Genomic DNA, 223,111 nt, shown 5'->3' with positions numbered 1-223,111 from the left:
TCAATGTCGGGGCTGTTGCATCAATACCGTCAAGCTTTTCCTCCTACAGACCGTAGCCTGGATTAGCCGGAGGCGTAATCCGGGGTCTCCGAAGGCGTAACCTGACGGGCCGCTGTTCGTCCAGCCTCCAGCGCTCTTGTCGTCCTAGCCCTCCTGGGCCGTATAAATCAATGGATAAACCAGCATCCCGACGGCTTCGTTGAGCAGCATGCCGTTCTGCCAGACGGCTTTGGCTTCCGGCAGCCAGCCACCGAACGGCCGACCGTGGGGCACGCTAAGGAAGCCCACCGGTGCGGTGATCACCTGCAGACCGACCTGCTCGAAACACCAGCGCGCCCGCGGCATATGCGACGCCGAGGTCACCAGCACGATGCTCTCGATTCCTGCGCTCTTGAGCATCTGCGCGCTGTACACCGCGTTTTCCCAGGTGGTGCGGCTACGCTCTTCCAGCCAGCGTGTCGGCGTGGCGAAGTCGCGTTGCAGCGCTTCGGCTGCCAGCAAGGCTTCGCTCGGCGGTTGCCCATAGTGCAGGCCGCCGCTGGCCAGGATCGGCAGTCCCGAGGCCTTGGCCAATCGCGAGGCGTAACGCAGTCGCTCGAGCGCGATATGGCTGGGCTGGTCGGAGCCCCAGCCTGGATCGGCCTGCTCGCGACCGGCGCCGAGCACCACGATGGCTTGCGCCTGCTGTCCAAGATCAGCCCAATCGGTCCATTCCAGCGCTTGCTCACGCTCCAATGCCCGTGCTGCCCATTCGACGGTCACCGGCAAACTCATCAACCAAAGCCCGCCGAAGCCGATCACGAAACAGAACGCGGCCAGCCGCGGCGCACGCCGCCGAAGCCACCAGGCCAGGAGCAACAGCAGAAGCAGGCCGCCCGGTGGCAGCAATAGGTGTTTGAAGAAATAACGAATCGGCATACGCAGCTCCAGCACTCTGGTTGCTGCAACTTTACCTGCCGAGGCGTCCGCCCGGTAAGGCGGACGCCATCAATGCTTTGGGTAGGTATGCAACCGCTGCCGGGCTCTTAGCAATTGCGAACCACAGGCCGAGCAGGCAACCGGGCCCGCCCCGTCGGGCCAGGTCACACAGGCGCCGCATAGTGCGCAACTCATGGTCTGCTGCAGCGACACGGGCGCCTGTTTACTTCGCTTGGCCGGATGGTGGCGCAGCACGTTACGCAGGGCCGGGCGCGCGGCCTGACGCTCCAGCTGCGCCTGCTCTTCGGCCGCGGCATGCCAGCCCGACAGCCACTGTGAGTCCTGCTGCAGATAAGCGCGAATCAGATCGAACTCGGCAGGCGTCAACCCGCCGACCTCCAGTTCGGTCGCGGCGCCGGCATTACCGCCCGCGGCTCGTTCCGCCTCTTCCAGCGCCAGGGTCAGCCGCTGCAGCACACGCCCATATAGATTGCCCTCATCCGCTTCGCGCTCTCCACCCATGATTCACCTCCGTTCGTCCCGCCCCCTGTACAAGCGTAGCTCAGACTCGAACGACACCACCGCGAGCGACAAACGGGGCCCGCGTGGCTCCCGGCAAATGGGTTTCCCTCGGTCGCTGGGGGTCATGTATGCTACGGCGCTTCCATGCTTTCGCATCCAGCCCGTTGCGCCGCCGTTCGCCAGGTCTCGATCTGACGTTACCGCAGCCAGCCGCCGCTTCGCGAAAAGCCAGCCCCTATTCAACGCCAGTAGCCATGCACGAACAGTATCAGCCCCGCGAAATCGAAGCCGCCGCGCAGTCCCACTGGGATTCACAGAAATCCTTTGAAGTGAGCGAACAGCCAGGCAAGGACACCTTCTATTGCCTGTCGATGTTCCCCTACCCCAGCGGCAAGCTGCACATGGGCCACGTGCGCAACTACACCATCGGCGACGTGATCGCGCGCTACCAACGCATGCAGGGCAAGAACGTACTGCAGCCGATGGGCTGGGATGCCTTCGGCATGCCGGCGGAAAACGCCGCGATGAAGAACCAGGTGGCGCCGGCCAAGTGGACCTACGAGAACATCCAGTACATGAAGACCCAGCTCAAATCGCTGGGCCTGGCGGTGGACTGGACGCGCGAAGTCACTACCTGCAAGCCGGACTACTACCGCTGGGAGCAATGGCTGTTTACCCGCCTGTACAAGAAGGGCGTGATCTACCGTAAGAACGGCACGGTGAACTGGGACCCGGTGGACCAGACCGTACTGGCCAACGAGCAGGTCATCGATGGCCGTGGCTGGCGTTCGGGCGCGCTGATCGAGAAGCGCGAAATCCCCATGTACTACTTCAAGATCACCGCCTACGCAGATGAGCTGCTGGAGAGCCTGGACGAGCTGGATGGCTGGCCGGAACAGGTCAAGACCATGCAGCGCAACTGGATCGGCAAGTCGCGCGGCATGGAAATCAGTTTCCCCTACGACGTGGCGAGCATCGGCAGCGAAGGCGTGATGAAAGTCTTCACCACGCGCCCCGATACTCTGATGGGCGCCACCTACGTCGCCGTGGCCGCCGAACATCCGCTGGCAACCCTCGCCGCTCAGAAAGATCCTGAACTGCAAGCCTTCATCGACGAATGCAAGCGCGGCGGCGTCGCCGAAGCCGACATCGCCACCCAGGAAAAGAAAGGCCTGGCCACGTCGTTGCACGTTCAGCACCCGCTGACCGGCGAGCTGCTGCCGGTATGGGTCGCCAACTACGTACTGATGAACTACGGCGAAGGCGCGGTGATGGCGGTGCCCGCCCATGACGAGCGCGACTTCGCCTTCGCCACCAAATACGACCTGCCGATCAAGCCGGTGGTGCGCACCAGCGCAGGCGACGAGACGCCTACGCCTTGGAACGACGCCTATGGCGAGCACGGCGAGCTGATCAATTCCGGCGAATTCGACGGGCTGGATTTCGACGGCGCCTTCGATGCCATGGAAGTCGCCCTGCAGAAGAAAGGCCTCGGCCAGGCGCGCACCCAGTTCCGCCTGCGCGACTGGGGCATCAGCCGTCAGCGCTACTGGGGCTGCCCGATCCCGATCATTCATTGCGAAAGCTGTGGCGATGTGCCGGTGCCGGAAGACCAGCTGCCAGTGGTGCTGCCGGAGGATGTAGTGCCTGACGGCGCCGGTTCGCCGCTGGCGAAAATGCCCGAATTCTACGACTGCAGCTGCCCCAGCTGCGGCAAGCCGGCCCGGCGCGAAACCGACACCATGGACACCTTCGTCGAGTCGTCCTGGTACTTCGCCCGCTACGCCAGCCCGAACTACGACCAGGGCATGGTCGACCCGAAAGCCGCCAACCACTGGCTGCCGGTGGACCAATACATCGGCGGCATTGAACACGCCATCCTGCACCTGCTGTATGCGCGTTTCTTCCATAAGCTGATGCGTGACGAGGGGCTGGTCAGCTCCAACGAGCCGTTCAAAAACCTGCTGACCCAGGGCATGGTCATCGCCGACACCTACTACCGCACGCTGCCCAACGGCGGCAAGGACTGGTTCAATCCGGCCGATGTCATTGTCGAGCGTGACGCCAAGGCCAAGGTTATCGGCGCTAAGCTCGCCAGCGACGGCCTGCCGGTTGAAATTGGCGGCACCGAGAAGATGTCCAAATCGAAGAACAACGGCGTCGACCCACAGGCGATGATCGATGCCTACGGCGCCGACACCTGCCGCCTGTTCATGATGTTCGCCTCGCCGCCGGATATGAGCCTGGAATGGTCCGACTCCGGCGTCGAAGGTGCGAGCCGTTTCCTGCGCCGTGTCTGGCGCCTGGCTCATAGCCATGTCAGCGCCGGCCTGCCGGGTACGCTGGACATCGCCAGCCTGAGCGACGAGCAGAAAGCCGTGCGCCGTGCCATTCATCTGGCGATCAAGCAAGCCAGCACCGATGTCGGCCAGCACCACAAATTCAACACCGCCATCGCCCAGGTGATGACGCTGATGAATGTCCTGGAGAAGGCCTCCGCCAGCAACGAGCAAGATCGCGCACTCATGCAGGAAGGGCTGGAAACTGTCGCCCTGCTGCTGGCACCTATCACACCGCACATTTGCCATGAACTCTGGCAACAGCTGGGCAAATCCGGCGCCGTCATCGACGCACAATGGCCAACGGTCGACGAGTCCGCCCTGGTGCAGGACAACCTGACGCTGGTGGTACAGGTCAACGGCAAGCTGCGCGGCCAGATCGAAGTGCCGGCCAGCGCCTCGCGCGAAGAAGTCGAAGCCAGTGCACGCGCCAACGAGAACGTGGTGCGCTTCACCGAAGGCCTGACGATTCGCAAGGTCATCGTGGTGCCAGGCAAGCTGGTCAACATCGTCGCTAACTGATTCGCCTTGGCGCAGGGCGCCAGGGCTGGCAAGGGGATAACAAGATGATCAAACGCAATCTGGTGGTGGTCGGCCTGACCCTGCTGTTGAGCGCCTGCGGTTTCCACCTGCGTGGCACTGGCGAAACCAGCTTTGCCCTTGAGGAAATCAATCTGCAGGCGCGCAACAGTCATGGCGAGACCGCCAAGCAACTCGAAGAACTGCTCAAGGACAATGGCGTCAGGGTTCATCCTGGTGCGCCCTACACGCTTGATCTGGTGCGCGAGCAGAACCAGCAGCGCACCGCCAGCTATACCAGCTCGGCGCGCAGTGCCGAGTACGAGCTGACCAGCGTGCTCGCGTATGAATTCCGCGGCCCGCAGAGCACCGTTCTGCTGCAGGACAGCGTCGAAGTGCAGAAGGTCTATGTCCATGACAGCAACAACCTGATCAGTTCGGATCAGGAAGCGAACCAGCTGCGCCAGGAAATGCGTCGTGAACTTCTGCAACAGCTGAGCATGCGCATCCGTGGCGTCACCCCCGCGCAGCTCGATCAGCTACAGCAGACCGCCGAGGCGAAGAAACGCGCCGAGGCCGAAGCCATCGAAGCACAGATGCGCGAGCAGGCCTCGCAACCGCAGCAATCACCCGTCGAACTGCCTATCCAGTGACCGATCGGGAGCCAGCCAGCACTGGCTCTCGCCCTCACGATGAAATTACCTCCCGCCCAGCTCGCCAAACATCTGCAAGGCCCTCTAGCGCCGGTCTACGTGGTCAGCGGCGACGAGCACCTGCTCTGCCAGGAAGCCTGCGATGCCATTCGCAACGCCTGTCGCCAGCAGGGCTTCAGCGAGCGTCAGGTGTTCAACGTCGAGACCGGCTTCGATTGGGGCCTGCTCATCGAAGCGGGTGCAAGCCTCTCGCTGTTTGCCGAGAAGCGCCTGCTGGAACTGCGCATCCCCAACGGCAAGCCTGGCGACAAGGGCACCGCAGCATTGCTCGATTACCTCGCGCGGCCCGCCGAGGACACCGTACTGCTGATCACCCTGCCCAAGCTCGACGGCAATACGCAGAAGACCAAATGGGCCAAGGCGCTGATCGATGGCAAGCAGGTGCAGTTTCTGCAGATCTGGCCCGTCGACGCCCAGCAACTGCCGCAGTGGATACGCCAGCGCCTGTCGAGCGCCGGGCTTGCCGCCGATCAGGACGCGGTTGAGCTGATCGCAGCACGCATCGAAGGCAACCTGCTCGCCGCCGCCCAGGAAATTGAAAAGCTCAAACTGGTCGCCGAGGCGGATCGGGTCACCGTTGAAACCGTCCAGGCCGCCGTCGCCGACAGTGCCCGCTACGACGTATTCGGCCTCATCGATGCCGCATTGCTGGGGCAGCCGGAGCACATCCTGCAGATACTGACGGGCCTGCGCGGCGAAGGCGTCGAGGCGCCGGTCATTCTCTGGGCTGTGGCTCGCGAGGTTCGCCAACTCGCCAACATTGCCCAGCAATACAGTCAGGGCGTGCCGCTGGACCGTGCCTTCAGTCAGGCCCGCCCCCCGGTGTGGGACAAACGCAAGCCGCTGGTCAGCAAGGCGCTGCAGCGGCATGACGCGGCCGGCTGGCAGCGCCTGCTGATGAACGCACAGCAGATCGACGAACAGATCAAAGGGCAGGCCGAAGGCGATCCCTGGATCGGCCTGACGAATCTTTGCCTGCGACTGAGCGGACGGCGAATCGGGGTTTAGCCTGTTCGCTACCGACGGTATCTTTGACCGCGCAGACGAGGCCGAACACGTTCGGCCCTACGATCGGCGCTTGTAGTGCTAACCCCTCCGGCCTACAACCTTGCGGTCGTCCACGTACACCCACCAACCGCATCCACGCATCTGACCCGTAGGCCGAACGTGTTCGGCCGCTGTTGCACCTGGACATTTCTTGCACAACGCCTATGATGCGGCCGTGTCCCAAATAGCAGAGAAAAAGCCCATGACAAAGAACCGCAAGCGGCCGAACAAGGCCAAGTCACTGGTGGCGCAACCCCTGTTCCGCAGCCGCCAGGAACAACCGAAAAAAGGCAAAGGTAGTTACCGTCGCGAAGCCTCCCACTGGGAGGCTTCGGTCCTTCTGGCGGCCTGAAAAGCCAAGCAATTCAAAGCGTGATAAGGTCACCTGCCGATGACCTGCCGAGAGTGGTACATGTTTTACGCCTTCGTTCCCGTACTGCTGCTGCGTACCCTGATTGCCGGATCCGCGCTGAGCATCATGGTCGCCTGTGCCGCCGAGCCTGTCGATCAGGCCCCGGCAGAGCGCTCCGACCAGCAAGTCGCGCAGCCCGCCACTGATGCCACCACAGCCCCACAGTCGCAGATCGCGCCCGCGAAGCAGCAGACCTTCGCCGAATGGCGAGATGAATTCCGCAACGAGGCGCTGCAAGCCGGCGTGTCCGCCGATCTGTTTGATCGCGCATTTGAAGGCGTCACCCCCGATCCCAGCATCATTGCTGCCGACCGCAGCCAGCCGGAGTTCTCCCGTCCAGTATGGCAATACCTGGAAGGCGCACTGTCGGCCCAGCGCGTGCAAGGTGGTCAGCGCCTGCTTCAACAGCACACCAAGACCCTGGATGAGATCGAAGCGCGCTACAGCGTCGACCGCAACACTCTCGTTGCTATCTGGGGGCTGGAGAGCAGCTTTGGGCAGATCATGGGCGACAAGCCGGTGATCCGTTCGCTGGCGACCCTCGCACACGAAGGTCGCCGGCCAGGGTTCGCCAAGAGCCAGCTGCTGGCGGCGCTGGACATCCTCGCGCATGGTGACGTCGAGCCCTCTCAGCTACGCGGCTCCTGGGCTGGCGCCATGGGCCAGACGCAATTCATTCCGACGACCTATAACACCCATGCGGTGGATTTCGACGGGGACGGTCGCCGGGACATCTGGAACAGCTCGGCCGACGCGCTGGCTTCAGCCGCTCATTACCTTCAGGCGTCGGGCTGGCAAGCCGGGCAGCCGTGGGGATTCGAAGTCCAGCTGCCGGAAGGATTCGACTATGCACTCGCCGATAGCAGCCTGCGCAAGTCGCTGGCTGCTTGGCGCGCCCTCGGCTTGCGCGATGTGCCGACGGGCAATGATGACGCTACGGCTAGCCTGTTGCTTCCGGCGGGCCATCGCGGCCCAGCCTTCTTGATTCTGGATAATTTCCGCTCGATCCTGCGTTACAACAATTCCTCCTCCTATGCGCTGGCAATCGGACTGCTTTCGGAGCGTTTCGATGGTGCCGGCAAAGTGCGGGGCAGCTGGCCGCTGGGCGAACAGCCACTGAGCCGGTCGGAACGAGTGGAGCTGCAGGAGCGCCTGCTCAAGCAAGGCTTCGATCCCGGCACAGCGGATGGCATCATCGGCGCCAACACCCGCAGCGCCATTCGCGGATTTCAGCAGCAACTCGGCTGGCCCGCTGACGGCCATCCGACTCAGGAGCTGCTAGGTCGGTTGCGGGCGGAGCCGTAGCGAGCATGGCCGAACTACTCGGCCATGCTCTGCCCCGAGCCACCCATCTCTCCAGGCAGATCACGCAGCTTCGGTAGCCCATTCCTGGCCGGCAGTACAGCCTCTTAATAATGCACGTGGAGCGCTGGCCGGTAGGTCAGCTGCGGGGATGAGCGCGGCATACACACCGACCAGCTCCGCTGCCAAGTGGCCGGTGCGCCGCGCTCACCGTAGTGCTGACCTGAGCAGTTCGCCAGCCAGTTGCAAGATTGAAACCCGCGTGTTCGGCGGCTGGCTGCCGGCCTGGACTGCACGACGCTAGACGGACTGAACGGTCAGTGCCTGTGATAAACTGCGCCGCGGCCACAAACCGCCTCGTCCCCGGAGCCTCTAGCGGAGCCCAGAAAGCCGATGTCCGATACCTCCCAGCCCAAAACCGTTGCCAGCGGCGAAAAATTCCGCACCACTCAGGGCATCACCGCGATCAAGGACGGGCAGAAGCGCCGCGCCTCAAGCGAACCCCAAGTGTTCGAACCCAAGCCCAAGTGGCTGCGGGTCAAGGCACCCAGCGGCAGCCGCTTCGAAGCGGTCAAGCGCAATGTCGGCGAACACCGTCTGAGCACCGTATGCCAAGAATCCCACTGCCCGAACATGGGCGAATGCTGGTCCAACGGCACCGCCACCATCATGCTGATGGGCTCGGTGTGCACCCGCGCGTGCCGTTTCTGCGCGGTGGATACTGGCAATCCCAACGGCTGGCTGGATCAGGAGGAGCCACAGAACACCGCCAAGTCGGTGGAGCTGATGGCGCTGCGCTATATCGTGCTGACCTCGGTGGACCGCGATGACCTGGACGACGGCGGTGCCGCACACTACGCCGCTTGTGTGCGCGCCATCAAGGAGCGCACCCCGCAGGTAGTGGTAGAGGCCCTGACCCCGGACTTCGACGGCGACCTGCAAGCCATCGAACGCGTAGTGGATTCCGGCCTGGAAGTCTTCGCGCAGAACGTCGAGACGGTCAGACGCCTGACCCATGAAGTGCGCGACCCCCGCGCCGGCTACGAGAAGACCCTGCGCGCACTGGAACATGCCAAGCGCCACCGCCCGGATGTGCTGACCAAGACCAGCCTGATGCTGGGCCTGGGCGAAAGCGACGAGGAAATACTGCAGGCCATGGATGACCTGCGTGCCATCGGCGTGGACATCCTCACCCTCGGCCAGTACCTGCAGCCGACCCGCAACCACCTATCGGTCAAGCGCTGGGTCAGTCCGGAAGAATTCAACCGTTTCCGCGATATCGGTCTAGGAAAAGGTTTTATGGAAGTCGCCGCCGGCCCGCTGGTGCGCTCCAGCTACCGAGCCGACCGGGTGTTCGAGAAGAATAACCTGGGCCTGGCCGCCCCGGTGCCAGTGCCGGGCCAGCCATTTGATAGCAGCCTGATTCCGACCCTCAATCTGAACTGATCGGGCCGAACAGCGCCTGACCCTAGGCTTCGCCTGGGGACAGGCGTTTCATATCCGCCATGCCCCGCACACATTGGATGAGCAAGCGCCCGGCTTAACCATCTATTGCGCCCGTCAGCGTCTGCTGCTGCGAGTAGCCGAGGTGCTTGACCAGCTGATCACGCAGGCGGGCACTGACCTCGGAAAACGCTATTGGCCCAGCGACCAGATCGGCCAACTGGGTCATGGTCATGCCGGCGTATCCGCAGGGGTTGATCCGCCCGAAGGGCTCCAGATCCATATTCACGTTCAGCGCCAGGCCATGGAACGAGCGGCCGTTACGGATGCGCAAGCCGAGCGATGCGATCTTTGCGCCGTCAACGTACACACCCGGTGCGTCGGGCTTAGCCACCGCTTGTACATCGTAGCTGGCAAGCAGGTCGATCAGGCTTTGCTCGATGCGGCTGACCAGCTCGCGCACACCGATACCCAATCGTCTGACATCCAGCAGCAGATAACACACCAGTTGCCCGGGACCGTGATAAGTCACTTGACCACCACGATCGACCTGAACCACCGGAATATCGCCGGGTAGCAACAGATGTTCGGCCTTGCCTGCCTGCCCTTGGGTGAACACTGGCGGATGTTGCAGCAGCCAGATTTCATCTTCGGTGGTCGGGGTGCGTTCATTGGTGAAGCGCTGCATGGCTTGCCAGGCGGGCTCGTACTCGACCAGTCCGAGGTCACGAACACCGAGCATTGCGGAAGCCATCAGCGAACACCAAATTCAGAGAAATTGAACACCGTCTTGTCGGTAACGTTGCGTGCCGATGGAGCGCTTTCCATCACAGCACCATATGCACGCGCCCGGTAGCGCGCAGATCGACGTGAATCGCCTGCAACTGCTCGACGCTGGTCGCGGTGATCAGCACCTGAACGGACAGAAAGCGCCCGTTGCGGCTGTCGCGCGTCACCAAGGTGGTTTCGTCAAAGTTCGGCGCATGACGCCGGATCACTTCTATCACCGCCTCGCTGAAGCCCTCGCCCGCGTCACCGATCACCTTGATCGGATAGCGCTCGCAGGGAAATTCGATTTTGGGTGGCTGTGTTTCGCTTTTGCTTTCGGTCATGACGACGGACTCGTGATCCGCAAGCACGCCCGGCGGATAGCCGAGCGCGCTCAGGTGGTATCAGTTGAAGAGATTGAAGAAGAACAGACGAATGCTATCCCAGAAACGGCTGAACAGCCCGCCTTCTTCCACGGGCTGCAGGGCAATCAGGTCGGTGCTCTGTAGTACCTGTCCATCGAGACTGACTTCGACCTTACCGATTACGTCGCCCTGCTGGATCGGCGCCATCAGCTCGGGATTGAACGTCAGACCGGCCTGCAGTTTGTCCATCTGGCCCCGCGGCAGGGTCAGGGTCAGGTCATTCGCCAGCCCAGCGCTGACCTGGTCCTGCTGGCCTTTCCAGACCCGGGAAGTCGCCAGCTCGACGCCCTTTTTGTAGAAGGTACGGGTCTCGAAGAAGCGGAAGCCGTAGGTCAGTAGCTTCTGCGTCTCGGCGGCGCGGGCCTGCTCGCTGTTGGTGCCGAACACGACGCTGATCAAACGCATGTCGTCGCGTACTGCCGACGCCACCAGGCAGTAGCCCGCCTCTTCGGTATGTCCGGTTTTAAGGCCATCGACGGTCTTGTCCCGCCACAGCAGCAGGTTGCGGTTGGGTTGCTTGATGTTGTTCCAGAAGAATTCCTTCTGCGCATAGATGCCGTAATGCGCCGGATCTTCATAGATGATCGCGCGGGCCAGCTTGGCCATGTCGGCCGCCGATGAATAGTGATCCGGATGAGGCAGGCCGGTGGCGTTCACGAAGTGGGTATTGGTCATGCCCAACCGCTGGGCCGCACTGTTCATGAGATCGGCGAAGGCTTCTTCGCTGCCGGCGATATGCTCGGCTATCGCCACACTGGCGTCGTTACCGGACTGAATGATGATGCCGTGCAGCAGGTCATCGACCGAAACCTGTGTGTTGACCTGGATGAACATCCGGGAGCCGCCGGTACGCCAGGCCTTCTCGCTGACGGTGACCATATCGCTTTCGGATATCTGACCCTTATTGATTTCCAGCGTCGCGATGTACGCCGTCATCAGCTTGGTCAGGCTCGCCGGTGGCAAACGCTCGTCACCTGCATTTTCGACCAGCACCTTGCCGCTGGCCGCGTCCATCAGAACGTAGGACTTTGCAGCCAGTTGCGGCGGTGACGGGATGATCGGCGCGGCCCAAGCGGCGGGCGCGACGGCCAACACGGCGAGGAGGAACAGGCGGTGCACGAAGGTGGTTATAGTCATTGCGCTCTCAGAAGTGGTGTAGACAAAAACAAACGGCGCTTGGCCAAGACATGGAATGGCCTCATTCGCCACTCACACGCCGCGGATTTCCCAGATTGGCAAGGCGGACGCTCTGCTCCAGCTGCGCGGCCTCATCCGGCGAGTCGATCGGCCCGAGGCGCACCCGGTGCAAAACCTGCTCCTGATGAACCACCGAACTGACGAATACCGGTGCCGTAGTCATGCCGCTGAGCTTGTCGCGTAGCAGCTGGGCGGCATCCGGATTGGCAAACGCACCGACCTGCAGAAACACTCCGGACTGGCCTGCAGCAATCGTGTTGCCGCGATCGATCTGCACCGGCAAGGTAGCGCCGGCATGCTGCGCTGGCGGAGGAGTGTACTGTTCGACAGGCTGTGACAGCGAGCGACCAGCGGGCTGACCGGCGACCTTCTGCGGCTGCGCCAGGACCATCGGCGCAGACTGGCCGCGCTCGGCCCACCACTGCTCGGGGTCGATACCTTCGACTTTGACCCGGGCGGTTCCGGTCTCGGCATAGCCCAGTTTTTTCGCCGCCGCGAAGGACAGATCGATGATCCGGTCCGAGTAGAAAGGGCCGCGGTCGTTGACCCGCAGCACCACAGTCTTGCCATTGTCGACGTTGGTCACCCGGACGTAGCTGGGCAGCGGCAATGTCTTGTGCGCTGCGCTCATGCCGTATAGGTCGTACTTCTCGCCATTGGCGGTGGGCTGACCGTGAAACTTGGTGCCGTACCAGGATGCCGTACCGGTTGCCTGATAGTTGCGTCCATCACCGATCGGATAATAGGTCTTGCCCAATACGGTGTAGGGATTGGCTTTGAACGGGCCGTTATGGGGCACGGGCGTCGCGTCCGGAATGGCCGAGACGTCGACGTCCCACCAGGGCGCGCCGTCCTTGTGTGGCCGTGAATAGTTATCAGGGCCGCTGATGCCCGAGCTCGGCGCAGGCGTCGAAGGCTGTGGCGGTGTCGGTGAAGAGGCGCAGCCCGCCACGAGCACGAGAACGGTAGATACCGCCAGCAGACGAGCGATCATTGCGCGCCTCGTGCCTGGGCCAGTTGCTCGGCAAGCTGGTGCACTGCCATGGCGTACATCACGCTGCGGTTGTAACGCGTGATGACGTAGAAATTGGGCAAGCCTACCCAGTATTCATCACCCTCGGCGCCGTCCAGTCGGAAGGCGGTTACGGCCGTGTCGTCTGCAAGTTCCGCCTCGGTCTGCCACTGCCAGCCGAGCTGGCGTAGCTCTGCAGCATTTTTGACCGGTTCGAGTCCTTCGGTCAGGCCTTCACCGTGCCGCTCGCCGTTGACCGTAGCCTTGGCGACCACAGGTGCATCGGCTACCCAGCCGTGCTGCTTGAAGTAATTGGCGGCACTGCCGATGGCATCGACCGGATTCTTCCAGATGTCGATACGGCCATCGGCATCGAAGTCCACGGCATAGGCGCGGAAGCTGCTCGGCATGAATTGCGGTAGCCCCATCGCACCGGCATAGGAGCCAGTCAAGGCCAGCGGGTCGACCTGTTCTTCGCGAGCCAGCAGCAGAAATTCCTTGAGCTGCTGACGGAAGAATGGCTGGCGCGGCGGATAATCGAAGCCCAAGGTCGTCAGCGCGTCGATGACCCGATAGCTGCCGGTGTTGCGGCCATAGAAGGTCTCAACGCCGATGATCGAAACGATCACTTCGGCCGGCACGCCGTACTCCTGCTCGGCCCGCGATAGCGCGGCCTCGTTTTCACGCCAGAAATCGACGCCCTGGGCCACCCGCGAATCGGTGATGAAGATTGGCCGGTATTCCTTCCAGGGTTTGACGCGCTCCGCCGGACGGGAAATGGCGTCGAGAATCGCCTGTTTGCGCTCCGCCTCGGCCAGTATTTCAACCAACTGCTCGCTGGCGAAGCCGTAGTCCTGAGTCATTTCACGCACGAATTCGGCAACCTTGTCGCCCTGATAGTCTGCCGCGAACGCCGTCGGAACTCCGCCAACCACACCGAACAGACCCGCTCCGCAAAGCACTCGTGCCAACCAGCCACGTCGTAATGGATTCAAGAAATTCACTCTAATCAAACCTGCGCGATCCACTTGCGATGGGTGTGGATCGACATCAAAACCCCGAACCCTGATAGCAGGGTCACCAATGAAGTGCCACCAAAACTGATAAAGGGCAACGGCACCCCTACGACCGGCAGCAATCCGCTGACCATCCCGATATTGATGAAGACGTATACGAAGAACGTCATCGTCAGCGCGCCGGCAAGCAACTTGCCAAACAACGTCTGCGCCTGAACCGTGATGACCAACCCCCGCGCAATCAGCAGAAGATACAGCAGCAGCAGTAGACAGACGCCAACCAGGCCGAACTCCTCGGCCAGGACCGCAATGATAAAGTCCGTATGGCTTTCGGGCAAAAAATCCAGGTGCGACTGGGTACCGAGCAGCCAGCCTTTGCCAAATACCCCGCCCGAGCCGATCGCCGCCTTCGACTGGATGATGTTCCAGCCGGTCCCCAGCGGATCGCTTTCCGGGTCGAGGAAGGTATGCACGCGCTGCTTCTGGTAGTTGTGCAGGACGAAATACCACATGCCGACAGCGATGGGCACGAGCGCCGCAATCGCGCCCAGGACCCAGCGCCAGCGCAGCCCGGCGATGAACAGCACGAAGGCACCGGAAACCAGCACCAGCAGCGAGGTGCCCAGGTCCGGCTGTTTGAGAATCAGCACGAAGGGCACCAGGATCATGCACAGAGTGATGACGGTGTGCTTGATACCGGGCGGCAGCGCGCGGGTGGACAGGTACCAGGCAATGGTCATCGGCATGATGATTTTCATGAACTCCGATGGCTGAAAGCGAATCACGCCAGGAATGTTGATCCAGCGGGTCGCGCCCATTGCCGTATAGCCCACGAACTCCACCGCCAAGAGCAACGCGACGACACCGAGATAGCCGAGCGGCACCCAGCGCGCCATGAAGCGCGGTTCCAGCTGAGCGATGACCAGCATGGCCGTCAGGCCTATGCCGAACGAGGAGGCCTGCTTGATCAGCAGATCCCAGTTCTTGCCGCCGGCCGAATAAAGAATGAACAGACTGCCCGCCGCGAGTGACAGCAGAAGCAACAGCAGCACGCCATCGATGTGCATGCGCTGCAACAAGGTCGCGCGGCGGCGCATTACATCGGTGGTGGACAGCGTGCGATCGAACGTCCCGCTCATGGTTCTTCCACCTCGGCCGTCAGTGGCGGCGCATACTCGGCTTTCAGTTCGCCCGCCTCGTTCAACAACCAGGCATCCATGACCTGCTTGGCAACCGGGGCGGCGACGCCAGAGCCGGACTCACCGTTCTCGACCATCACCGCCACCGCAATCTGCGGGTCGTGCACTGGCGCGAACGCGACGAATAGCGCATGGTCACGATGCCGTTCGGCAAGCTTCTCGCTGTCGTATCGCTCGCCTTGCTTGATGGCGACAACCTGTGCGGTACCGCTCTTGCCGGCAATACGATAGCTAGCCGTATCGCCCACCTTTTTCGCAGTCCCGCGAGCGCCGTGCAGAACCGCCACCATGCCGTCGATGGCGGCATCCCAGTAGTCTGGGTCACGCAACTCGATATCCGGCATCGGCTCCGGATCGACCGGGAGCACGCCCTCGATGCTTTTCGCCAGATGCGGCCGAATCCACTTGCCGTGAGTGGCCATCAAGGAGGTCGCCTGAGCCAACTGCAATGGCGTGGTCTGCATATAGCCCTGTCCGATGCCGAGAATGACGGTTTCGCCCGGATACCAGGGCTGGCGGTAACGGGCCCGCTTCCATTCCCGGGACGGCATCAGGCCTGCGGTTTCCTCGAACATATCCAGCGACACACGCTGACCGATGCCGAAGCGGGTCATGTATTCGTGCATCCGATCGATGCCCATTTTGTGGGCCATGTCGTAGAAGTAGGTGTCGTTGGAGCGATAAATCGCCGTCTCCAGATCCACCCAGCCATCGCCGCCCCGGTTCCAGTTGCGATACTTGTGCTTCACGTTCGGCAATTGGAAAAAACCGGGATCGAACACCTTGCTGCTTTCGGTTACCACGCCGGAATCAAGACCAGCCACCGCCATCATCGGCTTGATGGTCGACCCTGGAGGATACAGGCCGCGCAACACGCGGTTGAACAGCGGCTGGTCGATGGAATCGCGCAGTTCGCCGTAGGCCTTGAAGCTGATGCCGGTAACGAACAGATTGGGATCGAAGCTCGGCTGACTGACCATCGCCAGCACCTCACCGGTCGCCGGCTGCAATGCCACCACAGCTCCACGGCGCCCCGCCAGCGCGGCCTCGGCTGCCTCTTGCAGATCCAGATCGAGGGTCAGGGTGATGTCCTTGCCCGGTATCGGATCGGTGCGTTTGAGCACCCGCAGCACGCGCCCGCGCGCATTGGTTTCCACCTCTTCGTAGCCCACCTGACCATGCAGCGAGTCTTCGTAGAACCGCTCGATACCGGTCTTGCCGATGTGGTGGGTGCCCGCATAATTGACCGGGTCAAGCCGCTTGAGCTCCGCCTCGTTGATGCGCCCGACATAGCCGACCGAATGCGCGAAGTGCTCGCGCTGCGGGTAATGCCGGACCAGTTGCGCCGCGACTTCGACGCCTGGCAGTCGGAACTGGTCGACGGCGATGCGCGCGATCTGCTCCTCCGACAGTTCGTACATGATCGGCACCGGTTCGAAAGGTCGACGTCCTTGCAGGACGCGCTTCTCGAACAGCTCGCGCTCCTCGCTCGACAACTCGAGCACCTCGACCACGGTATCCAGCGTCTTGCGCCAATCCTCGGCGCGCTCGCGCGTCACTGTCAGGCTGAAACTCGGACGGTTGTCGGCAATGATCTTGCCGGTCCGATCGAAGATCAGCCCTCTGTTCGGAGGAATGGGCTGGACATGGACGCGGTTGTTTTCCGAGAGCGTGGAATGGTGCTGATACTGCACGACCTGCAGGTAATACAGACGCGCGATCAGCACGCCGGTGAGCAGCAACACGAATGCCGCACCCACAAGCACACGCTGGCGCACCAGACGGGCGTCCTTTTCGTGGTCCTTGAGGGGTATCGGCTGGGACATCTTGGGTTTGGCCGTACTACTTGTGGTAAGGGTGGCCCGACAGCAATGTCCAGGCGCGATAGATCTGCTCGCCGATCAGAATGCGTACAAGCGGGTGCGGCAATGTCAGCGGCGACAGCGACCAGCGCTGTTCGCTACGTGCGCAGACCTCAGGGGCCAGGCCCTCCGGCCCGCCAACCATCAGGTTGACGTTGCGCGCATCGAGCCGCCAACGTTCCAACTCGGCCGCCAGCTGCTCGGTGCTCCACGGTCGGCCCGTCACTTCCAGGGTGACGATGCGCTCGCCGGGCTGCACCTTCGCCAGCATGGCTTCGCCTTCCTGGCGAATCAACCGCGCTACGTCGGCATTCTTGCCGCGTGTGTTGAGCGATATTTCATGCAGCTCCAGAGGCAGCTCCGAGGGCAGACGCTTGGCGTATTCATGCCAGCCATCCTCGACCCAGCGCGGCATTTTCGAACCTACCGCGATCAGCTTGATTCGCACGGATCTACCTTATTCCTGCTCACCCGCATGCTGGGCGCGGCTCTGTTCGGCGCCCTGCCAGAGGCGTTCAAGGTCATAGAACTGACGAGTCGGTACCTGCATGACATGAACGACGACATCGCCCAGGTCGAGCAGCGCCCACTCACCGCCGTCCAGGCCTTCACTGCCCAGCGGGCGCACCCCCTGCTCCTTGACCTTTTCGAGCACGTTATCGGCCATCGACTTCACGTGGCGGCTGGAGGTACCGCTGGCAATCACCATGAAGTCGGTGACACTGGTCTTGCCGCGGACATCGATGGTAGTGATGTCGGCGCCTTTCAGATCTTCCAGGGCGCTCACGACCAGCTGGACCAAAGAATCATTTTGCATAACTTGAAACAACCTCAGTTCGACGCCCGGTAGAGTCCGTGCGCGTTGATATAGGCCAGTACGGCGTCGGGAACCAGAAAACGGACCGATCGACCACTGGCCAGAAATTGACGAATTCGCGTCGCAGAAACCCCGAGAGGTGCCTGCCAGACGAAGGCGATTTGCCCGCTGCTACCGGCCAGTGCCAGCGGATCGTTTACATTGCGTGCCGCCAGCAGATCACGCAGGGCTTCGGGGGCTTCGCTGTCGGCATCCGGCCGTTGCATGACAAGGATGTGGCAGTGATCGAGCAGCTCATCCCAGCGATGCCAGCTGGGCAAGCCGCAGAACGCGTCCCAACCCATGATGAGGAAGAGCTGATCGTCAGCCTCAAGCTCCTCACGCAGCGACTCCAGCGTGTCGAGCGTGTACGACGGCTTGTCGCGTTCCAGCTCGCGCGAGTCGACAGTGAGCAGCGGCAATTCCCGCGCCGCCAGCCGGACCATGGCCAGACGGTCCTGCGCGGAGCTGTTCGGCGCTTCACGGTGCGGCGGGCGGAAATTCGGAACCAGGCGCACCTCGTCGAGCCCGAGCGTTTCGGCCACTTCCACAGCCCCGCGCAAGTGCCCGATGTGCACCGGGTCGAAGGTGCCACCGAGAACACCGATGCGCCGTGGCGTGCGGGCAATGCTCATCAAGTACGCACGTGGCCGTCGCCGAAGACCACATACTTCTCGCTGGTCAGACCTTCCAGACCAACCGGTCCGCGTGCGTGCAGCTTATCGGTAGAAATGCCGATTTCTGCACCCAGGCCGTATTCGAAGCCGTCCGCGAAACGCGTGGAGGCGTTGACCATCACTGACGCCGAGTCGACTTCGGTGATGAAACGGCGGGCATCGGTGAAATTTTCCGTGACGATCGCATCGGTATGCTGCGAGCCGTAACGGTTGATGTGTTCGATGGCCTCACTCAGGGAATCGACCAGCCGGATCGAAAGGATCGGCGCGTTGTATTCGGTGGACCAATCTTCCTCACTCGCGGCCAGCACATCACCACCGAGCAGTTCGCAGGTACGCGGGCAACCGCGCAATTCGACGCCCTTGTCGCGGTAGATAGCGGCCAACGGCGGCAGCACGCGGCCGGCCATAGCAACGTGCACCAGCAACGTTTCCATGGTGTTGCAGGGTGCGTAGCGCTGGGTTTTGGCGTTGTCGGCGACGCGAATGGCCTTGTCGACATCGGCGGCCTGGTCGATGAACACATGGCAGATGCCGTCCAGATGCTTGATCACCGGGACCTTGGCGTCGCGACTGATGCGTTCGATCAGGCCCTTGCCGCCACGCGGAACGATCACATCAACAAATTCCGGCATGGTGATCAGCGCACCGACAGCGGCACGATCGGTGGTTTCAACGACCTGCACCGCAGCGGCCGGCAATTCGGCTTCGGCCAGACCCAGCTGGATGCAGCGAGCAATCGCCTGATTCGAATGGATCGCCTCCGAGCCGCCACGCAGGATGGTGGCGTTACCGGATTTCAAGCAGAGGCTGGCGGCGTCGATGGTCACGTTCGGCCGCGATTCGTAGATGATGCCGACCACGCCGAGCGGCACGCGCATCTTGCCGACCTGAATGCCGGACGGCAGGTAACGCATGTCGCGAATTTCGCCGATGGGGTCCGGCAGGGTCGCGACCTGGCGCAGGCCCTCGATCATGTCGTCGATACGCGCCGGGGTCAGCGCCAGGCGATCGATCATCGCCTCGTCCAGACCATTGGCGCGCCCTGCCGCCAGGTCGCGCTGATTGGCTTCGACCAGCTCGCTGCGTGCAGCGTCGAGCGCAGCGGCGGCGGCATGCAGTGCGCGATTCTTCTGTGCGGTAGTGGCACGGGCGAGCACACGCGACGCCTCGCGCGCGGCGCGACCGAGGCGGGTCATGTAGTCGATTACGGACTCGGTCATGGTCTGGCTGGCCTGACTGGAGGGAAAGCGGCTGATTATAGCCACCCACGCGCCCCACGCACAGCGGCGCCGGGCGAATGGCAGGCAAGCGCATCAGTGCTTGCACAATCCACCACCGCTCATTGGCCAGCAGCCCCGAGATCAAGCCGTCGCTGGCCGGAACCGAGCACTCACGCCTCCGGCGTTATCATGCAACGCATTGAAACCGGAACACCCACGGCCGGGTCGAAACCGTCTCGACGAAAAGGAAAACCTTCGATGCCCGAATGGCTCACCGCGCTCACCAGCTGGCTTTCCGAACATCCGCAATGGCTGGGGCTGAGTCTGTTTCTGGTGGCCTGCCTGGAATGTCTGGCCGTGGTCGGCCTGCTGATGCCCGGCACCGTGCTGGTATTCGCCATCGCGGTGCTCGCCGGCAGTGGCGTTCTGAGTCTCGGCGAGACATTGCTACTGGGCTACGCCGGCGGCCTGCTGGGCGATCTGCTGTCCTACGGGCTGGGACGCCGCTATCACCAGAACATCCGCAGCATGCGCGGCCTGCGCAACCATCCTGAATGGCTTACCCGAGCCGAGCTGTATTTTGGCCGTTACGGCATTGCCAGCCTTCTCGTAGGGCGTTTCATCGGCCCCCTGCGGCCCATGTTGCCGCTTACCGCTGGCATGCTGGACATGCCGTTCGGGCGTTTTCTGCTGGTCAGCCTGTTCGCCGCGGCAGGCTGGTCGATGGCCTATCTGCTGCCAGGCTGGACGGCCGGCGCCGCCGTACGATTGCCACTACCGGATGGTTTCTGGGGCGAGGCAGGGATCGTCATTGGCGCGCTGCTCCTGCTCATCGGCGGGGTGGTGCATTGCAGCCTGCATCAGGTGCGCTGGGTCACGCCGCTGGCTGCCGCCCTGAGCACCGCCATTCTGACCGGCCTGTTCATCGGCTGGCCTTACCTGGTCGAGTTCGACGAGGGTCTGATGGCGGTCGTGCAGGGTGAGCGCAGCCCGATATTCGACCGTTTCATGGTGGTGGTAACCCGTGCTGGTGATTACCACACACAATTGTGGGCGGCCGTGCTGTTGAGCGTGCTGCTGCTCGCCCTTAGACAGACTCGCGCGGCAGTTTTCGCCATTCTTACGCTGCTGGGCACCGCGCTGGCGAACGGCGCGCTGAAGGCGACGTTCGGGCGGATCCGACCGGACATTCTGGTCGAGCCCCTGAGCACTTACAGCTTTCCCAGCGGCCACAGCTCGGCGGCGTTCGCGTTCTTCCTTACCCTTGGAGTACTCGCCGGGCGCGGACAGCCGCCGCGCCTGCGTCTTGCCTGGGTCCTGCTGGGCGGACTGCCGGCAACCGCCATCGCGCTGTCACGGGTTTACCTGGGCGTGCACTGGCCTACCGATGTGATCGCCGGCGCCCTACTCGCCTCAGCCTTCTGCGCGGCGAGCCTGGCCATCGTGCAATGGCGTACGCCCATGGCGGCGCTCGCACCCAAAGTCTGGTGGCTGATTCTGCCGGCGACCCTAGGACTGATCGGCGCATTTACCATCTGGGCACTGCCAGGCGCCATGCTGCTGTATCGCTATCAATAACGCACCGTCGTTATTCGCCGGCATCACCCTGCAATTGTTCGAGCCAGCGTTGAATGTGCTGTAGCTGCAACCGAGGATCGTCCAGCTGCAGCAGTTCGATTTTCTGCTCCGGCTGAAAAGGCAGCAGATAGGCAAGTTGATGCGCCAGCGAACACTGCCCCTGCACCGCTCCGCCCATGCCCAGCGTCTCGACCACGGGATGCTGACCCAGGGCTTCGAGCAACGTCACCAGATCGGCATGCTCGGCGCCCAAAGGGCGCTCATCGATTTCGTCACGCCAGCTGATGTCGGCGACCGTCAGCTGGTCGCGCTGCACCTCGGCCGAATGCACATCGAAACGACGACCACCCTCGACGCGGATGCCGAGCAAGCCATTGGGTCGCTGCTGCCAGTCGCGGATCAGCGCCTCACAACCGGTCAGCGCGTATTCGCTCGCCGCCAGGCCCACCTCGCTGCCCTCGATGATGCGTACCACACCAAAGCCGTGCCCCGCTTTCAGGCAACTGCTGACCATGTCCAGATAGCGCGCCTCGAATATCTGCAAATCCAGGGTGCAACCGGGGAACAACACGGTATCGAGCGGAAACAACGGCAGCTTCATTCGGACTCCTTAGGGTCAGTTGGCGTTTCGTCACGGCCGCGGCGGAACCGGTTTTAGCGCGAGACAAGGCGCGAGTCGCGCAGTTTGGTCGCTCCAAATAAGCGACGAGAAACGCAGTATCGCGCTAAAACCGGCCCGCCCCTTCGGGTTGCGCGGCAAATGACGCCAGGCGGCGTTGCGGGACTTGGCAAGGGAACGACGCGGCCGGCCAGGCCATTACCTGCGTCCCGCGCCTTGCGGAACGCCGCCCGGCCTGGCGACATTTGTCACAGCAACGCGGCTCGCGAAGAAACGTCAACAGACCCTATGACAACAGCAACACGGCCAGTGGCAGCAGCACCGCCGTCATGACACCCATCAGACTCATGGCCAGCGCCGCGAAAGCACCGCACTCGTCGCCTTCCTGCAGCGCCTGCGCGGTACCTACCGCGTGGGCGGTCAGGCCCAGTGCCATGCCTCGGGCTGCTGGATGCTGAACGCCGAATCGGCGCAACAGTTCCGGACCAATGATCGCGCCGATGATGCCGGTGATCATCACGAACACCGCCGCCAGCGCCACCACGCCGCCGATCTGCTCGGCCACCAGCATGGCGATGGGCGAGGTCACGGACTTGGGTGCCAGCGTCATCAGGATCATCTGATCGGCGCCAAAGGCCCAGGCCAGCGTCATACCCAGCGCCGTAGCGCCAGTGCCGGCCAGTAGCAGGGTAAGCATGATCGGCCCGAACAGCTCGCGAATCCGCCGCAGATTGAGATACAGCGGCACGGCCAGCGCCACCGTCGCGGGGCCGAGCAGCACGGTGAGCATCTGTGCACTGTCACGGTATTCGTCATAGCTGAGGCCACAGGCCAGCAGTATGCTGACGACCACCACCATCGACACCAGCACCGGCTGCAAAAACACCCAGCGGGTCTTTTCGTAGGCGGCGAACGCCAACTGGAAAGCCGCCAGGGTAATCGCCACGCCGAATAGCGGATGGTGAATCACCGCCTCCCAGGCCGCCTGCCATTGCACCGCGATCATGCCCGCTCCGCCTTGCGCTGCTGGCGACGAATCAGTGCCTGCATCAACCAGCCGGTGAATACCAGCGACACCACCAGAGAAACCACCAACACGCCGACGATGGCCCAGAAATCATTGAGAATCGCCTCGGTATACGCCATCACGCCCACAGCTGGCGGGACCAGCAGCAGCGGCAGATAACGCAGCAGACTCCTGGCCGCCAATTGCAGCGACTCGCCGGCCTCGCCGCGCATCATCAGCGCCACGAACAACAGCAGGAGGCCAATGATCGGCCCCGGCAATATGGGCAGCACCAGCACGTTGAGTGCGGTGCCGAGCAGCTGGAACAGCACCAGCCAGGTTAGTCCGCGTAGCAGCATGAACGCCTCCGAAGCGAAAGACGCGCGATCATACGCGCGCCCCACAACGAGCGCTGCCGCAGGTACCAACTCGGCCTATGACCCACCATTCGCGGCAACCATGCTTGGTTGATTCGCCGCCAGGCGCGTGCTGATCTAGCTTGACTAAAACAAAAGCCCGGAGGGCATATGCCGCAGGTACCCGTAGCAGAACTCAAGGACTACATTGGCAAGGAGCTTGGCCGCTCCGAATGGTTCACTGTCGACCAGCAGCGAGTCGACCAGTTCGCCGAATGCACCGGCGACCATCAATTCATCCATATCGACCCCGAGAAGGCCGCACAGACACCTTTCGGCGGGACCATCGCGCATGGCTTTCTATCGCTGTCGTTACTGCCGATGCTGATGGAGGACCTGATGGTTCGGCCCGAAGGCGTCAAAATGGGCGTGAATTATGGCCTCGACAGCCTGCGCTTCATCCAGCCGGTCAGGGTCGGGTCGCGGGTTCGCGTGGCGGCGACGCTGCTGGACGCACACGAGAAGAATCCGGGGCAATGGCTGCTCAAATGCCGCGCCGTGATGGAGATCGAAGGCGTGGAAAAACCCGCCTACATCGCCGAAACCCTGGCGCTCTGCATCCTCTGAACAGAAGGGGGCGCCGGCCCCGCACCCCGTCCCGTTTGCGGCATACTGCGGGCATCCCGTCCACTGGATGACCGCATGCGCCACCTCATCCCGCTCCTATTTGCCAGTTTTCTCGCCGCGTGCGGTGACGGCGAGCCGCTGCTGCCCGCCGATGCCGTGCTGCCAGATGGAGGACGCTATCGGGGCGAGGTCATCGATGGTCTTTTGCAGGGCCAAGGGCGCATCGACTACCCCAACGGCAGCTACTACACCGGCACATTCAAGGACGGCCAATGGCACGGCCACGGCAGCTGGCAAGGCGCCAACGGTGACCGCTATCACGGTGAATTCAAACAGGGGCTGTTCGATGGCCAAGGGCGCTTCAGCTATGCAACAGGCGGCGTGTATGAAGGCCGTTTCGAGCACGGCAGCCTCAACGGCGCGGGGCGCTATAGCGAGCCGGGCCTGAGCTACGAGGGAGAATTCAAAAACGATCTCTACGAGGGCACCGGCAAACTGGCGAGCGCCGCCGGCGTCACGTACGAAGGCGAATTCGCCGCCGGCCAGCCCTATGGCGAAGGCACCCGCAGTGACGCGAGCGGGGTGTTTATCGGCACCTTCGTCAATGGCAGCCTGAACGGTGAAGGCGCCTATCGCGGCAGCAACGGCGAGCACTACCTGGGCGGTTTCGAGAACGACTTGTTTCATGGGCAAGGCCGCTATGAGGACGCCAACGGCGACGTCTGGAAAGGCACCTTCAAGCAGGGCGAACTGAGCGGCAAAGGTGAGTACACCAGCATCGACGGTACGCGCTACAGCGGTGAGTTCAGACAGTGGCAGTATCACGGCAAGGGCCGTCTAGAGCAGCCGGACGGCAGCCTCTACCAGGGCGATTTCCGTGCGGGCCGCTTCGAAGGCACCGGCACCCTTACCCGCACCGACGGCACGAGCCAATCCGGCACATGGCGTGCCGGTCGCCTCATCGAGGACAGCAGCGGCAAGCACCTGAGCGACCCGCTGGAGCTGGGACTGTTGAATCAGGGGCGTTTACTCGCCGAGGCGCTCGACGCGGTTCCTCCCTCGACGCCGGCCGTCGAGCTCTACAGTCTGACCTTCGCCGGTGATGGCAGGCAAAGCGTGTTCCTTCGCGAAGTCGATTACATTGACAAGCTGCTAACCGAGCGTTTCGCCGCCCGAGGCCAAATCAGCCTGGCCAACCACCGCGACCATATCGCCGATCGCCCGCTGGCCACGCGCGAGAATCTTTCACGGGCCATCCAGACGCTCGCCGAGCGCAGCGGCACGGAGGATCTGATCTTCATCTACCTCACCAGCCACGGCTCGGCTGATCACGAGCTTGCGGTAGCGCAGCCGCGGCTGGCGCTGGAAGACCTGCCGGCAGCCGAGCTGGCACGATTGCTGGCCCCGCTCGCCGATCGCAACAAGCTGGTGGTGATCTCCGCCTGCTATTCCGGCGGTTTCATCGAGCCCTTGAAAAACCAGAACACCCTGGTGATTACCGCCGCGCGCGCCGACCGGGTGTCCTTCGGCTGCTCCGAGGAAAGCGACTTCACCTATTTCGGCCGGGCCCTGTTCGCCGAAGCGCTGCAGGAAACCAGCGATATTCTGCAAGCCTTCACACTGGCGCAGGCGAAGGTTGCCGAACGGGAGCAAGCCGACCACTATCAGGCTTCGGAACCACAAATCTGGGCGCCGGAGCAGGTTGTCGAACACTGGCGTGCACTGACCCAACAACCGTCCACGTCGACCGACTGATCGTTACAGGAAGCCAAACCATGTATTTGACGCCACAGCGTATTTTGCTTGCCGGCGCCACCGGGCTGACCGGCGAGCATCTGCTCGACCGCCTGCTCAACGAACCCACGGTGGAGTGCGTTCTGGCTCCCAGCCGCAAGCCGCTGGCCGAGCACCCTCGGCTGGAAAACCCGGTCGGCCCTCTGCAGACAGTGCTGCCGCAGCTGTCAGGAGAGATCGACACCGCGTTCTGTTGCCTGGGCAGTACCATCAAGGAAGCGGGAAGTCAGGACGCCTTCCGCGCCATCGATCACGACTTGGTGGTGGAATTCGCTAAACGCGCCCGCGAACTAGGCGCACGGCACCTGCTGGTGATTAGCGCACTAGGCGCCAACCCGGACAGCTCAATCTTCTATTGCCGAGTCAAAGGCGAGATGGAAGAAGCGCTGCGCGCTCAGGACTGGCCGCAACTGACCATAGCCCGCCCAGCCCAATTGCTGGGCCCGCGCATGGAGGTGCGTCCCATGGAGCGGTTGACCGCCCCACTTTCCTATCTGTTGCCCGGCAAGTATCGCGGCATCTCGGCCTGCATCCTCGCCCGCGCACTCTGGCGCCTGGCATTGGAAGACGGAGAAGGGACTCGGGTGGTCGAGTCGGACGAACTGAGGCGTTTGGGACGATAAAAGAGGCTGGAGGCTGGAGGCTGGAGGCTGGAGGCTGGAGGCTGGAGGCTGGACAGCGTGAGGGCTTTGGCCAGACGTCCATCAAACGCCTTCAGGCTGCTTTTAATCGTCCAGCATTCCAGTCTCCAGCGCTTTTGTCGTCTTTCAGCCCTTAATGAAATGCGCTCGATAGTGACGCAGCTCGGCGATCGATTCGCGAATGTCGTCCAGCGCCAGATGCGTGTTTCCCTTCTTGAAGCTGGCCAGCACGTCCGGCGCCCAGCGCGCGGCCAACTCCTTGAGGGTGGAGACGTCCAGGTTGCGGTAGTGGAAATAGGCTTCCAGGCGAGGCATGCGGCGGTACAGAAAGCGCCGGTCCTGGCAGATGCTGTTACCGCAGATCGGTGACTTGCCCTTCGGCACCCACTGCTCCAAAAACGCCAGCGTCTGCGCCTCGGCTTCCTCGGTAGAGATTCTGCTGTCGCGTACTCGCTGAGTCAGCCCGGAACCGCCGTGCTGGCACGTATTCCATTCATCCATCCCGGCAAGAATCTCGTCGCTCTGGTGAACGGCGATGACCGGCCCTTCGGCCAGTACATTTAGCTGGCTATCGGTGACGATAGTGGCCATTTCGATGATGACGTCGTTATCAGGATCCAGACCGGTCATTTCCAGGTCGATCCAGATGAGATTCTGCGGATTCTGCATGATGAGCTCCTTGGCTGTGGCGCGCAGTTTAGCCGCTGACGGGGCGCCCGTCAGGCTGCGCAACGGCGCCGGGCTGCCAGATCAGCAAGCGCGAGTGGCGCCAGTCATCAACCGGGAGGCTCTCCTGCGCCTCGATCCCCGGCACTTCGAAACTGTTGCTGATCAGTAGCGCGTCCGGCCGCATCTCCGCACACGCCTTGCGCCACAGCGCCGGCATGGGCGCGGGCGACAGGAAGCAATAGACCACATCGTAGTGGTCCAGCGGCTCGCGCCAGAAACTGCGAAACCGCACCCGGCAGTTGCGCTGGAACAGACAGCGCAGCCAGCACAGCGCGAACGTCAGCGGCGCGGTCTCGACGCCAACGAAGTGCGCCGACGGGTAAGCCCGCGCCAGCCGTACCAGCGTACCGCCGAGCCCGCTGCCCAGATCGATGAAGCGAAAGCCGTCCGGTAGTCCCGCCAGTCGCTCGTCCAGGCGGCGCTCGGCCGCAGTGCCGGTCAGGTACAGCGGCACTCGCTCGATCAGCGCATTGCCGTTAAGTAAGAGCAACACCAGGAAGCCGACCAGCAACGACCAGGGCGGCAGAGAATGGTCCTGCAACAGCACCAAACCCGGCACGAAGGCGAGATTGATCGGCAACCACCAGCGCGACAGCCCGAGCAAATGCCCGAGCAGCGCGGCAAGCGATCCCTGCAGCCAGGCGGCCGTCAGCAGACTGACATGCCAGCCCGCGAACCGAGCCAGTGCCAGCAACAGCAGCCAGCTGATGAGCAGCGACGACAGCTGGCTGAGCAACGCCAACAAGGCGGGAAATCGCGTAAATGAAAAGGCAGGCATGAGGACATGTCACGAGCGAGGTGTTGGGTCGAGTCTAACCGTCCCGAACCGCGCCATACAGGCCCACGGCACGCAACTGCCGGCATGCTAGACTCGCCTACTTTCCAAGCCTGGGCACCCTACGCAAATGGCCAAACGCCAACTCAACCGCCGGCAAAGCTGGCGCATCGAGAAGATCCAGGAAGAGCGCGCCTCGCGTGCGGCGCGACGGGAATCACGCGCAGTGGAAGAACTGGAAGGCGGCGACCTGGGGCCGGAGCAGACGGGCCTGGTCATCGCGCACTTCGGCGTGCAGGTCGAAGTCGAGGCGCAAGAAGGCGAGCACCGCGGCCAGGTATTTCGCTGTCATCTACGCGCCAACCTGCCAGCCCTTGTCACGGGCGACAATGTGGTCTGGCGACCGGGCAATCAGGGCATCGGCATCATCGTTGCGCAGCTGCCGCGCCAATCCGAACTCTGCCGTCCCGATACGCGTGGCCAACTCAAGCCGGTCGCGGCTAACGTCGATCTGATCGTGATCGTCTTCGCCCCGTTGCCCGAACCGCACGCCAATCTTATCGATCGCTATCTGATTGCCGCCGAGCACGCCGGTATCACGCCGCTGCTGCTATTGAACAAGGCGGATCTGATCAATGCGCAAAACGAAGGCGCACTCAACGCGCTGCTCTCGGTCTACCGCGAACTCGGCTACCCGCTGATGGAAGTCTCCGCCCACGACGGCGCGGGCATGGATACACTGAAAGCGCGGCTCGACGGCCATGTCAGCGTGTTCGTCGGCCAGTCAGGAGTGGGTAAATCGTCGTTGGTGAACAGTCTGTTGCCGGGCGTCGACACCCGCGTAGGCGCACTGTCGGAAATGACCGGCAAGGGCACCCACACTACGACCACCGCACGGCTATTCCATTTCCCCGGCGGCGGTGAATTGATCGACTCACCCGGCATCCGTGAATTCGGCCTGGGACACGTCAGCAGAGCCGACGTGGAAGCCGGGTTCGTCGAGTTTCAGGATCTGCTCGGGCATTGCCGGTTTCGCGACTGCAAGCACGACCGCGAGCCAGGCTGCGCTCTGCTGAAGGCGCTGGAACAAGGACAGATCCAGCCACAACGCATGGCCAGTTATCGCTACATCATCAGCACCCTGTCGGAGGCGGATTATTAGCCTGGGCTGGAGAGCATTCGGCTCGCCGCTAGTATTTAAGCTGTTTCTTTCCAGCTTTCCCTTCCAGCTTCCAGCCTCAAGCGCTTGATCGGCTTATTGGCTTATTGGCTCGTCGAACTGCAGCACCCCTTCCTCGAAGATATTCAACCGCTCGCGCAGCTGCGTCGGTGGCAGCGGATCGGGTACTTCGATGACTGAAGCTCCATCGGGATTGGCCGTCGCGGCCCCCGACAATTGCGATTCAACGGAAGCGTCAACCGCATCCGCGTCCGACTGTTCCCCTTCGATGTTGCGCTGGGCCTTCTTCGTCAGCACCAGAATGTCGATGCGACGATTGACCGGGTTCAGCGGATCATCCCGATCGAACAGGGCCGATGAGGCATAACCCACCACGCGGGCAAGCTGATCCTCCGGATAGCCTCCGGCGACAAGCGTGCGCCGAGCCGCGTTGGCGCGTCCTGCCGATAGCTCCCAGTTACCGAAATCACTTCGTCCCGAGTAAGGCTTGGCATCGGTGTGCCCGCTGATGCTGATCTTGTTCGGCACGGCGCGAATGGTGTCGGCCATCGCCAGCAGAATGTCCTCGAAGTAGGGCTGCAGCTGCGCGCTGCCCAAGGCGAACATCGGGCGATTCTCGGCATCCATGATCTGAATGCGCAGCCCGTCCTGGGTGATCTCGAACAGGATCTGATCCTTGAAACGGGTCAGGTCGGGATTTTCGTCGATCTTGTTCTGCAGCTCCTGCAACAATAACTCCAGCCGCTCGCGCTCCAACTGCTCGGCGAAGGTTTGCGCCTGATCGGCGTTGAGCGACGCTTCGGCCTGTTGCACGGCCGGGTCGACCACATCGTTGAGCGTACGGTCCGGCGCTGGCGTCGGCGTACCACCCAGATCGATCACATGGGGGCTGGCACTTTCGGTAAAGCCGATCGGGTCCTGGAAATAACCGGAGATGGCGCGTTTCTGTTCCGGCGTTGCCGAGGACATCAGCCACATCACCAGAAAGAACGCCATCATGGCCGTGGCGAAGTCGGCGAAGGCGATCTTCCAGGCACCGCCATGGTGCCCGGCCGCGGATTTCTTGACCCGTTTGACGATAATCGGTTGGGTATTGTCCATGATCGCGCTTAGCTACCACGCATGGCTTGTTCGAGCTCAGAGAAGCTCGGGCGATGCGCCGGAAGAAGTACCTTGCGGCCAAACTCCACGGCGAGCGTTGGCGGCATGCCCGACGCCGACGCCACCAGAGTGGCCTTGATGCTTTCGTAGAGATTGAGCTCTTCTTTAGCGTCGTGCTCGAGCGCACCGGCCAGCGGACCGAAGAAGCCATAGGAGGCGAGAATACCGAGGAAGGTGCCCACCAGTGCCGTCGCGACCTTTTCCCCGATCTCGGCGTTCGAGGCGGACGCCAGAATCGACATGGTGATCACGATCCCCAGAACCGCGGCCACGATCCCCATCGCGGGCAAGCCGTCGGCGACCTTGGCTACGGCGTGCGAGGGATGTTCGAGTTCTTCCTTGAGGCTATTCAACTCCATGTCGAACAGCCCTTCCAGCTCGTGCGGAGCCATATTGCCGGACGACATGATGCGCAAGTAATCGCAGACGAACGCCGTCATGCGTTCGTCCTTGAGGATCGCCGGATATTTACTGAAGATTGGGCTGGCCTTGGGGTCTTCGAGGTCCGCCTCGATCGCCATCATTCCTTCGCGGCGGCTCTTGTTGAGGATCTCGTAGAGCATCCCCAGCACTTCCAAATAGTACTTGTGGGTAAATCGCGTGCTGAACATCTGCAGCGATTTCTTGAACACCACTTTGGTGGTGCTGCCGGGGTTGGCCTGCAAGAAGCCACCGAGCGCCGCTCCCCCAATGATCATGACCTCGAACGGGTGGATAAGCGCGCCGAGCTTGCCGCCGGACAGCATGAAACCGCCGAGCACGCTGCCGATTACTACGAGGATGCCAATAATCTTTGCCATATGAGGTACGTCTAAAACCTGATCACAAGGCACCTGAAACAAGCCACGCGACATCGCGCGCTCCGGGGTCACAGGCGGGGCGTATGAAAGAATTGTTCTGGTTATCGGAGCTTTTGCGCCAGACTAAAGGCCAACCCGATGAAATGCCAGTTCGGTGGCGCCATGACCACACCCCCTCTCCCACGCACGCTCCCCGCCTGGATCAAGGCGCTAGACGCCGTTGTGCTGCCTGCATTCGCCGACCCGCATGCAAGAGTTCAGCGGGCAATGCGCGACAGCAGCAAGTCCATGCGACAGATCGCCGAGCTGATTCAGGAAAGTCCGATCCTGGCGCTCAACGTGATTCGCGAAGCTAACCGCAGCGCGGCATCGGCCGGCAAGCCTGCAGAAAGCCTCGAAGTCGCGCTCAGCCGCATCGGTTTGAAACGAGCCGAAGCACTGATCGCGGGGATTCCGGCAGCCCGGCCCAGCGAAATCCCTGCGCCGTTGCGGCAGATGGTGCTGATCAGCCGACACGCCAGCCAACAGGCCAATGGACTGTTCGCAGCCCGCCTCGCGCGGCTCTGGCAGGAAATACACTGGAGCAGCCTGCTGTTTCTCGCCCCCGTATGGACGCTGGTCGCGGCGCATCCAGAACTGCTCGAAGCCTGGGAACAACGTGTGCTAGTCAGACGCGAGCCGGCGCCTCAGGTCGAACAGGCCTTGCTGGGCATCCCGTTATTGGAACTTTGCGTGGCGGTCGCCGAGCATTGGGGGCTGCCCGGATGGATCGCCCAAGGTTATCGGTTGCTCAGCCAAAATCGACGAATGCTGATCAAGGCGCTGCACGTCGCCCGCGATAACGAACATCCGCTGCATCAGCAACAGATGCTAGATGCCGATCCGGAGCTGCGTCGCTGGCTCACGCTGCCGAGCAATACCATCGTGCTGGCCAACGGCCTGGCGCTTTCGGCACACCACAGCTGGAGCGGCATTCACAGCCTGCGCTGGCAGCGGCTCGCCGGGCTGTACTTGCAGGTCCCGCTGACCGAACTGCAGCAAATGGTGCACCAGCAGGCCGCAGCCAGTGCGCAGACGATAGGGAAGACCGACCTTTGGCACCCGGCCCAGGCTCTGCTGTGGCCGTGGCAAACGGTGTTTCAGGTCGAAAAGGTCGCCAGGCTGCCTAATACCGAAGCGCTGACGCAATGGCGTACGCATTGCCGTGAACTGCTCAGCGAGCCCTGCCCATACGACAATGTCATCCAGCTCACCGCCACTGCGTGCAAAGCACTGACCTGTGCCGGCATGCAGCGGGTGCTGCTAATGATCGTCGACCGCAGGCAGCAGCGCCTGGTCAGCCAGCAAGCCAGTGGCCTGCCGCGCGAGGCCTCCCGACTTATTCTCGAGCCGGATCAGAGCCAGGTATTGCGCAGGCTGCTGGAAAAGCCCGCCCTGCTGCGACTCACGCCCGACAACGTGGCGCAATTCTCCGCCTTGCTACCGGGCGCGCTGAAAGCGTTGTTTCCCAGCGAGCATGTCCTGTTGCGCTCCGTGGGTCAGGAGGGTCGGGTGGTCATGCTGGTGGTGGCCGATCAGGGCAACACCGCGTTCAGCGAAACGGGCGTGCAGGCGTTCACCAAGACCGTCCAGTGCATCGAGCGCGCCCTGGCAACGTTTAGCAAGCGCGGCCGCTGATTTTTCGCCAGCAGACCGTTGTAAACTACCTGCGTTGGCAATACGGCGTTAAAAACAGCCTCGGTTGCGAGCCCAGTCAAAATGCTCATTTAGAACACCTAAACTCGTACGCGAGCCCGGCCCGCTTCTTCGGCTGTTTTGATTCGCTGTGCTCACCCTTCGGGCCAGCCTGCGGCTGTTACTCCCGCTGGTCGTTGCGCCTTGTATTGCCTGCCTCGCCTACGTTTTCAACAGCCTGCTAGACTGGCTCCTTTCTGACAGCCCGAGACTTACCGTGTCCGCCTTTTCAAACCTGCCTCTGGTAATCGAACCGGTCGATCTGGCCGAACGTTTGGATGCCCCCGAGCTGATCCTGGTCGACCTGACCAGTGCGAGCCGCTACGCCGAAGGCCACATCCCCGGCGCGCGATTCGTCGACCCCAAGCGGACCCAGCTCGGCCTGCCGCCAGCACCGGGAAAGTTGCCCGGCAAGGACCAGCTGGAATCGATGTTCGGCGCGCTGGGGCATCGCGCCGATGCGGTTTATGTCGTCTATGACGATGAAGGTGGCGGTTGGGCCGGGCGTTTCATCTGGCTGCTGGACGTCATCGGTCATCGTCACTACCACTACCTGAACGGCGGCCTGCACGCCTGGCTGGCCGAACAACGCCCACTGTCGCAAGAGGTTCCTGACGCCGTGGGCGACTCAGTCGCACTCCAGCTCGATGAAAGCCCGAGCGCGACTCGGGAATACATCGAAAGCCGGCTGGGCGCTTCGGAACTGGTCGTCTGGGACGCGCGCTCGCCCGAAGAGTACCGCGGCGAGAAGGTGCTGGCGGCACGCGGCGGCCATATCCCCGGTGCGATCAATTTCGAATGGACCGCGGCGATGGACCCGTCCCGCGCCATGCGCATTCGCGAAGACATCGCCGAGCAGCTGGTCGCGCTCGGCATCACCGCGGACAAGGAAATCGTCACCCACTGCCAGACGCATCACCGCTCCGGTTTCACCTACCTTCTGGCCAAAGCCCTGGGCTATCCAAAGGTGAAGGGATACCCCGGCTCCTGGGGCGAATGGGGCAACCTGCCCGACACCCCGATTCAGCAATGAAAAGGTCATCCATGAAAGATCGCTTGTTCGTATTCAGTCAGTACCTGCTCCCGCACCACCTGATCTCGCGCCTCGCCGGCTGTCTTGCCGAATGCCGCCTGCCATGGGTGAAGAACACCTTCATCAAATGGTTCGTGCGGCATTTTCAGGTGGACATGCGCGAGGCACAGATCGAAGACCCGATGGCCTACGAGCACTTCAACGCGTTTTTCACCCGCGCCTTGAAAGACGGCGCCCGCCCGCTGGATCCGACGCCCGGCGCGATTCTCAACCCCTGCGATGGTGCCATCAGCCAGTTGGGCCGGATCGAGCAGGGCCGGATCTTCCAGGCCAAGGGCCACAGCTACAGCGTGATGGAGCTGCTCGGCGGCGACCATGAGCGCGCGGCGCCCTTCATGGGCGGCGACTTCGCCACCGTGTACCTGTCGCCCAAGGATTACCATCGCGTGCATATGCCGCTGTCCGGCACCCTGCGCGAAATGGTCTACGTACCGGGCCGCATCTTCTCGGTGAACACCGTGACCGCCGAAGGCGTACCGGAGCTGTTCGCGCGCAACGAGCGCGTGGTTTGCCTGTTCGATACCGACCGCGGGCCGATGGCTATGGTGCTGGTCGGCGCAATGATCGTCGCCAGTATCGAGACCGTATGGGCCGGGCTGGTCACGCCGCCCAAACGCACCCTCAAGACCACCCGTTACGACGAAACGGCACGCGCGCCGATTCATCTGGAAAAAGGCGCGGAGATGGGCCGCTTCAAACTGGGCTCCACGGTGATTCTGCTGTTCGGTCCGGATCAGGTCAGCTGGGCCGAACAGCTTACGGCACTGACGCCGGTATGCATGGGCGAAGGCCTGGGACAGGCCAAGCCGATACCCTCGGTCGTCACTCCAGTGGACGATTTCACACAGCCTTAAAGCCAAACCAATGGTCGGTTGCGGCTAGCCAACGTCTCTGTGTTCGTTATGATGTCAGCCGAAGATTGCGTTTTGACATCACAGGTAGCAGATCCTGTCATCATTGCCGAGCCCAGGCAGTGCGTCGGATTTGCCACGGAGTTCACCGTTTGGATAACCAGAGTCAGCCATCGCTGTTGCGCGTACCGACGCCGGATTGCCAGGGGCTGTCTTTCTGCGAACCCAGCATACGCGGCGTCCGGCGCTGGCTTTCCGGCCTGCCCAAGGCAAACCTGGGCGAAACCGCGCGACAGTTGTACCAGGCCATCCAGGAACTCAACCGACTCCGCACCACCGCCCAGGGCCGGCTGCAACTGCTCGAACTGTTGCGACCGGAAATCCATATGGTCTGCAAGGCCCTGGAACGTTACTTCGTCAATCAGCCGATCGTCCTCAGCGAACAGCCGCGTAAGGTCGCCAGCCTGTGCCAGGCGCTGCAGAACCACCTTGCCACCGGTTACAAGCTGATCTCCGTCGAGCTGTCGTCGCAGACCGGACGCGAATCCCAGCAACTGCTCATCATTGCCCTGCAGCGCGCGGTCCGCAGCCTCTGCGCGATGCTGGTTCGCTCGACGCAGCTGTACAGCCCGACACCCGATGGGCTATGGCTCGAACTTCACCAGCTGTACGCCATCGCTAGCGAGCGTGGCGTGCACCGCACCCTCGTGCGCGACGACCTCGGCTATCGCGTCAAAGGCATGAGCATCGAACAGAGCTACATCGTCGCCCTCATGGTCGGCAGCGCCCGCTGCAACCAGATGCGCCAGCAGAACATCGCGCAGTTGGCTGAGGTGCTAGAGCCCTGGAGCGCACTGATTCGCCTGCAGTCCGGGCAAAGTCCGTCGAGCCTGTTCTGCCTGTCGTCACGCGTCGATCACCCGCCGCGCTATCGATCGCTGTTTGCCGCCGAAGAGCGACTCCACCTGCTCGGCATCGATCCGCATGGCCTGGTCAATGCCATCCAGCTACACCTGCAATCCCCATCGCAGCCGCCCGAGAACAGCGCGCTTGCAATGCCTGAAGGCTTGAGCCCCGATCTCCTGCAACATCTATGCGCCGCCTGGGGAGATATTTCCGAGCGCAGCTTCCAGCGCACCCCAGCGCAAGGCCGGATGAAACTGTGCATCGGTATGAGTGCACTGCATTACCACCTGGCGGGGCAACGGTCGTTCGCCGATCTGCTGAAACGGCCGGAAGCCGCTCAGTCCGCCAAGTACAAACTGAACAATGCGGCGCCCGATGTCTGGGCCGTCGCTTTCGACGCGCAGGCGATCAACGAGGACGGCATTCTGCCGAGCGACCACATCGAGTTCGTCCGGCCCGTCCTGGCAAACACCGCTGCGCCTACGACCGCCGAGGACAAACCTGAAAAGCCGCCGGCAGACGCGTCGTACCCGACTTTCGAGGTGCAGCTGGTCGACCACAGCCCCGGCGGCTACTGTCTATCCTGGCCGGGCGAGGTTCCGGCGCAACTCCAGGCAGGCGAACTGCTCGGCCTGCAGGATTCGACCAGCCAGGCCTGGAGCGTCGCAGTAGTGCGTTGGATCCGCCAAGTCCGCGGGCACGGACCACAGATGGGCGTTGAGCTCATCGCGCCGCATGCCCAACCTTGCGGCCTGCGTCTGCTGCGCAAGACCGAGCAGGGCAGCGAGTATCTGCGCGCCTTGCTGCTACCGGAAATCAGCGTGATCTCCCGACCGGCAGCCCTCATCGTGCCGCGCCTGCCGTTTCAGGAAGGGCAGAAGGTGCAGATCAACCAGAATGGCGACGAGGAGCGCGCGCTCCTCTGCCGCCGCCAGACGGGGACCAGCAGTTATAACCAGTTCGAATTCCAGCGAGTAGGCCTGGGGACCACTCCCCAGGAGAAGCCGATCACAGCCAAGACAACCCAGGCAGCGCCACGGGGTGAAGATTTTGACTCACTCTGGAACACGCTGTAGATTGCGGCTCATCGTTATTTAGCCCCCCACGCCCCGTCTACGGCGCGTTCCAAAGCTGCTGCCATGGCCCCGCAAAAGAAAACCATCCGCCTGCTGATCCTCGAGGACTCGCAGAATGAAGCCGAGCGACTGGTCAGCCTGTTTCGTAACGCGGGCCAGGCGACACGCGTGCACCGTCTCACATCGAGTGAGGATCTTGCCGATGCGCTGCAGCAGACCTGGGATCTACTGATCAACGCGCCCACCAGCGTCAATCTCGACCCCGCGGAAGCCATAGGCGCCATCCGCAAGCATGCCAAGGACATCCCGATCATCCAGCTGATCGACGGTAACGATGCCGACGCGATCACCGAAGCCCTCGCGCTGGGTGCGCAAGGCGCGCTGCCTCAGGGTGAAGACGAGTGGCTGATCCTGATTGCCAAACGTGAACTGGCAAACCTCGAGGAGCGCCGCGCACGCCGCTCCGCGGAGCTGGCACTGCGTGAAGCCGAGAAGCGCTGCCAGCTGTTGCTCGACAGCTCGGTGGACGCCATCGCTTACGTCCACGACGGCATGCATATCTACGCCAACCGAGCCTACCTCGACCTGTTCGGCTACGAGGACGTGGACGAACTCGAAGGCATGCCGATGATCGACCTGATCGCTTCCTGTGATCAGGGAGAATTCAAAGGCTTTCTGAAGAACTATCAAAGCCTGCAAGGCAGCGCCGAACTGGTGTGTGGCGGCATTCGCGCCGATGGCGGCAACTTCAAGGCGCGCATGCATTTTTCACCGGCCAGCTATGACGGCGAACCGTGCATACAGGTGGTCATCCGTGCGGAAAGCGACAATGCCGAGCTGGAAAAACTGCGCGAGATCAGCAGCCAGGATCTGGTGACGGGACTGTACAACCGCAACCATTTCCTCGGATCGCTGGATGCCGCCATCGAGCGCGCGGTAAATGCCGCCCAGCGTTCTAGCCTCGCCTACATCCGCGTCGACCGCTTCGCCAGTCTGCAAGCCGAAATCGGCCTGGGCGACTCGGACCGTCTGCTGGCCGAGTTGGCCCAGCTGCTGCGCGAGCAATTCAAAGAGACGGCCGAGCTGGCTCGCTTCGGTGACGACGCGTTTGCGGTGCTGGCACCCGAGACTACGCCGCAGCAACTCGAGCAACCGCTGACTAAATTGCTGCGCAAGGTCGAGGGCCATCTCTTCGAAATCGGCGGTCGCACCGTGCAGACCAGCCTCAGCATCGGTGCCGCCGCGCTCGATGAACAGACAGCCAAGGCTCGCGACGTGATCGACCGTGCCCACCGCTGTGCCGAAGAGCTCACCGATGGCAATGCGCTGAGCATCTACAATCCGGCCGACGAGCTGGCCGCTGCCGCTAGCCGCGGCAACGTCTTGGCGATGCTGCAGCAGGCGCTGGAAAAGAACAGCTTCCGTCTGCTATTTCAACCGATCATCAGCCTGCGTGGTGACAGCCACGAGCATTACGAAGTCCTGCTGCGCCTGCTCGACCCGCAAGGTGTGGAAGTACCGCCGGCGGAATTCCTCGGCGCCGCGAAAGAAGCAGGCTTGGCTACTCGGATCGACCGCTGGGTACTGCTCAACTCGATCAAGCTGCTCGCCGAGCACCGCAGCAAAGGCCACAGCACACGACTGTTCGCCCACCTGTCGAGCGCCAGCTTGCAGGATCCGTCATTGCTCAGCTGGCTCGGGGTTGCGCTCAAGGCGTCGCGTCTACCACCTGATTCGCTGGTGTTCCAGCTCGATGAAAACGACGCCGTCGCCTATCTAAAGCAGGCAAAGGCGCTCAACCAAGGACTAACCGGACTGGGCTGTCGCATCGCCCTGAATCAGTTCGGCTGCGTGCTGAACCCGTTCAACACGCTCAAGCACCTCGATGCCGAGTTCGTGAAGATCGACGGCTCCTACACCCAAGACCTGAGCCGCCAGGAAAACCAGGAAGCACTCAAGCAGCTGCTGGCCGACCTTCACGAACAGAACAAACAGACCATTGTCCCCTTCGTCGACAGCGCCACCGTGCTGGCCACGCTGTGGCAAGCCGGTGTCGGCTACATTCAGGGGCAGTATCTGCAAGGCCCGAGCCAGTCGATGGACTACGATTTCTCTTCGGACGACGAATAGCTGGAAGCTGGTCAGTTTGCGGCCTGTCAGTAATCAGTCAAGCCGCCCAACTACCTATTCTAGCTTCAGGCTTCCAGCTGCCTTTACTCCGTCCCTTCCCGGTCCCTGAACCCCAGCAGGTAAAGAATCCCGTCCAGCCCCAGGGTTGAAATCGCCTGCTTGGCCGACTGCTTGACCAAGGGTTTTGCCCGGAACGCCACACCCAGCCCGGCTAATCCGAGCATGGGCAGATCGTTGGCGCCGTCGCCGACGGCGATGGTTTGTTCCAGGCGCAAGCCTTCCCGCTCGGCGAGCTCGCGTAGTAAATCGGCCTTGCGCTGAGCGTCGACGATGGGCTCCTGGGCGATGCCAGTGAGTTTGCCGTCGACGATCTCGAGTTCGTTGGCGTACACGTAGTCGATGCCGAGCCTAGTTTGCAGCTGGCGCGCGAAATAGGTGAAGCCACCGGACAGGATCGCGGTCTTGTAGCCCAGCCGCTTCAGCTCGGCAAACAGCAGTTCGGCGCCCTCGGTAAGCCGCAAGCTGGCACCGACCTCAGCTAGCGCGCACTCTTCCAGGCCTTCGAGCAGCGCCAGGCGCTCCTTGAAACTGGCGCGGAAGTCCAGTTCGCCGCGCATCGCACGCTCGGTAATCTCCGCCACTTGATCGCCGACGCCGGCCACCTTGGCCAGCTCGTCGATCACTTCCGCCTCGATCAGCGTCGAGTCCATGTCGAACACCGCCAGCCGGCGATTGCGTCGGAACACCGAGTCGCGCTGAAAGGCGATATCGACGTTCAGCTCCTGCGCCACGCTAAGAAACTCCGCACGCAGCGCCGCCGTATCAGCGGGCTCGCCGCGCACCGAGAACTCGATGCAACCCTTACCGAGCTCCTCTGGCATATCTAATGGCTGGCGACCGGAGAGACGGTCGATGTGATCGATGTTGAGGCCATACTTGGCAGTGATCGAGCTGACTCGCTGCAACTGTTCTGCGGTGACCTTGCGAGTCAATAGCGTGACGATGTGCCGAGGCTTTCCTTGGCCAGCGACCCACTGCTGGTAGTCCTCCTCAGCAACCGGGGTGAAGCGCACCTGCTGATCATGCTTGTAGCCCATGAACAGCACGTCCTTGAGCACCGAAGAAGCGCCTTCGGTATCCGGGATCTCGACCAGGATGCCGAACGACAGGGTGTCGTGAATCACGGCCTGACCGATATCGAGGATATTCACGCCCCCCTGGGCGAGCACGCCGGTAATGGCCGCGGTCAGCCCGGGGCGATCTTCCCCGGTGATGTTGATCAGGACGATTTCGCGCAAGGCGCAACTCCTATGGCAAAGAAGGCGGGCATTCTACAACAGCCGGCCCACCGCGGCGCACCACGCTGGACGGCCACCTGCCACGAGTCGACGGCGGCACTCTGCAATTCGTCTGCTTTGACCGAGGGACCTTCAGCCGCCAGTGCGCTTTCCGTATACTGCGCGGCACTTTCCTTAAGAGTAGAGCCGCGCTCTGTGAACCGGCCCGCATCCGTCAAACCCGACAATTTCTTTTTGCTGATCTATCGTGCATTACGCCAGCGGCGCGTCCCGCTGGTGCTGCGGATAGCCAGTCACACGCTGCTGCTGGTCGCCCTGGCGCTGATCATGTATGCCTGGGTCATGGGCATGCAGTTCAAGCACGCCATGGAGCAGCATACCGATGCGCTGGGTCAGAGCCTGATCACCCAGACAGCCGCCTCAGCGACCGATCTGCTGGTGGCCAATGACATCCTCAGCCTCAACGTGCTGTTGAGTAACCTGGTGAAGAACCCGCTGGTGGCGCACGCAGCGGTTTACAGCGTCGACAACCGAATCTTGGCGGAATCGGGAACACGCCCGCCGAGAAACCTGCTGGGCGACGAGGAAGGTCTTTATTCCACTCCCATCAGCTTCCAGGAAGTGATTGCCGGGCATCTGCGCATCAGCCTCGACATGCGCCAGCTTCAGCAGCCGATGACCATCAGCCTGCAGAGCATGGGCCTGCTCAGCCTGATCCTTCTGGCGCTGACCCTGATGCTCAGCATGCGCCTGGGCCGGCAACTCTCGCTGCCTCTGATGCAGCTGCGCCTATGGCTGCGCGACCCGGACGATCCTGCCCCCGGTGCGGGTCGGCAGGATGAGATCGGTGATCTCGCGCGGCAACTGCAGGCCCGCCTGGTGCCAGAAGAGCCCGAGCCGGAGATCGAGCTGGGCGACAGCATGCAGGATATCTACTCGGCGCATATCGACCTGCCGGTGGTGACCACTGATGCAGACCACGAGCATCTCGAGGACGATCGTCTCGAAGATGAGGATGACTACCCGCGCGCTGACGACTACCGGCCAGACGCGCCCATCGAAGCCGATGACTTCGATCCCTTCCATGACGACCCGCCGCTGGAAGAAACCAAGCCAGAACCGGTATCTACCCCGACTCGCGCACCTGTAATAGCCTTACCCGCAGCGCCAGTCGCGGCGACAAAAAGCGGCGTACTGGCGATTCAGCTCGGCGCTCAGGAGCAACTTCGCCGCCTGCCGCGCGCGCGGCTTACCGAATTGCTGCAGCGCTACCGGGACTGCCTGCAGCAGGCAGCGACCCTCTATCAGGCCGAGCTGCATACGCTCAACGATGGCAGCAGCCTGATGTTGTTCCATAGCCAGGACGACGAGCAGAACTACCTGACCCACGCGCTGTGCTGCGGTGAGCTGATGCGTGCGCTCGGACATGCGCTGCAGATCGAAGTCGCCGACAGCGGCATCACCCTGCAATTGCAGCTGGGCCTGACCCAGGGCGAAGGTCTCTACGACCTCAGCCAGGGCGACTTGCTGCTCAGCGAGCCGGCACAAGCAGCGCTGGCCATGTCGCAGCACAGCCGTAACCTGCTGCTGGTCGAGCGCGGTATCGGTGAAGATAACCTGATCCGGCAACGCGCACGCATCCGCCCGATCGCCAGCCCGGAGGGCGCCTGCTGCGTCGAGCGCCTGCTCGAACCCTATCCCTCCCTGCTCGAGCGTCAGCTCGCGCGCATGCACGAGTTGCGCAATCGCGGTAGCTGACGCGAAATCAAGATTTGTAGGGCGGGTGAAATCCGCCAAGCGCGCCCTACAGACACAGGATTCACTCAACGACATGAACCCGTAGGGCCGAATTCATTCGGCCACCGACCCACCAACGGCCCGACGAACAGCTGACCGGACGCAGGATGGATTAGCCGAAGGCGTAATCCATCGATGGAAGCCCGAACGTCGCGCCCTCGGACCTCAGAAGCGAAACACTTCCAGATCGGTCCTGATCGGCTCGGCCGCAGGGATTGCCGGTGGAGAAGGCTCCGCCTTGCGCGGCGTTTTGATTTCGCGCTTTACACGCGTTTGGGCAACGACAGCCGGCTCGATAGCGTTCGCCATCATTTCGCTCAGCCGCTGCAACAGCAGGCTCTGCGCGCGCACCTGATCGGTCGTGCTGCCCTGATGCTCTTCCTGCAACCGCACCAGACGGCTGGATTGCCGCTTGCCCTGTTTGTCCAGCAGGCGCCACTGAGCTTCCAGCACGGCGGGATGCTGCGGGCCGGAGTCCAGCCGCGTAATGCTCACTTCGACCTGTACGTCGGGCGTGAAGCCCTTGCTTCCCGGGCTCAGCTCCAGGCGCTGGGTCTTCAGTTGCGAGGCCAGTTGGCGCAACAGCAGTTGATCGACATCGCCCTTCAGGCTACCGGCCCAGCGCGCCCGCTGCCCTTCGTTCGCCAGGCTGCCGTCGGGCAGACGCTGCAACAGCACATCGCGCTGCAGATAATCGGCCAACACCACCGGCCCAAGCATCACTGCAGCACCGTCGTCCTTTGTCGGCAATTCGACGACGCCGTTGTCGAGGCGATACATGGGTACAGGTTGAATGACGCAGCCGGTGAGGCTGGCGCAGGCCAGCAGCAATACAGTTGTGAAACGCCGCACGTTCGTCTTTCCTTGCACCGGCCTGACCGCCTGCAGACATTACGCTCTGCCGTCATTGGTTGGCCCAGTGCCGATTATCTTCGGCTCTCGATGCGAGCGTCGATTGCAACGCATCGAGAAGGATGAATTTGGGAGGCCGCTATCTTCCGTGAAACAGCCATTGGACGCCAGCCTCTCGCGACTGCAGGCCTCGGTTCACGCCTCGACCTGCAACGAGTCCACACGCTGGAAGCCACGCGGCAGCTTGTTTCCGCGCCGTCCGCGCTCGCCCTTGTAGTGCTCGAGGTCATCGGCCTTGAGCGACAAGGTACGCTTGCCGGCCTGCAGTATCAGCGTCGCTCCCTCGGGCAGCACGGCAAGATCGGTCAGGTATTCATCGCGACTGGCGACGCGATCGCCAGGAATGCTGACGATCTTGTTGCCTTTGCCCTTGCCCAGCTGCGGCAGATCGCGGACCGGGAACACCAACAACCGCCCCTCGGTGGTGACGGCCGCCAGCCAATCCTGATCTCGGCTCTTCAGCGGACGCGGCGCGACGACACGCGCGCCGGCCGGCAAGGATAGCAGCGCCTTACCCGCCTTGTTCTTGGCCTGCAGATCCTCGCCTTTGACCACGAAGCCGTAACCGGCATCCGAGGCGATCACGTACAACGCCTCGTCATCCGGCAACAGCACGCATTCGAAACTGGCACCTGGCGGTGGCGTCAGGCGGCCAGTGAGCGGCTCGCCCTGACCCCGCGCCGACGGCAGCGAGTGCGCTGCCAGCGAATAGCTACGGCCAGTGGAGTCGATGAATACAGCATATTGATTGGAGCGACCGGCGGAGGCGGCCCGGAAGCCATCGCCGGCCTTGTACGACAGCCCGGTCGCGTCGATATCGTGGCCCTTGGCGCAACGCGCCCAGCCCTTCTCGGAAATCACCACGGTGATCGGCTCGGACGGCAGCAGTTCGTTTTCCGACAGCGCCCTGGCCTCGGCCCGCGCCACGATGGGCGAACGGCGGTCGTCGCCGTAGGTTTCGGCGTCTTCCAGCAGTTCCTTGCGCACCAGCTTCTTCAGCTTGGTCTCACTGCCGAGCAGCGCCAGCAGCTTGTCGCGTTCCTTGGCCAGTTCATCCTGCTCGCCGCGAATCTTCATTTCTTCCAACCGTGCCAATTGGCGCAGCCGGGTGTCGAGAATGTAGTCAGCCTGCAGTTCGGACAGCTCGAAGCGCGCCATCAGCACCGGCTTGGGCTGGTCCTCGGTGCGGATGATGTGAATCACCTCGTCGAGGTTGAGGAAGGCAACCAGCAAGCCTTCCAACAGATGCAGGCGTTTCTCGACTTTGTCCAACCGGAACTGCAAACGGCGGCGAACGGTGCCGATGCGGTAGGTCAGCCACTCGGACAGCAGCGTCTTGAGGTTTTTGACCTGCGGCCGGCCATCGAGACCGATGACGTTGGTGTTGACCCGATAGCTGGACTCCAGCTCGGTGGTGGCGAACAGGTGCTGCATCAGTTCATCGGCATCGACCCGGTTGGAGCGCGGGATGATGACGATTCGGCACGGGTTCTCGTGATCCGATTCGTCACGCAGATCGGCGACCATGGGCAGCTTCTTGGCCTGCATCTGTGTGGCGATCTGCTCCAGCACCTTGGCGCCGGATACCTGATGCGGCAACGAGGTGACGACGATGTCGCCATCCTCGACCCGGTACACGGCGCGCATGCGCACCGAACCGCGCCCGGTTTCGTAGATCTTCAACAGGTCCGCACGCGGCGTGACGATTTCCGCCTCGGTCGGATAATCCGGTCCCTGAACGTGTTCGCAGAGCTGTTCGACCGTGGCGCCGGGCTCGTCGAGCAGGCGCACACAGGCCGCGGCGACTTCGCGCAGATTGTGCGGCGGCACGTCGGTGGCCATGCCCACTGCGATGCCCGTCGTGCCATTGAGCAGCAGGTTGGGCAGGCGCGCCGGCAGGGTCGCCGGCTCGTCGAGTGTGCCGTCGAAGTTCGGCACCCAGTCGACGGTGCCCTGCCCAAGCTCGGACAACAGCACCTCGGAATAGCGCGACAAGCGTGCCTCGGTGTAGCGCATGGCGGCGAACGACTTCGGATCGTCGGGCGCACCCCAGTTGCCCTGGCCATCGACCAGCGTGTAGCGATAGCTGAACGGCTGCGCCATCAGCACCATGGCTTCGTAGCAGGCCGAATCCCCATGGGGGTGGAACTTGCCGAGTACGTCGCCGACGGTACGCGCCGACTTCTTGTGTTTCGAATCGGCGTTCAGTCCCAGCTCGCTCATGGCATAGACGATGCGCCGCTGCACCGGCTTCAAGCCATCGCCGATATGCGGCAGCGCGCGATCCATGATCACGTACATGGAGTAGCTGAGGTAGGCCTGCTCGGTAAAATCGGCGAGGGAGCGCCGCTCCACGCCATCCAGGCTCAGGTCGATAGTTTCGCTCATCAGCAGTTTTCTTCAGAAAAAGTTGGATGACTCACGGCTGTCTCGCCGAACTTGAGCAGGTTGCCGTGGATGTCGATAACGTACAGTTCTTTCATGCCCCAGGGCCGCAGCACCGGGGCCTTCAAGGCCAGGCCGCGCTGGCTGAACTCTTCATACAACGCCTGGCAATCGCCGGTACGCACGTAGCAGGAGGTATTTTCCGCCAGGTGCCGCTCGGCGCAGAGCCAGAAGTGCAGTTCGGACCCGTCGCGTTCCAGAATCAGGTAATCAGCGGCTTGCAGCAGCGTGCGAAAGCCGAGGAAGGAGCTGTAGAAGGCCCGGCTTTCATCTAGGTCCAGCGAGGCCAGTACCGGTACTGTCGCCTGCATGAGTGGGCTCATGGTCGATCCGTGGCGTGTTGGCGCAGCACCAGAGTGCCGGCGCGCTGGGTGAATTCGAGTTGTTTCAAGGCGCTCATGCCGAGCAGCACCTGCTCGCCGCCGAAGCCTGGCGCGATGAGCGCACGCACGTCCTGCAGAACGATATCGCCAAGTGCAAGGCTGTCGAGCACCGTGCGATAGCCAGTGGTTTGACCGTTGGCTGTCTGCAACCGCACCGGCGCGCCGCGCGCGAGATCCAGCGCTTCGGCCAGTTCTGCCGGTATGGCAACGTCGGTGGCGCCGGTATCCAGCAGGAAGGTCACCGGCTGGCCATTGATCAGCCCATCAGCGACGAAGTGGCCCTGGATATTGCTCTCCAAGTGAACCTCGATCTGGTCGCCCTGCACGACGGAAACAGGCTCGCGGTTGGGGTTGAAGCGACTTTGTTCCCAGTCGGCAAAAAAACGAGTGGCCAGCAACAGAGCCGCACCCCACGCCAGGACCAGCATGACGCGGCCGGCGCGACGACCGGCAGGCTGTGTCACTGCTTGGCACCCCAGCCGCCTTTGGGCGCGGCGAAGCGCCAAACGATGGGACGCTTTTCGCCATCGGCGCGCGTAAGCTGATTATTGTCGACGCCGATCCAGGCGCCTTCGGCATCTATCGATAGGGCCTCGGCATTGCCGAACGGTGTGTCATAGCGACGGGAGTCTGCCAATGCCGTAGCGGCATAGGACCAGCACGCCTCGCTATCGCCAGTCGCAGGCTTGCGCCGACAGATCTGGTGGGGGACAGGTTCCAGGGTGAACAACTTGTCCGCGTGGAAAGCGAGGCCGGAGAACCTTCGCGGCTGATCGGTTTCGTTCATCGCTGGCGGCGGTGACTCGCGCCCTCCTTCGGCCAGCAATACGCAGCCGCCGGTACACTCCCAGACGCTCTGCTTGCGATGCATCACCAGCAGGCCACGGCGACTGTGCTCGGCCGCCAGCCACAGGCGATTGGCGTCCGGATCGACAGCGACACCCTCGAACATGGCGTTGAATTGGAGCAGCATTCCACTCGCGCGCGCCTGACGAACGACACCGGCGGGCAGGTTAAGCCACTCGGCGGTGCCTGCCGGACTGACACGCAGCACAGCGGCGTGCGCTTCGCTAACCAGATAGCGGTTACCCAGACGGTCGCAACTCAGGCCCTCGAAATCCATTTCGCCACCGCGCAACAGGCCGGTAACGGCGGCACGCATGCGCACCCCCCATGACAAACCGGTATTCGGCACGGGCGGCAACTCAAAGCGCTCGGCTTCCGCACGCCAGACGGTATCACTGGCATCAAGGCGATACAGGACGTTGTCCTCACGATCCGATACTGCCCACAGCCCATCGCCGCACCAGGCCAGCCCGGACAAGTTGCCTTGAGCGATCCCTTCGACAGGGTGCTCGCTGATCAGCGACAGTTCGGGAGCGGCGGCGACGGCCCAGGCTGGTGTCGTCAGCGCAAACAACAGAGCCATCCAGCGCTTGTTCAAATCAGCACCTCGGCAAGGTTGCCCTTGGATTCGAGCCAGCTCTTGCGATCGCCCGCGCGCTTCTTGGCCAGCAGCATGTCCATCATTTCACGTGTACCGTTGAAATCATCGAGCGTCAGCTGCACCAGCCGGCGCGTGTTCGGATCCATGGTGGTTTCGCGCAGCTGCGGTGGATTCATTTCGCCGAGGCCCTTGAAGCGGGTGACCTGCGGCTTGCCGCGGCGCTTCTCTGCCGTCAGACGGTCGAGGATGCCATCGCGCTCGGCCTCGTCCAGGGCATAGAAAATATCCTTGCCCAGATCGATGCGGTAAAGCGGCGGCATGGCGACATAGACATGCCCGGCCTCTACCAACGGACGGAAATGCTGGACGAACAGCGCGCAGAGCAACGTGGCGATGTGCAGGCCATCCGAGTCGGCATCGGCCAGAATGCAGATCTTGCCGTAACGCAGTTGCGACAAATCGGACGAGCCCGGGTCTAGCCCGATGGCGACGGCAATGTGGTGCACTTCCTGACTGGCGAGCACCTCGCCGCCGTCCACTTCCCAGGTATTGAGGATCTTGCCGCGCAACGGCAGGATCGCCTGGAATTCCTTGTCCCGCGCCTGCTTGGCGGAGCCGCCGGCCGAATCTCCCTCGACCAGAAACAGCTCGGAGCGCGCCGGGTCCTGTCCGGCGCAGTCGGCCAATTTGCCAGGCAGTGCCGGCCCTTGGGTAATGCGCTTGCGTTCGACTTTTTTGCTGGCCTTGAGTCGGCGCCCGGCATTGCTGATGGCCAGCTCGGCCAGCTGCAGGCCCAGTTCAGGGTGAGCGTTGAGCCACAGGCTGAAGGCATCCTTGACCACGCCGGAAACGAATGCCGCCGCCTCGCGGGATGACAGGCGCTCCTTGGTCTGGCCGGAAAACTGCGGTTCCTGCATTTTCGTCGAGAGCACGAAGGCAATCCGCTCCCACACGTCCTCCGGCGCCAGCTTGACGCCACGCGGCAGCAGACTGCGAAACTCGCAGAACTCGCGCATGGCGTCCAGCAACCCCTGGCGCAGGCCATTGACGTGAGTGCCGCCCTGCGCCGTCGGGATCAGATTGACGTAACTTTCCTGGACATTATCGCCACCCTCCGGCAGCCACAACAGTGCCCAGTCGACCGCCTCCTTGTTACCGGCCAGGCTGCCGCAAAACGGCTCATCAGGCAGACGGGCGAACTCGCTGACGGCATCGGTCAGGTACGAACGCAGCCCATCCTCGTAATGCCATACGACTTTCTCGCCGGTGTTCTTGTCCTCGAAACTGACGTTCAGCCCAGGACAGAGCACGGCTTTCGCCTTGAGTACGTGCTTGAGCCGGCTGATCGAAAATTTCGCCGAGTCGAAATACTTCGGGTCCGCCCAGAAATGCACGCTAGTGCCGGTGTTGCGCTTACCAACCGTACCGATGACATCCAGTTCGCTGGCTTTGAAACCGTCGACAAAGGCCATGCGATATTCGTTGCCGTCGCGCTTGACCGTCACTTCCACCCGCGTCGACAACGCGTTGACCACGGAGATACCGACCCCATGCAGGCCGCCGGAGAACTGGTAATTCTTATTCGAAAATTTGCCGCCGGCATGCAACTTGGTGAGGATCAGCTCGACGCCCGAGACACCTTCTTCGGGATGTATATCCACCGGCATTCCACGACCGTCGTCGATCACCTGAAGGGAATTGTCCTGATGCAGAATCACCTGCACGGAGCTGGCATGGCCCGCCAGCGCCTCGTCGACGCTGTTGTCGATGACTTCCTGGGCCAGATGGTTGGGCCGCGAGGTGTCGGTGTACATGCCCGGACGCTTGCGCACCGGATCCAGGCCGGAGAGGACTTCAATGGCTTCGGCGGTATAAGACATGTGCGTCTCTTGATGTCCTTATGATTCGGAGAAATCGAGCTCTGCAAAGATGCCCGGATCGAAGCCGGCGAAGGCCAGCAACGCGGGAATTCGCTTAGCGAACCCCTGGAAACCGTGATCGCCGCCGGCCTGGATGCGTAGCGCGCAGCCCTTGTAGAAATCCGCCGCGTGGCGGTAATCCAGCGTCTCATCGCCCGTCTGCAGCCAGACCTGATAGCGCTCGGCATCCTGTGGCGGCGGTACTTCCAGCCCGGCCAAGGCAACGACATGGTCTTCGGTCAGATCCCAGACTTCGCCCGTGTAGAGATTGGTCTGCGGCCCGAGGTAACCATCGAAGCGACGGTGCGGCGTCACGGCCGGATTGATCAGCAGCGCCTTAAGCCCGTGGCGCTCGGCGAGGTGCGTTGCATAGTATCCGCCGAGGGAGCTGCCGACCAGCACGGGGCGTCCCAGCTCGGCGATTGCCGCCTCCAGCTGGGCGATGGCCTGGCGCGGATGATGATGCAATGCCGGCACTCGCAGCCATGCACTCATGCCAATGCGCTCCAGCGCCGCGGTTAATTGGCTGGCCTTTTGCGACAGCGGGGAGCTGTTGAGGCCGTGCATATAGAGGATGGCGGGTTGCGTGCGGGTCATGCTGGTTCGCTGGGCTGGCAAAAGACGGAAAGGCTACTAGGCGAGACGCGCTGGCTGCAAGCCGCTAGCGAATCAGTATCGGGGCTTACGCCCGCGCGCCGCTCAAGCCTTTTGGGTTGGCTCTTGCTTGAAGCTCGTGGTTCGTAGCTGACTCAATAGCCTTTAATGCTGTGATCTACCTTGAAGGTCATGCCGACCACTCGGGAGACGCCTGTTTCCAGACGTCCATCATCATGGAGACGCAACCAGCGATAACCCGGTGCAAGCGTATCGACCTGGAATTCCTCACTGCCCGGGGCGAACTGCACGCCCGTCGACGGCGTTGCCAGGAGCCTGATATCGCCGCGCTGGTCGTCGAACTCCTGGTGAATGTGCCCCCAGAGCACAGCCTGAACACAAGGGAAGCGGTCGAGCACTGCAAATAGTGCGTCGCGGTTACGCAGCCCGATGCTGTCCATCCAACGGCTGCCGATGGTGACCGGATGATGATGCAAACAGACGAGATGATGACGCTGCGGTGCGTCCTGCAGGGTCCGTTCGAGCAATTCCAGTTGATCATCGCGAAGCATGCCGAATACCGAACCCGGCACCAGCGTATCGAGCATGATGACCCGCCACGCACCGATATCCAGCACGGGCGCCATCATCTCACTGCCACGAGTGGCCTCCTGCATGGCTGGCAGCTCGTCATGATTGCCCGGACACCAGCGTGCCGGCGCATCGATACGCTCGGACAGCTGGCGGAAACGCTGATAGGACGCAAGCGAACCATCCTGAGACAGATCGCCGGTCGCCAGAATCAGGTCGACGCGGGGCTGCTCGGCCAGCACCCGATCGACCACGCGCTGCAGACTTTCGCCCGTATCCATGCCCAGCAGTTTGCCGCCCGCCTCGGCGAACAGATGACTGTCGGTCAACTGCACCAGCAGCACCGAGTCTTTTTCAATGAGGGGCGCAGCCAAGACCCGTCTCCTTTGGCGAAATCGCAGCAGAATTATGGTGGCTGGCGGTTGCGGGGGTAAACCGCGCGATGCGGGCATGCATCACAGAAGCTGGAAGCTGCCAGCGAATCAGTGCCGGGGCTGGCGCCCAGGCGTTATCAAGCTGTCCTTCCTTGGAGCTTGCGGCTTGCAGCGGTTATCAGAGCACCGGCTCCAGCTCATGACCGCAAGCCAGGCAGTGCCTAAGCCATTCGCCGAGGAACAGGTTGAGCTGATTTTTCTCGTCGGGCTGGTGCATCTGCGCATTGGGATAGCTGTAGATACCCCGGAACCGCCGAGCATTCTCGGCGCGGATGACTTCAGCCATGCGCGCATCGTGATAGACCCGCACCTCCATCTGTGGCACCGGCAGCCACGGCAGGCAATCCTGCTGGCTGATCTGCACGGTCGTGGTGTAGGGACAGCTTTCCACTACTTTCAATGCCAGCACGCCTAATAGCCGGTCGCCCTGACTCATGGCGATACGACGAACATCGGGCTGGATGCGCATATCGGGCAGCAGCCGCATCAGCCGCAGGTAATTCGCCTCGCAGGCCGCCTGCAATTCCAGCAGGTCGACGCGGTACCGTTCAGGTGTTCGCCTCATGCCCAAGCCTCCCTGATTTCATCGCGATTCAGGGCCAGCCACTGCAATGCAATGATGCTCGCGGCGTTGTCGATACCACCGTCGCGCACGGCCTGCAATGCACGCTGCAACGACCAGACATGCACACGGATATCCTCACCTTCTTCGTCCAGGCCGAACACCCCGCCGGCATTGGAACTGTCACAACGCCCCAAATAAAGGTGCACTCGCTCGGTGCTGCCGCCAGGCGATGGGAAGTAGGTCGTCACCGGCCACAAATCGGCCACTTCCAACCCTGCCTCTTCGATGGCTTCGCGACGCGCCACCTCTTCAGGCTGCTCGTCCTTGTCGATCAGACCCGCGACCAGCTCGATCAACCAGGGATTATCGACCTTGCCCACCGCTCCGACCCGGAACTGCTCGATCAGCACGACCTCGTCGCGACGGGGATCGTACGGCAGCACACAGACCGCATCGTGACGGACGAACAGCTCACGCTCCAGTTGCCGCCCCATGTCGCCATTGAATAGGCGATGACGCAACTGGAGGCGGTCCAGACGATAGAAACCGCTGAAGCATTGCTCTCGCTCGACGATCTCGACATCATCCGGACCGGATTTGAAAATATCAGTCATGAATCACTCACATATCGGATTGTCCGGCGCCAGCCTGGCGCCGGAAGACTGCAACCGTCACGGCGTGAGCGGTCTCTCTGTTGTCATCCTAGCGCGCCGTTTATTCAGGCGCAGCCCTTTGCAGACCGCTCGCACGCGGAAAAATTACCAAACGCCCAGTTACGAACTTCACAACCCGCCGGTACTCGAAACCGCACTGCAGCCAACACAAGAGCCATGAGCCCATTGAAGCCTTTTCGCCACGTCTTCGCGTTGTTCGTCCTCAGCCTGCTACTCAGCGCCTGCCAGCACTTTCGCGGCGAGCCGCCTGTCGAGGTGCGGCAGGTCGTCAGCGAACAACGCCCCGCCGGTTGTCCAGAGCAGGACGATCGCTGCCCACTGGTCAACATCGATACCCAGTTGTTCGCCGATGAGCCGGCATTGAATGCCCTGATCGACCAACGGCTGCGGCGGATGACGATCAATAGCCCGGACGCACAGATGCCGGCATCCCTGGAGCGCTACCAGGATGATTTCCTGCGTAACGCGGAGCACGGCTGGAGCAGTTATTTGCAGGCCAAACTGCGAGAACAACATGGCTCGCTGCTTGTGGTCGAGCTGTCGAGCTACCTGTACACCGGAGGCGCTCACGGCATGCCGGGTCGCGGATTCATCAACTATGACCCGGAGCAGGACCGCGCGCTGGAACTGGCGGACGTTCTGCTTCCCGGCAAAGAAGGTGCATTCTGGCGCGCCGCCGCAAAAGCGCATCAGCAGTGGCTGTTGGCGAACGAGCACGATGCCGAGTTTTCTCGCCAGTGGCCATTCCAGAGAACCGCCAATGTCGCTCTGCTGCGCGACAAGGTGCTGCTCAAATACGACGTCTACAGCATCGCGCCCTATTCGAGCGGCCACCCTGAGCTGGAAATTCCTTACAGCGAACTCAGCGCGATTCTGAAACCGCAATATCTGCCGTAACGCGACCGAAACGGCTCAGCACCAGCAACAGCCCGCCGGAGAGGAACAGCGCCGGCAGGCTGGCACCGATTTCCGGCCAGGCGCTGGCGAGCACGTGATAAGTAGCCGCTCCACAGCCCCAGGCCAACAAGGTTTCCCAGCGCAAGCCGGCAGCCGGAGCGGCCAAGCGACCTCGGCGCCGAAGAATGTAATGATCGACCAGCACGACGCCGAACAGCGGCGCGAACACCGAGCCGATCAACAGCAGGAAATTCTGGTACTCGGCAAGCGGCGCGAGCCAGGCGATAAGCGTGCAGATTGCGCCGATCGTCAGCGCCAGGTGTTCGACCTTGAGCGGGAGCAGGATGCCGACCGAAACCGCGGCCGAGTGGATGTCGGCGAAGGCGTTTTCAGACTCGTCGAGTAGTATCAGCAACAGCGGAATGCCCAGCCCCGCACCGGCCAACGCCAGTAACAATGCGTTGACTTCACTACCGTCGGCGAACACCAGCGTGTAAGCGACACCGAGACTCATCAACCAGAAGTTGCCGGCGAAGAACCCCAACGCGGTACCGCCGAAAACACGCACGGCCGCGCGACCGAAGCGGGAATAATCGGCAATCAGCGGCAACCAGGACAGCGGCATGGCGATGGCGATATCGAAGCCCAGCGCGAACGGCATCGAACCATCGCCCCGACGAGCCCAGAGTGCCGACAGGTCCGCCTTGTCGAACAGATTCCAGGTCAGCCAGACACAGGCCCCGAGCAGCAACCAGATGCCCCATTTGCGCAATATCCGGCGTACGAAGGTCAGCGGACCGGTGACGGCCAGCAGCGTAGCAAGGCCGCCGAAGAACAAGGTCCACAATGCGGGACTGTTCAGCAGGCTGCCTTCACCAAAGGCGCGGGTCGCCAGCACGCTGGCCGCATCGCGCATGATGATAATTTCGAACGCACCCCAGCCGACCAACTGAACGAGGTTTAGCAACGCCGGCAGCACCGCACCGCGGCTGCCCAACGTGAGCTTCAGCGCAGCCATTGATGACAGGCCGGTATCGGTGCCAATCACCGCGACCGCGCCTAGCAGCAACACGCCGGCCGCGCTTCCGCATGCGATCGCCAGCAGCGCGCCGCTCATGCCCAGCCCCGGCGCTAGCAAGGCACCCAGCTGCAGCACCATCAGGCCGACGCCCAGGGAAAACCACAAGGAAAACATGTCACGACCGCCGAACACACGGTGTTCAGGGGCAACGCTTTGATGAGGGGAATAACGGCCAGGCGTGTTCACGGATAGAATTCTCAAAGGATCGTTGATGACCTGGCGGGTAAATTCACCCAGCCAGGCAAGCAAAAAAATCGTTGCCGTGCAGGAGCGAGCTTGCTCGCGAAGCCTTACTGCGCGGAGCTTTCATGCTGTTCGCGAGCGAGCTCGCGACTGCGCTTTCGTCCGGCCTCCAGCCTTCAGCGCTTTTCTACGTCTTTTAAACCTGCCTGTAGATCACCGAACCCTCATCCTTGAAGCGCTCGGCCTGTTCGGCAAAACCGGCCTCGATGGCTTTCTGCTCGTCGGTCAGGCCATTCTCCGCGGCGTACTCGCGGACTTCCTGGGTAATCTTCATCGAGCAGAACTTCGGCCCGCACATGGAACAGAAGTGCGCGACCTTGGCCGAATCCTTAGGCAGGGTTTCGTCATGGAAAGCACGCGCAGTGTCCGGGTCCAGGCCCAGGTTGAACTGATCTTCCCAGCGGAATTCGAAACGTGCCTTGGACAGGGCATTGTCGCGGATCTGCGCGCCAGGATGGCCCTTGGCGAGGTCGGCGGCATGCGCGGCGATCTTGTAGGTGATGATGCCGGTCTTGACGTCATCCTTGTTCGGCAGGCCCAGGTGCTCCTTGGGCGTGACGTAGCAGAGCATGGCGCAGCCGAACCAGCCGATCATGGCGGCGCCGATGCCGCTGGTGATGTGATCGTAGCCTGGCGCGATGTCAGTGGTCAGCGGGCCGAGGGTATAGAACGGCGCCTCGTCACAGCATTCGAGCTGCTTGTCCATGTTCTCCTTGATCAGGTGCATGGGCACGTGGCCGGGGCCTTCAATCATGCACTGCACGTCGTGCTTCCAGGCGATCTTGGTCAGTTCGCCGAGGGTTTCCAGCTCGCCGAACTGGGCGGCATCGTTGGCGTCGGCGATGGAGCCCGGACGCAGGCCGTCGCCCAGCGAGAAGCTGACGTCGTAGGCCTTCATGATTTCGCAGATGTCTTCGAAGTGGGTGTAGAGGAAGTTTTCCTGGTGATGCGCCAGGCACCACTTGGCCATGATCGAGCCGCCGCGCGAAACGATGCCCGTGACGCGCTTGGCGGTCAGCGGCACGTAACGCAGCAGCACGCCAGCGTGGATGGTGAAGTAATCCACGCCCTGCTCCGCCTGTTCGATCAGGGTGTCGCGGAACAGCTCCCAGGTCAGGTCCTCGGCGACGCCATTGACCTTCTCCAGCGCCTGGTAGATCGGCACAGTACCGATGGGGACCGGCGAGTTGCGGATGATCCACTCGCGGGTCTCGTGGATGTGCTTGCCGGTAGACAGGTCCATCACGGTGTCCGAGCCCCAGCGGATGCCCCAGGTCAGCTTGGCGACTTCTTCTTCAATCGATGAACCCAGCGCCGAGTTGCCGATGTTGCCGTTGATCTTCACCAGGAAGTTGCGGCCGATGATCATCGGCTCCAGCTCGGTGTGGTTGATGTTGGCGGGGATAATGGCGCGACCGCGAGCCACTTCGTCACGCACGAATTCCGGCGTGATTTCCTTGGGGATGCTGGCGCCGAAGCTCTGGCCCGCGTGCTGCTGATCCAGCAGGCCGGCGGCGCGGTGTTCTTGCAGCTTCATGTTCTCGCGGATGGCGATGAATTCCATCTCGGGCGTGATGATGCCCTGACGCGCATAGTGCATCTGGCTGACGTTCCTGCCCGGTTTGGCGCGGCGCGGGTTGCGCACGTGGGCGAAGCGCATGGCAGTCAGCTCGGCATCGTCCAGGCGGCGCTGGCCGAATTCGGAGCTCAGCCCCGGCAGTTTCTCGGTATCGCCGCGATCCTCGATCCAGGCGCTGCGCACATCGGCCAGGCCCTTGCGTACGTCGATGGTGACATCAGGATCGGTGTAAGGACCGGACGTATCGTAGACGGTGACCGGCGCATTGATCTCGCCACCGAAGGCGGTGGGCGTCACGTCGAGACTGATCTCGCGCATCGGCACGCGAATGTCCGGGCGTGAGCCCTGTACGTAGATTTTCTGCGAACGCGGGAAAGGCTGGATCGACTGCTGGTCGACCTGGGCGGACTCACTGAGATGTTGTTGTTCTGCACGCATCAGACTGGCTCCTCGATAGTTGTCGGAGCGAACCTGAAAAACACGGCGGGAAAAGGGCATCGGGGCGCGCCGGGATTGGCGCCGAGAGACTCGCTGGAGAACTGGCGAGCACATCTTGTTCCCTACGCAGGCCTTAACCTGATCAGGTTCAACGGGATCCGGAACTTTCCGATCTCAGCCTTCGCTTCAAGGCACCCCGACAAGAACGCGACCGAGTCTAATCAAGAGTCCGGAGGAAAGCCACGCCGATCCGCGAATGTCGCGACCGCCGGGTCATATTTGCAACGCCTCGCCAAGCCTCACCACAGGCACCTGAAAGCGCCGCCACCCCGCTTGACCGGCTGCATGGCGGCGCATAGCCTTGCCCATCACTCCGCTTCAGGGAAAGACGCACATGCTGCGTAGACTCACGCTGGCACTGGCCGTGGCCGCCTCGTCGGGGCTGGTTTGGGCCGAGACCGCGCCTCCGCTCTCCAATCGCACCGATCTGGTGAGCGTTTATCGCCAAGCCGTGGAGAACAATGCCGACCTCGCGGCGGCGCGCGCGCAGTTCAAGGCGACTCAGGAGGTCGTACCGCAGGCACGTGCCGGCTTGCTGCCGAATCTCAGCGCGGGCGCGGAGATGAGCGACACCCGCACCGACCTCGACACCGACATCGGCTCACGCTCCCTGTCGCGTAGTGGCACCGTCTATCAGGCCACCCTGAGCCAACCGATCTTCCGCGCCGAGCGCTGGTTCCAGTTGCAGGCGGCCGAAGCGATCAGCGAGCAGGCGGCGCTGGAATACTCCATTGCCGAGCAGGACCTGATCCGCCTGACCGCTCAGGCGTACTTCGCAGTCCTACGCGCGCAAGACAATCTCGCCGCCGCCAAAGCCGAGGAATCGGCCTTCAAGCGGCAGCTCGACCAGGCCGACGAACGCTTCGAAGTGGGCCTTTCCGATCGCACCGACGTGCTCGAAGCCCAGGCAGGTTTCGATACCGCGCGGGCCAATCGACTCATCGCCCAGCGCCAGGTCGACGATGCCTTTCAGGCACTGTTCACGCTGACCAATCGCGAATACCTCGCGCTGGAAGGCGTCGAGCACAGCCTGCCAGTGCTGCCGCCCACCCCGAACGACGCCAGCGCCTGGGTCAACACCGCCACTCAGCAGAACCTGGATCTGCTGGCGATCAACCAGGCGGTAAACGCGGCCGAAGAAACCCTGCGCCAGCGCCGAGCCGGCCATGCACCGACGGTCGATGCGGTGGCGCGCTACAGCAGGGGCGACAACGACAGCCTGGGCTTCTCCAATACCGGCTCCATGGATATTCCGGGCTACAGCCTGCCGCGTTACACCGGCGACGTCGAACAGCGCAGCATCGGCTTGCAGCTGAACATTCCGCTATACAGCGGCGGGCTGACCAGCTCCCAGCGGCGCGAGGCCTTTCATCAATTGACCCAAACCGAGCAGCAGCGCGAAAGCCTGCGCCGTCAGGTGGTCGAGTCCACCCGTAATCTGCATCGCGCAGTGAATACCGATGTAGAGCAGGTGCAGGCGCGCCGGCAGTCAATCATTTCCAGCCAGAGTGCTTTGGAAGCTACCGACATCGGCTATCAGGTAGGTACACGCAATATCGTCGACGTGCTCGACGCTCAGCGCCGCCTGTTCGCTGCCGTGCGCGATTACAACAACGCCCGCTATGACTACATCCTCGACAGCCTGCGCCTGAAACAGGCCGCCGGCACACTCAACCCGGGTGATCTGGAGGATCTGCAACGCTATCTGAAGGCGGACTACGATCCGGACAGCGACTTCCTGCCGCCGGATCTGTCGGAGAATTTTGGCCAGCCGGTACGCGTGGACTGACAAGCACCACCACATCTATAGGCGGTTCAGCCGCCCTATTGGCTAAAGCAGCCGTCCTAGCCCTGCCAGCAGCCGCTCCAGCGCGCCCTGATTATTTCTCAGCACACGGCTGCCAGCGGCCCGAGCCTGTTCGACACTTGCCGGATTCGTCCATAACGTCTCGATTGCCGCCGCCAGCGCGGGGGCGCTGTCCACTTCCTTCAACGCGTCGGCATCACGCAGCTGCGCGGCGATATCGAGGAAATTAAACAGATGCGGGCCGGTCAGTACGGGTTTTCCCAACGCTGCGGGCTCAAGCAAATTGTGCCCGCCGGTCGGCACCAGACTGCCGCCAACGAAGGCCACATCGGCCAGCGCAAAGAGAAACAGCAACTCGCCCATGGTGTCGCCAAGCAGCACTTGCGTCTGGGCCTGGGGCGGCTCGCCGAGGGAACGTCGGACGGTGGCGAAGTCCTGCTTCCGGCATAGCTCGTATACCGAGCCAAAGCGTTCGGGATGGCGCGGCACCAGAATCAACAGCGCGTCAGGATAGGTGTTCAACAACTGCCGATGCGCAGCCAGCAGAATTTCGTCTTCGCCTGTGTGAGTGCTGGCGCCGATCCAGATCGGCCGCATCGTGGCACCCCATTGCTGGCGGAGCTGCGCGGCCTGCTCGGGCAGCGCCGGGTCGACGCTGAGGTCGAACTTGATCGAGCCGGTTACCTCCACGCAGGCATCACGTGCGCCGAGCTGACGGAAACGCGTCGCCTCGGCTTCGGTCTGCACGGCGACGAGGCTCAGTTCCGCCAGCATAGGCGCGGTCAACCGGGCGAATCGTGCATAGCCGCGCGCCGAGCGTTCAGACAACCGCGCATTGGCCAGCGCCACGGGAATACCGCGACGCGCGCACTGGTGAATATGGTTGGGCCACAGCTCGGTTTCCATCACCACAGCCAGTTTCGGCTGCAGTCGTTGCAAGAACCGTGAAGCCGCCCAAGGCAGATCGTAAGGCAAGTAGCAATGCTGCACCGTATCGCCAAATAGCGCCTTGATCCGCTCGGAGCCGGTCGGGGTCATGCAGGTGACGGTGATCGGCAAGTACGGATAACGATCTTTCAATGCTCGGATCATCGGTGCGGCGGCAATGCTTTCGCCGACCGAGACAGCGTGCACCCAGATGCCATGCGGCTGGAATTCGGGTAGCCCAATAGCAAAGCGTTCGCCGATACGTTTCGAGTAGGCCGGCGCTTTGCGGGCACGCCAAAACAGGCGAACCACCACCAACGGCAAGGCAAGATGGAACAGCAGGGTATAGAGGGTTCGGTTCATGGCCGCGAAGTTTACTCGAAAGCTGCAAGCTGAAGCTGGTGGGCTGAAGCGGAGCGACCCGGCCCACCCTACTAGTTGAATTCAAGATTCGTTGGTAGACGTGCGTCGGGCAGCGTTCCGCGTCAGTTAGTAGGGTGGGCTTCAGCCCACCAGCAGCCAGCCCACAGCGTCTTGCCCCGCTCCCAGCTTTCCAACCATGGCTGCTACGACTACGTCGACGGTTATACTGCCGGCCCGTAATTGCAGCTTTACAGGCGAGGTTTACAGATGCCCGACTCCTTGAGCACCGATGTCCTGATCGTAGGCGGTGGCGTTGCCGGTCTTTGGCTGAACGCGCGCCTGCGCCAACAAGGCTATTCGACGCTGCTGGTGGACAAAGGCGTGCTTGGCGGCGGGCAGAGCGTCAAATCCCAGGGGATCATCCACGGTGGCACCAAGTATGCGCTGAGTGGCGCGCTGACCGGTGCGTCGGAAGCCATCGCCGACATGCCCCGGCGCTGGCGTGAAGCACTCCAAGGCGGCGGCGAGCTGGATCTTTCCAGCGTGCGCCTGCTCTCCGATGCGCACTATCTCTGGTCCCCGGGTACCCTGACCGGCAACCTCACCAGTTTCTTCGCCAGCAAGGCGGTGCGCTCGCGGGTCGGACAGGTCAAGGGCGGCGAGTTGCCGCCAGCGCTGCAGGACCCAGGCTTCAAGGGCAAGGTCTATCGACTCAGCGAACTGGTGCTGGACGTGCCGAGCCTGATCCAGCGTCTGGCGGAGCTCGCCGGCCCCGACCTGTTGAAGGCCGGCCGGATCGAGCCGCTACGGGAGAACGGTGAACTGACCGGCCTGATCGCCGATGGTCGCGCCATCACCGCGCAGCGCATCGTCCTGACTGCCGGCGCGGGCAACGCCGAGCTGCTGGAGGCGTTGGGTCTTGCGCAACCGGCGATGCAAAAGCGCCCGTTGCATATGGTCATCGTCAAGGCGGCGACGCTCAAGCCGCTCTATGCGCATTGCCTGGGAGGCGGCTCCAAACCGCGCATCACCGTGACCAGCCATCCGGCTGCCGACGGCGAATGGATCTGGTATCTGGGCGGCGATCTGGCCGAGGCCAATGGCGTCGCGCGTGACGAGGCGGCGCAAATTGCTGCGGCAAAAAAGGAGCTGGCGGAATTAGTGCCCTGGATCGACCTGTCCGGGGCCAAGTGGACGACGCTGCGTATCGACCGGGCCGAGCCGGCTCAATCAGCGCTGGCCAGACCGGACAACGCCTTCCTCGCCGAACAGGGCCGGCTGCTGGTTGGCTGGCCGACGAAATTGGCGCTATCTCCCGATTTCGCTGACCGCGTCGAAGCTGCCTTGACCCGCGACGGCATCCATCCTCAATCGCATCCGCCGCTACCCGAACTGCCACGCCCCGCAGTTACTGCGCCCTTCTGGGAGGGATTGCTCTGATGGCGACAACATTGCACGAGCTGCATCGTCCTCTTGGCAGCACTGGACTCAGCGTGTCGCCGCTGGGCCTGGGCACGGTCAAGCTGGGTCGCGACCAGGGCGTCAAATACCCCAACGGCTTTCGCATTCCGGATGATGAACAGGCGCGCCAACTGATCGCGCTGGCTCGCGATCTGGGCATCAACTTGATCGACACCGCGCCCGCCTACGGGCTCAGCGAACAGCGTCTGGGGCCTTTATTGCAGGGCCAACGAGACCATTGGGTTGTGGTCAGCAAAGTCGGCGAGGAGTTCGTCGATGGCCAATCGCTCTTCGATTTCTCGCCGGGCCATACCCGACATTCAGTCGAGCGCAGCCTTCAGCGGCTGCGGACCGACCGCATCGATCTGGTCCTGGTGCATTCGGACGGGCGCGACCTGGAAATTCTCCAGCACAGCGGCGTCTACGAGACCCTCGCCGACCTCAAGCGCGAGGGCAAGATCCTCGGCTACGGCCTTTCCGGCAAAACCGTCGAAGGCGGTCTGTTCGCGCTCGAACAGGGCGACTGCGCGATGGTGACCTACAACCTCAACGAGCAGAACGAGCGGCCTGTACTGGACTACGCTCAGTCACACGCCAAGGGCGTCTTAGTAAAAAAAGCGCTGGCCAGCGGTCACGTCTGCCTGAAAGCAGGCGAAGATCCGGTGCGTGCGAGCTTCGAACTGCTGTTCGCGCATCCAGGCGTCGGCGCCGCCATCATCGGCACCATAAACCCGAATCACCTGTCAGATAACGTGCGTACCGCTGCAGCGGTTTTGTCCCAACAACGATAATCACGGCCCAACGGCCGCCTACGTCAGGAGGAGCCGAATGCCGCGCGTGTTGATCCGCAAGAACCCGGGCACGTTCAAAACCCTTCCATTGCTCGTCGAAGCCAGCCCCGAAGGCCTGCGCTACCAGAGCCTGGGGCGGCCGCTTAATTTCAGCGAGATGCTTGAGCGCCGCCGCCCAGTGCTTGTCGACGATCCGACCCACTTCGACATCGAACTGGCCAACCTCGGTGTGTCGGTACGGCTGACGCTCTGCTGGCAGGGGCGGGAGTACTGGGTGTTGGTGCGCCAGCAACGCCAGGACCGCGGCGACGTCGTGCTCAAGTTGATTTCCGGTTACGTGCCAGCTCATGAGCTCAGCCTGCCGCTGCTGACTGCGATCCATGAAGTCGCCGAGGAATGTCTACTGGAAACGCCCGAAGGCTGGCTCGCCGGGCGCTTTGGCGATACCTGGCTGCCGGCGCCCTACCAGGGCAGCCTGCGTTATCGCGAGGCAGTGCATTTCAATCTAGCTTCGTTGTCCGGATCGGCCAAGCCGGTGCAATGCGGCCAGATGACCTTGATGGAACGCCCGCGGGCCTACGTCCATCTGCCAACCGCTTCCCTGCAACTGATCTACGACATGCGCCTCGATCTGCCGAAGGAAACCCGCGAACTCAGCCTGTTTCATGTCGACGAGCGGCTCGAGGGCGAAGAGCTGGTCGCCCAACTGGACCGTAGCCGGCCCGACCTCTATCTGATCCCGCTGCATGAGGGTCAGCCACTGAAGCAGCTGTTGCAGCTGCGCAACGGCCAGTTCAGCGAGGTGAGCACACGGGGATTATGTTTATCAGAAAGCTTTGCACCGCAGGATGGCTGGGTGTCGCGCGATGAGCGCATCCGATGGAAGGATTGGTGTAACTCAATAATTCCCGGTGGAATAGCAGGCTGAATCAATTGAAAACTCAGTAAACAGAAGCCTTGTTGATTGTATTTCACCGCCCGTCGTGCCAAAGGTGCGATTTGTTTATTTCGTTACGTATACTTCCATTTCGCCATCACTACACATACGCGCTAACGCTTCCAAGGATAGAACATGCGAAAAGCCGCCCGGCTCGCTGGCAAGTTTCCCATTCAAGTCAATCTGGGTGCGATCAGGCTCTTCACTGCGCAGGCACCTTCCATCGAGCTAAAAACCGCCCTGCAGCGTGCTTTTCGTGAATTGGCTTCTGGCACTCGTTCGCGGTCAACCCTTGAGGTCCAGCATCCCGAAAGCCGCCTGTTCATCAAAAGCTCGCGCCTTACCGGCTTTCAGTCACGTCTGCGTACGACGCTTGGTATTGAACGACGAAAGGGCGGATTGGATTGGGAAGTTGCCGAACTGCTTAACACCATCAGAGCGGAAGAGTTACAAGCTCCGACTGCCCAGCTTCTGGGTTTTGCCTACCGCAAGCAGCTTGGCTTGGTAAGTAATGTCTCGCTGATATTCGAGTTTTTGGAACACTATCTTCCTAGCCATCAATGGCTGGGACAGCAGGATCCGGTGCCCTTTCTGAGAAACTGCTTCACACTGTTCCGCGAACTGCATGAGAAGCGGATTTATCATCTCGATTTGTGGGCGGGCAACGTCATGATCAATTCCCGCCAAGAAACACTTCGAGTCATCGACTTCGAAAATTGCCTACATGGCGCCACTGAACACGAACCTGAAGTGCTGGGCTTCATGTACGGCCATTTTTTTCAGCGGGAAATCAACCAGTATATCGACGAGCCCACCTATGACCGCCTGGTCGACGAGGTCATGCCCAAGCTCTGTATTGATCCGGCTCGCTTCAGGCACACCTATGTCATCAGCAAGCATGAGAAGATCGGCCGCAAGGAGCGTCGCCTACTACACAGCCACGGCGTGCTAGTAACAGGCTGACCCGATCCGTGGCTATCAACGAGTACGAATTTTCTCGACGATAGCCGTGGTCGAACTGTTCTCGACCAGCCCCAGCACCTTCACCACACCGCCATAAGCCTTGACCAGATCCGCCCCGACCACCTGATCGACGCCGTAGTCGCCGCCCTTTACCAACACGTCCGGCCTGACCTCAGCGAGCAGATTTTCCGGCGTGTCTTCGGCGAAGCAAACGACCCAGTCGACAGCACCGAGGCCTGCCAGCACAGCCATGCGCCGGTCGACCGAATTGATCGGCCGGCCCGGCCCCTTCAGGCGACTCACCGAGCCGTCATCGTTGACCGCGACGACCAGTCGATCGCCCTGCGCGCGGGCCTGCTCCAGATAGGTCACATGACCGGCGTGCAGAATGTCGAAGCAGCCGTTGGTAAACACGATCTTCTCGCCTTCGGCGCGGGCGTCCTCAATCGCGGTGAGCAGTTGCTCGAGCGTCATCACCCCGCGCTCTGAACCCTCCTCGCGCTGCACGGCACGGCGCAGCTCAGGCGCACTGATGCAGGCGGTGCCCAGCTTGCCAACCACGATGCCAGCGGCCAGATTGGCCAACGCCACGGCCTGTGGCAGCTCTTCCCCCGCCGCAATGGCGGCCGCCAGGGTCGAAATGACGGTATCGCCAGCGCCGGTGACATCGAACACCTCACGGGCGCGCGCCGGTAAATGCAGCGGAGAGTGCTCCGGACGCAGCAGCGTCATGCCGTGCTCGCCGCGGGTGACGAGCAAAGCATCAAGCTCCAGCTGTTGCATGAGCTCAGCGCCCTTGACCACCAGTTCGGCTTCATCAGCGCATCGCCCGACGATGGCCTCGAACTCGCCGAGATTCGGCGTAATCAGCGAGGCGCCACGATAGATTTCAAAATCCTTGCCCTTGGGATCGGCCAGCACCGGAATGCCACGGCGGCGAGCAGCCTCGATCAGCGCCTGATGATTCTTCAGCGCGCCCTTGCCGTAATCGGACAGCACCAGCACTTTGACGCCAGCCAGCAACCCTTCGACATCCTCGAGCAATGCTCCAGCATCGGTTTCGAAGGCTTCCTCGAAGTCCATGCGCAGCAGTTGCTGGTGGCGGCTCATCACCCGCAGCTTGACGATGGTCGGCTGATGCTCGATGCGCTGGAAATGCGCCTGCACACCGGCTGCGGCCAGACTGTCGGCCAGGCTTTGGCACGCTTCATCTTCACCGGTCACCCCCACCAGCGCAGCCGGAGCGCCCAGCGCCGCGATGTTCAGCGCGACGTTGGCCGCACCACCGGGACGATCCTCGATCTGCTCGACCTTGACCACCGGCACCGGTGCCTCCGGCGAAATCCGTGACGTGCCGCCATGCCAGTAGCGATCGAGCATGACATCGCCCACTACCAGAACGGGGGCTTGGTCGAAACGGGGCATGGACAGCTTCATGAGGGCTCCGGGGCGAAAGAAAAAACGCTGCAAAGCATAGCAGCATGGGACTGGCGAATTCTTGCCGTAAACACAGGGAGAGCATGGCGACTGCAGAACGTTACGGACCTGCGGCGCTGTGAAACCGGCCGAAACTGACAGGCCTTGCGTGCATCATTCTGCAGGTCCAGTCTCGCCCTCATCCTTGAACTGTGTTGCGTGCAACCTGGCATAGGCACCATTGGCCACGAGCAAGTCGGCGTGCGTACCACGCTCGACGATACGCCCCTGCTCCATCACCAAAATCAGATCGGCCTTTTCGATGGTGCTCAGGCGGTGCGCGATCACCAGCGTGGTGCGCCCCGTCATAGCATGATCCAGGGCGCCTTGGATGTGACGCTCGGATTCGGTATCCAGCGCCGAGGTCGCCTCGTCCAGAATCAGTACCGGCGCGTTCTTCAACAGCGCACGGGCGATGGCCAGACGCTGACGTTGACCGCCGGAAAGCAGCACGCCATTTTCTCCGACTTGGGTCTGGTAACCCTCAGGCATCTGCTCAATGAATTCATCGGCGTAGGCGTCGCGGGCCGCACGCTGGATATCTTCCAGCGGTGCGCCGGCCAGATCGCCATAGGCGATGTTATTGGCAACCGTGTCGTTGAACAGCGTGACCTGCTGTGTGACCAGGGCGATGTGCCGACGCAGGTTGCGTAGTCTGTAATCCGCGATCTCCACGCCATCCAGCAAGATCTTCCCTTGATCATGCTGGTAAAACCTAGGAATTAGGTTCGCCAGCGTCGACTTGCCGCTGCCCGAACGGCCAACCAGCGCCACCATCTGCCCTGGCTCGACCGTGAAGCTGATATCGTGCAACACCTGTTTGCCAGTGCCTGGATAGACGAAGCCAAGATCACGCACCTCCAGCTGACCGCTGACTTTGTCACGCGCCACTGTGCCGGTATCCACTTCAGGCACTTCGTCCAGTTGCTCGAAGATGCTCTCTGCACCCGCTACGCCCTTCTGGATCGTCGAGCTGACTTCCGAAAGCTGGCGGATCGGCTTTGGCAGCAGACCCGCCAGAGTGATATAGGCCACCAGATCGCCGGCAGACGCATCGCCGCGCAGCAGCAGCACAAGAAACATCAGCAGCGCCATCGCGGTATAAATCACTAGTTGCAGGCTGGGCGTATAGACCGCATTGGTCTTGACCATACGCAGCTGCTTGGCCGTGTTATCGGTGCTGGAAGCCAGAAAACGAGTCTGCTCGTAGGCCTCACCACCGAAGCTGCGTACAACGCGGTAACCCTGGATGGTCTCGGAGGCCACATGGGTCACATCGCCCATCGCCACCTGGATTTTCTTGCTCTGCTTGCGAAATTTCTTGCTGGCACTGGATACCATCACGCCTATCACCGGCAGGATAGCCACCATCACCAATGTCAGCTTCCAGTTCATCCAAAGCAGCGTGCCGAACAGGAAAATGACGGTCATGCCCTCGCGCACCACGACCTTGATCGCATCGGTCGCCGCGCCAGTGACCATCGTCACGTTGTAGGTAATGCGCGAGATCAGATGCCCAGAGTTGTGGCTGTCGAAGTAGCGATTGGGCAACGTCAGCAGGTTGTTGAACAGCGCGACGCGCAGATCGTGAACCAGGCCCAGCGAGACCTTGGCCAGAAAATAGTTACCGAGAAACGAGCCGACACCCTGCATCAACGCAATGAGCACGATCAACAACGGCACGGCCTGCAGCAGCTTCAGCTCGGCCAGCCATTCCAGCTCTTTCAGGTGAGGCACCTGGGCGAAAAAGCTGGCATCCGGGTTATTCAATCCATCGACGAAGAACTTGAGGATGTAGCCCAGCATCGGCTGGGTGGAGGCGAAAATGAGGAAGCCGAGAAGGCTGATTGCGAACAGTCCCCAATAGGGGAGCACGTAACGCAGCAACCTCAGGTAGATGCTTAGACTTGAAGCCGTGTCGGCCTTCAGGGGTGAGCCACTCATAGAAGAATGCAACTCATATGTCGAAGGGCGGGAATGGTAACACAGCGAATTATCCGACCCCGCCCTCAGCCCCAGCGCTAGCCCCACTGGCAGCCAAGTCAAGAACCACTCGGGTCGAGGTGAATCCCAAAGACTTGCGCCATCGAACAATAGCGCCATAGTGCTGAACAAAAGCATACCCAGCAATGCGCTACCAAGTGTCGTGGCCCGCTCGCGCACCGCAATGACGAAACTGCGGCCCCAGATTGCCAACCAGAGGATGAAGCCAGGTAGCCCTAGCTCCAACGCCACATGGGTAAACAGGTTATGAGTATGGTCGAACATGCGTTTCAGAGCTTCGACTTGATACTCGCTCCCTAACCCTAAGCCCAGCCAGGGCCGATCCGCGATCACTCCTAGGCTCGCAGCGAAGATTTCGGGGCGATAAGAGGTGCCTCTAGCGACCACATAGTTGCCAAATAACCAGTAACCGACGGCAGCCACCAAAAGTAGCAAAACGGCCGCAATCAAACCGGCCCGTCCAGCCCGCCAAACAGGCATCAACAGCACACTGGCCAGCAGAGCAACCCATACACCGCGGCTCTGTGTCATCACGATGAACGTAAAAAGCGCCAACAAACCGGCCGCCCAGACCAGCCGCAGCGCAGTCCGCCTGGGTGGCAAACAGAACCACCAGATCAGCGCCATGCCGAATACATAGCCGCCAATAATCGGATGATCTAGCAGGCCGAACCCCTGCGCCCGCCATGCCCAAGGCTTCGCCTCAAGCCCATAGCGTTGTATCAGCGCGGCCAGCGCAGCAAGTGCCAGACCGAGACCAGCCCACCGCAGCACAGAGACGACACGCGATGGTGTCTGCCCCAGGCAAACCAAACCCAGTAGGAAAAACAGCACATAAATCAGTCGTTTGGCTTCGCGCGCAGGCTCCTCGGCAGCGCTCCAGAACACGCTGATTGCAGCCCACGCGACCAGTGCAAGCAATGCCGCCACAAGCGGCTTTTCCTGCCGCCAGAGGTCGAGTAACAGTGTGCGATGGGACCAGGATGACCAGATAGCTGGAATCCAGAACAGAACAATCAAGCCTTGTTGGTAAAGCTTAGCCGTCGAAATCCACGTTATACCAAGCAAAAACCAGAGCAGACCCAGCGTCAGCCAGGCCAGCCCTATGCGACGGCTATCCATATTACCCCTTCGGAAAACAGCAAAATGCGCCAGTATTAGCGATGTTAGAATGCACGCCCTGCTCGACGTTCGTACACTGCTTAAGGCCCTCTCCACGATGCACGTAAGCCAATTATGCCAGCGAGACTTGCAACAGCTCACCCATAATGCGGCCGTTCTCGAAGCGGATGGCCTGGGCCCTAAAGTTCTGCAGCTTGAGAACGGTCAGTTTCTAAAAATATTTCGTCGCAAGCGCTGGCTTTCCTCAGCACTTCTACGTCCTTACTCGCGCCGTTTCGTCAACAACGCCGAACGCCTCCAGACCCTTGGTATCGCCACGCTGAACGTCCAGGCGCTATACGAGCTTCCCGACAAGTCGGCCAGCGCGGTGCTCTACGCCCCGCTGCCAGGCAATTCGCTAACTCAGCTCGCCAAGCAGCCTGAATTCAGCTGGACGCCGATCTTGCCTGAACTGATCCGCTTCGTACGCGAGTTGCACCGCAAGGGCATCTACTTCCGCTCGCTGCACCTGGGCAATATCGTCCTCACCCCGCACGGTTCGCTGGGGCTGATCGATATCGCCGACATGCGTTTCCTGGGCCGACCTCTACCTAACCACATGATCCGACGCAACCTGGCGCACTTCAGCCGATATCTTGAACGCGAAAGGTTTCAGAACGCCTTTCCGTTTTTGCAATTCTACGATGCCCTGACCGGGTCCGAGTCATCGGTCAGCAGTTCCGCGTAACTGTTGCAGAACTGCTCCCAGGCGTCCTCCGGTGCGAGCTGACGATCCTGCTCACCGGCGAGCGATTGCCGATCCGAATCGAGTACGTGCTCGATGGCCGCGACCCAGCCGGACACATCGTTCGGCGAGACGTAAATGCCTCTGAGCCCCAACTGCTCGACGAAGACTGGCAGGTCACTGGCCACAACCGGCACATGCGCCATTACCGCTTCCTGCAAAACCAAACCCAACCCCTCGCCGCGGGACGGGATCAACATCACGTCGAACGCCTGGTACAACTGCGCAGCGTCCTGGCGGTGCCCCGCCAGCGTCACCATTCGCTCCAGGCCCAGGCACCGGATACGTGACTCCAGTTCCGGCCGCTGCTCCCCGTCACCCACGAGCACCAGATGGATGTCCGCCCGCGTGCGCGACAACTCACTCAGCACATCGAGCATCGGCAGAAAGCCCTTTTCCTCGACCAGCCGCCCGACCGCGCCCAGGACAATGCACGCGCTATCAACGCCCAACCTCATCCTGGCTTCGGCGCGGGAAATCAGGGCCTGCTTGAATGAATGCGGATTCATCGCTGTTCGCGTAGCGGATACCGTTCTCCCCAGCTTCGCGCCCAGGGACTCGGCGAGCGCCTCGGACACCGCGACCAGCTTCAGGCGATGCGCAGCGATCGCGCTGAACAACCTCGGGTCGCTGCGGCGTATGCGGCTCTGCCCATGGAAGACTACGACGACCTGAATGTCGGGGTTCAGCCTCGCCACCACCGGAATGATCAGCCGTGCCACGCCAATGCCATCGAGCAACAACGCTTTCGGATTGACCCGTTCGATCTCGTGGGCGAGGCGCCGCTGCAGCCACCACTGCGAAAGCTTCCAGACGCCCCGGCCTTTGAGCGCCCTCGCGCTCAACCGCCAATGCAGCGTTTGCCCGCAGCCTGGCCCCCTCCCGGCCTCTCGGCCCATCAGCATCCAGGTGTGCACCTCACTCTTGCCAGCGACCAGGGAAAGAATCTGCTCATGCACCTGATGGATCGAGGCATGCGCCTTGCCGGAAGACCACACGATACTGACGATGCTCAAGCCGCGTACTCCAGCATGATGGCTCCGGGATCAATGTGAGTCATCGCTACCCGCTCTCCGTTCGGTAGCGGCAAACGCGCCGTCGGGCGTGCGAAACCCCTGCTCGGTAACGCACCACGATGGCCGAGCGGCGAGATCCTGAGGTTGCATCAGCAGATCAGGGGAACGGCCGGACCACTTGGCGTTCTTCCAGGTTATGAAATGGAAATAGGGAAAATCTCGCGCACCATCCCGGTTGTTGGTCAGCCGCCCATCGTTCCATATCCAGCAGTCGGGGAAATCGAAGCCACCGCTGAGCCATGGAACCCGCGCATGCGGCGTACTGAACGCCTCGTTAAATTCACTGCATCGACGCCACGGATTGAAGCGATCAGCCATCCGCCGAAGCGCCTCGGGCCAGTTTTTTCGCCGAATGAACAATCGGCTGAACGCCGCTTCGTCGAACGCGCGGTGCTCGGGATCTTCGAAACAAGCCTGCCAGCCGGGGACGCGCATGAACGCCTGGCGCATACGCTCGTTATTGCGCAGCAAACACAAATGGCCCGAAACGCGACGTGCGTGGGTAGACAGCAGATCGTATCGGGCGAGTCGCTCCTCGGAAAAATAGCCGCGCAACTGACCGTAGACGAGATCGATATCGCTGAACCCCCAGAAGTCGAAGCCATCCAGATACTCGGCGTGGATATGCCCTAGCGCAGGCTTGATATCGCAGAGCTTGTAAGGATTGGTCGGCTTGAAGCATATGCCCAGACGCTCGCTGACCAATTGACAGTAGCCAGCAAACGAAATCGGTACGATCCGTACGTTATCCGGAAGGTCGTCTGGCGTTCCGCAATCGCTGAAAAAGAGCCAGTCTATATCGGCGTTCCGCTTGCAGGTCTGCAGGAAAAACGGCATCCAGAACGGCCATCGGCCGAAATAGGGAATCAGCAAGCGAATACGTGATTGATTCACTTCAGCCTCCAGTACAGACGCAGTCGATCCCACAGGCCCATCGGCGGGCGGTCCCGTAACGGCTTATCCAACGCCAGGACGATACGCTGCCCGACACGCGAGAAGCTGTACTCCCGCTCCGCCAAGGCCCGACCCGCAGAAGCGATGCGCGCCGCCAGGTCGGGATCCGAACGCAACATCGCCAGCTTGCTTCGCAGCTCATCGACACTGCGGTAAAGGACCAGGTTCTCCATATCGACGAAACCCAGCGCCTTGTTTTCCGCTTCGCCCTGATCCCACGCCAGCAATACACAACCGCAGGCCATAGCCTCGAAGTTCTTGATCATGTATTCGCCCATACCGACGTCGGCACTGACGAAGAAGCGAATGCGGTTGAGGGTATTGCAATAATCTTCACCGGAATTGGTGCGTGTAACGACCAGATCCTCGACTTTTGCCAGCTCATCGAGTAACGCCTTGCGTTCGCTATAGGCGCCGCTTTTGGTGCTGCCCACGAAGGCCAGCTCAATATCTCGCGCCTGCCCCAGGTCGCACAGCAATGTCTGGTCGTAACCCTTAGGGACGAAGACTGCATCGAAACCTTCCTGGCGAAGCCGCTCGCTGACCATGAAACCGGAGCTGATCACACGCACCCACGGCAAGCGGCGATAGTGTGCGCTGAACTTCCCGGTGTATTTGCAGGCGATGTAGTTCTGATAAGCGTCGTGCTCCAGTATCACCAGATTCGGCACACTGCGAATGAACCCAACTTGCCGAATCTCCTGCTTGAAGCGCACGAAGAACACAATGCGGTCATACCCCTGCGGGTTTACGCTCTCGGCGAAGTAGCGCTTCAAATTGGCCTGCTCTTCACGGCTCAGCCACCGAGTGTCGCATTCACAATTGTGCGCAATACTTTCATACAAGCGGTCAAGCATGACGCGCTGTTCTTTTTGCACAAGTAGCAGAACTTTCAGCATTGGACGGTCTTCCATAAATCAGCCAAGCGTACCGCCCTGCCGATACCGTAGTTTGTCGAACTGCGAGCGCAAACGCGCCATCGGCAGCACGAAACGACTCTCTCGACGACCCATGGAATGCTTGGATGAGAACGTTTCCTCGACCAACTCCCCATTCAGTCGAACCCGGGATGCCCGCATATCAAGTGTGCGCACCAAAGCGCCAGCCTTGCCCAAGGAGAAACGCAGCAATCGCTCGGCATGCAGACCACGCTGCTCCTGCAGACAGAAAGGAATCATAAGCTCTGCACGACGACCGTAAGCGTCATAGACGTCACGACCGCAAACAGCAAAACGATCGTTCAGACCGTTCCACCACTGCCAATGGGGGATGTAGACCGCGCGGCGGTCTGATGTACAGGCGTTGAGCGCGAACCTGGGCAGAGCATCGTGATAGAGCAGGTCGGGACGTACGAAAAGCACGACATCGGGATCGAGCCCATCGACCAGCGCGGTTACCGCATGCAGAGAGTTCAATTGATGGATCAGATTGGACAAAGACTTGAAATCGTCCCGCCATACATCTCCGTGTTTCTTGATCTCGTCGAAATCCCAGCGCTTCAGGCAGGCGCCAGCTTCCTCGAGACGACCATCCATACGAGCGAAAGGCAGATAATTGGACTCGCCAATGAAACCGTTCTCCCCAGACCTCGGGTTATTGACCAGCTGGGGCTCGTATAGGTGGTAATAAGACCGCACCTGCGCATTTCTTGGCAGGTGCTGATAGATGTTCTGCTCAATAGATGGGAAGCAGATGGAACTGTTGCGAGGAATTCCGAAAAATGCGACTGCTATTTTCATGCATTATTCACGCGTAAATGCGCATGCTGCGCAGCGCTAGATCCATATCCGACGGCACGTTGTGGGCACGGTCGAAAATCTGGCTATACGCTGGCGATGTCAAAGAAGCATGGCGTTGCCTTCGAGTAACGTTCGATTGCTTGAATCCCCGGTTAACAGGCGTGCAATTGTCGATCATCCGTGAAAGAACCTTTTCGACAGAATCGCATTGAAATCACGCTGCGCACGTGCATCGGAAAAACGCTCGGTGAGACGCTCGAGAGTCGTGGCTGCCGGTCGAGCCGAACCAGCATCCGGTTGTGCCGCTGCCACCAACTCAGCGGCTAACGCATCGCTGTCCCCCAAATGAAATACCTTTCCGACGCCCTCCACCACTTCACGCCCACCGCCACAATCGGTGCAGACCACCGGCACCCCTGCCGCCATGGCTTCAAGCAGCACCATGCCGAATGGCTCGTGGTCTGAGGTCAAGGCAAAGAGATCGAACGCTTTGAAGTAGCGTCTGCCGTGCTGCACCTGCCCGAGAAATCGCACCTGATCGGCGATGCCCAGGTCCTTGGCCAGTTGGCGAAGCGGCGCTTCCAATCGGCCGCTGCCCATGATTGCAAGCAGGCTGTCGGCGGGCAGTCGTGGCAATGCCTGGGCGAAACCTCGGATCAGGGTGGCCTGATCCTTGTCGGGGTGCAGGCGGCCGGCGTTGCCAACTACCCAGGCATCCGGAGGCAGCCGCAGCGCCGTACGGGCGTCGAGGCGGGAGACCTGCTCGGCCTGCATGGCGGCGACGTCGATGCGATTGTAAAGGGTTTCGATACACGCGCTTTCCCAGCCGGGGAGATCAGCACGCATCTCGTCACGCACCGCATTGGAAACGCCGAGCAGCAGCAAGCGGGCACGAAAACGATTGACGAACCAGCGGCGCATGGGCCGGCTATAAACGCCAAAGGCATGATGCACGCCAATTACCGGCAGCCCGGTCGCCAGCAATGCGGTGTAGATTGGCTTGAACCGATGGGCGATGCAGAACCGATAATCTCGCTTGGCCACGATGCTGCGCAGCCGGCGCATGGCGCCGAGCTTGAGCCCACGAACATCCTTGCTGTCGTAGCCGAGAAAGATCACCTCATCCGAAGCCGAACCGCGAATGACCTCGTCGCTCGGCGACCCGGTCAGGTAGACGGTACAGATCTTATATGGCGTGCCTGTGAAAAGCGCGGCGTACTGACGTGCGCAATCGAGAAACGGGCCGTCATAGCCATGGCAGAACTGCAAAACCCATGGATCGGACGCTGTCATGCCAGCTTGTCGCCCTTCACAACCAATATATCTTCCATGATCAGGTACTGCAGATCCGACCCGTAGAACATATTCAACGCATCGGTCGGCGAGCAGATCATCGGCTCACCGCGGCGGTTGAGTGAAGTATTGAGCGAGACGCCGTTGCCGGTGAGCTTTTCCAGCTCCAGCATCAGGTCGTACCAGCGCGGATTGTGGCGGCGCTCAAGGACCTGGGCGCGGGAGGTGCCGTCTTCGTGGACGACTTCGCCGACGCGCTCTTTCCAACCCTCGTTGACCTCGAAGGTGAAGGTCATGAAGGGGCTGGGATGGTCGACCTTGAGCATCTGCTCGGCCACGGTATCAAGCATCGACGGGCAGAAGGGCCTCCAGCGCTCACGAAACTTGATCTGTTCGTTGATGCGGTCGGCCACGCCCGGAATGCTCGGGCAGCCGATGATGGAACGGCCACCGAGGGCGCGCGGGCCGAATTCCATGCGGCCCTGGAACCAAGCAACCGGGTTGCCGTCGACCATGATCTTGGCGATGCGCTCAGGCACGTCATCGATTTTCTGCCAGACCGGCTTGCTCGGATAGCGCGTGCAGGCGGCGATAACGTCTTCGTTAGAGTAGGACGGGCCGAGATAAACGTGTTCCATCTTCTCCACCGGCACGCCGCGCTGGTGCGAGACGTAGGCGGCGGCGCCCACGGCAGTGCCGGCATCACCTGACGCTGGCTGAACGAACAGCTCCTTTACTTCATCGCGGGCGATGATTTTTTGGTTGAGTTTGACGTTCAGCGCGCAACCGCCGGCGAAGGCGATCTTGCCGGTCTGGCGGATGATATCGCCCAGGTAATAGTCCATCATTTCCAGCGCCAGCTTCTCGAACAGCGCCTGCATGCTGGCGGCGTAATGAATATAGGGGTCGTCAGCGATGTCGCCTTCGCGCTTGGGCCCGAGCCAGTCGATCAGCTTGGGCGAGAAGTAGTAGCCCTTGCCGTTTTCCTTGTAGCGACGGAAACCGATGACGTTGGCGTAGTCGGTGTTGATGGTCAGCTCGCCGTTCTCGAACTTCGCCAGGCGGGAGAAATCGTACTTGGCCGCATCGCCGTAAGGCGCCATGCCCATGACCTTGAACTCGCCATCGAGCATCTCGAAGCCAAGGTATTCGGTGATCGCGCCGTACAGGCCGCCCAGCGAATCCGGGTCGTAGAATTCCTTGATCTTGTGGATCTTGCCGTTCTCGCCCCAACCAAAGAAGGTGGTGGCGTACTCGCCCTTGCCGTCGATACCAAGGATGGCGGTCTTCTCGGTGAAACCGGAGCAGTGGTAGGCGCTGGAAGCATGGGCCAGGTGGTGCTCGACCGGCTGCAGCTTGACCTTCTTCAGGTCGAAGCCGAGCTGCTGCAGGCACCACTGGATACGCTTCTTGTAGCGGTGGTAGCGGCGGTTGCCCATGAGGATGGCATCCAGCGCGCGATCCGGGGCGTACCAGTAGCGCTTGGCGTAGTGCCAACGCGCCTTCTCGAAGATGCTGATAGGCGCGAAGGGAATCGCCACTACATCGACGTCGGACGGTTTGATACCGGCCTGCTCCAGGCAGAATTTGGCCGACTCGTAGGGCATGCGGTTCTTGGCATGCTTGTCGCGCACGAAGCGCTCTTCTTCAACGGCAGCGATCAGTTTGCCGTCGATATACAGAGCGGCGGAAGGGTCATGACTGAGGGCGCCGGAAAGGCCGAGAATCGTCAATGCCACGGTTGTAAAGCCTCTTAAAAGCAGCTCGAAGCTTGAAGCCGGAAGCTCGAAGCAACAGCGAATATGTCTAGTTCAACCCCGCAGGGCTTTTCTTCCAGCTTCAAGCTTCTGGCTTCAAGCTGTCCTTCGGTAAACGTGCATCCAGTAACCGACATAACGCCGAGTCGGCCGGCCAGTTGCGCAGAAACCGCGCACGGTCCTTGGCATAGGCGCGAGCGAAGCTGGTATCACTACTATGTTGTTGCGCCGCGTCCAAGTCGATCAGCGCCCAGCGGCCCTGCTCCCAAAACAGATTAGTGCCTTTCATATCGCCATGGCTGATGCGCTCGCGCAGCATGGCTTCGAACAGCTGATCCAGCGCCACCAGTTCGGACTCGGGCGGTGAACTGGAGAGATACGGCTGAAAGCGGGCGATTATATCCTCGCCCGCGCTGTATTCGGTAACCAGGTAACTGCGGCGGCGCAGGCCTAGCCAACGCAACTCCAGCATCGCCAGCGGCCGGGGCGTGGCGATGCCGAGAAATGCCAGGCGATTGCCTTCTATCCAGCTGTGCCAAGCGCGGCTCGGGCGCCAGCAGCGCTTGAGCCAGTGAAGAAGGTTCTTGATGTTGTAGCGCTTGATGACCAGTTGCCGCCCAGACTGCTCGGCCAGGGCCACGGTCGAACTACCGCCCAGCTTCAGCGCCCGTCCCGCTTCAACAGCCACATCCGGCGCAGCCAGCAGCTCACGCAGCGCCGGCTCATCCTCACGGCGCACGACACGCAGCTGACTGGCACTGCGGTTTACGCTAAACAAGGAACAATCACGCCCGAGCTTGCCGAGATAATCGCGCAGCCGCCAACGCCGGACGCTGACGATTTCTCGCAGCAAGGCTTCCAGCGGCAGCGCATGTTCGCCATTGATCAGGAGGTAATGCACGAACAACTCCTCGATATGCGGTTCGAGGCTGGCAGGCAGCTGGGCAAAGAAGACGCCAAGGTTCGCCAGCACTTTGACACGATCGAGCGGTTGTCCGGGTGTCTGCGCCTGCACGCCGCCGCCATCGATGACATACAGCTGCCCCTCATGGCGCAATAGGTTGTCCAGGTGCAGATCGCTCTGCCACAAGCCTCTGGCGTGCAACTGCGCGATGGCGCCGAGCGCCTCACCCAGCACGTCCTGTTGCGCATCGGACAACATGGGTTGCCGCTCCACCTCGCGCCACGCCTGCTCCAGGCTTTGCGCGCCCGCCAAGTAGTCGAACAACAGCCAACCGCCCTGCCCTGCCGCGACCCCCTCGACGAGCAAAGCGGGTGTGGTCATCCCCTGCTCGGCCAGTAACCGTGCGCCATGCCGCTCACGCTCGAAGTGGCGCTCGGCCTTGCCACCGACCAGCAATTTGGCCAGCACGTCGCGGCCCTGCCATTGCGCCTTGGCGACATAGCGCTGCCCTGGCAATACGCGCAGCCACCGCTGCAAGGTCAGCTCGCCAGCGGGTAGCATCACGCTCAAGGGCAAAGCCGGCGAGCGCCCGGCTCGTGCAAGTTCCGTCAGATTCATGCGCGCACGCCCTTGCTTTGCCGACGACTGGCAATACGCTCCAACAAGGAATTGATGACCGGAGCACTGGAATCCTTCTTGAGATAGGCCTCGGCGGGGTTCAGCTCGGTTCTCATTCACGCCCCTCGAAGTATTTGAGCACTTGGTCGATCAGCTCGCGATCAGCCGGTACCAGACGCGGGCGTTGCTGGTACTGCAGGTAGAAGCGCAGCCGCTGTGTGCGGCTCAGGTGATACTTGGCAACTTTGTCCAGGCAGGCCAGATCCTTGACGATGCGTCGGCGCAGGAACGGGCCCCACCAGAAGTCGCCGGACGGACAATCGATCAAGAACAGCTCGCCGGCACCGTTGACCAGCAAATTGCGCCACTTCAGGTCGTTGTGAGCGAAGCGATGATCGTGCAGGGTACGGGTCGCAGATGCCACCTGCCGGCTAATGCGCTCGACCCAGCTCCGGTCGCCCAGGCGTGGGTCGTTGCCCTTGGCCAGTGCCGCCATGTCCAAGGTATCCGGTACTTCCAGGGTGATCAGCGCGCCGCGCGCGAATGCGCCAGCGCGACGCTCCATACCCCAGGCCACCAGCGGCGCCACGGGTATGCCCCAGCGCTCGAAATGTTTGAGGTTTTGCCATTCAGCCTTGACCCGCGGGCGGCCCAGGTAGCGGCGTAGATTCTTGCCCGCCGCCCAGTAACGTTTGACGTAATAACGCAGGCCTTCGTACTCGACGCGGATCACCTCGGACAGCGGGTCGCGGGCGATCGGCTCGCCTTCAAGCGCAAAAACCATATCCAGATTGGCAAACGCGTGCGCCGCGCCGGCCGTAATGTCACCGACGACCCGCCAGCCACTCATTGAGCACCCGGCGCGTACTTGCGCTCATAACGGCTTTGAAGCCTGTCCGCCTTGCTTTCCAGCCAACGCAGCAACGGGGCCTCGTCACGCAGAGCCTCGCGCAGCGGACGCTGGAAATAGGTCTGCAGAAAACGCAGTTTGTCGCGACGGGTCAGGCCAATGCCCAATGCCGAAAAATACAGCCCGGCCAGGTCCTTGTTGCGCCAGCGCCGTGGCGTTTCGCTGCGTGTCTGGGCGCGGTGCAGGTCGATCAGCGACAGACGGAAATCCTGGGCCAATACTGGCTTGTCGGTGTGCAGCAGGAAGTGACAGATATAGAAGTCCCGATGATTGACCCCGGCACGGTGCATGGTGCCGGCCATGTGCGCGACTTCTGCGATCAGCGCGCGTTTGAGCGCCGGCTCAGGCGGATTCTGCAGCCAGTCGGCGCTGTAATCCTCGAGGCTGATCGTCGGCGCCAGCTCCTCGGTGATGATGAAGGAGTGCTGCGCCGCAGGATTTCCACCACGCTCGCCATAAGCCACCGCGGTCATGGTCGGCACGCCCGCTTGATGCAGGCGCTGGATGGCCCGCCACTCTTGCCCAGCGCCCAGCACTGGCGCCTTGGCAGTGCTCAGGTTCTTGAAAATCTCGCCCCAGCCGATCCCGCGGTGGATCTTGACGAAATACCCACGCCCATCGACCTCGGTACGCAAGGTGCGGCGGCCTTCCAGTTCGCGGTAGACCTGACCCTGCAATTGTTCGACGGCCTCGAACGGGTCACGCCCCGCCCAGAGCGTTTTGAAGGGCTCGGCAAGAATCAGTTTCATGGACGTTCAGCCAGGATTATGTCGGCTGCCTTCTGCGGCATCGAGTAGAGGTCCGCGGTCTCGGCATAAGCCAACGCATTTTTTGCCCAGCGCCTGCGCTGCTCATCATCAGCCAGCATGTCGGCCAGCAAACGATCTAGATCGTCCTGCTTGAACGGGCTCGGCACAACGCGCCCGCAGTCGGCGTCTGCGATGTAATGCGCGTAACCGCAGACATCGGTCACCAATACGGGTAAACCGGCGACCAGCGCCTCCAGCAGTACGGTGCCGGTGTTCTCGTTGTAGGCGGGGTGGATCAGCAGGTCGGCGCCCAGAAGAAAACGCGGGATATCGCTGCGACCCTTGAGAAACTCGACCTGCGCAGAAATGCCCAACGTCTTGGCCTGCAGCTGGAAGGCCTTGGGGTCGTCCTGGCCGATCACGAACAGACGAGTGCGCTTTTTCAGTTCGCGAGGGAGTGAAGCCACGGCCTTAAGGCTGCGGTCGAGGCCCTTGGTCTTGAAGCCGGAGCCGATCTGCACCAGCAACAATTCGTCGTACTGCAACTCGAACTCCTCGCGAAACTCGGCGCGGATTTCGGCGGCATTAGCCGGCGCGCGTCGATCCAGGGCAATGCCTGGCGGCAACAGATGAAAGCGCTCGGTCGGCGTCGCGTAGTGTTTGACGAATAACGGCTGCTGCACTTCGGAGATCATCAGGATCTCGGTCTTCGACTGCGGCGCAAATACCGCACGTTCATATTCGGCGAAATGCTTGTAGCGCCCCCAGCGGCGATAAATCGGGTTGCGCAGCGTTTGCGCCTTGTCTTCGAAACAGGGGTCGGCCGCGTAGTAGACGTCCAAACCGGGCATCTTGTTGAAACCGATCACCCGGTTCACCGGGCGCTTCGCCATATCCTTCTCGACCCAGGCCGTGAAGCGCTCATTGCGTGTGTGATTGAAGATGGCCTTGACCGGCGCGATCAGCACTTCGAAGCCGTCCGGCACCTCGCCTTCCCAGATCATCGTATAGACCCGGATGTTATGGCCGCGCCGCTGGCACTCCAGCGCGATGCGCATGAAGTCCCGCTGCAGTCCGCCGAAAGGAAAATACTTGTAAAGAATGAAGGCCAACCGCATCAGTGCATCCCCGATGACCGCAACAGGGCCTTGAGTTCGCTTGCGACGCGCTCGGGCGAGAGGTCGTCGAAGCAGGGTTTATGACGATCGCCTTTGCCGGCATTCGGGCCGCTGGCGCACAGATGTACTTGCGAGCGCCCGTACGCACCGACACGGCCAGGGAGCGTTGGGCCGTAAAGCGAGATGCTCGGCACGTCCAGCGCCGCCGCGAGGTGACCGAGGCCTGTATCGACCGCAACACAGGCCCGCGCACCAGCAACGACCTTGGCAATTCCGCCGAGATTCAGCCGGGGCAGCACCGACACGCCAGCCAAGCCATCGGCGATGCGTTCGGCACGCGCTTTTTCGTCTGCATTGCCCCACGGCAATCGAATCGCCCAACCGAATTCGCTCATCCGCTCGGCCAGTTCACGCCAGTACTGCTCCGGCCAATGCTTGCTCGGCCAGGTTGTGCCGTGCAGGAACAACAGATAGGGCGCCTCGCCCGGCGTCGCCAGCTGGTTACGATCCAGGCCGTAGTCGGCGATCGTCTCGGGCACGGAATAACCGAGCGATTGAGCGAACAACTGCCGCACCCGCTCCAGAGCGTGCTGGTCACGCGGCACAGCGTAGCGGCGATCATAAAAGCGCGAGGCCAGCGGTTCGCGTGCAGAGTCACGATCCAGGCCGGCAATCGGCGCCTTGACGTAACGTGTCAGCCAGGCGCTTTTAAGCAAACCTTGGGCATCGATGACCAGATCGTAGCGGGTCTCGCGCAGGCGCGCCTTGAACCGCTGCCACTCACCGGAACGAAGGGTCTGCAGAGGCTGCTTGCGCCAACGGCGAATCGCCACTGGGATGACCTGCGCCACCGCCGGATGCCAGGCGGGGATTTCGGCGAAGCCCTCTTCCACCACCCAATCGAACTGGATGCCGGGAACCGCGCGCTGTGCATCGGTCACCGCTGGGAGCGTATGCACCACGTCGCCCAGCGACGAGGTCTTGATCAGCAACACCCTCACTCAGCGCACCTCGATCGGCTGGGGGATCAGGCGATCCAGCGCCTCGTTCACCCTATTCGGCTCGAGCTCGCGCATGCAGTTGTTGTGGCCGAAGCGGCAGGTGCGCTCGAAACAGGGACTGCAATCCAGGCCCAGACGGACGACTTCGACCTGCTCGGACAATGGCGGCGTGAAGGCGGGCGAGGTGGAGCCATAGACCGACACCAGCGGGCGGCCGAGCGCGGCGGCCACATGCATCAGGCCAGAATCATTGGAAACCACGGCTTCGGCACAGGACAGCAGATCGATCGCCTCGGCCAAGCTGGTTTCACCCGCGAGGTTCAACGCTTCTTCGCGTAATCCGGGAATCAGTCGCTGACGGATATCTTCACCCACCGCGTGATCGTTCTTCGAGCCGAACAGCCAGACCTGCCAGCCTTCGCGGATCTTCGCTTCGGCCACCTTGGCGAAATGCTCGACCGGCCAGCGCTTGGATTCGCCGAACTCGGCGCCTGGACACAGCGCCAGCACCGGTCGATCCAGGCCCAGACCAAAGCGGACCAGCGCCGCATCACGGCTTTGGGCATCGATGCGTAGCGACGGGTTCGGATAGGGCTTGGGCAGCTCGGCGCCCGGCTCGAAGGCCAGCGCCATGAAACGCTCGATCATCAACGGATAGCGCTGCTTGTCGAGCTTGCGGATATCGTTGAGCAGACCGAAGCGCATCTCGCCACGCCAGCCGGTGCGTTTGGGAATGCCTGCAAAAAACGGCACCAGTGCCGATTTCAGCGAATTGGGCAGCAGGATCGCCTGCTCATACTGGCCGCGCAGGCTCTGCGCAACCTTGCGCCGGGTCGTCATATCGAGCACACCGTGGCCGAGCGGGAAGCTCAGGGCCTGGCGGACCTCAGGCATGCGCTCGAGAATCGGACGACTCCACTCCGGCGCCAGTACGTCGATCTGGCAATCCGGATGGCGCTGTTTCAGGCAGATGAACAGCGTCTGCGCCATCACCATGTCGCCGACCCAGCTGGGACCTACGATCAGAATATTCATAAACTGGAAGCCATAAGCTTGAAGCTGGAAGCGAGCGCGGGAGTGATCTTCACTTCCAGCTGCTGGCTTCCAGCTTGCGGCTTACTTGACCAATGTCCGCCATTCGGCATGCGCATCGGTCTTGCCGGACACCAGATCGAAGTACGCCTTCTGGATGCGCTCGGTGACCGGGCCACGGCGGCCGATGCCGATGTTGCGGCCATCGACTTCGCGGATCGGCGTGACCTCGGCGGCGGTGCCGGTGAAGAAGGCTTCGTCGGCGATATAGACCTCGTCGCGCGTGATGCGCTTTTCCACCACCTTGATGCCCAGCTCGTCAGCCAGGGTCAGCACGGTGCCACGGGTGATGCCGTTGAGGCAGGCGGTGACTTCGGGGGTGTAGATCACGCCGTCCTTGATGATGAAGATGTTCTCCCCCGAACCTTCGGCGACGTAGCCTTCCGGATCGAGCATCAGCGCCTCGTCGGCGCCGCCGGAGATGGCTTCCTGCAGGGCCAGCATGGAGTTGATGTAGGCGCCGTTGGACTTGGCGCGGGTCATGCTGATGTTGACGTGATGACGGGTGAAGGAACTGGTGCGCACCTTGATGCCCTTTTCCAGCGCCTCATCACCCATGTAGGCGCCCCAATGCCAGGCGGCGACGATCACGTGCACCTTCAGGCCGCTGGCGCGCAGGCCCATGCCTTCGCTTCCGTAGAACACCATCGGACGGATGTAGGCGCTTTCCAGATTGTTCTCGCGAACCGCGGCGCGGGTCGCCTCGTTAATCTCTTCCTTCGAATACGGCATCTTCATGTTCATGATGTGCGCCGAATCGAACAGGCGGTCGGTGTGGGCCTGCAGGCGGAAGATCGCGGTGCCGGCCGGAGTATCGTAGGCGCGCACGCCTTCGAAAACGCCCATGCCGTAATGCAGGGTGTGAGTCAGCACATGGGTGGTCGCATCGCGCCACTGCACCAGCTCACCGTCATACCAGATCACGCCATCACGATCGGCCATCGACATTGTTGCCACCTCGGAATTCGATAAATGCTCTGTTTGCAGACGAGTTCAGCTGAGCCCCAGCTCGCGCCAAAAGCGCATCACCGCGCGACGCTCGTCATGAAATTGGTCCCCACTCACCACACCGGGAAGCTTCTGCAGTGATTGCCGGTGAGCCACCGCGCGGTAGGCCTTGTAGGCGTCCTGCAGCAACCGAACCTCATCGCCGGTCATCAACCCGGCCTGCTCCAACCCGTCGAGAATGCGGATGTTATCGGTATAGCGCAGCAGTTGCGGATGCTGGTGCGACCACGCCAAAGCCGCGTATTGCACCATAAATTCGATATCCACGATACCACCGGCGTCGTGCTTGAGATCGAACGCGCCCTCTTCCTCGAAGGCCTTGTCAGCCATGCCGGCCTGCGTCGTGCGCGTGCCGAGGTTGTCGCGCATCTTGCTGCGCATCTCGCTGACCTCACGGCGCAGTTGTTCGAGATCGCGCGGCCGGGCCAGTACGGCCGCACGCACCCGCTCGAAATCTTCAGCCAGCTGGGAGCAGCCAACCAGCACCCGCGCGCGAACCAATGCTTGGTGCTCCCAGGTCCAGGCTTCCTGGGTCTGATAGCGCTCGAAGGCACCCAGCGAACTCACCAACAATCCGGCAGCGCCGGATGGCCGCAGCCGCATGTCGACTTCATAGAGCTGACCGGAGGTGGTCTGGGTGGTCAGCAGATGGATGATGCGCTGGCCGAGACGGGTGAAGAATTGCGCGCCATCGATGGGCTTGGCACCGTCGGTTTCGGCATTGGGATCGCCGTCGTGGATGAACACCAGATCCAGATCGGAGCTATGGCCGAGCTCGATGCCGCCAACCTTGCCGTAACCGATGATGACGAACGAGGGATCGCAGGACGTGCCGTCAACCCGCCGCGGCTGGCCGTGACGCGCCACCGTGTGCCGCCAGGCCAGGGCCAGCACTTGTTCGAGGGTCGCTTCGGCGAGCCAGGTCAGATAGTCGCTGACCTTCATCAAGGGCAAGGTGCCAGCAATCTCAGAAGCCGCAACGCGCAGCCGGTGCGCCAGTTTGAAATGCCGCAGCGCCTCCATCTGCTGCTCCAGGTCGTCTTCTGGAATGCGCGCCAGGCGCTCATGCAGCTCGGCGGCCAGCTCCGGGGCCTGCGGCGGGCGAAACAATCGCCCGGCATTGAGCAACTCATCGAGCAGCAACGGAAAACGCGCGATCTGCTCGGCGATCCAGGGGCTGCCCGCGCAAAGCGTCAGCAATCGTTCCAACGCACCGGGGTTTTCTGTCAGCAGTACGAGATAGGCCGAGCGCCGCGCGACCGCCTCGACCAACGGCAGCACTCGCTCCAGCACCAGGTCCGGATCGTCCTGCTCGACCACCTGCGCCAGCAGCCGTGGAATGAATGCATCCAAACGTTCACGACCAAGGCGCTGCATGGTTCGCACCTGTTGTGCGCTACGCAGCGCGGCGAGGCGCTGACAGGCAACCTGACCGTCGCGAAATCCGGCTTCGGTCAGCTGACGGCAAGCGAATTCCTCATCCCAGTCCTGCTCCCACAAAGGTAGCCACTCGCCGCCGACCAAGGCCTCGCCTTCAGCGTTTTCATCCTCATCTGGATCAGCGATCACCTGGCGGAAATGCCAGTCGATCCGGTCACGCCAGTGCAGCAGACGCTCATGGAAGGCTTCCCAGCTGTCGAAGCCGAGCATGAACGCCACCCGGCTGCGGTCGGTCTGGCTGTCCGGAAGCATCTGCGTCTGGCGATCGTCGATGGCCTGCAGCGCATGCTCGGTGTAACGCAGAAATTCATACCCCTCGCGCAATTCCTCGACAGCCGCAGGTGGCAGATAGCCCTGTCCGGCCAGGGTTGCCAGCACCTTCAGTAACGGGCGCTGCTGCAGGCTCAGATCACGTCCGCCATGTATCAGCTGGTACGCCTGGGCGACGAACTCCACTTCGCGAATACCGCCAGCACCCAGCTTGATGTTCGCCGCCACGCCCTTGCGACGCACTTCCTGTTGGATCAGCTGCTTCATGCTGCGCAACGCGTCGATGGCGGAGAAGTCCAGGTAACGCCGATAAACGAACGGGCGCAGCATGTCGAGCAGCTCCTTGCCCGCCACCTGATCACCCGCGACGACCCGCGCCTTGATCATGGCGTAACGTTCCCAGTCGCGGCCCTGGTCCTGGTAGTACTGTTCGAGCGCATTGAAGTTCAGCACCAGCGCGCCGGACGAGCCGTACGGCCGCAAGCGCATGTCCACCCGAAAGACGAAGCCATCGACGGTCGGCGCATCCAGCGCTTTGATCAGACGCTGGCCGAGGCGGAGAAAAAACTCGTGATTATCCAGCGAACGCTTGGCGCCCACGGTTTCTCCACCCTCGGGATAGCCGAAGATCAGATCGATATCGGAAGAAAGGTTGAGTTCGTGCGCACCCAGCTTGCCCATTCCAAGGACGACCATCTGCTGCGCCCGTCCGCTGCGCCGTCCGGTCGGCACCCCGAACTGCTCGCTGTGACGCGCATACAACCATTGGTAAGCCAGGTCGATGCAGGCGTCGGCCATGTCGGACAGATCGCCACAGGTTTCAGCCAGATCCGCCTGACGGGTCACGTCACGCCAGATGATTCGTACCTGTTGACGATTGCGAAAACGCCGCAACAGCCTCGCCAGGCTATCCTCGCCTTCGCAGCCAGCGAGCGCCTCGGCGAGCATCGCGCGCATTTCACCGGCTCGCAGCGAGCGCTCCAGTAGCCCCGACTCGGCCAGCCCCAGCAGCATTTCGTGATCTCGGCTAACCTGCTCGGTGACGAAGTCACTGGCTGCACAGACTCTGCCGAATGCCTCGCGGCGTTCCGTCGGCCATTTGCCGAAGCGCTCGCCAGCCTGCTCCGACGAGCCGCGTAACGCCGAGAGGAACGTCTCCTCGGCACGGTTGACCAATGGCAGTAGCGGCGTCGGCAATGCAACCAGCGGTGGCAGACTCATGTAAGGTTCCTTTACGCCGCGGTCGGCAGCAGGACAGCGAAAGCGCCAGGCTAGAGCCTTTTAGCGCGAGTCAGCCCGTCAAACCGAGTCGTCGCGGTTGTAGTTTTACTACGAAAGAATGTCATAGGGGGCTGAAACAGTCGCAGTTTTGTAGTAAAACTACAGAGCCCGGCTCTACCCCCGGCAAACATCCAAGAACATAAACGCACCGGCTCACGAAGCCGGCAGCGAAGCAGGCAACCGATTCTGGAAGCCTTTCCGCCCTGGAGCAAGCCATGCAAGATCTCGATCCCGTCGAAACCCAGGAATGGCTGGACGCCCTCGAGTCAGTACTCGATCGCGAAGGTGAAGACCGCGCCCACTACCTGATGACCCGGATGGGTGAACTGGCCACCCGTAGCGGCACACCCCTGCCCTACGGCATCACCACGCCCTACCGCAACACCATCCCCGTCACCCGCGAAGCGAAGATGCCCGGCGACCTGTTCATGGAGCGTCGCATTCGCTCCCTGGTCCGCTGGAACGCCCTGGCGATGGTGATGCGCGCGAACCTTAAGGACCCCGACCTGGGTGGACACATCTCCACCTTCGCCTCCAGCGCGACCCTGTACGACATCGGCTTCAACTATTTCTTCCAGGCCCCGACCGAAGAACACGGCGGCGACCTGATCTACTACCAGGGCCATGCCTCTCCCGGCATCTACGCCCGCGCCTTCCTCGAAGGCCGCCTGACCGAAGATCAGATGCTGAACTTCCGCCAGGAAGTCGATGGCCACGGGCTCTCGAGCTACCCGCACCCGCACCTGATGCCGGACTTCTGGCAGTTCCCCACCGTTTCCATGGGCCTGGGTCCGATCACCGCGATCTACCAGGCGCGCTTCATGAAGTACCTGGAAAACCGCGGCTTCATTCCCGCCGGCAAGCAGCGCGTCTGGTGCTTCATCGGCGACGGTGAGTGCGACGAGCCGGAAACCCTCGGCGCGATTTCCCTGGCCGGTCGCGAGAACCTCGACAACCTGGTGTTCGTCATCAACTGCAACCTGCAGCGCCTGGACGGTCCGGTGCGCGGCAACGGCAAGATCATCCAGGAACTGGAAGGCGTGTTCAAAGGCGCCAACTGGAACGTCAACAAGGTGGTCTGGGGCCGCCTGTGGGATCCGCTGTTCGCCGCCGACGAAGACGGTCGCATGCAGCGCCGCATGGACGAGGCGATCGACGGCGAGTACCAGAACTACAAGGCAAAGGACGGCGCCTACGTGCGCAAGCACTTCTTCGGTGCCGATCCGGAGCTGCTCAAGCGCGTCGAGAAGATGTCCGACGAGGAAGTCTGGAAGCTCAACCGCGGTGGCCACGACCCCTACAAGGTCTATGCGGCCTACCACCAGGCGGTCAACCACAAGGGCCAGCCGACGGTCATCCTGGCCAAGACCATCAAGGGTTACGGCACCGGTGCCGGTGAGGCGAAGAACATCGCCCACAACACCAAGAAAGTCGATATCGACAGCCTGAAGATGTTCCGCGACCGCTTCGACATTCCAGTCAACGACTCGCAACTCGAAGAGCTGCCGTTCTACCGTCCGGCCGAAGACAGCGCGGAAATGCGCTATCTGCGCAAGTGCCGCGAAAAGCTCGGTGGTCATCTGCCGCAGCGCCGGCCGAAGAGCTTCAGCATTCCGACGCCTCCGCTGGAAACACTCAAGGCCGTACTCGACGGCTCCGGTGAACGCGAAATCTCCACCACCATGGCGTTCGGTCGAATCCTTTCGCAGCTGGTCAAGGACAAGGATCTGGGCAAGCGCATCGTGCCGATCCTTGCCGACGAAGCGCGTACCTTCGGCATGGAAGGCATGTTCCGCCAGCTCGGCATCTACTCCCCGGTCGGGCAGCTGTACGAGCCGGTCGACCGCGACCAGGTGATGTACTACCGCGAAGAGCGTGACGGCCAGATCCTGCAGGAAGGCCTCAACGAAGCCGGCGCGTTCTCCTCGTTCATGGCTGCCGGTACCGCCTACAGCAACTACAACCAGCCGATGCTGCCGGTGTACATCTTCTATTCGATGTTCGGCTTCCAGCGTATCGGCGACTTGGCCTGGGCGGCCGGTGATGCTCAGACCCGCGGCTTCCTGCTGGGCGGCACTTCCGGGCGTACCACGCTCAACGGCGAAGGCCTGCAGCACGAGGACGGCCACAGCCACATCCTCGCCAGCACCATCCCCAACTGCCGCAGCTACGACCCCACCTACGGCTACGAGCTGGCAGTGATCATGCATCACGGCATGCATCAGATGATGGAGATGCAGGAAAGCGTCTACTACTACATCACTGTGATGAACGAGAACTACCAGCAGCCGGCTATGCCGCAGGGTGTAGAGGACGGCATCATCAAAGGCATGTACCTGCTCGAGGAAGCCAAGGGCGACTTCAAGCATCGCGTGCAGCTGCTGGGCTGCGGCACCATCCTGCGCGAAGTACGCGCCGCGGTGGACATGCTGGCGAAGATGGGCGTGGGCGCCGATGTCTGGAGCGTCACCAGCTTCAACGAACTGCGCCGCGAAGGCCTGGCAGTCGACCGCTGGAATCGCCTGCATCCGACCGAGGAACCGCGCAAGAGCTACGTCGAGCAGTGTTTGGAAGGTCGCGAAGGTCCGGTGATCGCCTCCACCGACTACATGAAGCTGTTCGCCGACCAGATCCGTCAGTGGGTGCCATCGCGCGAGTACGAGGTGCTGGGCACCGACGGCTTCGGTCGCAGCGATTCGCGCGCCAAGCTGCGCGACTTCTTTGAAGTGGATCGCCGCTGGGTTGCTCTCGCCGCACTCAAGGCACTCGCTGATCGCGGCGCCATCGAACGCAAGGTCGTGGCCGAGGCCATCATCGAGTTCGGTATCGACCCCGATAAGCGCAATCCGCTGGATTGCTGATGCTGCGTGCGCACAGGAGAACCTATTGTGAGTGAAACCATACGCGTACCCGACATCGGCAGCGGTGAGGGTGAAGTAATCGAGTTGTTCGTCAAGGTCGGCGACCGTATCGAAGCCGACCAGAGCATCCTGACGCTCGAATCCGACAAGGCCAGCATGGAAATTCCCGCGCCCAAGGCAGGCGTGGTGAAGAGCCTGAAGGTCAAGATGGGTGATCGGCTGAAGGAAGGCGACGAGCTGCTGGAGCTGGAAAGCGAAGAAGCTGCAGCTCCGACTGAAAAGGCCGCAGAGCCTGCCGGCGCCGCCAGTGGTGGCCCGGCCGACGAGACTGAAGCACCGACACCGCCGGGTGACGTAAATGCTTCAGCCCCGGCCGGCGAAGGCGAAGGCGAATCCCAGGAAATCAAGGTGCCGGACATCGGCTCCTCGGGCAAAGCCAGCGTGATCGAAATCTCGGTCAAGCCCGGCGATACCATCGAGGCCGAGCAAGCGCTGATCACGCTCGAATCCGACAAGGCCAGCATGGAGATTCCGTCTCCGGCAGCAGGCGTTGTCGAGAGCATTTCGGTCAAGGTGGGCGACGAAGTCGGCACTGGCGATCTGATCCTGATCCTCAAGGGCGCAGCGCCAAGCAAGCTGGCGGCTGCCGACGCTGCAGCGGCAAGCAGCAAGCAGAGCGAGCCCAAGGCGCAGCCTACCGAACAGGCCGCCGAAGAACTCGCTGGCGAATCCGTGGAAGAAGTCCGCATCCCGGACATCGGTTCCAGCGGCGCCGCCAACGTCATCGAAGTCATGGTGAAAGCCGGTGACAGCGTCGAAGCGGATCAATCGCTGATCACGCTCGAGTCTGACAAGGCCAGCATGGAAATCCCGGCGCCCAAGGCCGGTATCGTGGAGTCGCTGTCGATCAAGGTCGGCGACGAAGCCAAGACCGGGGATCTGATCCTGACACTGAAAGTGAAAGGCGCCGCGCCGGCGAAGAAACCCGAGGCCAAACGCGAGGAAGCGGCACCGCAACAGCAGGCTGTCGCGCCGAACAAGCAGGGTGTGCCGGAAGCCAAGGCGGCCGCATTGGCGCCACCCGTGGTAAGCGGGCCAAGCAAGGCAGGCACCAAGGTGCACGCCGGTCCTGCGGTGCGCATGACCGCGCGCGAATTCGGTGTCGAGTTGGCCGATGTTCAGGGCACCGGGCCGAAGGGACGGATTCTCAAGGAAGACGTCCAGGCCTACGTCAAGAACATGATGAGCAAGGCCAAGCAGGCACCGGCAGAAGGCACTACGGGCGGCGCGGGCATCCCGCCGATCCCGACCATCGATTTCAGCCGCTTCGGTGAAATCGAGGAAGTGGCCATGACCCGCCTGATGCAGGTCGGCGCCGCCAACCTGCACCGCAGTTGGCTCAACGTGCCGCACGTGACTCAGTTCGAGTCGGCCGATATCACCGAGCTGGAGGCCTTCCGCGTCGCGCAGAAGGCGATCGCAGAAAAGGCCGGCGTCAAGCTGACCGTGCTGCCGTTGCTGCTCAAGGCCTGCGCGCATCTGCTCAAGGAACTGCCGGAATTCAATGCCTCGCTAGCCCCCAGCGGCAAGGCCGTGATCCGCAAGAAGTACGTGCATGTCGGCTTCGCCGTCGATACGCCGGACGGCTTGATGGTCCCGGTGATCCGCAACGTCGATCAAAAGAGCCTGCTGCAGCTGGCAGGCGAAGCGGCGGAGCTGGCCGAAAAGGCGCGCAACAAGAAGCTGCCGCCGGACGCCATGCAAGGCGCCTGCTTCACCATTTCCAGTCTCGGTCACATTGGCGGTACCGGCTTCACGCCGATCGTCAATGCGCCGGAAGTGGCGATCCTTGGGGTCAGCAAGGCGACCATGCAGCCAGTATGGGACGGCAGTGCGTTCCAGCCGCGGCTAATGCTGCCGCTGTCGCTGTCCTATGATCACCGCGTGATCAACGGTGCCGCGGCGGCGCGCTTCACCAAGCGCCTGTCCGAGCTGCTGGCGGACATCCGCACGATGCTGTTGTGATCGTTTGAGTCGGAACAGCCCTGCCATCCGGTGGGGCCGTTCCTTCAAGCTCAGCGCCGAAGCCTCAAGCCCCGAAAGCTTGGGGCTTTTTGTTTCTACTGCGGCTTTGACGGCCCCTATCCTTTCTGCAGATTGCGGAACAGGAACGATAAGGCTTTTGCCAGCTCTTCAGCCCCGGCGGGATCACGCAGTATGGTCAACCAGGGGTCACCATCGGCCGGGCTGGTAAAGACGCAAACGATCCCCTGTGGCGGGCATTGATAGCGTAAATAGGGGTCCATTCCGAACACCGAAAAGCTGCTGTTGCGCACGGCAATGTTGCCGGACGCATCTCGCCGCTCTTCGCGGATGCGCAATTCACCCGGCGCGCCCACGCTCAGGCGATAGGCCAGATCATGTGGATTTGCCTGCCCGACCTGATACGCGGCCTTTAGCCCGTGGGTTTCCAGCAAGGCATTGCTATGCGCAAGCAGGGCTTTTCGCTCATCCGAGGTAAGATAGAGCGCCTTCAGCCCGGCCAGGTAATTGGCCGATTCATCCGAGCTCAAGGCGGGTGATTCATCAGCTTGCAGCGATACGCAGGTAGTCAGAAAAAGTGAGATCAGCAGTAACTTCGAAAGCCGACTTGTCAGTCCCTGTCGCATGATGCACCCTTGCCGTAATTTAATATTATTTAGCCATCGCCCTACCGCAAAAGGCCGTCAACAACGGCTAGCGAAGCGGCTCCCGCAGCATACTGGAAGCAAACCGCTCGATGAAAATACATACCGATGCCGCCAGCCGTTTGGCGACCGAGGTTGTGACGCAGTTGCCAGTGCCTTCCAGGCTCGGGATGCTGCGTTTCGAGCGTTTGAACGAGTCCAGCTGGGCGTTGCTCTATCTGGATCCCGCTTGCGAACGTCACCTGGGCCAACCGGCGCACGAGTTGTGCTCGCTAATCGACTCACCGTACGCCAGCCTGATGGAACCAGCGGCGCGCCTGCACATGCATGACGTCGTTCAGGCACAGCTAAGCGCCCAAGGTCACTACTCCATACGTTATTGCGTGCATGCGGCGATCGGCTCGCTGGAACTGCTGGAAATCGGCGAACCGTGCCAACAGTATGGCCGGGAATTGCTACGCGGCTACCTGATCGTCGAACCCCGTTCAGCTGAAGCGACTCCGCAGCTGCAAGACTCCATGCTCAAGCTCTCGGCGGACCTTTATCAGAAAACCTCCGACGTGCACCTCGAGCATTTGATTCGCTCACGCGCGCAACAGAGCTTGATCGTGCGCTTGGCACGGCACCGCTACAGCTCGGCCAACCCCCAGCTCGAAGCGGCACAGCTGATCACCCAGGCCGCCAGCGAAGCCTACGGGATCGCCCGGGCGGCGATCTGGCACCTGAACGGCGACCAGCTCGAGGCCGTTGCCATATATCGGCGTGACAACGACAGCTACGAGCATCCACCCAGGCTGGATATCGCTGCCTGCCCTCGCTACCTGGAGGCACTGCATAGCGGTCGAGCCCTCGACGTAGCCAACGTCAACGAAGACCCCCGCACCCGGGAACTCACCGAAAGCCTTTTCAGGCCACGAAGTATCATTTCCATATTGGATGCGACCATTCGGGTCGGCGGTGAGGTCATTGGCGTGCTCTGTCTGGAGCATTCGGGCAATGCGCGCAACTGGCATGCCGATGAGGTGGCTTTCGTCGGCGAACTGGCCGATCAGTACGCGCAGGTGCTGGCCAACCAGCAAAGGCTCAGCGCCACCCATACATTGCATCTGTTCAAACGGGCGGTAGAACAGAGCGCAAGCGCCTTCATCCTGGTCGACAAGAATGGTGTGGTCGATTACGTCAATCCGAGTTTCACCGCCATCACCCAATTCGCCGCCGAGGAGGTCCGCGGACGTCGCCTCACGGAATTGACTGCGCTGGAAAATCTCGGCGAACTGCTTTTCGACACCTCATCCAATCTGGCGAAAAGCAACAGCTGGCAAGGCGAGTTTCGTAGCCGGCGCAAAGATCTCGAGCCGTACTGGGGCCAGCTCTCGATCTCCAAGGTGTATGGCGAAAACGGCGAGCTGACCCACTACATCGGCATTTATGAAGACATCACTCATAGTAAGTTGGCGCAGCAACACATCGAACGCCTGGCCTATACCGACAACCTGACCAGCCTCGGCAATCGTCCGTTCTTCATCCGCAGCATCGAAGAACGCTTCGCCAACGACAAGACGCCGCAGCTGTGTCTGTTGCTGGTGGACATCGACAACTTCAAGCGCATCAATGACAGCCTTGGCCACCAGACCGGCGATAAGCTGCTGGCCAGCCTCGCGCGACGCCTGCGTAATAGCCTGAGCCGCGATAGCGTGCTGGCACGCTTCGCCAGTAACGAATTCGCCCTCCTGCTCGACGGCATGGACCTCGAAGAAGGCCAGCACCTGGCCAATCAGGTGCTGCGTATTCTGGAAAAGCCACTGTTCGTCGACAAGCAGCTGATCAGTGTCAGCGGCTCCCTGGGTCTGGCCTGTGCCCCGCTGCACGGCCACGATCCGGAAACCTTGATGAAACACGCCGGCCAGGCCCTGCACAAAGCCAAGGCCAACGGTAAGAATCAGGTGCAGGTATTCACCGAAGCCCTGCATGCCGAGGCCAACTACAAGCTGTTCGTGGAAAACAATTTGCGCCGCGCGTTGGCGCAGAACGAGCTTGAGGTTTTCTATCAACCCAAGCTCTGCCTGCGGACCGGGCGACTGCAGGGGCTGGAAGCCCTGCTGCGCTGGAATCACCCGGAAAAGGGCATGATCCGCCCGGATCAGTTCATCAGTGTTGCCGAAGAAACCGGACTGATCATCCCGATTGGCAAGTGGGTCGCACGCGAAGCGTGCCGGATGGGGATAAAACTCGCAGCGCTGGGCATCGGCGCGCCGCAGATGGCGATAAACCTTTCACCGAAACAGTTTTCCGACCCCGATCTGGTCGATTCGATTGCCGCCATTCTTTCCGAAGAGCAATTGCCCCCGGGCTGCCTGGAGCTTGAGCTGACCGAAAGTCTGCTGCTCGAAGCCACCGAAGAGACACGCCAGCAGCTGATCGGGCTGAAAGCACTTGGCGTCACGCTGGCGATGGATGACTTCGGCACCGGCTACTCATCGTTGAGCTACCTGAAAAAATTCCCCATCGACGTCATCAAGATCGATCGAAGTTTCATCAAGGACATTCCGGGCAACCAGGACGATATCGAAATCACCTCGGCCGTGATCGCCATGGCCCGCAATCTCAACCTGAAAGTCGTCGCCGAAGGCATCGAGACCACCGAGCAACTGGCGTTTCTGCGTCACCAGCGTTGCGATATCGGCCAAGGCTACCTGTTCGACAAACCCATTCCCGGTACCCAGCTCGTCGGCTCGCTCAGCCGTTATCCGCACTGGCTCTGAGCCTTTCGTCAGCGCGCAGACTGGTGGCAGCGTTTTGGTATTGTCCGCTTGATAGCCTAGGCTCCCAGCAGTTCCCTACTCCAGGCTCGAGGATCATCATGACTCTGCGCTCACAAATTCTCGTTCACAAACAGGCGCTACCCGATGCCGAACAGGCGCTACCCGGACGCGCCACCGCGGTTCCGGTGCCCGAGGCGCACTTCGTCAACGGCAACCCGCTACAGCCACCCTTCCCGGCTCACTTGCAGCAGGCATTGTTCGCCATGGGCTGCTTCTGGGGGGCGGAGCGGGGGTTCTGGGAGCAACCGGGCGTCTGGAGCACCGCGGTGGGTTATTCAGGAGGTCAGACTCCAAACCCTACGTACGAGGAAGTTTGCTCCGGTCTCACCGGGCACACCGAGGCCGTGCTGGTCGTTTTCAACCCGCAGCAAATCAGTTACCGCGAACTGCTCAAGCTATTCTGGGAGGCGCACAACCCGACCCAAGGCATGCGGCAGGGCAACGACATCGGTACTCAGTATCGCTCGGCGATCTACTGCTTCGACGGAGCCCAACTGAACGAAGCGCGTGCCAGCGAGGAGCGTTTCCAGGCAGAGCTGACCAGGCATGGGCTTGGCGGCATCACCACGGAGATTGCTGAAGCCCCCGCGTTCTATTACGCCGAGGCTTATCACCAGCAATATCTCGCGAAGAATCCGGGCGGTTACTGTGGGCTGGGTAGCACCGGCGTCTGCATGCCACTTTGAGATTTCAAGCATTAATGCCTGAGCGTCACGCAGCGGTGCTCGGGCGATACTCCTTGCCAATCTTTGCGAAAGGCTTCGCCAAAAAAAAGAAACCCCGCCGAAGCGGGGCCTTTGCAGACTGAATCCTGACATCCGTGACTTGCGCCTTCCTGGCGTCGTTCCGCTACGCTTCCGTATTTTTCTGGGCGCTTCCCTACGCGGCGTCCATAGCGCAAAAGACTACCGTTCAGCCGAATAAACCTGTAGTAGCCATCTGCACCGCGATTTGTAAGCAAAGGCTTACAGAAAACCCTTCCCTAGGTCATTCTGTAAGCCATTGACTACAAACGATGCGGAACTATGACTGGCGTAGTGGCGCCTTGTTCCCAGAGCTGGCTAATTAATTTCATTGTGCCTTTACCGGTTAAGCGTTCAGAACTGTGCTGCGTCGAGCAGATAGAGCGAGTCGCTGCCCGCCCGGACCGATGCGCTCAACGAATGAATACGGGGCAGCAGGCGCGCGAAGAAGAAACGTGCCGTGCCAAGCTTGCTGGCATAGAAATCGTCCAGACCTTCCTTGCCTAATGCTGCACCCGCCATGCGAGCCCACATATAGGCGTACGCGGTGTAGCCGAACACATGCAGATATTCGACCGAGGCGGCACCTATTTCATTAGGGTTGCGCTTGGCGCTATCGAGGACGAACGCAGTGAGCTCATCGAGATTGTCCAGCGCTGCCTTGAGCGGCGCGACGAATTCGTCCAACTCGGCGCTCGTGGTAGAGCAGTAGCTTCGAATCTCTTCTGCAAAAGCGTTGTAGAGCTCACCGCCGCTGCCCACAACCTTGCGCCCCAGCAGATCCAGCGCCTGAATGCCGTTGGTGCCCTCGTAGATCTGGGTAATGCGACAGTCGCGCACCAGCTGCTCCTGGCCCCACTCGCGGATAAAGCCGTGGCCACCGAAGATCTGCTGGCCGTGAACGGTGGTTTCCAGCCCCATGTCGGTGAGGAAGGCTTTGGCTACTGGTGTCAGCAGCGCCACCTGCGCTTCGGCGTGCTGCCGGGCCTCGGTGTCTTCGCTGAACTTGGCGATATCCAGTTGCAGCGCGACGTAGCTGGAGAATGCGCGGCCGCCCTCGTTCAGCGCTTTCATGGTCAGCAGCATGCGCCGAACGTCCGGGTGCACGATGATCGGATCGGCTACTTTGTCCTGCGCGACAGGACCGGTCGGGGCGCGGCTCTGCACACGCTCGCGCGCGTATTCGATGGCGCTCTGGTAGGAACGTTCGCCGGTCGCCAAACCCTGGATGCCGACGCCCAGGCGCTCGTAATTCATCATGGTGAACATCGCCGCCAGGCCCTTGTTCGGCTCACCGACCATCCAGCCGGTCGCACCGTCGAAGTTCATCACGCAGGTGGCTGAGGCCTGGATGCCCATCTTGTGCTCAATCGAGCCGCAGCTCAGGCTGTTACGCTCACCCAGACCGCCATCTTTGTTGACCATGACCTTGGGGACGAGAAACAGCGAGATACCACGCGAGCCGGCCGGCGCGTCCGGCAGCTTGGCCAATACCAGATGAATGATGTTCTCGGTCAGGTCGTGCTCGCCACCGGTGATGAAAATCTTGGTACCGCTGACCTTGTAGCTGCCATCAGCCTGCGGCTCGGCCTTGGTGCGGATGATGCCTAGATCCGTACCGGCATGCGGCTCTGTCAAGCACATCGAGCCGGCCCAGACACCGCTGTACATGTTTGGCAGATATTTCTGCTTCAACTCTTCGCTGGCGTGGGCGTAGATCGACAGGCAGGCGCCAGAGGTCAGCATCGGATAGAGACCGAACGCAAGGCTGGCGGAGTTCATCATTTCCTCGACCTGAGCCGAAATCGCCTTGGGCATGCCCATACCGCCGTAGGCCGGGTCGCCACCGACGCCGACCCAACCACCCTCGGCATACAGGCGATAGGCTTCCGGATAACCGGCCGGTGTGGTGACTGCGCCATCGGTCCAGTGGCAACCTTCTTCGTCGCCGCTGCGGTTGAGCGGGGCAACGGTGTTGGCAGTAATCTTTCCCGCCTCCTCCAGAATGGCATCGGCGGTTTCCGCGTCCACGACCTCAGCCAGCGCTGGCAACGTCTGCCAGAGCTTCGGGGCATCGAAGACTTCATTCAGGACGAATCGCATATCGCGCAACGGTGCTTTGTAATCAGCCATGGGAGAGACCTCGCAGAAAACATGACGCCGGGCCGGTTGGCCGCAGGAGTTTTGCGAGTCTAACTGAAGACCAATCAGCGCCCGAAGCGTCTTAAAGTGACTGATCGGTTCTCATGCTGGCGTCATCGACGTGGCGTGAATGCGTCGCCACGGCCGTTAGCTATCAGCGGCCGAACGCCTTGCCGTTCGCACCGCACCACGCCGATTCTCGCCATGCGAGCGAATGCAGTTGCGCCCTGCACTCTTGGCGCTATAAAGCGCCTGATCAGCGCTTTTGATGACGTCCTCCGGACTGCGCTGCGTGATCAGCCGCTCGGCCACGCCAATGCTGACGGTCACCGAGACCGTCGTCGCCGAATTGACACCACGACGCTGCCGCCCTCGCTCCGTATCCTTTGGACGATTCGACGTGTCGCGTAGCTGCAACGGATAGTCCTCGACCGCCTGCCGGACGGCCTCCAGATGCACTAGACAGTGCTCCAGATCGCGGCCCGGAAACACCAGCGCGAACTCTTCGCCGCCGTAACGATAGGCGCGCCCGCCGCCACCCACCTTGCGCAACCGGCTCGCAACCAATCGCAGCACCTGGTCGCCGACATCATGGCCATGGGTATCGTTGAACGCCTTGAAGCGATCCACATCGGCCATGGCTATGACGTAATTGCGCCCTAGCCGCTGTAGCCGTTCGTTAAGCGCCCGACGCCCAGGAAGGCCGGTCAGCTCATCACGAAACGCCATCTGGTAGGCCTCCTGCGCGATCGCAACGACCAGCATCAACATCAGCAGGCTGCTCATGACATTGAGCGTGCCCGGCCGACTGAACACCTGCGGCAGCATCAGCAACAACCCGATCAGCGCGACGAACTGAGCCGCATGCACCGGGCGCGGACGCCGCAGGTATTGCACCAGCAAGCCAGTCAGCGCCACCAGAAAAATCGGATAGGCCAGCTGGATCAGTGGCAACCAGTCCGTCTGCAGGACGGGCCAACGAATCTCTACCAGCCAGTCGAGCGTGGCCTCCGGGAACCGCCGCGCCAAGGCCAGCGCTAATACCGACACGGCAAACAGCACAGCGAGGCGCGCCAGGCCGTCTTGAAGCAGATGAGCACGTTCCCGCCACAGCGCGTAGAGCCCGTAAAGCGCGGGCGACAGTAGGCTGCAGAGATGAAACGTCAATGCGGCTTCCGGCAACAACTCACCTGTAAGCCGGTAATGATCGACCTGGGTATCCAGCAAAAAATAGACGAGATAGAGCACCAGCAACAGCAAGCTCTCGCGAAGCCGAGCATAGGCGATACAGAACGCGCCACCGAGCAATAGCAGGACAGTCGGCAGGACGTTGAACAGCGATGTGAAGAACTCGTTGAGATTCGTCTGCCGCGCAGCGATCAGCGAACCACATAGCAAGGCCAGCGGTGCATACAGATGGCTGAAAAGACGTGCTGCATTCAGGCGAGGCACGACGGCTCCGGCAGGTGGTCGCGAGAACTGGGCATTGTGCCATCACTCGATCAGGCGATCACCCCAGATCAAGCGTGAGTACCTTTTCCCGGAATGAACAGGCCACTGGCGAAGCAGTGATTTCAAGTAACGACAGTAGCGAGTCACGCGGCTATCGGTGCCTCCGATCGCTCCACGGCAAGCTTTCATAACGACTGCTTTATAAAAACGAAACCCCGCAATTAGCGGGGTTCGTCATCAGTCCGAATCCATTGCCAAGGCAACGGATCTCAGCTCAGCACAACCTTAGTACGCCAGCTCGAAGTGAGCCTCGTCCATATCCATCAGGTTGTCAGCGCCGGACAGCATGGTTTCGATGTGGGTGCGAGTGCGCGGCAGGATGCGCTGGAAGTAGAAGCGCGCGGTCTGCACCTTGGCGGTGTAGAAGCCATCGCTGTCTTCGCCGGCTGCGATCTTCTCGGACGCCAATCGCGCCATGTCGGCCCAGAAGTAGGCCAGGCAGGCGTAACCGCAGTACATCAGGTAGTCCACCGAGGCGGCACCGACTTCCTCGCGGTTCTTCATCGCAGCCATGCCGACCTTCATGGTCAGATCGCCCCACTCCTTGTTCAGCTTGGCCAGCGGCTCGACGAACTGCTTGATCGACTCGTTGCCTTCGTTGGCCTGGCAGAACTTGTGCACCACCTTGGTGAAGCCCTTCAGCGCTTCGCCCTGGGTCATCAGCACCTTGCGGCCCAGCAGGTCGAGCGCCTGGATGCCAGTGGTGCCTTCGTACAGGCAGGAGATACGGCTGTCGCGCACGTTCTGCTCCATGCCCCACTCGGCGATGAAACCGTGGCCACCGTAAATCTGCACGCCGTGGTTGGCGGCTTCGAAGCCCACTTCGGTCATGAACGCCTTGGCGATCGGGGTGAGGAACGCGAGCATGGCGTCGGCGGCCTTGCGTTGCTCTTCGTCCTGGCTGCGCTGAGTGATGTCGACCTGCTTGGCAGCGAAATAGAGCATCGCGCGGTTGCCTTCAGCGAAGGCCTTCATGGTCAGCAGCATGCGGCGCACGTCCGGATGCACGATGATCGGGTCAGCGGCCTTCTCGGGCGCTTTCGGGCCGGTCAGCGAACGCATCTGCAGACGCTCGCGAGCGTACTTGATGCCACCCTGGAAGCCGATCTCGGCATGGGCCAGGCCCTGCAGAGCGGTGCCCAGACGCGCAGTGTTCATGAACGTGAACATGCAGTTCAGGCCCTTGTTCGGCGGGCCGATCAGGAAGCCGGTAGCGCTGTCGAAGTTCATCACGCAGGTGGCGTTGCCGTGGATGCCCATCTTGTGCTCCAACGAGCCGCAGGACACGCCGTTACGCTCACCGACACCGCCTTCGGCGTTCGGCAAGAACTTGGGCACGATGAACAGCGAGATGCCCTTGGTGCCTTGCGGCGCATCGGGCAGGCGGGCCAGGACGATATGGACGATGTTGTCGGCCATGTCGTGTTCGCCAGCGGAGATGAATATCTTGGTGCCGCTGACCTTGTAGCTGCCGTCGGCCTGAGGCTCGGCCTTGGTGCGCAGCATGCCCAGGTCGGTACCGCAATGCGGCTCGGTCAGGCACATGGTGCCGGTCCACTCGCCGGATACCAGCTTGGTCAGATAGGTTGCCTGCTGCTCGGGCGTGCCGTGCGCGTGCAGGGTGTTCATCGCGCCGTGGGACAGGCCGGGGTACATACCCCAGGACCAGTTGGCTTCACCGACCATCTCGCTGATGGCCATGCCCAGCGATTCCGGCAAGCCCTGACCGCCGTGTTCGACGTCATGGGCCAGGCTCGGCCAGCCGCCTTCGACGAACTGCTGGTAGGCCTCTTTGAAGCCGGTCGGCGTCTTCACGCCGGACTCGCTCCAGGTACAGCCTTCGAGGTCACCGACGCGGTTCAGCGGGGCGATGACCTGCTCACAGAACTTGGCGCCTTCGTCGAGAATGGCGTTGACCATGTCCGGGGTGGCGTCTTCACAACCCGGAAGGCTCTGATAGTGCGCTTCGTAGCCGAGCAGTTCGTCACGTACGAAACGGATATCGCGCAAGGGGGCCTTGTAATCAGGCATAGCGTAAACCTCAGCGGTGGGCTCTTTGATTCAGGTGACCGACCGGCCACTCTTGGATTTGGATCGTGACCGCCAGCATGGCAGGTCAAACAGGCGTTTGAAACATACGTTTCGCCCTGCGCGATGTCAAGCAGGGGCCAGGACGCCATTGGTCGGAGCGCCTTGCTTAATAAGAGTCTAGAAAAGAGATGTCGTAGGGGACTGTTTCGCTGCTTACGCAGTTTCGAACAAGCGACAAGAAACGCCATACCGCGCAGCAACGCGGCTCGCAGCGAAACAGCAACAACCGAGGAAGGAAGGATTTCGGACAGACCGGCCGGAGGGAGTCAGGCTTTGGTATTGATTAAAGTGCCAAGCACTTCATCAGCGCTCTGCAACATTCGTGAGCCGGCTTTCGCCGCGTGCTCGCCGACCTTCATCTGGATCAGCTGCTCGGTCAGCTCGACGGTATCGGCGACTGCTTGAGAGTTTTCCGCAACCGGCAACGTATCGGCGGCGATCGCAGCGCCGGCATCATCGACGCGCTGCTGGCCGGCCTGGAAAGCGGCCAGACCGGAAGAGAGGAGATTGGAGATCTGCATGTGCGACGTCCAGGTAGTCAATTCGCCATCATTGAAGCAGAGCTGAAGCTCAGCCGCCAGTAACGCATCGTTATAAGCGGACCTGAAGTATCAACAAGCCGGGATGAGCGGCCCGATATCCAGATAGCGCGCAACCTCGGCGGGGCATGCCTCGGATAGGTGCGGCACCCGCCCAAGGCAAGGCGCTGGCAGCCGCTCGGTCAGCGTGGCGAGGTTTTCCTTCAGCCGCGACGTTGCCGGATCGACGATGTTGGCAACCCAGCCCGCCAACCGTAGCCCGTCGCGCTCGATGGCCTCGGCCGTAAGCAGGGCGTGGTTGATGCAGCCCAGGCGAACCCCGACGACCAGAATCACTGGCAACGCCAGCTGCACAGCAAGATCGGACAGACTTTCGCGACCGGCCAGCGGCACGCGCCAACCACCGGCGCCTTCCACCAGCGAGAACTGTGCCTGCAACGCCAATATCTGCCGAACCGGCTCCGCGAGCGCCGCCACGCTTAACTCGACAGCGGCTTCGCGCGCGGCCAGATGCGGCGCAATGGCCGGCTCGAAGGCGAACGGATTGACCTCTTCGTAGCGCAGCGGCAGCGTGCATTCGCCGAGCAACGCCAGCGCGTCGCTGTTGCGCAATCCGTCAGCGGACATCTCGCACCCCGACGCCACTGGCTTTGCCGCAGCCGTGCTGAGCCCCGCCAGCCGCGCCGCATGCAGCAGCCCGGCGGCGATGGTGGTCTTGCCGACTTCGGTATCGGTACCGGTGACGAAAAAAGCCGCGGTCATCTCAAAAATCCTTGCGCAACACGCCGTATACCACCTGATAGGTTGCCGGCAGCCCGCTCGGTGTGCGGAACTGCTCATAGGCATCGATCAGTGCGCGAATGCGCGCACGGCCGGTAAGACCGCCGGGACGACCGGGGTTCAGATTGTGCGCACCGAGCGCTTTGAGCTCATGGGTCAGCTGACGCAGCTCGGCGAAATGCAGCACCTGTGGTTCCACATCGAGCCGCTCCAGCCGCAACCCACTGGCGGCGCAGAGCTGCTGGTAAACCTCGAGGGAGCGAAAGCGATTGACGTGGGCAAAGCCGTCCACCGCCTGCCAGCTGCCGCGCAATTCCTGCAGGGTGCCACTGCACAGGCTGGTAAAGGCCAGGACGCCGTTTGGACGCAGCACCCTTTTGGCCTCGCTCAGTACCGCGGAAAAATCTTCACACCATTGCAGCGCCAGACTGGAAAAGACCAGATCGACCGATGCATCCCGCAACGGCAGGCATTCGGCATCGCCAGCAATGAACGCAGCCGCGCCGCCTTGAGGCCGTGCATGGCGCAACATGCCTTCGGCGATATCCAACGCGACGCCTTCGCTTGTGGAAAAGCGGCTCGCCAGAACCCTCGAAAAGTAACCGGTGCCTGCACCCAAATCGAGCCAGCGCGAGGGTTGCAGATCAGCCGGCAACCGCTCGATCAAAGCGCGGCCGACGGTGCGCTGCAACTCGGCTACCGCGTCATAGCTGGCGGCGGCACGGGAGAACGATGCGGCGACCTGGCGTTTGTCCGGCAGGCCGGATGCGGCATTGGTAGGCGTCACCGCAACCCATTCACTCATACGGCGCCTCTGATAAAAGCCACCATCGCTGCCGCGACATCATCGGCGCGCTCCAATGCCAGGGCATGGCTCGCGCCTGGAATCAGCTTGGTCTCAATTCCGGGCATCCAGCGCCGCAACGCATCGCAGGCGGCCGCCGGAACCAGGGCATCACCATCGGCGAACAGATGCAGCTGACGACCAAAATAACCATGCAGGGCCTCGCGCCCGTCCAGCTCCGCCAGCAACTGCAGGCCCGCGTCCAGCACGGCCGGCGCAGACTCCGACTGGCTGACCTGCAGCTGGCGCGCCAGCGTTCGCGGATCGTAACCACCACGGCTGCACAGCGAACGGAAGCGCTTGAGGGTTTCTTCAGGATCGAGCCGGAACGCTTCATGAAACGCGTCGAAGATTTCCGGCGCCATGCCTTCCGGCCATTGCGGGCGGGCGCGGAAGCAGGGATTGCTGGCGATGGTGATCAACCCGCGGCAGGTATCCAGGCGTCGCGCTGCCAGCTGAGCGGCGAGCATGCCGCCCAGCGACCAGCCGGCCAGCCAGCTGTCGTGTGGTACACGCCGGTCGAGCTCATCGAGCCAGGCATTGGTGTCAGCCAGCTCGGGCAAGGGTTCGATGATCACATCGAGATCCGGTGCGAGCTCGGTCAGTGCCTCGTACAAAGGCTGCAACGCAGCCGGGCCGAACGCCCATCCGGGCAGCAAAAACAGCTGATCACGCATCCGCTTCAGGCTCCTCGGCCAATCGATTCCAGCATTCGGCCAGGATATCCAGCAGTCGTTCCACCTGCGCCTCGCTGTGCAATGCACTGAAGGTCACGCGCAGCCGCGCACTGCCGACCGGCACCGTGGGCGGCCTGATCGCGCCGACCAGAATGCCGCGCGCCTTGAGCGCAGCGGACAATGCCAGGGCCCGCTCGCTGCTGCCGACCAGAATCGGCTGGATCGGCGTCGAGCTGTCCATCAGGGTCAGGCCGATGTCAGCAGCTCCCCGGCGGAAGCGTGCAATCAACCGGCTCAGATGCTCACGTCGCCAACTTTCACCGCGCAGCAATTCGAGACTCTTGAGCGTTGCACAGGCGACGGCCGGCGGCTGGCTAGTCGTATAGATGTAAGGCCGAGCGAACTGGATCAGCGTTTCGATCAGCTCTTCGCTGCCGGCAACGAACGCGCCCGCCGTACCGAAGGCCTTGCCCAAGGTGCCTACCAGCACCTGCACGTCATCGATGCCTAATCCGAAATGCTCGACAATGCCGCCGCCGCTACCGCCCAGTGGGCCGAAACCATGGGCGTCATCGACCATCACCCAGGCGTTGCGCTTCTTCGCCTCGGCACACAACGTAGGCAGGTCGGCCAGATCGCCGTCCATGCTGAACACGCCATCGGTGACCACCAGCGTATTGCCGCTGGCCTTCGCCAAGCGCTTGCCCAGGTTCTCGGCATCGTTGTGCAGGTAGCGCGAAAAACGCGCGCCGGACAGTAGGCCGGCATCGAGCAGCGAAGCATGGTTGAGGCGATCCTCCAGCACTGTATCGCCCTGCCCCACCAACGCCGTGACAGCTGCAAGATTGGCCATATAGCCAGTGGAAAACAGCAGCGCACGCGGCCGCCCGGTGAATTCCGCCAGCGCCTCCTCCAACTCGTGATGCGGCGTGCTGTGGCCGATCACCAGATGCGAGGCGCCACCGCCGACGCCCCATTTCGCGGCGCCCTGCTGCATGGCGGCGATCACCTCAGGGTGATTCGCAAGCCCCAGATAGTCGTTGGAACAGAAAGCCAGCAGCCGCTCGCCATCGACGGTCGCTTCCGGCTGCTGCGGTGTTTCCAGCAAGGGTCGTTGGCGGTAGAGATGCTCGGCACGGCGGGCCGCGAGGCGGGATTGCAGGTCAAAACACATGAATAAACTCGAAGCTGGAAGCCTGAAGCTGGAAGCGGCGCCGAATCGCTTCAAGCTTCCGGCTTAAGGCGTCCAGTTCCGTAATTTATACGGCCGCGTTAACGAACAGCTTCGAATCGCGCTGCTCCACCAGTGCCTGCTCGATAGCGGCCTGGTGCACTTCATCGTCGTGCTCCTCGCGCGCTTCGGGCTGAATGCCCAGGCGCTTGAAGAGCAGCATGTCCTTGTCGGCCTGCGGGTTGCCGGTGGTCAGCAACTTCTCGCCGTAGAAGATCGAGTTGGCGCCGGCGAGGAAGGCCAGGGCCTGCATCTGCTCGTTCATCTGCTCGCGACCAGCCGACAGACGCACATGGGACCTGGGCATCATGATTCGCGCCACGGCGAGCATGCGGATGAAGTCGAACGGATCGACGTCCTGCTCCTCGGCCAGCGGCGTGCCTTTCACTTTAACCAGCATGTTGATCGGCACCGACTCCGGGTGCTCCGGCAGGTTGGCCAGTTGGATAAGCAGCCCTGCGCGGTCGTCCAGCGACTCGCCCATGCCGAGGATGCCGCCAGAGCAGATCTTCATCCCAGACTCACGCACGTAGCTCAGTGTCTCCAGACGATCAGCATAAGTGCGGGTGGTAATGATGTTGCCGTAGAACTCCGGCGATGTGTCGAGGTTGTGGTTGTAATAGTCCAGGCCCGCCGCTGCCAGTGCTTTGGTCTGTTCCTGATCGAGCTTGCCGAGGGTCATGCAGGTTTCCAGGCCCAAAGCCTTCACGCCTTCGACCATTTTCAGCACGTAGGGCATGTCTTTGGCGGACGGATGCTTCCAGGCCGCGCCCATGCAGAAGCGCGTCGAACCGATGGCCTTGGCTTCGGCCGCCGCGTCCAGCACCTTCTGCACTTCCATCAGCTTCTCTTTATCCAGGCCGGTGTTGTAGTGGCCGGACTGCGGGCAATACTTGCAGTCTTCCGGGCAGGCGCCAGTTTTGATCGACAACAATGTCGAAACCTGGACGCGGTTGGCATCGAAGTGCTGGCGATGCACGCCCTGAGCCTGGAAGATCAGGTCGTTGAACGGTTGTTCAAAGAGCGCCTTGACTTCGGCGAGGCTCCAGTCGTGACGGGTAACGGAAGCGGCGGTGGCGCTCATGGGCATTCCTTGTAATTAATAGCGGCTCGGCGGCCTGGCACGGATGCGAAATGGTTAGCCAAGGCGATGTAGCTGTCAACCTGGAAAGGAATCATGGTTTACGACTGGTTAAAATATGAGCAGTACTGCCAACTTTGCGATGAACGCTGCGAGGCCGGCCAAACGCTGTGTGCGCCCTGCGAGGCCGATTTGCCTTGGCTCGACGGGCAGTGCTCGATCTGCGCTCTGCCGCTCCCCACGTCTGGTCTGATCTGTGGCGACTGCCTCAAACGCCCACCCACCTTCGATCACGTCGCAGCGCCCTGGCGATTTGCCTTTCCCGTAGACAGTCTGATCACCCGCTTCAAGCACCAGTCACGCTGGCCACTCGGTAGATTGCTGGCGGAGCAGCTGACTCGCCATCTGCAACACGCCTATGCCGAAGGCCTGCCGCGTCCCGACGTGCTTCTGCCGGTCCCGCTGGGGCGCAAGCGGCTGCGAAAACGAGGCTTCAATCAGGCGAAAATGATCGCCGACTGGCTGAGCCCGGCACTGGCGGTCTCGGTCGATATGCAACTGCTGCAACGGGTTCAGGACACTCAATCGCAACAACAGCTCGACGCTGCGAGCCGGCGCCGAAATTTGCGACAAGCATTTCGCCTGGCTGACCCAGAGAGACTTGCCGGACGTCACGTCGCAATCGTCGACGACGTACTCACCACCGGCGCCACCGCCGAAGCACTGGCTCGCCTGCTGAAACGCGCCGGCGCTGTGCGAGTCGATGTGTATTGTCTGGCGCGCACGCCGAAGCCGGGGGATACCTGAAACCACGAGCGGAGCGAGCCATGCGCGCGAATCTAGGCTCCGCATGCTTCGTCCTACATGCGCAGCTTTCGCGGCAGCCCTTCCGGCGATTGCACCAGCCCAGACTTGCGGCAAGCCATGCGGTTGTTTAAAAGCCCCGGTGCAATACACTGACCGGCCCTTTCGTGGAGCCGACCATGAGCCATCCCTTCGACACACTCACGCCCGACCTTGTGCTCAATGCCGTGGAAGGTGCCGGTTTCATCAGCGATGCGCGCGTGCTGGCGTTGAACAGCTATGAAAACCGGGTCTACCAAGTGGGCATCGAAGACGAGGCGCCCGTGGTCGCGAAGTTCTACCGCCCGGGCCGCTGGAGCAACGAGGCGATCCTCGAAGAGCATCAGTTCTCCATGGAACTGGCTGAGCGCGAGATTCCGGTGGTGGCGCCGCTGGAGCGCAACGGCCACACGCTGTTCGAGCATGTCGGCTTTCGCTTTGCACTCTTCCCTCGTCGCGGAGGGCGCGCGCCGGAGCCGGGCAATCTCGATCAGCTCTATCGCCTCGGCCAATTGCTCGGCCGCATGCACGCGGTCAGTGCCAGCCGCCCGTTCGAATATCGCGAAACGCTAAACGCCCAACACTTCGGACACGAATCGCTGGCGACCTTGCTCGAAGGCGGCTTCGTGCCGAAAAGCCTGTTGCCGGCGTACGAATCGGTGGCGCGCGATCTGTTGAAGCGCGTCGATGAGGTATTCAACCGCACCGAATTCCAGCCGATTCGCCTGCATGGGGATTGCCATCCCGGCAACATCCTCGCCCGCGATGATGCTTTTCATCTGGTCGATCTGGACGATTGCCGCATGGGCCCATCGGTGCAGGATATCTGGATGATGCTGGCCGGCGAGCGTCAGGAGCGCCTCGGGCAATTGTCCGAGTTGGTCGATGGCTACAGCGAATTCCACGACTTCGTCCCGCGCGAACTACCACTGATCGAAGCCCTTCGCGCCCTGCGCTTGCTGCACTACAGCGCCTGGCTGGCACGCCGCTGGGACGATCCGGCCTTCCCGATGAGCTTCCCCTGGTTTGGCACCGAGCGTTACTGGGGCGATCAGGTGTTGATCCTGCGCGAGCAAATGTCGGCACTGCAGGAAGAGCCGTTGAAGTTGTTCTAGCGGTAGCTGGGCGCACCGTAGGGTGTGCTTTAGCGCACCAGCTTCACAGAGGGCAGCTACGCCGCGGTCAGGCCTCTCCGATCAACCAGTCCAGCCGCCAACCACCCTCGCTTTGCTCCAGCAACTTAGCCAGCCAGGGCAGCAGTTCACGCAACTCCTCTTCCAGCCCCCACGGCGGGTTGGCGATGGCCAGGCCCGAGCCATTCAGCCGCAGCGCCTCGTCGGTGGGATGGACGTACAGCTCGGCGCGCAGCAATTTAGGCGCGCCGCTGCGCGACAAGTCCTGATAGAAGCGTCGGAGCTGACGTTCATCCTTGATCGGATACCAGATCACGCCGATGGTCTGGCGCATGCGCCCGAGCGCTTCTGACAGCGCTTGCACGCAGCGGCTCAGCTCGTCGGCTTTTTCGAATGGTGGATCGATCAGCAGCACGACGCGCTTCTCCGCGGTCGGCATCAACGCTCGCGGTACATGCCAGCCTTCGCCCAGGTGCACCGCCACGCGGCGGTCACCGGCCATGTTGTCTTTCAGCAGGCGGCCGTCTTCGGGGTGTTTCTCGTTGAGTTGCAGACGATCTTGCGGGCGCGTCAACTGTCGCGCCAGTTCCGGCGAGCCGGGGTAGTAACGCAAGGCGCCGTCGGGGTTGAGCGCGCGGATCACCTCCAGATAAGACTTCGCCGTCTCCGGCACATTTTCGCCTTGCCACAGCCGCGCGATGCCCTGCAGCCATTCGCCGGTACGGCTGGCCTGGTCGCCGGCCAGGTCATACAGACCGACGCCCGCGTGGCTGTCGAGATAGGCAAAAGGAGCGTCCTTGCGCGCCAGCAAGGCAAACAGCCGGGACAATACGAGGTGTTTGAAGACGTCGGCGTGATTGCCGGCGTGAAAAGCGTGGCGGTAGTTCATCGGGTACTCCTGAAGAGCGCACAGTCTAACTGCGTAGCGACGTGTTTCGCAGGGCCAGGGCCGAAATGCAAAACGGCGGCAGATGGCTGCTAAAGTGGCAACCCCGCCAGCCAGAGACAAGGACCTTCCGATGGACATACGCGACCTCTTCCAGATCACGCTGCCAGTCATCCAGGCGCCGATGGCCGGCTCGCAGAACCATCAGCTCGCAGCGGCAGTATCCGAGGCTGGCGGGCTCGGCTCAATTCCCGCCGGCATGCTCAACGCCGAGACCCTGGACGCCGAACTGACCGCCATGGCCGTACTCACGCGCAAGCCCTACAACGTCAATTTCTTCTGCCATCGGACGCCAACGGCCGATCCCGCACGCAACGAAGCCTGGCTGGCGCTGCTCGCACCGTTTCTCGAAGAGCTGCAAATCGACCCGGCAAGCATCCCCAACGGCGCCACCCGCCAGCCCTTCGACGCGGTGATGGCCGAGGTGGTCGAGCGGCACCGCCCGCCTGTCGTCAGTTTTCACTTCGGCCTGCCTGCTGCCGAGTTGCTGCAGCGCGTGCGGGCCACCGGCGCGAAGATTCTGTCCAGTGCCACGACCCTCGAAGAAGGCCGCTGGCTGCAGGAACAGGGTGTGGATGCAGTGATCGCCCAGGGCGTCGAAGCCGGCGGGCATCGCGGCCTCTTTCTCAGCGAGGATCTCGACGGCCAGATCGGCACCTTCGCCCTGTTGCCACAATTGGTAAGCGCGCTGGATATTCCCGTGATCGCTGCCGGTGGGATCGCCGATGCGCGCGGTGTCGCCGCCGCGCAGACGCTCGGCGCGGCTGGCGTGCAGGTCGGCACCGCCTATCTGCTGTGTGACGAGAGCCGCGCCAGCCCCTTGCACCGTCAGGCATTGCAGAGTCCCGCCGCGCTGCACACCGTGCTGACCACCCTATTCACCGGGCGGCCAGCACGCGGCATGGTCAATCGAATCATCCGCGAACTGGGGCCTCGGCCCGCTGCGGCGCCGGCGTTTCCGCTGGCGGGCAATGCGATCGGTGCGCTGCGAGCCCCAGCCGAACCCAAGGGAATCGATGATTTCTCGCCGCTCTGGGCCGGTCAGAATGTCGGCTGTCGTGCCGTTCCAGCCGCGCAAATGACCGAAGCGCTAGCTGCCGGCTGGCTGCGCTGAGCAACGATCGAACCCGCGCCAAGCGTCGGAGCCGGGTCGACCGACGCTTCTCAGCGCGTAGACTGGGTGCGATCTGTAATTCAACGGACCGGATATGACCGTGCTGACCAATACATTGGTTTTTCTGGCCACCCTGGCCGGCATGGAGCTGTTCGCCTGGTGGGCGCACAAGTACGTGATGCACGGCTGGGGCTGGGGCTGGCACAAATCTCACCACGAGCCGCGCACTGGCTGGTTCGAGAAGAACGATCTGTATGCCGTGGTCTTTGCCGGGGTCGCGATTCTGCTGATTGCGTTGGGTACCGCCGGCTATGGCCCATTGGAGTGGGTCGGTGCGGGCATGACCGCCTATGGCGCGCTGTACTTCATCGCCCATGACGGGCTGGTTCATCATCGCTGGCCGCTACGCTACGTGCCCCGCAACGGTTATCTCAAACGCCTCTACCAGGCCCACCGCCTGCACCATGCGGTTGAGGGCAAGGAGCGCTGCGTGTCCTTCGGTTTTCTCTACGCGCCGCCGCTTGCCGTCCTCAAACAGCAACTGCGCGAGCTGCACGACGGGCCGTTGCGCAAGGCTAGCGCGGACGCATCCACAGAGAGGCGGGACGCGGCCTGACCGGCATTCGCCGCGAGGCCAATGCCAGCACGCCGCCGCCGAGCAAAAATTGCAGCTTCTGCGTTTTGCTGGTGGAGACCCGCGTGTCCCAGGCCGCCGCGCCGCGCGCCTTCACTTCGATGCCGATTTGTCGGTAGACGCCATGCGCCGTAGCGATCGACCAGGCCGAGCGCAATGGCAGGTCGCGCAGCCCCTGGGTCGCTGATTGATAGTAGGGCTCGGCCAGATCGACCAGCCGCGCAGCCAGCGTCGCCAATGCAGGCCGATGCTGAGGCAGACTGACTTCGGCAGCCGGTATGCCTACTTCCGCCAGCCAGTCCGCTGGCAAATAGATGCGTCCGATCTCGGCATCCTCAACGATGTCCCGCGCGATGTTCGTCAGCTGGAAGGCCAGGCCCAGATCACAGGCGCGGTCCAGCGTTGCCTCCGCCTCGGCCCCCATCACCTTTGCCATCATCAAGCCCACCACGCCGGCAACGCGATAACAGTACAACAGCGTTTCGTCGAGGGTCTGGTAGTGGTAATCCTGCACATCCATGCGAAAACCGGACAGGTGCTCCAGCGGATATTCCTTGGGAATCCGGTGGCGCTGGATAACCTGCTGAAACGCGGCGAACGCCGGATCGCTCATCGGCTCGCCTGCATAGGCGCGCTCGGTCAGGTCCACCAGTTCTGCCAATCGCGCCTCGCCGGACGAACGATCACCCTCCACCTGACCATGACCCAACGTTTGCCCGTCGATCACATCATCGCAGTGACGGCACCAGGCGTAGAGCATCACCGCGCTCTGGCGGGTGCGCTCGTCGAACAGTTTCGCCGCTGCGGCAAAGCTCTTGGAGCCGACGTTGATCGCTTGTGTCGAGTGATCGATGACCTGATCGTTCATCCGGCCTGCCCCTCTAACATGAAGTCCTCCAGCATCAACCCGGCGGTGGCCTTGGCCGAGCCCACCACGCCGGGCACGCCTGCGCCGGGATGGGTGCCAGCCCCGACGATATACAGGTTGGGAATCACGTCATCGCGGTTGTGCGGACGGAACCAGGCGCTCTGGGTCAGGATCGGCTCCAACGAAAACGCCGAGCCGAGATGCGCATTGAGCTCGTCGCGGAAATCGTGCGGCGTGAAGATTCGATGGGTGACCAAGTCCTCCCGCAGCCCCGGAATGTAGTGGCGCTCGAGATATTCGAAAATGCGGTCGCGGTATTTCGGCCCCTCAACTGCCCAGTCGATGTCCGCCGTGCCCAGGTGCGGCACTGGCGCCAACACGTAGTGGCTGGCACAACCCTCCGGCGCCAGCGATGGGTCGGTCACGCAGGGCGCGTGCAGATAGAGGGAAAAGTCGTCGGCCAGGGTTTCACGTTTGAAGATTTCATCGATCAACTCCCGGTAGCGGGGACCAAAACAGACCGTGTGATGTTGCAAGTGCTCATGCCGGCGCTTGAGGCCGAAATGAATGACGAACAGCGACATCGAAAATCGCTTGCCACTTAGCCGCTGCGCCTCTTCGCGGCCACGCTGCTCGTGGCCGAGCAGCTGCTTGTAGGTGTTCACCACATCGGCATTGGACGCTACCGCGTCGGTGTCGAAGCGCCGACCGTCATGTGTGATCACTGCGCTCGCTCGCCCTTGCGTCAGTACGATACGCGCCACCTCGGCATTCAGCTCCAATTTGCCACCCAGGTCTTCGAACAACCTGACCATCCCATGCACCAGCGCGCCGGTACCACCACGCGGAAACCAGACGCCACCCTGACGTTCCAGCGCGTGAATCAGCGCATAGATCGACGAGGTTTCGAACGGGTTGCCGCCCACCAGCAACGAATGAAAGGACAGTGCCTGACGCAGCCGGTCATTCTCGACGAAGCGCGCCACCATGCTGTACACGTTGCGCCAGGCCTGTAGTTTGGCCAGCTGCGGGGCCACTCCGACCATGCTGCGAAATGATAGGAAAGGCACGGTGCCGAGCTTGACGTAGCCCTCTTCATACACCGCGCGGGAATAGGCAAGAAAGCGCTGATAGCCGGCAACATCCTTCGGACTGAGCGCATGGATTTGCCGGTCCAGCGCCGCCTGGTCGTTGACGTAATCGAAGCTGTAGCCGTCTTCCCAGCACAGCCGGTAGAACGGGCTGACCGGCAGCAGCTCGACGTAATCGGCCATGCGCTTGCCGGCACCGGTGAAGAGTTCTTCCAGGGCTGGCGGATCGGTAATCACCGTCGGGCCTGCATCGAAGGTAAAGCCCTGGTCGTGATAGACGTAGGCGCGGCCGCCCGGCTTGTCGCGCTTTTCCACCAGGGAGGTCTGCACGCCGCTGCGCTGCAGGCGGATTGCCAGCGCAAGGCCGCCAAAACCGGCGCCAATCACCACGGCCCGCTTGGCTACACCGCCCGCTATTTCGTTCATTGCTTGTCCTTGTGCAGATTACCGGCGGCCAGCGCTCTGAGCGCCTCCCCTACCGGTACGGGAGGTTTGCCCGAGACAATGCGCAATCGGTCCCAGGTGGTCAGGTTGGCCGCATAGAAGCGCTGAATTAACGGTTCGCGCAGACGATAGAAACGCTGCATGACAGCCCAGCGGCGATCCGCCGGGCCGGCCATGAACAGCATGCGATTGAGCAACCGGAAGAATCCGCGCTGCCGCCACTGGGCCAGGGAATAGGCGCGGATGGCCGCGAACAGGCCAGCGGCATCCCAACGGTCCAGCGCGAGCAGGTGATCGGCCAGGCGCACCGCATCGGGCAGCGAGTAACCCGTGGTGGGATGAAACAAGGCCGCCGACAACCCGCTCTGTGGCACGCCCCGCGCTTCATCCCAGAATGCCGGCAGGTCACCGGAGAGCACGATGGGCAGCACGCCCTGTTCTTCGCGCAGCACTTCGGCGACGGCCCAACCTTGCGCACTGGCATAGCGCTCGATGTTGTTTCGCAGCGTATCGAGCGCCACGGCATCACCGTCGGCGTAATAGGTGTCTTCGATCAGCAGGGTGTCTGCGCTGAACGGCAACACATACACAAAGCGATAGCCGTCCTGCTGGGCAACGCTGGCATCCATGATGATCGGCGCTTGCAAGCCATGGGGCTGCTGCAGGCGCAGCTCCTGGCCGAGGAATTTCTGAAAGCCCAGTGCCAGCTGATGGCTACGGCGCACGCCACGCCCATCGATCACCGCGCCGGCATGCAGAGTTTCCCCCGACGCCAGCTGTACCCGCTGCGGCTCCACCTTTGCAACTTCGGTGCGCAGACGCATGCCGTCGCCCAGTTCGGCCATGAGGCTTCGATGAAAACGCTGCGAGAAGATGCTGGCATAACCGCTGTCCAGACGCCTCTGGAGGCCTGGAAAGATCACGTCGTAGCACGGCCAGCGATGACCTACCAGCGGTTCCAGCCAGGCCTGTTGCGCGGATGTCAGGTCATGCTCGTGAAAGGACCAGGTGTGATTGCCACCCAGCGTTTCGCCCTGTTCCAAAATCAGCAGTCGCAAGTCTGGGCGCCGTTGGCGCAGGCGCAGCGCCAGCAGCCCATTGGCCAGCCCACCGCCGACGAGGATCAGGTCCGCATCAGCCATGCTCGACGCCTCGAGGGACCGGCGATTCGATTCCTAGCACGTCCTCCATCAGCTGCGCGGCGCGCGGCGCGCCACCAGCGGCGCGAACCTCATCGCCCAGGTTTCGCGCCCGCTGTGCAAATCGTGGCTCACGCAACAGCTGTTTCAGCGCCTGCACGATACGTCGTCGACTGGCCAGGCGAGGATCGAGCTTCAGCCCCACGCCCGCATGAACCACACGTGCGGCGGCGCCGGGCTGATCGAAGGCAATCGGCAGGGCCAGGCTCGGCACGCCGGCTTCCAGCGCGTCGAGTACGGTATTCAGGCCGGCATGGGTGATCAGCGCGTCGGCTCTTGCCAACACGGCACGCTGCGGCGCGAAGTCGGTGACCCAGCTGGCGCCAGCATTCAGCAACCGACTTTCCTGCTGTGCATGAAGGCGGCCGCAATGAGCGATCAGCAGCTGCGCGTCGAGCTCGCGGCAGGCCTCGGCTATTCGCTGGAACAGGCCGAAGCGGTCGCCCTGTAGCGTGCCCAAAGAGGCAAACACGAACGGTCTTCCGCTAGCGATCGGTATTTCCAGCGCCGGTTCGGCTGCCAATGCCAGACGCAGCGGGCCGACGGCATGAAACTGCTCTGGCAATGCAGTGCGTGGAAAGTCGAAACCTGTGACCGTCTGACTCAACTGCAGCAACGGCGACAGGCATTCATCGAGGCGTTGACGCGGCGACAGGCCGAATTGCGCCGCATAGCGCGAGATTACTTCGGCGTGGACATGCATCGCCCGATCGTAGACGCGGCTGCTGTGCAGGTTCAGCTGCTCGCCCCAAGGAGTGGGCCGATAACGCCAAGGCATGACCGGCAGCGGCACCAACGCCTCCCTGTTGACCGGCAATGCACAGGCGACCGAAACGAACGGCAACCCGAGATGCTCGGCTACCAGCCCACCGGCAGCCTCCATTTGATCCGCGATGATGGCCTCGGCACCGATCGCACGCAGCACGGCCGGCGCGTCTTGGCAAAACATTTCGGTCGCTGCAGCCATGTCGGCGATCACGCGGCGTATACCCCAAGGGCCGCCAGGCCGCGCAGCGCGCTCGATCACTTGCTGAAGCGAACCAGGCGGATGCGAAGCAGTGCCGATGGGGACAAAACCAAGCTGCGGATGGCGCAACGCGACGGCGACATCCGCCTGCTGCACGACCGTCACCCGATGCCCGCGGGAAATCAGCTCAGCGCCGATCGCCTCCATGGCACGCAGGTGGCTATGAAACGGCGGCGCGATAACCGCGAAATGAGTCATCGAAACGCACCGTGCCGGCGAGCGGCTTGTCGCTGGGTTCGCATCAGACCGTGAACGGATCGAAAGCTGGCAACAACGGTGCCCGAGTCAAAGCCGACAGATCCGCCGAGCCAGTGCAGAAGCAGGCGATACGCAGCTGTTGGATCAGCACCTGGAAATGTTCGATTACAGCGTCCGGCCCGATCAACGCGGCGTCGAGCACACCGGCCGCCTGCCCGACCAGATCGGCGCCGAGGCGAATGGCCTTGGCCGCATCGATGCCGTCGCGAATGCCGCCCGATGCGATCAGTTGTGCATCGGGGCAAGCCCGCCGCACCTCAGCGATCGCTTGCGCCGTTGGAATGCCCCAGCCGGCAAACGCCTGCGCCACTGCACGCTGACTGGAATCCGCCGCCCGCTCGGCCTCGACCGCGGCCCAACTGGTGCCGCCAGCGCCTGCGACGTCGATGACCGAAGCCCCCGCGTCCAGCAACCGGCGCGCCACGGAGGCGGAGATACCCGCACCGACCTCCTTGACCACCAGCGGCACCGGCAAGCGTGATGCCAGCACCTCGATTGCGTCGAGCACGCCGCGCCAATCGCGATCACCGCCCTTCTGCACGGCTTCCTGCAACGGATTGAAATGAATGATCAGGGCGTCGGCTTCGATCATGTCGACCGCCCGCTGCGCCTCGTCCAGCCCGTAGCCAGCTACCAGTTGCGCCGCGCCGAAATTCGCCAACAGTGGAATAGATGGAGCCAGTTGCCGCAATTGCCGTGTCAGGCCTTGATCGGCACCGGTTTCCAGCGCGATGCGTTGCGACCCGACCGCCAACGCGATACCCAGCGCCTCGGCGGCTTCGGCTAGATTGCGATTGATCTGCGTAGCCCGCGCCGCGCCGCCAGTCATGGAGCTGATCAGCATGGGTGCCATCAGCGTTCGGCCACATAGCGAGCTGCGGATATCGATGTCGTCCAGACGCAACTCTGGCAACGCGCAGTGCTCGAACGTCAAAGCCGCGAAGCCCGCCTCTACCTTAGTGCAGGCGCGACGCGGATCGAGAACGATATCCAGATGTTCGTTTTTACGTTCTGAAAAGAGTTCTCTGCTCATGCGGCGCCTCGTTTGATGACCTTATGTTGACGAGCGTAGTCAATAAAAGTGCCTGGACTTGTACAGGGTTAACAACTTGTATAAGTAACACAACAATTCTCCCGATAATCGATACAGGAGGTCGGCATGGCGACCGTATTGCCGAGTACGCAGCTGGATTTCGAGCTCACACTCGGCACATTGCGCAGGCAGGTCGACGACCGACTAAGTCTATGGCTGCCACAATGCCCGCCGCAGGATGCCATCGGCACCGTCATGCGTGACGGCACCTTGGCACCCGGCAAGCGGATTCGGCCGTTGCTGCTGCTTCTGGCTCTCAAGGATCTGCGTCCGGAATATCGTCTGGAGCCTGCACTAGACCTGGGATGTGCGTTGGAGATGGTGCACGCCGCCTCGCTCTTTCTGGATGACATGCCCTGTATGGATAACGCCGAGCTACGCCGTGGGCAGCCCACCATCCACCTGCGGTTCGGTGAAGATGTGGCCGTGCTGGGCTCCGTTGCGCTGCTCAGCCATGCTTTTGGTATAGCGGCATCCGTGGAGGACATCGATCATGCGACTCGCAATCGCCTGGTATGCCTTCTGACGCAGGCTACCGGTGCGCAGGGGCTGGTCCGCGGGCAGTATCAGGACCTCCACGAAGGTCGAGGGCCCCGACCACTGGAGGCCGTTGCCCAGGCCAATCGACTAAAAACCTGCCCACTGTTCACCGCTGCGGTGGAGTTTGCCGCCCTGCTGGGGGGCGCGAGCAACCACTGCACACGCCATCTGAACGGCTTCGCTACCGAGCTGGGCATGGCGTTCCAGCTGCTCGACGACCTGGCCGACGGGCACAGTCCTCAGCAAAGCGGCAAGGACGCAGGCAAGGATGAAGGCAAGAGCACCGTGGTCACCCTGCTTGGTCCGGAAGCGGCCCGCAAACACGTCGAGCAGCATCTGGCGCACGCAGCCCAGCATCTGACCGATGCCGGTATCGGCGATGGGCATCTTGCAACGTTGCTGGGCTATTTCCGCGACCGGTCTCACTGACGCAACAGCCCGGCTCAGACCGCTGTGTCGCTCCATCACTCGAATGTATGGTGCTAGGCAGCTCTCTCGCCACCTCCTTAGACTCCGGCCCATAAAACGGAGGACACCCCATGCCCGAGATGCTGCTTTGCCCACGCAACCTTGCCTTCGAGCTCTACGAAGTGCTCGATGCCGAAGCGCTGACCCGCCGCGAACGCTTCGCCGACCACAGCCGCGAGACCTTCGATGCCGCCGTGGGTACCGCCCGCCAGATCGCGGAAAAATACTTCGCTTCGCACAACCGCAAGTCCGACGAGAACGAGCCGCTCTACCAGAACGGCGAGGCGGTGCTGATTCCCGAGGTCAAACCGGCGGTGGACGCCTTCATCGAGGCCGGATTCCACAATGCCCAGCGCAGCTTCGAAGATAGCGGCATGCAGTTGCCAAACCTGCTATCGCGGGCCTGCTTCGCGCATTTCCAGTCGGCCAACATCGCCACCAGCTCCTATCCGATGCTGACCATGGGCGCGGCGCATCTGATCGAAACCTTTGGTTCGGAAGAGCAAAAGCAGCGCTTTTTGCAGCCGATGATCGAGGGTCGTTTCTTTGGCACCATGGCGCTCACCGAGCCGCATGCCGGCTCATCGCTGTCGGATATCCGCACCCGCGCCGAGCCGGCCGGCGACGGCAGCTATCGCCTGAAAGGCAACAAGATCTTCATTTCCGGCGGCGATCACCCGCTGTCCGAAAACATCGTGCATATGGTGCTGGCCAAGCTGCCGGATGCGCCGGCCGGTGTGAAAGGCATCAGCCTGTTTATCGTGCCGAAATTCCTGGTCAAGGATGACGGCAGCCTCGGCGAGCGCAACGACGTGCTGCTGGCCGGCCTGTTCCACAAGATGGGCTGGCGCGGCACCACCAGTACGGCGCTGAACTTCGGCGATAACGGCAATTGTGTGGGTTATCTCGTGGGCGAGCCGCACAAGGGCCTGGCCTACATGTTCCAAATGATGAACGAGGCGCGCATCGGCGTCGGCATGGGCGCCATCATGCTCGGCTACGCGGGCTATCTGTACTCGCTGAACTACGCCCGCGAGCGCCCGCAGGGCCGACTGCCGGACGGCAAGGATCCCGTCTCGGCGCAGGTGCCGATCATCGAGCACACCGACATCAAGCGCATGCTGCTGACGCAGAAAGCCTACGTCGAGGGCGCCTTCGATCTGGGCCTGTATGCCGCGCGGCTGGTGGATGACGAGCACACCGCTGAAAGCGAGGACGAACGACGCAACGCCGCCGAGCTGCTCGACTTGCTCACCCCCATCGTCAAATCCTGGCCTTCGGAGTTCTGCCTGAAGGCCAACGAACTGGCGATCCAGATCCTCGGCGGCCACGGTTATACCCGCGAATATCCGGTGGAGCAGTACTACCGCGACAATCGTCTGAATCCGATTCACGAAGGCACCCATGGCATTCAGTCTCTGGATCTGCTGGGCCGCAAGTTGATGCAGAACAAGGGCGCCGGCCTGCGCCAGTTGCTCGGGCTGATCCAGAACTGCTGCGCACGCGCCGCCGAATACCCATCGCTGGAGCCGTTGCGCGAACCGTTGCAACAGCTGGTCGCGCGCCTGACCGCGGTCACCCAGGCACTGCTGGGCGACCTGATGGCCGGCAAGGTCAATCTGGCGCTGGCCAATTCCGCGCTGTATCTGAAAGTCTTCGGACACACCGTGATCGGCTGGCGCTGGCTGGAACAGGCGATTCGCGCTGAACAGGGGCTTGCGGCAGGCAATCCTTCCGACGTCGATTTCTACAAAGGCAAGCAGCAGGCCGCGCGCTACTTTCTGACCTGGGAAGTGCCGGGTTGCCAGCACGAGCTGAACCTGCTGGACGCGCGCGACGATACCTGCCTGACGATGGACGACAGCTGGTTCTAGGTCGGTTTCCGCTTCCCGCGCACCGCACTGGGCGGTGTCGCCGAAGCTCTAGCGACCATTCCGATAAACCGAGACAGAGCCTCAAAGCCAGCCGCCACCATCACGAAGCGCTCGATGAATGCCTCTTAGCACAAGGGGCATTTTTTTTGACAGCCCGTCAAATCATCGGGTTAGAATCGCTGGCATGTCCCGTGCATAAACTGCCGGGAAACTCGCTTTTCTCGGAGACCGCACTTGGACGTCGGCAACATCAACCACCTTTTTTTCGTCGGTGCCCTGTTGGTTGCTGCCAGTATCCTGATGAGCTCTTTGTCCGCGCGCCTGGGCGTGCCGATCCTGGTCATCGTCCTCGGTGTCGGCATGCTGGCTGGAGTCGATGGTATTGGCGGCATCGTCTTCGAGGATTACCGGCTCGCCTTCATCATCAGCAACCTGGCGCTGGCGGTGATTCTGCTCGACGGCGGAATGCGAACACGCAAGGCCACCTTCCGCGTCGCGCTCTGGCCATCGATGTCGCTGGCCACCCTCGGCGTGGCGATCACCTCCGGCCTGACCGGTATAGCGGCTGCCTGGCTATTCGACCTGCGCCTGATCGAAGGTCTGTTGATCGGCGCTATCGTCGGCTCCACCGACGCCGCGGTGGTATTCAACCTGCTCAACGGCAAAGGTCTCAACGAACGCGTCGGGCCCACACTGGAAATCGAATCGGGCAGCAACGATCCGATGGCGATGTTCCTTACCGTCACCCTGATCAGCATGATCGCCTCGGGGGAAACCTCATTCACCTGGACCGTGCTGATCAGCCTGATTCAGCAGTTCGGTATCGGTATTCTGCTCGGCCTGGCCGGCGGCTGGCTGCTGCTGCATCTGATCAATCGCCTCTCCGTCGCCGATGGCCTCTATCCGCTGCTGGCCGTGGCTGGCGGCATCATGATCTACGCCTTATCCGGCGCGGCGGGCGGCAGCGGGATCATGGCCGTGTACGTCTGCGGCTTGCTGCTGGGCAACCGTCCGATTCGCAACCGCTACGGCATTCTGCACATGTTCGACGGCCTGGCCTGGCTCAGCCAGATCGGCATGTTCCTCGTACTCGGACTGCTGCTAACGCCCAGCGAGCTGCTGCCCATCGCCGTTCCCGCCCTGCTCCTGTCGTTGTGGATGATCCTGTTCGCCCGCCCGCTCTCGGTGTTCATTGGCCTGCTGCCGTTCAGGAGTTTCAATCTACGCGAGCGCCTGTTCATTTCCTGGATCGGCCTGCGCGGCGCGGTGCCGGTAATTCTCGCTGTGTTTCCACTTGTTGCCGGCCTGGACAATGCGCAGCTATTTTTCAACGTGGCGTTCTTCATCGTGCTGGTCTCGCTGCTGTTGCAGGGCACCACGCTCGGCTGGGCGGCAAAAAAAGCCAAGGTCGAAGTTCCGCCTTCACCATCGCCAATTTCGCGCACCGGTCTGCAAGTCCACCCCACCAGCCAGTGGGAGCTGTTCATCTATCGCCTGAGCGCCAGCAAGTGGTGTGTCGGGGCGGCCCTGCGCGAACTAAAGATGCCCGAAGGCACGCGGATTGCCGCGCTATTCCGTGGCAGGGCGCTGCTGCACCCGTCCGGCAGTACGCGGCTGCAGGTCGATGACATCCTTTGCGTCATCGGCCATGAAGAAGATCTGCCGGCACTCGGCAAACTGTTCAGCCAGGCGCCGCAACGGGGCCGCGACATGCGGTTCTTCGGTGACTTCATTCTCGAAAGCGAAGCCGAGATGGGCGCTCTCGCTGCGCTGTATGGCTTGAAGCTGGGTGATGTAGATGAACATCAACAGATAGGCCGGTTCATTACCGAGCGTGTCGGCGGCAAACCGGTCATTGGCGACTATATCGAGTGGAGCGGCCTGACCTGGACGATTGCCGCCATGGAGCAGGGGGAAGTCCGCAAGGTCGGACTGAGGTTCCCGGAAGGCGAAAAACCAGGCCCGTCGCTGCAGTTCTGACGAGGCGCCTGGGTCGCGGTCAGGATGGAGGGACGTTCCGATCTATGGACTCGCCGCGGCCATCCGCAGCCCTTAGACTCCGCGCTCGTTCTTCATTTCGATAGTACCCATGGCCTCATTGCGTAATTTGCTGCTGGCGACACTGCTCCTTGTCGCCCCGCCCCTTCTCCACGCCGCCCCGACCATCCCAGGGCTGACGGGCAATCAGAGCGCCGGGGAAGAGGCGAAACCCGCGCAACCGAGCAACGATGAACGCGCCAGCCGGTTCGCCGACCAGGCGAGTCAGGCGCAGCAGCGGCTGACCGAACTCAAGGCCGAGCTAGCCGGCGCGCCGAAGGAAATTGCCGAGGCGCAACGTGAGCTGAGCAAGCTCAAGGGCAGCGACACCAGCGAACTGGCGTCGAAGCTGGCCAAGCAGAGCGTCCCCGCACTTGAACAGCGACTGACCGAACGCGTCGATGAACTCTCGGCTTGGCAGGCGGCCCTGACGTCGGCCAATAGCATGATCATCAGCTCGCAGACGCGCCCGGAGCGCGCCCAGGCCGACATCAGCAAATCTCAGACGCGCATCGACGAGATCAACAACCTCCTCAAGACGGGCCGTGAGAGCGGCAAACCTTTGACTGACGAGCGTCGTGAACTGCTCAACGCGGAGAAAACCGCGCTCAACGCTCAGATCGAATTACGTCGCAACGAGTTGGCCAGCAACAGCTTGTTGCAGGATCTGGGCATTGCCCGCCGCGACCTGCTGTCCGAGCGCATCACGCGCGCCGAACAGGAAACCATGGCGCTGCAGACGGCGATCAACAACAAACGCCGCGAGGAATCGGAGCAAACCGTCGCCGAATTCTCGCTGAAGGCCGAGAAGGCCGGCTCGGACAAGCTGCTACCGGCCGAGAGCGCGGAGAACCGCAAACTTTCGGGTTATCTGCTACGCGCCACCGAGCGTCTCAACGACCTGACCCAGGAAAATCTGCAGACTCGCCAGCAGCTCGATACGCTCAATCAGGCCGATCAGGCGCTGGAAGAGCAGATCGCCGTGCTCGAAGGCAGCCTGTTGCTGTCGAAGGTGCTTTACCAGCAGAAGCAGGCCCTGCCACAGCTAAGCCTGAACAAGAACCTGGCGGATGAGATCGCCGATATCCGCCTTTACCAGTTCGAGCTGAATCAGCGCCGCGAGCTCAGCGGTAACGTCGAGGCGTATGTCGAACAACAGCTCGCCAGCCAGCCTCCCGACGAGGTAACGCCGGAGCTGCGCAGCGCGCTGCTGGAGCTCGTGCGCACCCGTGGCGAGCTGCTCGATCGACTCAATCACGCGCTCAACGCGCTACTGAGCGAATCGATTACGCTGCAGCTGAATCAGCGCCAGCTTCAAACCAAGGCCCAAGCGCTGAGCGAAACACTGGACGAGCAGATGTTCTGGATTCCGAGCAATAAGCCGCTGGATCTGGACTGGCTCAAAAACATACCGACGCTGCTCGACCGGCAGTTGCGCGCGATGCCCTGGGGCTCCGCGTTCGAGGCGCTCGGTGCCGGACTGGTGGAGCGGCCCCTGTTCTTCGTGCCACTGCTGCTGGTGATCGGCGCGCTGCTGTGGCGCCGAAATGCCATAAACGCCAAGCTCGACTCGCTCAGTGCGGACATCGGCCACTTCCGCAACGACAGTCAGCTGCATACGCCGCTGGCGCTGATGCTGAACCTGCTGTTGGCCCTGCCCGGTGCGCTGTTTCTAGCGCTGTGTGGGTACCTGCTACAGATGGACGGTCGCGGTCAGAACATCAGTCTCGGCGCCGCTTTCTATCAGATGGCGCAGGCCTGGCTGGTGTTCTACAGCGCCTATCGCATGCTCTCGCCCAACCGTGTTGCCGAAACGCATTTCGGTTGGTTCCAGCCGCAGGTGGCCTTCCTGCGCAATGAAATCCGCCGGCTGGGGCTAGTGGTCATGGCACTGGTGGCGGTCGTGGCGATCGCCGAGCATCAGCCGGGAAGCCTGGTGGACGACGTGATCGGCATCGTGGTCGTCATCACCTGCTACGCACTGATGAGCTGGAGACTGACACGCCTGCTGCTCAAAGGCCCATCGAGCCAGAACGCACCGCCGGTTCGCCGCTTCATCGGCCTGCTGTTCAGCATGCTGCCATTGGCGCTGATCGTGGTGGTGGGCCTGGGGTATTACTACACCGCGCTGAAATTGACCGGCCGGCTGATCGACACGCTCTATCTCCTGCTGGCCTGGGTCGTTGTCGAGGCAGCGCTGATCCGTGGTCTTACGGTGGCTGCGCGGCGTCTGGCATACAAGCGCGCGGTCGCCAGGCGAGAAGCGAATCCCGATGAATCGACCATGCCCCACGAAGAGGCCGCCGAGCCCGGCTTGGCAATCGACCAGGTCAACCAACAATCCCTGCGCCTGACCCGGCTGGCGATGTTCGGCCTGTTCTTCGTCGTGCTGTACTGGGTCTGGGCCGATCTCATCAGCGTGGTGTCGTATCTCGATAACGTCACCCTGTATGAATTCACCAGCGGCAGCGGCGAGACCGCCACTACCTCGGCCATCACGCTCAACAATCTAATCGGCGCACTGGCCACGGTGGTCATAACTTTCGCGCTGGCGCGGAATCTGCCAGGGCTTCTCGAAGTTCTGGTGCTGTCCCGAATGCGCCTCGCGCAGGGCAGCGCCTATGCCACCGGCACCTTGCTTTCGTACACGCTGGTCGGCATAGGCATCGTCACGACGCTTTCGACGCTTGGCGTGAGTTGGGACAAGCTGCAATGGCTGGTCGCTGCCCTTTCGGTGGGGCTGGGTTTCGGCCTGCAGGAGATCTTCGCCAACTTCGTTTCGGGCCTGATCATTCTGTTCGAAAAACCGGTCCGCATCGGCGACGTGGTGACCATCGGCAACCTGTCCGGGACCGTCAGCCGCATTCGCATTCGGGCGACGACCATCACCGATTTCGACAACAAGGAAATCATCGTCCCGAACAAGACCTTCGTGACCGATCAGCTGGTCAACTGGTCGCTCAACGACACCGTCACCCGGGTCACCATTCGCATCGGCGTACAGTTCGGCTCCGATCTGGAAGTGGTTCGCAGCCTGTTGTTCCAGGCGGCCCGAGAGAATCCTCGCGTGCTCAAGGAGCCCGAGCCGCAGGTGTTCTTTCTCAGCTTCGGCGAGAGCCGGCTGGAGCATGAACTGCGCCTGCACGTGCGCGACCTCGCCGACCGCAACCCGGTAATCGACGAGATAAACCGGTGGCTCGATCAGGAATTCCGCACACGCGGAATCGTCATCGCCTTCCGGCAGCTGGATGTACACCTGAAGAACCCGCCGCCAGCGCTGGAAATCCAGCGGGTCGATAAGGACGAAACTCTCATCGACACACCTGCCAGCGGTCAGCCCTGAGGAACGCCCCGACAGACGCGACCTCCAAATTCAAATGCGCTCGCCCGGCGGGCGCTATCTTTCAAGACAGCGCCGGAGCCACCGTGAAAACCCTCACCGAGCTGCATTTCGATAACCGCTTCGCCCGACTCGGCGACGTATTCTCCACCAAGGTGACGCCCCAGCCCCTGGCCGAACCGCGCCTGGTGGTGGCCAGCGAGGCAGCAATGAGGCTGCTCGATCTCGACCCGGCGTTGGCGGACGATCCGCTGTTCACCGAGCTGTTTTCCGGCCACAAGCTCTGGAGCACCGCCGAGCCGCGGGCGATGGTCTATTCCGGTCATCAATTCGGCAGCTACAACCCGCAGCTAGGCGACGGTCGCGGCTTATTGCTGGGCGAGGTGGTCAACGATGCCGGCGAGCATTGGGACTTGCATCTCAAGGGCGCCGGCCTCACGCCTTACTCGCGTATGGGCGATGGTCGCGCCGTACTGCGCTCTTCGATCCGCGAATTTCTCGCCAGCGAGCATCTTCATGCCTTGGGCATTCCCAGCTCACGCGCACTTTGCGTGACCGGCTCGGATACGCCGGTCTATCGCGAGCGTCAGGAGCGCGGCGCGATGCTGCTGCGCCTGGCGCCTAGCCATGTACGCTTCGGCCATTTCGAATTTTTCTACTATACCAAGCAGCACGACGAACTAAAGCAGCTGCTCGATCACGTCGTCGAATCTCACTTTGCCGATTGCCTGGAACATCCGGAGCCCTACCACTCATTCTTCCGCGAGGTGCTGCAGCGCACCGCCGAGCTGATCGCCCGCTGGCAGGCTTATGGTTTCTGCCACGGCGTAATGAACACCGACAACATGTCGATCTTGGGCATCACCTTCGATTTCGGTCCCTACGCTTTTCTCGATGACTTCGATGCTCGCTTCATCTGCAACCATTCCGACCACACCGGCCGCTATTCCTACGAGAATCAGGTGCCCATCGCGCACTGGAATCTCGCCGCGCTGGCCCAGGCGCTGACGCCGTTCATCGCCATCGAGCAGCTACGCGAGACGATGGACCTGTTCCTGCCGATCTACGAAGCTGCCTGGCTCGACCTGATGCGCCAGCGGCTGGGCCTGCAGACCGCTGACGACAGCGACAAAGAGTTGGTGCAGCGCCTGCTGCAGCTGATGCAGGGCAGCGCTATCGATTACACAAACTTCTTCCGCGAACTCGGCGAGAGCCCAGCGGAGCAGGCCCTGGCTCGCCTACGCGAGGATTTCATCGATATCAAATCGTTCGACGAGTGGGCCGCGAGCTATCGCAAGCGCACCGAGAGCGAGGGCAGCGCCCAGCAGGCGCGGCGGACACGCATGCGCGCGGTCAATCCCAAATACATCTTGCGCAATTACCTGGCCCAGCAGGCAATCGAGGCTGCGGAAGCTGGCGACTACGGTCCGGTGCGTGAGCTGCATGCGGTGCTCAGCCGCCCCTTCGATGAGCAACCGGGTATGGAGCACTACGCCAAGCGCCCGCCGGAATGGGGCAAGCATCTGGAAATCAGCTGCTCGTCATGAGCAATGGCGTTGCGCAATATGCTGCGCAGAACTTCGCTCACCACCCTGATCCCCTCAGCCTCGCGGCCCGTAAACGCTGGGCTGGGGCGCATCTGTGCCAAACCTTGCACAGCGCCGGCAGGAAGTTGCTCAACTTAGTGTGAGCAGTCCCGCAGATCAGATCGAGCGCTTGCGATGTGCATCCAGTAACCCATTGATATGTAATTAGTTTCAGCAACCTGGCACGCGACTTGTACTTCTCTGCCTGCCATTCCGGCATTCAACAAAGGCAAAGGAGAGCACTCATGCCAACACCCGCGTATCTGTCCCTCGAAGGCACCAAGCAAGGCCTGATCACCGCAGGCACTTTCACAGAGGACTCGGTCGGCAATATCTTCCAGGAAGGACATGAAGACCAGATCCTGGTGCAGGCTTTCCAGCACCAGGTCATCATTCCGCGCGATCCGCAGTCCGGTCAGCCCACCGGCCAGCGTGTACACAAGCCGCTGATGATCACTAAGGTGTTCGACAAGTCGTCGCCGCTGATCTTCAACGCCCTGACCTCCGGCGAGCGCCTGAACAAGTGCCGCCTGGAGTGGTACCGCACCTCCTCCACCGGTACCCAAGAGCATTACTACACCATCGAACTGGAAGACGCGGTGATCGTCGACGTGCAGTCGCGCATGCCCAACTGCCAAGACCCGAACATGTCCCACTTCACCCATCTGGAAGACGTCTACTTCACCTACCGCAAGATCGTCTGGACCCACGAAGTCTCCGGCACTTCCGGCTCTGACGACTGGCGCACCCCAATCGCTGGCTAACGCGATCGCGGCAAAGCAGGCTTCGGTCGGGCGCACCCCGGCTGAAGCCTTTTTGCGAAACAGTAGCGGAAATTCGGACCGCGGCGTCGCAATGCGCGACTCAGCGCACCGCAACGCCGCCAGCGCGTGGTACATCAAGCCCCCGCATGCGCCCTGGCGCACACCATGGACGGATCCAGGAGGAACAAGGATGTTCGCCCCCGCCAACCAGAAGCACTTTTACCTGCACATCGAAGGCATCGAGCATGACCTTCAAGTGCTTGAGTTCAGCGGCCGAGAAGCCATCAGCCAGCCCTACCGCTTCGAACTGGAGCTGGTCAGCGAGCGGCCCGACTTGGATCTGGAAAGCCTGTTGCACCAATCCGCGTTTCTGGCATTCACAGCGGATGGCGCCGGCATCCACGGCCAGATCCACCGCGCCGCACAGGGCGAATCCGGCAAACGCCTGACTCGCTATCGGTTGGTCATCGTTCCGAAGCTCGCCTATCTGGCGCACCGGACCAACCAGCGAATCTTTCAGCACCTCTCGGTACCGCAGATCATCGCTCTGGTGTTGGAAGAGCACGGCATTCTCGCTGCCGACAGCCACCGTTTCGACCTTGGCCCAGTGATTTATCCTGAACGTGACTACTGCGTTCAGTACGACGAAACCGACCTGCACTTCATCCAGCGTCTGTGTGAGGAAGAAGGCATTCACTACCACTTTCGGCACAGCGAAGCCGGCCACATGCTGGTGTTCGGTGATGACCAGACGGTGTTCCCGAAACTTGCACCGGTCGCTTACCAGCAGGACAGCGGACTGGTTGCTGACGCGCCGGTCATCAAGCGCTTCGGCGTGCGCATCGAGACCCGCACCGGCCGCGTCACCCGCCGCGATTACGACTTCGAAAAGCCCCGTCTGATGCTGGAAGCCGGCGTTCGAAGCGACGCCCAGCCTGACCTGGAGGATTACGACTATCCCGGCCGCTTCGTCGATCGCGAGCGCGGCAAGCAACTGTCTCGGCGCGTTCTGGAACGGCACCGCCACGATTTCGAACTGGCCGACGGCGAAAGCGATCAGCCGCTGTTGGTCAGTGGTCACTTTCTCCCGCTCAGCGAGCACCCGCGTAGTGACTGGAATCAGCTGTGGCTGCTCAGCGAAGTTTTTCATGAGGGCAAGCAACCGCAAGTACTGGAGGAGTCAGCCACCGACGCGTCACGCCCGCGCGCACCAACCCCCTCTCCCCTCGGGGGAGAGGGCTGGGGTGAGGGGCTAGGGAGCATTGCCCAACGTTTCGGAGCAGACGCCTTCACTCAAGGCTACCGCAACCACTTCACCGCCACGCCCTGGGCCGTCCCCTTCCGCCCAGCGCTCAAACATCCCAAGTCCCGCATTCTCGGCAGCCAGAGCGCAGTCGTCACCGGCCCCGCCGGCGAGGAAATTCACTGCGACCAATACGGTCGTGTAAAAGTCCAGTTTCACTGGGATCGCGAGGGCCAAGCCGATGACAAGACGAGCTGTTGGCTGCGTGTATCCTCCAGCTGGGCTGGCGACCGCTACGGCGGCATCGCTATCCCTCGGGTCGGAATGGAAGTGCTGGTCACCTTCCTCGAAGGCGACCCCGACCAGCCGCTGATCACCGGCTGCCTGTACCACAAGGAAAATGCCGTTCCCTACGACCTACCGGCGAACAAGACCCGTAGCCTGTTCAAGACCCTCAGCTCGCCGGGTGGCGAGGGCTACAACGAACTGCGCATCGAAGACCGCAAGGGCGCCGAACAGATCTACCTCCACGCCCAACGTGACTGGGACGAGAACATCGAGCACGACCAGAAGATCCGCGTCGGCCATGAACGCCACGACACCGTCGAGGCCAATAGCCACAGCGAATTCCGCGCCGAAGAACACCGCACCACACACGCCGACCGCAAGACCGAGATCCGCGCCAACGACCACCTCACCGTGGGCAACAACCAGCACCTGAAAATCGGCAGCGGGCAGTTCGTCGAGGCGGGCAACGAAATTCACCTCTCCAGCGGCCTGAAAGTCGTCCTCGAAGCGGGCAGCGAGCTAACCTTCAAAGCCGCCGGCAGCTTCATCAAACTCGACGCCAGCGGCATCACTTTGGTTGGTCCGGTGATCAAGATGAACTCCGGGGGAGCGGGCAGTAGCGGCTCCGGGGCCAGCCCCATCATGCCGGTCAAACCAAAGCCGACCGATACCGCTCCAGTTGGGGAAAAAGCCGGAAAGGCCAGAGTTAATACCCTCTCTCCCCTCCTGAGCAGGGCGAGAAAGGACCAGCGATGCTGATTGTTGATGTCTGGGGGGACCCGGAACAGGGAGGACAAATCGACCTACTGGATCCGGAGGACAAAGCATGAGCAGCTTCAACGACCAAAACATCGAACAGGGCGTCCGCAAACGTACAGTGTATGAAAATACTCGTCGCGCCCGACTGGTGTTGAATGTTGATCGCAAGGACGGGGGCAAGCTGCAACTGCCCATACTGCTCGACGCCCGTGCTACTGAAGAAGAAGAGAATATCCAGCAGAACACCCTTTTGGCTGTGGTGCCAATGGCACGCCTACCGGGATACGACAGCCATAGCGAAGCCCCCAGGGGGGGGCTGCCACGCCCAGGCCGCATCTACGTTTTCCTGCAGAACAGGCTGTGGCGCGAGTTGGAGTGCGACGGCAGAGGGCAGTTGTCCGAAGTGGACGTCGCCCACTGGCGCAAGACGGCCGAGCAGGGAGGAAATGCTGACCAACGCGATCCCGTCGGCAAGACCCAACATCTCGTCATCCTACCGGTGATCCTACAGGGCCGCGACGTCGCCAATGAACTCTATATGACCTACAGCGAAATGCCCTGGACCTGGGAGTACATCCAATGGCTGGAAGCCAGCAGCGGCCGCATTAAGAACCGCTGCCAGAATATTCGCCCGGCGTGGGCCGCCGCGGTGGTCGATGCCAAGCAGTGGAAGCCGACCCAAACCATGCCGGCGCTCCCCATCGCCAACATCGCCCTTGGCCTCTGCGCTCGGGAACTGCATCTGGAAACCTTGCTCGACGATCCAGCGCTATTCACGCCTGCAATGCAGAAGCTACCTGAGAATCTGATGATCAGGCAGTTGGAGAATCGCCAACAGGAGTTGGCAAAGCATCTACAAGAAAATCCTCCCGAGCCAGTACCAGCGTCACTCGCCAACGCAGATCTTCTAGCGGAGTACCAGTTGCGCAACTACCCGAAGTTGGTTGGCCTGATACTCGACGACCCTCTGTTCGATCTGCGCCATGCGGTAGCGCAATCGCAGTTGGCGGTCGAACTGCTCCAAGCCCTCAACGCATTGGTACCTCACCAGCCATTTGGTCGCTACGCGGAGGCGCTCTATCAAGAAGTCATGTCGATAGACAATCTGAGCGCCTATGTAGACCGGGCAGCGCTGAACCGCACAATGCTGCACACCGAGCGCCAACAGACGCGGGAATGCCTATACCGGCAACAGGAGCGCATCCTTAGGCTAATTGATAAGAAATTACCGAGCGTCTGGAACGACTGGCTGTACTGCCGCGATGAACGCCTGCTAGAACCCTACGCTCTGCTGGTCGAACTACTCGAGTTGCTGCAACGCTCACCCAAAGCTTGCGATGCTCGCTGCATCGAAGCGGAAGATCGCAAGCACAGCGCTAAGATCAATGCAGTGGCTAAAAAGCTGATTGGCGCCAGCCATGCTTTAACCCGAGATTTACTGTCCAGCGCGCCAGATCAGTTGCCGGAAACCTTGCAACGTCTCAAGCAACTGAAGACCAGCCAGGACAACATCAACCCCGAGCGGCTGGGCATTAGTTCCCTGGCATTGCTGATTAGCCAGCAAAGCGAGGAAGGCCAAGCGGGCGACCAACCGCCAAATCACTCCTATGGCGTCCAGAATATTGCATTGGCCATTGACGAGCTCTTAGCCCACGTCGCCAAGGGCGTGGTGCAGATTATCAAGCGGCTATCCGCGCACCAGGAGCTTACTGTCGTTGAGATGCAGCGGGCATTCGCCCCCAGCTTCCGTACATTGCAAGATCTACATAGCCGGGGAATGTCCCTGAATATGGTGGAACAGGGCAAGGCGATAGCTCAGGGCAAGGCAGTAATAGGCGTCCATGGTGCAGGGCTGAGCTTCGGCATTACGCCTGGCGAACGCGCTGCGGTTACCCGTAAGAATTACCTGTATGCCAGCCTGGAGGACAGCGGTGGCAGGGTACGTGCCACCAGCAGCGGCAAACTGGCTGTACGCCTCAACTTCGCCAGTAAGGACTTGGGCCGCCTGCTAATGGTGGTCGGCGATGTCGATGACCCGCTGGTCCAGGATTTCAATAAATGGCGTTTCGGCATAAATCATCTGGACACGGCGGAGAAGCTATCCAAGTCGACCAAACTGCCGTTACTAGCATCGGTGTTGGCGCTCTACAACCTGCATGTAAATACGTTTGGGGCGCAGGAGCTCTGGAAGCAGGAGACGGGGCGCTCGATCGCTGGACTTCTGTCTGCAACCGCCGACCTTGGCCTAGCGGCTAATAGCGTTGCATTGAAACTGCTGGAAAAGAACCAGCGCCTGCGCGCGCCCTGGTACGTCTGGTGGGAGTCGGGTCGCTTCGATGTTTCGCGCGTTAACAATACGCTGGGGCAGCGTTGGGCGACGAACCTGGCGCAGCGCACCGGCGGCGGCACTTGGCTGACCTGGTCCCGCCTTGGCTCGACGGGAGCCATGAGCCTGACCGCATTCGTCTTCGCCTGGGACGCCTACCGCGCCAGCCGCGACGGCGAGCAGGACGTGGCCGTGGCCAATGCCATCACCGCCAGCGGCGCCGGGGTCTGGGCGCTGTATACGGTGGGCCTGCTGGCCAGTCCTTGGCTGTTGGGCATCGGCGTAGTGGCGCTGGTGGGCGGTTCCGTCGCCGCCGCCGTGCTCAGCGACAGCGCCCTGGAACAGGCCGTCAAGCATGGTCCCTTCGGCCGTGAGCAGCGTCTACCGCAGATGAACGACCCGGTACAGGCCTACCAGCAGCTGCTCGGTGCCCTGGGCGCCCCCCAGTTGCAGATCGAGCGCCTGCAGGACTGGCAGAACAGCGCCAGGGTAAAGGACAAGGCCCGCTTTGACGAAGCCCTGACGAAAAAGAATATCGCCGCCAGCCCCTACGATTGGGTGGTGATACTACACAGCCCGCTGCTGGGCCAGTTCAACGCAGAACACGGCTTCGCCCTGACCGCCACCGAACGCGTGCGGATCCGAGGACACATCAGCGGCTGGTCCTACCAAAGTAAGGAAATAGATCGCGCCAAGTTGAATGCACTGATACTCGACAACAGCAGGGCGCTCTATCTGGTTCCGGCGCAATTTCCGATAGTCCCGCATTACGACATGAGCCGCGTGCGACTAGCGACCGAATATGGCCTCAAGGTTTGCGGCCAGTTCCATCTGGGGGAACTGCGGTGCCGCGCCGATGACCCGTTTCCGGCATACGCGTCCATGATCATCCCTCAACCCAAGCCACGTGCTTGGAAACCCTATAATCCGGCCTTACGGCCCGGCCCGAGAGACGAGGACGGCGACAAACCCTATTGGCTGATCGCAGAACGGGACTACGCCAAGATATGAACGCGCCTATCGATATGCTCCAAGCCTCCTACGGCTCCGCCGCTTACCGCGGCGATGCGGTGCCCGCCCAGCCGCCACACAAATGGCGCGAGGACGCCAAGCGCGGCAGCCTGACCCGCACGCCCCTGCGCTGGGGTCACTACGCCCACCTGGAGCCCTGGCAGGACGTGGGCTTCCAACTGCAGGGCGACACCAAAGATTACCTAGAACAAACCGGACAGGCCGACCTGTATGTCAATCATCAGCGCTGGCGCTTCGAAAACTCAAATAAACTGCTGATCCTGATCCCCTTCTTGAAATGGTGGTCGATTCTCTTTATTCCTTGGCTCTTCTGGATGTTTGCCATGGTCGAACCAATCCCAACGGAGATGGAATTCTCCATGGTGATTGGCTATCTCCTAGTGCTTTTCACGCTGGGCATGATGGGACTAAGCATGTGGTTTATGTCGGAGCAAAGCCGTTACAAGCGTTATCTCATCCAAGTGGGCTCAGGCTTTGCCATCGCCCTTTTAAGCACGCTACTCACCTTCCAAACCTCGGAGCATGGCGCCAACCTATTCTGGCTGCCCGCCGGCATGGCCTTTTCGGTGCTGATGGGCCAGGTCGGCTGGGACTATCTGCTCGACCTCTACCTGCGCCTGTTCCAGCACGACGGCAGCGAGCTGAATCGTCAGACCGGCACGGTCACCGTCGCCCGACGCTTCCGTAAGTCCTTCACCGCGCCCTTCTACGAATTCGACGCCACCATGGAATTCCGCCCCGGCCCCCATGGCAGCGGCGGCATGGCCATCTGGCTGCACCATCGCTACCACGACTTCGAGGTGTTTCTTGGCGGCAAGCTGCAATCCCTGGGCATGACCCGCGAAGAATGCCTGGCCTTCTGGGATACCTTGCAGCGCTATATGGACGTCAGCCAGCCGCTGCCCGAACTGCCGGTGCTGGAACAGTTCCGCCATCTGGACCCGACCAGCGCCGCTCATGATGCAACCACTGGACGACCGCCTCGGAGATGGCGCGATGCCAAATACCGGGTATGGGAGCGTAAGGAGCGTCCAGCCATGATGGAGCGCAACCAGAAACACTCTTGGCAGCAGCATCCCTGCATTATCGAAGCCGCTATAAACCCCGCACTCAGCATCGAAGCCTATTACCGCAGCCAGGAAGCCAAGGGCATCCAGGCTACCCCCAGAGCCGACGATTTCGATAATGTGCACCGGGGTTGATGTGGCTGTGGCACCGTCGCCTACCGTTGCTTACCTACCTGCTGCGCTAGGAAGGCGGACGCCAATCACAGCAGCCTGAGCTTCAGTACTGGGGCGAAAAAAGCCATATGGCGTCTACTGCTGACACGCCGCTCTTCAGCGGCAGCAGCGCGCTGTTTGGCTTGAACCCTTTTGGTCTTGCCGCACTGCTACTTATCGTGATCGGCGCCGGCCTGGTTTTCTGGCTGAGCAGCACCCAGTTGGAAGACTGGCTGGAGTGCGGCCCCTTTGGCGAGAAGCAGTTCGGCTATCTGGTGAGCGATACGCAGGAGGCCTTCTATCGCCTGGTCGGTATCTTCGCCGGTATCCGCATCGCCATCGAGCCCAATCCTTATTTCAAGCCTTACGCCAAGCTAGATATGAACCAGGATGCCGAGCTACGCAAGCTGGCCAGTGCCAATACCCGCATCCGCATCCGCAGCAATCTGCCTGGCCTGCTGGCTCACATAGGCGACGTCAACATCGAAGCCCATACCCGCTTGCGCAGCAGTGAAATACGCTATCGCGGTAACGGCGAGCCGTTTCCACCGACAATCAAGGTACATAACCCTGATCCAGTGGCCCAGCGCAAACTGCCTGATGGCCGCGAACTCTATATGACCACACCGCCTACACGGCGCTGGACGGGTAATCCGCGCGACACCAGTCTGTATCACGAATGGCAGGTACGGGCACAATTGCGCCTGGTGCTGGATACCGGTGAAAAGGGCCACCGACCCGGCGCACTTCTCTGGCTATTCCCAGCACCGCCGATCAGAGGCGGCAAGGTGGATGCAACCAATACACCAGCCGCAAACTTCAACAAGACCGACGCTCCCTTCTGGGCCGATGAGAAGACCCATGCCGAATCCTGATCGCTTCTACAGCCCCGGCGCCTACGATCCGGAGCAGATTCCCGAGCAACCACCAGCCGAGAAACAGCCGTGGCTACGCCGCTTTGGCAGCGTGCGTTTGCCCTGGGGGGCACTCAGGACATGCTCCCTTACTGTGTACTGACGAATATCAAACCAACTGATTTACGTTTGGTGGAGACGATCACAAAGGAAAAAGCAGAGCAGTTAGAACAAGGAACCTATGTTCCGAAATTACTGGAGCACTTAGACCTGCATGATCGTTTAGATAACGAAAAGATCAGGCATGCTCAGTTCCCTGGTAGCTCAAAATTTTGGATTTACTTAAAGACGCTTGGAGAGGTAGGGGTTTTTTTCTATCTCCAATTGCACTTCTCTCATTTGCATCAATCACTAACCACTCACAAGTAGGCTGGCAAAGCGAGCTATCAAAAACCTTTTAGACGCTTTTGTTTTTGTTGTCCTACCTTCTCTATTGATGTGGGGGCTAGGCTGGCTCGTAATCAATCACTTCCCCAAACTCTGGATAAAACCCTCCAGAGGCCCACTCTGGGAATTTAACCGCCGTACCGGGCTGGTCACCGTCTTCGATTACGACAATAACGGTGAATACAAAAAGAACGGCACCATTGGCGAAAAGGTTGCGCCCTTCTACGAGTTCGATGCCTATATCACCACCACACCGGATCGTCAGGGCCTTCCAAACAACGTGCTGTGCATCGTCCATCGCTACCGGGATATCTGGATCAATATGGCCAACTTCGTCGGTGCCAGCGGCAGCACCTCCGTGCCCTGCGCACTCTGGGACTACCTGCAGAACTATATGGATATCAGCAAACCCCTGCCGGACACCCCGGAGCTGGAAGCCTTCCGCCACCTCGACCCACCACCGCCGAACACGACCGCCAAATCGGTCGTGCACCTCGCTACTGGCGCGATATGGACGATGAAATCTTCAAGGCCAAGGTGCGCGAAATGACCGAACGCATCCCCCAGATCGACACCTTCGGTCGTCCCAACCTGATGGCGTTGCACGTGAGCTACGGCAGTTGAGTAAGGCTGCCGCCCCGGCGCGCTTGACCGGCTATTCTCGGCACCGCCGATCAGGGGCAGCGAGGTGAATGCAACCAAAGCACCAGCCGCATACGTCAACCAAACCGACGTTCCGTTCTGGGCCGATGAGAAGACCCATGCCGAATCCTGATCCTTTCTATAGCCCTAGCGCCTACAACCCGGAGCGGGTTCCTGACCAGCCGCCAGCCGAGAAACAACCCTGGCTGCGCCGCTTCGGCAGCGTGCGCCTGCCCTGGGGCAGCACTCAGGACATGCTTCCTTCGTGTGTACTGACAAATATCAAGCCAGCCGATTTGCGTTATCAGGAAGAGCTAGACAGAGTTAGATTCCGACTCGATCAATGACCTGCCACTGCTCGAACAGGCCGCCCATCCGAATGTGGTGAATCCCGATCTACTGTTGCGTGAACAGGCCGATGCTCGGAGCCGACCGCAACTGTCCTGGTCCTGACGCCCCCTCCGGAACCGCTTTAGACCTCAACGTCCAACGGCAGCAAGACCCGGAATAGCGCGCCCTTGCCCTCTTCGCTTTCGACCTGAATGCGACCGTCATGCGCTTTGACGATCTGCTCGGCAATGAACAACCCAAGCCCCAGTCCGGCGCTGGTTTCGCTGCCTTCAGCCCGCTCGAACTGGCAGAAAATTCTTTCGAGGCTCTTCTGGCTGATGCCGATGCCCTGATCGCGCACTTCGATACAGGCAGTCACCGGAGTCGCGCTGACGTTGACCTGCACAGGCTTGCCGGCGCCGTAGCGCATTGCGTTGGTCAGTAGATTGGCCAGCACCTGCTCGATGCGAAACTCATCCCAGACGCCGACGATCGGCTCCGGTCGCTGAAATAACAACGCGCACCCGCTGGCCTCCATCTGCGACGCGAAATTCTCTACAACGCTGGCGACCAGCTTGCCCAGATCGAAGCGGTTGGGGCGGATCGACAGTTTGCCAGTGCGAATGCGCGAGACATCGAGCATGTCATCGATCAGGCGGATCAGGCTACGGATCTGCCGCTCGTCCTTGTCGACCATCTGCCGCAGCTTGTCGTCGCTGAACGCGGCGAAGTTGTTCCGCCCGAGCTGCAGCTTGCGCAGCTGGACTTCGAGGATGAGGGTGTTGAGGGGCGTTTTCAGCTCATGGGAGACGATCGACATGAAGTCGTCGCGCATGCGCACGGCATCTTCGAGTTCGGCCTTGGTGCTGCGTAGCTGATCGAGCAACACTTCCTGCTCGCGGCGGCTGCGCTCGAGCGCTTCGAGCTGACGCGCCATCCGCTTGCGGTTGCGGTAGAGATCGACGAATACGCTGACCTTGCTACGAACCGCATGAGTATCGAGCGGCTTGTGCATGAAATCCACCGCGCCGCTCTCGTAGCCCTTGAAGGCATAGTTGAGTTCGCGCCCGGCCGCGCTGACGAAAACGATGGGGATCTGCTTGGTGCGCTCGGTACCGCGCATCATCTCTGCCAGCTGGAAGCCATCCATGCCAGGCATCTGCACGTCGAGAATGGCCAATGCGAACTCATGCTGAAGCAACAGTTCAAGTGCCTGTTCCGCCGATTCGGCCTGATGCACGCGAACGCCCGGGTTCCTGAGAATGGCATCCAGCGCCAGCAGGTTTTCCGGCAGGTCATCGACGATCAGTAGGTTCGCTTCATCGGTATGGTCAGGCATGGGTCACTCCAGTTCACGCAACAGTCGATGAATATCGCGCAAGGGCAAAATGTAATCCGGCGCAAAGCGCTGGAGTGCGGCCAAGGGCATGGTCTGAACCTCGGCTTCGCCAGGGTCCTGAACGATGGTCATGCCGCCGGCCCGTTTGATCGCTTCGAGGCCTGCCGCGCCGTCTTCGTTGGCGCCGGTCAGCAGGATACCGGCAACGCGCTCGCCCCAGGCATCGGCGGCCGATTCAAACAAGACATCGATCGAGGGGCGGGAGAAGTGCATCGCATCGTCCTGGCTGAGCGATAGGGTCAGGTCCGCCTCTACTAGCAAGTGGTAACCGGGCGCGGCGAAATACAGGGTCGCACCGCATACCGGCTCTTTGTCGTCCGCTTCCTTGACCTTCAGCTCGGTCTTGCGCTGGAAGATCTCGGCGAGCTGCGTCGGTCCGCTAGCTGGCACGTGTTGCACCATCAATAGCGGCAGCCGGAACCTCGCCGGCAATCCGCTGACCAGAACGCTCAGAGCGGCCAGCCCGCCCGCCGAAGCACCGATCACTACGGCATCGACGGGCCGGGCGGGCCGGCTGGCAGAAAGACTGGGGGCCGCGCGTGTCATAGCTTGCGAAAGATCCGTTGCTGCTTGTCGAACGCCTCGTAACGGTCGGCATGACCTGAGAACTCGACGGTTTCCTTGCTGCCCAGGCCAAGAAAGCCGCGATGGCAGAGGGATTCGTGGAACAGGCCAAAGGCCCGGTCCTGCAGCGGTTTGTTGAAGTAGATCAGCACGTTGCGGCAGGAAATCAGCTGGGTCTCGGCGAAGACGCTGTCGGTCGCCAGGCTATGGTCGGCAAAGGTCACCTGGTCCTTCAGGGTCTTGTCCATGATCGCCGAGTCATAAGCGGCCGTGTAGTAATCGCTGAGGCTGCGCTTGCCGCCGGCGCGCTGGTAGTTGGTCGTGTACTGCTGCATGTCGCCGATATCGAAGATGCCCTGGCGCGCCTGCTCCAGCGATCGCGGATTGATATCGGTGGCGTAGAGAATGGTGCGTTCCAGCAGGCCCTCCTCCCTGAGCAGGATCGCCATCGAGTAGACCTCTTCCCCGGTGCTGCAGCCGGCGATCCAGATTTTCAGCGACGGGTAGGTGCGCAGCACCGGGACGACCTGCTCGCGCAGCGCCAGGTAATAACTGGGGTCGCGGAACATCTCGCTGACCGGGATCGTGAGGAACTGCAAGAGCTCCATGAAGGCTTGCGGATCGTAGAGAATCTTGCGCTGCAGTTCCGAGATGCTTTCGCACTGCATCTGGTTCAGCGCCAGTAGCACCCGGCGCTTGAGCGAAGCGCCGGAATAGTCGCGAAAATCGTAGCTGTAGCGCAGATAGATGGCTTCGATCAGCAGCTTCAGCTCGATGGCCTGATTGCGGTGAGGCATGTCACAACAGCTCCACTTTCGGTAGCCATACACGAATCAGCGAGAACAGACGGTCAAGATCGATGGGTTTGGCCAGGTAGTCGTTGGCTCCGGCGCGCAAGCAGCGGTCCTGATCGTTGTTCATGGCTTTGGCAGTGACTGCGATGATAGGCAGTTTGGCGAAGCGCGAATCCTTGCGGATCTCCTGCATCGCGGTAAAACCGTCCATCTCCGGCATCATGATGTCCATCAACACCAGATCAATATCGGACACGTTCTGTAGTTGAGCGATGGCCTCGTGGCCGTTGCGAGCGATTTCGATCAGCGCGCCCTTCTGCTCCAGCGCACTGGTCAGCGCGAAGACGTTACGCACATCGTCGTCGACCACCAGAATCTTGCGTCCCTCGAAGGCCTTCTCGCGGCTGCGCACGCTTTTCAGCATCTTCTGCCGCTCCGGCGCCATGTCCGATTCGACCTTGTGCAGAAACAGCGTGACCTCGTCGAGCAGCCGCTCCGGCGACCGCGCGCCCTTGATGATGATCGAGCGCGAGTATTTCATCAGCGACGCTTCTTCATCGCGCGTCAGGTTGCGGCCGGTATAGACGATGACCGGCGGGAAGGAACAGATGTCCTCGCGGGCCATGCGTTCAAGCAACTCGTGACCATCCATGTCCGGCAGCTTGAGATCGATGATCATGCAGTCGAACAGCGTCGATCTCAGCAGTTCGAGGGCCTGCTCGCCGAACTCCACCGCCGTGATTTCCACATCGATGTCTTCGATCAGCCGCGACACGCTCTCGCGTTGGCGGGCATCGTCCTCGACCAGCAGGATGCGCTTGACCTTCTGAGCCAGCTTCGCCTCCAGCCGGCCGAATACTTTCTTGAGGTCGTCGCGGGTGGTGGGTTTGGTGGCGTAGCCGATGGCGCCCATTTGCAGGGCGGCCTCCTTGCGGTCTTCCACGGACACGATATGCACCGGGATATGCCGCGTGACAGGATTTTCCTTGAGCCGCTCGAGCACGGTCAGGCCGGAATGATCGGGCAGTCGCATGTCCAGCAGGATCGCATCAGGGCGGTACTGCACGGCGGTGTCGAAACCGTGATCGGCGCTCTGCGCGATCAGGCAGCTGTACTTCAGCTCGTGCGCGAGGTCGCGGAGAATGCAGGCGAACTGCGGCTCGTCTTCGATCACCAGCACCGAGCGTCCGAATGGAAGGGCGTCACGGTCGTCAGCCAGAGCCGGCACGCTCGGCTCCTGCGCGCGTAGCGGTGCGGCCGGCGAAGGCGCGGCATGCACAAGCGCCATGGACACCGATGCGGCAGACGCTTCGATCGGCGCGGCGGCAGACAATTCCGGCTCCTGTACAGCCACCGGGGCGCTGTAGTTCTCTGGAACGATCAGCGTGAACAGGCTGCCGGCGCCCGGCTCGCTGCTCACTTCGATGGTGCCGCCCAGCAATTGGGCGAGTTCGCGGGAAATCGACAGGCCCAGGCCAGTGCCGCCATAGCGGCGATTAGTGGTGCCGTCGGCCTGACGGAACGCCTCGAAGATCACATCCTGCTGATCGGCCGGAATACCGATCCCCGAATCACGCACCGCGAAGGCGACCTGTCCTTCACCATGGCGCATCACACGCAGCTCCACCGAGCCCTTCTCGGTGAACTTGAAGGCGTTCGACAGCAGGTTCTTGAGAATCTGCTCCAGTCGCTGTCGGTCCGTATAGAGGCTCGACGGCAAGTCTTCGGCCAGTTCGACCTGGAACTGCAGCGATTTTTCCAGCGCCTGTGCGAGAAACAGGCTCTTCAGCCCGTCGATCATGCGTGTCAGAACGAGCAGTTCAGGCCGCACGTCGAGCTTGCCGGCTTCAACTTTGGAGATATCGAGAATGTCGTTGATCAGATTGAGCAGATCGTTGCCGGCCGAATAGATCGAGCGCGCGAACTGCACCTGATCGTCGCTCAGGTTGCCTTCGGGATTGTCGGACAGCAGCTTGGCGAGAATCAGTGAGCTGTTAAGCGGAGTGCGTAGCTCGTGCGACATGTTGGCGAGGAATTCCGACTTGTAGCGGCTCGCGCGCTGCAGCTCGTCGGCACGCTCTTCGAGCATCAGCTGCACTTCATGCAGGCGATTGTTCTTCAGGTCCATCTCATCGCGCTGACGCGCCAGCTCCTCGGAGTGCTCGGCCAGTTGCTCGTTGGTCTGTTCCAGTTCGGCCTGCTGCTCTTCCATGTGCGCCTGCGATTCACGCAGGGCGTTGGATTGCTCTTCGAGCTCCTCATTGGCAGCGCGCAGCTCTTCCTGCTGCACCTGCAGTTCTTCGTTGAGCTGCTGGGTCTCGGCCAGCATCCGCTGCAGACGCTGGCGATAGCGCGCGGCCTCGATGGCCGAACCGATGCTTTCGCTGACGCGCCGCAGCAACTCGCTGTCTTCTTCGTGCAGGGGCCGCAGGAAGCCGATCTCCAAAACGGCATTGAGCATGCCGCTGTCTTCCACGGGAACGATCAATACCGATCTGGCGTCGGTGTTGCCCAACGCCGAAGTGACCTTCATATAGCCGGCCGGCACGCTGTCGAGCGCCATCGCCCGCCGCTCCAGGGCCGCCTGCCCGACCAGCCCTTCGCCGATTTCCAGCGTCCGGTCACTGTGCAGCTTGTCTTTGTCCCAGCCGAACGCCGCGACCCGCTGCAGCTTGCCGTCCTGCGTCACGTAGAGCGCTCCGACCGCGACGTCGAGATAGCGCGAGAGGAAGCTCAGAACGTTCTGCCCCAGCGTCGGCAGCGCCTGCTCACCGATCATCGATTCGCTGAGTTGGGTCTGGCCGGTGCGGTACCAGGCCTGCTTCTCCAGCGCCGCGGCATGCGCCTGTTGTTGCTCCAGTGATTTGGCATAGCTGTCGGACAGATTGATCAGGTCGCGGCGCCCGAAGTAAACCAGCAGACCACTGAACACCAGGCTGAATAGCAGAAAACCGCCGATCAGCACCGTAGTGACCACTTCCGACGTGTCGGTAAGCTCGGCACGAGTCTGACGTTCATAGGCAATGAAGTCGTTGAGCAGCCGACGCTGCTCCTCCTTCAGGTCCAGCCCGCGCTTGCTGCGTACGTACTCGGTTATGGGCTCGTTCCGTGCACGGCGCTCAATGGCCTCTTCGGCATATCCGAGCCACTGCCCATGAAGCTGCTTCATACGCTCAACACGATCCAGTTGCACCGGGGTATCGCTCGCGTAGTCCTCGAGCCGGTTCATCAGGTCGCCGAATACCGGCAGCTCTTTTCGGTAAGGCTCGAGAAAAATCTCCTCGCCAGCGATGAGATAGCCACGCATGGAGGCTTCCATATCGCCCGCGACTTTCAGCATGTCGTGCGCGTAGGCAACGCCATGAACCGAGCGCTCGACCCAATGGCTGACGTTCAACAGGTAATAGACGATGGCGCTGAAGAAAAATGCGCTGAGAAACCCGAAACCAAGGGGCACCGCCACATTGCGGTTGAGGATGCGCCTGAAGTTTTCTCGATTGATGAAAGAGTCGCCCATTTGGTTTCCTTCCCGGGTGCTGGCGCGATGACCGATACCCACAGCAGCGCGGGCAGCTGCGTCGCTAGCAAGCGAACGCTCCACATCCCGTCAAGTTCAAAGGTGATTCGCGCGAGATAGGCTCACGCAGCAAGTCGACCGGAGACTTTACACCGCTGCGGTTGCGAGCACAAAAAACCCAGCTGAATGGCCGGGTTCAGACCATCCTGCCGGGCAAGGGTTCGTTTTCTATCAAGAACTCGCGCCGGAGCGATTCATCCGGCCCGTAGTCGCTCCCGAGTCGGCTCTCGCTGGGGTTGTTCGACGTAACAGCAGGCGACGCAGAAGTCGTGCCCTTGAGGACGAAGCGTCCGGCGCCTGCGCCAAGCTGAGCCGGACCGCTCTACCGCAACGCCATCAGCGCCGCGCGATGATCCAGACCGCGTGGATGATGCCTGGAATGTAGCCCAACAGCGTCAGCAGGATATTCAGCCAAAAGGCTCCACCGAAGCCGACCTGTAGAAACACCCCCAATGGAGGCAGAAGTATCGCGATGATGATTCGGATCAGGTCCATGTGTGTCCCCTCGGGTCTGTGCAGGCTGAAAAAGCTCACTTGAATCGACCTGATCACGCCTTGGGGGTTCCTTCGGTTCCCTGGCGCACAAGCGCAGCAGCAACGCGGAAGGAACGGCAACCGCCGTCGATGGACAGCGGCTGTCAGAACCGGGTGCGGCCGTTTGAGCCGCAGGGGGCGCCACAGGCACCGATAGGGAGGAGACGCAACAGGCGGCGTGGTTGGCCAATCGTTGCGATACGCATCGCCTTGTGGGCGGTACGCATTGCCAAGCGGCTTCGCTTAGCCTGCTAACTATTACAGAAGCGGCGCAGGCACTCCATACGCTGAAAGTCGAATCCTCGCGAAGGGATTGCCCGAACCGGCTTCATTTCCATCTGCCAGCGGATTAGGTCAGTCCTCGGTCGGCGGCGCTCCAGATCGCTCCCCGCGCTTGCGACGCACGTTGACCCACGACAGCACGGCCAGCGCCAGCATCAGGCCAGCCATGTTGAAGTTGCCCACCAGCACGTAGCCCAACCCGGCGAGCGAGCAGGCTACCAGACCGACCCAGCGTACGTACTTCATCATGGCGCCTACCGGCCCGCCCAAGCGCTCTTCGTCATGTCGCGACATCAACCCTGCCTCGCGCGCATGCGTTCGAGTTCCTTGGCATCGTGGCTGCAGAACAGCGTCACCTCGCCCTTGTGTTCCAACGACAAGGTCCAGAGTCGATGCTGATTGGACAGGCGCGCCGGACGGTCGACTTCCATCATGCGCTGGTACAAACGCAGGCCCGGCGTGCAGTAACGCTCGGTCTGGCCGACTTCGTCGCGGTAGAAATAGGCGTCGCCGGCGTGCAGCAGCCAGCCCTGGTCGGTCTGCAGCGCGACGCCCGCATGGCCGTGGGTATGGCCGGTCAGCGGGATGAGCAAAAGCTCTGGCGGCAGCCCGCGCAGCTCTTTGACGGCCTGGAAACCGAACCAGTTATCGCCGCCCGGCTCGTAGAATTGCCAGTTGCGCACCTCGTCCCATTGCCGATGACGGTAACGCCGATGGCCGATAAAGCTGTGAGTCGAGCGCGCCGCGTCCATTTCCCGCTGCAGCACGTGGACCTGGGCCTCAGGGAAATCCTCCAGGCCACCGGCATGATCGAAGTCCAGGTGAGTCAGCAGAACGTGCCGAACGTCTTCGGGCCTGAAACCAAGCTGGCGCACCTGCTCCAGCGCCGTGAAGCGGCGCTCGAACTTGATGTTGTTGAAGGCGATGAAGAACTGGCTGAGGCGCTTGCGTGGCTCCAGTACATCGCAGCTGCCGAAGCCGGTATCGACCAGCACCAGCCCGTGCTGCTCGGTCTCGATCAACAGGCAGTGGCAGACGAGGCTGGCGGTCAGCCCATCACTGAAGCCATCGAACAGCTTGCCGCCCACCGGACACATGCAGCCGCAATTGAGATGGTGAATACGCATGGAAGACTCCTCATGGAGCGGGCCGGCGCGACAACTCCGCGCAAATATCAACGTCGTGTGAATTGTGAGGCCCGATGGCGCCCGAGAGTTCAGGCGCCTGTCTCTTGCGGACGATCCGACGTCGTGACAGGAACCTCGCGTCAACTGGGCTACCCTCTCTGATACCGCCGCGATACATCATCGCGCATCGTCGATTCGGGAGGTTCACGCCTATGCGCCGCCGCCCCTTTGCTCGATTGGCCTGGCTGCTGACGCTCTTGCTGGCTTCATGGCTCGGGTTCGCAGGCACGACTCAGGCAGCGGCTGCGGTGACGGTGCTGCGGGTCGACGGGGTGATTGGCCCGGCCAGTGCCGACTACATTGCCAGCGGCATAGAGCGCGCCGTGCAAAACGATGCGCAGCTGTTGGTTCTGGAGTTGGACACACCCGGCGGGCTGGACAGCTCCATGCGCGCCATCATCAAGGAAATCCTCGCTAGCCCCGTTCCGATCGCCACCTATGTCACGCCCAGTGGCTCGCGTGCCGCTAGCGCCGGTACCTACATGCTCTACGCCAGCCATATCGCCGCGATGGCGCCGGGCACCAACCTCGGCGCCGCTACGCCGGTGCAGATCGGCGGCTCGCCAGGCAACCCATCCGAGAAGCCAGACGCCGAAAAGGCTGATTCCGATAACAGCAGCGATGCCATGAGCCGCAAGCAGGTCAACGACGCAGCTGCGTATATCCGCGGCCTGGCGCAGCTGCGCGGGCGCAATGCCGAATGGGCGGAGCGGGCGGTGCGCGAAGCGGTCAGCCTGTCCGCCAGCGAGGCTTTGGAGCTTAAGGTGGTCGATTACCTCGCCGCCGATATCGATGAACTGCTCGGCACACTCGACGGCAAAACTATCCAGACCAGCGCTGGCGAGCAAAGGCTGCAGACCGCCAACGCAACGCTCGACCACTACGAACCGGACTGGCGGGTGCGCCTGCTGGCCGTGATCACCAACCCCAGTGTGGCACTGATTCTGATGATGATCGGGATCTACGGATTGATATTCGAGTTCTCCAATCCCGGCACTACCGGCGGTGGCGTGATCGGCGGTATTTGCTTGCTGCTGGCGTTGTATTCCTTGCAACTGTTGCCGGTGAACTACGCCGGGGTGGCGCTGATTCTGCTGGGCCTGGGCTTCATGATCGCCGAAGCGTTCGCGCCCAGTTTCGGCGTGCTTGGCCTGGGTGGCGTCGCCGCCTTCGTCACCGGCTCGGTCATCCTGATCGATACCGAGGTGCCGGGCTACGGTATTCCCCTGACCTTGATCGGCACGCTGGCCTTGGTCAGCGCATTCGTGTTGTTCGCCATCGTCAGCATGGCGCTCAAGGCGCGTCGGCAGCGCGTGGTCAGCGGTGACGCCGAGCTGATCGGTAGCCTGGCGCCGGTCAGCCGCATTCAGGCGGACGACCCGGCTTGCGGCTGGGTACAGCTGCAAGGCGAACACTGGCAGGTCCGCAGCGCGGCTCCCTTGCATCTGGGTCAACAAGTCCGTGTCGTGGCGAGACACGGGCTGCAACTGGACGTCACTGCGGCCGACGCGCCGCCAATCGAGAAGAGGTGAACCATGGGTTTTGAAATGAGCTTCATCGCGGTTCTGGTGCTGTTGATTGCACTGCTCGCATCGACCTTCCGCATACTGCGCGAATACGAGCGTGGCGTAGTGTTCCAGCTGGGGCGCTTCTGGAAGGTCAAGGGGCCGGGGCTGATCATGATCATTCCCGGCATCCAGCAGATGGTTCGGGTCGATCTGCGCACGCTGGTGCTGGACGTGCCGACGCAAGACGTGATCTCTCGCGATAACGTTTCGGTCAAGGTCAACGCGGTGGTCTACTACCGCGTGCTGGATGCCGAGAAGGCCATCATTCAGGTCGAGGACTACCATTCGGCAACCAGCCAGCTGGCCCAAACCACGCTGCGTGCGGTACTCGGGAAGCACGATCTGGACGACATGCTGGCCGAGCGTGAACAGCTCAACAACGATATCCAGCAGGTGCTGGATGCGCAGACCGACGCCTGGGGTATCAAGGTGGCGAATGTCGAGATCAAGCACGTCGATCTCGACGAATCGATGATCCGCGCCATCGCCCGCCAGGCCGAGGCGGAACGTGAGCGGCGGGCCAAGGTCATTCATGCTGAGGGCGAGCTGCAGGCGTCGGAGAAACTGATGCAGGCTGCCGAGATGCTTGGCCGTCAGAACGGGGCGATGCAGCTGCGCTACATGCAGACCCTGAGCAACATCGCTGGCGACAAGAACTCGACCATCGTCTTCCCGCTGCCCATGGAACTGTTGCAAGGCCTGGGCAACCTCACCAAAAAAACCGAGTGAACATCCTATGCGCATGCGCCGAGCCGTACCCGTTACCGCCCTGCTGTCGGTCCTCATGCTCGTGCTGAGCCTGGCCGGCTGCGCGGCGCTCAGCCCGCGCGACCCGCTCAACGTCCAGGTCGCCGGTATTCAGCCGCTGCCCGGTGAGGGTTTGGAGCTGCGCATGGCGGTCAAGCTGCGGGTGCAGAACCCCAACGACATGGCGCTGGATTACAACGGCGTGGCGCTCGATCTGGAAATCAACGGTCGACGCCTGGCCAGCGGCGTCAGCGACGAGCGCGGCAGCGTGCCGCGTTTCGGCGAAACCGTTTTGACCGTTCCGGTGACCATCTCCGCGTTCTCCGCCGCGCGACAAGCGCTGGGGCTGGCCGAGCATGTCGGCATGGAAGAGGTGCCTTACGTGCTGCGCGGAAAGCTCGCCGGCGGGCTGTTCGGCACCCAGCGCTTCGTCGAGAAAGGGACGCTGGATTTGTCCGGGGCGCTCACCAGCCCTTATCGCCGAAATCCGTAAAGACCAGATAGTCCGTAGGGCCGGATTCATTCGGCCGCAGATTGGGAAGTCCGCCAAAGCCATTCAATGTGCCGCGCGGCAGACCTAAACGTGTCACTCCCGACTTCGCTCACGCCGAGCGGCACTGCCCCGCCCGACAACGATGCACTTCATGGGTCGGGTCTTCCTGCATCAGCTTGCGGGTCACACCGTTAGTCCAGCCGAAACCGTCCTGCAGAGGATATTCCCCACCGGTCGCATGTTCGACGCAGGGCCGCAGGACGTACTTCTCCACCAGCTTGCTTTCCCGCTCGAAGAGGTGCGAGACGATGCTCAGCCAGCGCTCTTCGATCTGCAGTGCCAGCGCTTCGTGACCGTAGGCCTGCAGCCCACGAATGCCTATCCACTGCAGCGGCGCCCAGCCGTTGGGGCGGTCCCATTGCTCGCCGCTGTCGCCGACTTCGGTGGTCGACAGTCCGCCCGGCGCGAGCAGCCGTTCGCGGACGATATCGGCGACGCGCGCCGCCTGCTCGGCGCTGGCAAGCTGCACGAACAGTGGCGTCAACGTCGCGGCGGTGAGGTTGTCGCGCGGTTTTTGCAGCGTCCAGTCGTAATCGAAATAGGCGCCGTGCCGGTCGCTCCATAGATACCGGTCGATCGCCTTCAGACGCACCTCCGCACGTTGGCGAAACTCGGCAGCGCAGCCGTGCTGGCCCTTCACCTCGCTGAGACGGGAGATTTGCCGTTCGAGCTTGTAAAGGAAGCTATTCAGATCCACCGGAATAATGTTGGTGGTACGAATGCTGGATAGCCGCTGCGGGTCGCCCAGCCAGCGCGAACTGAAATCCCAGCCCGACTCCGCGCCCGCGCGCAGGTCGCGGTAGACCTCATGCGCCGGCCGGCTCGATGAGCGCGCGGTCTCGATGTCTTCGAGGTATGACTCCTCGCGCGGCGTATCGCGGTCATCCCAGTAACGGTTGAGCACGCTGCCATCGGCCAGGCAAACGCAGCGGCGATGCGTCTCGCCCGGACGCAGCTGGTCGCCGCCATCGGTCCAGAACGCATATTCCTTGCGCAACTGCGGCAGGTAATCGCTGGCGCGATGCACGCCGGTTTCCTCGAACAGATCGGTCATGAACGCGAATACCGGCGGCTGCGAGCGGCTCAGGTAATAGGAGCGGTTGCCGTTGGGTATATGGCCATAGGTATCGATCAGGTAGGCGAAGTTGTCGGCCATCGAACGCAGCAGCTCACAATGCCCGCTCTCGTCCAGGCCGAGCATGGTGAAGTAGGAATCCCAGTAATACAGCTCGGTGAAACGCCCGCCCGGCACTACATAGTCGTGCGGCAGGGGCAGCAGCGAAGAAAACTCCGGGTGCTGGCGTGGATGGCGGGTCAACACCGGACATAGCCGGTCGATGTGCTCGCTCAGGCTGTCGTTGGGATTGGCGACGAACGCCTTCGCTGGCAGTTCGAATACGCTGAAGTGCTCGTGAACGAAGGCGCGCAGATCGAAACCGGGCTCGCCCGATCGAGCGCGATAGGCTTCGAGAATGCGCTCGGGATGCTGGCGCGGCGCGCAGTCGACGAAGGTCTTGCTATCCGGAAACACACGCTGTGTCTGCACCGCCACGAAGAGCTCCTGATAGCGGTCCGCCGGAGTCAGGGTGTCGGCGGCGGAGACCGCATGCGTGTCGTAATCGAAGGGGCCTTTATGATCGATATCAGTCATTGCTCGCTGTAATTCCATAGCAGTCCGCCGTCTATCACCAGCGTGGTGCCAGTGATGTAATCGGCCTCGTCAGAGGCTAGGAAGGCCACCGCGCCCGCCACGTCGCGTGGCTGGCCGAGGCGGCCGGCGGGGATGTTCTCCAGCAGGCCGGCGAGTTTTTCCGGCTGGTTCATCAGCGAGCGATTGATCGGCGTCTCGATCGCGCCCGGCGCAACGTTGTTGACGGTGATGCCCAACGGCGCCAGCTCGATCGCCAGGTTGCGCATGAGCATTTTCAAACCGCCCTTGCTGGCGCAATAACTGGTGAAGTTGGGGAATGGCAACTCCTCGTGAACCGAGCTGTTGTTGATGATGCGCCCGCCCCGCCCCTCGTCGCGCAGGTATCGCGCAAACGCCTGAGCAGTAAAGAACGGCCCGCGCAGATTGACGTTCAGTACTTGGTCGTAATCGGCCTCGCCGGCATCGAGAAAGGCTGCATGCTTCTGCACCCCGGCGTTGTTGACGAGGATATCCAGGCGGCCCATCTGCTCGACCGCTTGCTCGACCAGCCGCTGGCATTCGGCGACCACGCCGACATCGGCAGAGATGAAGCAGGCACGCCGGCCCAGCGCGCGGATCTGTTCGAGGGTCTCCCGAACGTCGTCGTCATCGTGCCGCCCGTTGATGACCAGATCAGCCCCCGCCTCGGCCAGGCGTACGGCGATACCGCGACCGATGCCCTGCGAGCCACCGGTAACCAATGCAACCTTGTCGTGCAAATTCATCGCAGACCTCATGTGGCTGTCGGAGCGCAACGACGCCCCTGAGTCGTTCAGGTGAGACGGGTTGCTGTCGGCTGCGTTCAACCTGTGTGTTTGCCAATTGCTTCAACGGCGCGAACCATCGCAGCGGCAGACAAAGGGCCTGCCGCAGGCGCAAAATGCCCGGCTCTCCGTTGCTCCGTTACAGGACCACCATGGCCACCGCCGATCTACGTAAAGGGTATTTGCTGGGTCTGACGACCTTCTGCATCTGGGGCATGTTCCCGCTCTACTTCAAGTCCATCGAGCAATACGCGGCGCTCGAGATCGTTACCCAGCGCGCCATCTGGTCGGCGGTGTTCGGCACTTTGGTCCTCATGCTGTGGCGCCATCCGGGTTGGTGGCAGGAGCTGCTGGCGCATCCGCGCCGAATCGGCGTGCTGATGATTTCCAGCGTCTTGATCGCGACCAACTGGCTGATTTACGTCTGGGCGGTGAATAACGATCACATGCTCGAGGCGAGCCTGGGCTACTACATCAACCCGCTGGTCAACGTGCTGCTCGGCTTGATCGTGTTGCGCGAACGCCTGCGTCCGCTGCAATGGCTTGCGGTAGCCATGGCGGCGACCGGCGTCCTGCTGCAGCTGATCACGCTCGGCGACTTTCCGGTGGTCGCGATCGTGCTGGCGCTGAGCTTTGGCAGCTACGGCCTGTTGCGCAAGCAGGCGCCGGTGGCGGCGCTGCCTGGCCTGGTGGTGGAAACCTGGCTGCTGCTGCCGATCGCCCTGATCTGGCTGTTTTTCTTTGGCAGCGGGCCGACCACCGAATGGTCCTTCTGGACCGAACCTCAGGCACTGTGGCTGGTAGCCGCCGGCCCGGTCACCCTGCTGCCGCTGTTGTGCTTCAACGCCGCAGCACGTCATCTGCCCTATTCGACCCTCGGATTTTTGCAGTACATCACCCCGACACTTTTGCTGATTCTGGCGGTGTGGGTGTTCAACGAGCCCTTCCCTGCGGACCGCCAAGTGGCGTTCATCTGCATCTGGGCCGGGCTGGCGGTGTACAGCTATGACGCCTGGCGGCTAATGCGCAGGAGCGTTGAAGCCTGAGGCGACGCATGCGCCGGTGTAGTTAGCGGTCAGTCCGCTGACTGCAATTTCAGCTCCACCATCAGATCGTCGGCCAGGGTTTCCAGGTGCTGCTGCAACGCTTCCAGCGACAGCTCGGTCGGCACCGCCAGGCGCGCATCGGCATGGAATAGCAATTCGTTGGTCATCGGCGCGGGCAACACATCGGTGTCCAGGCTTTCCAGGTTGACGCCGTGCCCGGCCAGCAGTCGGGTGATGTCGCGGACGATGCCGGGACGATCATTACCCACCAGTTGCAATTGGATCATCCGCCAGCTGCGCTCGGGCTCTTCGCCGCTGTGCGCGAACACCACGCGGATGCCTTGTCGCTCCAGCTGCTGCAACGCGGCGATCAGGTCGGCATGCGCTTCGGCCGGCACCGCGACCCGCAGAATTCCGGCAAACTGCCCGGCCATGCGCGACATGCGACTCTCCAGCCAGTTGCCGCCATGCGCGGCGATGCAGTTGGCGATACGTTCGACCAGCCCCGGCTGATCTTCGGCGATGACTGTCAGGACGAGATGGTCCATGTCTGGCTCCTCTTCAGTTGGTTCTTGCGCTACCGGCGAAAGCCGCGTGCGCCTGAGCGTGAGTCGTGCACCCATGGAGCCCGGTTCCATAGGTATAGAACAAGGTGTCGGTTTCGCCGCTTTAGCACGGCAAATTGATCTCCAGTGCCGCGCCGTCGACCTGGGCTGACAAGCGCAACGAACTGCTTTTCCGGACGGGTTCCTGTAGTATCCGCCGACCCGGACTACAAGAAGAATCGTCCGAAGATTTGAAGAACCAAGTGAGGCGAGTAATGACTGAGCGCGTTCAAGTCGGTGGCCTGCAGGTCGCCAAAGTCCTGTATGACTTCGTCAACAACGAAGCGATCCCCGGTACTGGCGTCGATGCCGCGGCCTTCTGGGCCGGCGCCGACAGCGTCATCCATGATCTGGCGCCGAAAAACCGCGCTCTGCTGGCCAAGCGTGACGAACTGCAGGCGAAAATCGACGCCTGGCATCAGGCCCGCGCCGGTCAGGCTCACGACTTCGCCGCCTACAAGACCTTCCTGCAGGAAATCGGCTACCTGTTGCCCGAAGCCGAAGACTTCCAGGCCACCACCCAGAACGTCGACGAAGAAATCACCCGCATGGCCGGTCCGCAGCTGGTGGTGCCGATCATGAATGCTCGTTTCGCGCTGAACGCCGCCAACGCCCGCTGGGGTTCGCTGTACGACGCCCTGTACGGCACCGACGCCATCTCCGAAGAAGATGGCGCCACTAAAGGCCCGGGCTACAACGAAATTCGCGGCAACAAGGTCATCGCCTACGCGCGCGCGTTCCTCGATGAAGCCGCACCGCTGGCCTCCGGCTCGCACGTCGACTCCACCGGCTACCGCATCGAAGGCGGCAAGCTGGCCGTATCGCTGAAAGACGGCAGCACCACCGGCCTGAAAGACCCGCAGCTGCTGCTCGGCTTCCAGGGCGACGCCAGCGCCCCGATCGCCGTGCTGCTCAAGCACAACGGCATCCATTTCGAGATCCAGATCGACCCGGCCAGCCCCATCGGCCAGACCGACGCCGCCGGCGTGAAAGACATCCTGATGGAAGCGGCGCTGACCACCATCATGGACTGCGAAGACTCCATCGCCGCCGTCGACGCCGACGACAAGACCATCGTCTACCGCAACTGGCTCGGCCTGATGAAGGGCGACCTGGTCGAGGAACTGGAAAAGGGCGGCAAGCGCATCACCCGCGCGATGAACCCCGACCGCGTGTACAGCAAGGCCGATGGCAGCGGCGAGCTGACCCTACATGGTCGCTCCTTGCTGTTCATCCGCAACGTCGGTCACCTGATGACCAACGACGCCATCCTCGACAAGGACGGCAACGAAGTGCCGGAAGGCATCATGGACGGCCTGTTCACCAGCCTCGCCGCGATGCACAACCTCAACGGCAACACCACCCGCAAGAACACCCGCACCGGCTCGGTCTACATCGTCAAGCCGAAGATGCACGGCCCAGAAGAAGTGGCGTTCGCTACCGAACTGTTCGGCCGCGTCGAGGACGTGCTCAAGCTGCCGCGCAATACCCTGAAAGTCGGCATCATGGACGAAGAGCGCCGCACGTCGATCAACCTCAAGGCCTGCATCAAGGAAGCGCGCGAGCGCGTGGTGTTCATCAACACCGGCTTCCTCGACCGCACCGGCGACGAGATCCACACCTCCATGGAAGCCGGCCCGGTTGTTCGCAAGGCCGCGATGAAAGGCGAGAAGTGGATCAGCTCCTACGAGGACAACAACGTCGACGTCGGTCTGGCCTGCGGCCTGCAGGGCAAGGCGCAGATCGGCAAGGGCATGTGGGCCATGCCCGACCTAATGGCCGCCATGCTTGAGCAGAAGGTCGGTCACCCGCTGGCCGGCGCCAACACTGCCTGGGTCCCCTCGCCGACCGCCGCCACGCTGCACGCCATGCATTACCACAAGGTCGACGTGTTCGCGCGTCAGGCCGAGCTGGCCAAGCGCACCAAGGCTTCGGTGGACGACATCCTGACCATCCCGCTGGCCAAGGACACCAACTGGAGCGACGAGGAAAAGCGCAACGAGCTGGACAACAACTCGCAAGGCATCCTCGGCTACATGGTGCGTTGGGTCGAACAGGGCGTGGGCTGCTCCAAGGTACCGGACATCAATGACGTCGCACTGATGGAAGACCGCGCCACCCTGCGCATCTCCAGCCAGCACGTAGCCAACTGGATGCGTCACGGCGTAGTGACTCAGGACCAGGTCGTCGCAAGCCTCAAGCGCATGGCGCCAGTGGTCGATCGTCAGAACGAAGGTGATCCGCTGTACCGCCCGATGGCACCGGACTTCGGCAACAGCGTCGCCTTCCAGGCCGCCCTAGAGCTGGTCCTCGAAGGCACTAAGCAGCCCAACGGCTACACCGAGCCGGTCCTGCATCGCCGCCGCCGCGAGTTCAAGGCCAAGAACGGCCTGTAAATCCGCACCGCAGCGTCAGAGAAACCGCCCTCCGGGGCGGTTTTTTTTTATGGTTTTCGGAGCGCAGCCGGCGAGGGATCAGTGCGACTGCCAGCAAAACAGCACCGAGCCACGCGCAGAAACGAATACTTGGAAGCGCCGAACGGTATTCAACCTCCACCTGCGGCAGCCGATAACGTGACCGAACAACAAAATGCAGTCACAATCTTTCCGACTGATGGCCTTTCGGCATCGCTCACTGTCTCGTAGTATCCGCCGCCCCGTTGTGGAGTGATCCAATGTTCAAGAATTTCTCGCTCACCACGAAGTTATTGTTGGTGCCCGCCGTTGCCCTGTTCGGGCTGGTTCTGTATGTGGGTTATACCTCGCTGCAGCTCTCAGCGACCGACTCTCGGCTGGTGACGCTGGAAAAGCAGAGCTATCCCACTTTGGAAAAAGCCGATGCGGTGATCTTTCAGTTTTCCCGTATTCCCGGCCTGCTCAACAACGCCGTAGCTGCGGGCGAGGCCGGTCTACTCGGCGAGGCACGCGAAGTCCTGGCGGATATCGACACCCAGCAACAAGCGCTGGCTGCTCTGCTGGCGGGCGAGCCGCAACGGCGGCAGGCGCTCGACAACTGGCGCACCGCGGTGAAGGCCTACGCCGACAATGCGCTTGGTGCCTCGGCAAAGCTGATCGACGGCAGCGCCTCGTTCGATGACTTGCGTCCAAGCCTCGATCGCATGGCCAGCGATCTGGCCCAGGCGCAGAAACTTGCCTCCGAGTTCCGCACCGGCGCGTACGAAGATTTCCGTCAAACGCTCGCCCAGACCCGCGAAGACAACGCCGCCACCACGCGCTTGGGCATTATCCTCAGCCTCGTGCTAGTGGTTGTGGTGAGCCTTGGCGCCTGGCTGGTGATTCGTAGCGTGATGGCTAACGTGCGCGGCGTGATCGCCTCGCTGCAATCCATCGCCCGCGGCGATGGCGACCTGACGCAGCGCGTCAATGTTTCCTCGAACGATGAAATCGGCGCGATGATCGAACTGTTCAACGGTTTCCTCGACAAGCTGCAGCGAACCATCCGCCAGATCATCGAAGCCGCCAGCCCGCTCGGCCAGGTGTCGAAGGAGCTCTACAACCTGACCCAGGGTTCGGAGGAGAACGCCAAGTCGCAGCAGCACCATACCGACTCGATCACCCGTGACATTCTCACCATGACCGGCAGCATCCAGGAAGTTGCGCAGCGCTCGCAGCAGGCCTCCGACGAAGCCAACTCCGCAGCCCGCCAGGCCGCCGCAGCCCGCGAGCATGTCGGCAGTCTGTCCAGCGGCATCAGTGATCTGGGCAACAGCGTGATGAGCGCCGTGCAGGCCATGGAGCAACTGGAAGAGGAAACCCAGGAAGTCGGTTCCGTGCTGACGGTGATTCGCAGCATTGCCGAGCAGACCAATCTGCTAGCGCTCAACGCTGCGATCGAGGCCGCCCGCGCCGGTGAGCAAGGCCGCGGCTTCGCCGTGGTCGCCGACGAGGTGCGCAACCTGGCGCAGAAAACCGCAGCCTCGACCGCCGAGATACAGCAAATCATCCAGCGACTGCAAACCAGCGCCAACACGGTGCTCAATGTCATGACCAGCAATGGCGAGAAATCGCGGGCGAGCATCGAGCGCTCGGTAGAGGCTACCCAATTGCTCGAAACCATTGCGCAGACCGTCAACCAGATCGACGAACTCAACGCCGGCATCGCCCAGTTCACTCAGGAGCAGATAGGCCTGTCGAGTTCCATCCAACAAGAAACCCAAGTGTTGCAGCAGGACGCACAAGCAACCGCAAACGGCGCCGAAGCCACTGCCCGTCTGGGCGAACAATTGGTCAGCACGGGCGATCACCTGCGTGCGGCCACGGCCCAATTCCGCGTTTAAATTGCTTTAGGAGCATCCTGATGACCGCAGTACGTGTTATCGGCCTGGCAGCCATCTGCCTGGCAACTACCCCAGCCTTCGCGCTGGAACAGGGCGAGCACCGCTTCAACGGCTTCGGTACCGTTGGTTTTACCCATCTGGGCGGTGGAGACGAAGGTCGCAGCTATGGCGTGCAGGGCCAGACCAACGATTCCTGGCGCGGCGACCAGCTATCCAAGTTCGGTGCGCAGCTGCAGTACGGCGTCACCGACACCGTCGGCGCCACTGTGCAGGTCACGGCCAAGGCCGAACAGGACGACTGGAAAGCCAATCTGGAATGGGCCTACCTCTCCTGGCAGACCAATGATCAGCTGATGCTCCGCGCCGGTCGCTTGCGCAGCCCGGTCTACATGTATTCCGAAAGCCTCGACGTCGGCTACAGCTACCCTTGGCTGCGCCTGCCCGACGAGGTCTACAGCCAGGTCCAGGTGACCAACTACGAAGGCGTGGATGCGGTCTACACCGTGCCGCTTTCCTACGGTTCGGTGACCTTCCAGGTTGCTGGCGGTCAGGCGAAGAATCGCGACTACTACGCCTACGATGAACTGTTCGATATCGATTACGGCAAGCTGTTCGGCGCCAGCGTGAGCCTGGCCACCAACGATTTCGGCATGCTGCGCATCGGCTATGTCGAGGCGGATATCAAGACCGATATTAGCGGCACGGTGGATGTCGGCGGCGGCACGATGATGCCCTTGAGCTTGCTGACACTCGATAAAGAGAAAGGCAAGTTCACTTCGATCGGCTACCTATACGACAACGGTACCTGGATCAGCAGTAACGAGTGGACCTCGCGCATGATCGAAAACGATGGCATGGAGTCGATCGATTCCTTCTACCTGATGGGTGGCCGTCGCTTCGGTGATTTCCTGCCGCATGTGACCTACGCGCAACTGGATGACAACGGTGGCCGTCAGAGCTCCTGGACGATGGGCCTCAATTACCAGGCCGCGCCGACTGTAGTGGTCAAGGGCGAGTACAAGCGCGTCGACACGAAGAACGGCTACGACGGCGTGTTCACCCGCAACGCCCAGGAAGTTTACGAGAACGCAGCGTACGACCTGAGCTCCGGTTTCATCGGCACGCCTGCCCGCAACTACGACGGCGACATCATCTCCGTCGGCGTCGACTTCGTATTTTGAGGAGCGTCCAGATGAAAACACCCCTTCGCATCCTCAGCAGCGCAGCATTGCTCGGCGTGGCCGCCCTGGCTCAGGCCGAGGTCGCCGTAATCGTCAATCCAGGCGCGGCCAAGGCACTCTCGCAGTCGGACGTCGCAAACATCTTCCTGGGCAAGGATAAGTCCATGAAAGGCGTGGACCTCAAGGACTGGACACCGGCCAAGGAAAGCTTCTACTCGGCGGTCACCAACAAGAACGAGTCGCAGCTGAAGTCCTACTGGTCCGGTCTGGTGTTCACCGGCAAGGGCCAACCGATGTCGAGCGTCGCCAATGACGCGGCCGTGGTGGCCAAAGTCGCCGCTGAAGCCGACGCCATCGGCTACGTCGACAGCGCGGCGGTCAACGATTCGGTCAAGGTGCTGTTCACCCTGCCGTGATTTGATTCTTTGCTGCAAAAAACCGCCCATCCGGGCGGTTTTTTTTGCGCGCAAAATTCGCCGACCCTTATCGAATGAGCTGACGCCTGTCAGCCCGTTGCTCCCCTCGGCGACTAGACTTACGTCCAATGTGCCCCTCCGGACCCACGGCCCACCATTGGGCGCTTAAAAAATGGAAGCGAACCATGAGCAAAGCCGATGCCTTCGCCGAGGCAGGCAAGACTGCCGTGCTGCAGAACATTCACGGGACCATGGAATTTCTGCGCAAGTATCCGCCGTTCAATCAGATGGAACCGGGTCACCTCGCCTATCTGGTCGAAAACTGCCAGCTGCGCTTCTACAGTGAAGGCGACTGCATCATTTCGCCCGACGATGGCATCGTCGAGCACTTCTATATCGTCAAGCAGGGCCGTGTGCATGGCCAGCGGCCGCACACAAGCAAGCGCGGAACCGAAACCACCTTCGAAGTGATCCTTGGCGAATGCTTCCCGATGGCCGCCCTGATGGGCGAGCGCGCAACCCGCACCGGGCATTTCGCCGCAGAGGACACCTTCTGTTTTCTGCTGAACAAGCCGGCCTTCGTCAAGCTGGTGTCCAAATCCGCCGCGTTCCGTGACTACGCCATGCGCGGCGTGAGCAGCCTGCTGGATCTGGTCAACCAGCAGGCGCAGATGCGGGCGGTGGAAAATCTCGGCGCTCAATACTCCCTGGACAGCGGTGTCGGCGAGCTGGCTCTACACCATCCGGTCTCCTGCCTGCCCTCGATGCCGCTGAACGAAGCGGTCGCCCTGATGCATGAAAACAACGTGGGCAGCATCGTTGTGACCGACGCGGACCTGCACCCCCAGGGCATCTTTACGCTACGCGATCTACGCCGCGTTATCGGTACCGGCACGACCGATCTGTCGATGCCGATCGCCCAGTTCATGACGCAGGACCCGTTCCATCTGCCGCCGGACGCGTCCGCGTTCGACGCTGCGATTGCCATGACCGAGCGGCACATCGGCCATATTTGCGTGGTGGAGAACGGCCTGCTGCGCGGCGTTATTTCCGAGCGCGATCTGTTCTCGCTACAGCGCGTCGATCTGGTTCATCTGGCGCAGGCCATTTCTCATGCCGATAGCGTCGAGACGCTGGTCATTATTCGCAGCCGTATCCAGCAATTGGTGGACAACATGCTGGCGCACGGCGCCTCGTCCACCCAAATCACCCGCATCATCACGTTGCTCAACGATCACTCGGTCTGCCGAGTCATTCAACTCGCCATCGAAGCGTTGGGCGATCCCGGCGTCCCCTTTACCTGGCTGTGTTTCGGCAGCGAGGGACGGCGCGAACAGACGCTGCATACCGACCAAGACAACGGCATCCTTTTCGAAGCCGAGGACGCAGCTGAAGCCGCACATATCCGTGGGCGACTGCTGCCACTCGCCGAGCGCATCAACCAGGACCTCGGCACCTGCGGCTTTACACTGTGCAAGGGCAACATCATGGCCGGCAATCCGCAGCTGTGTTTGTCGCGCCAAGAATGGCGTCGGCGCTTCAGCTCGTTCATCCGGGAGTCGACGCCGGAGAACCTGCTCGGCAGTACCATCTTCTTCGACCTGAGAGCGGTCTGGGGCTCCAGCGATGGCTGCGAGCGGCTGCGCAGCGACCTGCTCGAAGAGATTGCAGAAAATCGGCTGTTTCAGCGGATGATGGCCGAAAATGCGTTGCGTCACCGGCCACCGGTAGGCCGGTTCCGTGACTTCGTCATGACCCGCAAAGGCGACGGCAAGGCGACGCTGGATCTCAAGGTGCAGGGCCTGACGCCCTTCGTCGACGGGGCCCGGCTGCTGGCGCTGGCCAATGGTATCGCCAGCACCAACACGCTCGATCGGCTGCGGCTGCTGGTGGAAAAGCAGGTCATCGACGAAAAGGATGGCGCGGCCTACGAAGAGGCCTACCATTTCATCCAGCAGACGCGCATGCAGCAACACCAGCAGCAGGCACGCGAGGGGCGGCCCTATTCCAACCGGCTCGACCCTGACACCCTGAACCACCTGGACCGTCGTATCCTGCGCGAATCTTTCCGTCAGGCCCAGCGCCTGCAGAGCAGCCTGACCCTGCGTTATCAGTTATGAACATGCCTTGGTTCAACATGCGTGGTCCGGTACTGGACCTTGAACAGCTGCAGCGACGCGACCGGCTACCCGTGCCGTCGGCACCCGCTACCTGCCCGCTCAGTGAATCGCGTCTGGTGGTGCTGGACCTGGAAACCAGCGGGCTGGATATGCGTCGCGACATCGTTCTGTCCATTGGCGCGGTGGTCATCGAGAACGGCGGCATCGACCTGGGCCAGCAGTTCGAGTCGACGTTGCTGCGACCGGCTCAGAAAATCAGCGAGAGCGTACTTATCCACGGCATCGCGCCGAGCGAGTTGGAAGCCGGCGAAGATCCCGCCGAAGCGTTGCTGGATTTCATGGAGTTCGTCGCTGACAGCCCGATTCTGGCGTTTCATGCCGGTTTCGATCAGCGCATGCTGACTCGCGCGCTCAAGCAGACGCTCGGCCACAAATTGCGTCACCCGTTTCTCGACGTGGCCGAACTCGCACCTATGCTATGTCCCGACAATCGCCCGCGACAGAATGGGCTGGACGACTGGTGCAGTCGTTTCGGCCTGCAAGTGCTGCAGCGCCACCATGCCAGCGCCGACGCGCTCGTAACGGCCGAGTTGGCGCTGATCCTGCTCAGTAAGGCGCGCCGGCAAGGATTGGATAGCTTGGCGGCGCTGAATCAGCGGCTGACTAATTGGCGTCGGCGCCAACAGGCGCAATTGATGTAGCACCGCCGCACATGAATCTCTCCAGATCTGTCGCGTAACCGATAGCCAGTCGTTGCACCGCTAACGGCAACTTGCGATCATGCTGCGAATAGTTCTCGTTACCGGCCAATCCAGGCCTCGGAGCGTTCGTCTTGTCGGCGGGTGAATCGTCCAATCAACTTTTTGTAGGCACGCTGTATCGCGACCATCGTGATTGGCTGCTCAGCTGGCTGCGGCGCTACCAGACCTGCCCGCATCGCGCCGAGGACCTGAGCCAGGATGCATTCCTGCGCCTGCTCAAACGCAATGACCTGGGTGAGGTGCGCGAACCGCGAGCGCTGCTGGCGACGATTGCCCGCGGCCTGCTGATTGACCATTTTCGCCGCAGTGCGCTGGAACGCACCTATCTCGATGAACTGGCGCTTCAGCCGGAAGAAACGCAACCCAGCGCCGAGGAGCAGCTGCAGATCATCGAGGCGCTGCGCGAGGTGAATGCGCTGCTGGGTCAACTGTCCGCGAATGCGCGCGCGGCATTCTTCTACAACCGCCTGGATGGCATGACGCATGCCGAGATTGCCCAACGCCTCGGCGTGTCGGTCCCGCGTGTGCGGCAGTATCTCGCCCGGGCGCTGCGCCAGTGTTACATCGCCGTCTACGGCGAGCCGACATGAGCCTGGACCGCACACCGGTATCGGCCCGCGTCCTCGATGAGGCTATCGCCTGGCAATTGCGCCTGGGGGACGACGCAGCGGGTATCCAGCTCGACGCCGAACTCCAGCGCTGGCTGAACCAAAGCGCCGAGCACGCCAAGGCCTGGGCGCAGCTGGGGGGTATCGATCGGCGTCTGGGAACGATCAACTCGCCAAGCGCTAGGCGCGCCCTGCAGCGCAATGCCGCGACCAAACGGCAGCATGCCGTTAGCCGCACGCTTCTGGGGTTGGCCTTGCTCGGCTTGCTCGGTATCGGCCTTGCGCTTCAGGCGCGCCCGCTGCCGGTCTGGCTCGCAGACGCAAGCACCGGCGCAGGCGAGCAGCGCAGCCTTACGCTGGACGACAACAGCCGCATCCAGCTGAACAGCCGCAGCGCACTGGACATCCGCTTCGATGAGCGGCGACGCGGACTGTTCCTGCATCAAGGAGAAGTGCTAGTGGAAACGGCGCCGGGAAGCGACCCGCGACCGTTCATCGTGGAAACCGCACATGGCGACCTTCGAGCGCTGGGTACGCGCTTCATCGTTCGTCGCGAAGGGAATGCCACTCGGCTGATCGTGCTGCGCTCGGCGGTCGCCGCGCATCCGGACGACGGGCAAACGGGCCGCACCATAGGCGCTGGCGAGCAGGTGCTGATGCATCGCAATCGCCTTGGAGAGAGTTCGGCCGCGCCCATCGCGGCGGATGCCTGGAGCCACGGCATGCTCGTCGTTGATGACCTGCCGTTGAGTGAACTGCTGAAAAAACTGAGCGAATACCGCCGCGGCTATCTGGGCCTCGATCCGAGCCTCGAGTCCCTGCGCATCAGCGGCAGCTTTCCGCTGCATGACACCGACCGGGCCCTGGCGGCGCTTCCGCCCAGCCTTCCGGTGCGGATCGAACGTCACACCGACTGGTGGGTAAAGGTGGTTCCGGCGCAACCCGTCAGCCCCCCGGGCAAGTAGCGACGGCGCCCACCACAGCGGCGCTGCGGGCCCCTATGAAAATATTTTCAGTTGCCCCTATCACTTTTCATTTCTGATCCGGCCTGATGAATAACTGAGACATATTCCTATTCGGGAGTCATTCACAAATGCCATCGCTTTCACTGTTCCGTCCCAGCCTCCTGGCCGTTGCTATTGCCGTCGCACCACTGCCACTACTGGCCCAGGCGGCCAACGGCGAAGCAGTTATTGGCGATGTTCGCGAGTACTCTCTGCCCGCCGCACCTCTGGCCTCGACCCTCAATCGTATCGCCGCCGAAGCGGGACTGGTGCTCAGCATCGATCCGGCGTTGACCCGCGACCGCCTGGCCGAGCCGGTACAAGGCCGCTTCGATGGCCAGGGTGCGCTGCAGCGAGCCTTGCGCGGCACCGGACTCGAACTTCGTCAGGACCCTTCGGGCAGCTTCAGTTTGCAGCAGGCAGCAACCGAGGCGATGGCACTGCCGGATGTCACCGTGACGGCAACCGAGGCGTTGGCTGAGGGCGGCGAAGAAAGCGGCTATCGCGCCAGCGCCGTGCGAAACGTCGGCGCGCTGGGCGGAATGGCACTCCAAGATGCTCCCTATTCGGTGACAGTGATTTCGTCGGAGCTGATGGATAACATCCAGGCCACCTCCAGCGACGACATCTTCAAGCTCAGCCCGACCACGCAGTTCACCTCCCCGACCAGCGCCGGTTACGCCAGCGCGGTAGCCATTCGCGGCTTCAGCGGCGTCGGCAACCTGAGCATCGCCAATGATGGCCTGCGCTTCAGTAACGGCTACGATGGCGGCAACTTCATCGAGGAAATGGAGCGTCTGGAAATCCTCAGCGGTCTGTCCGGCTTCCTCTATGGTCCGGCCAGCCCCGGCGGACTGGTCAACTACGTGCTCAAGCGCCCCACTGCCGAGCGCTACAACAGCGTGACCTACGGCACCCCCGGCGGCGAGAGCCAGTACCTGCACGGCGACTTCGGCGGGCCGATCGACAGCGAAGGTCGCTTCGCCTACCGCGCCAACCTGCTCGCCCAGGATGGTGAAACCGCCATTGACGGACAGGTCGAACGCCGTCACATGGCCAGCGTCGCACTGGACTGGAACGTCAGCGACGACTTGCTTATCCAGTTCGACGCCTCGCACAAGCAGAGCGAGACGCGGGGCCTCACCAGCTACTGGTACTTCGCCGATCAAGCATTCCGGCCTGATGCCGACGACTTGGAGAACGACGAGCTCTATAGCCAACGCTGGGCCTACAACGACAGCCGCCACGACCGTGTCGGCAGCCGCTTCCAGTGGCGCCTGAGCGACGTGTTCAGCCTGCGCGGCGCGCTCGGCTACAGCCAGTACACGACCGAATACGCCTATACGGGGCCGACCGTGAACTCGGCCGGCGTGTACGTCCAGCCGCTCTACGCCTTCGCCCCGGTGGAAACCGAAGAGACCTCCGGTAACCTTTTCCTCGATGCGGTTTTCGACACCGTGGGCATCGGCCATGAGATGACCTTCGGTTACCAAGGAAACATCGCACGGGTTCGCTATAACACCGATTACATTCCCTTTCCGGGTCCGCAATATGTATCGGTCACGCCCGAAGTGCCCTTCAGCGAGCGGCCGCAGGTGGCCAAGCCCGCCTACGACCTCGGCGATGGCGACTACCATCTGGCCAACCGCTCCCAGGCCGACAGCGTACTGATCGGCGACGTCATCACATTCAACGAGCAATGGTCGACGATCCTTGGCGTGACGCACTCACGTATCAAGACCTTCAGCGACAACTTCGTCTGGGTCGAAGCGTTCGGCAGCCCGCCGGCGATCGAGGACTACAGCGAAACTAAAACCTCGCCCAACGTCTCGCTCGTCTACAAGCCCGTCGAGTGGCTGACTACGTACGTGACCTACATCGAAGGTCTGCAGACGGGTGGCGTGGCGCCGAGCGGCTCGAACAACGCCGGCCAGGCACTGGCGCCGATCGTCAGCGAGCAGTACGAAATCGGTGCGAAAGCCGAGCTCGGCGGTGCCCTGTACACCGTTGCGCTGTTCGACATCGAGAAGCCCAACACCTACACCAATGCAGCCAACTTCTTCGTTCAGGATGGCATGCAGAACAACAAGGGCCTGGAGTTCAGCGTAACGGGCAACGTTACCCCAGCACTGACGCTGGTGGGCGGCGTCACTTTGCTCGATCCGGTCGTAGAAGGCGCGGCGAACGCTGCCAACGACGGCAATCGCCCGGTCGACGTGGCGCGGCACCTGGCCAAGCTGTACGGCGAATACGCGATCTTCGGCGTACCCGGGCTGACACTCACCGGTGGCGCCTTCTATACGGGCAAGCAATACACCGACGAGGCCAACGACCACACCATCCCCTCGTTCACCACTTTCGACCTAGGCGGTCGCTATCGCATGGCCTTGGCGGATGAACGAGCTCTGACCCTGCGCGCCAACTTGAGCAACCTGACCGACGAGGAATACTGGCTGAGCAGCCATTACCTTGGGGCACCCCGCACGCTCAAGCTGTCGGCGCAGCTGGAGTTCTAATGCGAACCACCACAATCCGTCGCTGGTCCTTCGTCCACACCTGGACCAGCCTGATCTGCACGCTGTTCCTGCTGATGCTTGCCATTACCGGGCTACCGCTGATCTTTCACCACGAGCTGGAGCACCTGCTTGGCGAGGCGCCCGAGCTGCGTGAGATGCCTGCCGACACCCCGCATCTGGATCTGCAGCAGCTGGTCGCCGCGGCCGAACGGCATCGGCCGGAAGAGGTGGTCCAGTACCTGGGCTGGGAAGCAGACGAGCCGTCCGGTGTGGTCGCCATCATGGCGGCGACCGCCGGCACCGAGCCGAATTCGTCCTATACCTTCATGCTCGATGCGCGCACCGGCGAAGCGCTGGAAATGCCGGCGGCCAATGGCGGGCTGATGATGTTCTTCTTGCGCATGCACGTGGACATGTTCGCCGGGCTTCCCGGCAAGCTGCTTTTGGCTTTCATGGGACTGCTGTTCGTCGTCGCCATCATTTCCGGAGTAGTGCTCTACGCGCCGTTCATGCGGCGACTGGAATTTGCCCAGGTGCGGCATGAACGAGCCAGCCGTACCCGCTGGCTGGATTTGCACAATCTGATTGGTGTGGTCACGCTCAGTTGGGCACTGGTAGTGGGGATCACCGGCGTGGTCAGCGCCTGTGCGGACCTGCTGATCGAGGCTTGGCGTGCCGAATCCCTGAGCGCGATGCTCGAGCCCTACCGGGATGCCCCGCCGTTGACGGAACGCGCACCGGCCAGTCAGTTGCTGGAAATCGCCGCTCAGGCAGCACCAGGCATGCAGCCGGATTTCATTGCATTTCCCGGTACGCGTTTTTCCAGCGAGCATCATTACACGGTGTTCATGAACGGCAATAGCCATCTGACCTCGCATCTGCTCACACCGGTGCTGATCGATGCGCAAACGCTCGACATCACAGCTGCCGGCAGCCGCCCCTGGTATATGGATGCGCTGTCGCTGTCCTCGCCGCTGCACTTCGGCGATTACGGCGGCCGGCCGATGCAGATTCTCTGGGCAGTGCTGGACGTGCTGACCATCATCGTACTCGGCAGCGGGCTCTATCTGTGGTGGGTACGACGTCGCGGCGCCACATCGACACGCGAGGTGATGGCATGAGCTGGCGCCAATCGACGTTTCTGCTGCCCGGCCTGATCGCCCTCCTCGGTTTAGCAGGGTTGTTCGCCGCGCTGCTCGGTGATGGCTGGTGGGATACGTTGGCCTGGCTCGGGCTCGGCGCGCAGGCGGGACTGGGTCTCTGGCCTTTGCTACTCGGCCGCCGAAGCCATGCCGGTAGCGAAAGGATCAACCAGCGCCAGCAGCCCTGACTGCCATAGCAGGCGGCATCGCTGGCATGGAGTGATCAAGAATGATCGGCTGTGCAAACGGCCTGGTAAAGCGGCGCAGCCACGTCCAGTTCGGTCATGGTTTCAAACTTCGCCTGACCTTCCTCGTTCAGCCGGAACATTACCTTCTCGGTGCAAAGCGCCTGGTAATTCGCGCTTTTCACCGTGGACATCAGATGATGCTTTTCAAAGCGATACAGGGTGAAACGGGCGACGGGACCCTTGCTGGTCTCTTCGATCTGCGCGTTCGCGCCATCGAGTACCGTATAGACCAGTGGCATCGGAAACTTGATGGTCCAGGGGCGCCAGAACATCTCGCCCTCTTCGCTCGATACCACAACCGAGCCCTGCGGCAGACGCGCTTGCTTGGTATCGAACCAGGTGTATTCGTAATGGATGGTGTAGCCGAGCATGCCCAGACCGGCGAACGCCGGGATGATCCACTTCGGTAGTCGTTTACGAGTCAGGCTGCGCAGCAGCAACGCGACCCCCGCACCCGCCACTGCGGCGACAATTGCAGCGATTAGATGCCAGATCATATGAATCTTCCTTAAAAAAGTCGGGCTTCCAAATGGAAGCCCGACTTATATCTCAACCATGGGCCAGTTTCTAACCCAACTTCTGGTCGAATCGTTACTTAGTGATCAAGCGCAACGCCAGCACCTTTCGGAGTACGAACGCTTTCCACCAGATCCTGGATTTCCTGCGGCGGAGCCTCGGTAGCCATAGACACAGCGTAAGCAACTGCGAAGTTCAGTATCGCTCCGATGGCGCCGAAGGCCTGCGGAGAGATGCCGAATATCCAGTTGTCAGGCGTATTGGCGAAAGACGCAGTGCCAGGGATGAAGAACCAGCCCAAGTACAGGAAGATGTACACGCTGGTGCTCACCACACCAACCAGCATGCCAGCAACGGCACCCTTGCTGTTCACGCGCTTGGAGAAGATCCCCATCATCAGCGCTGGGAACAGGCTCGCTGCAGCAAGACCGAACGCTAGCGCCACCACCTGTGCAGCGAAGCCTGGAGGATTCAGCCCTAGCCAGGTTGCCAGGATGATAGCCGCCGTCATGGACAAGCGGGCTGCCAGCATCTCGTTCTTCTCGCTGATCTTCGGATTGATGATCGTCTTGATCAGGTCATGACTGATAGCCGAGGAAATGGCCAGCAACAAGCCCGCAGCCGTGGACAGCGCCGCCGCGATGGCACCCGCAGCGATCAAACCGATGACCCAACCTGGCAGGTTAGCGATTTCAGGGTTGGCCAGTACGATGATGTCGTTGTTGACGACCAGCTCGTTACCGTTCCAACCACGCTCTTGGGCAGTGGGGGCGAAGGTAGCGTTGGTGTCGTTGTACATCTGGATACGACCATCGCTGTTCTTGTCTTCCCAGGTGATCAGACCGGTTTGTTCCCACGTCTGGATCCAGCCCGGACGCGCTTCGTACTGAATCGCTTCAGCCTGCGGGCCTTCCGGATAGATGGTATCGACAAGGTTCAGACGAGCCATGGACGCAACGGCCGGAGCAGTCAGGTACAAGAGGGCGATGAAGATCAGCGTCCAGCCAGCCGACCAGCGAGCATCAGCTACTTTCGGTACGGTGAAGAAGCGGATGATGACGTGCGGCAGACCTGCGGTACCGATCATCAGCGACAGGGTGAACAGGAACATGTTCAGCTTATTGTCGACATCAGCAGTGTAGGCAGCGAAGCCCAGGTCCTGAACGACAGTATCCAGCTTGTCCAGCAGCGGCATGCCGGATTCGACGTGAGTACCGAACATCCCGAACATCGGGATCGGGTTGCCAGTCAGTTGCATGGCGATGAACACGGCCGGAATGGTGTACGCGATGATCAGCACCACGTACTGCGCCACCTGGGTGTAAGTGATGCCCTTCATGCCGCCGAATACCGCGTAGGCGAACACGATCGCGGCGGCAATCCAGATACCGGCGGAGTTGCTCACTTCGAGGAAGCGGGAGAAGGCCACACCAGCACCGGACATCTGGCCGATTACGTAGGTGACCGAAATCAGAATCAGGCAGATAACTGCAACCAGGCGCGCGCCTCGGCTGTAGAAACGGTCACCGATGAAGTCAGGTACGGTGAACTTGCCGAATTTACGCAGGTAGGGTGCCAACAGCATCGCCAGCAGCACGTAACCGCCGGTCCAGCCCATCAGATAGACCGAAGTGGCATAACCACCGGACGCGATGATCCCCGCCATGGAAATGAACGAAGCCGCAGACATCCAGTCAGCCGCTGTCGCCATACCGTTTGTTACGGGATGGACGCCACCGCCAGCTACATAGAACTCTTTGGTCGACCCAGCGCGGGCCCACACCGCAATCCCTATATATAGGAGAAAGGATGCGCCCACGAACAACATATTAATCCAATATTGACTCATTCTGGCTTACTCCTCGACCCCAAATTCCTTGTCCAGTTTGTTCAACCGCCACGCGTAGTGGAAGATGATCAAAATGAACGTAATGATGGAACCTTGCTGAGCGAACCAGAACCCCAGATCTGTTCCGCCGACCGGTATACCGGACAGCAACGGGCGCAAGAGGATAGCAAAGCCATATGAGACGAGAGCCCAAACCACAAGGCTCCATGTTATGAGGCGAACGTTCGCCTTCCAGTACGCAGCAGCATTTTCTTTATCGGCGTCGGCCATTGACGTTCTCCGTCTTATTTTTATTACGAGTGAGAGGAACCACATCGTGAATCTAGCAAGGATGGGTTCTGAAAAGAAAGCCCCGACTTTAGTCTGACGAACGCTACCGAATGCCATCTAAACCGCTGAATTACGGCATTCCGTACACGCTTTCATAGCTGAACAAGCTGTCGCTCGATAGCGTTCAATCCTCGACGTGACTGTCCGACGCTCGATGTCCCGCTACGACCGGGGATAAACCAGCCCCCCTTGCCCACGCGAACAGCACCCGCTCACCCCGGCGGCTCGAAACTACCAACCTTAATCGAACATAAAAGCGCGCCAATCATTCCCGCTCTTGATACATCCAATCCAAAGCAAGCATGAATAATCAGACATGAACTTCAATACGTGAAATTTAAAACCTAACAAGCGTTGAATCCAGACGCTTAATTAGGCGCCACATTAATCAAACGAAACAAACAAACTTATATCAAAAACATAATCCATCCTTCTAACACAGCAAGACATAGCTCTGATTATTCTGACTTTAAACTTTAAAAAATAAAGGCGGATAAATGCAATTCAGAACGTGCTCCCTGGCAAATACCCATCAACTCGTTCTTCCGCATATCCGCCATCAGATGCTTGTGCATCCGCCTTAGCAGGTCGGTCGCCCCGCCGTGTACTTATCGGCCGGATCGATCGCGGCGTTCAGATCGCGGATGGTTTCGGCACCGATCAGCAAGGGATAACTGAAGTGGGTGCGATCGGTGAGATTCACCTCGGCCTCGCGCAGCTGGTCGCCGATGCATAGCTGCATGCCGATCACCGGACGCTCGGCTCGCGGCGGCTCGCTATTCGGATCGACCTTACTTCCTTCTTCTGCGCGCGTTTTGATCTGGCTGATACCGATCAGGGGCTGCTCATAAATAGTGTCATCGGCGCCATCGACCGCCAGACGGAAGCGCACCCAGTCCTCACCGTCACGCTGGAACTGCTCGATGTCACGCGCTGACAGCGATGCGGTCATGGCGCCGGTGTCCATCTTGGCCGGCAGGGTCTTGCCGATTTCTTCAATCTTGATGTGCTCGTAACGCCCGTAAAGCGTAGGGTCGGCCGCGAACGCCGGAAGCGCCAACAGCCCTGCAAGGAAAATAACGCGAGACAAAAACAACCTCCTGGAACGAATCATGGACAAGGTATCGATCGGCACCACACCCGTAGGGTTCCGTCTGCCTGTCCTACAAAACGTTTCGCCGCGATGGCGCGCCGCCTCGGTGGCACGCTTGATCTCCGCGTGAGCCAGCGGCCCTGATAGACTGCAGGCCGATCCCCGCCGAAGACCTCCCCCGTGCCCAGTACCGCATTTTCTTCCCTGCCTCTTTCCGCAGCCATGCTGGCCAACCTCGACGCCCTCGGCTACAGCGAGATGACGCCGATCCAGGCTCAGAGCCTGCCCGTGATGCTCAAAGGCATGGACCTTATCGCGCAGGCCAAGACCGGCAGCGGCAAAACCGCCGCCTTCGGCATCGCCCTGCTCGAACCGCTCAATCCGCGCTATTTCGGTTGTCAGGCTTTAGTGCTTTGCCCGACCCGCGAGCTTGCCGATCAGGTGGCCAAGGAACTGCGCCGGCTGGCGCGCGCGGCGGACAACATCAAGATCCTCACGCTCTGCGGCGGCGTCTCCATCGGCCCGCAGATCGGCTCGCTGGAGCACGGCGCACATGTCATCGTCGGGACCCCTGGGCGAATCCAGGAGCACCTGAAAAAAGGCACTCTAAAACTCGACGGCCTGAACACGCTGGTGCTCGACGAGGCCGATCGCATGCTCGACATGGGCTTTTACGATGCCATCGCGGAAATCATCGAGCAGACGCCGGGCAAGCGGCAGACGCTGCTGTTCTCGGCGACCTACCCTTCGGGCATCAAGCAACTTTCGGCTACCTTCATGCGCGACCCGCAGCAGGTGAAGGCCGAGGCGCTGCATGACGATTCACAGATCGAACAGCGCTTCTACGAAATCGACGCCGATGACCGAATGGATGCGGTGGTGCGCGTGCTCGCCAGTTTCCGGCCGGAAACTTGTGTCGCCTTCTGCTTTACCAAGCAGCAGTGCCAGGAACTGGTCGACCAGCTCACGGCCAAGGGCATCTCGGCCATGGCGCTCAACGGGGATCTGGAACAACGCGATCGAGACCAAGTGCTGGCGATGTTCGCCAACCGCAGTCTGTCGGTGCTGGTGGCCACCGATGTCGCCGCGCGCGGCCTGGATATCGACGCGCTGGACATGGTCATCAACGTCGAGCTGGCACGCGACTCGGAAATCCACATTCACCGTGTCGGGCGCACCGGGCGTGCCGGCAGAAAGGGGATCGCAATCAGCCTGGTGGCCCCCGCCGAAGCCCATCGCGCCCGCGCAATCGAAGAACGCCAGAAGGCGCCGCTCAACTGGCAGCCGCTGAGCGAACTGAAAGCGCAGCCTGGCGAGCTGCTACGCCCTCCCATGGTGACGCTCTGCATCGGCGCGGGACGCAAGGATAAATTGCGCCCCGGCGACATTCTGGGTGCGCTGACCGGCGATGCGGGCATTCCCGGCACCCAGGTTGGCAAGATTGCGATCTTCGATTTCCAGGCGTTCGTCGCCGTCGAGCGCGACGTCGCCAAACAGGCGTTGAATCGTCTCAATGCCGGGAAGATCAAAGGGCGGTCGTTGAAGGTGAGGCAGCTTTAAGCCGGAAGCCGGAAGCAAGCAGCTTTGACTTCCAGCTTCCAGCTTTAGACCTCCAGCTGCCTTTATTACAACGACCCGCGCGCCCATGGGCCCCAGATGGCGAACGTGATGCCAGGGGTCTGGATGTTGACGAAGAGGAAATGCCCGGTCGGATCGAAGCAGGCGCCGCAGAACTCACGGCTGCGATAATCGTCACCTGACACGTTCTTACCGGCCGCAGCAGCCTGGACGTCATCGAACACCACGTTGTTCTTGGCGAAAACATAGGCTTCACCGGCGGTGGTCAGGCCCAACAGGCGCTCGCCGAAACCGTACATGTCCTGCGCGCCACCGCCGTCTTCACAGAGCAGCACGCCGCCGCGCGGGCTGACCGTGATGTTGTCGGGGTTGTTGGCGATCTCGGCGTCCGTGGAAGCGAAGACACAGGTCAGGCGATCGGTGGCCAGGTCATGCATCCACACCGCGCCCTCTCCGTAGCCCGCACGGCCCTGGCTGTCCGTGCCAGCACTGGTATCAACAATGTAGAGCTTGCCTTCGCTGTACCAAATGCCTTCGCCGCGGCTCATGCTCAAACCACCGGCGCGACGTGCCTGGGCGTACGGGCCGCTACCTTCCGGCTGCGGTTCCAGGTCTGGATAGGCGACTTCAACCCACTCCAACTGGTAGCTGTCGCCCTGCTTCGGCGCGTGCAGATCGACCAGAGCACGATCTCGAACACGTGCCGCCTGCAGGATGCCGCCCGCGGCGAGTGAACCCGGCTGTTGGCTGGCATTGCTGGGGATGTAGCGGTAGTAGCCAGAACGGTTGCGTGAGTCTTCGGTCAAGTAGACGTAGCTGTTGCGCGGATCGACAGCGACCGCCTCGTGTGCGAAACGACCCATCTGGATAATCGGCTCGCCGGTAGTCAGCGCCGGGTCGGCTGTCACTTCGAATACATAGCCGTGGGCGCGACCACCGACACTGCGATAGTCGGCGGTGGTTTCTTCGCAGGACAACCAGGTGCCCCAAGGGGTGACGCCACCGGCACAGTTGGTGCGGGTTCCGCCCAGGCTCGGGACCGTACGGACAGGCTGCGCAATATCGCGGGAAACGTAGAGGTTCGTGGTGCCGCCGGCTGGACGCTGGCCATTGGACAGCGTGACGTCGTCATAGATGCCGGTGGCGTCGATCAACGGACCGGTGCTGGCTTCATGGTTACGGACCAGCACAATTTCCTGACCATGCTGACCACGGCGCACGCTGATAACGCCCATGCCGTCATGAGAGGTAGGAACGGGCTGGCCGTTTTCCATCATGTCGCCGGTCCAGGAAAAGCTTTTGTACTGAAAACCGTCGGGCAGCTGAAGCAGCTCAAGGCCAGTGGACAGGTCTTTGACTGGCCGCACTGGGCCGTAACTGCTACGAACCAGACCAGCGCCGCGGCCCTGAGCATTACGGGCGGCAAATGCTTCCAGCGTGCCGAGGAATGGCGTGCTGGCGACGACGGCGGCAGTAATGGCGCTGCCCTTGAGCAGGCTGCGGCGGCTGGCATCATGTTCACGGTTCATGCGATGTCCTCTGTTATAGGAATGGGAGGGAGCGCATGAATGAAGCCAGCCTAATGCGGCAGTTCGATGACCAGGCGATGGCGTTCCGGTGATGAGGGACGGATGGACGGTATAAGCTTTGCTAAGCGTACCGTGACGCACCGGCAATCCGGGCGTCCAACACCCATTGCCAAATCCAGATCCGGATCTTTCCTTATGCGTACGCCTTCGCTAAGTCACTCACTACGCCGAATCTGGGCTTTGGATAAGTTCGGCTACAGCTTGCGCGTATTGATCGCGCTGGCCAGCAGCATGAGTCTGAGCTGGCAACTCGGACTGCCTTCGATAGCCATTCCACTGTTTCTCGGCATCATTGCCAGCGCCCTGGCGGAAACTGACGACAGTTGGCTGGGGCGGCTATCAGCACTGCTGGTCACCTTGTTGTGCTTCGCCATTGCGGCCGTCTCGGTAAAGTTGCTGTTCCCCTTCCCATGGCTTTTTGTCAGTGGAATGGCCATCGCTGCATTCGCCCTGGTGATGCTTGGCGCGCTGGGTGAGCGCTACGCGACGATCGCCCAGGCGACGCTGATCCTGTCGATCTACAGCATGATCGCTGCCGATCAGCGCGGCGGCGACGCACTCAACCCCTGGACCGATCCGTTGCTGCTGCTTGCAGGGGCAACATGGTATGGCCTGCTGTCGGTCCTCTGGAATGCGCTGTTCTCGCACCAGCCGGTGCAGCAAAGCCTGGCCAGGCTGTATCGGGAGCTAGGGCAGTATTTCAAACTCAAGGCGACGCTGTTCGAGCCGTTACGCCAGCTCGATGTGGAGGAACGACGACTGCAACTGGCGCAGCAGAACGGGCGGGTGGTCAGCGCGCTCAACGCCACCAAGGAAACGCTCCTGCATCGCCTCGGCAACGGTCGGCCCGGCGTAAAGATCAGCCATTACCTCAAGCTGTACTTCCTCGCCCAGGATCTGCACGAGCGCGTCAGCTCCTCGCACTATCCCTACCAGGCGCTGGCCGAAGCCTTTTTCCATAGCGATGTGTTGTTCCGCTGCGGCAGGCTGCTGCGGCTGCAGGGCGTCGCCTGCGCCGAACTGGCCAAGGCCATTCAGCTGCGTCAGCCCTTCCGCTACAGCGAAGCCAATGCCCAGGCACTCGGCGATCTGGAATCGTCGCTGGAACACCTGCGGATGCAGAGCAATCCGGCCTGGCGCGGCCTGTTGCGTTCGCTGCGCGCGCTGTCGAGCAACCTGACGACGATGCAACGCCAACTCGCCAGCGCCAGCAACCCCGACGCTCTGGAAGGCGAACAGGACAGCAGCCTGCTGGACCGCAAGCCGCAATCGCTACGCGACGCCCTTGCCCGCATCCGCTTGCAGCTGACGTCCACCTCGCTGTTGTTCCGCCATGCCCTGCGCATGAGCCTGGCGCTGGTGTGCGGCTACGCGGTGCTGCACGCGATCCACCCGGAACAGGGTTATTGGGTGCTGCTGACGACGGTGTTCGTCTGCCAGCCGAACTATGGCGCGACACGGATCAAGCTGGTGCAACGTGTGACCGGCACCCTGCTCGGGCTGGTGGTGGGCTGGGCGCTGTTCGATCTGTTCCCTAGCCAGCAGATCCAGGCGCTTTTCGCCGTGGTCGCCGGGGTGGTGTTCTTCGCCACGCGCAGCAGCCGCTACACCCTGGCGACCGCCGCAATCACCTTGCTGGTGCTGTTCTGCTTCAACCAGGTCGGTGACGGCTACGGGCTGATCTGGCCGCGGCTGGTCGATACTCTGCTGGGCAGCCTGATCGCCGCGGCGGCGGTGTTCCTGATTCTTCCTGATTGGCAAGGCCGTCGTCTCAACCAGGTTGTCGCCAACACCCTCAGCCGCAGCGCGGATTACCTGCGGCAGATCATGCGCCAGTACGAGAGCGGCAAACGCGACGATCTGGCGTACCGTCTGGCCCGACGCAACGCGCACAACGCCGATGCCGCCCTGTCGACCACGCTGTCGAACATGCTGCTGGAGCCCGGTCATTTCCGAAAGGATGCCGAGACCGGCTTCCGCTTTCTGATTCTCTCCCACACGCTGCTCAACTATCTGTCAGGGCTGGGCGCACACCGCGAAAGTCTGCCCGACGATGCCCGCGACGACATGCTCGAACGTGCGGCGCAACAGCTGGCGAGCAGCCTCGACGAGCTCGCGACGGCCCTGCAAACCAATCAGCCAGTAGCGGTCTACAGCGATGAGGAAGAAGCTCTCGCGCAACAGCTCGAACAGGCGTCCGAGGACCAGGACGATGCACACCGGCTGCTGCAGACCCAGTTGGGTCTGATCTGCCGCCAGCTGGCGCCGCTGCGCAGTATGGCCAGTCACCTGGTGCGCCAGGCATCCCCGGCTCGGGGCTGAGGCAACGCTTCGGGCGCAGGCAGCCCATGGCGGAGAAAGATCGCCGCATAGCTGCCTTCTTTTTCCATCGCCGCGATCTCGCGATTGAACGCTGCGAGGATCGCTGCCTGCTGCGGATGGCTGTTGCGTACCGCCAGCGACAGATCGCGCAGGCGGAATTCACCCGGCACGAACGACAAGGCGTCGCTCACCTGCTTCAGTTCGCGACGGAAATGGAACAGGGCGGTGCGCTCATCTTCCAGCGTCAAATCGACGCGCCCGACGGCTAACATCCTCGCCGCCTGCACGAAATTCGCGGCGTACCCCTTGTTCAAGCGCGAATCATTTTCCAGCTCCTCGCTATAGCCATAGCCGCGACTCAGCGCAACGGCATAACCCGCAAGACTGGCGAGGCCGTCATAGCGTATGTCACTGTCGCGTCGCTGCACCCAACGCATGCGATTGGTCAAAAAAGGCTGTGAGCGGCGCACATAACCGGCTCGGTTGAGGGCCGGCCAACCATTGACCATGTCGTAGCTGCCAGTCTTCAGCCCCACCAGAGCGCGCTCCCAGGGCACCTCGATGTATTCGATCCGGTAGCCCGCACGGCCAAGCGCAGTGCGGATGAGCTCGACCGACAAACCATCCTCGAGCAGACGTCGATCCGTATAAGGCGGCCAGGTGTTGCCAGCCAGACGCAGCACGTCGGCCGGAAGGGACGTGCTCGCCAGCAGCAATGCCAACCATAGAAGACGGCTTGAACGTTTCATGGACTTCTCGCCCTCATAGCGAAGCGCCATTACTCATAGCAAAGCACAAGGTGAACCGATTGCCATGTTCGTCTCGTCGGCTGCCCCAAGCCCAGGCTGCAGTAGCCCGGCGGCAGGAGTACCATCTCGCGTTTTCGAGTCGAGGTGAGCGGTGTTGCAAACGGATGTGGTGGTAATTGGCGCGGGGGCTGCCGGACTGATGTGCGCTTTCACGGCGGCGGCACGCGGCCGTCGCGTTCTGCTGCTCGACCATGCCAACAAGGCCGGCAAGAAAATTCTCATGTCCGGCGGCGGACGCTGCAATTTCACCAATATGTACACCGAGCCGGCCAACTTCCTCTCCGGCAATCCGCATTTCTGCAAATCCGCCCTGGCGCGTTATACCCAATGGGATTTCATCGAGATGGTCAGCCGTCATGGCGTGCCCTATCACGAGAAAAAACTCGGCCAGCTGTTTTGCGACAACAAGGCCAGCGACATCCTCGACATGTTGTTCGAGGAGTGCCGACAAGCGGGCGTCGACCTTCGCCTGAATACGAGCGTGCAGTCGGTCGAACGCAACGAGGACGGCTATCGGTTGCAAAGCGATGCCGGCGAACTGGCCTGCCAGTCGTTGGTGATCGCGACGGGCGGGCTGTCGATTCCGACACTCGGCGCCAGCGGTTTCGGTTATCAGATCGCACGTCAGTTCGGCCACAGCGTGTTGCCGACTCGCGCCGGCCTGGTGCCGTTCACCATCACCGAACCGCAGCTCAAGGGAATATGCGAAGCCCTGTCGGGCACCTCGGTCGAGGATTGCCTGGTCAGCTGCAACGGCCAGAGTTTCAAGGAAAACATCCTGTTCACCCATCGCGGGCTTTCCGGGCCGGCGATTCTGCAGATTTCCTCGTACTGGCAGCCGGGCGACGTCATCGAAATCAACCTGTTGCCGCACCTGAACCTCGTCGACTGGCTGGCCGAACAGCGCCGTGAACGCCCCAACACCGAGCTGAAAACGCTGCTCGGCGAGCTGTTCACACGCAAGATGGCGGGGCTGCTGGCCGAGCATTGGTTCATTTCCAGACCGCTGAAGCAGTACAGCCCGGCTGAGCTCGAAGACGTGTCGGAAAAGCTCGGCAACTGGCAACTGGTCCCGGCCGGTACCGAAGGCTATCGCACCGCGGAGGTGACATTGGGTGGCGTCGACACGCGCGAGGTGTCGTCGAAGACCATGGAGTCGCAGAAGGCACCGGGCTTGTACTTCGTGGGTGAAGTGCTGGATGTCACCGGCCATCTCGGCGGTTTCAATTTCCAATGGGCCTGGGCATCCGGCTACGCGGCGGCCCAGTACGTGTAGCGGCTCGCTCAGCCGCGGCGTACGAGCCCTGTCATTCGTTGGCCATATTCGAAGGTGGCGAAATCTCGCGCGGCCCGGCCGGGTCGGTGGCCGTGTTCTGGTATTCCTGTTGATTTTCGCTGGTGTTATCCATTGCCGACGGCTCTTCGTCCGGCGAGCAGGCGCTCAGCATCAGCGCCACAGGTAGCGCAGCGGCGACGGCGATATATTTCGACTTCATCCAAACCTCCAGGAGAGCGCCTCGCCAGGCTCGCGAGGCGCCGTTGAATTTAAAACCTTACTGGGACGCACCCGTACCGGTGCCGGTGGGATTGGGCGCGGTGCCGGCACCCGACTCGGTCCCCAGACCGCTGCCGTTGTCGGCCGGGGCGGTGTTCATGCCATCCGAATTACCCGTTCCAGTTGTGACGCCGGTGCCGGTGCCGGTTTCCGCGCCAGCGCCCGTACCAGTTCCGGTAGTGCCCGGCCCTGCGCCCGTTCCAGCGCCCGTTCCAGCGCCAGTTCCGGTAGCCGGCGGTGTGGCAGCAGGCGGCGTAGTGGCAGGAGCCGCAGGCTGCTCGGTTGCCGGCGGCGGCGGGGTCTGTTCGCGCTCAAGATCCTCATCCGGGCCGCAGCCGACCAGCAGCAGACCTAGAACAGGGGCAGACAAGTAAGCAAGACGCATGGATAACCCTCCAGAAAGATGAAAGCCGACTAACAAGCCGGAGATAGGACAAATCAATCCTTCTGAAACTGACCTTTCACAAGGGGGAGAGTGCCCACACTACGCCGCAGACCGGGTGTCAACCGCTCAACGGTATCGGTCCTGCCATGCATATCCAGCGCGCCGGCGTATAAAACAAAGGCTCTGATCGATCTCAGCCGATGCCCTGCAGGCCGTTCGGACTGGCTATCGAACCGATACGTCAACCGGCGCGACAGTTAGCTGCGCGCCGGTTAGGCGTGAACAATGTGCCGAGGCGTTGCGCCCGGTACCGCAAGCATTAAGCCGCTTTGCTAGCAACGAATTCCTTCTTCAGGCGGTCTCTGAGTTCGCTCATCTGCTTACCCATCTCTTCCAGCCTGGCCTCGTCGAACAGCTCGCGCGCCTGGGGAAACATTTCCGATTCCTCTTCCTCGATGTGGTGCTCGAGCAGCTCCTTGCAGACTTTGGCGCGGCCTGAGAACTCGACGCTCCCTGGATCGGTCACCTTGAGATCAGGCAGCACGAGAGAATCCACCGCGCGATGCTCCTCCTTGGCCTCGTGATACATTTTCAACTCTTCCTTTCCACCCGCTTCCTTATAGGCCGGGTAGAGAATCTGCTCTTCGAGCTGGGTATGGATGGTCACTTCCATTTCAAGTTTTTGCAGCAGATCGGTACGAGTCTTTACCGCACGCTCTGTGCTCTCGGTCAGGCGCGTCAGGATGTCCTTCACTCGTTCGTGGTCTTCAATCAACAGGTCAATGGCATTCATGTGGGATTCCTCATCACTTAATCGGCTTGCTGCACCCGGACTCTTCTGGTCCGGTAGGTTCGCCTGCGCCAGATCGCGCAGTGCTTATCCGAAGCTGGGCCCACTGCACGGCGGGCCCAGCGATCGGTTCAGGCGTAATCGTAGGTCGGCAGCCCAGTGCGGCTCTGGCTCTGCAACCGGGCGATGGCAGGCGACATGCCAGCCTCCAGCGCCAGGTCGCGGCGGATCGAGCTGATGACCCATTCCAGCTGAATATTGGTCTGGGTCTGACCCTTGGAAAGAGCGCGCTTGATGATGTCCCGATCATCGTTACGCAGCGTCAAGAGAAGCCCCCCATCCGGACGAGGGGTGGTGAGTACTTCGAACTCAGGAAACGCGGCAGAGAGAGTTTTTTCAGCGGCGATCATTATTGTGTACTCCGGTTATGGTCCAGCTTCCTTAACTAGAGCAGCGTTCATGCCAACCGGGATAGATCATGAAACCCACAGAATTCAGTGACTTGCGTCACATAATAGCGTTTTGGATGCATGCAAAACGCATGAAGCCAAGCTTCACGACATGCATTCTGCGTTACAGATGAACAACCGCCGCTTGCCGCTGTCCGCCACTTCAGCCCTTGCGCCAGACGCTGGCGAGCCACGGTTGCCGCTCGCGGGGCAAGCCCTCCGGCCGGTAGTAGTGTTCCAGTTCGATGAAGCCCGCCGACCGCAGCAATTCCCGCCAGGCTGGCCAGTCGTACCAAGTGCCATAACGCGAACCGCTCCAGCCCTCCTGATTGTTGCCGCGCGGATTGGAGCTGAACAGCACGCCACCGCCGCGAAGCGCAGCATGCAACTTCAGCAGAACCGCGCCGATTTCACGGCTGGGAAGATGAAACAGCACCGCATTGGCAAATATGCCGTCGAACGCTTCGGCGGGCAGGTCCAGCTGCAGGAAGTCTTGGTGCAGCACCTCGCAACCGCTGTCGGCCCGCGCCATGGACACGAAGGGTTCGGCGCCATCCAGCCCGACGGCGATATGGCCGAGGGATGTGAATGTCTTGAGGTCTCGCCCGGGGCCACAACCCAGGTCGAGAATGCGAAAAGGCGGTTCGCCGCGGATGTTTCGCAACAATGCTTCGATATTCTGGCTGACATCATGGTCGCGTGTGCCCTCGCGAAACGCCTCGGCATTGGCGCGATAGTCATCCAGCGTGCGTTCAGCGACGGTACGGGGATCTTCATTGGTCATGGTGGATTCCAAAGTTACTGACTTGAGCCATGGTCTTCTGATAGAGGTTCGTACCATAGTCCAGTACCCTGCTGGGCATGTACCGACGGGGCACTCGATCGGATCAGCCGATTGCCAGCACTCATGAACTTGGGAAGCGCCGTCGTGCTCCAAGTGTTCGTCCCGCGCCGGAACCATCACTGGCCTGACACACAGTACGTTCACAAGCTATTGCACAAGAATCGAGAATCCCCCGATGAGCCAAGCACCCGCCAAAGTTGTCCTGCTCGTTGAGGACGAACCCCACATTCTCGGCCTGTTGTCTGACTATCTAGCAGGGGAAGGCTACAAGGTTCTGGAGGCGGCGGATTCAGCCCGAGCTTTCGAAATTTTGGCAACCAAGCCGCGACTGGACCTGCTGGTAACCGATTTCAGACTGCCCGGTGGTGTTTCAGGCGTGATGATCGCGGAGCCGGCAATCAAGTTGCGGCCCGATCTGAAAGTCATTTTCATCAGCGGTTATCCGATCGAGATCCACGAATCCGGAAGCCCCATCGCCCGCTCCGCCCCGATCATCGCAAAGCCCTTCTCGCTCGATAATCTGCACAGCCAGATTCAGCAACTATTGGACTAAAGAGTTCATCTAACGCTCAGCGTAGCCGGTGTCTGAGTCGTACTCCAAAGACCAAGTGCGCCTGGTAATACCGGGCAGGCAAAAGCTTCGCCCCGAGGGCGGGCCTCCCACAAAACGCACGCTGGATCATAAGACCCGCAGCGATTCTCAGCCGGCCCAAAGTAACATTGATGATGCTGGCTTGGCTTTGCACGAACTGCCAGGCGACACCAAACGCCCCTTCAGGAGGGTGAACGGAATCGTTGCGCAGAGGGGCAGCCGCAGGGATGCAGCGAGAGCCGTAAAGGGCATGGATGGCCCTTGTACGGCGACCCTCGGAGCGGCGATGGAGTGAACGAACCCGGAGCGAAGCGCAGGGCCGTATGTGGGGGCAAGCGTTTTCGGTTACTTTTTCGGCGACTGGAAAAAGTGACTCGCCCAGCAGGGCGAAACCAAGCTATCAGACGGCTCTATAGGGGCCAATGAAAGCAGAACTTTCATTAACACACCCAAACTTGCATCCGATGTCAATCCTTTGTTTCCCCTGACAAAGCGTGATGAACCAAAAAACGAAACCCCGCAAAAGCGGGGTTTCGTCAATTCGGGCTCGCATCAAGCGGGCCCTGGCTCAGACGTCAGCGCCGACTCAGTTGACCTTGGGGTCCAGCTCGCCGGAGGCATAACGCTGGAACATGCCTTCCAGGGAGATCGGCTTGATCTTCGAGGCATTTCCAGCGGTGCCGAAGGCTTCGTAGCGCAGAATGCAGATGTCACGCATGGCCGCGACGGTCTTGGCCAGGTACTTGCGGGGATCGAATTCGGCGGTGTTCTTCGCCATGAATTCGCGGATCGCACCGGTGGAGGCCAGGCGCAGGTCAGTGTCGATATTGACCTTGCGCACGCCGTACTTGATGCCTTCGACGATCTCTTCGACCGGTACGCCGTAGGTTTCTTTGATGTCGCCACCGTACTCGTTGATGATTTTCAGCCACTCCTGCGGAACGGAGGAGGAGCCGTGCATCACCAGGTGCGTATCGGGAATGCGCTGGTGGATTTCCTTGATGCGCTGGATCGACAGGGTGTCGCCGGTCGGCGGCTTGGTGAATTTGTAGGCGCCGTGGCTGGTGCCGATGGCGATGGCCAGGGCGTCCACCTTGGTCTTCTTCACGAAGTCGGCGGCTTCTTCCGGATCGGTCAGCAGCTGGCTGTGGTCCAGCGTGCCTTCGGCACCGACACCGTCTTCTTCGCCGGCCATGCCGGTTTCCAGGCTACCCAGGCAGCCCAGTTCGCCTTCCACCGATACGCCGCAGGCGTGGGAGAAAGCAACGGTCTGCTGAGTGACACGCACGTTGTATTCGTAATCGGACGGCGTCTTGCCGTCTTCACGCAGCGAGCCGTCCATCATTACCGAGCTGAAGCCCAGCTGGATCGAGCGCTGGCAGATATCCGGGCTGGTGCCGTGGTCCTGGTGCATGCACACCGGGATATGCGGGAACTCTTCGATCGCCGCCAGGATCAGGTGGCGCAGGAAGGGGGCGCCAGCGTATTTGCGGGCACCGGCAGAAGCCTGGACGATCACCGGGGAGTCGGTCTTGTCGGCCGCTTCCATGATGGCTCGCATCTGCTCGAGGTTGTTCACGTTGAAGGCCGGCACGCCGTAGCCGAACTCGGCGGCGTGGTCGAGCATCTGGCGCATGCTGATGAGTGCCATGTTTTCCTTTCTCCCGGTTTGGGTCGTTTATTCGTTTAAAGCCTGCCGCAGGGGCGGGCGCTGTTCAAGCACCGCGCGGTAAAGCGCGGCATTGTAGTGGCGGACGGCTCAAAAACCATCAGTTCTGGCGAAACGCCGCAAATCGCTCCATGCCGACCCGCTGCGTAGGGGCGTCTCGGCATCTCAAATGGTGATCAGCGAAGCGCTGCAGCCATGGGCCAGCAGCTTGTCGTCGGCGGTCCGAAAGACTAACGCCTGGTTGCCTTTGTCGTGGAAAGCCACCACACCGTCGCTATAGAAAGCACCACGAGTGGCAGGTTCCTTGCGCAGCCGGTGAACCTGCTCGCTATCACCGATCTTCAGCTCTACCGTTTGACGACTGTCATCGGCGTAGCGCCAGGCGATGTTCTGTTGGCTCTGGCATTTCCAGCGAACGAAGGGTGCGTCGGGGCCGGATTGCCAGTGACCGCAACCGCTGAGCAGCAGTGCGGCAAACGGGATGTACAGGCCTTTCATCGCTTCTCCTTGCTTGGCTGCGTCAGCTCAGGGGCAATCCTGAACGTCCGCAGCGGTTCCAGCGGTTGGATCGCCGGTGCTTTGCATCTGCACCCGTTGATCATTCTGTGCAGTGGGGCTTTCGATTGGTGGCGGGTCGATCACTTCGCAAAGCGAATCCGGCGCGCCACCGGCACAACCGGCCAGGCCAAGACAGCAAACAGCTAGAGCGGCATAACGCATGGTAAGTCTCCATTCCGTGCTCAGACAAAACAGAGACCTCATCAAGCTTCAGGGGTTGCCTTGGCGTTTCGCTTGTTATGCCTAACGAGCGTTACTGTGCGGCTCGCTCCTCGAGGATTTCCACTGCCGGGAGCACCTTACCCTCGACGAATTCGAGGAAGGCGCCGCCGCCAGTGGAGATATAGGAGATCTTCTCGCCCACGCGGTACTTGTCGATGGCCGCCAGGGTATCGCCGCCGCCCGCGATGGAGAATGCCGGGCTTTCAGCGATGGCATCGGCCAGCACCTTGGTGCCGTTGCCGAACTGATCGAACTCGAATACGCCCACCGGACCGTTCCAGAGGATGGTCTTCGAGGACTTGAGCAGCTCGGCGAAATTGGCCGCGGTCTGTGGGCCGATGTCCAGAATCATGTCGTCGTCGGACACATCGGCAACGGCTTTTACCGTGGCCTCGGCATCCTCGGCGAAGGCCTTGGCCACCACCACGTCCACCGGCAGCGGCACGCTGACCCTGGCGGCGATGGCCTTGGCGGTGTCCACGAGATCGGCTTCATAAAGCGACTTGCCCACCGGAAAGCCCGCTGCGGCCAGGAAGGTATTAGCGATGCCACCGCCGACGATCAGCTGATCACAGACCTGGCTCAGGCTGTTCAGCACGTCCAGTTTGGTCGAGACCTTGGAGCCAGCGACGATGGCCGCCATCGGCTTGGCCGGGCTTTTCAGCGCCTTGCCCAGCGCATCGAGTTCAGCGGCCAGCAGCGGACCGGCACAGGCGACCTTGGCGAATTTGGCCACGCCATGGGTCGAGCCTTGGGCGCGGTGAGCGGTGCCGAAGGCATCCATAACGAAGACGTCGCACAGCGCGGCGTACTTCTGCGCCAGTTCGTCGGTGTTCTTCTTCTCACCCTGGTTGAAGCGCACATTTTCCAGCAGCACCAGCTCACCGGCCTTGACCTCGACGCCGTCGAGGTAATCGCGGACCAGCGGGACTTCGCGGTTCAAAGCCTTGCTCAAATAGTCGGCGACCGGCTTGAGACTGTCTTCCTCGCTGAACACGCCCTCCTCCGGGCGGCCCAGGTGCGAGCAGACCAGCACCGCCGCGCCCCTCTCCAGCGCCAGCTTGATGGTCGGCAGCGAAGCCAGGATGCGCGCATCGCTCTTCACCGCGCCATCCTTCACCGGCACGTTGAGGTCTTCGCGGATCAGCACGCGCTTACCCTGCAGGTCGAGGTCGTTCATCTTCAAAACGGTCATGTTGATCTTCCTTAAAAGTACGAAACAGCGAAACTCAAGACGCGGCCCGCTAGGGGCGATGAGCCACGCACAGATAGTGTTCGGCAACATCCAGCATACGGTTGGCGAATCCCCATTCGTTGTCGAACCAGGCCAGCAGATTCACCAGCCGCGGCCCGGAAGCTCGCGTCAGGCTGCCATCGACGATCGCCGAATGCGGGTCGTGATTGAAGTCGCAGCTGGCATGGGGCAGCTCGGTGTACGCCAGCAATCCCCTCAACGGCCCGTTTTCGGCGGCCTCGCGCAGCACCCGGTTGACGGTTTGCGCGTCCGTGTCACAGGACGTCTGCAGGGTGATATCCAGGCAGGACACGTTCACCGTCGGCACCCGAACGGCTTTGGCCTGAATCCGTCCGGAGAGTTCCGGCAGCAGCCGTTCAATTCCCTTGGCCAATCCGGTGGACACCGGAATAACAGACTGGAAGGCCGAGCGCGTGCGGCGCAGGTCGTCGTGGTGATAGGCGTCGATCACCGGCTGGTCGTTCATCGCCGAGTGGATGGTGGTGATGGAGGCGTACTCGATACCCACCGCGTCGTTGAGCAACTTCAGCAACGGCACGCCGCAGTTGGTGGTGCAGGAAGCATTTGAAACCAGCCGTTCGGCGCCGGTCAGCTGCCTGTGGTTGATGCCCATTACCACGGTGGCATCGACATCCGCAGCACCCGTCATCGGCTGGGAGAACAGCACCCGCGGCACACCGGCAGCGAGAAAACGCTCGCCACCGGCGCGGGTGTTGTAGGCGCCTGAGCATTCCAACACCAGGTCCACGCCCAGCACCGACCAGTCGATAGCCTCCGGCGTAGACTCACGCAGCACCTTCACGCAGTCGCCATTGAGGTGCAGGCAATCGCCATCCACGCTCACCTCGCCGGGAAAGCGCCCATGGGTGGAGTCGAAGCGGGTCAGGTATTCCAGGCTGGCCATGTCGGCCAGATCGTTGAGGGCAACGATCTGGAAATCGAATGCGGCATCACGTTCGTAGAAGGCGCGCAGCACGCAGCGGCCAATACGGCCGTAACCGTTAAGCGCGATGCGGTAAGAAGGAGTTCGGGGCATTCGCGGCTCGTCTCTGGGCGAGCTGGAAGCTGGAAGCCGGAAGCCGGAAGTACTCATGCCGCTGGCACTTCCACCATCCAGCCGCAACCTCTCAGCTGCTGTGATCCCTTAAGCCTGATCCGGCTGCTTTATTCAAGCCTCCAGCTTCAGGCTTCCAGCTGACTCATTAGTCTTCCAACAGCTCTTCGGCAACCGCGAGAACGTTATCGACGGTAAAGCCGAACTCCTCGAACAGCTGGCCAGCCGGGGCCGACTCGCCGTAGGTGGTCATGCCGATGATTTGGCCTTCGAGGCCGACGTACTTGTACCAGTAGTCCGCATGAGCCGCTTCGATGGCGATGCGCGCACCCACTTCCACCGGCAGCACCTGCTGCTTGTAGGCGGCATCCTGAGCGTCGAACACGCTGGTGCAGGGCATGGATACCACGCGCACCTTACGACCCTGCGCGGCCAGCTTGTCGGCCGCGTCGACCGCCAGGCTCACTTCCGAACCGGTGGCGATGAGGATCAGCTCCGGCTCGCCTTCGCAGTTTTTCAGGATGTAGCCGCCGCGGGCGATGGCCGCTTCGGTCTCGTTGTCGCGCACGTGGTACGGCAGGTTCTGGCGCGAGAAGATCAGTGCGCTCGGGCCGTCCTTGCGCTCGACGGCATGCTTCCAGGCCACGGCGGATTCGACGGTATCGGCCGGGCGCCAGGTATCCAGGTTCGGCGTGGTACGCAGGCTGGTCAGTTGCTCGATCGGCTGGTGGGTCGGGCCGTCTTCGCCCAGGCCGATGGAGTCGTGGGTAAAGACGTAGATCACCCGCTGCTTCATCAGCGCCGACATGCGCACCGCGTTGCGCGCGTATTCCATGAACATCAGGAAGGTCGCGCCGTAGGGGATCAGGCCGCCGTGCAGGGCGACGCCGTTCATGATCGCGGCCATGCCGAACTCGCGCACGCCGTAGTACATGTAGTTGCCCGAGGCATCCTCGGCGACCACCGGCTTGCAGCCTTTCCACAGGGTCAGGTTGGAGCCGGCCAGGTCGGCCGAACCGCCGAGCAGTTCCGGCAGCAGCGGGCCGAAGGCGTTCAGGCAGTTCTGGCTGGCCTTGCGGCTGGCGATGGTCTCGCCCTTGGTGGCGACTTCACAGATGAACTCGCTGGCCTTCTCGGCGAAGTCAGCGGGCAGTTCGCCGGCCATGCGCCGCTTGAATTCAGCAGCCAGCGCCGGGAATTCGGTTTCGTAGGCGGCGAAGCGCTTGTTCCATTCGTTTTCGGCGTCGGCGCCCTTCTGCTTGGCATCCCACTCGGCGTAGATCTCGGCGGGAATTTCGAACGGGCCATGCTTCCAGCCCAGCGCCTCGCGGGTCAGCGCGATCTCGGCATCGCCAAGCGCGGCACCATGGGATTCTTCCTTGCCCTGCTTGTTCGGCGAGCCAAAGCCGATGATGGTCTTGCAGCAAATCAGCGTCGGACGGTCGCTCCTGCGCGCGGTCTCGATGGCCATCTGAATTTCGTCGGCGTCGTGGCCGTCGACGTTGCGGATAACTTGCCAGCCGTAGGCCTCGAAGCGGCGCGGGGTATCGTCGGTGAACCAGCCGTGCACTTCGCCATCGATGGAGATGCCGTTGTCATCGTAGAAGGCGGTGAGTTTATTCAGCCCCAGGGTGCCGGCCAGCGAGCAGACCTCGTGGGAAATGCCTTCCATCAAACAGCCGTCACCGAGGAACACATAGGTATTGTGGTCGACGATTTCATGGCCGGGCTGGTTGAACTGCGCCGCCATGACCTTTTCCGCCAGGGCGAAGCCCACGGCGTTGGCCAACCCTTGACCAAGCGGGCCGGTGGTGGTCTCGACGCCGGCGGTGTAACCGAACTCTGGATGGCCCGGGGTCTTGCTGTGCAGCTGACGGAAATTCTTCAGGTCATCGATGGACAGGTCGTAGCCGGTCAGGTGCAGCAGCGAATAAATCAGCATCGAACCGTGGCCGTTGGACAGCACGAAGCGGTCGCGATCAGCCCACAAGGGGTTGGTCGGGCTGTGTTTCAGATGGTCGCGCCAGAGCACTTCGGCGATGTCCGCCATGCCCATCGGGGCACCGGGATGGCCGCTGTTGGCTTTCTGCACAGCATCCATGCTGAGGGCGCGGATGGCATTGGCTCGCTCACGACGGCTGGGCATCGCTGAATCTCCTGCGGGGGTAGTACGTGAAAAAGGCCGCCATTTTCCCCTTTCGCGGGATGGGGGGCAATGACTGATGCATGCTGTCCGTTCTAGTCGAGCAGACTGACGCCGCAGCTTCCGGCATCCGGCAGATGTCGCAGCAGGTAATCCTTCATCCGAGTGAGCGTTTCCGGGGTTTCGCCGGTCGCCGGCCAGACCAGATAGTAGCTATCGCCGGAGCGCACCGCCTGCTCGAACGGCAGTGCCAGCGTGCCCCTGTGCAGCTCCGCACCGACCAAGGCCAGATCGCCGATGGAAACGCCATGCCCCTGCGCCGCGGCGGAGATGCCCAGTTCCAGCGTGTCGAACAGCTTGCCCTGCTGCCACGCGATCACATCGATCAGCCCGACCCGCTGCAACCAGCGCCGCCAGTCGCGGCAGTCACGCGAGGGATGGATCAACTCGGCCGACGCCAGCTGGGACGCAGTCCAGCATCCGTCACCGAGGATGTCCGGTGAACACACAGGCACCAGCCATTCATCGAACAACTTCACGCGGTTCCAGTCAGCCGGGAAACCGCCGTGCCCGAGCAGAATCGCGCAATCGAACGGCTCGTTATGAAAATCCACCGCATCCAGGTCCATCCAGGCGCTGGTGAGCTGTACCTGATTCTGCGGATGGGCTAACTGGAACGTTTCCAGCGCGCCCAGCAACCAGCGCATGGTGAGCGTCGAGGGCGCCTTCAGCCTGAGCGCGTTCTGCTGTCGATTGACCGCGACGCAAGCGTTTTCAATGGTGCGAAAGCCCACCTTGAGTTCCTGCGCCAGCATCCGCCCCGTGTCGGTCAGCGCCAGCTTGGAGCCGCGCCGATCGAAGAGCTGACAACCGAGATTCTCTTCGAGTGCCTTCACGTGCCGGCTGACCGCGCTCTGCGTGATGCACAGGCTTTCAGCCGCCTGGGTGAACGAGCCGAATCGCGCCGCCACTTCGAAAGCTCGCAGCGCATACAGGGGAGGCATCCGCGCTGTCATGCCGCCCCGCTCCGGCATGAGTAAAACTCATGGCATCCGGCCCTTTTTTCCATTTTTCAACCCTCCGAACCCCACCAATACTGCGCCAGCAGCCGAGCCAACAGCGCGATGGCATCGACTCACAAGCGTGGCGTATGCCGTAGAAAACCGCAGGGAAGAATGACATGTCCAATCGCAACTTTGACCTACTTTTGTCTGCCGCCATCAGTAACGGGGGACTGGGCCAGGAGCAGATTGCGCAGATCCTCGATTTCAAGATGTTCGGTAATCCGAAGGGTTTTCTACGGCTGCAAGGCATGGAGATAGGCGATATCCCGCCGACACCTCAATCCCGCGCCGACGTGTGCAAGCCGGATGAGCGCAGCGAAAAGCTGCTGCTGCAAGCCACCGCCCTGCTGGGTGACCCGATCGGCTACGTGCAGGAGTCCGGCGGCTGCATCGTCAATAACCTCTTCCCTCAGCCGACACAATCACGCGCCGCCAGCTCGGACAGCTTCGATACCGAACTCGATCTGCATACCGAAAACGCCTTCCATGCAATCCAGCCGGACTATCTCTTGCTGCTCTGTCTGCGTCAGGATCCAGAGGCGCAAGCCATTACCTACATCGCTTCGGTCGATCGCATTCTCGAGCACCTGAGCTACGAACAGCAGGCGTTCTTTCTCAACGAGCCCTACAACTTCTTTTCCGATTACGGCCCAACCGAGAAGAACCAACGCATCGACATCAACAAACATCAGACCGTGCTGTACGGCGACCCCGATGCGCCTTTCTTTCGCTTCGATCCGCAGTTCATGGTGGCCTACAGCGACCGCGCGCAGCACTCACTCGATGCGTTGCGCCGCATCGCCTGGAATATCGTCGAGCCGGTAAGACTGGCTCGCGGCGACCTGTTGATCATCGACAATCGCCGCACCGCGCACGCGCGCAGCCCCTTTCCTGCCCGCTTCGATGGCAGCGACCGCTGGATGCAGCGCACCTTCGCCAGCTGCAACCTGGCTTTCTACACCGAAAAACTGGGTCGGCAATCGCGCATCTTCGAACTGGTGACTGAGCTATGAGCGCCACATACCTGGCCTTTGCCGCCGCGGTCACCTTGCTGATCGCGTCCCCAGGACCTGTGGTCGCGCTGGTCATCGCCGATGCGCGGCGCAGCTGGCCGGCCTGGACCATTCTCGGCGGCGTGCTCTCCGCACAGCTACTGTTGATTGCGGCACTGGTGCTGATCTACCTGGCGCTCGATCTGAAGCCGGTCATTCTCGAATGGGGCCAGGTGCTCGGGGGCCTCTATCTGATCTGGCTCGGCGCGGATGGCCTGTGTGGCGGCGATGACGAAAAACCGAAGCCGACACGACCACACGCACATTACTTCTGGCGTGCAATGGCGGTAGGACTGTCGAACCCCAAGGACATCCTGTTCTTTCTCGCGTTTCTGCCGGGGTTCATTCTTCCCGCGCAGCCCTTCGCGCCACAGGCGGTGGCACTGATCGCCATTTGGGCGCTGGTCGATGTGTCCATCCTGATCGCCTACAGCCTGGTATCGCGCCGCCTGGCCAGCCACGAACGCCTGCAACGAGCACTCGACCTGCTCCCGAGTGTCTTCCTGCTCGGCCTCGGGCTGGTGTCCTGCGCAATGGGTATCAACAGCCTGGTGAATTGAAACCCGGCCGGTCCAATATCAAAACTTTTTGATATTGCCATTGCTGGACGAAAAACGACCGACTAGACTGCGCGACTTATGAGCCTGCGCATTCCCCGGATTTCCTTCGACGACAATGATCAGCTCGCCGCCCTGTGCAAGGCCGGCGGCGATTCGCTGCGTCTGAATGTATTGCGGGCGCTGGCCAACGATTCGTTCGGCGTACTCGAGTTGGCGCAGATCTTCGCCACCGGCCAGTCCGGCATTAGCCACCATCTAAAGGTGCTGGCCCAGGCTGGCCTCCTGGCGACACGACGCGAAGGCAACGCCATTTTCTATCGTCGCAGCCTGCCCCAGGGCGAATCCCTCGGCGGCAAGCTGCATGCAGCCCTGCTGGAGGAAGTCGATCAACTGATATTGCCAATCGACGTCGAGGCTCGGATCAGCACGGTGCATGCTCAGCGCAGCGCCGCCAGCGAGGACTTTTTCGCGCGCATGGCGGGTAGTTTCCAGTCACGCCAGGATTTGATCGCCGGGCTGCCGCAGTACCGCGATAGCGTGGTGGCGCTGCTCGATGCACTGAATTTCGCACCGACTGCGACGGCGCTGGAAATCGGCCCCGGCGATGGCAGCTTTCTACCGGAGCTCGCCGCTCGCTTCGCGCAGGTAGTCGCTGTCGACAACAGTCCGGCGATGCTCGAGCTGGCACGCACACGTTGCAAAGAAGAGGCGCTAGACAACGTCGAATTGAAACTCGCAGATGCTTTACAGGACGAATGCCCATCGGCCGACTGCGTCGTTTTGAACATGGTTCTGCATCACCTGGCCGCGCCGGGTGATGCGCTCAAGCAACTGGCGCGACTGGTGAACCCGGGCGGTAGCCTGCTGCTCACCGAGTTGTGCAGCCACAACCAGAGTTGGGCCAGGGAGGCCTGCGGCGATCTGTGGTTGGGTTTCGAACAGGACGATCTGGCCCGTTGGGCCGATGCCGCGGGGCTCACGCCCGGCGAGAGCCTCTACATTGGCTTGAAGAACGGTTTTCAGATCCAGGCCCGGTACTTTTCCCGGCCCGCCACTGTCAGCCGACTCACCCACCGGTAATTAGGAACCGATAGATGAGCGAATATTCGATTTTCACCTCCGAGTCCGTGTCCGAAGGGCACCCGGACAAGATCGCCGACCAGATCTCCGATGCGGTGCTGGACGCCATCATCGCCGAGGACAAGCACGCCCGTGTGGCCTGTGAAACCCTGGTCAAGACCGGCGTCGCAATCGTCGCTGGCGAAGTCACTACCAGCGCCTGGGTCGATCTGGAGCAACTGGTGCGCGACGTCATCATAGACATCGGCTACAACAGCTCGGAAGTCGGCTTCGACGGCGCCACCTGCGGCATCATCAACATCATCGGCAAGCAGTCGGTAGATATCGCCCAGGGCGTCGACCGCAGCAAGCCGGAAGACCAGGGTGCTGGCGACCAAGGCCTGATGTTCGGCTACGCCAGCAACGAAACCGATGTGCTGATGCCGGCCCCGATCCGCTTCTCCCATGCGCTGGTAGAGCGCCAGGCCGAAGCGCGTAAGAACGGCCTGCTGCCGTGGCTGCGCCCAGACGCCAAGAGCCAGGTCACCTGCCGCTACGAAGGCGGCAAGGTGGTCGGTATCGACGCCATCGTGCTTTCGACCCAGCACAACCCAGAGGTCAAGCATTCCGACCTCAAGGAAGCGGTGATGGAGTTGATCGTCAAGCACGTCATCCCGGCCGAATTGCTGCACAAGGACACCCAGTTCCACATCAACCCGACTGGCCAGTTCATCATTGGCGGCCCGGTAGGTGACTGCGGCCTGACCGGACGCAAGATCATCGTCGACACCTACGGCGGTATGGCCCGTCACGGCGGCGGTGCCTTCTCCGGCAAGGACCCGTCCAAGGTCGACCGCTCGGCTGCCTACGCTGGCCGTTACGTAGCGAAGAACATCGTCGCCGCCGGCTTGGCCGAGCGTTGCGAAATCCAGGTGTCCTATGCCATCGGCGTCGCGCAGCCGACTTCGATCTCGATCAATACCTTCGGCACTGGCAAGCTCAGCGATGAGCGGATCGTCGCCCTGGTGCGTGAGCATTTCGATCTGCGTCCGTACGCGATCACCACCATGCTCGACCTGCTGCATCCGATGTACAAAGCCACCGCGGCCTACGGCCACTTCGGTCGCGATCCTTATGAGATGACGGTCGGTGGCGACACCTTCACCGCCTTCACGTGGGAAAAGACCGACAAGGCCGACGCCCTGCGCGCGGCTGCCGGGCTTTAAAGCAGCGACAAGCTGCACGCTTCGAAAAGCCCCGCCAGTCATGTGCTGCGCGGGGCTTTTTGTGCTGTGCAAGTTCTAGCGCAACCGCTCAAAGCCTGCGAACCAGCCCATAAAAAACGGAGCGCCGTTTGCGCTCGCTACTGCCTTGCGGCAAGGTGCCGGCTGCATACCGATAAGGAGATTGGTTATGTCCGGCAAACCGGCCGCCCGCCTGGGCGACCCCACTGCCTGTCCGAAGACCGGGCACGGTAATAACCCCATCGCTAGCGGCTCACCCGACGTACTCTTCGACAGCTTGCCCGCCGCCCGCCTGGATGACGCCACCGGCTGTGGCAGTGCACTGTCGGGCAGCCTCATCCCCAACGTGCTGATCAACGGCAAACCGGCCGCCACGCTGGGCAGCGTTGGTGTTCATGGCGACGTGATCGTTGGCGGCTCCGGCACGGTCATCATTGGCAACACCTCGGTCTCGGCACCTTTTACACCGCCTGCGCCCCTGAACCTTCAGCCAGCGGCGCAAGTCCAGGCCTTCGATACGACCACTTCGCTGCGCTCACCGCATCCGCCGCAACCGACTCCCAGCCAGGCCCGAACTTCGCAGGCGGACCCTGGCCGCGATGCTCCGCAAGGCCTGGAAGAAGAGGAGGAAGAGGAAGAACTCGATAGCCGTCAGGCCGTCACCCTGCGCATTGGCGTGTTCTTCGACGGCACCGGCAACAACGCCAGCAATAGTGCTATTGGCGCGCAATGCCGCGCCTCTGATATAGGACTGGGCGAACAGGAGGCGCAGGCCATCGTCCAGCGCTGCGAAGCCCACCATCTCGACCCGGACAGCAGCTATGGGAACGACGTCAGCAATATCTGGCGGCTGTATGAGCTTTATCGTGACGAGCCGATACCCAAGGATGCCGAGACGCCTAGCACCCTTCGAGTCTACGTTACCGGCATCGGCACAACGAATGGGCAACAAGACTCGCTATTACTCGGAAAAGCGCTGGGACGAGGCGACACGGGCGTCGTAGCGAAAGTCAAAGAAGGTTTCTCTCTCATCGCCCAGACCCTAGATACGTTCCAGCAAGCGAACCCGGACGCGGTGATCGGCGCCCTGGAGCTGGACATCTTCGGCTTCAGCCGGGGCGCGGCGGCCGCGCGGCATTTCTCCAATCAGGTACTGCAGCGCGCCCAGGGTCCATTGGGTGCGCTGCATCGCCAGGGGAAACTCGCCCCTGGGCCAGGATTCGATTGGCACCGCGATGTCATCATCAATTTCATCGGTCTGTTCGATACCGTCGCAGCAATCGGCGGCTGGGACGACTGGGCTAATCCCAGCGACGCCGTAAACGGTGAAATCGACCTTTATCTAGCACCCGACGCGGCCCGCCAGGTCGTGCATCTGGTGGCCCGTGACGAATATCGCCGCAACTTCGCGCTCAACCGGGTCTCCGCGCCACACCGCGAAATCATTCTGCCCGGCGCTCATTCGGACCTAGGCGGCGGTTACCTGCCCGAGTCCGTGGAACGGCTCTACCTTGTTCGCCCTCGCCATAATTGGGTCAGCCGTGAGACTGACCCCCAGCGCACGCTCGCCTATCAACAGGCGAAGCAAGACACCGCTCTCGCTCACCAAGCCGACCTGCTCGATCCGCAGGACCGCACCGCGCGCCTGGAAACCGATGTCTGGGAGCATCACCCACCATTCAGTGGTGGGCGTACCGATCAAATGAAGTACGTAATGGCGGCGCCCTATCTGGAACGCACAGTCTATGGGCATCTGTCCCGGGTGTATCTGCGAGTAATGCACGCGCTGGCCATTGGCGAGGAAGTACCCTTTAGGGAGGTACCTAAAACCGAGGATTTGAGCGTGCCAGAGGAGCTCCTACCGATCTGCGACAAGTTGCTGAAGTGGGTCATGAGCGGCAGCGGGTCGCTAGATAAGGATGAGGAACGTCTACTTCGCCAGCGCTATATCCACCTCTCGTCCAATTGGAACGCCGCAATGGGACAGGGCGGTGGCAGATGGAGCGCAGTCTTCATTAATGCCCCAGCCGTAAACGGTCGGGCACACCATGACGATGCCATAGGAACGAAGCGATGAGATTGGTACTGCTTGGCCTGCTTTTCCTACTTACTGGATGCGCCAATCCTAAACAGCACGCCGGCAACCTGCCCTATCCTTATTGGCGCTTAGGTTTTCTTGCACCGGACTATATGGAGGTCTGGGTGGAAACGGCCGACGTGGAAGATATCCACGGCAGCCGCTTTTATCGAATGGGCGGCGGGACTGCATCGATCGCCAAACCATCAGATGGCAGCGGGAACGCTGCAGGCTGGCGTAGCAATTTAGGCTGGGGCGCGGGCCGCCACGTTAACGGCTCTGACCTGCCCAGGCGCATCTACGTACGCTGGCAATCGCTCGCTGAGCCACAAACCTACCGGGTCGCCCTAGAAATTCCTGAACGTGCGCGGCAACTGATGAGCGAGCGTCTCGACCCACCGTGTCGTACCAGCGAATACCGGCACGCCCTCACGTTGGGCTTAGCTCCAGGTGGTGTGGTGAAAGGCTGGGTCATGAGCACCTGCGGCGGCCCCATCGAGGTTCTGCACGCCCAGGCAGAAATCGAGCCAAAGGGACCTTCGCAAGGAAGGACTGGCGGCCAGTACGCGCTTCCCTTGGAAGCAGAGTCAAAAGCCTATATCGAAAAACACGGCATCCCTTATGGCTCCTGGTAGCACGCACTCAGTGAAATGAAAAAAGCCCCGCCGAGCGATGCCGAACGGGGCTTCTATCCTGACTGCGTACGAATCAAGCGCCGCCAACCCCCCAGATGCCGCTCAGGCTCTGTAACAGCGAGCCGCCAACCCCTTGGCCGCCCAAATACTGCAGCAGAATCGGCGCGAACTGGCTAACCATGCCGGCGTCCATGCCCAGCGCGGAGAAGGCCTGATTGACGTCGCCCAAACTCTGCACGTTGTCCACTGCGGCGGCCGTCTGCGCATTGACGCTGGTATCCGACTGGCCCAGCAGACCGGTCAGCGCACCCAGTTGGCTGAGCTGATCCAGCCCGCTGTCGCCGGTGAGTTTGTCGATCCCCGGCACGGATTTGGCCAGCTGGGCGTAATCGTTGCTGTTCAATTGCTGTTTCGCCAATTGCAGCAGCGCGCCGCTGCCACCGAGCGCCTGGGTGGGCGTGACGTCCAGCCCGTCGAGCTGACCGATCAGATTAAGCGCCTGCCCCTGCGACGAGTTCTGCGTGGCGTCGTTACCGGTAATGCCCGAAACCGCACGCGCGGCCTCGCCGAGGTTGAAGGCGGCAGCCGAGCCGGTTGCCAGACTGAGAGCGGCCAGAACGGCGAGAGAAGAAACGAGGTTCATGTTTGCCTCGAAAAGAAGGGTGCATCGCATGTTACCGGCGATGCGGATCGGAAAGCGTTGTGCCTCAGTTCTTCAGCCGGTAACCCGTCCGGAAGATCCACCACACGGCCAGCAAGCAGGCAACGAGGAAGCCGAAGATCATTGCGAGGCTGATACCGACACCGATGTCCGAAACACCGTAGAAGCTCCAGCGAAAACCGCTGATCAAGTAGACCACCGGATTGAACAGGGTGATCTTCTGCCACAGCGGCGGCAGCATTTCGATCGAATAGAAGCTGCCGCCGAGAAAGGCCAACGGCATGACGATCAGCGACGGCACGATCTGCAGCTTTTCCCAGCCGTCAGCCCAGATGCCGATGATGAAGCCGAACAGACAGAAGGTCACCGCCGTGAGTACTAGGAATAGCGCCATCATCAGCGGATGCTGGATCTGATAATCGACGAACAGCCGCGCGGTGACCAGAATCACCAAGCCAAGAATGATGGACTTGGTCGCCGCCGCGCCGACGTAGCCGATGACGATTTCCAAATAGGAAACCGGCGCCGACAGCACCTCATAGATGGTCCCGGAATAGCGCGGCATATAGATGCCAAACGAGGCGTTGGAAACACTCTCCGTAAGCAGCGCCATCATGATCAGACCGGGAATGATGAAAGCACCGTACGGGATACCGTGCATGGCTTCCATCCGCGAACCAATGGCCGAGCCGAACACCACGAAGTACAGCGAAGTGGAGATGACCGGCGTGGCGATGCTCTGCAGCAACGTACGCCAGGTGCGTGCCAGCTCGAACAGGTAAATGGCGCGAATTGCATGGAAGTTCATGTGCGGCTTCCCTTAACCAGGTTGACGAAGATTTCTTCCAGCGAGCTCTGACTCGATTGCAGATCCTTGAAATCGATCCCGTGTGCCGCGAGGCGCCTGAGCAGATCGGCGATGCCGGTGTCCTCGTGCTGGGCATCGAAGGTAAAGACCAGTTCGTTGCCGCCGTCGATCAACTCCAGCGGATATCCAGCCAGCTCCGCCGGGATTTCTGCCAGCGGTCGTTGCAGATGCAGCGTCAGCTGCTTCTTGCCGAGCTTGTGCATCAGGACGTGCTTGTCCTCGACCAGAATGATTTCGCCCCGGCTGATCACACCGATGCGATCGGCCATTTCCTCCGCCTCCTCGATGTAGTGCGTGGTGAGGATGATGGTCACGCCGCGCTCGCGCAGACCGCGAACCATCTCCCACATGTCCCGGCGCAGCTCGACATCGACGCCGGCGGTGGGCTCGTCGAGAAACAGAATGCTCGGCTCGTGGGACAGCGCCTTGGCAATCATCACCCGGCGCTTCATGCCGCCGGACAGCTCGATGATGCGCGCGTTTTTCTTGTCCCACAGCGACAGGTCGCGCAGCAGCTTTTCCAGATAGGCATCGTCCGGCGCCTTGCCGAACAGGCCGCGAGAAAAGCGCACCGTGGCCCAGACACTCTCGAAGCCCTCGTTGAACAATTCCTGCGGCACCAGGCCGATCTTCGAACGGGCCTCGCGGTAATCGCCCACGATGTCGAAGCCGTCGACCAGCACCCGCCCACCGCCGGGATTGACGATGCCGCAAATGATGCTGATCAGCGTGGTCTTGCCCGCTCCGTTGGGCCCAAGCAGGGCGAAGATTTCGCCCTTGCGAATCTGCAGATCGATCTGTTTGAGCGCCGGATGCCCGGACGCATAAGTCTTGCTCAGCTGTTCGATGGAGATCACGGGTTGCACGGGCTGATAACTCCATAAGGATTGACCGGCAATTGTAAGCGCAACTGGTTAGCTCGCTCATTAAACAGGTGCTGCGATGGGCTGCGAGGTGATCGCCGGCAGCGTCTGACAGCCATCATAGGCAGGAGCCGGACTGGCGAAACCGCGCCATATCGCGCTGCGGACCCAACTTTGGAGTGACTTGCGGCACGGTTTGATCGGTCGAGGTCCGACTGCCGAAGACTTTGAGCCGAAATTGTTTAACATGCGCCGGCACCGCCGCCGAGCACAACGCGACCACGACCGAGTGAGTTGCCAGCCATGCCAAGCGGCTTACCTGCATTTCCAATCGAGCAAGGATGCTCCGCCATGTCACGCTTGATCGCGTTAACTCTGCTGCTTTTGTCGTCCGCCGTACAGGCCAACTGTCCGGACTGGTCCGAATCACGCGCTACCAGCGAGCTCACCGCGCTGACCCAGCAGCTTCGGCTATGGGACGAGGCCTATCACGGGCGTGGCATCTCGCTGGTGGAGGATGAGCTCTACGACCAGTCGCGTAGCCGGTTACGGGCGTGGCAAGCCTGCTTTCCGAATATCGCAACGGACGCTGCGGACCCGCTGGCCAACAACGCCGGGCCAGTCCCCCACCCCGTCGCTCAGACCGGGCTCACCAAACTGGCCGACACGACCTCTGTGCGGGCCTGGATCGAAGCCCGCAACGATATATGGATTCAACCGAAAGTCGATGGCGTCGCGGTCACGCTGCACTATCGCAACGGTCGTCTTGCCCAGGCCATCAGCCGCGGGGATGGCAGCCATGGTCAGGACTGGACCGAACGGGCCCGGCAACTACCGGCGATACCGCAACGCCTGGCGAGCGACGGCGAGCTGATTCTGCAAGGCGAGCTTTACTGGCGTCTCGATGCGCACATCCAGATGCAGGCCGGCGGTGTTGGCGCGCGCGGCAAAATTTCCGGCGCCATGGCACGCCAGACCATCGACGACAACACTGCCGCACAGATTGCGCTGTTCATTTGGGACTGGCCGAATGGGCCGGCACGGATGCAGGCACGCCTGGAAGGCCTGACAGCCCTTGGCTTCAAAGCGAGCACAGAGCTGACCCAGCCGATCAGCGATCTGCAGCAAGCCGAGCGTTGGCGTGATCGCTGGTATCGACAGCCGCTGCCCTTCGCCACCGATGGCGTCGTGCTGCGCCAGGGCACGCGGCCAAACGGCGCACGTTGGCAAGCTCAACCGCCGCACTGGGCAGTCGCCTGGAAGTATCCTCTACGCACCGCCCTGGCCCAGGTTCGGCAGGTGCAATTCACCATAGGCCGAAGCGGCCGAATCACTCCTATTCTGCAGATCGAGCCGGTCCGGCTGGATGATCGCCACATCACCCGCATCAGCCTCGGCTCTCTCGAACGCTGGCGTGCGGACGACATCCGGCCTGGCGATCAGGTCGCGATCAAGCTCGCCGGCCTGACGATCCCACAGCTGGACTCTGTCGTCTGGCGTACACAACAGCGACAGCCAATCGAAGCGCCCAACCCTGCCAACTACCATTGGCAAAGCTGCTGGAACGCCGAACCGGGCTGCGATCAGCAATTCGTTGCCCGACTCACCTGGCTGAGCGGCAAAAAGGGGCTGGACTTGCCGCGCCTGGGGCCCGGCACCTGGAAAACGCTGGTCGATGCGGGCGCGCTTAGCGAACTGCTCGGCTGGCTCGATCTCGACGAAGCCGATCTCCGCCAGGTTTCCGGCATCGGTCCAACCAGCGCCGAAGCGCTGATGGCCAGCTATCGACTGGCCCGTGAACGCCCATTCGCCGCCTGGCTGCGGGCAATCGGTCTGCCGCCAAGCGGCGGTGCTGTCATCGAGGCGGATTGGGAAACCCTCGCCGCCAGAAGCACTACGCAGTGGCAGAGCGAGCCCGGGATCGGCGTCACCCGCGCGAACCAGTTGCATGCGTTCTTCAGGGAACCGGCAGTCGTCAAGCTGCGCGATCAGCTACGCCACGCCGGGATAGCCGGCTTCTGACGGCACTTAGCCGGCTCGGCTCAGTCAGAAGATCAAGAATAAGAAAAAGGAGTCCCCATGTTCCGGCGAAGTATTCTCTCGCTGCTGCTCTTTGGCCTTTGCGCCACGCAAGCATCATTTGCCGCGCCGCAACCCGCAGAAGCCTGCCGTGACGCGCGCAAGATACTTGGCGAGCAAATCCAGGATGCCCGCCTCAAGGGTGAGGACGGTTATCGCCGGTCACTCGAGGAACGCGTGAAGAGCCTTAATGAACGCTGCCGTGGCATGGTCCCGATCCAACCCAACCATGCCGAGGTAGAACGGGCGACTCGACTGGCCAGCGAGCGTGAAGTGCAATTGCGCGAAGCGCTCGGCACTGGCGATGCGCAAATGATCGAACTGCACAAACGACGCCTGGATCAGGCTCGGGAAGAGCTCGAAGCAGCCAAGCGTTAAGCGCAAAAGGGACCTGATCCCAAGGCTGTGTCAATAAGCACGAAATTCCTGGTGGCAGGCCTCGCAGGCATCCTCCACACGCTGAAAGGCCGGCGCAACGCTCTCCGTCGTCACCGGGCCCTGAGCCGTCGCGGCGACCAGCGCGGCGGTATGCGCTTCCAGCTCACGGGCCAGCTGATTGAAGCGCTCCTGCTTGTGCCAGACGTCCTCACGAGCATCGCTCTGCTCTTCCTTGACCTCCGGATAATGCTGCCAGGGTTGCCGCGACAGCTCGTCCAGCTTTGCCGCGCCCTCGGTAAAGCCCTGCGAATCGAACGGCAGACGGCCTCGCAGCATGCCGCCAAGGTCTTCCTTGGTGTCGAGCATTTGTTGATAGATAGCCTTGCGCTTGCCGAGCGGCGAATTGGGGTCGATGCGGTCACAGCCAGCCAATGCGGAAACGGCGACCAGCAACACACTCAACGGGATCAGCTTCATGGCTCAACCACTCGAAACACGACGGCCGGCGATTATCCCCGCAAGCGGCTGTTTCACCAAACATCGGCTACTGCGACCATTCACCGCCCGCGCTTTCACAGTCGATCTTGGCCTGCGCGCGATCAGTGGATTCGTAGTTATACGTCACGATGCGCGCATCTTCAGGCAAGGTCGTTGGCGCTGGCGAGCCGTCCGCCTGCGTACCAGTGGCGCGTTCATTGGCCAGCGTTTCCGGCGTAATCGCTGCGGTGCATACTCCGAAATGGCCAGACGGGCAGCTGTCGCGGATTTCACGCTGTGAATTCTTCACCGCCTCGGTGTCACTGCATACCCAGTCAAGGGCTTCAACATCCATCCCCTGGAATTCGAAGCACTTTTCGGTGACCACCGGCGGCGGCACGGCGCCCGAGGTTTCGGCTTTGACATAACAGGAATTGGCTGCCACCGGCAGGCTCAACGCAGCGATAGATGCAAGCAGAACAGAACGGAACAAGAGGTTCATGTTGGCAGCTCCTGTAGATCGTCGCCCGGCGAGGCTCACCGAACCTTCAGGTTCGACCGCCGGGGTCCTGATGGAGTTCGGCAAACGGACGGCGCATCGGCACGATGTGCAGAAATCGAAGCGCGCCACGGCGCTGAAGCACACCGCCAGCATGCGCTGCGCCGGGCTTGGGATTGCTCGCGGTCGCAGCTATAATCACCGGGCTTTTCACACGGTCGACACCGTTCGAACGTGCCCGCCACCCATCTGAGGGGCGCTGCAGCAGGATCGCCAACCAGGCGAAACCTGTCAGGCTCGGATGGGGCGTTAACCATACGCATCAACGGCGCCCATTCGCACAAAACGAATGGAGACTCTTCAATGAGTGCTGTCATGACGCCTGCCGGTTTTACTGATTTCAAGGTCGCCGATATTTCTCTGGCCGCCTGGGGCCGCCGCGAAATCATCATCGCCGAGTCCGAAATGCCCGCGCTGATGGGCCTGCGCCGCAAGTACGCGGGCGAGCAGCCGCTGAAAGGCGCGAAAATCCTCGGCTGCATCCATATGACGATCCAGACCGCCGTACTGATCGAGACGCTGACCGCCCTTGGCGCCGAAGTCCGCTGGTCCAGCTGCAACATCTTCTCGACTCAGGATCAGGCCGCCGCGGCCATCGCCGCGGCCGGCATCCCGGTATTCGCCTGGAAGGGCGAGACCGAAGAAGAATACGAATGGTGCATCGAGCAGACCATCCTCAAGGACGGCCAGCCGTGGGATGCCAACATGATCCTTGACGACGGCGGCGACCTGACCCAGATCCTGCACGACAAGTTTCCACAGGCGCTCGAGCGCATCCACGGCGTTACCGAGGAGACCACCACCGGCGTGCATCGCCTGCAGGACATGCTGAAGAAAGGCACCCTGAAGATCCCGGCGATCAACGTCAACGACTCGGTCACCAAGAGCAAGAACGACAACAAGTACGGCTGCCGCCACAGCCTCAACGACGCCATCAAGCGCGCCACCGACCACCTGCTGTCGGGCAAGCAGGCGCTGGTGATCGGCTACGGCGACGTGGGCAAGGGCTCGGCGCAGTCGCTGCGCCAGGAAGGCATGATCGTCAAGGTCTCGGAAGTCGATCCGATCTGCGCCATGCAGGCCTGTATGGACGGCTTCGAGCTGGTCTCCCCGTATAACAACGGCATTAATGACGGCACCGATGCCTGCGTCGACGCCGCTTTGCTGGGCAAGATCGACCTGATCGTCACCACCACCGGCAACGCCAACGTCTGCGATGCCGGCATGCTCAAGGCGCTGAAGAAGCGCGCCGTGGTGTGCAACATCGGTCACTTCGACAACGAGATCGACACCGCCTTCATGCGCAAGAACTGGGCCTGGGAAGAGGTCAAGCCGCAGGTGCACAAGATCCACCGCACCGGCACTGGCAGCTTCGATGCACAGAATGACGACTATCTGATACTGCTCGCCGAAGGCCGTCTGGTGAACCTGGGCAACGCCACGGGTCACCCGAGCCGCATCATGGACGGTTCCTTTGCCAACCAGGTGCTGGCGCAGATCCACCTGTTCAACGAGAAGTTCGCCGATCTGCCGGTCGTGGAAAAGACCAAGAACGTCACCGTCATGGTCCTGCCGAAGAAGCTCGACGAGGAAGTCGCCGCCGAAATGGTCCGTGGCTTCGGCGGGGTAATCACCCAGCTAACGCCGAAACAGGCCGAGTACATCGGCGTCGAGGTTGAAGGGCCGTTCAAGCCGGACACCTATCGGTATTAATAGCTGGAAGCTGGAAAGCTGGAAGTCAGAAGCAGTCGGGGAGTTCCCGCTGCTGCTTTGGCTTCCAGCTTCAGGCTTCAAGCTTCAAGCTTGGTAAAAATAAATGACTTCTCTGAATCGCCCCTCCATCAGCTTCGAGTTCTTCCCCACCAAGACCGATGCCGGGCACGAAAAACTGCTGGCCACCGCACGCCGGCTGGCCGAGTACAAGCCGGACTTCTTCTCCTGCACCTATGGCGCTGGCGGCTCGACCCGCGATCGCACGCTGAGCACCGTATTGCAGCTCGACGGCGAGGTGAGGGTTCCGACCGCGCCGCACCTGTCCTGCGTGGGCGACAGCAAGCAGGAGCTGCGCGAGCTGCTGAATCTCTACAAGGAAGCAGGCATCAAACGCATCGTCGCGCTACGGGGCGACCTGCCGTCCGGCATGGGCATGGCCAGCGGCGAGCTGCGCTACGCCAACGAGCTGGTGGAATTCATTCGCGCCGAGACGGGCGATCACTTCCATATCGAAATCGCCGCTTATCCGGAAATGCATCCGCAGGCGCGCAATTTCGAGGACGATCTGGCCAACTTCGTACGCAAGGCTCAGGCTGGCGCCAGCAGCGCCATCACACAGTACTTCTTCAACGCCGACTGCTACTTCTACTTCGTCGAGCGGGTGCGCAAGCTGGGTGTGGAAACGCCGATCGTGCCGGGCATCATGCCGATCACCAACTACAGCAAACTGGCGCGCTTCTCCGACGCCTGCGGCGCGGAAATCCCGCGCTGGGTGCGTAAGCAGCTGGAGTCCTATGGTGACGACATGCCCAGCATCCAGGCCTTCGGCGAGCAGGTCATCAGCGAGATGTCCGAGAAGCTGCTCGCTGGCGGCGCGCCGGGTCTGCACTTCTACACGCTGAACCAGGCCGAGCCGAGCCTGGCGATCTGGGACAACCTCGGGCTGTCCCGCTGATCACTTCGCCAGCTCCCTGCGAAACAGGGAGCTGGCCAATGAACCTGCGAACTGCCACACTGTCCCACCAATGCGGCGTTAACAAGCTCTGTTATACTCCGCGTTTCCGCCAGGCTTACGTCCGGATGTCGGCATTCTCCCAAATGCGACAGGACCGGACGGGATCGCACGCCAGTCGCGATTCGGGCCAGGCATGACCATCCCGGGGCTTCGCCCTCTACAAGACAGGATTACTCATGTCCTTTGCTTCCCTCGGTCTCTCCGAGGCTTTAGCCGGTGCCGTCGAGGCCGCTGGCTATACCCAGCCTACACCAGTGCAACAGCGGGCCATTCCCGCCGTGTTGCAACGACGCGACCTAATGGTCGCCGCACAGACAGGCACCGGTAAGACCGGTGGGTTCGCCCTTCCTGTACTTGAATTGCTGTTCCCCGGCGGTCATCCAGACCGGGAACACCGCCACGGCCCGCGCCAGCCGCGCGTGCTGGTGCTGACACCCACCCGCGAACTCGCGGCGCAAGTACACGACAGCTTCAAGGTCTACGCCCGCGATCTGCCGCTGAAAAGCGCAGTGATCTTCGGTGGCGTCGGCATGAATCCGCAGGTCCAGGCCATCGCCAAGGGCCTCGACGTGCTCGTGGCTTGTCCGGGTCGCCTGCTCGATCTGGCCAACCAGAAGGCCGTTGATCTCGGCCACGTGGAAATACTCGTCCTCGATGAAGCCGACCGCATGCTCGACATGGGCTTCATCCATGACGTCAAGAAGGTGCTGGCCAAGCTGCCCACCAAGCGGCAGAACCTGCTGTTCTCGGCAACCTTCTCCAAGGACATCACCGACCTGGCCGGCAAGCTGCTGCACGAGCCGGAGCGCATCGAGGTCACGCCGCCGAACACCACAGTCGAGCGCATCGAGCAACGCGTGTTCCGCATCGCCTCCAGCCACAAGCGCGCGTTGCTTGCGCACCTGATCACTCAGGGCGCCTGGGAACAGGTATTGGTATTCACCCGCACCAAGCATGGCGCCAACCGCCTTGCCGAATACCTTGATAAGCATGGTCTTCCGGCCGTCGCGATACACGGCAACAAGAGCCAGAACGCCCGGACCAAGGCGCTGGCCGACTTCAAAGCCAATCAGGTAAGAATCCTGGTCGCCACCGATATCGCCGCGCGCGGCCTGGATATCGATCAGCTGCCGCACGTGGTCAACTTCGAGCTGCCCAACGTCGAGGAAGATTACGTACACCGCATCGGCCGTACCGGCCGCGCCGGGCGCAGCGGTGAGGCCATTTCGCTGGTGGCTCCGGACGAGGAAAAGCTGCTCAAGGGCATCGAGCGGATGACCAAGCAGAAAATCCCTGATGGCGACCTGATGGGCTTCGACGCCAGCACCATCGAGGCCGAGAAACCCGAAGTGCGCGAAGCACGTCAGCCGCGACCGGCGCGCAACAACGAGCGCAAGCCACGTGCAGCCAAGGCCGCTGATGCGGGTGCCGAGCCAAAAGAGCGCGAGCGTAACCGCCGCGACCGGAACAAACCGCGCAATGCCAAACAGGGCTCGACGGCAGAAAGTGCCGCCGCGGCACCGGCCAGTCGTCCCAGTCGTCCTCCGCGCCTGCCCAGTGACCGTGATCCAGAAGTGTTTCTCGATGACGAGCTGGACAACTTCGGCAATCGCGTCGATTACGTCAGCCCTTACCAGAACAAGCAGGGCCGTGGCCGTCGCCCGGGCGCTCCCGCGCAACCCGGTGCCGGCCAACCCCGCGCTGCGGCAGGTCCGCGCGGGGGCGGTGCGGGCTCGCCAGGCGGCGCCGGCAAAGGCAAACGGAAGCCAGGCCAACCCCGCGGCGACGGTCAACCACGACGCAAGAACGAAGGACGTCGGATCGACAACGATAGCCGCGCCCGTCAGGATGTCGCGGCCAAGCCGAAGGAAAAGCAGCCAGTGATCATCCATAAGGAATCGAAACTCGATCGATTGCCAAGCGTGGAGCAACTGGATCAGCTTCCGACAAAGCCCCGCGGCGAGAAGCCAGCGTTGCTGACCCGCAATCGCTGATTCGGGACGCTAAACAAGAACGCCGCCCTTCGGGGCGGCGTTCTTGTTTGTACAGCAGTGGGTAGGTGTGCGGCGGGCGCTGGCGCCCACCGAAGACGATCAGCGTTCGCCGGGAATCGGCTCGGCTTGCACGTCCCAACCGCCACCCAATGCCTTGAACAGATTGACCTCACTGATCATCTGCGCCAGACGATCAGCGATGTACTGCTGCTGCACGTCGAACAGCTGGCGCTGAGCGTCGAGCAAGGTCAGGTAGCTATCCACGCCGGTGCGGTAACGTCGTTCGGCCAGGCGGAAATAATCTTCACTGGTATCCAGTAAGTCACGCTGAGCCTGGACCTGGCGGGTATAGGTCGCCTGGGCGGCCAAGCCGTCGGACACCTCACGAAATGCGGTCTGGATGGCCGTCTCGTACTGTGCGACTTGGATGTTACGGCTGATTTCCGCGTAATCGAGATTGGCGCGCAGCTGCCCGGCATTGAAGATGGGCACGCTGATGCTCGGCGAGAAGGTCCAATAGCTGGAGCCACCATCAAACAAGCCGGATAGCTCGCTGCTCGCCGTACCCGCCGCGCCGGTCAGGCTGATACGCGGAAAAAACGCCGCTCGGGCCGCGCCAATATTCGCATTTGCCGCCCTGAGCTGACGCTCGGCCTGAATGATGTCGGGACGCTTGTTGAGCAGGTCGGAAGGCAGGCCGATTGGCAGCACCGCCAGTTGCTCGCGCTCCAGATCGCCGGCAGCCGGAAGGCCGGCGGGGATGTTCTGACCGAGAAGTAGGGTCAGCGCGTTACGGTCCTGAGCGACCTGGCGGGTGTACTGTTCGATGCGCACCCGCGCCGTATCCACCGCACTGCGGGCCTGGCTGAGCTCAAGTGCCGAAGCGACGCCCACATCGAAGCTGTGCTGCGTCAATCCGAAGCTCTGCTCGTAGGTCTTCAGCGTGTCGCGGCTGACTTGAAGCAGGGCTTGATCAGCCTGCAGGGTCAACCAGGCGTTGGCGACACTGGCGATCAGGCTGATCTGCGTGCTGCGCTGCGCCGCTTCGGTCGCGAAATATTCCTGCAGCGCCTGCTCACGCAGGCTGTCGAGACGGCCAAACAGATCCAGCTCCCAGGAGACGCCGAACGTCGCGCTGTATTGACTGCTGATGCCGCTCTGCCCGGTCTGGTTAAGATCGCCAGGTGTACGGGTGCGACTGCCGCTACCGTCGGCACTTACCAGCGGCAGCAGATCGGCGCGCTGGATGCGATACAACGCGCGATAGGCGTCGACGTTAAGTGCCGCGACCCGTAGATCACGGTTATTTTCCAGCGCCACTTCGATCAGCTGGCGCAACGCGGGATCGCGGAAAAACGCTTCCCAGCCCAGATTGATCTGCTCCTGGGTCGCAGCAGATGTGCCCTCATAGGCCTGGCCTTCCGGCCAGCTGGCCGCCGTGGGCGCATCAGGGCGCTGGTATTCGGGAATCAACGAGCATCCGCTAAGCGCAGCCAGCAGTGCCAAAGTCAGTACCGACTTATTCATTGCGCATCTCCCTTCGGTTCTTCAATGGCGTTTTTTTTACGCTCGCCCAGTGAAGACACCAGAACATAGAACAGCGGCACCCAGAAAATGACCAGCACCGTGGCCGTCACCATGCCGCCGATGACGCCCGTACCGATGGCATGCGAGCTGCCAGCGCCCGCGCCGCTCGCCAACGCCAGCGGTACCACGCCAAGGGTGAAGGCCAGCGAGGTCATGATGATTGGGCGCAGACGCATGCGGCATGCCTGGACCGCCGCATCGAAGCGGCTCATGCCTTGTTCGTGCAGATCCTTGGCGAACTCGACGATCAGAATCGCGTTCTTCGCGGTCAGACCGATGGTCGTCAGCAGACCTACCTGGAAGAACACGTCATTGGACAAGCCGCGGCCCAAGGTCGCAAGCAGCGCACCGATGACACCCAGCGGCACCACCAGCATCACCGCGAACGGAATCGACCAGCTTTCATAGAGCGCCGCCAGACAGAGGAACACCACCAGCAGGGACAAGGCATAGAGCGCCGGCGCCTGATCGCCGGAGAGGCGCTCCTCATAGGACAGCCCCGTCCAGGACACACCTACACCCGGCGGCAGCTGCTGCGCGATGCGCTCGACCTCGGCCATCGCATCACCCGTACTGTAGCCCGGCGCCGCCTCACCGAGGATTTCCATCGCCGAAACGCCGTTGTAGCGCGACAGCTTTGGCGAGCCATAAACCCATTTGCCGCTGCCGAACGCGCTGAACGGTACCATTTCGCCTTGATCGTTGCGCACGAACCACTTGTCGAAGTCCTCCGGCCCCATACGCGAAGGCGCCGCACCCTGCATGTAGACCTTCTTCACCCGACCGCGATCGATGAAGTCGTTGACATAGCTCGACCCCCAGCCAATCGACAGTGCACTGTTGATCTGGTCCAGGGAGATACCCAGCGTCCGGGCCTTCTCGTCATCTATCAGCAGCTGATACTGGGGCTCGTCGTTCAGGCCGTTCGGGCGTACCGCTTGCAGCACCGAGCTCTGCGCCGCCATCCCGAGGAACTGATTGCGCGCATCCATCAGAGCGTCATGACCGAGACCGGCACGGTCCTGAAGGAAGAAGTTGAAGCCGGTGGCATTGCCAAGTTCCATGACCGCAGGCGGCGCGAAGGCGAACACCTGTGCATCACGATAAATGGCGAAATGCTGCTGGGCCCGCTGCGCCAGAGCAAAAACGCTGTCTTCAGCGTCTGGACGCTCGTCCCAAGGCTTGAGCCCGATGAACGCCAGCGCCGAGTTCTGTCCGCGACCGGCGAAGTTGAAGCCGGTGACGGTAAATACCGAGTTGACCACATCGCTCTCTTCGGTCAGCAGATACTCACGCATCGCATCTACGGTCTTCTGGGTACGCTCAGCCGTCGAACCCACGGGTGTCTGAACCTGGGCAAACAATACGCCCTGATCTTCGTCTGGCAGGAACGAGCTGGGCAGCCGGCTGAACAGCACCGCCAGCGCCGCAACGATGACCAGATAAATGATGATGAAGGGGATCTTGCGCTTCAGTACGGATACAACGCCCTTCTCGTAGCGATTCACGCCGCGATCGAAGGTGCGATTGAACCAGCCGAAGAAGCCGCGCTTTTCGTGATGGTGGCCTTTCTCGATCGGCTTGAGCATGGTCGCGCAAAGCGCTGGAGTGAAAATCAGCGCAACCAGTACCGACAGGGTCATCGCGGAGGCGATGGTGATCGAGAACTGTCGGTAAATGACGCCCGTAGAGCCGCCAAAGAAGGCCATCGGCAGGAACACGGCCGAAAGGACCAGACCGATACCGATCAGCGCGCCCTGGATCTGGCCCATGGATTTGCGTGTCGCTTCCAGCGGCGACAGCCCCTCTTCGGCCATTACCCGTTCGACGTTTTCCACCACGACGATGGCATCGTCCACCAATAGGCCGATCGCCAGGACCATGGCGAACATGGTCAGGGTGTTAACGCTGAAGCCGAACACGGCCAGCAGGCCGAACGTACCCAGCAGTACCACGGGCACCGCCAGCGTCGGAATCAGCGTCGCGCGGAAATTCTGCAGGAACAGATACATCACCAAGAACACCAGCGCGATGGCTTCGAACAGGGTGTGCACCACGTTGGTAATGGATGTCGAGACTACCGGGGAGGTGTCGTACGGATAGACGATTTCCATCCCCGCGGGGAAGAACGGTTGCAAATCACTGATGGTCTGGCGTACCGCTTTGGCAGTATCCAGCGCGTTGGCACCGGTGGCCAGTTTGATGCCGATGCCCGCAGCCGGCATGCCATTGTAAAGCGCCGTGATGGCCGCGCGTTCGGCGCCCAGCTCGACCCTGGCGACATCCTTCAGGCGTACCTGGGAACCGTCGCCGTTGACCTTCAGCAGAATTTCGCGGAACTGCTCGGGCGTCTGCAGACGCGTCTTGCCGATGATGGTAGCGCTCAGTTGCTGCCCAGGGACCGCTGGCAACCCACCAAATTGGCCGGCGGAGACCTGTACGTTCTGGGTGCGGATCGCATTGGCGACGTCGGTCGGCGTGAGCTGGAAGTTGTTCAGCTTGGCCGGATCCAGCCAGATGCGCATGGCGTACTGCGAACCGAACACCTGGAAGTCACCCACCCCGTTGGTACGCGACAATGGGTCCTGGATGTTGGAGACGATATAGTCGGCCAGGTCGCTCTGGTTCATGCTGCCGTCCGCCGAGACGACGCCGACCACCATCAGGAAGTTTCGAACGGCCTTGGTGACGCGGATGCCCTGCTGCTGGACTTCCTGCGGCAGCAGGGGCGTGGCGAGCTGCAGTTTGTTCTGCACCTGAACCTGGGCGATGTCCGGATCGGTGCCCTGGTTGAAGGTAATGGTGATCGTCATGCTGCCGTCGGAGTTGCTCTCCGAGGAGATGTAGCGCAGACCGTCGATACCATTCATCTGCTGTTCGATGACCTGCACCACGGTGTCCTGGACCGTCTGTGCCGAGGCGCCGGGATAGCTCACGGAAATGCCGACCGCAGGTGGAGCAATGCTGGGGTACTGGTTGACCGGAAGACCCAGGATCGCCAGCCCCCCGGCGAGCATGATCACCAGGGCAATTACCCAGGCGAAGATGGGACGATCGATAAAGAATCTGGACATTAGGTGATAATCCTTGGCTCAGCCTTACTGGGCTTGTGGCTGGGCAGACGCAACGTTTGAAGCCGGCACGGCCTTGACTTCGATACCAGGCTGAATGAACTGCAGCCCCTCGGTGATCAGGCGATCTCCGGCATTCAATCCTTCATTGATCAGCCAGCGATTACCAACGGTACGAGAAGTCACGACCTGGCGAAGCTCGACTTTATTGTCCGCATTGACGACCAATGCCGTTGCATTACCGCTAGGGGTACGGGTAATACCCTGCTGCGGCGCCAGAATGGCTTCGCTTTTCACCCCAGCGACCAGTTGCGCATGGACGAACATGCCGGGCAGCAGCACCTTGTCGGGATTGGGGAACACGGCGCGAAGCACCACGGAACCAGTGCCGGCATCCACGGATACTTCCGAGAATTCGAGCGTACCTTCGTGGCCGTACTCGGTGCCGTCTTCAAGCATCAAGGTCACCTTGGCGGCGTTCTCACCGGCCTTTTCCAGCCGGCCTTCCGCCAGGTCGCGGCGCAGGTTGAGCAGTTCCCGGGCCGGCTGCGTCACATCGACATAGATGGGATCCAGTTGCTGGATGATCGCCATCTCCTGAGCCTGGCCATTATTCACCAGCGCACCCTCAGTAACAGCCGAGCGGCCTATGCGTCCCGAAATCGGAGCCAGCACCTTTGTATAGCGAAGATTGATGCGCGCCTGTTCGAGATTGGCTTCGGCTTGCAGACTGGTCGCGCGCGCCTCGTCGTAAGCCTGCTTGCTCACCGCCTGCTCTTCGACCAGCAACGCGTAGCGATCGGATAGCGACTTGGCCGAGGCCAGGCTGGCCTGGGCGCTCTTGTATGCAGCCTGATAAACCGAATCATCGATTTGGTAGAGCTGCTGCCCGGCCTTGACGTCACGGCCCTCGGTGAACAAGCGCTTCTGAATGATCCCATCTACCTGAGGTCGAACTTCAGCGATGCGATAGGGTTGAGCCCGACCGGGCAGTTCGGTAGTCAGCGCAAAAGACTCGGCCTCGAGCGTCACCACTCCGACTTGAGGCGTCTCCTGCGCGGCGGGTGCCGCTGCCTGTTCGTCCTGGCAGCCTACGAGCAGTGTTGCCACGGCGAAAAGAGAGATCAGTGCAGCGCTGGCCGACTTGATGGACATTGGGAACCTCGTTGAACAGGCAAACCAGGGAAGCGGGCGCCCCTGGGCCAGATAATGATGGCAGAATGCGGCAAATATACTTACATGCACGACTGTTTGTAAATAGCCGATAGCGCTTTAACCCCGGCTACAGCAGCCCATAGAAGGCATCTGCAACCTGCTTTCAGCCGCCCCGCCCGCTGGCCGAAAAGCAAAACGCCGGCTTGCGCCGGCGTGGTTTTACACGTGTTCTATTACTGACGAACACCTTCGACCGAGATGATCAGATCCACGGTCTGCGATGCCGGCCCCAGGTCCATCTTGATGTCGAAATCTTTCAGTTTTAACGTCGTGGTGCCTTCGAAGCCGGCGCGATAGCCGCCCCATGGATCCTTACCTTCACCAATGAACTTGGCAGCGATCACGACCGGCTTGGTCACGCCATTAAGGGTCAGGTCGCCCGTGATATCGGCGGTGCCTTCGCCGGTCGACTTCACCAAAGTGGACTCGAAGGTCGCGGTCGGGTGCTCGGAGACATTGAGGAAGTCTTCGCTGCGCAGGTGCTTGTCGCGCTCGGCATGGTTCGAGTCGACGCTGGCGGTCTGCAGAGTCACCTCGACCTTACTGGCTTCCGGCTGCGCGGCATCGAAGCTGAAGCTGCCCTCGAAATCCTTGAAGGTACCCCACAGCCAGCTGTAGCCAAGGTGGCTGATTTTGAAATTGACGAAGGCATGCTGGCCTTCCTTATCGATCACATAGTCGGCGGCCATCGCCTGTCCAGCGAAAAGCATCGAACCCAGGGCAAGTGCAGCAAAGGTTTTCGTGAGCATAGGAATTCTCCTTTGAGTGAGATTAGTCATCGGCGCGGCCGAACATCCGTTTCAGAGTCGGATCACGATCGATGAAGTGGTGCTTGAGTGCCGCTAGGGCATGCAGACCGGAAAAGATCAGCAGGCCCCAGGCCAGATATTCATGAACCAGGCCGGCGATATCCTCCTGTTTCGGAATCGAAGTGATCAGCGCTGGCACCTCGAACCAACCGAACACCCCGATTGGTCGCCCATCGGCAGTGGAAATCAGGTAACCGGAGATCATCAGGGCGAACAAACCGATATAGAGGACGCCATGCCCTACCTTCGTCGCAAGACGTGTCATACGGCCATGGCTCTGCAACGGAGCGGGGCCGTCGCTGACGAATCGCCAGATGACCCGAACCACCATCAGAGCAAGCAGCAATAGTCCGACACTTTTGTGAATGTCCGGAGCCGTACGGTACCAGCTGCTGTAGTAGGTCAGCCCGACCATCCAGTAACCCAACGCGAACAATCCAACCATGGCAATCGCAACCAGCCAATGCAGCAGGATGCTGACGAGGCCATAGTTGGTGGATGAGTTTCGCCATTGCATCGACGGGTCTCCCGGATTGAGGTGAGACAAGCCTAACGAGTAACCGATCGAAGTAGAGCGTATTTTTTCGTTGCAAAATATCGAACGGGTTGATGTTTTCGTCCGCTTCCCTAAAGCCGACATTACTTCTGCTAGGCTGCGCCGTCTCACCTGTACGAGGAACGATGATGAGCCTGAACGACAGCTGGATGCAGCGCGACCTTGCCGTTCTCTGGCACCCCTGCACCCAGATGAAGGATCACGAACAGCTGCCCGTGATTCCGATCCGCCGCGGCGATGGCGTCTGGCTGGAAGATTTCGACGGCAAGCGCTACCTCGACGCGGTCAGCTCCTGGTGGGTCAACGTGTTCGGCCACGCCAACCAGCGCATCAATCAGCGCATCAAGGATCAACTCGACCAGTTGGAGCACGTGATGCTCGCCGGGTTCAGCCATCAACCGGTGGTCGAACTGTCCGAGCGCCTGGTACAGATCACGCCGCCTGGTCTCGATCGAGTTTTCTACACCGACAACGGCTCGACCGGTATCGAGGTTGCGCTCAAGATGAGCTTTCACTACTGGCGCAACAGTGGTCAGCCGAACAAGCAGCGCTTCGTCACCCTGACCAACAGTTACCATGGTGAAACCGTCGCGGCGATGTCCGTGGGCGACGTCGCGCTGTTCACCGATACTTACAAACCACTGCTGCTAGACACCTTCAAGGTACCAAGCCCCGACTGCTATCAGCGTCCCGACGGCATGAGCTGGGAAGAACATTCGCGCAACATGTTCGCGCACATGGAGCAGACGCTGGCCGATCATCACCGCGAAATCGCGGCGGTGATCGTCGAACCGCTGATCCAGGGCGCGGGCGGCATGCGCATGTACCATCCGATCTATCTGCAGCTGCTACGCGAAGCCTGCAATCGCTACGATGTGCACCTTATCCACGATGAGATCGCCGTCGGCTTCGGGCGCACCGGAACCATGTTCGCCTGCGAACAGGCCGGCATCACGCCCGACTTCTTGTGCCTGTCCAAGGCGCTCACCGGCGGCTACCTGCCGATGGCCGCCGTGCTGACCACCGACAAGTTATATCAGGCGTTCTACGACGATTACTCGACGCTGCGCGCCTTCCTCCATTCACATACCTACACCGGGAACCCACTGGCTTGCGCTGCGGCGCTGGCGACGCTGGATATATTCGAGCAGGACCGGGTGATCGAAGCGAACAAAACGCTGGCGGCGCACATGGCAACGGCCACCGCGCACCTGGCCGATCACCCGCAGGTTGCTGAAGTCAGACAGACCGGCATGGCAGTGGCTATCGAGATGGTCGCCGACAAAGCCAGCAAGACGCCCTACCCGTGGCAGGAACGGCGCGGCCTCAAGGTCTACCAGCATGCACTGCAGCGCGGCGCCCTGCTGCGTCCACTCGGTAGCGTCGTGTACTTCCTGCCGCCCTACACCATCACCGAAGAGCAGATCGACTTCCTCGCCGAAGTCGCCACCGAGGGCATCGACATAGCCACTCGGGCCTCGGTCAGTGTGGCCGTGGCGCCCGGCGCTCCTGCGAACTTTCACGATCCGGGCTGACAGCGCCGACAAGCCCGAGTGGCAAGCCAAGCACTGCTAGCAGGACGGTAGATGCTTTAAACTTGCCGCTCCAACTTGCCGCTCGCAGCTCTCATGCGCCTATCCCGATTCTTCGTCGATACCCCGCTCTCCCTCGGCCAGCACGAACTGCCCGAGGCCCAGGCCCATTACATCGGTCGAGTGCTGCGCCTCTCACCGGGCGCGGCCGTGCAATTATTCGACGGCAGCGGCCAGGAATATCAGGGCGAACTGGTCGAGGTGGGCAAGAAGCAGGTGCGGGTGGAGCTGCATGAACAACTCGCCGGCTTGCCCGAATCGCGACTGCGAATTCATCTTGGCCAAGGCCTTTCGCGTGGCGAGCGAATGGACTGGGCGATCCAGAAGGCCATTGAGCTGGGCGTTGCGGAAATCACGCCTATTGTCAGCGAGCGCTGCGAAGTGCGGCTGAAAGATGAGCGGGCCGACAAGCGCCTGGCCCACTGGCGCCAGATCGCCATTAGCGCTTGCGAGCAGTGTGGGCGCTCGGTCATTCCAGTGATCCATCCGCCCGCGCCACTTGCACAATGGCTCGCCGTGGAGGCCGAGCTGAAGCTGGTCCTGCATCCTGTCGCCGAACCACTGGCACGCCATGAACAGCCAGACTCTCTGGCATTTCTGATCGGCCCTGAAGGTGGGCTGAGCGATACGGAAGTCCAGCAAGCGCGCGCCGCCGGGTTCCATTCTGCCCGCCTCGGCCCGCGCGTGCTGCGCACCGAAACCGCACCGGTCGTCGCCCTGGGCGTAGCGCAGCAGTTGTGGGGGGATTTTTAAGCTGCAGCTGCAAGCTGTTCAGCACCCTTCTACTTGAAGCTCACGGCTTGAAGCTTGCGCTGCTTTTTTAGCGTCAGACCAACCCCGCATCAGCCAGCTTCTGCTCCAGCGCGACCAGATCCGGAATCCTCGCCTGTACGTCGCCGAGGTTCACCACGTCCAGCTCCAGCGGAGCCGGCACGATGTCCGAACGCGCCAGGCTCGGGTCAACCTTGACCGAGCGAGGGATGCCCTGCACCAGCAACGCAATGAATCTCACATGATCGCGCCCGCCCACGGCGTTGAGTACCGCCACCCGAGCCCGCGATCCCGTTTCCGGTTGGCCATCGGACGCCGCCTCGAACGATAGCAGCGGCAGAGTCAGATCTCGCCACGACACCTGTCCGAGAAACCAGGCCGGGGCGTCCTGGGCTGGCTGCGGTGCGCGATAGGGGATCAGCTCGGCAACGGCGACGTTGGGCAACAGTAGCGTCCGGTCGGCCAGTGGCACCAAAAGACCGGTGATGCTGGCGGGCGTATCCTGAGCGATAGCGGATTGACTCATAAGTTATCCATTTGCAAAGCCGCAACGGGCCGGCGAGCCTGCTGCAAAAAATGATTGATCAGCGCTTGGGCCAGTTCGCGCGGGTCGCCGCTGAATGAGCTGTAGCCGCCTTCGCGAAGGCTGTCCGGCATGCTGGAGCAAACGCAGGAATCTGCACGCTGGGTCCATACACGGCCACCCTGACGTAGCACATAGGCCGCCGCGGCGTTTCCATCGCTGCCCATGCCGCTAAAGGCGATCACGCCGCAACGGCTGCCGAACTGCTGCGCCAGATTGAGCATCATCTGATCGATGGAAGGGCTGTAGGGCTCGGGCCAGCTACGCCCACTGAGCAGCATGGCGCCATCCCTGTCGAAACCCATTTCCTGACCGATGGGGGCTACCACGACTTCGCCGCAGCGAATCGAGTCGCGCTGCCGGCTCTGGTTGACGCTCCATCGGCTGTGCCGTCCGACTACTTGCGACAGTGCCGACTCGAAACTGGCCTCGATGTGCTGGGCGTAGACGAAACCAACAGGCAAGCCTGCCGGTAGCGCATCGAGAAAGGCCTTTACCGCCTCAGGCCCACCTAACGAAGCCGCCAACAACCAGACCTCTTGGGCCGGCTGGCCCGCTACCGAAACGGCATTTGCCAAAGCCGCGGGTAATTCCAGGCAAGCAGGGCGCTCCGCATCCCCGCGCAGCCCTTCAAGACGAGGGCCGACGACCCTCGACGGATCACCGACAAGCCGCTTCAGCTTGCCGAACAAGCGCCGCTCCCAACGGGGATAGTGCTCGGAATGACGCTCTGGCGCATGGCCTTCGCCGAACAGTACTGGACAACTGTCCCGCTCGAGCAGGGCGTTGACCAGAGGCGAATCTTCCGTCTGCGCCAGATCGACCAGCCACAAATCGGCTTCCACCGCAGCCAGATCCGCATCCTCCAGCCGTGCCGGATCGCTGTTCAACACCACTTGATAACCGTTCGCGCTCAAAGCTTGCTGCAGTACATGGCGCTGCAACGAGGTGTCGGCGATCACGCCGATGCGTGCCGCGGTAACCTCACTCATGGCGCGTGACCAGCTGCTGGATGGCCTCGAGTAGCAGGGACTCCTGATACGGCTTGCCCAGATACTCGTTTACACCGATGCCCATTGCTCGATCCCTGTGCTTTTCACCGGTTCGCGAGGTGATCATGATGATCGGCAGATCCTTCAGCTGCTCATCGTGACGAACCAGGGTCGCCACTTCGAAACCGTCCATCCGCGGCATTTCGATGTCCAGCAGCATGATGTCCGGCTTACGTTCCTGCAGCTGAGTGATTGCATCGACACCATCCTTGGCCGTCATGACGTTCATGCCGTTGCGCTCGAGCAAGCGGCTGGTGACCTTGCGCACGGTAACCGAGTCGTCGACGACCATGACCAGCGTCGGTCGATCAACTTCGGTCTCGACCGGCTCGTCATTGCCCAGCAACCGAAGCGGTTGTTGCTGCGTGAGCAGATGCGCATGCAACACACGGATGGTCGCGAGCAAGTCGAGAATCACCACCACGCGACCATCACCCAGAATGGTCGCGCCGGAGATGCCCGGTACCGTGGCGAATTGCGGGCCGAGACTCTTTACCACGATCTCGCGGGAGCCGGCGAGGCTATCGACCTGTACCGCCACGCTGTGCTCGTTCGAGCGCACCAGAATCACCGGGAGAGGCAGGCTCTGACCGACCAGCTTGGGTCGCTGTCCGTTATTCAGCAGCTCGCCGAGATAGCGCAGCTCGTATGTCTGACCTGCATACTCGAAGCGCGAGGCGCCCGGCTGGTAGTAGGCTTCCAGCTCGTATGGCGACACGCGCACGATGCCCTCGATCGTATTCAGCGGAATCGCATAAAGGTCTTCGCCGGAATACACCATCAGCGCCCGGTTGACCGATACGGTGAATGGCAGGCGGATCAGAAAGCGCGTGCCACTGCCGAGCGTCGACTCGATGCTCATGGAGCCGCCGAGCTGTTTGACTTCCGAGTGCACTACGTCCATGCCGACACCGCGGCCGGATATCTGCGTTACCTGTTCGGCAGTGGAGAACCCTGCCTCGAGGATGAACTGCAGGATCTCATGGTCCGACAGATCATTACCGGGCACCATCAGGCCCCGCTCCAACGCCTTGCGTCGCACGGCTTCCAGATTGATACCCGCACCATCGTCGCTCAGCGCAAGGACGATGTCGCCGCCTTCGCGCGTCAGATCCAGGCGGATATTGCCCTGCTCGGGCTTGCCTGCGGCCACACGCCTGGCCGCGGTTTCGATACCGTGATCCACGGCGTTGCGCAGCATGTGCTCCAGCGGCGCGACGATCCGCTCGAGAACGCTGCGGTCCATCTCGCCCGTTGCGTTGCCGACGTGGAACTCAACCTGCTTGCCCAGTTCACCGGCAACCTGCCGAACGATCCGCCGCAAGCGCGGTACCAGCCGGTCGAAGGGCACCATGCGCGTGCGCATGAGTCCTTCCTGGAGTTCCGTATTGACCCGTGCCTGCTGCAGCAGCAAGGTTTCGGCGTCGCGATTACGCGCGGCGAGGGTTTCTTTCAGGTCCAGCAAGTCGGAAGCCGACTCGAACAAGGCGCGGGAAAGCTGCTGGAGCTGCGAGTGACGGTCCATTTCCAGCGGATCGAAATCGTCGTAGCCCGCGCGCTCTGCCTCGGCCTGATAGCGGCTGAGAATCTGTGCCTGGGTTTCGGTATCCAACCGCCGCAGCTGGTCGCGAACCCGCTCGATGGTGGCTTCCATTTCGCTCAGCGTGAAACCGACGTCACTGACTTGCTGCTCGACCCGACCGCGGAAAATCGATGTTTCGCCGGCCAGGTTGACCAGCCCTTCGAGAAGCTCGGCCGGTACTTTGACCAGTTCCTGCGGCGCACGACGTGATGCGGCATCCAGCGCCGCCTGTTCGGCCTTGCGGACGAACGGCAGTACCTTGGCTGGTGTATTGGTTGTCGGCGCCTGCACGCTGGCGGCGACGATCGGTGTTTCGAGCACGATAACCGAGGACTGCGGCTGATCTTCAACGCCTTCCGGCATTTGCTCAGTGAAAACGACTTCAGGCTCGCTCGACAACCGCGAACGCATCGATTCGACTTCCTTGAGCAAGCCGTCATAGCCGGCCTGTACATCAAGAAACAAGCTGTCCGTCCAGGACTCGCCCTGCAGCTGAGCCTCACCTAGCCTGTGCTCTAGGTCGTGCGCCATATCACCCAGGCGACCTTGAGCCGCCAGCCGCGCGCCCCCCTTCAGAGTGTGTAGAACGCGCATCATGTCGGCCAAGGGCGCTACGCCATCACGCGTGGCTTCCCAGCGTCCCAGCGCGGACTCCATCTCTTCCAGCAGCTCATCGGCTTCTTCGACGAAGATATCCAGAATCTCGGCTTCGGCGGCGTCCTGAGCCGAGGTCAAGGCGACACTGCTGGGCATGCTCAATTGCTCTTCCGGGTTCGCCCGGAAGCGCCGAATCGTTTCGATCAGATCCAACCCGCTCGGCAGTTCGCGATAGGCGCGCACCGCATCGAGCATCGCCGCCAACCGGTCGTGGCAGCTCTGCAGCAAAGTGAACAGGGACGGACTTGCCCGGTAACTACCGGCGCACAGCCCCTCGTATAAATACTCTAGCTCATGCGCGAGATCACCGATCTCACGGATGTCCGCCATTCGCGCGCCACCTTTGAGGGTGTGCAGATCCCGTTGTAGCGCTTCGACCTCATACGTATTGTCGACGTCCTCCATCCAGCGCTGTAGCGATGCTCCGGCACGTTCGATGATGTCGAAACCTTCCTCCAAGAAGATCTCCGCCAGCTCAGGGTCACGCTCTTCCCAGCCCTCTGCTGCTGTCTTGGCGGGCTCCGCCATCTCTGTCGGCACCTGTTCCTCGACAGGCTCGAGCGGCTCGGGATCTGGCGCATTAGCCGAACGTTGCAACGCGTCCTCGTTCTCAATTTCGGGTTCGAGAGCGAAGGCCTCGTCCGATGGAACTTCAGTTTCAACCTGACCGACATCCATGTCGGCCGTCGCATCGGTTCGATCCGCCGACTCACTGGCCGAAAGCAGGAAGTCATCCGCGGGGAGTTCCGAAAGTTGATCATCACCCTTGACTGCCGGTTCTTCGCGCGTGAGACCACTTTCGAACGTCGGCGTAACGCCTTGCCGATAGGCTCGAATATGCTCGATTAGCTCCGCAGCGGCGTCCATCGGCCTGCGTGCTTGCAGTTGTTCTAACTGCACCGCCAGATGATCGTGACTGCGTTGCAGCAGCGCGGCAAGATCGTCCGCATACACGTAGCGACCATCCGAAAGCCCCTCATAGAGGGTTTCAAGCTCATGGGCCAAATCGCCAATCGGACGGATCTCAGCCATCCGCGCGCCACCCTTGAGGGTGTGCAGATCTCGCAATAGAGCAGATAGTGCCAATTGGTTAGTGGGGGTACCCAGCCAGCGCTCCAGCGCACCACCGGCACTTTCGAGCAGGTCGACCGCCTCATCGAGGAAAATGTCGACCATTTCCTCATTCAGGTCGTCCTGAACCAAGGATGTGTCGAGAGGCCAGGCTTCGGCTTCGGCTTCGGCATCATGCTCGCCGGCATCTTCGATAGCAGAGGCCGAGACAGCGGCTTCCGCCTGCATATCGTCTGCAGGGATTTCGTATGCGCTCGGGTCGATCGCCTCGGCGAGCAATTCTTCGAGACGGGCGACCAGTTCAGGCTGACCGGTAACCTGAAGACCGGCGGCAACCTGATCCATCATGCCAACCAGCGCCTCGTGGGCCTGCTCGACGTCATCGAAGAAGCGCCCGCTGATCGCGAGACGACCATCCTGTACCACGGCATACAGATTCAGCAGCACCTGACATAGCGCATCGATCTGCGGCAAGTCGGCCATTTGCGCACCACGGCCGAGCGTCGTCAGCTCTTCGAGTAGCGCAGTCAACTCTTGGTGCTCGGCAGGATGCTCGCGCCAGCGCAGCAACAGGTCTTCGGCATCCAGCAGGATGTTCATGCCTTCCGAGAGAAAGAGCGAGATCATGCCCGGATCCCGCGGCTCGCCCTGATCGGTGTCACCACGCTCGCTGGCAGCGTCCAGCCGAGCCTGATGCTGCGCATGGACCCGGATGATGAACTCACTGGCCCCATCGATGGGCGCCAGCGGGTCGCGCTCGAGGTTCTCCAGTCCATGACGCAACAGCTGCTCCGCAGCGTGCAGCAATTCCGCCTCGGCCAGATCCATTGGAATCAGGTTGGCCTTGAATTCCTTGACCATTTTTTCCAGTGGAGTGGCAATCTCCGCCACCGGCAGGATCCCAGCCATGTGCGCGCTACCCTTGAGGGTATGCAACGCTCGCTGCAAGGCGTCGGTGACCGGCTGAGGCAGGCGTTGCGCACAGTCGGCGAGGAAGTCGACCAGCGTACCGAGATGGGCTTCAGCCTCGTTACGAAAGATCTCCAGCAACTGCGGATCGAGCATTTCCTTAGCTGCAGATTCCGGAGCCGGTGACTCATCGAGCGCTACGCCACCCTGCGGGCCAGGGTCGATCGGCTGACCCTTAGCGAGCGCGTGGGCGTCGGCCGCTAACCGATCGACATCGTCGCGCTGACGCTGTGCCTTCGCTGCAAATTCTTCGACCAGCGCCGGCATCAGCGCGACCACGTCGGCCACAAGTTTCTTCACGGGCTCACTGGCGTCGATGCTTCGGTCGAGAACGCGATTGAGCAGATTTTCCACTGACCAGGCGAGCTCGCCGATGATAAGTGCACGCACCATGCGTCCACTGCCTTTGAGAGTATGGAAGGCTCGCCGCACTTCACCGAGCGCGTCCTTGTCGGCGGTATCGGCGCACCAGCGTGGCAGGTACACGTCGATGGTTTCGAGCACTTCGGCCGCCTCCTCGATGAAGACTTCGAGCAGGTCTTCATCGACCGGCTCTTCACCCTCAGGCGGTGGCAGCAAGCTTGGCGGAACGTTCTGTGCCGGAGGATTGATCGAGACGACCGGCGCAGCCATGACGTCTTCCATGCTCAGCGCCGGTTCGACAGTCGTCGGCTGCTCCATCAGCTCAGGCAGGATCACCTCTGGGATGTCGAGCTCTGCCATTTCGGCTTCGCTCCACTCCACCCCATAGCCGAGCGAGTCTTCGGCCTGCTCGTCGACCGGAATGTTATCGGCAATGTTTTCCGACGCGGACTCCAGCTCGTAGGGCTCGCCCGTCAGGTCGGCGAATTCAGGCTCGGCTAGAGCCTCGGCAGAGGCTGCTCCTTCTTCGCCACTCCAATCGACGGCCGGCCAGGTAACGTCTGACAATTGCCCATCAGTCGACGCCTGTATCAGGGCATCGCCCTGACCCGACGGTTCATCTGCCAGCACATCCACCGCAGCTTCGGGCATCAGTATTTCGATTTCATCCAGCGGATCGGACAAATCGAGGTCAGCTTCACGACCGAAATCGTCGCTGGTATCCGGCATTGACTGCTCTCGCAACGGATAGCCCAGCGTCTGCAGGCTCTCTTCGGCCACGTCGAGAATGAGATCACCTTGCGAACCGCGATCCTCGCTAAGGCGCTCTAGGTAATATTCAACGCTGGTGATGGCATCGGCGAGCGTATCCAGACTCTGCCAGTCGGGGATCGCTTGTGGCGCGAGCAATTGCTCCTGAATATAGCGATTGCAGGCGTCCAGCAAAGCAGCGGCCCGTGCAAGCGGGACCATCGCAAGCCCGCCTCGTGACTGGGTCAGCAGCTCCGGCACGCGAGCCAGGTGCTGGTGATTCCACTGGGACGCGATGAATTCGATGATCGCATCCTTGGCCTGCTCGAGCCCCGTGCGCGCTTCGCGGATGACCAGTTGGTGGATTTGCGCGACATCCGTTGTCGGCAGATGACTCTCTTCTCGCCGTTCCTCGGGAGTGCCACCGACCATGCCAGACAGCGTCGCCTCGACGTACAGCAACGCCCCCGCGACATCCATCAGCGCCGCATCGTCAGGCTGCTGCTGCCCTTGCATCAAGCTTTCGATCACCCCGATCTCATCGAGAATGATCCGGCGTGGCTGACCGAACCCCAACACCGCAAGCGTGTCGGCAATCTGCTTGAGCGGCGGCTGCAGCGCGCCCAGCTCGGTCACGCCCATGCGATCGCTGCGCACGAACAGATCCAGGCTGTCTTTTACCCGCACCAGTTCTTCGCATAGTGCCGCTACAACCGAACGCATGGCGCCACGATCCGGTCCTGACAGCTGTGCACGCTCTTCATCGACGACGGTGCTGTCGGGCAGCGCATCGTCCAGGCTGTACTCGGCTTTCAAGGCCTGTATGCGTGGGGACTGGGTTGGCGCCTTGGCTATATAGAAA

Annotated in this window: 184 protein-coding genes, 1 pseudogene and 2 riboswitches (1 of these 187 cut by a window edge); of the genes and pseudogenes, 77 read left to right on the top strand and 108 right to left on the bottom strand. The window is 61.6% G+C overall.

The genetic code is table 11. The annotated features are described in order from the left end of the window. Positions 1-144: 144 nt before the first annotated feature. A complete protein-coding gene (locus NA645_RS03465) occupies positions 145-918 on the bottom strand; it encodes a YdcF family protein (RefSeq protein ID WP_256047531.1) in 774 nt (257 codons plus the stop codon). 69 nt (positions 919-987) lie between these two features. Continuing rightward, the gene (locus NA645_RS03460) at positions 988-1,440 is read right to left on the bottom strand and encodes a hypothetical protein (protein WP_256047530.1); all 453 of its coding nucleotides are present in this window, start codon (positions 1,438-1,440) and stop codon (positions 988-990) included. A 254-nt stretch (positions 1,441-1,694) separates the two neighbouring features. On the opposite strand from NA645_RS03460, the gene leuS reads away from it, so the two are divergent. The 6 genes from leuS to lipA all read left to right on the top strand — a co-directional run bounded on the left by leuS (position 1,695) and on the right by lipA (position 9,218). Further along, positions 1,695-4,301, top strand: coding sequence for a leucine--tRNA ligase (leuS, locus tag NA645_RS03455; RefSeq protein ID WP_256047529.1), 2,607 nt, complete (start codon positions 1,695-1,697; stop codon positions 4,299-4,301). A gap of 44 nt (positions 4,302-4,345) precedes the next feature. Continuing rightward, on the top strand, positions 4,346-4,951 hold the full coding sequence (lptE, locus tag NA645_RS03450) for an LPS assembly lipoprotein LptE (RefSeq protein WP_256047528.1): 606 nt from the start codon (positions 4,346-4,348) through the stop codon (positions 4,949-4,951). 39 nt (positions 4,952-4,990) lie between these two features. After that, a complete protein-coding gene (gene holA, locus NA645_RS03445) occupies positions 4,991-6,019 on the top strand; it encodes a DNA polymerase III subunit delta (RefSeq protein ID WP_256047527.1) in 1,029 nt (342 codons plus the stop codon). 241 nt (positions 6,020-6,260) lie between these two features. Continuing rightward, positions 6,261-6,410 (top strand): alternative ribosome rescue factor ArfA, encoded by a 150-nt coding sequence (arfA, locus tag NA645_RS03440; protein ID WP_256047526.1) that lies wholly within the window; start codon positions 6,261-6,263, stop codon positions 6,408-6,410. A gap of 60 nt (positions 6,411-6,470) precedes the next feature. Then, entirely contained in the window at positions 6,471-7,775 is a 1,305-nt protein-coding gene (locus NA645_RS03435; protein WP_256047525.1) for a lytic murein transglycosylase, read from the top strand. A gap of 390 nt (positions 7,776-8,165) precedes the next feature. After that, complete coding sequence (gene lipA / locus NA645_RS03430) at positions 8,166-9,218, top strand: lipoyl synthase (RefSeq protein WP_256047524.1); 1,053 nt, start codon at positions 8,166-8,168, stop codon at positions 9,216-9,218. 94 nt (positions 9,219-9,312) lie between these two features. Here lipA and lipB read toward each other — a convergent pair whose 3' ends face one another. The 11 genes from lipB to NA645_RS03375 all read right to left on the bottom strand — a co-directional run bounded on the left by lipB (position 9,313) and on the right by NA645_RS03375 (position 19,450). Next, entirely contained in the window at positions 9,313-9,969 is a 657-nt protein-coding gene (lipB, locus tag NA645_RS03425) for a lipoyl(octanoyl) transferase LipB (protein ID WP_256047523.1), read from the bottom strand. Positions 9,970-10,042: 73 nt separating this feature from the next. Continuing rightward, a complete protein-coding gene (locus NA645_RS03420; RefSeq protein ID WP_256047522.1) occupies positions 10,043-10,327 on the bottom strand; it encodes a DUF493 domain-containing protein in 285 nt (94 codons plus the stop codon). 60 nt (positions 10,328-10,387) lie between these two features. Further along, a complete protein-coding gene (locus tag NA645_RS03415) occupies positions 10,388-11,545 on the bottom strand; it encodes a D-alanyl-D-alanine carboxypeptidase family protein (protein ID WP_256047521.1) in 1,158 nt (385 codons plus the stop codon). A gap of 61 nt (positions 11,546-11,606) precedes the next feature. Continuing rightward, positions 11,607-12,599 carry a septal ring lytic transglycosylase RlpA family protein gene (locus NA645_RS03410; protein WP_256047520.1) on the bottom strand — a complete coding sequence of 331 codons (993 nt, stop codon included), beginning with the start codon at positions 12,597-12,599 and terminating at the stop codon, positions 11,607-11,609. After that, on the bottom strand, positions 12,596-13,579 hold the full coding sequence (gene mltB, locus NA645_RS03405; protein WP_256047547.1) for a lytic murein transglycosylase B: 984 nt from the start codon (positions 13,577-13,579) through the stop codon (positions 12,596-12,598). Before mltB ends, NA645_RS03410 begins: the two co-directional genes overlap by 4 nt. 47 nt (positions 13,580-13,626) lie before the next feature. After that, the gene (rodA, locus tag NA645_RS03400; RefSeq protein ID WP_272891948.1) at positions 13,627-14,772 is read right to left on the bottom strand and encodes a rod shape-determining protein RodA; all 1,146 of its coding nucleotides are present in this window, start codon (positions 14,770-14,772) and stop codon (positions 13,627-13,629) included. Further along, the gene (gene mrdA, locus NA645_RS03395; RefSeq protein ID WP_256047519.1) at positions 14,769-16,658 is read right to left on the bottom strand and encodes a penicillin-binding protein 2; all 1,890 of its coding nucleotides are present in this window, start codon (positions 16,656-16,658) and stop codon (positions 14,769-14,771) included. Before mrdA ends, rodA begins: the two co-directional genes overlap by 4 nt. A gap of 16 nt (positions 16,659-16,674) precedes the next feature. Next, on the bottom strand, positions 16,675-17,142 hold the full coding sequence (gene rlmH, locus NA645_RS03390) for a 23S rRNA (pseudouridine(1915)-N(3))-methyltransferase RlmH (RefSeq protein WP_025243223.1): 468 nt from the start codon (positions 17,140-17,142) through the stop codon (positions 16,675-16,677). A 9-nt stretch (positions 17,143-17,151) separates the two neighbouring features. Next, positions 17,152-17,511, bottom strand: coding sequence for a ribosome silencing factor (gene rsfS / locus NA645_RS03385; protein ID WP_256047518.1), 360 nt, complete (start codon positions 17,509-17,511; stop codon positions 17,152-17,154). A gap of 14 nt (positions 17,512-17,525) precedes the next feature. Next, complete coding sequence (nadD, locus tag NA645_RS03380; RefSeq protein WP_256047517.1) at positions 17,526-18,185, bottom strand: nicotinate-nucleotide adenylyltransferase; 660 nt, start codon at positions 18,183-18,185, stop codon at positions 17,526-17,528. After that, the gene (locus NA645_RS03375; RefSeq protein WP_256047516.1) at positions 18,185-19,450 is read right to left on the bottom strand and encodes a glutamate-5-semialdehyde dehydrogenase; all 1,266 of its coding nucleotides are present in this window, start codon (positions 19,448-19,450) and stop codon (positions 18,185-18,187) included. Before NA645_RS03375 ends, nadD begins: the two co-directional genes overlap by 1 nt. Positions 19,451-19,708: 258 nt before the next feature. Here NA645_RS03375 and NA645_RS03370 point away from each other — a divergent pair, with 258 nt between their 5' ends. Then, complete coding sequence (locus tag NA645_RS03370) at positions 19,709-21,028, top strand: bifunctional DedA family/phosphatase PAP2 family protein (RefSeq protein ID WP_256047515.1); 1,320 nt, start codon at positions 19,709-19,711, stop codon at positions 21,026-21,028. A gap of 10 nt (positions 21,029-21,038) precedes the next feature. On the opposite strand, the gene NA645_RS03365 is transcribed toward NA645_RS03370, so the two are convergent. The 3 genes from NA645_RS03365 to NA645_RS03355 form a co-directional block, all read right to left on the bottom strand. Next, the gene (locus NA645_RS03365) at positions 21,039-21,629 is read right to left on the bottom strand and encodes an LON peptidase substrate-binding domain-containing protein (protein WP_256047514.1); all 591 of its coding nucleotides are present in this window, start codon (positions 21,627-21,629) and stop codon (positions 21,039-21,041) included. A 304-nt stretch (positions 21,630-21,933) separates the two neighbouring features. Further along, positions 21,934-22,653, bottom strand: a complete 720-nt coding sequence (locus tag NA645_RS03360; RefSeq protein ID WP_256047513.1) for an LrgB family protein — start codon at positions 22,651-22,653, stop codon at positions 21,934-21,936. Continuing rightward, complete coding sequence (locus tag NA645_RS03355; protein WP_256047512.1) at positions 22,650-23,012, bottom strand: CidA/LrgA family protein; 363 nt, start codon at positions 23,010-23,012, stop codon at positions 22,650-22,652. Before NA645_RS03355 ends, NA645_RS03360 begins: the two co-directional genes overlap by 4 nt. A 168-nt stretch (positions 23,013-23,180) precedes the next feature. Here NA645_RS03355 and NA645_RS03350 point away from each other — a divergent pair, with 168 nt between their 5' ends. The 3 genes from NA645_RS03350 (at position 23,181) to NA645_RS03340 (ending at position 26,053) form a co-directional block, all read left to right on the top strand. After that, a complete protein-coding gene (locus NA645_RS03350; protein ID WP_256047511.1) occupies positions 23,181-23,636 on the top strand; it encodes a MaoC family dehydratase in 456 nt (151 codons plus the stop codon). 75 nt (positions 23,637-23,711) lie between these two features. Next, positions 23,712-25,391, top strand: coding sequence for a C13 family peptidase (locus tag NA645_RS03345; protein WP_256047510.1), 1,680 nt, complete (start codon positions 23,712-23,714; stop codon positions 25,389-25,391). A gap of 20 nt (positions 25,392-25,411) precedes the next feature. Further along, positions 25,412-26,053: an oxidoreductase gene (locus NA645_RS03340; protein WP_256047509.1), complete on the top strand. Its 642-nt coding sequence runs from the start codon at positions 25,412-25,414 to the stop codon at positions 26,051-26,053. Positions 26,054-26,197: 144 nt separating this feature from the next. Here the strand turns inward: NA645_RS03340 and orn are convergent, their stop codons facing one another. Both orn and NA645_RS03330 read right to left on the bottom strand, forming a co-directional pair. Continuing rightward, a complete protein-coding gene (gene orn / locus NA645_RS03335) occupies positions 26,198-26,740 on the bottom strand; it encodes an oligoribonuclease (RefSeq protein ID WP_256047508.1) in 543 nt (180 codons plus the stop codon). Positions 26,741-26,768: 28 nt separating this feature from the next. Next, a complete protein-coding gene (locus NA645_RS03330) occupies positions 26,769-27,578 on the bottom strand; it encodes a class I SAM-dependent methyltransferase (RefSeq protein ID WP_256047507.1) in 810 nt (269 codons plus the stop codon). Between the two features lie 127 nt (positions 27,579-27,705). Between NA645_RS03330 and rsgA the strand changes: the two genes are divergently transcribed. Further along, positions 27,706-28,737 (top strand): small ribosomal subunit biogenesis GTPase RsgA, encoded by a 1,032-nt coding sequence (gene rsgA / locus NA645_RS03325; protein ID WP_256047506.1) that lies wholly within the window; start codon positions 27,706-27,708, stop codon positions 28,735-28,737. Positions 28,738-28,830: 93 nt separating this feature from the next. Here the strand turns inward: rsgA and motB are convergent, their stop codons facing one another. Continuing rightward, entirely contained in the window at positions 28,831-29,856 is a 1,026-nt protein-coding gene (motB, locus tag NA645_RS03320) for a flagellar motor protein MotB (RefSeq protein WP_256047505.1), read from the bottom strand. A gap of 8 nt (positions 29,857-29,864) precedes the next feature. After that, complete coding sequence (motA, locus tag NA645_RS03315) at positions 29,865-30,716, bottom strand: flagellar motor stator protein MotA (protein ID WP_131650034.1); 852 nt, start codon at positions 30,714-30,716, stop codon at positions 29,865-29,867. Positions 30,717-30,878: 162 nt separating this feature from the next. On the opposite strand from motA, the gene NA645_RS03310 reads away from it, so the two are divergent. The 5 genes from NA645_RS03310 to NA645_RS03290 all read left to right on the top strand — a co-directional run bounded on the left by NA645_RS03310 (position 30,879) and on the right by NA645_RS03290 (position 38,506). After that, entirely contained in the window at positions 30,879-32,393 is a 1,515-nt protein-coding gene (locus NA645_RS03310) for an HDOD domain-containing protein (RefSeq protein WP_256047504.1), read from the top strand. Positions 32,394-32,667: 274 nt separating this feature from the next. Continuing rightward, a complete protein-coding gene (locus NA645_RS03305) occupies positions 32,668-33,483 on the top strand; it encodes a rhodanese-like domain-containing protein (RefSeq protein ID WP_256047503.1) in 816 nt (271 codons plus the stop codon). 11 nt (positions 33,484-33,494) lie between these two features. After that, positions 33,495-34,397, top strand: a complete 903-nt coding sequence (asd, locus tag NA645_RS03300) for an archaetidylserine decarboxylase (RefSeq protein WP_256047502.1) — start codon at positions 33,495-33,497, stop codon at positions 34,395-34,397. 149 nt (positions 34,398-34,546) lie between these two features. Next, complete coding sequence (locus NA645_RS03295) at positions 34,547-36,376, top strand: molecular chaperone (RefSeq protein ID WP_256047501.1); 1,830 nt, start codon at positions 34,547-34,549, stop codon at positions 36,374-36,376. A 63-nt stretch (positions 36,377-36,439) separates the two neighbouring features. Further along, positions 36,440-38,506: an EAL domain-containing response regulator gene (locus tag NA645_RS03290; protein ID WP_256047500.1), complete on the top strand. Its 2,067-nt coding sequence runs from the start codon at positions 36,440-36,442 to the stop codon at positions 38,504-38,506. Between the two features lie 83 nt (positions 38,507-38,589). Here NA645_RS03290 and serB read toward each other — a convergent pair whose 3' ends face one another. Then, positions 38,590-39,804 carry a phosphoserine phosphatase SerB gene (serB, locus tag NA645_RS03285; protein ID WP_256047499.1) on the bottom strand — a complete coding sequence of 405 codons (1,215 nt, stop codon included), beginning with the start codon at positions 39,802-39,804 and terminating at the stop codon, positions 38,590-38,592. Positions 39,805-39,999: 195 nt separating this feature from the next. Here serB and NA645_RS03280 point away from each other — a divergent pair, with 195 nt between their 5' ends. Further along, entirely contained in the window at positions 40,000-41,562 is a 1,563-nt protein-coding gene (locus tag NA645_RS03280; RefSeq protein WP_256047498.1) for an AhpA/YtjB family protein, read from the top strand. 204 nt (positions 41,563-41,766) lie between these two features. Here NA645_RS03280 and NA645_RS03275 read toward each other — a convergent pair whose 3' ends face one another. From NA645_RS03275 to nudF, 10 genes are all read right to left on the bottom strand, one after another. After that, positions 41,767-42,453, bottom strand: a complete 687-nt coding sequence (locus NA645_RS03275) for a PqiC family protein (RefSeq protein ID WP_256047497.1) — start codon at positions 42,451-42,453, stop codon at positions 41,767-41,769. 195 nt (positions 42,454-42,648) lie between these two features. Then, positions 42,649-44,901, bottom strand: a complete 2,253-nt coding sequence (parC, locus tag NA645_RS03270) for a DNA topoisomerase IV subunit A (RefSeq protein ID WP_256047496.1) — start codon at positions 44,899-44,901, stop codon at positions 42,649-42,651. After that, positions 44,901-45,281 (bottom strand): bleomycin resistance protein, encoded by a 381-nt coding sequence (locus NA645_RS03265; RefSeq protein ID WP_256047495.1) that lies wholly within the window; start codon positions 45,279-45,281, stop codon positions 44,901-44,903. Before NA645_RS03265 ends, parC begins: the two co-directional genes overlap by 1 nt. Next, positions 45,278-45,805, bottom strand: coding sequence for a retropepsin-like aspartic protease family protein (locus NA645_RS03260; protein ID WP_256047494.1), 528 nt, complete (start codon positions 45,803-45,805; stop codon positions 45,278-45,280). The genes NA645_RS03265 and NA645_RS03260 overlap by 4 nt, the downstream gene beginning before the upstream one ends. After that, on the bottom strand, positions 45,802-46,785 hold the full coding sequence (locus NA645_RS03255; protein ID WP_256047493.1) for an esterase-like activity of phytase family protein: 984 nt from the start codon (positions 46,783-46,785) through the stop codon (positions 45,802-45,804). The genes NA645_RS03260 and NA645_RS03255 overlap by 4 nt, the downstream gene beginning before the upstream one ends. Beyond that, positions 46,782-48,668 (bottom strand): DNA topoisomerase IV subunit B, encoded by a 1,887-nt coding sequence (gene parE / locus NA645_RS03250; protein WP_256047492.1) that lies wholly within the window; start codon positions 48,666-48,668, stop codon positions 46,782-46,784. Before parE ends, NA645_RS03255 begins: the two co-directional genes overlap by 4 nt. Positions 48,669-48,686: 18 nt before the next feature. Next, on the bottom strand, positions 48,687-49,304 hold the full coding sequence (locus tag NA645_RS03245; protein WP_256047491.1) for a YqiA/YcfP family alpha/beta fold hydrolase: 618 nt from the start codon (positions 49,302-49,304) through the stop codon (positions 48,687-48,689). 152 nt (positions 49,305-49,456) lie between these two features. Next, positions 49,457-50,266, bottom strand: coding sequence for a 3',5'-cyclic-AMP phosphodiesterase (gene cpdA / locus NA645_RS03240; RefSeq protein ID WP_256047490.1), 810 nt, complete (start codon positions 50,264-50,266; stop codon positions 49,457-49,459). Positions 50,267-50,444: 178 nt separating this feature from the next. Beyond that, the gene (locus NA645_RS03235) at positions 50,445-50,891 is read right to left on the bottom strand and encodes a DUF1249 domain-containing protein (protein ID WP_256047489.1); all 447 of its coding nucleotides are present in this window, start codon (positions 50,889-50,891) and stop codon (positions 50,445-50,447) included. Continuing rightward, positions 50,888-51,505 (bottom strand): ADP-ribose diphosphatase, encoded by a 618-nt coding sequence (gene nudF / locus NA645_RS03230; protein WP_256047488.1) that lies wholly within the window; start codon positions 51,503-51,505, stop codon positions 50,888-50,890. Before nudF ends, NA645_RS03235 begins: the two co-directional genes overlap by 4 nt. Positions 51,506-51,721: 216 nt before the next feature. Between nudF and NA645_RS03225 the strand changes: the two genes are divergently transcribed. Continuing rightward, the gene (locus NA645_RS03225; protein WP_256047487.1) at positions 51,722-52,462 is read left to right on the top strand and encodes an RsiV family protein; all 741 of its coding nucleotides are present in this window, start codon (positions 51,722-51,724) and stop codon (positions 52,460-52,462) included. On the opposite strand, the gene cytX is transcribed toward NA645_RS03225, so the two are convergent. Further along, positions 52,428-53,729, bottom strand: coding sequence for a putative hydroxymethylpyrimidine transporter CytX (cytX, locus tag NA645_RS03220; RefSeq protein ID WP_423836556.1), 1,302 nt, complete (start codon positions 53,727-53,729; stop codon positions 52,428-52,430). The two genes, NA645_RS03225 and cytX, sit on opposite strands and share 35 nt — an antisense overlap. Positions 53,730-53,922: 193 nt before the next feature. Next, on the bottom strand, positions 53,923-55,803 hold the full coding sequence (gene thiC, locus NA645_RS03215; RefSeq protein ID WP_272891947.1) for a phosphomethylpyrimidine synthase ThiC: 1,881 nt from the start codon (positions 55,801-55,803) through the stop codon (positions 53,923-53,925). Positions 55,804-55,905: 102 nt separating this feature from the next. Continuing rightward, a riboswitch (TPP riboswitch) is annotated at positions 55,906-56,012 on the bottom strand. Between the two features lie 185 nt (positions 56,013-56,197). On the opposite strand from thiC, the gene NA645_RS03210 reads away from it, so the two are divergent. Further along, positions 56,198-57,652, top strand: coding sequence for a TolC family outer membrane protein (locus NA645_RS03210; protein ID WP_256047486.1), 1,455 nt, complete (start codon positions 56,198-56,200; stop codon positions 57,650-57,652). Between the two features lie 42 nt (positions 57,653-57,694). Here NA645_RS03210 and waaA read toward each other — a convergent pair whose 3' ends face one another. After that, positions 57,695-58,960, bottom strand: coding sequence for a lipid IV(A) 3-deoxy-D-manno-octulosonic acid transferase (gene waaA, locus NA645_RS03205; protein ID WP_256047485.1), 1,266 nt, complete (start codon positions 58,958-58,960; stop codon positions 57,695-57,697). 267 nt (positions 58,961-59,227) lie between these two features. Between waaA and NA645_RS03200 the strand changes: the two genes are divergently transcribed. The 4 genes from NA645_RS03200 to NA645_RS03185 all read left to right on the top strand — a co-directional run bounded on the left by NA645_RS03200 (position 59,228) and on the right by NA645_RS03185 (position 63,112). Then, positions 59,228-60,400, top strand: a complete 1,173-nt coding sequence (locus NA645_RS03200; protein WP_256047484.1) for an NAD(P)/FAD-dependent oxidoreductase — start codon at positions 59,228-59,230, stop codon at positions 60,398-60,400. Then, on the top strand, positions 60,400-61,212 hold the full coding sequence (locus tag NA645_RS03195; RefSeq protein WP_272891946.1) for an aldo/keto reductase: 813 nt from the start codon (positions 60,400-60,402) through the stop codon (positions 61,210-61,212). The genes NA645_RS03200 and NA645_RS03195 overlap by 1 nt, the downstream gene beginning before the upstream one ends. A gap of 37 nt (positions 61,213-61,249) precedes the next feature. Beyond that, complete coding sequence (locus NA645_RS03190; RefSeq protein ID WP_256047483.1) at positions 61,250-62,140, top strand: metal ABC transporter ATPase; 891 nt, start codon at positions 61,250-61,252, stop codon at positions 62,138-62,140. 144 nt (positions 62,141-62,284) lie between these two features. Continuing rightward, a complete protein-coding gene (locus NA645_RS03185) occupies positions 62,285-63,112 on the top strand; it encodes a hypothetical protein (protein WP_256047482.1) in 828 nt (275 codons plus the stop codon). Positions 63,113-63,127: 15 nt separating this feature from the next. Here the strand turns inward: NA645_RS03185 and hldE are convergent, their stop codons facing one another. The 3 genes and pseudogenes from hldE to NA645_RS03170 all read right to left on the bottom strand — a co-directional run. Continuing rightward, entirely contained in the window at positions 63,128-64,549 is a 1,422-nt protein-coding gene (hldE, locus tag NA645_RS03180) for a bifunctional D-glycero-beta-D-manno-heptose-7-phosphate kinase/D-glycero-beta-D-manno-heptose 1-phosphate adenylyltransferase HldE (protein ID WP_256047481.1), read from the bottom strand. Between the two features lie 153 nt (positions 64,550-64,702). Beyond that, a complete protein-coding gene (msbA, locus tag NA645_RS03175) occupies positions 64,703-66,532 on the bottom strand; it encodes a lipid A export permease/ATP-binding protein MsbA (RefSeq protein ID WP_256047542.1) in 1,830 nt (609 codons plus the stop codon). A gap of 261 nt (positions 66,533-66,793) precedes the next feature. After that, positions 66,794-67,219 (bottom strand): annotated as a pseudogene (locus NA645_RS03170) (O-antigen ligase family protein); the annotation flags it as partial. Positions 67,220-67,811: 592 nt separating this feature from the next. On the opposite strand from NA645_RS03170, the gene NA645_RS03165 reads away from it, so the two are divergent. Beyond that, positions 67,812-68,441, top strand: a complete 630-nt coding sequence (locus NA645_RS03165; RefSeq protein WP_256047541.1) for a toluene tolerance protein — start codon at positions 67,812-67,814, stop codon at positions 68,439-68,441. Here NA645_RS03165 and NA645_RS03160 read toward each other — a convergent pair. The 14 genes from NA645_RS03160 to glnE all read right to left on the bottom strand — a co-directional run bounded on the left by NA645_RS03160 (position 68,393) and on the right by glnE (position 85,648). Further along, a complete protein-coding gene (locus NA645_RS03160) occupies positions 68,393-69,514 on the bottom strand; it encodes a glycosyltransferase (protein ID WP_256047480.1) in 1,122 nt (373 codons plus the stop codon). The genes NA645_RS03165 and NA645_RS03160 overlap by 49 nt on opposite strands. Before the next feature lie 30 nt (positions 69,515-69,544). Beyond that, the gene (locus NA645_RS03155) at positions 69,545-70,411 is read right to left on the bottom strand and encodes a DUF6625 family protein (protein ID WP_272891957.1); all 867 of its coding nucleotides are present in this window, start codon (positions 70,409-70,411) and stop codon (positions 69,545-69,547) included. A 53-nt stretch (positions 70,412-70,464) separates the two neighbouring features. Beyond that, positions 70,465-71,424: a glycosyltransferase gene (locus NA645_RS03150; protein WP_256047540.1), complete on the bottom strand. Its 960-nt coding sequence runs from the start codon at positions 71,422-71,424 to the stop codon at positions 70,465-70,467. A gap of 21 nt (positions 71,425-71,445) precedes the next feature. Then, the gene (locus NA645_RS03145; protein WP_256047478.1) at positions 71,446-72,267 is read right to left on the bottom strand and encodes a hypothetical protein; all 822 of its coding nucleotides are present in this window, start codon (positions 72,265-72,267) and stop codon (positions 71,446-71,448) included. Positions 72,268-72,441: 174 nt separating this feature from the next. Next, complete coding sequence (locus NA645_RS03140; protein ID WP_256047477.1) at positions 72,442-73,560, bottom strand: glycosyltransferase; 1,119 nt, start codon at positions 73,558-73,560, stop codon at positions 72,442-72,444. Further along, positions 73,557-75,299, bottom strand: coding sequence for a carbamoyltransferase family protein (locus NA645_RS03135; protein ID WP_256047476.1), 1,743 nt, complete (start codon positions 75,297-75,299; stop codon positions 73,557-73,559). The genes NA645_RS03140 and NA645_RS03135 overlap by 4 nt, the downstream gene beginning before the upstream one ends. Before the next feature lie 100 nt (positions 75,300-75,399). Next, entirely contained in the window at positions 75,400-76,839 is a 1,440-nt protein-coding gene (locus NA645_RS03130; RefSeq protein WP_256047475.1) for a lipopolysaccharide kinase InaA family protein, read from the bottom strand. Positions 76,840-76,951: 112 nt separating this feature from the next. Next, positions 76,952-77,689 (bottom strand): lipopolysaccharide kinase InaA family protein, encoded by a 738-nt coding sequence (locus NA645_RS03125; protein ID WP_256047474.1) that lies wholly within the window; start codon positions 77,687-77,689, stop codon positions 76,952-76,954. Continuing rightward, a complete protein-coding gene (gene rfaP / locus NA645_RS03120) occupies positions 77,686-78,498 on the bottom strand; it encodes a lipopolysaccharide core heptose(I) kinase RfaP (RefSeq protein ID WP_256047473.1) in 813 nt (270 codons plus the stop codon). The genes NA645_RS03125 and rfaP overlap by 4 nt, the downstream gene beginning before the upstream one ends. Further along, a complete protein-coding gene (locus tag NA645_RS03115) occupies positions 78,495-79,616 on the bottom strand; it encodes a glycosyltransferase family 4 protein (RefSeq protein ID WP_256047472.1) in 1,122 nt (373 codons plus the stop codon). The genes rfaP and NA645_RS03115 overlap by 4 nt, the downstream gene beginning before the upstream one ends. After that, positions 79,616-80,617 (bottom strand): lipopolysaccharide heptosyltransferase I, encoded by a 1,002-nt coding sequence (gene waaC / locus NA645_RS03110; protein WP_256047471.1) that lies wholly within the window; start codon positions 80,615-80,617, stop codon positions 79,616-79,618. The genes NA645_RS03115 and waaC overlap by 1 nt, the downstream gene beginning before the upstream one ends. Continuing rightward, complete coding sequence (gene waaF, locus NA645_RS03105) at positions 80,618-81,652, bottom strand: lipopolysaccharide heptosyltransferase II (RefSeq protein WP_256047470.1); 1,035 nt, start codon at positions 81,650-81,652, stop codon at positions 80,618-80,620. An 81-nt stretch (positions 81,653-81,733) separates the two neighbouring features. Then, positions 81,734-82,657, bottom strand: a complete 924-nt coding sequence (gene ilvE, locus NA645_RS03100; protein ID WP_256047469.1) for a branched-chain-amino-acid transaminase — start codon at positions 82,655-82,657, stop codon at positions 81,734-81,736. 45 nt (positions 82,658-82,702) lie between these two features. After that, positions 82,703-85,648: a bifunctional [glutamate--ammonia ligase]-adenylyl-L-tyrosine phosphorylase/[glutamate--ammonia-ligase] adenylyltransferase gene (glnE, locus tag NA645_RS03095; protein WP_256047468.1), complete on the bottom strand. Its 2,946-nt coding sequence runs from the start codon at positions 85,646-85,648 to the stop codon at positions 82,703-82,705. Positions 85,649-85,923: 275 nt separating this feature from the next. Here glnE and aceE point away from each other — a divergent pair, with 275 nt between their 5' ends. Both aceE and aceF read left to right on the top strand, forming a co-directional pair. Further along, positions 85,924-88,569, top strand: coding sequence for a pyruvate dehydrogenase (acetyl-transferring), homodimeric type (gene aceE, locus NA645_RS03090; protein WP_256047467.1), 2,646 nt, complete (start codon positions 85,924-85,926; stop codon positions 88,567-88,569). A gap of 27 nt (positions 88,570-88,596) precedes the next feature. Continuing rightward, positions 88,597-90,594: a dihydrolipoyllysine-residue acetyltransferase gene (gene aceF, locus NA645_RS03085; protein ID WP_256047466.1), complete on the top strand. Its 1,998-nt coding sequence runs from the start codon at positions 88,597-88,599 to the stop codon at positions 90,592-90,594. Between the two features lie 116 nt (positions 90,595-90,710). On the opposite strand, the gene NA645_RS03080 is transcribed toward aceF, so the two are convergent. Further along, positions 90,711-91,238 (bottom strand): hypothetical protein, encoded by a 528-nt coding sequence (locus tag NA645_RS03080; protein WP_256047465.1) that lies wholly within the window; start codon positions 91,236-91,238, stop codon positions 90,711-90,713. A 110-nt stretch (positions 91,239-91,348) separates the two neighbouring features. On the opposite strand from NA645_RS03080, the gene NA645_RS03075 reads away from it, so the two are divergent. Both NA645_RS03075 and msrA read left to right on the top strand, forming a co-directional pair. Then, the gene (locus tag NA645_RS03075; protein ID WP_256047464.1) at positions 91,349-94,018 is read left to right on the top strand and encodes a putative bifunctional diguanylate cyclase/phosphodiesterase; all 2,670 of its coding nucleotides are present in this window, start codon (positions 91,349-91,351) and stop codon (positions 94,016-94,018) included. 98 nt (positions 94,019-94,116) lie between these two features. Next, positions 94,117-94,764, top strand: coding sequence for a peptide-methionine (S)-S-oxide reductase MsrA (msrA, locus tag NA645_RS03070; RefSeq protein ID WP_256047463.1), 648 nt, complete (start codon positions 94,117-94,119; stop codon positions 94,762-94,764). A 411-nt stretch (positions 94,765-95,175) separates the two neighbouring features. On the opposite strand, the gene NA645_RS03065 is transcribed toward msrA, so the two are convergent. The 9 genes from NA645_RS03065 to bioB all read right to left on the bottom strand — a co-directional run bounded on the left by NA645_RS03065 (position 95,176) and on the right by bioB (position 105,721). Then, positions 95,176-96,954 carry an acyl-CoA dehydrogenase C-terminal domain-containing protein gene (locus NA645_RS03065; protein WP_256047462.1) on the bottom strand — a complete coding sequence of 593 codons (1,779 nt, stop codon included), beginning with the start codon at positions 96,952-96,954 and terminating at the stop codon, positions 95,176-95,178. 156 nt (positions 96,955-97,110) lie between these two features. Next, positions 97,111-98,415 (bottom strand): GGDEF domain-containing protein, encoded by a 1,305-nt coding sequence (locus tag NA645_RS03060; RefSeq protein ID WP_256047461.1) that lies wholly within the window; start codon positions 98,413-98,415, stop codon positions 97,111-97,113. Positions 98,416-98,700: 285 nt separating this feature from the next. Next, positions 98,701-100,506, bottom strand: a complete 1,806-nt coding sequence (locus tag NA645_RS03055; protein ID WP_256047460.1) for a phenylacyl-CoA dehydrogenase — start codon at positions 100,504-100,506, stop codon at positions 98,701-98,703. A 326-nt stretch (positions 100,507-100,832) separates the two neighbouring features. After that, positions 100,833-101,087, bottom strand: a complete 255-nt coding sequence (locus NA645_RS03050) for a hypothetical protein (RefSeq protein ID WP_256047459.1) — start codon at positions 101,085-101,087, stop codon at positions 100,833-100,835. A 90-nt stretch (positions 101,088-101,177) separates the two neighbouring features. Beyond that, positions 101,178-101,867, bottom strand: a complete 690-nt coding sequence (gene bioD / locus NA645_RS03045; protein ID WP_256047458.1) for a dethiobiotin synthase — start codon at positions 101,865-101,867, stop codon at positions 101,178-101,180. A 1-nt stretch (position 101,868) separates the two neighbouring features. Then, a complete protein-coding gene (gene bioC, locus NA645_RS03040) occupies positions 101,869-102,690 on the bottom strand; it encodes a malonyl-ACP O-methyltransferase BioC (RefSeq protein WP_256047457.1) in 822 nt (273 codons plus the stop codon). Next, positions 102,687-103,406: an alpha/beta fold hydrolase gene (locus NA645_RS03035; RefSeq protein WP_256047456.1), complete on the bottom strand. Its 720-nt coding sequence runs from the start codon at positions 103,404-103,406 to the stop codon at positions 102,687-102,689. Before NA645_RS03035 ends, bioC begins: the two co-directional genes overlap by 4 nt. Beyond that, positions 103,399-104,580, bottom strand: a complete 1,182-nt coding sequence (gene bioF / locus NA645_RS03030; protein WP_256047455.1) for an 8-amino-7-oxononanoate synthase — start codon at positions 104,578-104,580, stop codon at positions 103,399-103,401. Before bioF ends, NA645_RS03035 begins: the two co-directional genes overlap by 8 nt. A gap of 85 nt (positions 104,581-104,665) precedes the next feature. After that, positions 104,666-105,721, bottom strand: coding sequence for a biotin synthase BioB (gene bioB, locus NA645_RS03025; protein WP_256047454.1), 1,056 nt, complete (start codon positions 105,719-105,721; stop codon positions 104,666-104,668). Between the two features lie 93 nt (positions 105,722-105,814). On the opposite strand from bioB, the gene NA645_RS03020 reads away from it, so the two are divergent. Further along, positions 105,815-106,525 carry a ComF family protein gene (locus NA645_RS03020; protein WP_256047453.1) on the top strand — a complete coding sequence of 237 codons (711 nt, stop codon included), beginning with the start codon at positions 105,815-105,817 and terminating at the stop codon, positions 106,523-106,525. A 176-nt stretch (positions 106,526-106,701) separates the two neighbouring features. Next, positions 106,702-107,676, top strand: coding sequence for a serine/threonine protein kinase (locus tag NA645_RS03015; RefSeq protein WP_256047452.1), 975 nt, complete (start codon positions 106,702-106,704; stop codon positions 107,674-107,676). A 67-nt stretch (positions 107,677-107,743) separates the two neighbouring features. On the opposite strand, the gene NA645_RS03010 is transcribed toward NA645_RS03015, so the two are convergent. Then, positions 107,744-108,583, bottom strand: coding sequence for a 23S rRNA (adenine(2030)-N(6))-methyltransferase RlmJ (locus tag NA645_RS03010; protein ID WP_256047451.1), 840 nt, complete (start codon positions 108,581-108,583; stop codon positions 107,744-107,746). 130 nt (positions 108,584-108,713) lie between these two features. Between NA645_RS03010 and NA645_RS03005 the strand changes: the two genes are divergently transcribed. Beyond that, positions 108,714-109,754, top strand: coding sequence for an NAD(P)H-dependent flavin oxidoreductase (locus tag NA645_RS03005; RefSeq protein ID WP_256047450.1), 1,041 nt, complete (start codon positions 108,714-108,716; stop codon positions 109,752-109,754). A gap of 94 nt (positions 109,755-109,848) precedes the next feature. Then, complete coding sequence (locus NA645_RS03000; RefSeq protein ID WP_256047449.1) at positions 109,849-110,370, top strand: sterol desaturase family protein; 522 nt, start codon at positions 109,849-109,851, stop codon at positions 110,368-110,370. Here NA645_RS03000 and NA645_RS02995 read toward each other — a convergent pair. From NA645_RS02995 to fni, 5 genes are read right to left on the bottom strand one after another with little or no spacing between them, the layout of a single operon-like run. After that, complete coding sequence (locus NA645_RS02995; protein WP_256047448.1) at positions 110,330-111,256, bottom strand: phytoene/squalene synthase family protein; 927 nt, start codon at positions 111,254-111,256, stop codon at positions 110,330-110,332. The genes NA645_RS03000 and NA645_RS02995 overlap by 41 nt on opposite strands. Then, positions 111,253-112,773, bottom strand: coding sequence for a phytoene desaturase (locus tag NA645_RS02990; protein ID WP_256047447.1), 1,521 nt, complete (start codon positions 112,771-112,773; stop codon positions 111,253-111,255). Before NA645_RS02990 ends, NA645_RS02995 begins: the two co-directional genes overlap by 4 nt. Next, on the bottom strand, positions 112,770-113,933 hold the full coding sequence (gene crtY, locus NA645_RS02985; RefSeq protein WP_256047446.1) for a lycopene beta-cyclase CrtY: 1,164 nt from the start codon (positions 113,931-113,933) through the stop codon (positions 112,770-112,772). The genes NA645_RS02990 and crtY overlap by 4 nt, the downstream gene beginning before the upstream one ends. Continuing rightward, entirely contained in the window at positions 113,926-115,215 is a 1,290-nt protein-coding gene (locus NA645_RS02980) for a glycosyltransferase (protein WP_256047445.1), read from the bottom strand. Before NA645_RS02980 ends, crtY begins: the two co-directional genes overlap by 8 nt. A 43-nt stretch (positions 115,216-115,258) precedes the next feature. Further along, positions 115,259-116,308 (bottom strand): type 2 isopentenyl-diphosphate Delta-isomerase, encoded by a 1,050-nt coding sequence (fni, locus tag NA645_RS02975; RefSeq protein WP_256047444.1) that lies wholly within the window; start codon positions 116,306-116,308, stop codon positions 115,259-115,261. A gap of 126 nt (positions 116,309-116,434) precedes the next feature. Between fni and NA645_RS02970 the strand changes: the two genes are divergently transcribed. The 13 genes from NA645_RS02970 (at position 116,435) to NA645_RS02910 (ending at position 136,135) form a co-directional block, all read left to right on the top strand. After that, positions 116,435-117,337: a polyprenyl synthetase family protein gene (locus tag NA645_RS02970; protein WP_256047443.1), complete on the top strand. Its 903-nt coding sequence runs from the start codon at positions 116,435-116,437 to the stop codon at positions 117,335-117,337. A gap of 110 nt (positions 117,338-117,447) precedes the next feature. Further along, the gene (locus tag NA645_RS02965) at positions 117,448-119,250 is read left to right on the top strand and encodes an acyl-CoA dehydrogenase (protein WP_256047442.1); all 1,803 of its coding nucleotides are present in this window, start codon (positions 117,448-117,450) and stop codon (positions 119,248-119,250) included. Between the two features lie 234 nt (positions 119,251-119,484). Further along, complete coding sequence (locus NA645_RS02960; RefSeq protein WP_256047441.1) at positions 119,485-121,230, top strand: potassium/proton antiporter; 1,746 nt, start codon at positions 119,485-119,487, stop codon at positions 121,228-121,230. Positions 121,231-121,339: 109 nt separating this feature from the next. Further along, positions 121,340-124,630: a mechanosensitive channel MscK gene (gene mscK, locus NA645_RS02955; protein WP_256047440.1), complete on the top strand. Its 3,291-nt coding sequence runs from the start codon at positions 121,340-121,342 to the stop codon at positions 124,628-124,630. Positions 124,631-124,713: 83 nt separating this feature from the next. Then, positions 124,714-126,174 (top strand): protein adenylyltransferase SelO, encoded by a 1,461-nt coding sequence (selO, locus tag NA645_RS02950; RefSeq protein ID WP_256047439.1) that lies wholly within the window; start codon positions 124,714-124,716, stop codon positions 126,172-126,174. Between the two features lie 284 nt (positions 126,175-126,458). Continuing rightward, entirely contained in the window at positions 126,459-126,977 is a 519-nt protein-coding gene (locus NA645_RS02945; protein ID WP_003284174.1) for an Hcp family type VI secretion system effector, read from the top strand. A 190-nt stretch (positions 126,978-127,167) separates the two neighbouring features. Further along, a complete protein-coding gene (tssI, locus tag NA645_RS02940; protein WP_256047438.1) occupies positions 127,168-129,267 on the top strand; it encodes a type VI secretion system tip protein TssI/VgrG in 2,100 nt (699 codons plus the stop codon). 67 nt (positions 129,268-129,334) lie between these two features. Next, entirely contained in the window at positions 129,335-132,604 is a 3,270-nt protein-coding gene (locus tag NA645_RS02935) for a hypothetical protein (RefSeq protein WP_256047437.1), read from the top strand. Beyond that, positions 132,601-133,827 (top strand): hypothetical protein, encoded by a 1,227-nt coding sequence (locus NA645_RS02930; RefSeq protein ID WP_256047436.1) that lies wholly within the window; start codon positions 132,601-132,603, stop codon positions 133,825-133,827. The genes NA645_RS02935 and NA645_RS02930 overlap by 4 nt, the downstream gene beginning before the upstream one ends. 107 nt (positions 133,828-133,934) lie before the next feature. After that, on the top strand, positions 133,935-134,720 hold the full coding sequence (locus NA645_RS02925; RefSeq protein WP_256047435.1) for a hypothetical protein: 786 nt from the start codon (positions 133,935-133,937) through the stop codon (positions 134,718-134,720). Between the two features lie 69 nt (positions 134,721-134,789). Continuing rightward, a complete protein-coding gene (locus tag NA645_RS02920; RefSeq protein ID WP_256047434.1) occupies positions 134,790-135,128 on the top strand; it encodes a hypothetical protein in 339 nt (112 codons plus the stop codon). A 67-nt stretch (positions 135,129-135,195) separates the two neighbouring features. Beyond that, positions 135,196-135,696 (top strand): hypothetical protein, encoded by a 501-nt coding sequence (locus NA645_RS02915; protein WP_256047433.1) that lies wholly within the window; start codon positions 135,196-135,198, stop codon positions 135,694-135,696. A 211-nt stretch (positions 135,697-135,907) separates the two neighbouring features. Next, entirely contained in the window at positions 135,908-136,135 is a 228-nt protein-coding gene (locus tag NA645_RS02910) for a hypothetical protein (RefSeq protein WP_256047432.1), read from the top strand. Positions 136,136-136,260: 125 nt separating this feature from the next. On the opposite strand, the gene NA645_RS02905 is transcribed toward NA645_RS02910, so the two are convergent. The 7 genes from NA645_RS02905 to NA645_RS02875 form a co-directional block, all read right to left on the bottom strand. Continuing rightward, on the bottom strand, positions 136,261-137,457 hold the full coding sequence (locus NA645_RS02905; protein WP_256047431.1) for a hybrid sensor histidine kinase/response regulator: 1,197 nt from the start codon (positions 137,455-137,457) through the stop codon (positions 136,261-136,263). A gap of 3 nt (positions 137,458-137,460) precedes the next feature. Then, positions 137,461-138,063 (bottom strand): chemotaxis protein CheB, encoded by a 603-nt coding sequence (locus NA645_RS02900; RefSeq protein WP_256047430.1) that lies wholly within the window; start codon positions 138,061-138,063, stop codon positions 137,461-137,463. Continuing rightward, positions 138,060-138,878: a CheR family methyltransferase gene (locus NA645_RS02895; RefSeq protein ID WP_256047429.1), complete on the bottom strand. Its 819-nt coding sequence runs from the start codon at positions 138,876-138,878 to the stop codon at positions 138,060-138,062. Before NA645_RS02895 ends, NA645_RS02900 begins: the two co-directional genes overlap by 4 nt. Position 138,879: 1 nt before the next feature. Then, positions 138,880-142,392: a response regulator gene (locus tag NA645_RS02890; RefSeq protein ID WP_256047428.1), complete on the bottom strand. Its 3,513-nt coding sequence runs from the start codon at positions 142,390-142,392 to the stop codon at positions 138,880-138,882. Between the two features lie 396 nt (positions 142,393-142,788). Continuing rightward, complete coding sequence (locus NA645_RS02885) at positions 142,789-142,947, bottom strand: YqaE/Pmp3 family membrane protein (RefSeq protein WP_131649596.1); 159 nt, start codon at positions 142,945-142,947, stop codon at positions 142,789-142,791. Between the two features lie 393 nt (positions 142,948-143,340). Further along, entirely contained in the window at positions 143,341-143,562 is a 222-nt protein-coding gene (locus NA645_RS02880) for a hypothetical protein (protein WP_256047427.1), read from the bottom strand. Beyond that, positions 143,562-144,395 (bottom strand): MBL fold metallo-hydrolase, encoded by an 834-nt coding sequence (locus NA645_RS02875; protein ID WP_256047426.1) that lies wholly within the window; start codon positions 144,393-144,395, stop codon positions 143,562-143,564. The genes NA645_RS02880 and NA645_RS02875 overlap by 1 nt, the downstream gene beginning before the upstream one ends. Positions 144,396-144,607: 212 nt before the next feature. On the opposite strand from NA645_RS02875, the gene NA645_RS02870 reads away from it, so the two are divergent. The 3 genes from NA645_RS02870 to NA645_RS02860 are packed head-to-tail and all read left to right on the top strand — an operon-like array spanning position 144,608 to position 147,263. Beyond that, a complete protein-coding gene (locus NA645_RS02870; RefSeq protein ID WP_256047425.1) occupies positions 144,608-145,987 on the top strand; it encodes an NfeD family protein in 1,380 nt (459 codons plus the stop codon). 3 nt (positions 145,988-145,990) lie between these two features. Next, entirely contained in the window at positions 145,991-146,752 is a 762-nt protein-coding gene (locus NA645_RS02865; RefSeq protein WP_272891945.1) for a slipin family protein, read from the top strand. A gap of 13 nt (positions 146,753-146,765) precedes the next feature. Continuing rightward, on the top strand, positions 146,766-147,263 hold the full coding sequence (locus NA645_RS02860) for an LEA type 2 family protein (protein ID WP_256047538.1): 498 nt from the start codon (positions 146,766-146,768) through the stop codon (positions 147,261-147,263). Between the two features lie 109 nt (positions 147,264-147,372). On the opposite strand, the gene treF is transcribed toward NA645_RS02860, so the two are convergent. Together treF and NA645_RS02850 are read right to left on the bottom strand one after the other, a co-directional pair. Next, complete coding sequence (treF, locus tag NA645_RS02855; RefSeq protein ID WP_256047424.1) at positions 147,373-148,974, bottom strand: alpha,alpha-trehalase TreF; 1,602 nt, start codon at positions 148,972-148,974, stop codon at positions 147,373-147,375. Further along, a complete protein-coding gene (locus NA645_RS02850) occupies positions 148,971-149,738 on the bottom strand; it encodes an SDR family NAD(P)-dependent oxidoreductase (RefSeq protein ID WP_256047423.1) in 768 nt (255 codons plus the stop codon). The genes treF and NA645_RS02850 overlap by 4 nt, the downstream gene beginning before the upstream one ends. Before the next feature lie 191 nt (positions 149,739-149,929). On the opposite strand from NA645_RS02850, the gene rarD reads away from it, so the two are divergent. Beyond that, positions 149,930-150,823 (top strand): EamA family transporter RarD, encoded by an 894-nt coding sequence (gene rarD / locus NA645_RS02845; RefSeq protein ID WP_256047422.1) that lies wholly within the window; start codon positions 149,930-149,932, stop codon positions 150,821-150,823. Positions 150,824-150,852: 29 nt separating this feature from the next. Here the strand turns inward: rarD and NA645_RS02840 are convergent, their stop codons facing one another. Next, on the bottom strand, positions 150,853-151,371 hold the full coding sequence (locus NA645_RS02840) for a glycine cleavage system protein R (protein ID WP_256047421.1): 519 nt from the start codon (positions 151,369-151,371) through the stop codon (positions 150,853-150,855). Between the two features lie 272 nt (positions 151,372-151,643). Here NA645_RS02840 and NA645_RS02835 point away from each other — a divergent pair, with 272 nt between their 5' ends. From NA645_RS02835 to NA645_RS02785, 11 genes are all read left to right on the top strand, one after another. Continuing rightward, positions 151,644-153,824: a malate synthase G gene (locus NA645_RS02835; protein ID WP_256047420.1), complete on the top strand. Its 2,181-nt coding sequence runs from the start codon at positions 151,644-151,646 to the stop codon at positions 153,822-153,824. Between the two features lie 278 nt (positions 153,825-154,102). After that, positions 154,103-155,725, top strand: coding sequence for a methyl-accepting chemotaxis protein (locus NA645_RS02830; protein ID WP_256047419.1), 1,623 nt, complete (start codon positions 154,103-154,105; stop codon positions 155,723-155,725). 20 nt (positions 155,726-155,745) lie between these two features. Further along, positions 155,746-156,906: a hypothetical protein gene (locus tag NA645_RS02825; RefSeq protein WP_256047418.1), complete on the top strand. Its 1,161-nt coding sequence runs from the start codon at positions 155,746-155,748 to the stop codon at positions 156,904-156,906. Positions 156,907-156,917: 11 nt separating this feature from the next. Next, positions 156,918-157,322 (top strand): phosphate ABC transporter substrate-binding protein, encoded by a 405-nt coding sequence (locus tag NA645_RS02820; RefSeq protein WP_256047417.1) that lies wholly within the window; start codon positions 156,918-156,920, stop codon positions 157,320-157,322. A gap of 185 nt (positions 157,323-157,507) precedes the next feature. Continuing rightward, positions 157,508-159,442, top strand: a complete 1,935-nt coding sequence (locus NA645_RS02815; RefSeq protein WP_256047416.1) for a putative nucleotidyltransferase substrate binding domain-containing protein — start codon at positions 157,508-157,510, stop codon at positions 159,440-159,442. After that, positions 159,439-160,143 (top strand): 3'-5' exonuclease, encoded by a 705-nt coding sequence (locus NA645_RS02810; RefSeq protein WP_256047415.1) that lies wholly within the window; start codon positions 159,439-159,441, stop codon positions 160,141-160,143. Before NA645_RS02815 ends, NA645_RS02810 begins: the two co-directional genes overlap by 4 nt. Positions 160,144-160,274: 131 nt before the next feature. Then, positions 160,275-160,793 (top strand): RNA polymerase sigma factor, encoded by a 519-nt coding sequence (locus NA645_RS02805; protein ID WP_256047413.1) that lies wholly within the window; start codon positions 160,275-160,277, stop codon positions 160,791-160,793. Further along, a complete protein-coding gene (locus NA645_RS02800; RefSeq protein WP_256047412.1) occupies positions 160,790-161,776 on the top strand; it encodes a FecR family protein in 987 nt (328 codons plus the stop codon). Before NA645_RS02805 ends, NA645_RS02800 begins: the two co-directional genes overlap by 4 nt. Before the next feature lie 128 nt (positions 161,777-161,904). Beyond that, positions 161,905-164,331, top strand: a complete 2,427-nt coding sequence (locus NA645_RS02795; protein WP_256047411.1) for a TonB-dependent receptor — start codon at positions 161,905-161,907, stop codon at positions 164,329-164,331. Beyond that, a complete protein-coding gene (locus NA645_RS02790) occupies positions 164,331-165,452 on the top strand; it encodes a PepSY-associated TM helix domain-containing protein (RefSeq protein ID WP_256047410.1) in 1,122 nt (373 codons plus the stop codon). The genes NA645_RS02795 and NA645_RS02790 overlap by 1 nt, the downstream gene beginning before the upstream one ends. Beyond that, a complete protein-coding gene (locus NA645_RS02785; protein ID WP_256047409.1) occupies positions 165,449-165,661 on the top strand; it encodes a hypothetical protein in 213 nt (70 codons plus the stop codon). The genes NA645_RS02790 and NA645_RS02785 overlap by 4 nt, the downstream gene beginning before the upstream one ends. A 35-nt stretch (positions 165,662-165,696) precedes the next feature. Here NA645_RS02785 and NA645_RS02780 read toward each other — a convergent pair whose 3' ends face one another. The 4 genes from NA645_RS02780 to NA645_RS02765 form a co-directional block, all read right to left on the bottom strand. Next, positions 165,697-166,218: a hypothetical protein gene (locus NA645_RS02780; protein WP_256047408.1), complete on the bottom strand. Its 522-nt coding sequence runs from the start codon at positions 166,216-166,218 to the stop codon at positions 165,697-165,699. A gap of 98 nt (positions 166,219-166,316) precedes the next feature. Further along, on the bottom strand, positions 166,317-168,086 hold the full coding sequence (locus tag NA645_RS02775) for a sodium:solute symporter family protein (protein ID WP_256047407.1): 1,770 nt from the start codon (positions 168,084-168,086) through the stop codon (positions 166,317-166,319). 6 nt (positions 168,087-168,092) lie between these two features. Then, positions 168,093-168,356 carry a DUF4212 domain-containing protein gene (locus NA645_RS02770; protein WP_045163945.1) on the bottom strand — a complete coding sequence of 88 codons (264 nt, stop codon included), beginning with the start codon at positions 168,354-168,356 and terminating at the stop codon, positions 168,093-168,095. A gap of 640 nt (positions 168,357-168,996) precedes the next feature. Further along, a complete protein-coding gene (locus NA645_RS02765; protein WP_256047406.1) occupies positions 168,997-169,506 on the bottom strand; it encodes an ATP-dependent zinc protease in 510 nt (169 codons plus the stop codon). A 183-nt stretch (positions 169,507-169,689) separates the two neighbouring features. Here NA645_RS02765 and dbpA point away from each other — a divergent pair, with 183 nt between their 5' ends. Continuing rightward, positions 169,690-171,069 (top strand): ATP-dependent RNA helicase DbpA, encoded by a 1,380-nt coding sequence (gene dbpA, locus NA645_RS02760; protein WP_256047405.1) that lies wholly within the window; start codon positions 169,690-169,692, stop codon positions 171,067-171,069. 65 nt (positions 171,070-171,134) lie between these two features. Here the strand turns inward: dbpA and NA645_RS02755 are convergent, their stop codons facing one another. Then, on the bottom strand, positions 171,135-172,616 hold the full coding sequence (locus NA645_RS02755; RefSeq protein ID WP_256047404.1) for a PhoX family protein: 1,482 nt from the start codon (positions 172,614-172,616) through the stop codon (positions 171,135-171,137). A 195-nt stretch (positions 172,617-172,811) separates the two neighbouring features. Here NA645_RS02755 and yccS point away from each other — a divergent pair, with 195 nt between their 5' ends. After that, a complete protein-coding gene (gene yccS, locus NA645_RS02750) occupies positions 172,812-174,998 on the top strand; it encodes a YccS family putative transporter (RefSeq protein WP_256047403.1) in 2,187 nt (728 codons plus the stop codon). Here the strand turns inward: yccS and NA645_RS02745 are convergent. Next, positions 174,962-175,747: a substrate-binding periplasmic protein gene (locus NA645_RS02745; RefSeq protein WP_256047402.1), complete on the bottom strand. Its 786-nt coding sequence runs from the start codon at positions 175,745-175,747 to the stop codon at positions 174,962-174,964. The two genes, yccS and NA645_RS02745, sit on opposite strands and share 37 nt — an antisense overlap. A 151-nt stretch (positions 175,748-175,898) precedes the next feature. Between NA645_RS02745 and NA645_RS02740 the strand changes: the two genes are divergently transcribed. After that, positions 175,899-177,083, top strand: a complete 1,185-nt coding sequence (locus NA645_RS02740; RefSeq protein ID WP_256047401.1) for an NAD(P)/FAD-dependent oxidoreductase — start codon at positions 175,899-175,901, stop codon at positions 177,081-177,083. Between the two features lie 31 nt (positions 177,084-177,114). On the opposite strand, the gene NA645_RS02735 is transcribed toward NA645_RS02740, so the two are convergent. The 5 genes from NA645_RS02735 to NA645_RS02715 all read right to left on the bottom strand — a co-directional run bounded on the left by NA645_RS02735 (position 177,115) and on the right by NA645_RS02715 (position 179,770). Further along, complete coding sequence (locus NA645_RS02735) at positions 177,115-177,303, bottom strand: hypothetical protein (protein WP_256047400.1); 189 nt, start codon at positions 177,301-177,303, stop codon at positions 177,115-177,117. A 57-nt stretch (positions 177,304-177,360) separates the two neighbouring features. Further along, positions 177,361-177,747 (bottom strand): hypothetical protein, encoded by a 387-nt coding sequence (locus NA645_RS02730; RefSeq protein ID WP_256047399.1) that lies wholly within the window; start codon positions 177,745-177,747, stop codon positions 177,361-177,363. Between the two features lie 319 nt (positions 177,748-178,066). Next, a complete protein-coding gene (locus tag NA645_RS02725) occupies positions 178,067-178,540 on the bottom strand; it encodes a hemerythrin domain-containing protein (RefSeq protein WP_256047398.1) in 474 nt (157 codons plus the stop codon). A gap of 128 nt (positions 178,541-178,668) precedes the next feature. Beyond that, on the bottom strand, positions 178,669-178,947 hold the full coding sequence (locus tag NA645_RS02720) for a DUF3509 domain-containing protein (RefSeq protein ID WP_197444910.1): 279 nt from the start codon (positions 178,945-178,947) through the stop codon (positions 178,669-178,671). A gap of 202 nt (positions 178,948-179,149) precedes the next feature. Beyond that, positions 179,150-179,770, bottom strand: a complete 621-nt coding sequence (locus NA645_RS02715; RefSeq protein ID WP_256047397.1) for a class I SAM-dependent methyltransferase — start codon at positions 179,768-179,770, stop codon at positions 179,150-179,152. Between the two features lie 235 nt (positions 179,771-180,005). Here NA645_RS02715 and NA645_RS02710 point away from each other — a divergent pair, with 235 nt between their 5' ends. Further along, positions 180,006-180,383: a response regulator gene (locus NA645_RS02710; protein ID WP_256047396.1), complete on the top strand. Its 378-nt coding sequence runs from the start codon at positions 180,006-180,008 to the stop codon at positions 180,381-180,383. Positions 180,384-181,008: 625 nt separating this feature from the next. On the opposite strand, the gene fba is transcribed toward NA645_RS02710, so the two are convergent. The 7 genes from fba to NA645_RS02675 all read right to left on the bottom strand — a co-directional run bounded on the left by fba (position 181,009) and on the right by NA645_RS02675 (position 188,339). Continuing rightward, positions 181,009-182,073, bottom strand: a complete 1,065-nt coding sequence (fba, locus tag NA645_RS02705) for a class II fructose-bisphosphate aldolase (protein ID WP_256047395.1) — start codon at positions 182,071-182,073, stop codon at positions 181,009-181,011. Positions 182,074-182,256: 183 nt separating this feature from the next. Beyond that, positions 182,257-182,589 carry an MliC family protein gene (locus NA645_RS02700; protein WP_131649562.1) on the bottom strand — a complete coding sequence of 111 codons (333 nt, stop codon included), beginning with the start codon at positions 182,587-182,589 and terminating at the stop codon, positions 182,257-182,259. 27 nt (positions 182,590-182,616) lie between these two features. Then, positions 182,617-182,811, bottom strand: a complete 195-nt coding sequence (locus NA645_RS02695) for a hypothetical protein (RefSeq protein ID WP_131649561.1) — start codon at positions 182,809-182,811, stop codon at positions 182,617-182,619. Positions 182,812-182,902: 91 nt separating this feature from the next. Continuing rightward, positions 182,903-184,066 carry a phosphoglycerate kinase gene (locus tag NA645_RS02690; protein WP_256047394.1) on the bottom strand — a complete coding sequence of 388 codons (1,164 nt, stop codon included), beginning with the start codon at positions 184,064-184,066 and terminating at the stop codon, positions 182,903-182,905. Positions 184,067-184,115: 49 nt separating this feature from the next. Next, positions 184,116-185,162: an erythrose-4-phosphate dehydrogenase gene (gene epd / locus NA645_RS02685; protein WP_256047393.1), complete on the bottom strand. Its 1,047-nt coding sequence runs from the start codon at positions 185,160-185,162 to the stop codon at positions 184,116-184,118. A gap of 166 nt (positions 185,163-185,328) precedes the next feature. Beyond that, a complete protein-coding gene (tkt, locus tag NA645_RS02680; protein WP_256047392.1) occupies positions 185,329-187,326 on the bottom strand; it encodes a transketolase in 1,998 nt (665 codons plus the stop codon). Between the two features lie 92 nt (positions 187,327-187,418). After that, on the bottom strand, positions 187,419-188,339 hold the full coding sequence (locus NA645_RS02675) for a LysR substrate-binding domain-containing protein (protein WP_272891944.1): 921 nt from the start codon (positions 188,337-188,339) through the stop codon (positions 187,419-187,421). A gap of 164 nt (positions 188,340-188,503) precedes the next feature. On the opposite strand from NA645_RS02675, the gene NA645_RS02670 reads away from it, so the two are divergent. The 6 genes from NA645_RS02670 (at position 188,504) to NA645_RS02645 (ending at position 195,014) form a co-directional block, all read left to right on the top strand. Then, complete coding sequence (locus NA645_RS02670; protein WP_256047390.1) at positions 188,504-189,400, top strand: TauD/TfdA family dioxygenase; 897 nt, start codon at positions 188,504-188,506, stop codon at positions 189,398-189,400. Continuing rightward, complete coding sequence (locus NA645_RS02665; RefSeq protein WP_256047389.1) at positions 189,397-189,999, top strand: LysE family translocator; 603 nt, start codon at positions 189,397-189,399, stop codon at positions 189,997-189,999. Before NA645_RS02670 ends, NA645_RS02665 begins: the two co-directional genes overlap by 4 nt. A gap of 78 nt (positions 190,000-190,077) precedes the next feature. After that, positions 190,078-191,079, top strand: coding sequence for an ArsR/SmtB family transcription factor (locus tag NA645_RS02660; RefSeq protein ID WP_256047388.1), 1,002 nt, complete (start codon positions 190,078-190,080; stop codon positions 191,077-191,079). A 14-nt stretch (positions 191,080-191,093) separates the two neighbouring features. Beyond that, positions 191,094-192,284, top strand: coding sequence for a methionine adenosyltransferase (metK, locus tag NA645_RS02655; protein WP_181099580.1), 1,191 nt, complete (start codon positions 191,094-191,096; stop codon positions 192,282-192,284). A gap of 187 nt (positions 192,285-192,471) precedes the next feature. Then, positions 192,472-194,379: a phospholipase effector Tle1 domain-containing protein gene (locus NA645_RS02650; RefSeq protein WP_256047387.1), complete on the top strand. Its 1,908-nt coding sequence runs from the start codon at positions 192,472-192,474 to the stop codon at positions 194,377-194,379. Beyond that, complete coding sequence (locus NA645_RS02645; protein WP_256047386.1) at positions 194,376-195,014, top strand: DUF2931 family protein; 639 nt, start codon at positions 194,376-194,378, stop codon at positions 195,012-195,014. The genes NA645_RS02650 and NA645_RS02645 overlap by 4 nt, the downstream gene beginning before the upstream one ends. A gap of 73 nt (positions 195,015-195,087) precedes the next feature. Here NA645_RS02645 and NA645_RS02640 read toward each other — a convergent pair whose 3' ends face one another. From NA645_RS02640 to NA645_RS02630, 3 genes are all read right to left on the bottom strand, one after another. Next, positions 195,088-195,657 (bottom strand): DUF2780 domain-containing protein, encoded by a 570-nt coding sequence (locus tag NA645_RS02640; protein WP_256047385.1) that lies wholly within the window; start codon positions 195,655-195,657, stop codon positions 195,088-195,090. Positions 195,658-195,721: 64 nt separating this feature from the next. Continuing rightward, on the bottom strand, positions 195,722-196,483 hold the full coding sequence (locus tag NA645_RS02635) for an ABC transporter permease (RefSeq protein WP_131649549.1): 762 nt from the start codon (positions 196,481-196,483) through the stop codon (positions 195,722-195,724). Next, positions 196,480-197,409, bottom strand: coding sequence for an ABC transporter ATP-binding protein (locus tag NA645_RS02630; protein ID WP_256047384.1), 930 nt, complete (start codon positions 197,407-197,409; stop codon positions 196,480-196,482). Before NA645_RS02630 ends, NA645_RS02635 begins: the two co-directional genes overlap by 4 nt. A 348-nt stretch (positions 197,410-197,757) precedes the next feature. Between NA645_RS02630 and ligB the strand changes: the two genes are divergently transcribed. Next, positions 197,758-199,428 (top strand): NAD-dependent DNA ligase LigB, encoded by a 1,671-nt coding sequence (ligB, locus tag NA645_RS02625; protein ID WP_256047383.1) that lies wholly within the window; start codon positions 197,758-197,760, stop codon positions 199,426-199,428. A gap of 57 nt (positions 199,429-199,485) precedes the next feature. Beyond that, positions 199,486-199,863, top strand: a complete 378-nt coding sequence (locus NA645_RS02620) for a DUF1090 family protein (RefSeq protein ID WP_256047382.1) — start codon at positions 199,486-199,488, stop codon at positions 199,861-199,863. 30 nt (positions 199,864-199,893) lie between these two features. Here the strand turns inward: NA645_RS02620 and NA645_RS02615 are convergent, their stop codons facing one another. Together NA645_RS02615 and NA645_RS02610 are read right to left on the bottom strand one after the other, a co-directional pair. Continuing rightward, a complete protein-coding gene (locus NA645_RS02615) occupies positions 199,894-200,340 on the bottom strand; it encodes a c-type cytochrome (RefSeq protein ID WP_256047381.1) in 447 nt (148 codons plus the stop codon). A 67-nt stretch (positions 200,341-200,407) separates the two neighbouring features. After that, on the bottom strand, positions 200,408-200,842 hold the full coding sequence (locus tag NA645_RS02610) for a hypothetical protein (protein WP_256047380.1): 435 nt from the start codon (positions 200,840-200,842) through the stop codon (positions 200,408-200,410). 242 nt (positions 200,843-201,084) lie between these two features. Beyond that, positions 201,085-201,180, top strand: a riboswitch (S-adenosyl-L-homocysteine riboswitch). Between the two features lie 22 nt (positions 201,181-201,202). On the opposite strand from NA645_RS02610, the gene ahcY reads away from it, so the two are divergent. The 3 genes from ahcY to NA645_RS02595 all read left to right on the top strand — a co-directional run bounded on the left by ahcY (position 201,203) and on the right by NA645_RS02595 (position 205,621). Next, entirely contained in the window at positions 201,203-202,612 is a 1,410-nt protein-coding gene (gene ahcY, locus NA645_RS02605) for an adenosylhomocysteinase (protein WP_256047379.1), read from the top strand. Positions 202,613-202,715: 103 nt separating this feature from the next. After that, complete coding sequence (gene metF, locus NA645_RS02600) at positions 202,716-203,567, top strand: methylenetetrahydrofolate reductase [NAD(P)H] (RefSeq protein WP_256047378.1); 852 nt, start codon at positions 202,716-202,718, stop codon at positions 203,565-203,567. A 236-nt stretch (positions 203,568-203,803) separates the two neighbouring features. Further along, positions 203,804-205,621, top strand: a complete 1,818-nt coding sequence (locus tag NA645_RS02595; protein WP_256047377.1) for a DEAD/DEAH box helicase — start codon at positions 203,804-203,806, stop codon at positions 205,619-205,621. 99 nt (positions 205,622-205,720) lie between these two features. Here the strand turns inward: NA645_RS02595 and adeC are convergent, their stop codons facing one another. The 5 genes from adeC to NA645_RS02570 form a co-directional block, all read right to left on the bottom strand. Then, positions 205,721-207,148 carry an AdeC/AdeK/OprM family multidrug efflux complex outer membrane factor gene (adeC, locus tag NA645_RS02590; protein WP_256047376.1) on the bottom strand — a complete coding sequence of 476 codons (1,428 nt, stop codon included), beginning with the start codon at positions 207,146-207,148 and terminating at the stop codon, positions 205,721-205,723. Beyond that, positions 207,145-210,282 (bottom strand): efflux RND transporter permease subunit, encoded by a 3,138-nt coding sequence (locus NA645_RS02585; RefSeq protein WP_256047375.1) that lies wholly within the window; start codon positions 210,280-210,282, stop codon positions 207,145-207,147. Before NA645_RS02585 ends, adeC begins: the two co-directional genes overlap by 4 nt. A 24-nt stretch (positions 210,283-210,306) precedes the next feature. Further along, entirely contained in the window at positions 210,307-211,434 is a 1,128-nt protein-coding gene (locus NA645_RS02580) for an efflux RND transporter periplasmic adaptor subunit (RefSeq protein ID WP_256047374.1), read from the bottom strand. A gap of 233 nt (positions 211,435-211,667) precedes the next feature. Continuing rightward, positions 211,668-212,243 carry a YceI family protein gene (locus NA645_RS02575; RefSeq protein WP_256047373.1) on the bottom strand — a complete coding sequence of 192 codons (576 nt, stop codon included), beginning with the start codon at positions 212,241-212,243 and terminating at the stop codon, positions 211,668-211,670. Positions 212,244-212,265: 22 nt separating this feature from the next. Beyond that, positions 212,266-212,820, bottom strand: coding sequence for a cytochrome b (locus NA645_RS02570; RefSeq protein ID WP_256047372.1), 555 nt, complete (start codon positions 212,818-212,820; stop codon positions 212,266-212,268). Between the two features lie 167 nt (positions 212,821-212,987). Here NA645_RS02570 and NA645_RS02565 point away from each other — a divergent pair, with 167 nt between their 5' ends. Both NA645_RS02565 and NA645_RS02560 read left to right on the top strand, forming a co-directional pair. After that, complete coding sequence (locus NA645_RS02565; protein WP_256047371.1) at positions 212,988-214,394, top strand: adenosylmethionine--8-amino-7-oxononanoate transaminase; 1,407 nt, start codon at positions 212,988-212,990, stop codon at positions 214,392-214,394. 93 nt (positions 214,395-214,487) lie between these two features. Next, positions 214,488-215,204 carry a 16S rRNA (uracil(1498)-N(3))-methyltransferase gene (locus NA645_RS02560; protein WP_256047370.1) on the top strand — a complete coding sequence of 239 codons (717 nt, stop codon included), beginning with the start codon at positions 214,488-214,490 and terminating at the stop codon, positions 215,202-215,204. A gap of 73 nt (positions 215,205-215,277) precedes the next feature. On the opposite strand, the gene NA645_RS02555 is transcribed toward NA645_RS02560, so the two are convergent. The 3 genes in view from NA645_RS02555 to NA645_RS02545 are tightly spaced (each overlapping or abutting the next) and all read right to left on the bottom strand, a layout consistent with a single transcriptional unit that may run on beyond the window. After that, the gene (locus NA645_RS02555; RefSeq protein ID WP_131649533.1) at positions 215,278-215,748 is read right to left on the bottom strand and encodes a chemotaxis protein CheW; all 471 of its coding nucleotides are present in this window, start codon (positions 215,746-215,748) and stop codon (positions 215,278-215,280) included. Next, positions 215,745-216,797: a chemotaxis protein CheB gene (locus NA645_RS02550; protein WP_256047369.1), complete on the bottom strand. Its 1,053-nt coding sequence runs from the start codon at positions 216,795-216,797 to the stop codon at positions 215,745-215,747. The genes NA645_RS02555 and NA645_RS02550 overlap by 4 nt, the downstream gene beginning before the upstream one ends. Next, positions 216,790-223,111, bottom strand: partial view of an Hpt domain-containing protein gene (locus NA645_RS02545; RefSeq protein WP_256047537.1) — the 3' portion only. The gene runs 809 nt beyond the window's last position; the window shows 6,322 of its 7,131 coding nt (coding positions 810-7,131); the start codon falls outside the window, past its right edge — the gene reads right to left on this strand; its stop codon occupies positions 216,790-216,792. Before NA645_RS02545 ends, NA645_RS02550 begins: the two co-directional genes overlap by 8 nt.

This window comes from Stutzerimonas stutzeri, from assembly GCF_024448955.1.
Taxonomy (GTDB): domain Bacteria; phylum Pseudomonadota; class Gammaproteobacteria; order Pseudomonadales; family Pseudomonadaceae; genus Stutzerimonas; species Stutzerimonas stutzeri_AQ.
Note: the sequence above shows the minus strand (reverse complement) of the source record. Positions and strands in the feature narration are given on the sequence as shown.

Coding starts and splice junctions, on each gene's coding strand:
- NA645_RS03465 (WP_256047531.1), bottom strand. CDS start 918: ATGCCGATTCGTTATTTCTTCAAACACCTATTGCTGCCACCGGGCGGC.
- NA645_RS03460 (WP_256047530.1), bottom strand. CDS start 1,440: ATGGGTGGAGAGCGCGAAGCGGATGAGGGCAATCTATATGGGCGTGTG.
- leuS (WP_256047529.1), top strand. CDS start 1,695: ATGCACGAACAGTATCAGCCCCGCGAAATCGAAGCCGCCGCGCAGTCC.
- lptE (WP_256047528.1), top strand. CDS start 4,346: ATGATCAAACGCAATCTGGTGGTGGTCGGCCTGACCCTGCTGTTGAGC.
- holA (WP_256047527.1), top strand. CDS start 4,991: ATGAAATTACCTCCCGCCCAGCTCGCCAAACATCTGCAAGGCCCTCTA.
- arfA (WP_256047526.1), top strand. CDS start 6,261: ATGACAAAGAACCGCAAGCGGCCGAACAAGGCCAAGTCACTGGTGGCG.
- NA645_RS03435 (WP_256047525.1), top strand. CDS start 6,471: ATGTTTTACGCCTTCGTTCCCGTACTGCTGCTGCGTACCCTGATTGCC.
- lipA (WP_256047524.1), top strand. CDS start 8,166: ATGTCCGATACCTCCCAGCCCAAAACCGTTGCCAGCGGCGAAAAATTC.
- lipB (WP_256047523.1), bottom strand. CDS start 9,969: ATGGCTTCCGCAATGCTCGGTGTTCGTGACCTCGGACTGGTCGAGTAC.
- NA645_RS03420 (WP_256047522.1), bottom strand. CDS start 10,327: ATGACCGAAAGCAAAAGCGAAACACAGCCACCCAAAATCGAATTTCCC.
- NA645_RS03415 (WP_256047521.1), bottom strand. CDS start 11,545: ATGACTATAACCACCTTCGTGCACCGCCTGTTCCTCCTCGCCGTGTTG.
- NA645_RS03410 (WP_256047520.1), bottom strand. CDS start 12,599: ATGATCGCTCGTCTGCTGGCGGTATCTACCGTTCTCGTGCTCGTGGCG.
- rodA (WP_272891948.1), bottom strand. CDS start 14,772: ATGAGCGGGACGTTCGATCGCACGCTGTCCACCACCGATGTAATGCGC.
- mrdA (WP_256047519.1), bottom strand. CDS start 16,658: ATGTCCCAGCCGATACCCCTCAAGGACCACGAAAAGGACGCCCGTCTG.
- rsfS (WP_256047518.1), bottom strand. CDS start 17,511: ATGCAAAATGATTCTTTGGTCCAGCTGGTCGTGAGCGCCCTGGAAGAT.
- nadD (WP_256047517.1), bottom strand. CDS start 18,185: ATGAGCATTGCCCGCACGCCACGGCGCATCGGTGTTCTCGGTGGCACC.
- NA645_RS03375 (WP_256047516.1), bottom strand. CDS start 19,450: ATGACCGAGTCCGTAATCGACTACATGACCCGCCTCGGTCGCGCCGCG.
- NA645_RS03370 (WP_256047515.1), top strand. CDS start 19,709: ATGCCCGAATGGCTCACCGCGCTCACCAGCTGGCTTTCCGAACATCCG.
- NA645_RS03365 (WP_256047514.1), bottom strand. CDS start 21,629: ATGAAGCTGCCGTTGTTTCCGCTCGATACCGTGTTGTTCCCCGGTTGC.
- NA645_RS03360 (WP_256047513.1), bottom strand. CDS start 22,653: ATGATCGCGGTGCAATGGCAGGCGGCCTGGGAGGCGGTGATTCACCAT.
- NA645_RS03355 (WP_256047512.1), bottom strand. CDS start 23,012: ATGCTGCTACGCGGACTAACCTGGCTGGTGCTGTTCCAGCTGCTCGGC.
- NA645_RS03350 (WP_256047511.1), top strand. CDS start 23,181: ATGCCGCAGGTACCCGTAGCAGAACTCAAGGACTACATTGGCAAGGAG.
- NA645_RS03345 (WP_256047510.1), top strand. CDS start 23,712: ATGCGCCACCTCATCCCGCTCCTATTTGCCAGTTTTCTCGCCGCGTGC.
- NA645_RS03340 (WP_256047509.1), top strand. CDS start 25,412: ATGTATTTGACGCCACAGCGTATTTTGCTTGCCGGCGCCACCGGGCTG.
- orn (WP_256047508.1), bottom strand. CDS start 26,740: ATGCAGAATCCGCAGAATCTCATCTGGATCGACCTGGAAATGACCGGT.
- NA645_RS03330 (WP_256047507.1), bottom strand. CDS start 27,578: ATGCCTGCCTTTTCATTTACGCGATTTCCCGCCTTGTTGGCGTTGCTC.
- rsgA (WP_256047506.1), top strand. CDS start 27,706: ATGGCCAAACGCCAACTCAACCGCCGGCAAAGCTGGCGCATCGAGAAG.
- motB (WP_256047505.1), bottom strand. CDS start 29,856: ATGGACAATACCCAACCGATTATCGTCAAACGGGTCAAGAAATCCGCG.
- motA (WP_131650034.1), bottom strand. CDS start 30,716: ATGGCAAAGATTATTGGCATCCTCGTAGTAATCGGCAGCGTGCTCGGC.
- NA645_RS03310 (WP_256047504.1), top strand. CDS start 30,879: ATGACCACACCCCCTCTCCCACGCACGCTCCCCGCCTGGATCAAGGCG.
- asd (WP_256047502.1), top strand. CDS start 33,495: ATGAAAGATCGCTTGTTCGTATTCAGTCAGTACCTGCTCCCGCACCAC.
- NA645_RS03290 (WP_256047500.1), top strand. CDS start 36,440: ATGGCCCCGCAAAAGAAAACCATCCGCCTGCTGATCCTCGAGGACTCG.
- parC (WP_256047496.1), bottom strand. CDS start 44,901: ATGAGCGAAACTATCGACCTGAGCCTGGATGGCGTGGAGCGGCGCTCC.
- NA645_RS03265 (WP_256047495.1), bottom strand. CDS start 45,281: ATGAGCCCACTCATGCAGGCGACAGTACCGGTACTGGCCTCGCTGGAC.
- parE (WP_256047492.1), bottom strand. CDS start 48,668: ATGTCTTATACCGCCGAAGCCATTGAAGTCCTCTCCGGCCTGGATCCG.
- NA645_RS03245 (WP_256047491.1), bottom strand. CDS start 49,304: ATGACCCGCACGCAACCCGCCATCCTCTATATGCACGGCCTCAACAGC.
- NA645_RS03235 (WP_256047489.1), bottom strand. CDS start 50,891: ATGAGGCGAACACCTGAACGGTACCGCGTCGACCTGCTGGAATTGCAG.
- nudF (WP_256047488.1), bottom strand. CDS start 51,505: ATGACTGATATTTTCAAATCCGGTCCGGATGATGTCGAGATCGTCGAG.
- NA645_RS03225 (WP_256047487.1), top strand. CDS start 51,722: ATGAGCCCATTGAAGCCTTTTCGCCACGTCTTCGCGTTGTTCGTCCTC.
- thiC (WP_272891947.1), bottom strand. CDS start 55,803: ATGCGTGCAGAACAACAACATCTCAGTGAGTCCGCCCAGGTCGACCAG.
- NA645_RS03210 (WP_256047486.1), top strand. CDS start 56,198: ATGCTGCGTAGACTCACGCTGGCACTGGCCGTGGCCGCCTCGTCGGGG.
- waaA (WP_256047485.1), bottom strand. CDS start 58,960: ATGAACCGAACCCTCTATACCCTGCTGTTCCATCTTGCCTTGCCGTTG.
- NA645_RS03200 (WP_256047484.1), top strand. CDS start 59,228: ATGCCCGACTCCTTGAGCACCGATGTCCTGATCGTAGGCGGTGGCGTT.
- NA645_RS03195 (WP_272891946.1), top strand. CDS start 60,400: ATGGCGACAACATTGCACGAGCTGCATCGTCCTCTTGGCAGCACTGGA.
- NA645_RS03190 (WP_256047483.1), top strand. CDS start 61,250: ATGCCGCGCGTGTTGATCCGCAAGAACCCGGGCACGTTCAAAACCCTT.
- NA645_RS03185 (WP_256047482.1), top strand. CDS start 62,285: ATGCGAAAAGCCGCCCGGCTCGCTGGCAAGTTTCCCATTCAAGTCAAT.
- hldE (WP_256047481.1), bottom strand. CDS start 64,549: ATGAAGCTGTCCATGCCCCGTTTCGACCAAGCCCCCGTTCTGGTAGTG.
- msbA (WP_256047542.1), bottom strand. CDS start 66,532: ATGAGTGGCTCACCCCTGAAGGCCGACACGGCTTCAAGTCTAAGCATC.
- NA645_RS03165 (WP_256047541.1), top strand. CDS start 67,812: ATGCACGTAAGCCAATTATGCCAGCGAGACTTGCAACAGCTCACCCAT.
- NA645_RS03155 (WP_272891957.1), bottom strand. CDS start 70,411: ATGCCGTTTTTCCTGCAGACCTGCAAGCGGAACGCCGATATAGACTGG.
- NA645_RS03145 (WP_256047478.1), bottom strand. CDS start 72,267: ATGAAAATAGCAGTCGCATTTTTCGGAATTCCTCGCAACAGTTCCATC.
- NA645_RS03140 (WP_256047477.1), bottom strand. CDS start 73,560: ATGACAGCGTCCGATCCATGGGTTTTGCAGTTCTGCCATGGCTATGAC.
- NA645_RS03130 (WP_256047475.1), bottom strand. CDS start 76,839: ATGAATCTGACGGAACTTGCACGAGCCGGGCGCTCGCCGGCTTTGCCC.
- NA645_RS03125 (WP_256047474.1), bottom strand. CDS start 77,689: ATGAGTGGCTGGCGGGTCGTCGGTGACATTACGGCCGGCGCGGCGCAC.
- rfaP (WP_256047473.1), bottom strand. CDS start 78,498: ATGAAACTGATTCTTGCCGAGCCCTTCAAAACGCTCTGGGCGGGGCGT.
- NA645_RS03115 (WP_256047472.1), bottom strand. CDS start 79,616: ATGCGGTTGGCCTTCATTCTTTACAAGTATTTTCCTTTCGGCGGACTG.
- waaF (WP_256047470.1), bottom strand. CDS start 81,652: ATGAATATTCTGATCGTAGGTCCCAGCTGGGTCGGCGACATGGTGATG.
- ilvE (WP_256047469.1), bottom strand. CDS start 82,657: ATGTCGATGGCCGATCGTGATGGCGTGATCTGGTATGACGGTGAGCTG.
- glnE (WP_256047468.1), bottom strand. CDS start 85,648: ATGAGTCTGCCACCGCTGGTTGCATTGCCGACGCCGCTACTGCCATTG.
- aceE (WP_256047467.1), top strand. CDS start 85,924: ATGCAAGATCTCGATCCCGTCGAAACCCAGGAATGGCTGGACGCCCTC.
- NA645_RS03080 (WP_256047465.1), bottom strand. CDS start 91,238: ATGCGACAGGGACTGACAAGTCGGCTTTCGAAGTTACTGCTGATCTCA.
- NA645_RS03075 (WP_256047464.1), top strand. CDS start 91,349: ATGAAAATACATACCGATGCCGCCAGCCGTTTGGCGACCGAGGTTGTG.
- msrA (WP_256047463.1), top strand. CDS start 94,117: ATGACTCTGCGCTCACAAATTCTCGTTCACAAACAGGCGCTACCCGAT.
- NA645_RS03065 (WP_256047462.1), bottom strand. CDS start 96,954: ATGGCTGATTACAAAGCACCGTTGCGCGATATGCGATTCGTCCTGAAT.
- NA645_RS03055 (WP_256047460.1), bottom strand. CDS start 100,506: ATGCCTGATTACAAGGCCCCCTTGCGCGATATCCGTTTCGTACGTGAC.
- NA645_RS03050 (WP_256047459.1), bottom strand. CDS start 101,087: ATGCAGATCTCCAATCTCCTCTCTTCCGGTCTGGCCGCTTTCCAGGCC.
- bioD (WP_256047458.1), bottom strand. CDS start 101,867: ATGACCGCGGCTTTTTTCGTCACCGGTACCGATACCGAAGTCGGCAAG.
- bioC (WP_256047457.1), bottom strand. CDS start 102,690: ATGAGTGAATGGGTTGCGGTGACGCCTACCAATGCCGCATCCGGCCTG.
- NA645_RS03035 (WP_256047456.1), bottom strand. CDS start 103,406: ATGCGTGATCAGCTGTTTTTGCTGCCCGGATGGGCGTTCGGCCCGGCT.
- bioF (WP_256047455.1), bottom strand. CDS start 104,580: ATGTGTTTTGACCTGCAATCCCGCCTCGCGGCCCGCCGTGCCGAGCAT.
- bioB (WP_256047454.1), bottom strand. CDS start 105,721: ATGAGCGCCACCGCCGCTTCCGTTACCCGTCACGACTGGAGCCTCGCC.
- NA645_RS03020 (WP_256047453.1), top strand. CDS start 105,815: ATGGTTTACGACTGGTTAAAATATGAGCAGTACTGCCAACTTTGCGAT.
- NA645_RS03015 (WP_256047452.1), top strand. CDS start 106,702: ATGAGCCATCCCTTCGACACACTCACGCCCGACCTTGTGCTCAATGCC.
- NA645_RS03010 (WP_256047451.1), bottom strand. CDS start 108,583: ATGAACTACCGCCACGCTTTTCACGCCGGCAATCACGCCGACGTCTTC.
- NA645_RS03005 (WP_256047450.1), top strand. CDS start 108,714: ATGGACATACGCGACCTCTTCCAGATCACGCTGCCAGTCATCCAGGCG.
- NA645_RS03000 (WP_256047449.1), top strand. CDS start 109,849: ATGACCGTGCTGACCAATACATTGGTTTTTCTGGCCACCCTGGCCGGC.
- NA645_RS02995 (WP_256047448.1), bottom strand. CDS start 111,256: ATGAACGATCAGGTCATCGATCACTCGACACAAGCGATCAACGTCGGC.
- NA645_RS02990 (WP_256047447.1), bottom strand. CDS start 112,773: ATGAACGAAATAGCGGGCGGTGTAGCCAAGCGGGCCGTGGTGATTGGC.
- crtY (WP_256047446.1), bottom strand. CDS start 113,933: ATGGCTGATGCGGACCTGATCCTCGTCGGCGGTGGGCTGGCCAATGGG.
- NA645_RS02980 (WP_256047445.1), bottom strand. CDS start 115,215: ATGACTCATTTCGCGGTTATCGCGCCGCCGTTTCATAGCCACCTGCGT.
- fni (WP_256047444.1), bottom strand. CDS start 116,308: ATGAGCAGAGAACTCTTTTCAGAACGTAAAAACGAACATCTGGATATC.
- NA645_RS02970 (WP_256047443.1), top strand. CDS start 116,435: ATGGCGACCGTATTGCCGAGTACGCAGCTGGATTTCGAGCTCACACTC.
- NA645_RS02965 (WP_256047442.1), top strand. CDS start 117,448: ATGCCCGAGATGCTGCTTTGCCCACGCAACCTTGCCTTCGAGCTCTAC.
- mscK (WP_256047440.1), top strand. CDS start 121,340: ATGGCCTCATTGCGTAATTTGCTGCTGGCGACACTGCTCCTTGTCGCC.
- NA645_RS02945 (WP_003284174.1), top strand. CDS start 126,459: ATGCCAACACCCGCGTATCTGTCCCTCGAAGGCACCAAGCAAGGCCTG.
- tssI (WP_256047438.1), top strand. CDS start 127,168: ATGTTCGCCCCCGCCAACCAGAAGCACTTTTACCTGCACATCGAAGGC.
- NA645_RS02935 (WP_256047437.1), top strand. CDS start 129,335: ATGAGCAGCTTCAACGACCAAAACATCGAACAGGGCGTCCGCAAACGT.
- NA645_RS02930 (WP_256047436.1), top strand. CDS start 132,601: ATGAACGCGCCTATCGATATGCTCCAAGCCTCCTACGGCTCCGCCGCT.
- NA645_RS02925 (WP_256047435.1), top strand. CDS start 133,935: ATGGCGTCTACTGCTGACACGCCGCTCTTCAGCGGCAGCAGCGCGCTG.
- NA645_RS02915 (WP_256047433.1), top strand. CDS start 135,196: ATGTGGGGGCTAGGCTGGCTCGTAATCAATCACTTCCCCAAACTCTGG.
- NA645_RS02910 (WP_256047432.1), top strand. CDS start 135,908: ATGCCGAATCCTGATCCTTTCTATAGCCCTAGCGCCTACAACCCGGAG.
- NA645_RS02905 (WP_256047431.1), bottom strand. CDS start 137,457: ATGCCTGACCATACCGATGAAGCGAACCTACTGATCGTCGATGACCTG.
- NA645_RS02900 (WP_256047430.1), bottom strand. CDS start 138,063: ATGACACGCGCGGCCCCCAGTCTTTCTGCCAGCCGGCCCGCCCGGCCC.
- NA645_RS02895 (WP_256047429.1), bottom strand. CDS start 138,878: ATGCCTCACCGCAATCAGGCCATCGAGCTGAAGCTGCTGATCGAAGCC.
- NA645_RS02890 (WP_256047428.1), bottom strand. CDS start 142,392: ATGGGCGACTCTTTCATCAATCGAGAAAACTTCAGGCGCATCCTCAAC.
- NA645_RS02885 (WP_131649596.1), bottom strand. CDS start 142,947: ATGGACCTGATCCGAATCATCATCGCGATACTTCTGCCTCCATTGGGG.
- NA645_RS02880 (WP_256047427.1), bottom strand. CDS start 143,562: ATGTCGCGACATGACGAAGAGCGCTTGGGCGGGCCGGTAGGCGCCATG.
- NA645_RS02875 (WP_256047426.1), bottom strand. CDS start 144,395: ATGCGTATTCACCATCTCAATTGCGGCTGCATGTGTCCGGTGGGCGGC.
- NA645_RS02870 (WP_256047425.1), top strand. CDS start 144,608: ATGCGCCGCCGCCCCTTTGCTCGATTGGCCTGGCTGCTGACGCTCTTG.
- NA645_RS02865 (WP_272891945.1), top strand. CDS start 145,991: ATGGGTTTTGAAATGAGCTTCATCGCGGTTCTGGTGCTGTTGATTGCA.
- NA645_RS02860 (WP_256047538.1), top strand. CDS start 146,766: ATGCGCCGAGCCGTACCCGTTACCGCCCTGCTGTCGGTCCTCATGCTC.
- treF (WP_256047424.1), bottom strand. CDS start 148,974: ATGACTGATATCGATCATAAAGGCCCCTTCGATTACGACACGCATGCG.
- NA645_RS02850 (WP_256047423.1), bottom strand. CDS start 149,738: ATGAATTTGCACGACAAGGTTGCATTGGTTACCGGTGGCTCGCAGGGC.
- rarD (WP_256047422.1), top strand. CDS start 149,930: ATGGCCACCGCCGATCTACGTAAAGGGTATTTGCTGGGTCTGACGACC.
- NA645_RS02840 (WP_256047421.1), bottom strand. CDS start 151,371: ATGGACCATCTCGTCCTGACAGTCATCGCCGAAGATCAGCCGGGGCTG.
- NA645_RS02835 (WP_256047420.1), top strand. CDS start 151,644: ATGACTGAGCGCGTTCAAGTCGGTGGCCTGCAGGTCGCCAAAGTCCTG.
- NA645_RS02830 (WP_256047419.1), top strand. CDS start 154,103: ATGTTCAAGAATTTCTCGCTCACCACGAAGTTATTGTTGGTGCCCGCC.
- NA645_RS02825 (WP_256047418.1), top strand. CDS start 155,746: ATGACCGCAGTACGTGTTATCGGCCTGGCAGCCATCTGCCTGGCAACT.
- NA645_RS02820 (WP_256047417.1), top strand. CDS start 156,918: ATGAAAACACCCCTTCGCATCCTCAGCAGCGCAGCATTGCTCGGCGTG.
- NA645_RS02815 (WP_256047416.1), top strand. CDS start 157,508: ATGAGCAAAGCCGATGCCTTCGCCGAGGCAGGCAAGACTGCCGTGCTG.
- NA645_RS02810 (WP_256047415.1), top strand. CDS start 159,439: ATGAACATGCCTTGGTTCAACATGCGTGGTCCGGTACTGGACCTTGAA.
- NA645_RS02800 (WP_256047412.1), top strand. CDS start 160,790: ATGAGCCTGGACCGCACACCGGTATCGGCCCGCGTCCTCGATGAGGCT.
- NA645_RS02795 (WP_256047411.1), top strand. CDS start 161,905: ATGCCATCGCTTTCACTGTTCCGTCCCAGCCTCCTGGCCGTTGCTATT.
- NA645_RS02790 (WP_256047410.1), top strand. CDS start 164,331: ATGCGAACCACCACAATCCGTCGCTGGTCCTTCGTCCACACCTGGACC.
- NA645_RS02785 (WP_256047409.1), top strand. CDS start 165,449: ATGAGCTGGCGCCAATCGACGTTTCTGCTGCCCGGCCTGATCGCCCTC.
- NA645_RS02780 (WP_256047408.1), bottom strand. CDS start 166,218: ATGATCTGGCATCTAATCGCTGCAATTGTCGCCGCAGTGGCGGGTGCG.
- NA645_RS02775 (WP_256047407.1), bottom strand. CDS start 168,086: ATGAGTCAATATTGGATTAATATGTTGTTCGTGGGCGCATCCTTTCTC.
- NA645_RS02770 (WP_045163945.1), bottom strand. CDS start 168,356: ATGGCCGACGCCGATAAAGAAAATGCTGCTGCGTACTGGAAGGCGAAC.
- NA645_RS02755 (WP_256047404.1), bottom strand. CDS start 172,616: ATGAACCGTGAACATGATGCCAGCCGCCGCAGCCTGCTCAAGGGCAGC.
- yccS (WP_256047403.1), top strand. CDS start 172,812: ATGCGTACGCCTTCGCTAAGTCACTCACTACGCCGAATCTGGGCTTTG.
- NA645_RS02745 (WP_256047402.1), bottom strand. CDS start 175,747: ATGAAACGTTCAAGCCGTCTTCTATGGTTGGCATTGCTGCTGGCGAGC.
- NA645_RS02735 (WP_256047400.1), bottom strand. CDS start 177,303: ATGAAGTCGAAATATATCGCCGTCGCCGCTGCGCTACCTGTGGCGCTG.
- NA645_RS02730 (WP_256047399.1), bottom strand. CDS start 177,747: ATGCGTCTTGCTTACTTGTCTGCCCCTGTTCTAGGTCTGCTGCTGGTC.
- NA645_RS02725 (WP_256047398.1), bottom strand. CDS start 178,540: ATGAATGCCATTGACCTGTTGATTGAAGACCACGAACGAGTGAAGGAC.
- NA645_RS02720 (WP_197444910.1), bottom strand. CDS start 178,947: ATGATCGCCGCTGAAAAAACTCTCTCTGCCGCGTTTCCTGAGTTCGAA.
- NA645_RS02715 (WP_256047397.1), bottom strand. CDS start 179,770: ATGACCAATGAAGATCCCCGTACCGTCGCTGAACGCACGCTGGATGAC.
- NA645_RS02710 (WP_256047396.1), top strand. CDS start 180,006: ATGAGCCAAGCACCCGCCAAAGTTGTCCTGCTCGTTGAGGACGAACCC.
- fba (WP_256047395.1), bottom strand. CDS start 182,073: ATGGCACTCATCAGCATGCGCCAGATGCTCGACCACGCCGCCGAGTTC.
- NA645_RS02700 (WP_131649562.1), bottom strand. CDS start 182,589: ATGAAAGGCCTGTACATCCCGTTTGCCGCACTGCTGCTCAGCGGTTGC.
- NA645_RS02695 (WP_131649561.1), bottom strand. CDS start 182,811: ATGCGTTATGCCGCTCTAGCTGTTTGCTGTCTTGGCCTGGCCGGTTGT.
- NA645_RS02690 (WP_256047394.1), bottom strand. CDS start 184,066: ATGACCGTTTTGAAGATGAACGACCTCGACCTGCAGGGTAAGCGCGTG.
- epd (WP_256047393.1), bottom strand. CDS start 185,162: ATGCCCCGAACTCCTTCTTACCGCATCGCGCTTAACGGTTACGGCCGT.
- tkt (WP_256047392.1), bottom strand. CDS start 187,326: ATGCCCAGCCGTCGTGAGCGAGCCAATGCCATCCGCGCCCTCAGCATG.
- NA645_RS02675 (WP_272891944.1), bottom strand. CDS start 188,339: ATGACAGCGCGGATGCCTCCCCTGTATGCGCTGCGAGCTTTCGAAGTG.
- NA645_RS02670 (WP_256047390.1), top strand. CDS start 188,504: ATGTCCAATCGCAACTTTGACCTACTTTTGTCTGCCGCCATCAGTAAC.
- NA645_RS02665 (WP_256047389.1), top strand. CDS start 189,397: ATGAGCGCCACATACCTGGCCTTTGCCGCCGCGGTCACCTTGCTGATC.
- NA645_RS02660 (WP_256047388.1), top strand. CDS start 190,078: ATGAGCCTGCGCATTCCCCGGATTTCCTTCGACGACAATGATCAGCTC.
- metK (WP_181099580.1), top strand. CDS start 191,094: ATGAGCGAATATTCGATTTTCACCTCCGAGTCCGTGTCCGAAGGGCAC.
- NA645_RS02650 (WP_256047387.1), top strand. CDS start 192,472: ATGTCCGGCAAACCGGCCGCCCGCCTGGGCGACCCCACTGCCTGTCCG.
- NA645_RS02645 (WP_256047386.1), top strand. CDS start 194,376: ATGAGATTGGTACTGCTTGGCCTGCTTTTCCTACTTACTGGATGCGCC.
- NA645_RS02640 (WP_256047385.1), bottom strand. CDS start 195,657: ATGAACCTCGTTTCTTCTCTCGCCGTTCTGGCCGCTCTCAGTCTGGCA.
- NA645_RS02635 (WP_131649549.1), bottom strand. CDS start 196,483: ATGAACTTCCATGCAATTCGCGCCATTTACCTGTTCGAGCTGGCACGC.
- ligB (WP_256047383.1), top strand. CDS start 197,758: ATGTCACGCTTGATCGCGTTAACTCTGCTGCTTTTGTCGTCCGCCGTA.
- NA645_RS02620 (WP_256047382.1), top strand. CDS start 199,486: ATGTTCCGGCGAAGTATTCTCTCGCTGCTGCTCTTTGGCCTTTGCGCC.
- NA645_RS02615 (WP_256047381.1), bottom strand. CDS start 200,340: ATGAAGCTGATCCCGTTGAGTGTGTTGCTGGTCGCCGTTTCCGCATTG.
- NA645_RS02610 (WP_256047380.1), bottom strand. CDS start 200,842: ATGAACCTCTTGTTCCGTTCTGTTCTGCTTGCATCTATCGCTGCGTTG.
- ahcY (WP_256047379.1), top strand. CDS start 201,203: ATGAGTGCTGTCATGACGCCTGCCGGTTTTACTGATTTCAAGGTCGCC.
- metF (WP_256047378.1), top strand. CDS start 202,716: ATGACTTCTCTGAATCGCCCCTCCATCAGCTTCGAGTTCTTCCCCACC.
- NA645_RS02595 (WP_256047377.1), top strand. CDS start 203,804: ATGTCCTTTGCTTCCCTCGGTCTCTCCGAGGCTTTAGCCGGTGCCGTC.
- adeC (WP_256047376.1), bottom strand. CDS start 207,148: ATGAATAAGTCGGTACTGACTTTGGCACTGCTGGCTGCGCTTAGCGGA.
- NA645_RS02585 (WP_256047375.1), bottom strand. CDS start 210,282: ATGTCCAGATTCTTTATCGATCGTCCCATCTTCGCCTGGGTAATTGCC.
- NA645_RS02580 (WP_256047374.1), bottom strand. CDS start 211,434: ATGTCCATCAAGTCGGCCAGCGCTGCACTGATCTCTCTTTTCGCCGTG.
- NA645_RS02575 (WP_256047373.1), bottom strand. CDS start 212,243: ATGCTCACGAAAACCTTTGCTGCACTTGCCCTGGGTTCGATGCTTTTC.
- NA645_RS02570 (WP_256047372.1), bottom strand. CDS start 212,820: ATGCAATGGCGAAACTCATCCACCAACTATGGCCTCGTCAGCATCCTG.
- NA645_RS02565 (WP_256047371.1), top strand. CDS start 212,988: ATGAGCCTGAACGACAGCTGGATGCAGCGCGACCTTGCCGTTCTCTGG.
- NA645_RS02560 (WP_256047370.1), top strand. CDS start 214,488: ATGCGCCTATCCCGATTCTTCGTCGATACCCCGCTCTCCCTCGGCCAG.
- NA645_RS02555 (WP_131649533.1), bottom strand. CDS start 215,748: ATGAGTCAATCCGCTATCGCTCAGGATACGCCCGCCAGCATCACCGGT.
- NA645_RS02550 (WP_256047369.1), bottom strand. CDS start 216,797: ATGAGTGAGGTTACCGCGGCACGCATCGGCGTGATCGCCGACACCTCG.